This window comes from Paenibacillus sp. 19GGS1-52, assembly GCF_022369515.1.
Classification (GTDB): Bacteria; Bacillota; Bacilli; order Paenibacillales; family Paenibacillaceae; genus Paenibacillus_AQ.
The window spans coordinates 1,845,491-2,076,176 of record NZ_CP059724.1; the positions used below are offsets into that span (position 1 = coordinate 1,845,491).

Here is a 230,686-nt window from a genome sequence, read left to right on the forward strand (position 1 = left end):
GGCAATACCATTTGGCTCGAAGCTACTTATATGCCTGTGTTCGACGAGCAGAATGAAAAAGTGCTCAGTATATCCAAGGTAGCAACGGATATTACTGAAAGACAAAATAACATTAGCATTGTTGTCGCCCGTATGCAGGAAATGGCAGACAGTCTGAATCAACGCGCCGAGACAGGAATTGCACGAAGTCAGGAATTATTGGTGAGCATCAACAAGATTGCGGAAGTATCTCTGGACAATACCATGATCCTGACCGAACTGCAGAAGGAAGCGGTAACGATCCATGGAATGGTGCAAACTATTCGTAATATCGCTTCACAGACCCACCTATTAGCCCTTAATGCGGCGATTGAGGCCGCTCATGCTGGAGAGTTTGGTCGAGGGTTTGATGTAGTAGCCAAAGAAGTAAGGAAATTGTCGTCAATGGTCGAGAATACGATCATTGAGGTCCGGGATAGTGTGGAAGCCATAACCATAGAAGTTGCAAAAATCTCCAGTGGCACCAACCGTGTACAAGAAAATGTAGAGAATAGTCAGCAGCAAATTGAAGTGGCGTTGAATGATTTCACAACAATTGCTACTTCTGCTCAGGATCTCGATAATCAAGCACGCGAAGTGTTAAATTCTATCTAGATCATGGCGAGAGTGCAAAAGAAGCGCGTACCTTTCGGGGGATGTGCTTCTTTTTTGGTCTTGTGTTCCCCCCTTTTGTTGATATACAGTTAGTAGATGCACCCTGCGGGGTTCCAGAAATCATGTGTACTGTTAAAGGAGAGAAGAGCCTTGGAAGTAACTCGTTGTGGCTGGGTCAATGAAGATCCTCTATATATAGCATATCATGATGAGGAGTGGGGCAAGCCTCTTTATGAGGACAGAAAGCTGTTTGAATTGCTGATGCTGGAGGGCATGCAGGCCGGACTGAGCTGGTATACCATACTGAAGAAACGAGATCGCTTTAGAATAGCATTCGACGGGTTTGATCCGGAAATTATTGTGCATTATGATGATGAGAAAATGGAAGAGCTCATGAATGACAGCGGCATCATCAGAAACCGCTTAAAGATAGACTCTATTGTCCGGAATGCAGGTGTGTATTTGCAGATTTGCCGCGAAGAGAGCAGTTTTGCAGATTATCTCTGGAGTTTTGCAGGTGGAGCACCGCTAATTAACCATTGGGAGCACAGAGCTGAAGTACCAGCTACAACTCCACAGTCCGATGCGATGAGCAAGGCCTTGAAGAAGAAAGGCATGAAATTTGTGGGCTCGACCATCTGTTATGCCTTCATGCAATCATCCGGCATGGTGAATGACCATACCTTGAACTGTTTTTGCCGCAATAGCGATCTCGACCTGCTGCGCTGATCCACAGTTTGGCGCTAGACCAGCAAGAAATGTTATACTGTCCAGAGCAGCAGATGCTCCACAAAACTAAGCGAATGCTTACGAAGCCAGTTTTGAACGAAGCTGATCCAAGAAGCAGATGCTCCACAAAACTTTCAGGAGGATTCAAAACAATGTTATGGCATGAACTGACGATACATACAACAGAAGAAGCACAGGAAATGATCTCCAATCTGCTGTACGAAGCAGGCGCGGGCGGTGTTTCTATTGAGGAATCCGGTACGCTGAATAAAGTACGTGATACACGTTACGGTGAATTATACGATCAGCCGCTGAATGACATTCCCGAAGGGGAAGCGGTCATTAAAGGCTATTATTCCGATACCGTCTCCATGGAAGCCATTATAGAAGAGCTGACCCCAAGAGTGGAGGAACTGCGCGAATTCGGTATAGATCCTGGCAAAGCGCTGATCTCCTGGACAACCGTCGACGAAGATGAATGGGCCCATGCCTGGAAGCAATATTTTAAGCCACTACGTGTTTCCGAGCGCCTTACGATCAAACCGACTTGGGAGGAATATACGCCTGAAAGTCCGGAGGAGAAGATTATAGAGCTGGACCCAGGTATGGCATTCGGCACCGGTACCCATCCTACTACGGCGCTGTGCTTGCGTGCCCTGGAGAAGAATATTAGCGGCGGTGAGGAAGTGATCGACGTGGGTACAGGTTCAGGTATTCTGGCGGTAGGCGCAATGCTGCTGGGTGCGAAGTCCGTGCTGGCACTCGATCTGGACCCGGTGGCAGTAGCTAGTGCTCAGGAGAATGTAGCGTTGAATAAACTCCAGCAGGCCATTACGGTAAAAGAAAGCGACCTTCTGACGCTGCTCGGCGGCGCTGGTGTAGCAGATACGGTGGCAGGGGATATGTGGCCATCTGCCAGACCTGGCCATACCTTGGGTGAGAATGTCTTGCCTGCTGATGCTGAACAAGAAGCTGAAGGCAGCCTCGGAGTTACGCTCCCAGTACAAATAGTAGTGGCGAATATTTTGGCGGAAATCATTGTGCTGTTTACAGAGGATGTCTACCGTGCGCTTAAACCGGGTGGCATTTATATTACTTCCGGTATTTATAAGGATAAAGAAGGGCTTGTGGCACAGGCGCTGACAGCCTCCGGTTTTGACATTATTGAAGTATCCCATGAAGAAGATTGGGTGGCATTTACAGCCGGAAAGAGGTAAAAATGGATTTATTACAGAGCTTTATACGTATACCGCTGGAACAGCTTCCATTCTTTCTGATTACTCTGCTTATCGCCTTTACGGTGCATGAGTTCAGCCATGCTTATTTTGCAAATAAGTTTGGTGATCCGACAGCCCGGTTGCTGGGACGCATGACACTTAATCCAGCCGTTCATTTTGATTTCTTTGGGATCATCCTAATGCTCATCGCGGGCTTCGGCTGGGCGCGTCCGGTTCCGGTAAACCGCGAGAACTTTAGTCGTCCCCGTCTTATGGGCGTCGTTGTATCCATTGTTGGACCCATAAGCAATTTACTACTTGGGATTCTGGGTGCGTTAATTTATGCAGCACTTGAGGCAAGTGGAGCTTTAAATGCGATCTCCAATGACCGTTTACTTCAGGCTATTTACATGTTTTTTGGTATTTTCATTCAACTCAATTTCTTTCTGTTCCTGTTCAATCTCATTCCGCTGCCGCCGCTGGATGGTTACCGGATTGTAGAAGATATCGCTCCACGCCCCATTCGCGGGAAATTACAGCAATACGAGCAGTGGGCTTCGTTTCTTTTTCTGCTGATCGTCTTTCTCCCTGGTTTGCGGGCTTACACCATTACACCCCTTAATAATTGGTCCACTCAACTGGCAGGAGAATTTGTGAACCTTTTCTATAAGTTATCCCTTAAGATATTTGGCAGCTAAAGAAGTAAATCAAGGAACAGGATGATGATGACATGCAACGATATTTCGTTACACCAGAGCAGTTCAACGATAGCACAGTGAGAATCGACGGTGAGGATGCCCGTCATATCGCCAAGGTAATGCGCGGCAAAGCAGGGGACAAGCTGATCGTCAGCGATGGTATTTCTCGCGAAGCATTAGTGGAAATTGCTATTATCGAAATTGGTGAAGTAACAGTGAATATTTTGGAAGCACTGGAGATGACCCATGAGCCACGGGTCAAGATTACGGTAGCCCAAAGCTTGCCCAAGGCGGACAAGATGGAGACGGTTATTCAGAAATGCACGGAGATTGGCGCCGTGTCCTTTATTCCATTTCTGTCAGAGCGCACAATCGTGCAATACGACGAGCGCAAGGAGAGCAAACGGCTGGAACGCTGGCGCAAAATTTGCAAGGAAGCAGCGGAGCAAGCTCACCGGAACATCGTGCCAGAGGTAAGCGCACCCTTGACATGGAAGAAACTATTACAGTCCTTCGGGGAATTTGACGCTGTTTATTTTTGCTATGAGAAGGAAGAGGGCATGCAACTGCGCAGTGCAGCAGCACCATGGGTATCTGCACTATCTCCAAAGTCCTCAGGCAAGGTGATGATTGTAGTGGGTCCTGAAGGTGGCTTCAGCCCAGAGGAATGTCTCGGAGCCGAGGAGGCAGGGGCGCTTTCCGTAGGTCTGGGACGGCGTATTCTGCGCTGCGAGACGGCGGGAATGGTTGCTGCTGCCTGCATTCTGTATGAATCGGGAGAAATGGGGGGAGCTTGAGTTATGTCATCCGTAGCATTTTATACATTAGGTTGTAAAGTTAATTTCTATGATACTGAAGCCATTTGGCAGCTGTTCAAAAATGAAGGCTACGAACAGGTCGATTTTGAAGGGCCAGCCGATGTCTATCTGATTAATACTTGTACCGTAACCAATACCGGAGATAAGAAAAGTCGCCAAATGATTCGGCGGGCCGTTCGCCGTAATCCAGAAGCCATCGTGGCTGTTACGGGCTGCTATGCGCAGACCTCTCCCGGCGAGATTCTGGACATTCCCGGTGTTGATCTCGTCATTGGCAACCAGGACCGCGACCAGATTATGACCCATGTGAAGAATATTCAGGCCACACGCCAGCCGGTCAACGCTGTCCGCAACATTATGAAGACGCGTGAATTTGAGGAAATGGATGTACCTGGCTTTGCTGACCGGACACGGGCTTTCATGAAGATCCAGGATGGCTGCAACAACTTCTGTACGTTCTGCATCATTCCGTGGTCGCGTGGTCTGTCCCGCAGCCGTGATCCCAAGAGCATTATCACTCAGGCTAAGCAGTTGGTGGCAGCTGGTTATAAAGAATTCGTCCTGACAGGTATTCACACCGGAGGTTACGGTGATGATCTTGAGAATTACCGGCTGTCCGATCTGCTGTGGGAGCTGGATCAAGTGGAGGGGCTGGAACGGGTGCGTATCAGCTCGATTGAGGCCAGTCAGATTGATGAGAAGCTGCTTGAGGTGCTGAATCGTTCCACCAAAATGTGCCGCCATCTACACATACCACTACAGGCTGGACATAACGAGGTGCTGAAAGCGATGCACCGTAAATATACGACCGAAGAGTATTATGCCAAAATCGGGCTGATCCGTCAGGCCATGCCGGATGTCGGCATTACAACAGACGTGATTGTTGGTTTTCCGGGTGAAACCGATGAGATGTTCCGTGCCGGATATGATTTCATGAAGGCGGTGGGCTTCTCGGAAATGCATGTATTCCCGTATTCCAAGCGGACGGGTACACCAGCGGCACGAATGGATCACCAAATTGATGAGGAGATCAAGAATGACCGCGTCCAGCAGCTGATTGATCTCTCTGAGGAAATGCAGCTGACCTATGCACGTACATTTGTCGGTCAGACAGTGAGCGTCATTGCGGAAAGATCGGCGAAAGGCGCACCTGGCCGGGCTGTACAGCATGGCTTTAGTGACAATTACCTGCAGATTCTTTTTAACGGTGATGATTCACTGCAGGGAGAGCTTTGCCAGATTAAAATAACTGAAGCCGGTGTTAACGAATGCCGGGGCGAGCTGGTTGGCATAAGTCATGACAGTCTGCAGACATCTGCTGGTTAAGGGATGTAGCTTAAACATTGCACCAAGGATTTCATTTCATTTTTGGAGATGGAATCCTTATTGAAAGATAAGAATTTATATGTCTTACACGATAACTTATGCTTATATTTCTCGAAGAAACGGATACCGTCCACAAAAGGATGGCAAAGCCGTTTCTTCTTGTTATCTATGAAGTTTAATTTTAAGAAAAGGAGGAACTTGTATGGTGTACAAGGAAATTTCGGCTGGTGGTGTTGTATATCGCAAGGGTAACTCAGGCTTGGAAATCCAGCTGATTGTGGACCGTTACGGCAAAGTAGCACTTCCTAAAGGGAAGATGGAAGTCGGAGAAACGGTTGAGGAGACGGCCCTGCGTGAGATTCTCGAAGAGACAGGTACCATTGGGGTAGTTATAGCACCCGTGGATATCATTAAATATACGTACCATCATCCGGTGCACGGTAAGGTGGATAAAGAGGTTCATTATTTTTTGGTGGAAGCTACGGGCGGCGTAACTGAGGCGCAACTTGCGGAGATCAGCGCTGTGGAATGGCATGAGCCGCTTAACGCCTGGGCGAGAGGAACTAGTAATTCTTACTCCAATAATATCCATATTTTGCGCAAGGCACTCACTCTACTGGGTATTAAGGTGCTCTAGTTACAAAGTCCTGAATTCAGTCTAAACCTGAAGGAATATGAGAATAAGGTAAACACTTGAGGGCTAGATGTCGATATAAGTGGAAGAGTGTGGAAAATAACATTATAGCCTAAGGAGAGAACTGATGACTGTGTACAGGAAAATGACGAAATTGCTCCTCATTATGATACTACTTGCTACTGCTGTTTTTCCGGTAAGCGTCTTGGCAGCTACGGGCGACGTCAACTCGATTGAATTTGATAGTTCGGCGAAAGTGGAGCTTATTGTGGGCCAAACGCCGAAGCAACTGAAGGTATATGCCAGTGTCGAAGGGTCTTCCTCCAAAAAGGATGTGACTGCCTCGACAGTATGGAGTTCCTCAAAAAGCAACGTTGTGCAGGTGGTCAATGGTCAGCTAACTCCACTGGTTAGTGGTACTGCTATCATTACAGCTACGTATAAAGATGCCCTCACCTCTGTTGAGGTATCTGTTACCTATCCCTATAAGGAATTGAAACTGGTGCCTAGCTCCACCGGCAACTATAAATTGGGTGACGATGAAGATCAATTGCTCGTTAAAGCCAGTGCTCTTGGTGGTAAGTCGGAGACTACCGACAATGATGTAACCGCTGATGCTGACTGGAGCAGTTCAAATACCAACGTATTGAGCATAACAGCAGGCAAGATTACGCTTGCGGGCGAAGGTACGGCAACGATCACTGCCAAATACAGGGGCTTGACAGCTACCTACAAAGCTACGGTGCAATTGCCTTACTCTGCGATTGAGCTTAAGGAGATAGTGAAAGGTACAATTGTTAAAGAGCTCGAAATGCTGAATGGAGACAACCCGTTGCAGCTGAGTGCTGTAACCCAAATCTCAGCAGTAAACGCAGTAAGCGAGGATATTACAAAGAAGGCTGAATGGAACTCCTCTAACGTGGCTGTGGCTACTGTAAAAGAAGGGTTAATTAAAGTGCTGTCCTCTGGTAAGACTGTCATCTCAGTTAATTACCTAGGCATTTCAGCTTCGGTTGATGTATATGTTCGTGCGCCTTTCGAAGCAATGCTGTTAACTCCCTCTGGAGATCATTCCTTGTTCATGGGTGAGAGCTTAGAGGTTGAGGCAGATGTGAGAGATGCAGCGAATTCAACAAAGCCTGTATCCAAAGAAGCGGTGTGGAGTTCTGATAATCAACTGGCGGCAACTGCAACAGTGGCGGCTGACGGGTTGTCTGCCGTCATTGCAGCTAAGGCAGTCGGAACCACGACGATTAAAGCGGAATACAAAGGAGTTAACAAAACCTTCAAGCTGACTGTATATCCAACGATTACAGCTCTGGAAGCGGAGAAGAATGAGAAGACGGATAAAACCGATCAGGAATTATATAAGGCAGACTCCGTAAGCTTGCCGAAGGTTAACGGAACGAAGCTGGATGAAACGAAGCTGGATCTCAGTCAGGAGATTACGTGGACATCTAGCAATGTAGACGTTGCTTTGGTTAAGGACGGCAAATTGGTCGCAGTATCAGCAGGAACGGCTAGCATTACTGGCAGGCTGAAGGGCGGGGATGTCTCTGCACCCTTAGCGGCTATCCGTTCTCAAAGCGTTGAAATAAAAGTAACGGTAAAGGATAAGGTGCTTATCCTGATTGGGCCTGAGGATAACTTGGGTCTTGTCACTGGTGAAGAAGAGGCGCTTCCCACGATTCAGGCGATTATGGAAAATGGTGAGGAACGAGATGTAACAGGAACGATCGAATGGACACTTACCGGTACAACTGCCGTTATCAAACAGACTACTACTGGTAAAGTCATTAAAGGTCTAGTGAAAGGTTCAGCGAGTTTAAAAGGTACCTATGCGAATATGACCATCAGCATTCCGGTTACGATTGAGCAAAAGGTCGTCAAGCTTGTAGTTGAACCAGCGACCTTGGAAATGAATATCAAAGGCTCCAAGTCGATCAAGGTGACTGGAACTTATTCCACAGGCAAAACGGCGAATTTCTCAGGCGGAATGAACTGGAACTCTTCAAATCCTGAGGTGGCTACCGTGACAGGTACCTCCGTTAAGGCTGTAGCCGAAGGAACGACTACATTAACAGGATCGTATCAAGGCATAGCTGCAACGGTCAAAATCACAGTTGTTCCCAAGCTGACTAAGGTGACAGTCAGTGAAACCAGACTGAAGCTGGCTTCAGGTTATACCAAAACCGTAGTTGTGACAGCACTTTACGACACCGGCAAAGAGGTAATTGTTACAGATAACGTTATCTGGACAAGCTCTAAGCCTTCTGTAGCGAAAGTGAACGCCTCTGGCAGTATTACAGCTGTGAGCAAAGGTACGGCATCAATTAAAGGTAAATTCGATAGCAAAACTGTGACTGTTTCGGTAACTGTGAATTAAATTATTGTATGGAGGTGCCGTCCATAAAGGGCGGCACCTCTTTTTTTTCTGGGAAAATCTCTATTTTAATAAATATATTTGTTGCCCTCTAGTAATTCCAACTAATCCGATGTATAATTCCAAAAACTACATGCACAGTAGCATGTGAATACGGTAGGAAGCTATACATTCATGGATCAAGGGAGATGGGATCGTTGGGGAAACATAAAGCGTTATCAATCAAGACGATTGTAGCTATTGGTATCGGTTCTGCGTTATTCGTTATTCTGGGAAGATTTGGCTCCATTCCGTCCGGTGTTCCCAATACTAACATTGAGACGACATACGCTTTGCTTGCATTGTTTGCGTTATTATATGGTCCGGTTGCGGGGGTGCTGATTGGTCTGATCGGTCACACACTAAAGGATGCTATTTTTTACGGTTCGCCTTGGTTCAGTTGGGTTATTGCTTCAGGGTTGGTCGGGTTGATTATTGGCCTGCTAACCTCCAGAATAGCCATCCATGATGGAGAATTTGGCAAGAGGGAACTCATCCGCTTTAACCTAGCTCAAATTGCGGCGAATGCAGTGGCCTGGTTCATCGTAGCGCCGGTACTGGATATTCTCATTTATGCGGAACCTGCTAATAAAGTGTTTACGCAAGGGTTAATTGCTGGAGCAGCGAATATAGTGACGGTAGCGATAATTGGCTCCTTGCTGGCGGTCGCTTATGCCAAAACAAGAACGAAACAAGGAAGCTTGAGTAAGGAAGCTTGAGTAAGGAAGCTTAATTTAGTCCACTCTAGATCCTCTACAAATCAAATCACTAGAAAAGTCGGTAGATACTACCGGCTTTTCTCTTTTGCACATATGGCATAGATCATCAGGGGAGGAAGGTTAAATATGAAAAAAGCGGTCATTGAATTCGTGGATTTCAGTTTTCAATACCGGGCTCAGAAGGAGCCTACTCTCCACGGTATTACTCTAACGATAACAGAAGGAGAGAAAGTGCTTATTGTCGGGCCGTCCGGTTCAGGCAAAAGTACGCTGGCCCACTGCATCAACGGCTTAATTCCCTTTGCCTATGCAGGAGAAATGACGGGCTTGCTGCGGATTATGGGGCAGGAGCAGAAGGAGATGAGCATCGCCGAGCTGTCTGACCGGGTTGGAACTGTACTGCAAGACCCGGATGGGCAGTTTGTCGGCTTAACCGTCGGCGAGGATATTGCATTCAGGCTGGAGAATGATGCAATCCCACAGGCAGAGATGCTGGAGAAGGTATCTGCTGCGGCAATAGCTGTCGATATTTCTGAATTTCTGTCATCTTCCCCGCAGGAATTGTCAGGCGGACAAAAGCAAAAAACGACATTAGGCGGAGTGCTTGTGGGGGAGGTTGATATCCTGCTGTTCGATGAGCCGCTAGCAAGTCTAGATCCGTATACTGGGAAAAAGGCGATTGAACTCATTGACCGAGTGCACAGGGAAAGCGGTACAACAGTCATTATTATCGAGCACCGGCTTGAAGAGGTTCTCCATCGGTCGGTCGACCGCATTATTGTAATAGATGAAGGACGTATTGTCGCCGATCTGCCGGCTGCCGAGCTGTTGAGCGCCGATCTGCTTAGTACAGCAGGTATCCGGGAGCCACTGTATCTAACGGCGCTGAAATATGCGGGCTGCATCATTACTCCGGACATAAATCCGCAGCATATCGATGATATCCGGCTCGATGACTATACTGGCAAGCTCAAGCAATGGTATGAGGACAACAATGTCCAGCCGAAAATCACTGAATACCCAGCTCTGCTTGAATTGCGGAACGTCTCGTTCGGTTATGAGAAGAATCGGCCAGTGCTTCAGGAGCTCTCGCTGCGCATCGGCAAAGGAGAGATGCTGAGCATCGCTGGGCGGAATGGAGCTGGGAAATCTACCTTATCCAAGCTCATTTGTGGATTCTATCGGCCTACATCGGGAACGATCTGGATGAACGGACGGGATATTGGCCCGGATTCGATTAAGGAGCGCGCGGATCGGATTGGTTTTGTGATGCAGAATCCGAACCATATGATCTCTAAGACGCTCCTGTATGATGAGGTTGCGCTAGGGCTTGTACTGCGGGGGGCTTCGGCGGAACATATCCGTGACAGGGTGCATGCTATTCTGAAGGTGTGCGGGCTATATGCTTTTCGCAGCTGGCCGATTTCGGCGCTAAGTTATGGTCAGAAGAAACGTGTCACGATTGCCTCAATTTTGGTGCTGGAGCCGGAAATAATTATTTTGGACGAACCAACTGCTGCTCAGGATTATCGGCATTATAATGAAATGATGGAGTTCCTGCTCACACTGGTCAGCCAAGGCATGACGGTGATGATGATCACCCATGATATGCACCTAATGCTGGAATATGCTGAACGGACCATTGTACTCGCAGACGGTGTGAAGCTTGCGGATGATAGTCCGGAGCGGGTGCTTGGCGACACGGAAGTCGTGCGAAGTGCCCATTTGAAAGAAACCTCGCTATTTACATTAGCTTTGAGAGCCGGAGTGGAACAGCCAAGCGAGTTCGTTAGGCGCTTTATTGCGTATGACAGGAGGGTCCGGGGCAGATGAAAGCCAATATGCTAACATTCACGAAGCAGGATTCACCGATTCATCGCCTCACAGGTGCTACCAAGCTGATTATTTTTGTAGTCTGGTCTGTGGCCGCGATGATTACATACGATACCAGGTGTTTGGCAGTGATGCTGGTATTTAGTCTATTTCCATTTATACTCTCCAAGGTTAAATTTCGGGACTATGCGTTTGTATTATCTTTGATTTTGCTCTTTTTTCTGTTAAATCAACTGGCCATCTTTATCTTTTCACCTTTGGAGGGAGTGCGTATTTATGGTTCGCGCCATGATATCGTTCATCTTGCAGGCAGGTACACCTTGACGTGGGAGCAACTGTTCTATCAATTCAATATTGCGCTAAAATATGCTGTAGTCCTTCCAATGGCGCTGCTTTTTCTGCTGACCACGGACCCCAGTGAATTTGCCGCCTCGTTAAACCGGCTGGGAGTAAACTATAAGATTGCTTATTCTGTGTCGCTTGCCCTGCGATATATTCCAGATGTTCAACGCGATTATGAGAACATATCGTTCTCTGCCCAGGCGCGCGGGATTGATATTTCCCGTAAAGAAAAGCTGTCCAGACGGGTGAAGAACATCATCTCGATTCTTATGCCCTTAATTCTAACCAGTATCGAGCGGATAGATAAGATTAGCACGGCCATGGAGCTGCGCGGCTTCGGACGCAAAACAAAACGAACCTGGTATAAGACCCGTCCATTCTCAAGTCAGGATTATATCGCTTTGGGACTAATCGCCTTGATTGCTATCGCCTCGACTGTGATTACATTTCACGATGGATCGCGGTTTTATAACATCTTTGAACCCAATTGAAGTATAATAGTACAGCGATAGCGTGAACATAAGGGTTAAGTCTGAAGACGTTTTTCCAGCCTAGACCATATAGGCAGATAGCATAAAGGCAGTGCTATAACTGAGCAGGCTACATTAAAAATAGTCTGGGAGTGGGCAATCTGCGAGGCTGGGCCGCCGCCGAGCCATGATGATATGTTGTGCAGCTGCGCGGTAAAGGGCAAGAAGAGCAGCGCGCCGCCAACGTTCAGCGCTACATGCGACCAGGCGACGAAGACGCCGGAAGGTGAGCCGCCGATCGAGGCGAGGACAGCTGTGACGCAGGTGCCAATATTGGCACCAAGTACGATGGCGATGCCGAGCTCTGGCGGCATCGCCCCGGAAGCGGCTACGCCCATGGCCATGGCGATGACCGCAGCGCTGCTATGCAGCAGGGCGGTTAGGCAGGCACCGGCGGCGAGTCCCCACAGCACGCTGGTAGCGGCGTGGTTCAAGAACCATTCGAATAGGCCGCTGCTCTGCAAGGCGGGGCCGATCGATTGCATTACAGCGATGCCCCATAGGACAAGCGCGAACCCGGCAACAGCCAGGCAGATGAACTGGAGGGGTTCGGCGATTCGCCGGCAGGCGGTTGACCGTGAGGCATTCAGCGGCAGCTCGCCAGCGATGACCGCCGCCGCCCACAGACTGAGTGAGGCGGCCAGCAGTGGAGAAGCTGCGGAGCTGATCTGCAGGCCGATTAGCTCCGTGGTCAGGCAGGTCCCGATATTGCTGCCCAGAATGATGCCAAGCGTACGGGCATAGGTAAGCAGCCCGGCATTAACCATGCCGATCGTCAACACGGTTACGGCTGTACTGCTCTGCAGCAGGGCTGACATCAGGCTGCTGGCGATCAAACCTTTTAACGGCGTGGCGGTTGCCAGGTTAAGACTTTTTCTCAGCAGCGGACCTGCCACTCTGGCCATTGCGGCTTCCAGCAGCTTCATACCAGCCAGAAAAATGATAAGACCATATAAGACAGGGAACAGCAGATCACGGATCATAGGGACAGACTCCTTTATGAACGAGGGTTGTACACCAATATATGATTGTAGTACAAGGGACATGTATAAACCATTTTTATAAGAATAGGGAGTTGAAGTTATTGGCATCAGTTACTTTAGAACGCAATCGCAAGAAGAGACTGGAGCAGGCCCATCCTTGGGTCTTTGCAGGTGAAATAGCATCGGTAGATGGAAGTCCGGAGGATGGCGGACTGGTGGATGTGCTTAATCATCAGGGGCGTTTTCTCGCTGTGGGATATTACAATACTTCTTCGCAGATCCGGGTGAGAATTGTCTCCCAAGCGCCGCTGGCGGCAATGGATACAGCCTTTTTCGCGGAACGGTTTACAAATTGTCACCAGCACCGAAATCGTTTTTTGCCAGGTGCAGATGCGTACCGTTTGGTCTATGGGGAAGCGGATTTTCTGCCGGGACTGATAGTTGATCGTTTTGGCGACATTCTTGTTGTGCAGCTGCTGACGCTCGGGATGGACAAGCACCGCGCCGAGATTGTGGAGGCGTTGGTTCAAGTCATGGCTCCACGCGGCATTTATGAGCGCAGTGATGTGAGCGTGCGTGAGCTGGAGGGTCTGGAGCAGACGACCGGCGTGCTGTACGGGGAGTGTCCCCGCCACGTTACGATAAGCGAAAATGGCTTGAAGCTGATCGTTGATATCGAAGAGGGACAAAAGACGGGTTACTTTTTTGACCAGCGCGAGAATAGAGCCTCTATCGCTCCACTTATGCAAGGCTGGGGTGGGCGCAGCGGGATTACCCTGCAGAAAATTGCTACAGAGGACGGCTCGTTGCAGATTCTGCCGGTTAACAAGAGTGGCAAACATGTCACTTTCCCTTATTGGGATGGGGCGACGGTGCTGGAATGCTTCTCGCACACCGGCAGCTTCACGCTGCACGCCTGCAAGTATGGTGCCAAGAAGGTAACCTGCCTAGATGTTTCGGCGCATGCCATCGAGAGCGCCAAGGTCAATGTGGAGTTGAATGGATACAGCGATCGTGTGGAGTTTGTGGTAGATGATGCTTTTGCTTACCTGCGCAACCACGTGAAGGGGATTGAGGAGCGTTCGGAGCGGGCAACGGCCACCACAGTTGCGAATGAATCTGACTCTGCAACAGGAGCAGTGAACACTCCTTCCAAATTCAAAGGGCCAGCAAAAGCGGATACCTCCAAGCCGATGACGGCTGGCGGCGGACGGACCTGGGATGTAGTTATCTTGGACCCTCCTGCTTTTGCCAAGGCCAAAGGTGCGGTGGCAGGGGCTGTGCGCGGCTACAAGGACATTAATCTGCATGGCATGAAGCTGGTGAATGAGGGTGGTTATCTTGTCACTGCAAGCTGCTCGTACCATATGCAGCCAGAGCTGTTTCTGGAGACCATCGCGGACGCAGCGAAGGATGCTGGCAAGATATTGCGATTGATCGAATGGCGGGCCGCTGGCAAGGACCATCCGCAGATTCTCGGCGTCGAAGAGGGGCATTATTTGAAGTTTGCTATATTTGAAGTGCGGAGTAAAAATAAATAAAGCTGAAACACGATTGAAGAGTCTCTGTGTTGAGACTCTTCTTTTTTTTGGGGATATTAGCAGGCGTAGTAAGCTTCTTGTCGTACATAATATGACTCCCATGCTACTTTATCAGCGGTCAGAAGAACCCTCTGAACCTTAGCGTCATGATTCGCGATGGATCAAGTGCTGATTTTGGTTTTGAAGCAAATATAGGTCAGGATTATATGTTTCACACAATAACTTATCCTTCTATTTCTCTGAGATAGACGGGTAGCGTTCATAAAGGGTGGCAAAGCTGTTTCTTTATATTTAACGACAATTCATGCCGTTAAATCGTCCGATTCATGCTTAATTCGATAATTAACTGCCATTTATGCTGTTAATTTCCTCTAACAAGAAAATTTTAGTAACGAATTGCTGAATTAGAGGCAGAAATTGCTGTTAATGAGTCTCCAAGAGCTGGATGACATCAATTAGCAGCAGAAAATGATGTTAATTTATTCCTCACAGACTATAGTCTATCTAACAGTGATCTAACTTTTACCTCCTTCCATTCATTTGAAAATAATCCCAAACGTATGTTCTCTCAAATGAGGTTATGGTATAATTATAGGATGAGCAAGGTGCAGGAATTATTATAATTCTACAGGTGGATTCCACCTGTAGTCTCTTTAAATCTCTTCGCCACGGAAGGAGTCTTGCGTTATGCCGGTAAACTTTTTAATAGGCCGCTCGGGCAGCGGTAAGACAACAAAGATATGGGAGTCGGTATCGGCCTCTTTAGAGGAGGAGCCGCTAGGGATGCCGATTATTGTGCTCGTTCCGGAGCAGGGCTCTTTTGGTGCGGAGCGGGGACTCTTGAGCGCTGGGAATGCCAAGGGAAGCATCCGAGCCCAGACGCTTAGCTTTTCGCGTCTCGCTTATCGGGTGAAGCAGGAAACTGGCGGCAGCGCAAGCCTGCCTATCAGTGAAGAAGGCAAGAAGATGCTGATCTATAGAATCATCAACCGCCGCAAAGAGGAGCTGAAGTTATTTGGAGCCTCTGCGGACAGACCAGGTTTTGTAGAGCGGCTTAGCCAATTGCATACGGAAATGAAACGCTGCTGTCTGGGTGCAGCCGACTTGGACGAGCAATTGTCCAGAATGCGCAACTCGATTGGAAGCAGTCCTATTCTCACAGGCAAGCTAGATGATTTACAACTTGTATTTAGCGACTTGGAGCAGGAAATGTCACGGCTGTATATTGACGAAGAAGACCGTTTGGCTGAACTGGCAGAGCATATCCCGGAGTCCGCCTATATTCGTGGAGCCGAGATTTGGGTAGATGGCTTTCATGGTTTTACTCCACAGGAATTTGTTGTGCTGCGCGAATTAATGCTGTGTGCGGCCAAACTGACTGTGTCGCTTACGCTTGACCGGACTTACCCTCCGGGAGAACAGCCGCATGAGCTGGAGCTCTTTCATCCTGCGGCGGTCACTTATATCAAGCTGCGTGGAATAGCGGAGGAACTGGGTGTGGAAATATGGGACGAGTTACTAAGCCCGCCTGTTCTTCCACGATTTGCAGCGTCTCCCGTGCTTGCACATTTGGAGCAGGGTTATGACCGCCGGACCCGCTGGCACGGAGATGATGCACAAATAACTGAAGCCATCTCCATCGGTGCTGCTGCCTCCCGTAGAGCGGAGGTTGAAGGAGCGTTGCGTGAAATGATCAGATTGGCGCGGGACGAAGGGGCAAAATACAGTGAAATGGCTGTGTTCATGCGTAATATTGGCGATTATGAGCAGCTGGTGACACCACTTTTTCAGGATTATGGAATCCCGTTTTTTCTGGATCAAAAAGTAAATGAGCTGCATCATCCGCTCATCGAATTTATTCGCTCTGCGCTGGATGTGGTGCGTCGCCGCTGGCGTTATGAGGATGTGTTTCGCTGCGTAAAGACCGATCTGCTGCTTCCGCTGGACCATAGTTTGACGCGCGAGGATATGGATGTTCTGGAGAACTATGTGCTGGCCTGTGGGATACAGGGATACCGCTGGACCGATGAACGGTCCTGGAGAGGTATACCGAGCCTATCGATGGAGGGTGGCCGAGGGGTGGATGAACATCTGCTGCTGACCATGGAACGTTGTCGGGCAGCGATAACGGGTCCGTTGTTCGCTTTTGAGAAACGTGTTAAGAAGAGCCGCAGCGGTCTTGAGCTGTGTACAGCGGTCTATAGTTTGCTCCAAGAGACAGATGCAGCACACAAGCTGGAAGCTATGAGCGCAAATTCTTTGGAGAAGGGGCAGCCGGAGGCTGCACGTGAACATAGTCAGCTATGGAGTGCGGTATTAGATCTGCTGGATCAAATTGTCGAAATGATGGGCAATGAGCGGTTGGAGTTTGACGTGTTCGCTGGTGTACTTGAGACTGGACTTGCCGAGCTGAAGATGGGGCTAGTTCCACCTGCGCTCGATCAGGTACTCATTGGGAATATGGACCGGACACGCACATCCGGTGTAAAATATGCTTTTTTGCTGGGATTTAATGAAGGTGTCGTTCCTGCACAGTTTAAGGAGGATGGCATTCTCTCGGAGGGAGAACGTTCTGTGCTGGAGAACGCCGGCATGGAACTGGCTCCGGGTTCTTCCCGTAAGCTGCTGGACGAGCGCTTTCTGATTTACAACGCGCTGACAACGGCGAGCAGAAGATTATGGGTCAGCTATGCGTCAGCTGATGAGGAAGGGAAACCTTTACTGCCTTCCGAGGTTATTCGCCATTTGCATAAAATGTTCCCCTCGGCACAGGAGCACTCACTTGTTGGCTTCCCACCAGTTGGCCTGAATGCAGAAGCTGGGGATTCCATGCATATGGGTTTTGTGGCTCAGCCGGAGCAGACTTTGCGCATGCTCATTATGCAACTGCGGCAGTGGCGTCAAGGAGTAGAAATTCCAGAGCTATGGTGGGATGTGTACAATTGGTTCACAGCGAATGAAGAACGGAAGCCGCAGTTGGAGCGTTTGCTAGGCTCTTTGTTCTACCGCAACGATGGGATAAAGCTAAAGCGTGGAACCAGTCTCAGGTTATATGGAGGTACAACGCTGCGCGGAAGCGTATCGCGTATGGAGAAGTTTGTAGGCTGTGCGTTCTCCCATTTTGCTTCATATGGCCTTAGATTAAGGGAGCGGCAGCTGTACAAGCTGCAAGCGCCCGATATTGGGCAGCTGTTCCATGCTGCGTTAAGCGATATGGCGAAACGCTTGCAGAATGAAGGCCGCGGCTGGGGAAGTATGACACCGGAGGAATGCCGACGCGAGGCCGGAGAGACAGTGGACCGCCTGTCGCCGATGCTGCAGGGCGAGATTCTAATGAGCTCCAAGCGTTATGGATACATCTCCCGCAAGCTGAAGAATATCGTTGGGAGAGCTACGGTTATTCTGGGAGAGCATGCGCGGCGGGGCAGCTTTGAGCCGGTTGGGCTCGAGCTTGATTTTGGACCGGGCAAGGATTTGCCTCCTTTAAGAATAACTTTGCCCAATGGTTGTGTAATGGAGGTAGTGGGACGGATTGACCGAGTGGACATGGCCGAAGGGGCGAATGGTATCCTGCTGCGGGTAATTGATTATAAATCGAGCCAAAAGGATCTTAAGCTGCATGAAGTGTACTATGGTTTATCGCTGCAAATGCTGACTTATCTCGATGTATTGCTAACCTATTCCGAACAATGGCTGGGCCGTCCTGCACTTCCAGCGGGCACGCTTTATTTCCATGTGCATGACCCACTGCTAACGTCACCCAATGGATTGAACCGGGAGCAGGCAGAGCAGGAATTGCTGAAACGCTTCAAGATGAAAGGGCTGCTGACAGCAGACCGCGAGATTGTCTCGCTGATGGATACCAGTCTGGACAAAGGGTATTCCTCAATCGTACCGGTCGCGGTGAAGAGCGATGGCAGTTTTTATAGCAGTGCCTCAGTGGCCACTCCGGAGCAGTGGGGACATTTGCTGTCCTCTGTGCGAAGCACGATTTCAGACATTGGAACCCGTATTACAGAGGGAGATGTAGAGATTCAGCCCTACCGTATTCAACAGGAGACGGCTTGTACCTTTTGCTCTTACCGGCCGGTATGCCAGTTCGATGAAGCGGTGGAAGGCAATGATTATAACAACCTTGGCAAGCCGGGCAAGGATATCATTTGGGACCTGCTGTCCCGCAAAGGAGGAGCTACGCTGTGAGCATGAAGGCTGAAATAGAAGTGAAACCGGAAGGCAGCATCTGGAGTGATGACCAATGGCGCGCCATCGCCGAGAGCGGCGATGATATCTTAGTAGCGGCGGCAGCAGGCTCCGGCAAGACAGCGGTGCTGGTGGAGCGGATTATCCGCAAAATCAGCAAGGAAGAGAATGGATTTAGTGTGGATAGGCTGCTCGTTGCCACCTTTACCAAAGCTGCCGCAGCCGAAATGCGCCAGCGGATTCGAGAAGCGCTGGACCGCGCACTGGAAGACAATGGTGAGAATGACCATTTGCGCCGTCAGCTTGCCCTGCTGGGCAAGGCATCTATTACGACACTGCATTCCTTCTGTATGGAAGTGATTCGTCGGTATTATCAACTTATCCCGATTGACCCCGGTTTTCGTATCTTAAATGAGCATGAGGCCGAAATGATGCGGCAGGAGCTGCTGGAGGAACTGCTGGAAGAGAAGTATGGTGCAGTGAGTGAGGATGGTGAAGATACCGTCTTTGTTAGGCTAGCCGATTGGTTCAGCGGAGAGCGCAGCGATGATGCGGTGCATGCGCTGATACAGCGGCTGCATGATTTCGCTCGCAGCCACCCCTGGCCAGCGCAGTGGTTGCGCGATACTGCCGCTGATTTCTCGCTGCCGGATACGGACAGTCTAAGCCAGACACCATGGGTGCAGAGTATTCTGGAGGAAGCGAAGCTAACACTGGCGGGTGCAATAAGTCAGCTAACGCAGGGTCAGGCAATTGCCTTGCAGCCGGGAGGACCAGCCCCTTATGCCGACAATTTGGCTGCTGATTTGGTGATGGTTAGTGAGCTAATAGATGCTGTAAATCAGCGGCCTTGGGCAGAGCTGTATGATATTTTTATGGAGGTATCTTTCGGGAAGCTCAAAGCCTGTAAGAAAGACTCCACCGATCCCGGACTTCAGGAAGCCGTTAAAGAGCTGCGTGACAGTGTCAAGAAGAGTATATTGGAGCTTCAGAAGGCGTTATTTGGCCGTCCTGCAGCTGTGTTTCTGGCTGAATTGCACGAAGCAGCTCCGCTAATGGATGAGCTGGCTGAGACGGTAATCGAATTTGGCGAACGTTATCGAATAGAGAAATCCGGCCGTGGATTGGTCGATTTCAGCGATCTGGAGCACTATTGCCTGCAAATTTTACGGCATCCAGATTCTTTACCAGGGTGCTCGTTACCTTCCGATGCAGCCATGGAGTACCGTGCCCAGTTCGACGAGGTGCTGCTGGATGAATATCAGGATACGAACAGTGTGCAGGAGGAAATCGTGCGGCTGATTTCCCGGGAAGCACCTGGCAACCGCTTTATGGTTGGAGATATGAAACAGAGTATTTACCGTTTTCGATTGGCGGAGCCGGGACTATTTCTGGATAAATACCGTAGCTTCAGCACCAAGGGTGCCAATGTTAGCGGCTCTGATAGTGAGTCTTCAACAGGATCGGTAATTGATCTGGCCCGTAATTTCCGCAGCCGTCGTGAAGTCGTTAATGCCGTGAATATGATTTTCCGGCAGATTATGAACGAGACAGTGGCTGAAATAAGTTATGACGAGCGCGCAGAGCTGGTGTATGGAGCTAATTTCCCAGGGACTGAAGAGCAGAGCCCAGATACTTATTTTGCGCCGGAGCTGTTGTTGATTGATCGTGGCAAGAACGCAACGGGTAAGGCTGAAGAAGCCTCGGAGGATAGCGAGGATGCACCGCAAGAGAGCGAAGTCATCGAAAGTGAGACGGCTCAGCTTGAAGCGCGGGCGATCGCTCGGCGTATTTCACAGATGACCGGTATGACCGGCGGTTCACCGCTGCTCATTTATGATAAAGGCCTCAAGATCATGCGTCCCGTCATTTATGGTGACATCGTGATTTTGCTCCGTTCGGCCAGAATATGGACGCCTCTGATGATCGAGGAGCTACGGCTGGAAGGTATACCTGCCTATGGTGACCAGAACAAAGGATATTTTCAGGCTACAGAAGTAGAAATCGCCCTCTCCCTGCTAAAAGTAGTAGATAATCCCCAGCAGGATATCCCGCTGGCAGGAGTGCTGCGCTCGCCTGTTGTTGGTCTAAGCGAAGAGGAATTGGCTACGGTGCGGTTATGCAGCCAAGGCTCTTTCTATGAAGCTTTGCAAGCAGCAGTACGAGAGCAGAAGCTGGCTGCCAGGGCTGAAGACAGCGAGGTTGCGGCTACGGCCGAAAGCGTGTTTGAGGCAGCAGTCACTATAGAAGAGGATAGTACTCCTAACTTAAGTGAAATCACCGCAGCTTATGAAGAGGAGAAGGCGAGCGGAGCTCTACCGACTATCGCTCCTAAGCTGCGCCGGAAGCTTCAATACTTTCTGGACCAACTGGAAAGCTGGAGAAATGCGGCTCGGCAGGGCAGCCTGAGTGGCCTGATCTGGCGTATTTACGGAGAGAGTGGCTATCTGGAGTGGGTCGGAGGTCTGCCTGGAGGTTTTCAGCGCCAGAATAACCTCAAAGCCTTGTATGATCGGGCTGTACAATATGAGAATGATACCTCGGCCCGCGGCTTATTCCGCTTTCTGGTGTTTATTAGCCGACTTCGCGAGAATGGCGGCGACCTTGGGGTTGCTAGCGGGAGTGATGAAGAAGGCAACGGCGTTAGAATTATGACCATTCATAAATCCAAAGGTCTGGAGTTTCCGGTTGTTTTTCTGGCCGGCATGTCCAAGCCCTTTAACCGGCAGGATCTGTATTCGCCGTTTCTGATGCATAAGGAGCTGGGTTTCGGCCCCCGTTTTGTGGAACGGGATACAAGAGTGAGCTATCCGACTCTGCCCTTTCTCGCTATTAACCGCCGCTCGAAACTTGAATTGCTGGCAGAGGAAATGCGTGTGCTGTATGTAGGGCTGACCCGTCCTAGAGACAAAATGATTCTGGTGGGAACAGTTCGTGATTTACCTCGCAAAATCGCTGGCTGGAGTGCGGTTCAGAGTCGGGAAGAACTGCTGCTGCCTGACCATTTACTGGCTCGTGGGCGTTGTTATCTAGACTGGGTTGGACCCGCACTGATCCGTCATCCCGGAGCAACCATCCTGCGCAAGCTGGCTGGTTCAGAAGGAGCAGTCTCTACGGTGCTGCATACTGATATTTCCAATTGGAGCATCAGTGTGCTGGACGCTGCCGAGCTTAGCACCGGTGCTTTCCTTGCCAAGGAGGGCAGCGGAAAGGATGAAGAGCGCCAGCTAGTGCTTCATGCCTTGCAAAGAGGGAACGCAGTGCCCTCTGGAGGAACCGAAACAAGCCGCGAAGTGACCCGAAAGCTGAATTGGCGCTATCCTTACGCAGCCGCCGCGGGTATTCCGGCCAAGACCTCAGTAACGGAGCTGAAGGCCTTGTTATCTATGCAAGAGCAACCTTCCTATGATCTCTTGGAGGAAGGGGAGTTTGCTGCTCAGAGAATCGGAGGGCGTAGCGTTACCAATGCCGATAGTCTTCATCTGCGACGCCCTAAATTTATGGAGAAGCGCAATTTAACCTCTGCGGAGCGTGGAACTGCGTACCATACCGTTATGCAGCATATTCCGCTCGAAGGATCGGTTGATCACGCTGTTGTCGAGGAAACACTGGCACGTCTTGAGCGGGTAGCGATTGTGACCGCTGAGCAGGCCGAGGCAGTGGTTCTAGAGCAAGTCGAGAGTTTTTATAATAGTGAGCTTGGACAAAGATTGCTGACTTCTACCTGGAAGAGAAGAGAGCTCCCATTCAGTTATATGGTTCCAGCTAGTGAAGCCTACCAAGGCTTAAGCTTTCTGGATGAAGCCGTCTCCAGAATCTCTCCGGCACCAGAAAATGATGCCGAAGTTGAAGCTGTATTGATCCAAGGGGTTATTGATTGTCTATTCCGTGAGGGAGATCGGCTAATCTTGCTAGACTATAAGACTGATAGTGTGCTGGAGCATCCGGGCGCGTTAGAGGATCTCAAGGATAAATACCGTTTTCAGCTGGAGCTGTACGGCAAGGCGTTAAATGATATTCTGGGAGAACCGGTCAGCGAGCTGTGGCTGTACTTTTTTGACGGTGGACATGCTGTAAGCTTATAAATATTATTCATTGCCGCATAAAGTGCGGAGAAAGAGGCGGAAGATGCGGATATTGCATACGGGAGACTGGCACCTCGGCCGGACGCTGGAGGGAAGAAGCCGGCAGAAGGAACAGGAGCAGTTCATCGATGAACTGGTGGAGATTGCCGATGCCCATAAGGTGGATCTCATTTTAATGGCGGGAGACGTCTATGATTCGGTGAATCCTCCGGCGGCAGCGGAGCAATTATTCTACGATGCCGCTGCGCGATTGACAGCAAACGGTCGGCCACTCGTTGTGATATCGGGAAACCATGACCAGCCCGAGCGCGTAGCCTCCGTATCTCCACTTGTTCTGCGGCAAGGGATTACATTGGTGGGTCTGCCTACCTCGGAACCCGTGACCATTCAGGTTGTGCGCACAGGTGAAATCGCCAAAATTGCTGCCCTTCCTTATCCTTCTGAGGCTCGGCTCGGGGAATTGCTGGCTGGTGATAGTGGTGAGGATGAGCTGCGTCTCGCATACAGCGCACGTGTAGGCAAGCTTATGAAGCTGTTGGGAAGGGAATTTACTCCACAGACTGTGAATCTAGCCATGAGTCACATTTATGTGCTTGGCGGTGTAGAAAGTGATTCAGAGCGACCGATTCAGGTAGGCGGGGCCTACACAGTAGATCCTTCCGCCCTGTCTTGTGGGGCGCAGTACACTGCGCTTGGGCATTTGCATCGCGCCCAACGCGTGAAGGGTGAGGGAATGATTCGCTATAGTGGTTCACCGCTGGCCTATAGCTTCTCGGAAGCGGGGCAAGCCAAGTCGGTCACGCTTATTGATGCTGTTCCGGGCGCAGAGCCCACCTTTGAAGAAATCTATCTTCGCTGCGGCCGTCCGCTGGTCAGATGGAATTCCACTGGCGGAATAGATGAGGTTTACCGCTGGCTGGATGAAGGAAGAGATGCTTCCGCTTTTATTGATTTGGAAATCCGCCTCAGTGAAGCGCTGTCGATGAGTGATATTCAGCGGCTGCGCAAATCACGGGAAGGCATTATACATATTCGACCGATTTATCCGCAGATGGAACAAGAGCTGGAGCAAATCTCCCGCTCGCGCATGCCCGTACAGGAATTGTTCCGTAAATTCTATCAGCGCCAGACGGGTGGGGCAGAGCCAGAGGATAGCTTGATTGAGCTGTTTCTGGAGCTGACACAGGAAGAACGGCATCAGCCGGAGGAAGGGGAGGAGAACTAAGGTGAAGCCGATTCTATTAAAAGTAGCTGGATTACAGAGCTATAGAGAGATGCAGGAAATTGACTTTGAAAGTCTGACAGAGACGGGTCTGTTCGGTATATTTGGACCAACAGGCAGCGGGAAGTCCACTTTGCTGGATGCTATTACGCTGGCGATGTATGGCAAAGTGGAGCGGGCGGTGAATGGAACGCAGGGAATTATGAACCATTCCGAGGATTCTTTGAGTGTGGCTTTTACCTTTGAACTCACCTCCTCCGCAGGGACCCGCCGCTACCGTGTTGAACGGAAGTTTAAGCGCACAGGTGAACAATCGGTCAGTAATACGATCAGTCGGTTCATCGAAGTTACCGCTGATGGGGACAATGTCATGGCTGATAAGCTGGCCGATGTCACACGTTGTGTGGAGGAGCATATCGGGCTGAAAATGGATGATTTCACACGAGCAGTTGTGCTGCCGCAAGGGAAGTTTGCTGAATTTCTGTCACTGCGCGGCGTGGATCGCCGACAGATGCTGCAGCGCCTGTTTCATCTGGAGCAATACGGAGATCAGCTGGCGATTAAGCTCAGCCGCCGGGTTAAGGACAACGAAGCAGCGCTGCGCGCGCTGGAAGCAGAGCAGCAGGGACTTGGCAGCGCAGGCAAAGAGGATGTGCAGGCCGCGGCTGAGCGGCTGCAGGAGGCTATTGCCTATGCCGTGGAGTGCCGCCGGAAATTGGAGGCGGCTGTGCAGGTGGCGGAGCGTTTCACAAGAATTCGCGACCTGCAGGAGGAGCGTTCCCGCCGCGAGCTGCAGCGGCAAGGTCTAGTAGCCCGTCAGGAGGAGATCCTCCTTCTGGAGGGTAAGCTTGGCAAGGCTGACGAAGCTGAGAAAAGGCTGCCGGCGCTGAAGGCCTGGCGCAGCGCCGAAGAAGCTTGGCAGAGCCGATTGGCCCGTGCGGAGGGCCAAGAGGTCTTGGCGGCCGCCGCGGAAGCGGAGGCAGCGGCGGCCACAGCGGCCGAGGCTGCTGCGCAGGCCGCGCTTGCCCTGGAAGAGCCGGCCCTCCGGCAGGGGGCCGACACCTTCCGCCGTGCGCTCGAGCTGGAAGCCGAGCTCGGCGGGCTGCGCCGTGAGCTCGCGGCGCTGCGCGAGCGCCGCGAGGAAGCCTCCCGCAAGCTTGGCGCGCTGCGGGAGAGCATGGCCCGGGAGCGGGAGCTTTTGGCCAAGGGCCAAAAGCGTCAGCACGAGCTGCAGCAGAGCCTGCAGCCGCTCTCGGTCCGCTCCCAAGAGCGGCAGTCTCTGCAGGAAGCCATGCAGAGACTGCAAGGGCTGCACTCCGCCGAATCCCAGTGGAATTCGGCGGATACGGAACGCCGTGAGCGCGCAGCAGCGCTCACGGCGTCGCAAGCCCGCCTCGCCGAGACCGAACTCCGGCGAGATGGGCTCACAGCAGCGCGCGCGGAGCAGATCCGCGAAGCTGCGCTGCATCTTGAGAAATTGCTGGCGGCAGAAGCAACCGCCGTCGCCACAGCCGAGAGCCTTGAGCTCCATAGCAGCACGCTGGAGGCGACTCTGAAAGGCCAGGAGATTCATAGGCTGTCACTTGCCTTAGCTAGTGAGCTGGAAGAAGGACAGCCATGTCCTGTATGCGGCAGTGAGCATCATCCTGCACCTGTTCTAATGCAGGGCAACGAAGAGCATGCAGAGCTGGAAAGTCAGCTCCAGCAGGTCAGAAGTAAGTCCAGACGAGCACTGGAAGCACGTCATTTATTCCATAGTCTGTGGGAGCAGGACTCGGCATGGCTGGAGCAAGTATACGGCGACGGGGCCGCAGACTTACTGAAGCTTCCAGCGGCTGCGGGGCTGGAACAAGAACAGAATAGAAGTAACAGTACACACACTGTAGCAGCTGTTTCTACAGTCCGGGCATTGAAGCTCCTGACTGAGAATAATCTGTCCGAACTGGAACAGGCTCTATCCGAACTGAAGGAGCTCTCTGGAGAACTGCGGCGCGGCGCGTCCGAGTGGCAGCGTTCCATGCAGCATAGCCAGCAGCAATGTCACCAAGAAGCTGCGAGTGTGACAGCCGAGCGGAGCTGGGTAGACGGGATTACAGTTAAGGCTGAGGAACTGAGCGTCCAACTGTCTGCATTACAACAAAGTTGGACACAGCAGTTCCCTGAGCTGGTACCGGGTGAAGCAGAGAGTGCCTACCGTAAGCTGCTGAAGAAGGACGAGCAGGCGGAGGAGATTAGAGGACGTCTGGAGATCAGCGTCAAGTTCCTTGACGACAAGAGCATTGCCGTGCAGAATCTGCAAGAGGGAATTGCTGAACTGGATAAAGAGCTGACCCAGTGGAATGCCCAACTGGAAGGTAAGGAAGAACTGCAGCGCGAGAAGGAACAACGATTATTAGAATGGACAGAAGGTCAGCCAGCCGGCCCTCTGCTGGCTGAATGCGAACGGCGGCTGCAGGAACTATTGTCTGCCCTAGAAGGCTGCCGAAAGACTTTGCGGACTGCCGCAGACAAGGCTCAGCATGAAGTCAAAGCTGCAGCTATTGCCCTGCAGGCTGCAGACTCAGCGCGTGAGCATTTCTTAATAGCAGCTAGCGAGTGGGAGCAAAGTCTGAATTCTTCTCCGTTTGCCACAGCGATTGAAGTAGAAGGAGCAGCACTTACACCAGAAGAACGGGACAATGCAGCTTCCCGCGTACACACCCATCGTACGGATGAAGCAGAAGTCGCTTTGCAACTGCGCCATATTGAAGAGAAGTTGGATGGAGCTGTAATGAGTCCGGAAGAATGGCTGGAGAGTCAGAATAGGCTTCGCCAATGCCGGGAATATGACGAAAGCTCTCTCCAGAATCGGGCGCGCGGCGAACGCGATCTCGAAGATTTGCGTCATCGGCATATTCGCTGGATGGAGCTCGAAGCCCAGCGGACCCGGCATGCAGCGCTTCAGGATCAGCTATCCAAGCTGCAGTCCGTCCTGCGTGGAAATGCTTTTGTGGAATACATTGCAGAGGAGCAGTTGATGCAGGTATGCCAGGCTGCATCCCAGCGTCTTCGTTTCTTAAGCAAGCAGCGTTATGCACTTGAGGTCGATTCTGGTGGTGGCTTCGTTATTCGTGATGATGGAAATGGTGGTGTGAGACGGCCTGTCTCAACATTATCCGGTGGAGAGACCTTTTTAACCTCTCTTTCGCTTGCACTTGCTTTATCAGCCCAAATCCAGCTGCGGGGACAGTATCCGTTGCAATTTTTCTTCCTGGATGAAGGTTTTGGCACCCTAGACCCGGATTTGCTCGATACTGTAATTACATCACTCGAAAAGTTACACAACGACCAGTTGTCCGTAGGCATAATTAGCCATGTCCCAGAGCTTCGGGCACGTCTGCCGCGCAAGCTTGTTATTGTGCCTGCTGAACAGGGCGGTGGGGGTTCGCGTATTGTTTTGGAAAAAATGTGATCCACAGCGAAGTTTGTGATATCTGTCACAGATACAGTACTACCCCCTTGTTATAATACAGCTAAGCCGACATCATTTTAGAAACACCTCGGCGGACGTATGACCGGGAACAATCTCCTTTTCATACGTCCGCCGCCGAATCAGCTTTATGAGCTGTGAAGGGTGTTTCTTTTTTTTTGCTTTTTTAGAAATAAAAGTACTGATAATCTAAAGAATTCCCCCGGTTACCAGCTCCAAAAGCCGCTTCTTCATCTTCTTCTTCGGAATTCCGAAATACTTAGTCCCAACTACTCTCACATTTCTCCTCTTTCATTCCTGTTTACTAAGCAAGTAATTGGTTGCTATCCACTCAAATCTAGCTTATCCCTAGAATGCTTTTTATTAGGACATCCACTGTATTGCAGCAGTAATTCTGCTATATTCATCTGTTACTGATACAGTAAAGTTTTTGCTAAGCATATTATTTTCCGTACAAAATTGTTGCTTGAGCATTGGTGGTAAGTTCATGGCTTCTTAGCTTCATGTCTGTGCCATCCTTGCGACCTGCTTACGATTACAAACTCAAGTTGCTGTTGTTGCATGTAGGGATATCATCAAGAAATTTGTGCAAGAGATTTGATGATCTCTGAAGTAGACCGATTGGAGCTATTATTTGCTTTGGAATTAGTCTTGAGAGGATTCCTGTATTTTTTACAACATTTTATCCTGAGATAGCCTGTTAAAGTTACATTGTTGTATTAAATCCATGACTTCAAGCAAATATGGACTTCAAAGTGAGCATAAGCTGTATTTCGTACAACAATTCTCTGTTGCAGAGTAAATAGGACATGAAATCCTGTATTTACTACATTATTTTGCTGCTGTCGAGGCTGAGTTAGTCTGGAGCAGTAGGTGATATCCCTATCTACCCAAAAAGACAAAACCCTCTTTTCCCAGCACCTAGTCCTTACTTTCGCAATCGATCAATATCCTGTATGATTGTTTGCAATGAGTATCAAGAAGTCTATGCTAACAAAACTGAGCGTTTGCTTTCGAAGTAGTTTTGCGAAGAATATCAAGAAGTCTATGCTAACAAAACTTTTAGGAGGACATAATATGGAAACCGTATTTAGCAAAATTATCGAGGGGACTATTCCTGCGCATAAAGTATTTGAGAATGAACGGATTCTCGCGTTCTATGATATTGAGCCTGCTGCACCCGTGCATGTGTTGATTATCCCGAAGAAGTTCATTGCATCTATGAATGAGGTCACCCCTGAGGATCTGCCGTTGATCGCTGAAATACATAGCGTAGCGCAGCAGATTGCCAGAGAGCTTGGTGTAGCAGAATCCGGTTACCGTCTGATTAACAACTGCGGACCTGATAGTGGACAAGCGGTTCCTCATCTTCATTATCACTTGCTTGGAGGAACCAAACTTGGTGCCCTGGTTGGGAATTCAGCTTCTCACGCCTAATAGAAAGCTTAGGATTTAAGGCTTGTCCGAAAAAATAATGACGCGAAGGTTGACACCTTATTTCCGTTTGACCTATAATGGAATTTGATAAACCGTGTTATGCTCTTTTGACGGTATGGTCGGAGGGAGGGGAAACTGTGTCTGAAACGAAAGTTCGCAAAAACGAGACAATTGATGCTGCACTTCGTCGCTTTAAACGTTCCATCGCAAAAGATGGTGTCTTGGCTGAGGTGAAGAAACGCAAGCATTACGAAAAGCCAAGCGTTAAGAAAAAGCTGAAGTCCGAGGCTGCTCGTAAGAGAAAGTTTTAGGAGGATTACCCACGCATGAATCTTAGCGAACGATTGAACGAAGATATGAAGCAAGCGATGAAGAGTAGGGACAAGTTCACACTCTCCACGATTCGAATGGTTCGATCTACAATAAAGTATCTTGAAATAGATTTGAAGAGAACATTAGACGACAACGAAGTGCTTGATATCCTAAGTCGTGAAATCAAACAGCGCAAAGATGCCCTCCAAGAATTTGAATCAGCGGGTCGCGATGAGCTTGTTGCGAGTACCAAGGCAGAAATCGAGATTATTATGAAATATCTTCCTGAACAACTTTCTGAAGAAGAGATTAACCTCATTGTACAGCAAACTATCCAGGAAACTGGTGCTTCTTCGAAGAGCGAGATGGGTAAGGTCATGAGCGCACTGATGCCTAAGGTTAAAGGGCGCGCTGATGGTAAACTCGTGAACCAAGCGGTTCAACAATTTCTGCAATAATAAAACGCTAGCACCCCTTTTTATAAGGGGTGTTTTTCTTTGTTTTGAAACGTATTGCCGTCCTTAGGCGTACTAAAGATAAAGTTATGGGTCATGTTGAAGAAGGGAGGGAATAGTTTGAAACGATTTCGCAAAATAGCCTTGGCCAGCTTTGCAGCTATCCTGTTATTACTGCTTATGATTCCCCTAACAGCAGATGTGAACGCTGACATCGCTCCACCCAATTCGACTGCTGTCTCGGCTGGGGAGCTGAAGAAAGGCCCGGTGTTTATTATTCCGGTCGATCAGGAAATCGAAAGAGGACTGCAGAAGTTCTTGGAACGGGGCTTTCAGGAGGCAACCAATTATGGAGCAGTTCTGATTGTACTGGAAATTGATACACCGGGCGGACTTGTAGATTCAGCAGAGCAGATTGGTACGATGGTAAGAGATAGCGGAATTCCAACAGCTGCCTATATTAAGGGCGACGCCGCTTCGGCAGGTAGTTACATAGCCTTGAATGCAGGCAAGATTATCATGAAGCCCGGCAGTATGATCGGTTCCGCTTCACTGGTGGACATGAACGGTCAAAGTGTAGATGATGCCAAGATGATTTCCTACTGGAAAGCAAAGATGGTTGGCGCTGCTGCGCTGAACGGACGCGACCCGGATATCGCCGCAGGGATGATGGATATTAATGCTATTGTTGATAAGCCTGAACTTGGCATAAGTAAGACTAAGGGTGAGATTATCGCCCTGACCAGCGATGAAGCGCTAAAAGCTGGTTATGCTGACCAAATTACAGAAACACCGGAAGCGGCCATCACTTGGCTGGGCTATTCTACAGATGACATTTTTCGTGTGGAGCATACCGGTGCCGAGAAAATGTCGCAATTTCTGACCAATCCGATTATTATGACGATTTTGCTGTTCATCGGCATAGCCGGAGTTGTGATTGAAATGCTTGTGCCGGGTTTTGGCGCACCTGGAATTATTGGGACACTGGCTTTTGCCCTATACTTCTTTGGGAATTATGTGGCTGGCTTTGCTGGTGCAGAAACATTGCTGCTCTTCATTGTGGGTCTCGTCATGCTTGTGTTGGAGTTGTTCGTACCTAGCTTTGGTATCCTGGGACTGCTAGGCTCAGTCTGTCTTGTTGCAGGTGTAGTGCGAGCCGCCTTCAGCTATACACATGCCTTGTTCAGTCTGGGAATTGCCTTCGCGGCTGCAGCTGTGGTGATCATTATTGTTGCAGTAGTGTTCAAAGAACGCGGGATCTGGAACCGATTTATTTTGAAAGACAGTCTTACCAAGGAACAGGGTTTTGTACCCGTAGAAGAGAAGCGGAACCTGATCGGTGGTACGGGGATCAGCATCACCCCGCTTCGTCCCTCCGGAACGGCTATAGTGGGCGGAGAGCGAATAGATGTAGTTACAGAGGGTGGCTTCATTGACATTAATTCTGCAATCTCAGTGATAAAGGTTGAGGGCGGACGGATTGTGGTGAAGGAAATTAAAGCCTAAGGTAACTAAAAATGAGTATTATAAATTTATGGAATATTATAATGGAGGTTGAGTTAGAGTATGGGTGAAGCATCTTTAATAACATTTTTGTTGATCGCGGTTGCCGTGATCATAGTACTTAGCGTCTTTTTCAGCTTTTTTCCAGTCATGCTATGGGTGTCTGCGTGGGCGTCTGGCGTAAGAATTAGTATTATTACTTTGGTAGCGATGAGATTACGGCGGGTGACGCCAAGCCGGATCGTTAATCCGCTGATTAAAGCTACAAAAGCAGGGCTTGGGATTAACATCAATGAGCTGGAGAGCCATTATCTGGCCGGGGGTAACGTGGACCGGGTCGTCAATGCGCTGATTGCTGCTCAACGGGCGGATATTCCCCTTGAATTCACGCGTGCAGCGGCTATCGACCTTGCAGGTCGCGATGTGCTGCTGGCTGTGCAGATGAGCGTTAATCCACGGGTTATCGAGACACCAATAGTTGCAGCTGTCGCTAAAAACGGGATTGAGGTTAAAGTTAAAGCACGGGTTACTGTCCGGGCAAATATTGATCGTCTCGTTGGTGGTGCGGGTGAAGAAACGATCATCGCGCGTGTTGGTGAGGGGATTGTAACTACGGTTGGTTCGAGTAATTCGCACAAGGACGTTCTGGAGAATCCGGATTCGATCTCGCGGACTGTGCTCTCCAAAGGACTGGATTCAGGTACAGCCTTTGAGATTCTGTCGATTGATATTGCAGACATCGATGTAGGCAAGAATATCGGAGCGTATCTGCAAACAGAACAGGCTGAGGCCGACAAACGCATCGCACAGGCGAAGGCGGAGGAACGCAGAGCTATGGCTGTAGCCCATGAGCAGGAGATGAAGGCTCGTGTCGTTGAGATGAAGGCGCTTGTCGTAGAAGCTGAGTCACAGGTGCCGCTGGCAATGGCTGAAGCATTGCGAGCAGGCAAGCTTGGTGTGATGGATTATATGAATCTCAAAAACATTGAGGCTGACACGCAAATGCGAGGCTCCCTCAGCAAGATGAATGACCAGGATGACAGCAGCCATCCAAATAATAATAAATAAGGGGATGTGAGTTCCCATGGGCAGTTGGATCTATATCATTGTGGTAGTTGTATTCGCAGTTATATCCAGACTGAATAAAGCAGGGAAAAGCAAATCTAAGGGACCCTCTGGAGGCGGCATGCCGACCTTTGGCGGGGGGAATGACAATCCGCTCCGCGGGGCTAAGCGTCCTGGCGATACTCTGGACAGAGAGCGGCAAGCGCAGAAAGGAAGCGGCTTTCCTGTTCCTGGCAATGATTTGCCGCAGCGGAACTGGCAGACCATGCCAAGTGAGGAACGTCAGTATGACGCTTCCCCAGCCTTTCCGGAATCCGCGCAAATACCCACTCCAGATTATTCGACAGGGGAAGGTATGTCTTTGGAGCAGCCAGAGGTTAGGGATGGAGTGAAGGAGCGTACGGAAAGAATGCAGCGTGAGCTGGAGCGTATTCAAGCCTCTTTTGACGGAATGGCAGGTGCAGGTTCGGGTTCGGAAAATGATGCTTATGAACCGCAGGGTTACCATGCCGGATCGACCGATCAACCTTATTTTAAAGGCAATCGTGAAGAGCTGCGTCGCGGTCTGATCTGGGCTGAGGTTCTGGGTGCTCCACGTTCCAAGCAGCCTCACTCCGTCCGCAGATAAATAGAAACTTATAGAATTCTTTTGCGATTCATTATTAACCTAAAGCCTTCGTATTCCTTAAGGGGAATAGAGGGCTTTTTTGCTTTTGCTTCCATGACTTCAACTCATAAAAAAAAGTGTTGCCGCATAAGGTGTACAGAAGGCAGGAAGGGGGAGCGTCTACTTATGACCCGTATCGGCCGCAGGCTGCGGGGATGGACAAACGGGGTAATGGATCTTCCGCAGGATTTACTGCAGAATATGCCCCGAATCACCCTGATCGGCAATAAGGAGTTATACATTGAGAACCATCGTGGCGTGCTGCATTTTTCCTCCGAGCAGTTGACGCTTGCGTTAGTCAAAGGCTCGCTTGTTATAACAGGCAAAGAGCTTGTAATCCGCAATATTTTAGGCCAGGAACTGGCTGTAGAGGGCATTATCGAGGAAATCAGGTATATAGAAAGCGAGGAGAAATCATGAAGGAACCGCCTATGTCATCACTGCGGGGGTTCGTTACACTGCATGTGACGGGACCGCAGGTGGAAAAATTCATAAACGCTGTAACCGGAGCCGGCATTGTTATTTGGGATGTAAGGACTGCTGGGAGCGGCGTTTCTCTGAAGCTTCTGCTGGATGATTTCTATACTCTCCGGCCGCTTTTAAAAAAGACAGGCTGCCGCATGCATGTCTCTGGTCGGCATGGCGTCCCTTTTATGGCAGCTAGAATGTGGAAGCGTAAATTTTTTACCATCGGGTTATTTCTGTTTGGTGTTTCTCTCCTGCTCCTGTCATCTATGATATGGAGTATTAAGATCGAAGGGAACGAACATATTGCTTCAGAGGATATATTAGCGGCAGCCCACCAAGAGGGCATATACCCTTATCAGTGGATTTGGCGTCTGGACGAACCGGACAAGCTTGCAAGGGAGCTGACAGCCCGTCTGCCGGGCATTACATGGATAGGTCTAGAACGTACGGGGACGAGCATTACCATTCAGGTAGTGGAGGCTGAACAGCCTGAGACCAAGCCTCTGCTCAGTAAGCGTCATCTGATTAGCAGAACTGATGCGGTGGTCACCGAAATATATGCTGAGCAGGGCAGGCCGGTTGTAGCACGCAACTCACGGGTCAAGAAAGGTGATATTCTAATTTCGGGAATTCTGGGTGATGAAGAGAATGCGCAATATGTAGTTGCCAAAGGGGACGTCAAAGGTCTAGTGTGGCATGAATACAATATAGCCGTACCACTGAAGACAACGGGCAGCTCCTATACGGGAGAACGTAAAGATCGAACTTACCTGGTGCTTGGCAAATGGGCCATTCAGCTGTGGGGTTATGGAAAATCGACGTTCGAGAAGTCGCGGACACTTACAGAACATGATCCACTTGTCTGGCGCTCACTGGAACTGCCGCTGGGCTGGATGACTGAGAAGGAGCTGGAAGTCAAGGAAACCGCGGATACTCGTACTCCAGAGGCAGCGCAGCAGGCAGGTATGGAGCAGGCGAAAAAAGATATTTTGGCGCGTTATGGTATGGATAGCGTAATCAAAAGTCAAAAAATTTTGCATGAGAAGAAAGAGAATGGTAAAGTTTATATGAAAGTACTTTTTGAAGTGGAAGAGAGAATCGCAGTAGAACTTCCAATAGTAAACAACCGAGGAGAATGAGGCTACTTGTCAGAACAGACTGCAAGCATTCGTATATCTTTGCAAAATGCGGGAGAAGCGCAATCCCTGTTCGGCCCGCAGGATGTATTCTTACAAATCATCGAGAGTGAAATTCCCGCCATTATTGATTCGCGCGAAGCGGAGATCACAGTTCGCGGAGCCGAACAAGCAGTGGACATGCTGGCAGAATTATTCAATGTGTTGCTGTCCTTGATTCGCAGTGGTTATATATTAAGTGAGCGGGATGTACAGTATGCTGTGGAGCTGGCGAAGGATTTTCGTGCCGACCAGTTGCTCGATTTGTTCAAAGGGGAAATTACGACAACTTTTCGCGGTAAGCCTATCCGCGTCAAAACCATTGGCCAGAAGCATTATGTGACAATGATTAACAAGCGTGATATTGTATTCGGAATTGGTCCTGCGGGAACCGGTAAAACCTACCTCGCGGTTGTGCTCGCGGTTAAGGCGCTGAAGGAAGGTTCCGTCAAGCGTATCTTGCTTACACGTCCGGCAGTAGAAGCAGGTGAAAGCCTAGGCTTTCTTCCGGGAGATTTGCAGGAAAAGGTAGATCCGTATCTCCGTCCGCTGTATGATGCCTTATATGACGTTATGGGTCCAGATCAGGTCGCGAAGGCGCTTGAACGAGGACTTATTGAAATTGCACCACTCGCTTATATGCGGGGGCGCACACTGGATGATTCTTTTATTATCCTGGATGAAGCCCAGAATACGACACCTGCACAAATGAAAATGTTTCTAACTCGGCTCGGTTTTGGCTCTAAGATGGTCATTACGGGGGATGTTACCCAGATCGATCTGCCCCGCGGCAAGAAATCCGGTCTGATTGAAGCCCAAGTGATTTTATCCGGCATAGAAGAGCTTGGCTTTGTCTATTTTACCGAACAGGATGTAGTAAGGCATTCCCTGGTGCAGAAAATAATCGTTGCCTATGACCGCTCTGCCGAAAACCTCGAATAAAGGGGATTGTCTTCATGGCTTCAAAGCAACCATTCAAATTAAGAGGATTAGTATATAGTACCAACGGCTGGAAGTATAGCGCGTTAACGCGCTATGCTCTTTTCCTGTTATTAGGGCTTGTCTTCTACTTCAGTCTGGCGCCTGATCTGCTGCCTAAGCGATATGATATTAAAGAGGATACCCACAGTGCCAAGGAAATTACAGCGCCTAAGCAGATCCTCGACAGCAAGGCTAAGCTGAAAGCCCAGGAAAAAGCGGCTGAGAATGTAAAAGAACGGTATGCGATTATCCCAATGAGGTCTGATAACCTGGTAACCTCTCTATTGGATCGTATTGACCGTCTAAATCAGGATGATCTGATTTCAGAGACCGACAAGACGGCCATTTACCGTGAGGAAATTCCGCAGCGGGCCAACGATTTTATCCTTAATTTTGTAACATCGAACCGTAACAATGGCACTTATTCCGATACGCTTCTGGATGAAATGCAGTCCATCATTAAGGAGCAGGCTTATGTGATTCCCGAGGAGACGTTTATCAAAATACCGCGTCTGACCTCCCAGGATATTATCGAAATGAAGCCGGTTGCCCGTGATATTGTCACCAAGCTGATGAACGATCAGATACAAGATGCCCAGACCGCACGGGCCAAGGTGGCTGAGCAGGTCAGTATTAGCTCTCTGACCCAGCGCACGGCTCGTGAGGTTGTGCAGGAACTGGTGCGGCTAGTTCTGACAAGCAATAAGTTCTACGATGAGGAAACTACGAAGGAAGCGAAGGTTCAGGCCCGTGAGGACACACCAGATGTGTTCATAGAGCAAGGGGATGTGCTTGTTGCCAAAGGGCAATTGATTACTCCCGAGCTGTATTCTCTGCTGGATGAGAACGGCCTGCTGAGTAATGAGGTCAATTATTGGCCGCAACTTGGACTGCTGATGCTGGCAGCTTTGCTCTCCGCAGGACTACTGATGTTTATCCGCTATTCCGGAGGCACCTCTACTTTCAAGTATAATAATTCCCAGTTATTGATGCTGGTGCTGGTATTCGGTATAACCATTATCTCCATGCGTCTAGCTGCTTTTTTGCAGACAGATGTCCGGTCTTATATAGGGTTTCTAGCTCCGGTAGCCATTGGCGCTATGCTGATCGCCATGCTGCTGGATATGACACTGGCTTATTTTTGTTCCATATTATTCAGTATTCTTGCCAGTATTATTCTGAATGTGCAGCAGGATACAGTATTTGATTTTAACTTTGGGTTCTTTGTGCTTATCGTGTCCTATGTGGCTATATTTGCCACGCATCGGGCCGGTCAGCGTTCAACACTGCTTAAAGGCGGAATCATGGTCTCTCTATTCGGCTGCGTAACTGTTTTTATGCTGACGATACTGGGTGGAGGAGTATGGAATGAGTTAGATACCTTATATGCTATCTGCTTTGCCTTCGCCAGCGGTCTCTTGACCGCAGTGCTGGTCATAGGACTGATGCCATTCTTCGAAGCTACCTTTGGTATTCTATCAGCGCTGAAGCTGGTAGAGTTATCGAACCCGAACCATCCTCTGCTGCGCAAGTTGCTTATGGAAACACCAGGAACCTACCATCACAGCGTAATGGTTGGCAATTTGTCAGAAGCGGCGGCGGAAGCGATTGGTGCGGATGGACTGCTCTGCCGTGTGGGTTCGTATTATCATGATATCGGCAAAACGAAGCGACCTTTTTATTTTATTGAGAATCAGAATAATATGGAGAATCCGCATGACTTGATTGAACCGATGCTCAGCAAATCCATCATTGTGTCCCATGCCCGCGACGGGGTGGAAATGCTGAGGGAATATAAGCTGCCCAAGCCTATCCGCGACATTGCGGAGCAGCATCATGGGACTACATTCCTGCATTATTTTTATCATAAAGCACTGAAATTAGCCGAAGAAAAAGGGAATGAGCCTGATTTTACCGAAGATGATTTCCGTTATCCTGGACCCAAGGCACAATCGAAGGAGTCAGCGGTGGTTGGTATTGCTGACAGTGTAGAAGCGGCCGTACGCTCCTTGCGCAAACCGACGGTCGTACAGGTGGAGACGATGATTGAGAAAATTATCAAGAGCCGGCTGGATGATCATCAATTCGACGAATGCGATCTAACGATAAAGGAACTGGATATCATTGCGCGAACGCTGAAAGAGACGGTTATGGGCATTTTCCATTCCCGGATTGAATATCCAGAGGATATACGCAAGCCGAAAAAAGAAGAAGGGGCTGTTAATACATGAGCCTAGGAATTATATGGAATAATGAACAAGCTGAATACGAGATTAAAGACAGTCTTATAACGCTGCTGGAGAGCATTCTACAAAAGGCGGCAGAAGCGGAAGGGATTATCAAAGGTGAGGTTGACCTTACTTTTGTCGATAATGAACGTATCCACGAATTGAACCGAGAATATCGGGGGATTGACCGTCCCACGGATGTACTTTCTTTTGCCATGAATGAATCCAGTGAAGATGAGCCGGAAATTATATATGAAGTGGAAGAGGGCGAAGAGCTGGAGGAATTTCCGGACATGCTTGGAGATATTATTATCTCAGTAACCCGCGCACAAGAGCAGGCTTTGGAGTACGGGCATTCTCTGGAACGGGAGCTTGGTTTCCTGTTCGTGCACGGATTTCTGCATTTGCTTGGCTACGATCATCAGGATGACGCATCTGAGGCTGAGATGATGTCCAAACAGGAACAAGTACTGATCCAGGTTGGGTTGACCCGCTAATGGTCAAGAACACGGCGGTAGGCCACAAAAAGTTCTGGCACTCTTTTCGTTTTGCGGCACACGGCATTGCCGGAGCCTTTCAATCCGAGCTTAACATGAAAGTGCACAGCTACCTGGCTGTAGTTGTTCTTATTGCTGCCGCCGTATTCAGACTTCCAGCAGCCAGTTGGATGCTGTTGCTGCTCGCGATCACACTTGTGCTGACCGCCGAACTGCTCAATACGGCCATTGAAGCGACGATTGACCTAGTATCGCCTGAGGTTCATCCCTTGGCAAAGAAAGCCAAAGATACCGCCGCCGGAGCCGTGCTTCTATCGGCGGTGTTTGCTCTTATAACTGGGCTGTATGTTTTTTACGGTCCCGTGATAGACTGGATTACTGGACTTATGTCATAATCAATATACAACTTAAGCTTAGAGGAGAGGCGGACGAGCGTTTTGCGACTCCGCCATCTTTTAATTGAGAAGGTTTGTAGCATATGCTCACAAAACTAAACCGTATGCTTCCGAAGCCAGTTTTGTGCGAAGCTGTTCAGGGAAGTTATGCTTACAAAACTTAAGCATATGCTTCCGAAGCGAGTTTTGTACGAATCTATTCAGAGAAGTTATGCTCACAAAACTTAAGCATATGCTTCCGAAGCGAGTTTTGTTGCGTAGAGAATTCAAGTAGCTAAGCTTCACAAAACTTTTAGGAGGACAGGAAACTATGGATTCTGCTCTACTTCTTCAAGAAGCGATTAAAGCACGTGCCAATGCATATATTCCCTATTCTCGTTTCGGAGTCGGCGCTGCGCTGCTTGATCAGGATGGTCATGTTCATCACGGCTGCAATGTGGAGAACGCAGCTTATGGTCCTACCAATTGCGCAGAACGTACCGCGTTGTTCCGTGCAATTGCGGATGGTCATAAAGCTGGTTCCTTTAAGGCTATCGCTGTTATTGCTGACACTGACGGACCCGTATCGCCCTGTGGAGTCTGCCGCCAAGTAATGATTGAACTGTGTCCACCAGATATGTTGGTCATTCTCGGAAACATGAAGGGTGATATCGTTGAGACTACAGTGCGCGACCTGCTGCCCGGCGCCTTCGGCCCGGCGGATCTGGAGCAAGGACAAGCTCCCGAGTAAGTGAGGACATGTATTTGGTTAAGCATTTAGCATCTGGACGATTCTATTGCACTCTGTGCAGTAGAATCGCCTCGATATAGCTTCAATTGCTATTCTACTGTACTTAGTACAGTAGAATTACTTAAATAACCAGTATATGGCCCTAACCTGTTAATTCTACTGTATAGAGTGCAGTTGAATTAACAATCAGCCCGCTTTCCGTCCAATCTACTGCACAAAGTGCAATAGATTGGACGGAAAGCGGATCTAAGCCAGCGGCGATACTCGCATTGGAACACAATACCGCTGCCGCTACTCACTCTGTTGTTCTCACTCTGTCGTTGAGTAACTTTCACCTGTAAGCGCTGCGGCAAAGCCGCCAGCGACTCCACGTTCAACTAGTGTTGTATAATCATCATAAAGTCAATCAACGCTGCAAGTTCTTCTCACGGAGAGCGGAATGCGAGCCGTGTAACCTAGTCTGCACTAGTAGTCCGCGCCGCAGTCAAGCGTGTTCCCGCAGGGAACGTAAGCGCTCCAGCCCAACTGTCACTTTATTCCCCTAAAAGTAAGCAGTCACGCCATTTCCGGGTGTCCAGAGGGCCGGGGCCTTGGGGTCCCCCTTGGCTAAGGGGGATTTAGGGGGATCGAAACGCTATAGGGGGATTGAAACGCTTTAAAGAGATCAAAAAAGGGTATCATAAGGTTACAAGAAATTGAAAAAGGCAAGCAGTCGAAAGGAAGATTATATGAAATTCAAATCAGGGTTTGTCGCCATTATTGGCAGACCAAACGTAGGTAAATCGACATTGATGAATCAGGTTATCGGTCAGAAAATTGCCATCATGTCAGATAAACCGCAGACGACCAGAAATAAAATCCACGGTGTCTACACGACCAATGATTCGCAAATTGTGTTCCTGGACACACCGGGTATCCATAAAAGACAGTCCAAGCTGGGTGATTACATGAACCAGACGGCCATGAGCACATTGGGTGAAGTTGAAGCAGTGCTGTTTCTTGTAGATGCATCCGAGGGAATGGGCGGAGGCGACCGTTATATTGCAGAACATTTGAACGGACTGAAGACGCCAGTTATTCTCGTACTCAACAAAATCGATAAGATTGAGCCGGAAGCATTGCTTCCATTGATGGCGGAATACCAAAAGCTGCATGATTTTGCCCAAATCGTACCGACCTCTGCCAAGTTTGGCAACAATGTTAACACGCTACTGGAGCAAATCGCCAAATATTTGCCGGAAGGACCTCAGTATTACCCGTCGGATCAAATTACTGACCATCCGGAGCAATTTGTGTGCGCGGAATTGATCCGTGAGAAAATATTGCAGCTAACCCGCGAAGAAGTGCCGCATTCTATTGCGGTAGCTATCGAAGATATGAGCGTAGAGCCTAATGGCGTTGTGCATATCTCTGCGGTTATTTTTGTAGAGCGTGATTCCCAAAAAGGGATCATTATCGGTAAGCAGGGAGCTCTGCTGAAAGAAGTGGGCAGACGGGCCCGTACGGATATTGAGAACCTGCTGGGTTCGAAGATTTTTCTGGAATTATGGGTAAAGGTGAAAAAAGATTGGCGCAATCAGGATCGCGTTCTGCGTGATTTGGGCTTTCATAAAGACCTTTAAATTCTTCTCCCTGCTCCCTTGGCAGGAATTGCAAGGATAGAACCTGTCCTAACGCACATCCTAACTTCGAAGAAACATCGTGTTTTCAGAAGAAAGGATGAATACGAATGCGAGACTTTTCGTGGAAGTATTTTGCAATGACTGGAGATGTCGATGCTTATCTGTTGTACAAGGAAGCACATATTCCACAGGGCGAGGGTGGAACGCTGCTGGTGGAGGAAGAGAAGGTCTGTGATGAAGAAGCACAATAAGGACTGGTTGCTTGCCGAATGGTTGGGGGACGAGGCATGCTACACAGGGTGGAAGGGATCGTCATCCGCAGCATGGACTATGGTGAGGGGAACGTCATCATTACGCTTTGCACCGAGAACGCCGGCAAAGTAGGTGTTCTGGTACGCGGTGCCAAGAAAGTCAAGAGCCGTCATGCTGCGCTGATCCAGCTGTTCACCGTCGGACAATTTGTTTTTTTTAGAACTAATGGTGGGCTGGGAACGTTAAATTCCGGTGAGATTATTCACTCCCACCACCCACTTCGCGAGGATTTGATCAAAGCCGCATATGCCTCTTATGCTTGTGAGCTGCTTGATCGTGTGCTGCATGATGATGAAACCGGAAGCTTCTGGTTTCGCCAGCTCTCAGCCTGCCTCAATGCACTTCAGGACAACAAGGAACCAAGTGTGATTATAAATGTGTATGAGATGAAAATCCTGCAGACTGCGGGTTATGGCCCACAACTGGATGGATGTGTGATATGCGGAATGGAAAAGCCCGATGAACAGTTGCTGATAAGTCCGCGTCTGGGTGGGGTGTTGTGTCGCAGCTGTAAGCATAATGATCCTCCGGCGATGGAGGTTTCACCACGTGCTCTGAAGCTGCTGAGACTATTCGCTAGACTTGATCTGAACCGACTGGGCAATGTGGATGTCAAAGAAAGTACGCGTGATGAGCTTAAGTTAATTATGCGGGCTTTCATGGACATGCAGTTGGGCCTAAAGCTGAAATCACAAAATTTTCTGGATCAGCTCGACAAATACAATATTTGACGAAATCCAAAAATTCCGTTACTATAGACAAAGTTTCTATTTGTAGAAATGACTCAGTCGTTATTGCTCTAGTTATGAAAGAGACGTGCATGGATCGGGAAAGTAATGAGCTTTATTGTCACAAAAGCGAGTCGGGGAAAGTGAGAGCCTGGCGGGACAACGTTCATGAACATGGCACCCGGGAGTACGGAAGCGGCATTTAGGAAAAGTGGATTTCGTACCTTGAGTCCTGCAGTAAGAGATGCTGGAGTCACAAGTGCGAGGTCAAGTAGGGTGGAACCGCGGGAGTATATAAGCTCTCGTCCCTATGTCTGATTATCAGGCATGGGGGCGGGAGTTTTTTTGTCATATTAGAATGCCGCCTCCATCGCGAAGTTGCAAGGGAGCACAACACAAGGCAAGACCGTTTCGTAAAAAACTTGTTAGCGAAGGAGTCGGTATCATGAACTTTCAGCAGATGATTTTGACACTGCAGCAGTTCTGGGCAGCAGAGAACTGCATTCTCGTCCAGCCGTATGACACGGAAAAAGGGGCCGGCACGATGAACCCCATGACTTTTTTACGTTCACTTGGTCCTGAGCCATGGAAGGTAGCTTATGTTGAACCTTCCCGCCGTCCTTCAGACGGACGTTATGGGGAAAACCCGAACCGCTTGTACCAGCATCATCAATTCCAGGTGATTATCAAGCCGTCACCCGATAACATCCAAGAGCTTTATTTGGACAGTCTGAAAGCGCTGGGTGTTGATCCATTGCTGCATGATATCCGCTTTGTCGAAGACAACTGGGAGAATCCATCACTTGGCTGTGCAGGTCTAGGTTGGGAAGTGTGGCTGGACGGGATGGAAATTACACAGTTTACTTACTTCCAACAAGTAGGCGGTATTGAGACTAATCCGGTCGCTGTAGAAATTACTTACGGTATGGAACGGTTGGCCTCTTATATTCAGGATAAAGAAAATGTATTCGATCTGGAATGGGTTGATGGAATTAGCTATGGGGACGTTTTTCATCAGCCAGAGGTAGAGCATTCTACGTATACGTTTGAAGTGTCGGATGTCAAAATGTTGTTCACGCTATTCAACACGTATGAAGAAGAAGCGCGCAGAGCCATGGAGCATCATCTCGTATTCCCTGCTTATGATTATGTGCTGAAATGCTCGCATACCTTTAATCTTTTGGACGCACGTGGTGCAATTAGCGTAACCGAACGTACAGGATTTATTACTAGAGTTCGTAATCTTGCCCGCACGGTAGCTGCGACATATCTGGAGGAACGCGAGAAGCTGGGCTTCCCGCTGCTGAAGAAAGAAGGTGCTGACCGTGTCTAAAGATTTATTGTTTGAGATCGGACTGGAAGAAATTCCTGCGCGGTTTATCCGGGCGGCCATGGAGCAGCTTCAGGACAGAACGTCCAAATGGCTGGAATCCTCCCGTATCACGCACAGCGGAGTCACCGCATACGCCACACCACGCCGTCTTGCGGTACTGGTAAGAGACGTTGCTGAGAAGCAAGTAGATATCAGTGAAGAGGTCAAAGGTCCATCGCGCAAAATTGCTAAGGATGCAAGTGGAGAGTGGAGCAAGGCGGCACTCGGATTTGCCCGTAGCCAAGGTGTGTCCCCTGATGATTTTACGTTTAAAGAACTGGCTGGCGTGGAATATATATATGCCACTAGAAGCAGTGCCGGTGTAGAAACCTCGTCTTTGCTCTCAGAAGGACTTGCAGGAATCGTAAGTGCGATGACTTTTCCGAAAAATATGCGCTGGGGAGCTTACGATTTCAAATTCGTACGTCCGATTCGCTGGTTAGTTGCCCTGTTTGGCAAGGAAATCATTGATTTGGAAATCACAGGTGTAACAGCGGGCAATGTGAGCCGTGGTCACCGTTTCCTCGGTGCAGAAGCTGAAATTACTGAGCCTGCTCTTTATGTGGAAGCTATGCGTACACAGCATGTGCTTGTAGATGTGCAGGAACGCCAAGCGCTTATACTGAGCGGAATTAACAAGCTTGCTGACGAGAAGAGCTGGACGATTGCCATCAAAGAAGATCTGCTGGAAGAAGTGCTATTTCTGGTGGAGACACCTACGGTATTGTTTGGTACCTTTGATCCAGCCTTTCTGAATATACCTCAGGATGTGCTAATTACCTCAATGCGTGAGCATCAGCGTTACTTCCCGGTGTTTGACGCTGCTGGCAAGCTTTTGCCATTCTTTGTAACTGTGCGCAACGGAAATGCGCAATCCCTTGATGTAATAGCCAGAGGGAATGAGAAAGTGCTCCGGGCTCGACTGTCGGATGCCAAATTCTTCTATGAAGAAGATCAGAAGCTGCAAATCAAGGATGCACTCGCCAAACTGGAGAATATCGTCTATCATGAAGAGCTAGGCAGCATCGGAGACAAAGTTCGGCGCATTCGCAAGATTGCCGATCGTTTGGCTGAGAAGTTGAGCTTGTCCACAGCTGTGGCTTCTGAGGTTAGCCGTACTGCAGATATCTGTAAGTTCGATCTGGTCACACAAATGGTTTATGAATTCCCTGAGCTTCAAGGTACCATGGGTGAGGATTATGCCCGTAAAGCTGGGGAGCCGGAAAATGTGGCTAAAGCAATCTTTGAACATTATCAGCCGCGATTTGCCGGTGAAGCTGTTCCAACGACAGAAGCGGGTTATATTGTCAGTCTAGCTGACAAAATTGATAGCATTGTTGGTTGTTTCTCCATTGGCATTATCCCGACAGGCTCTCAGGACCCCTATGCGCTAAGACGTCAAGCGGCAGGAATCGTGCAAATTGTGCTGGAGCATAAATTGCCGATCAATTTGCAGGAAATTTTTGCAGCAGCCATTGAAGTACATGAAAATTCCAAAAATCCGAAACATTTTAGTGATGAACTGCGTATAAGCCTTTACGAGTTCTTTGGTCTGCGCGTCAAACGCCTATTATCCGACAATGTCCGCTATGATGTTGTGGATGCGGTTATTGCCGCTGGTTATGATAATGTGGTTGATGTTGTAGCCAGAAGCCGTGCGCTTATGGATGCTGTTTCTAACCAAGAAGACTTCAAAATTACGGTCGATTCCTTTAACCGGGTCAGTAACCTGGCCGCCAAAGCAACTGTAGGAATCATAGAGCCAGAGCTCTTTACCGAAGAAGCTGAAGTAAAGCTATATGAGAAATGGCAGACACTGCATGCCCCATACACACAAGCACTTACAGCAAGAAATGCAGAAGAAGCGCTCCACATCCTTTCCGGATTGAAAGAAACGGTTACCGGATTTTTTGATTCAGTGATGGTCATGGCTGAGGACGAGCAGATACGCGCGAACCGTCTGGCTTTGCTGGCAGGTATTGATGCGGATTGTAAGGCCTTTGCAGATTTCGGCAAGCTGGTCTGGTAAATAACCTTTAAGAAAAGTGTACGACTTATGGTATAGATTGATGGTTTGGGGTATAAATATACGGAACGGTGCCAATGTGTCAGTTGTCATTCGTTCCGTATTTTATGCTTTTCAAAGAAGGATTTCCTATTAAGTAAAGCGTATATTATATTACACGGAAAACTGGTGAGGGTCATGAAGAGTTCCCAGGGAAGAACTATAGTGGTGGATGGAGACGCATGTCCGGTCAAGAAGGAGATCGCTGCAGTTGCTCGTACCTTTAGCATTCCGGTAGTGATGGTGTCTTCCTATAACCATGTGCTCAAAGGTGAAGAAGGTGTAACAGTTGTGCAGGTCGACAGCGGAGATCAGAGTGCAGATCTATATATTGCCAATCACATTTCGGCAGGGGATATTGTGCTGACTCAGGATTATGGACTTGCTGCGCTGGCGCTGGGTAAACGTTGTTCTGCGCTCTCTTTTCGGGGCAAGGTCTATGAAGATTCCGAAATGGATTTTATACTGGAGGGCAGGCATGCCAAAGCCGTAGAACGAAGAAGAGGACATTATTCCAAGGGTCCAAAACCGATTACTGCAGAGGAGAAAATTTTTTTTCAACATAAACTGACAAAACTTTTAACACTTTTGCAGGAGAATGTGCAGCTATAGCGAATTATATTTATTTGTTAAGAGATGAAGGTGGTCGAAGTGGCTAACGGACAGGGTAATATTCCGGAAGAGGTTATCGAAAGCGTGCTGGCGCGGCATGATATTGTCGATACAGTCGGTAAAGTTGTCCATTTGTCCAAGCAGGGGAAATATTTATGGGGCCTCTGCCCGTTTCATTCGGAGAAGACTCCTTCTTTTACTGTGACTCCGGATCGGGGTGTATTTCATTGCTTTGGCTGCGGTATGGGTGGAAATGCCATCAAATTCAGGATGGAAATCGAAGGGTTATCCTTCCCCGAAGCTGTCCGCATAATGGCTGAAGAAAGTGATATACCCATTCCAGAAGGAAAGGGAGGTATGCTGTCTGCTCCGGACCCGGAACGTGATCGGTTGATTCAAGCGTATGAATGGTCTGCGAAGTTCTATCATTACCTGTTGAAGAATACGGAACACGGCACAGCCGCAATGGATTATTTAAGGTCCCGTAATTTCAGCGACAAGATGATAGACCAATTCCAGATCGGATATGCCCCCGATCGCTGGGACACACTGCTTCAGTTTTTGGAGAAGCGGAACTTTGATCTCGCCGAGATGGAGAAAGGTGGACTATTGTCCGCCAGAGGTGAGGGCAAAGGTTATGTCGACCGTTTCCGCGGGCGCATCATTTTTCCAATTGCAAATCGTACAGGTAAGGTAATCGCCTTTGCCGGAAGAATACTGGGAGAGGGTCAACCCAAGTATTTAAATTCTCCGGAGAGCAGATTGTTTAACAAAAGCCGGATTCTTTACAATTTGCACCAATCCAAAGCATCCATCCGCAAAACGCGGCAAATCGTTCTTTTTGAAGGATATGGGGATGTCATATCGGCTTGGGAAGCAGGTGTGCATAACGGTGTGGCGACCATGGGTACCTCGCTGACGGATAGTCATGTGGTATTAATGAAGAGTCTGGCTGACGAGATTATCCTTTCCTATGATGGTGACCGGGCAGGACAAGCTGCAGCCATAAAGGCAGTACCCATGCTTGAAGGGAGTGGCCTGCGTGTGAAGATCGCTTTACTGCCAAGCGGACTAGACCCGGATGATTTTATTTCCAAGCACGGTGGGGACAGATTCAGAGAACAAGTTATTGAATCTGCGGTTTCATCCATAAAATTTAAGCTTATATATCTGAAAAAAACCCATATACTCCTAGAGGAAGATGGCAAAATCGCCTACGTCAAAGAGGCATTGGAAGTCATTGCCTCGCTGCATTCTTCAACGGAGCGAGAGGTATACCTGAGAGAAATCGCCTCCGAGCTGGAACTGTCATATGATAGTTTGAAGCAGGACTGCAATCTTCTGAGGGCATCGCTGCAAAAAAACATTCCCGAAGGGGATAATAACGATAAAAGGTGGAATAATGGTAGGCATAAAAAAGGGCAAGTGCAGACACCAACTTTGCTGCCCGCTTATCATGTCGCGGAACGGCGCCTGCTGTCCTTGATGATTCAGGACCCGGAAGCCGCCACGTACGTGGGTGAACGCCTCGGAGAAGAGTTCAATATCGATGATCATGCGGCAATTGCCGCTTATCTATACGCCTATTACGCGCAAGGCAAACCACCAGGCATCAGTCGGTTTCTCTCATCGCTTCAGGATGACCGCCTGGAGAAGGCCGCCACCTCCATTTCCATGATGGATACACCTCCAGGCTGGAATGAACAGGTACTGGATGATTGCATTCGCGAAGTAAGGAAATACCCCATGCAACGCAAGATAGAACCGAAACGTGAAGAGATGATTCAAGCGGAAAAATCCGGTGACTTTTTACGAGCAGCACAAATAGCAAGTGAAATTTTAGCCCTAGAGAGACAATGAAGAATTGACAGGATGTACCTAGGGAGGAGGGAGTCGAATTATGGCGAACGATCAGCATACTGAACTGGAAGCAGAATTTACTTTGGATGAGGTTAAGGATCAGCTAATTGAGAATGGCAAAAAAAGATCATCATTGAATTACAAAGATATCATGGAGAAATTGTCGCCGTTTGATCAAGACCCTGAGCAGATGGAAGAGTTCTATGAGCAGCTCAGTGATTTGGGGATTGAAGTTGTAAACGAGAATGATGAGGAGGTAACGACTCTTCGGCCGAGTGAGGACAACGAGAATAACGAAAGTGAAGAAAGCTTTGACGATGATTTGTCACTGCCACCGGGAATTAAGATTAACGATCCTGTTCGTATGTATCTGAAAGAAATTGGTCGTGTTCCCTTGTTGTCGGCAGACGATGAAGTTGAGCTTGCGATGAGAATTAAGAATGGTGACGAAGAAGCAAAGCGGCGGCTTGCAGAAGCGAATCTACGGCTCGTGGTAAGTATCGCTAAACGTTATGTTGGACGCGGTATGTTGTTCTTGGATCTAATTCAAGAAGGTAATATGGGTCTGATCAAAGCGGTAGAGAAATTTGACCATAACAAGGGCTTCAAATTCAGTACCTATGCCACTTGGTGGATCCGTCAGGCCATTACCCGGGCGATTGCAGACCAAGCGCGTACTATTCGTATACCGGTGCATATGGTAGAAACCATTAATAAGCTAATTCGTGTCTCCCGTCAATTACTGCAAGAGTTGGGACGAGAGCCTTCACCTGAAGAAATCGCAGCTGAGATGGAGCTGACGGTGGAGAAGGTCAGAGAAATCATGAAGATTGCTCAGGAGCCGGTATCACTCGAAACACCAATTGGTGAGGAAGATGATTCTCATCTGGGTGACTTTATTGAGGATCAGGAAGCCTTGGCTCCGGCTGATGCGGCCGCTTATGAATTGCTGAAGGAACAGCTGGAGGATGTACTGGACACGCTCACAGAGCGCGAAGAGAATGTACTCCGTTTACGCTTCGGCTTGGATGACGGACGGACGAGAACGCTTGAGGAAGTGGGCAAAGTGTTCGGTGTAACTCGGGAACGAATTCGCCAGATCGAAGCCAAGGCGCTGCGTAAGCTGCGCCACCCTAGCCGAAGCAAACGGCTTAAGGATTTCCTCGAATAGGATTTAAGAACTGGACCTTCTGCTGCACAGTGGCAGGAGGTTCTTTTTAATATAACGGATGGAAAATATTGCAATGACTCAAAACTGACCTTTTATGCCTGGAAAGAGGGATGAACTGTTGAATTTGGAGAAACGTGACATCATATTAAAAGAAATTCAGTATTGGAGAAAGAGCCGGCTGTTGCCTGAGCAGTATTGCGATTTTTTGACCAATATTTATGACGATGAGGCAACAGTTAAGGATAATAATCCGATTTCGTTACATAATTTACAGCAAGGAAGCATCAAAATTTGGCTGTTTGGTTTTGGAATAATTTCCTTGATTTTCTTGATTAGTCTTTATTTTAGCGTTTTTCCCTGGCCTTTGCAACTCGCAACAGCCCTCTCTGTCTTAATCGTTTGTTATGGATATTCAGCAGTTTTGAGGGATCGGCAAAAGGTCTTCAGCCTTATGCTAGCAGGGATTGCCAGCATATTAACCCTTGGATTTGGGTTATGGATAATTGAGCTGCATCATCTTGATCCGTTGTTCTGGAGACCTATACTAATCGGATTCTGTGGGCTGCTATGGTGCGTTCTCGGCTTTATTCTCCGCATCGGACTTCTTAATTACTGCGGCTTTGCCTTCTGGGGTTTATTGTATGGAGGATTCTTCATCAAGATTCGTCCAGACGCTTCTATGCTTGAGCTGGAGCTGCTCTGGCTGCCACTGTGTGTGCTTATGGTATGGCTGAGCTGGCTTTTGTATCACCGGGTCAGTGGGGTTGCAGGGGTCTATTTTGGAGTTGGAGCAACGCTGTGGATCATGCCGGAGATAGACGCTCTTCTGCTCAGACAGGGTTATCCGCAGTGGGTATCATTTTTGTTATTATCTAAAATTGCGGTAGGCTTGGCTCTGCTGTTCCTGTTTCGGAAAAAATGGATAACGTGGGTGACATCATGAATAACGTGAAATTATCAGATCGGCTTCAGTGTGTACTGGAGCAAATTCCACAGGGAAGCAGACTGGCTGACATCGGCTCAGATCATGCTCTGCTGCCTGTGGCTGCTGTCGAAAGCGGTAAGGCTGTATTCGCTATTGCTGGTGAAGTAAACCAGGGTCCCTATGAAGCGGCCTGTAAAGGGGTTGCAGAAGCCGGGAAGGGTGCTGTGATCTCCGTGCGGCGCGGGGATGGACTTGAGGTGCTGAAGCCCGGTGAGGTGGACTGTATCTCCATTGCCGGAATGGGCGGGGCATTGATATCCGCTATTTTGGATCGTGGTCAGAGCCAAGGTAAGCTACAAGGGGTCAAGATTCTGGCACTCCAGCCGAATGTTGCTGAGGATATTTTACGCCGTTGGCTGTTGAATAATGGTTGGATTCTTGTTGCCGAGAACATCCTTAAGGAAGATGGCAAGCTTTATGAAATCCTGACAGCTATGCCCGAGGATGCTGCACCCGGGATGACAAATGACCATCTATACAGTGACTTGGCGCTGGATGGAGGGACTGTAATCTGCAACCGGGAACTGCTGATCGAGATGGGACCTTGGCTGTTGCGGGCACCTAATGCTGCTTTTTTTGCCAAGTGGCAGGGGGAGCTTAGTAAGCTTGCAGGCATACTGGCTTCACTATCCCGCTCAGAGCTCGAAACAGCGGAAGAGAAACGAAATGTAGTCATGGCGCGGATCAAGCAAATTACGGAGGTGCTGCAATGCTTGCCAAAGGACAAACTGTAATTCAATATATGGAACAGCTGGCTCCGAAGCATGTAGCGGAGGAATGGGATAAGATAGGCCTGCAGCTTGGCAGTCTGCAAAAGGAAATCACCGGCTTACTGGTGGCACTTGATGTGAACGATGAGGTCGTAGAAGAAGCGATCAGTCTTGGCTGCAATCTAATTATTGCCCATCATGCGATTATTTTTCGGCCGCTACAGGGAATTCAGACGGATACTCCGGCAGGCAAGCTATATGAGAAGCTGATTAAGAATGACATAGCGGTTTATATTAGCCATACCAATCTGGATGTGACTGAGGGCGGAATGAATGACTGGATGGCGGAGGCTATTGGGATTGAGAACGGGGAACCCATCAAGGATATTCATACAGAACAGCTGTCTAAGTTGGTCGTGTTCGTCCCGAAGGAGCAGCACCAAAAGGTCCTTGATGCTATTCTGAGCGCCGGAGCAGGCTCGATCGGTAATTACAGTCATTGCAGTTTCAATATCGAGGGATATGGTACATTTATACCGCGCGAGGGCGCAGAGCCCTTTATCGGGGAGCAGGGTAAAATGACAAGAGTCGAGGAAATTCGCATCGAGACCATTGTTCCGCTTGCCATCCGCAATAAAGTGGTACAGGCGATGCTCAAGGCGCATCCTTACGAAGAAGTGGCTTATGATCTATACTCTATGGATTTAAAAGGCCGCAGTCTGGGACTTGGCAGGGTAGGAAAGCTGAAAGAGCCTACTACGTTGGGACAATTTGTTGAAACAGTTAAAAGCGGACTGAAAGTGGATAAGGTACGTGTGGTCGGGGATTTGGAACGTCCTATTCGTAAAGCCGCAGTGCTCGGCGGTTCAGGTGGGAAATTCTATAGCAACGCCATTTTCCGTGGTGCAGATGTGCTGGTTACCGGCGATATTGATTACCACACGGCCCAAGATGCCTTGCTGGCGGGAATCGCTCTGATTGATCCAGGGCACAATGCGGAGAAGATTATGAAGGTGAAGGTCGCCGAATGGATGACCGAAAAGCTGGTTGAACATAAGTATGATACAGGTGTGTATGCTTCCAAGGTGAATACAGAGCCCTTCAATTTCCTATAACTCCATCTATTTGCACTTGTGTGGAGTTGCAGATGTCTGTATAATATGTAATGTTGTTCGGAAAGTTTGACAGACAATCGCCGGTGATTCGTCACGGGAGGAAAGTCCGGGCTCCTTAAGGCAGGATGCTGGATAACGTCCAGTCGGCGCGAGCTGAAGGATAGTGCCACAGAAATGGACCGCCGATGGCCACCTTAGGGTGGCACAGGCAAGGATGGAACCGAGGTGTAAGAGACCCCGAGGAACGCTGGTGACTTCGTTCCTGGTAAACCCCATCTGGAGCAAGACCTAATGAGACGCCGCTGATCCTTAATTGGAGGAAGCAGCCTTCGCCTGAGGCGCGTCTAGGTTGGTCGCTGGAGCTGTGCAGTAATGTATGGCCTAGATAGATGATTGTCGCTTATGGTGGGAGGGTAGTTCCCGTTTGAACCACGACGAGCACAGAACCCGGCTTACGGCAAACTTTCCTAACTGCAACTTTTTACCTTTTTATTAAACAGAACAACAAATCCTTACAGTGAATACTAAATGGCGACTCTTCCTTGGAAGGTCGCCTTTTTTCTGTTCTTTTTTTTGACTAATGTGATAGGTGTAAGCTTTCTTTATACATCAATAACGCTTGCTCCAATCGCTGTACAGCTATGGGAATCAGTTGAGGCGGAGTATGGGTGAAATTGAGGCGCATCGTGTTCTTCAGTGGCTGCGCCGAATAGAACACTTCTCCTGGAACAAAGGCAACCCCCTGATCTACAGCGAGGGGCAATAGATCAGCAGCATTAATATCTGCGGAAAGTGTCAGCCACAAGAACATGCCGCCCCGCGGCTCGAGGAAATGAGCACCCTCCCAAGCGCGTGAGGTGAGCTCACCAGAGAGCAGTTTCATCCGAGAATGATATTCCCGGGAGATCACACGGATATGCTTCTCTATGTCGAATTGCTGCAGCAACTCATCCAAGGCGCGCTGATCAATAGTGCTGGAATGCAGATCTGCGGCCTGTTTTGCCTTGGTAATGACCTTAATTAACTCAGAGGGGCCGACAATCCAGCCGGAGCGTAGCGCCGGGGCAACAATTTTGGAGAAGGTTCCCGTATAGACGACACAATAATCTCTGCCATAGCTTCTGTCGATCGCAGCTAGTGAAAGGGGATAAAGCTCCTTATCTTCATCAAACATAATTTCTCCATAGGGATTATCTTCCAGAATAAGAACGCCGTACCGACGACATAACGCCACTGTCTGCTCGCGCCGTTCCTTGCTCCAGGTTGCCCCTGACGGGTTGTTGAAGGTAGGAACAGCGTACAGTAGTTTCGGCCGGAGCCTGCGCAGCTTATCCTCCAAATCATCTGGCAGCATGCCTTGTTCATCATTATCTACAGTCTGAATATCGGCACGGTAGGAGCCAAGCACCTGCAGCGCTGCCAGATAAGTAGGAGCTTCTACTAGGACGGTGTCACCGGGATCGATCATTATTTTGCATAACAGATCTATCGCTTGCTGCGAACCTGTCGTCAGGATCATTTCTGCTGCTGTGACAGGGATTCCTTGTTTGGTAAGTCTTTCAGCAATTTTATCGCGCAGAGGAGTGAAGCCCTCGGTCAATCCGTATTGTAGCACTGAGGCATCGGCAGAGAGCACACGGCTGTAAGCGTTACGAACCGCCTCCAGAGGGAATAAATCTTCTCCAGGTAGTCCACCGGCCAGTGAAATAATATTCTTACCTTGAGTAACCTTGAGAATTTCGCGAACTGCTGAAGATCCGAGATGATTGGCTGTCGTTGAGTAATTGATTTCCATAAAAAATTGCTCCCCACCCTATCGATTTTGATGTATCATAACGGCATTGCAGCATAACAGTAAAGCGTTAAATATAACAGTGGGGGAGAAGGCAGATGCACATCGATTTAAACCGCAGTAGCAGTAAATCCTTGCCGCAGCAAATTTGCGAAACACTATCACAGCGGATTTCATCGGGATTGCTACATCAAGGCGCTCAGTTGCCTTCAGTTCGAAGTCTGGCTAAGTCTCTTAAGGTAAGTCAGGTTACAGTGAGCAAGGCCTATGCTGAGCTTGCAAGGCGCGGAGTTATTAACTGTAGTCAGGGAAGAGGCTGCTTTGTTGCCGAAACCGAAGATAAACAGAGTCCAGAAGGTGCGGGCTGGCAAAATAAATACGATGACTATTTACCGAGAGCACAGCTGTGGCGGAACTTTGATTATTCAGAAGTGAAATATCCATTTCATCTGGCGGCGATTCATAGCGAATTACTGCCTTTGGATTATATTGGAGCCACTATGGCCTCGTTAGTGACGAAACAGCCAGAGTTGATGGCGACCTATGGTAATTTTCAGGGAGATCTTGAGCTGCGAGAAATGATGAGCGGACACTTGCAGTCGCGAGGAATTGCACTGACCTCAGCTGACCTGATGATTACGAGCGGAACCCAGCAGGGGATAGATCTGGTAGCACGCACCTTTGTTGGCCCTGGGGATACCGTCTATCTAGAGGCCCCAAGTTACACAGGAGCGATTGATGTTTTTGCTGGGCGAGGTGCGGAAATGATCTTTGTGCCTATGGATAGTGAGGGGATGAGAGTGGATCTTCTTACCAAAATGTGTGACCAAAGACCGCCCAAGCTGATTTATACATGCCCAACCTATCAGAATCCAAGTGGAGTCACAATGAGCATGACAAGAAGACAGCGTCTGCTGGAGTTAGCCCGCAGCTATAGCTGTCTTCTTGTAGAGGACGATCCGTTCAGTGACTTGTATTTCCACACCCCCCCACCTCCTTCCATTAAATCCATGGATTTGGATGGACATGTAGTCTATATGAAAAGCTTCAGCAAGGTGCTCGCTCCGGGCTGTCGAATTGCCTGCGTAGCGGCTGAGGGGAACATTTTATCCCGTCTAATCGCCGCTAAATCCGCAAGCGATTTGGGCAGTCCATTGCTTACGCAGCGGGCCGTGCTTCCGTTTATTTCTAAGAAATATGACGCGTATGTCGGACAACTACGCAACGCCCTGCGCGGACGTATGGAGAAGGCTGCCAAACTGCTGAAGGAATATGCTCCGCCAGGTGTAAACTGGGTCCTGCCAGAAGGAGGGCTTAGTCTCTGGCTGGAGCTTCCCTCTGCTCTAGGAGTGGCAAGACTGCATGAGCTGGCTGAACGTGAGAGCATTTCCTTTCTACCCGGCGATGTCTGCTACGCTGGCAATACTCCTTCCCGTCACATCCGCCTCTGTTATTCACAGATGAATGAAGCGGATATGGAACATGGGTTGAGATTATTTCTAAGGCTGTTAAGCAGATTTCTGACCTAAAGCTTTCAAAAATTCTTTTCTAATCTCTGCTTCAATTGATTCAATTGCAGGCGAACATGCTGTGGCCATAGCTGGAGCGGAACGGGGCTGCCGCTCGCGGCTTGAAGTGTTTTTAAGACATCTATCTGGCCCCAGCCGTAATATTTATCATGACCGGGATCCCCGAGATCGATGGCATTTTTCGTCATAAGCGCCATGACTTCTTTATTGGTCAAATCTGGGTTTAGCGAACGAACCAACCCAGCCAGTGCCGCCACATGCGGGCTCGACATGGATGTGCCAGACAAAGCCGCATACTGGCTTTCCGGATACGTACTGGCTATGCTATCTCCAGGGGCTGCGACATCAATATAATCGCCATAGTTGGAGAAAGAGGCTTTTTCCAAAGAAGCATTAGTTGCGGCAACCGCCAGAACCTCTGGATAGGCAGCCGGATAACCGGGGCGCTCCGTGTTATCATTACCGGCAGCAGAGACGATGACAACATCGCGGTCGTAGGCATATTTTATCGCGTCATGTAGAAACTGTGAATCAGCATAATTGCCCAGACTGAGGTTTATCACCTTCGCATTGTTGTCTGCTGCCCATATGATTCCTTCCGCCACGGAGTATGTGGTGCCAGCTCCCGAGTTATCAAGGGCTTTAACCGGTAGTATTTTGTTGTACCAGCTAATTCCTGCTACGCCTTCGTTGTTGTTGACCAAAGCTCCGATGATGCCTGACACATGAGTACCGTGCCCGACATCGTCATCTGGCGTTGATCCTTTAGTGATGGCGTTATAGCCAGCAAGAAGCTTTCCCTTCAAATCCGGATGACTGGCCTGCACCCCTGTATCCACAACTGCCACAATTACCTCTTTACTTCCTTTGGATAAATTCCAACCCAGCTCTGTCTCAATTGCCGGTAAGTTCCATTGATAGGTGGAGAATAATAGGTCATTGGGGGTGACAGTCCCTACTGGTTTTTTGTTCACTGTATCATTGGTTAAATACATATAGTGAGGTTCGGTATAGGCTGGATGCCACTTATTAACGAAATAAGTCTTAAGCTGGCTATAATTCATCTGGTCCGCACGGAAAATATAAGCATAGCCTAGCTTGCGCGGCTGCTTGCAGTGAATATCTGCGACTATCGTCTGCAGCTGCCCTCTCGTTGGATGACCATTTTGGAAACGGACGACGATTTCATTCTCATAAAAATGACTGGCATTCTCATTATCATGACCTGTCTTGACAGTGATATCGCTAAGGGTATCGGTATGAACGGATTCCACGCGGTACTTACCTTCTTTGGGATATGGGATCAGTCGCAGATTCTTGAGTTGGTGCTCGGCAACACGATCCAGGATCTTTTGGTTAATAAGGGCAATGACACCAATATTTCCTGTTTTGTCGCGTTGTGCCATAAAGTAATACTTGTTCTTACCGATAATAAATGATGGGGATTCATACGATTGATGCCCCTTTAGAGCAGCTTTTGCTGTTTTTAGATACTTTAGCAGCTGCTTATTCTCCTGATCGGTTCCTTCTGGAAGAGAAGATTGAAAGGTTTTAGTGGTATGAGCGTGAAAATCGATCCACATCAGCATGGTGATATGCCCGTGCCCCTGCTGCAGGCGTTTTGCATACACTGCAATATCCTGAGGTGAGGCTCCATGGGTTTCGGCGAGCATAGTGCTTAAATGTTTGCTGACATCCACTCTATTCAGATGGTCGGTAGCGCTGACATCCTGAACCAGCGCAGTTTTCTTTAATGTTTTTTCCTGGGGGGGATTAGGCACGGCAACAGCTTCTCTCTGCGTGACATTTTCGGCAGGCCGAAGTGCGAAGGTTAGCAGAACTACCGTGAATGCTGCGGTAACCAGACCGGCGACAGTTAAATTTTTACGTGACATATTTTCCGCTCCTCCATGGCATTTTAATATCAGTAGGTTGAGAAGAGGGAGCCTATTTTATGCATTACAGAAAAGGATACCGTCGTCCAGTGTTTTATGATAATATCAGATTAGTATATCTTTCCTGAATTCGCTTTCTATATTGCAAGAAAGCGGTCGGCGAGGAATGATTCACATCCATCGTTAATTGACTACAAGAGCAGGGAATAATAAGGGGGAGCAATCGCCATGTCAGCAACTAATGTGCAGAAATTGTGCGAAACTACAAGAGAAAAGCTTAAATTTGCAATTGAGAAAATGGAACTTTTTCTGAATCAGCATGCGCTGCCGCAGCTTGTAACGGAGCCAAATGAAGAGGAACTGCAGTTTTATCAGGGTTACCTGTCCGATCTTCGCCATTTGCTGGTTTTCTCGGAGATGTCTTACGAGAAGCTCGGCGTAGCGTTGCGTCGTGCTACATTCGATGAATCCTTTGCGCAGAGAGCGCTTTATAATGTATATCATTATGGTGTTAATAATTTCTTTTATCCAAAGAATGAAAGCTATTCCGAAGATGGACGTTATGCCTATACAGGACAGGATGCGATTCGTTTCCGCAAGAAGCCAGTGCGTCCAGCGCGCGATATTATTCTTGAAATCACCAAATCGTATGAAGAGCTGCGTGACGACCTCAATTATTATGAAAATGATTATTTAACTGAGAAGCGTATGCAAAATCAGGTGTAAAATTTAATTCGTTAGAGAAATGAAGAGTGAAGGATTAGAACTTGTCATTTAAAGATGACGGGGACTGATCCTTTTTTTTGTTCACTAACATCAACTGGAAAAGCTTCCGTGGCATAGAGAAGAAATCGGTCGGACATAATGAAGCCGAGGTGATAATGATGACTCCAAAAACATTAGTGAAATGCAGCGTAAGCAACTGCAATTATTGGGGAGAACAGAATTTATGCAAAGCAGATGAGATTATTATTGAGATCGATAAGCATGCAGGCAGCGGCTTTAAAGAAGAATTTGCCGAAGAAATGACTGGCCGTAACCATCACGATCATGCGGTGACCTCATCTGCAACCTGTTGTTTGACGTTCAAGCCGAACTCTTAGGAGGCCGCCCATGGACTCACGAAAAGGAAGACCCAAGAGAATACAGAGCTCCTCTGATCCGAAAAAAATTATTCTCCGCCCCCGGAGAGTAGACTATCCCCGCCAGGACAGAGAGCACAGTGAAGAATATGCAGCAGAAGTAAGCCCACTTCCAATGCATGTTCGCAATCCGGCAGCCAGTGAAGCAACAGAAGTTAGCGAACCTAAAGAGGTGGGTACTGAACACCGGATGATGGGTTATGTCGGTCTTGCCTTTGGGATTGTGTCGTTGTTTATCTGGTCTATAGTTATAGGCCCGATAGCTGCTGTGGTCGGTTATTACGCATATGCAAAAGGACAAAAAACCGCTGGCGCATGGGCAATGGGTCTGGGAATAGTAGCTACACTCAGCTATTTCGTTATGATACCTTTCGCTCGTTAGACAAATAGCCGATGGTTGGACAAATAAAAAACAGGCTTTAAGACCTGAATATACGGGTCTGAAGTCTGTTTTTTAATTCAATGATCTAGCAAAACTCTTGAATAAATTGTAATATTAAGGAGTGATTTAAATTTAAATGGAGTTATCCAGTGATATAGATTCAACAGGAAGAAGGGATTTGCCAGCATGGAGATCAATCCGGCTTTGGCTAATGGGTTAGGTGAGCTGAAATGGGTGAATTTGAAGACTGCATCTCTGAAGAACGGCTCGGATAAGGATGCTCAAATATCGGGATCTTCGTCGTCCCAATTTGCAACACTACTGAAGGATATGTCTTCGCAATCAGTCAGCAGTGATAGTGCAAACTCATTAACCTCTCTCGCAGATGCATCCTCAGCCAGCAACCTATTGTGGCAGCAGCTCAGTGGAACGGGCGAGAGCTCATTTGATAACATTTCCGGGGAAATACAGGATACGAAACCAAGTGATTATGAAGAACTAATTCAGACAGCAAGCGCCAAATATGGGGTGCCGGTTGATCTCATCAAGGCGGTAATAGATACGGAATCCTCCTTTAATCCGAATGTTGTCTCATCGGCGGGAGCTAAAGGATTAATGCAACTGATGGATGGAACTGCGAATGGACTAGGCGTTTCTGATCCGTTTGATCCTGCTCAAAGCATAGATGGCGGTGTTCGTTATTTATCCTATCAGCTGAAGCGATTTGACGGTCAGGAGAAGATGGCGCTGGCAGCCTATAATGCTGGTCCAGGTCGTGTATTGAAATTGGGAGTGAGTAATGATCAGGAACTGATGGCGAATTTATCACAGCTTCCTAAAGAAACACAAGCCTATATTTCCAAAATTGAACGCGCCCGCGCCGAATACGCGGTATAATACAAAGGATCAAACGGGAACAATCCATGGCCGCGTTGGTGGCGGCCGGAGCCTGTTTGGTCCTTTTTCAAAAGATAAGTGTATATATGTTTCACACGATATATTATGCTTATATTTCTCGAAGAAACGGATACCGTCCCTAAAAGGACGGCGAAGCCGTTTCTTCTTGCCGTAATTAAGCACAAGACAAAGGAGATTGTCTATATATGCTTTACTGGGATTATGCTGCAGCTACGCCGCCTTATGAAGAGGTGGTGCAGACGATGGAGCAAATAATGAAATTACATTATGCAAACCCTTCTTCACTACATCGTGCAGGAGCAGAGGCGGGTAAATTGATCAGACGTTCACGTGAAGTTTGCGCTGCTGCATTAGCCGTGAAGCCCGAAGAGCTTCTGTTTACCTCTGGAGCTACGGAGAGCAACAACCTTGCTGTAAAAGGTGCTGCGCTGCAGTACGAAGGAAGAGGGCGGCACATTGTCACTACAGAAATAGAGCATCCTTCTGTGTATGAGAGCTGTGTACAGCTGCAAAAAAGAGGCTGGGAAATTACATTTATCAAACCGGAACAGACTGGGATTGTTGATCCTGCCCGTGTGGCGCAAGCAGTCCGCCGTGATACTGTGCTTGTCAGCGTCATGCATGTTAATAATGAGATTGGGGCTGTACAGCCGCTGCGAGAGATCGGCAATCTAATTAAGTCCTTGAATTCACGCGTTTTGTTTCATGTAGATGGGGTTCAAGGATATGGCAAACTGCCAGTTTCACTAAAGGAATGGAAGGCTGATCTCTACAGCTTGTCCCCCCACAAAATTCGTGGTCCTCGCGGTGTCGGCCTTCTTTATGTAAGAGAAGGTGTCATGTTATTCCCCTTGTTGACGGGAGGCTCACATGAGGATGGACTGCGTGCCGGTACGGAGAATGTGCCAGCGATCGTTGCTGCTGCCAAAGCCGTGCGAATGAGTGGTGAGCAGCGAGAAGCCTTTGTCGCTAAGCTTACCCCTTTAAGGGATCGTTTGCTGCATTTTTTACGCGGTATCCCTGAATTTCTGGTGAACAGCAATGAGAATGGCGCCCCCCATATCGTACATTTCTCCTATCCGGGGATGAAGGGCGAGGTAATGGCTCGTAAGCTGGAGGAACTGGGAATGGCGGTATCTACCCGGTCGGCCTGTTCCTCACGGCTGGCGGAGCCGAGTCGGGTCTTATTATCCATGGGTAGGGATGGCTCTGCCGCATCTGGAGGAATACGAATTAGCTTAGGAGATAGTCATACAGCGGCTGATGTCACGGCATTGGAGCAGGCAATAATGACTGCTGTGCAGGCTTTAAAGATTGTAGAAGGAGGCATGAAGTAACTTATGAGAGATATAGAGTCTGAAGGCGTTACTGATGAAGGCAAGAGTATTAATTATGCCGATATGCTGTTATTGCGTTTCGGGGAGTTTATGTTGAAAGGTAAAAACCGCTCCCGTTTCGAGAAAACGGTGCTGCGTCATGTTAAAGAGATAGTTAAACCGTACCCAAATGTTGTACTAACCAAAGAATTCGGCAGAATTTATGTCGAGTTGAACGGTGAGCCGGCAGTTGAAATGGTTGAGGCACTGAAGAATGTATTTGGCATCGCCTCCATTAGCCCAGTTAAGGTATCCCCATCTGAGCTTGCGGAAATTTTGTCTGTTAGCCGCGACTTTTTGACTATTCTAGCTCCTGCTCCTGGAACTACATTCAAGGTTAAAGCCCGCCGGGTATGGAAGGGCTTCCCACATGGATCTCTTGAAATGAACAATCTGGTAGCCACTCCGCTGTTGCAGGGCTACCCTGGACTTATCGTTGATGTGAAATCCCCTCAGTTGGAGATGAAAGTCGAAATCCGTCAGGGGAATACGTATATTTTCTGCGAAAATATTGCTGGCATCGGCGGATTCCCTCTTGGAACCAATGGCAAGGCGATGCTCCTGCTTTCCGGTGGCATTGACAGTCCGGTAGCCGGTTGGTCTTCGATGCGCCGGGGTCTGGAGGTGGAATGCGTGCATTTTTACAGCTATCCATATACGAGTGAGCTTGCTCGGCAGAAGGTCGTTGATCTTACACGGGTGTTGTCTCGTTATGCAGGGGGAATCAAGCTGCATTTGGTTCCGTTTACAGAGGTGCAGACTGCTTTTACCGGTATCGGACAGGATAACCTCATCATTACGCTGATGCGGCGGGCTATGCTGAGGATTGCCACGCAGCTTGCCGAACGTGAAGGTGCACTTGCAATCGTAACAGGTGAAAGCTTGGGACAAGTGGCTAGCCAGACACTTCCTAGCCTGAATGTGATTGGTCGTGCTACGCCGCTACCTTTGCTGCGTCCACTGGTTATGATGGACAAGAACGATATCGTCGAGCTTTCCAAAAATATTGGCACCTACGACTTGTCCATTCTTCCCTACGAGGATTGCTGCACCTTATTCGTGCCCAAATCGCCAACAACGAATCCAAACCTGCGAATTGTAGACAAGATCGAAGCTACATTGCCGGGTTACTCCGAATTGCTCGCTGCGGCAGTTGAGGCTACCGAGACCCTGCGGATTACTCCATACGGAAATGAGTTGCCTAAGGATGTAGTCAGTGTCCAAGCGGGATTACAGGAAGAATGGTTCTAAGCTACATCAGCTTGCGATTCCGCCAGTTGGGGTCTCTTTATGTTCCGAATGGCGTTTGTGAAGTCCCGCAGCCAAGATCCCGGCTATTACCATTGCTATGAACAAATAACGCAGAATGGGATATTGCTCAAAAAAAGGCTCTATCCGCTCCTCCTCCGTAATCATGCTGGAGGCGGTAAAACCTAGCACGGCAGAACCAATATAAATAATCCATGGGAATTTATTGATCAGCTTAATAAAAAGTGTGCTGCCCCAGACCACAATCGGAACGCTGATCAACAACCCCAGCACGACTAGAGTGATATTATGTTTGGCAGCCCCGGCAACCGCAATTACATTGTCAAGACCCATTGCTGCATCCGCAATTATTATCGTTCGAACGGCAGACCATAGGTTTCCTTCTGCCTTGATATCAGCTTCATTATTTTCGTCTGTCAACAGCTTGTAAGCTATGAAAATGAGCAAAAGTCCACCTGCAAGTAGGAGCCAAGGCACCTTGAGCAGCCATACAACGAGAATAGTCGCGATGATCCGTAGAGTGACAGCTCCGGCAGTACCTAACAGGACAGCTTTTTTCTGAGTATCAGCCGCTAGATTCCGCGCGGCAAGACCGATGACGATCGCATTGTCACCTGCCAGAATGAGATCCAGAAAGACAATATTCAGCAGTGATAATATAAACTCCCATACGGATGTGCTCAAGCTTAGTCACTCCTATTGTTTTGGTAGCAATGCTCTAAGATCTGCTTAGTTTGATATACGCGATAATTGAGCCTGACATTCATCTATAACTAAAAAAAGTTGGACAGGAAGCATAGCTTGTCACCTTCGAACATACATGTAATACATGTAGTTCGGGGAGGTAAGAGACATGGATTCAATATTGCTGCTTGGTGAAATATTGATGATTAATCTTGTGCTGAGCGGAGATAACGCTATGGTAATTGCTCTGGCCAGCAAGGACCTTCCGGAGAAGTACCGGAAGAGAGCGGTGTGGTGGGGAGCTGCAGGAGCTGTTGTTTTACGCTGTCTGCTTACTTTTGCTGCGGTATTGCTGCTCAAAATTCCTTACATAGAGGCTGGTGGTGGGCTGCTGCTGCTGTGGATTTCGTTTAGGCTGCTGCTGGAAGAGGAAGAAGAGCTTAGGGTTGAAGAGGGTTCTACACTTTGGAAATCGATCCGTACGATTCTTGTGGCCGATTTTATTATGAGTCTGGACAATGTGCTGGCTATTGCAGGATTAGCTAAAGGGGATCTGGCCTTGATTGTGGTCGGGATCGCGCTTAGCATACCTATAGTGGTATGGGGAAGCGGCATCATTGTGGGTTGGCTGCATCGTTTTCCGCTTCTAATCTATATCGGAGCCTATATTCTGGCTTACACAGCAGGCGATATGCTGCTTCAGGATGGCAAATTTGGGGCCATGCTGTCCGTTCTATTTCCTTCGTCCCATTCCATGCTGCCTGTTGCATTAGGAGTAATTGTAGTTATAACGGGCGCGACGAAACGCTTCGGTAGAACTGTGGGTTAGCGATACGGAATAAATAAACGGACACTCCTCAGGGCGTGTCCGTTTATTTATATGTGCTGGAGGATGTCTTTCTGGAACTGATTCTGCGGAGAATGATGGTGTTTTCTTTACTTTTCATATAAAATATAAACTGAATCCTGTTAAAAAGACATGAATCTTGAAGGGATGGGTGAGAGATGTCTTCCAAGAATGACATTAAACTGGGTGTGTTTATTGCCGCCGCCGGCATCGTGATTTTATTTGGAAAGCTTGGAGTGTTCGGATTCTTAGGGCGTGCTCTCTGGCCACTCGTGATTCTAATCCCAGGTTTGCTCCTGCATGTGTTATTCTTTAGTCGCCGTTCCTCGGCTACAGTGCTGATTCCGGCTGGGATTTTAACCGTTTATGGCATCTTGTTCGGTCTTTGTAATACATGGGGCTGGGGATTAATGAAACATTTGTGGCCATTGCTGTTGTTAGGCATAGCTGTTGGCTTGTATGAATATTCACTTTACGCTTCAAGACGGATCGGCGGTTTATCTGCCACTGCTTTTATAATGGGCTTGTTAAGTTTGGTGTTGTTTATATTCAGTCTGCTGGGTACCGGAGCGTTATATGTGTTAGGTGCCGTTTTGATTGCTGCGGGCATTTGGCTGATTACCGGACGGGGGAAATCACGGGACAGGAACAAGTGGAACAAAGGTTGGTAAAATTAATCGGAGTTGGAAAGTGTTTTTTTCATAAAAAGACTTGCTTTTCATAGTGCTTTCACTATAATATTAAGGATATGTTGAAGCGTCGGCTTTCTGCCTGGCGCTTCTTTTGTGAGACTGCCGAGACATGCTATAAATTTAAACATTTTTAATTTGATAAATGAGAGGATTTGGATACAAATCATGCATTCAAGAAAAGATATTCGCAACATTGCGATCATTGCCCACGTTGACCACGGCAAAACGACACTAGTCGATCAGCTTCTGCAGCAGTCGGGAATTTTTAGTGCGCACGAGCACTTGCAGGAACGCGCCATGGATTCTAACGATCTGGAGCGGGAACGCGGAATTACCATCCTAGCTAAAAATACAGCCATTACCTATAAAGAGTATCTAATTAACATTGTGGATACCCCAGGCCATGCCGATTTTGGTGGCGAAGTTGAACGGATTATGAAGATGGTTGACGGCGTGTTGTTGGTCGTTGATGCTTATGAAGGTTGCATGCCGCAAACGAAGTTCGTTCTGCGCAAAGCACTGGAACAAAATCTTACACCAATCGTTGTCGTGAACAAGATTGACCGTGATGCTGCCCGTCCGAAGGAAGTCATCGATGAGGTTCTGGATCTGTTCATCGAACTGGAAGCGAGTGACGACCAGTTAGAATTCCCGATTGTATATGCATCTGCAATCAATGGCACATCAAGCCTGGATCCTGAGAAACAGGATGAAACGATGCTTGCGCTTTATGAAACGATTGTTGAGCATATTCCAGCTCCAACCGAAAGTGTAGAAGACCCACTTCAGTTCCTTGTAACGTTAATGGATTACAACGATTACTTGGGTCGTATTGCGATAGGACGTGTTAACCGCGGTATTATCAAACAAGGCCAATCCGTAACCGTAATTATGCGTGATGGTACGAGCAAGACCGCACGTATTGAGAAATTGTTCGGATTCCAAGGTTTGAAACGTATAGAAACAGAACAAGCTGGCGCAGGCGATATCGTTGCTATCGCAGGTATCAAGGACATCAACATTGGTGAGACCATTGCTGACCCTGGGCATCCTGAAGCACTTCCTGTTCTGAAGATTGACGAGCCAACGATGCAAATGACGTTCCTCGTGAATAACAGTCCTTTCGCAGGTAAAGAAGGCAAGTGGGTTACTTCACGCAAATTGCGTGAGCGTCTCTTTAAAGAACTTGAGACGGATGTGAGTTTGCGTGTGGACGAAACTGATAGTCCTGATTCATTTATCGTTTCTGGACGCGGTGAGCTTCACCTTGGTATTCTGATCGAGAATATGCGTCGTGAAGGTTATGAAATGCAAGTTTCTAAACCACAAGTAATCATTAAAAATATCGACGGCGTCAAAATGGAGCCGCTTGAGCGTCTAATGATTGATATTCCAGAAGAAAGCATGGGCGCTGTTATGGAAAGTCTGGGTAGCCGTAAAGCCGATATGGTCAACATGATTAACAACGGTACGGGTCAAGCACGTCTGGAGTTCCTGATTCCTGCACGTGGTTTGATTGGTTACAACACTTACTTCTTGACTTTGACACGCGGTTACGGTGTTATGAACCATGCTTTTGACAGCTACGCTCCAATGGTTGCTGGTCAAATTGGCGGACGTCGTCAAGGTGTACTTGTAGCAAGTGAGACTGGATCAACAACTCAATATGGAATAGTGGGTGTTGAGGATCGTGGTATTCTCTTCATGGATGCAGGTGCAGAAATTTATGAAGGTATGATCGTAGGCGAGCATACCCGTGATAACGATATTATCGTTAACATCTGTAGAGAAAAACAACTTACCAACATGCGTACCTCAGGTAAGGATGATACTGTAAAAATGAAGACACCACGTACCTTCTCTTTGGAAGGTGCACTTGAATATTTGAATGATGATGAATATTGTGAAATCACACCTAAATCCATTCGTTTGCGCAAAAAGATTTTGAACAAGAGCGAACGCGAACGTGTACAGAAGCAGTCTAAAGGGGCGAAAGCCGGTTTGTAAGCTAAATTAGCTACTCTAAAGAGTCGCCGGATATTCTATCCGGTGGCTCTTTTATATTTTGAATTTTAACTTTTTTACGCTCGTTTTGCGGATTTAAGCTACAGCTGATGCTATAATGTAAGCGTATCTTAAACTTGGGAGGAGTGACTGAGCTATGCAGATTTGGTTCGCAGCGCATTCTGTTATCGCCTATATAGTTATTTTTATATTGCTTACTTATGTTTATAATCAGGTATTCCGTGTTAACCAAAAGCTGCCCATCGGCAAAGAAATTGTCCTCTATATTATGATGGCGCTGGGATCTGGCATGCTCCTCATTTTCCAGCACGACAAGCTGCCCATTATCCAGTGTTTGCTGGTTGCAGTTGGTTTAATGCTGCTTGTACGGGTGCGCTATTTCATGGAAGCCCGTCAGAGAAGAAAAGCTTCGGCAGCAGCAAAAAGGCCTTAAATCGCAACTTTTGTGCCCTTAAGCTCGTCTATTACTGATATAGATGATTTAGAATCTAATTCCAATTGAAATGAAAAGGACTTTATTCCATTATGAATACACGCAACAGCAGTTTACCACCAAGATCGAATGGACAACAAACAAACCCTAGAAAGCAGCCTGTTAATAGGGGAGGAAAGTCAAAGGCTAAGAGAAAGAAACGGGGATTCCTCGCCAGACTGGGAAGGACATTATTGTTGCTTGTAATTGTAGTGATCCTTGCAGCGCTCTGTTATGGAGGTTATGTCTATTGGAAGCTCAACCACGGGTTATTTGATACCGGCATCTCTAAACCGGTCGCAGCTGGACAGTCGGCCTCTGTGAAGCCATTGACGATACTGCTGCTCGGAACTGACAATCGGCCCAAGCATGCTTCCCAATTAACGGATGTTATTATGGTTGCGACGCTCAATCCAAAGACCAAATCAGCAACCATTGTATCACTCCCTCGAGACACCTATGTTGAGCTGAGTGGCTATAAGAAGACCAAGATCAACGAGTTCTATTCGCGCTTCAAGAGCAAGGAGAAGACCTCAGGTATTCTGGCTTTGGATGAAATGAAGACCATGATGGGTAAGTATTTGGACATCAAAGTTGATTATGTAACGATACTTGATTTTCAAGGTTTTCGCGATGTAGTCGATGAACTGGGCACTGTCAGTGTTAACATAAGTGAAGATATGTGTTATACGGATAGTGTAGACGGGACCAATATTAATCTTAAAGAGGGTCCTGCCAAGCTGGATGGCGATAATGCGCTTGATTACGTTCGCTACCGTAAATCCAATTGCAATCCCAAGACGAAGGCCTCCGATGATTTTGACCGTAATAAACGCCAGAATGAAGTACTGAACTCGTTAATCGACGGGATGCAGTCTGTTCGTGGTGTTATGAAAATTGGTGGCGTACTTGACGCGGTGGATGATAATATGAAGACGGATATTGAAAATGCACAGCTTAAAGATATGATCGCGACCTATTGGAAGATATCCAAGGACAATGTGGAGTTCAAACCGGTGACAGGAACATGGCGTAGTCCTTACGTATATATTAACGAGGAAGAGCTTGAAGCGGCGAAGAAAAGCCTTCAGGACAGAGCAGCAGGCGTATTTCTTCCTTCTGTGTCAGACTCTTCTGAGAGTCCCTGAAACAAAGAGCACGTGCCTTTAAAATTGAATGCAAGTTTCAACCTGTGCTATAATATAATAAATTGAATGCACTCATGCCGCATAGGGGGCCTGTACTTATGTCCGAAGCCGTTGCTCAGCTCAATGAAACCTTGCTATCGATGCTGCAGTCGGAAACTTTTGTTCTTTTAAACACCGTTGATGCGGAAACAGGCGGTCCTACGTCCACAGCAATTTCTTGGATTTATGCAGTGAGTCCTTCTATCGTGCGTCTGACGGTCGACCATCGTTCCCGACTTGTGAACAACATGAAGGTTAATCCTCAGGTTACCATCACTGTGTTTGGTGAGGGGACTGTCCATGCAATCAACGGACGTGCTGCCGTAAGACAGGATCCACTGTTAGATGTTCCCTTTAAAATGTGCTGTTTTGATATTGAAATTGAAGCGGTACGCAATGCGCTTTTTTACGGCGCGCAGTTGGAGTCCGCCCCACGATATGCGAAAGTGTATGACCAACGTGCAGCTGAGAAGCTGGACGGACAAGTGTTTGCTGCAATGAAAAAAGCCTAGTGAGGATATCACTGGGCTTTTTTTGAAATATAAGAATTTATATGTTTCACTCCATAATTTATCCTTATATTTCTCGAAGAAACGGGTGCCGTCCATATAAAGGACGGCGAAGCCGTTTCATCTTGACCTCTAGCTATTGTGCATTGCCTTGCGGTTTAGTATCCTCCGGCAGTTGAGGAATGATTCGGCCAATGATATCAGCCATTTCGGCGGCAAAGCCGGATACAGGCTGTCCTTTGGAAATATGGCGGCTCATCTCCGCTAGTCTGCTGGAGAGGTCCATATCGGCGGTTACGAACGCTCTCACACTTCTTGGGTCCTTGCGGATTGCCTCTGCCACTGAATATTTGATGCTTCCAACGCGTGACCGAGTAAGCGTACCATCTACATCAATGCCGACCACAGCAACTTTATTCATCACGACACAGTGTGCTCCGTTAACACCGGGGACTCTTTTAGCTAGCCGCTCCAAATGATCCTTAAGTGCAACTTCGCTTTTGTTCTTAACGTCTGAAGATTGTCCGGCAGTTGAGGTGGATTGCGGGACAATTGTACCGTCATTGGATAACTTTCGCACCTCGAGATTTCCCTTATTGCTTGCAGCTTTTGCAGATTGTTTATCCTGAGGAGAGGGTGATGTCTCTTTTTTAGCGATACCGCAGCTTGTTAGCAGCAGCAGTACCAGCAACAGACACATTGATTTTCTCATATGTGCGTACTCCTTTCTGCCAAAGATCAGTTCTGTAATATATCTTTACCCGTGGCGGATAGAGTTATGTATGATCAATCAAACCAGGCGCTGTGGAGGGGATAACATGACAAAGATATTTGTACTAGACACCAACGTGCTGTTGCACGATCCCAATTCGATTTTTTCCTTCAAGGAGCATGAAGTTGTCATTCCGGCCGTAGTGCTGGAAGAAATCGACTCCAAGAAACGCAATGCCGATGAAATTGGCCGCAACGCCCGCACTGTGTCCCGCTTGTTAGACGGACTCCGGGAGAAAGGCCACCTGCATAGCGGTGTGGAACTGGAGCACGGAGGCAAACTGAAGGTTGAGCTCAATCACCGCAGCTTCGTAAAAGTACAGGAGATGTTCGGTGAGGTGTCCAACGACAACCGGATTTTAGCCGTAGCGCTCAATTATTTGAATGAAGAGAATGAGAAGGCTGATCCGCGTCCAGTGGTACTGGTTAGCAAAGATGTGCTCGTCCGTGTTAAAGCAGATGTGCTGGGTATTACACCAGAGGACTATTTGTCCGATCGGACGGGTGATCTGAACGAGCTTTATAGCGGCTATCAGTCTCTGCTGGTTCACCCTTCGTTAATAGATGAATATTACAGTCACCGATCTTTATCCGTTAAGCAGTTGTCCTTGTCATATCCGCTGTATCCGCATGAGTTTGTCATACTCAAGGATGAGATCGGTACGGGCAAGTCGGCCTTGCTAAAAGTGAACAGTGAGGCATCCCGTCTGGAGCCGCTCTATTTCGGAAATGACGCAGTGTGGGGAATCAGTGCCCGCAATGCTCAGCAGCGTATGGCGTTGGAGCTGCTACTGAATGACGATATTCCATTAGTGACCATTACGGGTAAGGCAGGTACAGGGAAAACCTTGCTCGCACTTGCTGCAGGACTCTTAAAAGTTGAAGATGAACATAAATATAAAAAGCTCCTCATCGCCCGCCCAGTTGTGCCGATGGGCAAGGATATTGGTTATTTGCCTGGTGAGAAGGATGAGAAGCTCCGTCCATGGATGCAGCCCATCTATGACAATCTGGAGTTCCTGTTCGATACCAAGAAATCTGGGGATATCGATAAAATATTAATGGGTATGGGCAGTATTCAGGTAGAGGCGTTGACCTATATTCGTGGACGCTCGATACCGGCGCAGTTCATTATCATTGATGAGGCACAGAATCTCTCCCGTCATGAGGTGAAGACAATCGTCTCCAGAGCGGGGGAAGGAAGCAAGGTCATCCTCGTAGGTGATCCTGAGCAGATCGACCATCCTTATCTGGATGCCGCGAGCAACGGGCTTAGCTACATCGTGGAGAAGTTCAAACAGCAAGGAGTTAGCGGACATATTACTCTTGAAAAAGGCGAACGTTCCCATCTGGCCCAGCTGGCAGCAGATCTGTTATAAACATTCTAATTATTTAGCTAAGCAATTATTTGAATTATCCAGTAAAGCCGGGAGCTTCGCTCTCCCGGCTTTTGCTTGTGCCGCCCCAAGGAACGGCGTGGAATTAGGTAATTACAGGGGGAGAGCGTTTAGCGGAGTGGGCGGAATTATTCTGGAGAAGCGATAGCGTTCGCCGTTGTCCCCGGATTTATACCGTATAGGTATAAATCCGGGGACAACAGCGATCGGAAGGATAATCCGCGCGCGGAGCGGCCTAGCGCTTTATGATTTGCAATAAAGTTAAATCCTGCAACGTTCACGCTATATAATAGAAAGAGAACGTTTTCAAAGTTGCAGACAATGTGTATTAGGTCTGGTAAAATAGGATGAACGATCCTATGCGGGAGGAGAAAAAACGTGCTGAGACGCAAAAACTATTGGCTTCTGTTTGCCATTTTACTGCTGTCGCTGACAAGTCTGTCGCCCAGCATGGAACTGAATACCAATGACGGCCCGCATTTGGTAAGTAAGCCGCAAAGTCAGTCTACAAACCCCTCTGCCGGAGAAGAAGGGGTAGTAGACAGGTTGAGAATCACAGTATCCCTTAGTTCAGAAGAATTCCGCGAGCTGGAGTTGATTAGCAGTCGCTACACTTTATCCACTGGCGTAAAGGTAGAGCTAAGCAATGTGGATAGAGAGAGTGCAGACAAGACGCTCATGCAGGATTTGACGATCGGAGACAGTCCTGATGTTGTCATGACGGATGGACGGAATATTTTAGACTTGGCAACGCAAGGATATTTATTGCCGGTTGATGTATACCAGAGCGTTCCGGGAAGTGCACCATTAACTATGCTAATCCCGCAGATGCAATGGAATGGTTATAACTGGGGCGTTCCGCTTGATATCGATCCGTACGTTCTGGTATATTCACCGAAGCATCTTGGAGAACTGGGCCTATCCGCCTTGCCGAGAAGCTTGGATGAATGGAAAGTACTGCTTCAGAATCTGCTTAAGAGTTCTGGAAAACATCTATTGACTATGGATACCCGCAATGCATATGGTTTTTCTGCTGTGCTGGAAAGTATGGGCAGTAGTCTGTTATCAGGTGATCTGGAAACATTGGAATGGCTTCAACATGCACGTGGTTATTTTTACTTGACTAGTCGCTATAATCGAGATATCTGGGATATGCTCAAGGACGGGTCTACTGCGATTGCTGCCCTGCCGCTCTCGGAATGGAGGAAGTACGGCGATTCATCTCTAGTTGCCGAAGCACCTTTGCTGGCTAGCAAAGATACAGGGCTTGAGGCTTTATATAGCCGTTCCTTTGCACTTCCAGCCCAGTCACGAAATCCGGAAGAAGCTGTGAATTGGCTTGCTTTTGTAACTTCCAAATCTGCACAGCTGGAATGGTTGAAGAACACTGGTGGGCTGCCGGCTCTTGATGAGCTGTATCGTTCAGGGTTGCCTGTCGGCTATAAGCTTCCGTTTGCGACAGATATATTGCTGACAGACGAAACCGCCCCGCAGCAGGAGCCACAGGGCGGCTGGAGTAAGATTTCTGAGGCTGTATCGTTAGTGCTTACAGGAAAACTTGATGCTGCTGGTTATAAAGCGCTCCTGGAACAGAGCTCAAAATGAGATGGAGAGCTGCACATGAAGAATGCCGTCTTTAGTGTCTACCTCGTCAGCATGTAGAAACGATATAATCTTCTCTGGATAGAAACCTAGGTCTAAATCCTCCTCCAGTGATTCACGTGTGCTGTCAGGCAACTTAAGACCGTTAAATTCGATATTATCCACATTGAACATTAGTCCGTTGATAGGTTTTTTTTGAATTGTATAATGGCCAGTTAGTTTAAGGGATAATCCTCCGCTCTTACCAAAAGCCGTGACTACCCCCTCATTGAAATGAAATGCGAAATTAGTAAACAGTTTGTTCTGTGATTGAAGAAACTCATTTAAATCCTCGTCCTTCAGGTTCAGATTATAAGTCATACCCTTACGCGTAAGAATACCTTCACGGCTTTGGACGAATTGTGGCAGATGGTTCATAGCTGCAGAGAGTGCCTTGAAATAGGTATTCACTTCATGAATACCGACATTCTCCCAATATAATGTGAATTCTTGCAACAGCGCATTCATCTTTTCTGGATCGCTGCTGTCTCTAACCCCACTTTCTATTTTCTTGTTGAGCTCCGCTACACGTACCTTCTGTTCCTCCAGAGACCTTTTTAGCTCGGCTAATTCATTGGAGCTGCGCTGAGCAGCTGTGAGTGTTGTTTTGAGATCCTTATACTGAACTTCATATTCTTTGAGAATATCGCGTTCTCGTCCGATAATAGTCTCGTAATAATCGTACAGGACCAGCACTTTGCTGATACTTTTGGCGGAAAGGAAAGCGACCAATAAGCCGTCTCTATCCCCCATATAATAAGAACGTACGATAGCTCCAGCGCGCTCCTGTTTGTCCGCAATCGCAAGTTTCTTCTCCTCGGCTTGTTTACTCAATAGGGTTACCTTTGCACCTAGTGTTTCTTGCTCGGCCGTAATCCTAATGATTGCCTGTTCGATTTCGGCTGAGGATAAGCTTTGCTCCAGCAATGTACGAGTTTCTTCATTATCCGGTATAGAAGGAGGAGAGACCACAGCTCCGCTTGGATCGGCAGACAGAGTAGCTTTTGATGCGGTCGGCAGCATTGTACAACAGACTAAAATAAGTATGGCTGCAACCATACGACTTGAGAAACTACGGGAAAGCACCACACCACCACCTTTTTAAGAAAATATGTATATATTAACAATATGTTTAAACCTGCTAAAATAGCATACCCTGTTTCAAGGTAAAAGAACTACAAAAAAGCATACAAAAAAACGGAGACGCCCTTTACAAGAAAGGAACAACTCCGTTTTAAGAAATAACGGTCATTACAACGGTAGACCCATCTGAAAGATCGTCCAATAGCTGAAGCCAGTGAAAGTCAGAATCATGTAACCCCAAAAGAGTAGAATGTAGATTTTTTCTGTAAACTTAAGATATCCGAGAATAACAAAAAAAGCAGTCTGCAAAAAGAAGATCAGGGCCATTTCGGTTAGACCACCAGCAAAAGCCATTAAGCCGATAACCAGTGTGAAAAAACCTAAAACCCGAAACATGCGGTCCAAGAGTGATTCCCCCCTCCAGTATGTAACTGACACATAAGCCTTTAAATAATTATACCCGCTGCACAAATTGCTGTAAACGGATTCAATGAAAAAAAGTGCGAAATCCCAATGATTTGTGACTTATATAGTTGACAACGCTATTTATTTTGCTGAAAAGAGAATTTATAGCATCAGGAGTATGATGTGTACGTAAAATGGAAATACAATTTAGTATCAAATAGATTCTATGAACTCTATTAGAGGCATAGAAATGGAGTAAGCAGCTTTTATCCCTATTCACTACCCGGCGGAGCTGCCGGTTATGAAGATGGTTATTTCATGATGTTGTTAGGAGGTTTGGTTGGATGACAGCCGTTAGACAGGATGCTTGGAGTGCAGAAGATGATCTAATATTGGCAGAAGTGACTCTACGTCATATTCGGGAAGGCAGCACACAGCTTGCTGCTTTTGAAGAAGTGGGTGAAAAAATTGGCAGGACCTCAGCTGCCTGCGGATTCCGCTGGAACAGCTGTGTTCGAAAAAGCTATGATGATGCGATCGGATTAGCAAAAGGCCAACGCCAGAAAAGAAGTTATCTGAAAAAGCAGCCGACTGTAAGAGGAGCGCAGGTAGCTGGTTTAATTCTAGGGCACACCGATGAGGAATTCGGGAGAAGCGAAGGATTAAACGAAAATACATTATCCATTGATGCCGTGATTCGCTTCCTGAGACAATGGAAAGGAACCTTTCAAGAGTCAGGACGTCAATTGAAAATGCTGGAAAGAGATTTGCGTGAGAAGGAAGTTGAATTAATCGAGCTCAGGACAGAAAATGAACGTCTGTCCAAAGAAATTAATCTGGCTCAGACCGACTACCGTGTTGTCAATGATGATTACAAAGCTTTAATTCAGATTATGGACCGTGCTCGAAGGCTGGCTTTTCTTAATGAAGAAGAAGATGAAATGAAGACTCGCTTCAAAATGGATGCCAATGGAAATTTGGAACGAATAGAATGAGTTTTTTTCCTTTGAGCCCCGCATGCTGCACGCTATTAGTGCCGCATCAGCGGGGCTTTTTACTTTTGCTTTTGCCCATAATAAAAGGATATACTTAGAAAAAATTGTTAGCAGACAGCAGGAGGAAGGCATGAAAATCGATATAATTGGTGCCGGTTCACTGGGTCTACTTCTGGCAGGCAAGCTTATTCACACCGGTAATGAAGTAAGATTGTGGTGCCGGAGTGTAGAGCAGTGCCGGGAATTGTCCAATAGTGGATTAACTGTAAACTATGAAGAAGACCAGGCAGAAATAAAGATATCGGGGGACCAATTTATATCAGCACCGGTGCGTGATTTTCCAGCTACATATCTTAGAGAGCCTAGTGAATGGATCTTTATTACGTTAAAACAGAATATCCTACATCATATTTTGCCGGAATTACTGTTACCTCTTAGACAACGGCAAATCCATATCATTTGTTTTCAAAATGGGATAGGGCATATGGAAATGCTGCAGGAATTATTACCCCTTGCTGATTTGTATGCAGCCGTGACCACCGAGGCTGCCAAAAGGAAAACATTAACAACGGTTTTTCATGCTGGAAAAGGAGAAACGTGGTTAGGAAACTGGCCAGTAGGAAAGCATATGTTGGGAAAACATCCTAATGATCAAGATGAGGTAAAGGTAATAAGTTTACTCGAAGCACTTTTATTAGCAGGATTCACCGCCCTTTTGTCGAAAGAAGTGGATACCATGATTTACCGGAAGCTCTTAATCAATGCTGTTATTAATCCGCTTACCGCTATTTGGCGTATACCAAATGGTGGATTGCTTGTTTCCAAGCAACGTATGCAGTTAATGAGGGATCTGTATACTGAAGCTATTTCCGTCTATGAAGCCTGTGGCATAGCTCATGATGTAAATGCGTGGGACAACATTCTTGAGGTGTGCGAGAGTACTGCAGGCAATACTTCATCCATGCTTGCTGATGTGATTGCATCGAGGGCAACGGAAATCCGCTGGATTAATGGCAGTCTTGTAGATATGGCAGAACGATCCGGCATGGCAGTTCCATTACATCGCTGGATTTGCCGGCTTATTGAGGGCATGAGCGTGGAAGAGAGGTGAAGCTATTGGATTTTCTGCGGAATTCGTTCATTACCTTAAGCGTTATTCCGGTTGTTCCTTTTTTTATTGTCTATTATATTGGCCTTGGTTTAAAGAGAGAGAAGAAAAAGACCTTTTTATTAGCCATGGATGTGACTACTCTTTTTTTATTGTTGTCGGTATCGGCCTTATTTAATAATATATTTCAATCAGGTTTTGGGTTCTATCTTATAATTATTATTATATTAATATCCGCTGGACTCATTGGCGGAGCGCAGAACCGCTTGAAAGGAAAAGTGGACGGGAAGCGACTACTTCGGGCGGTTTGGAGACTTAGCTTCTTATTTATGTGCATTGGATATCTGTTATTTATGGTTCTAGGTCTTATCAAGTACATATCACATACGATGTAATGTTTCAATGCTTCGGTGAAGCGTCAATGTCACAGAATATTAAATTTTTTAAAAAAATGTGTTTTCAGAAAACATTACTCTAGATTTTTTTGACCACTGGTTGTATAATCAGAAACCATATACCACATTCTATTTAGGGGGAACTGCTAGATGAAGAAAAGTAAGAGTTTATTGCTCATGTTTGCACTGGTTCTCGTGATCAGCACTGCACTTGCAGGCTGTGGCGGAAACAATACAAACAATGGCAGCAATGCTAACACGGGCAACACAGCTAATACAGGAAACACTGCCGACACTGGTAACACAGCTACTGACGAAAAGCTGGCTGCTGACCAAACGCTTAGAATTAACCTGTCCTCAGAGCCTCCAACATTTGACCCGGCTCAAGCACAAGACAGCCAAGCTAACACTGTTTTGAAAACAATGTATGAAGGCTTGACAAAAATGAATGATGAAACTGGTCAAGCTGAACCAGGCGTTGCTGAGAAATGGGAAGTTTCCGCTGATGGTTTGGTATACACCTTCCATTTACGTGATTCCAAATGGAGCAATGGCGACCCAGTAACAGCAAATGACTTTGTATTTGCTTGGAATCGTGTACTTGATCCTAAAGCAGCACCAGCAGCACCATATGCTTATCAATTGTACTACTTGAAGAATGGTGAGAAATATAACAGTGGTAAAGATGCAACAGTTAAGGATTTCAGTCAAGTAGGCGCAAAAGCTATTGACGACAAAACACTTGAAGTTACTCTTGAGAATCCAACTCCTTACTTCCTTGGATTGCTTTCTTTCTACACTTACTACCCTGTACACAAATCGGTAGAGGGTAACGCTAAATGGGCAACAAGCAAAGATACTATGATTGTTAACGGACCATTTACACTTACAGATTGGATTACCGGTCAATCCCTTGAAGTAACTAAGAATGATAATTACTACGACAAAGATAATATCAAATTGAATAAAATTGAGTTCACACTGGTTAACAGTGGTGCAACCGAATTGCTGAGTTATAAGAGTGGAGAACTTGATCGTGCCGGTGGCCCTAACGGTGAAATTCCTACCGAACAATTGCCAGTTGTATCGAAAGAGCTTCCTAATGAGTTCCAAAGAAAAGGTATCTCCACAGTTTACTACTATGAATTTAATGTAACTGAGAAACCTTTTGACAATGCTAAGATTCGTAAAGCTTTGGCTATGACAATTGATCGCCAAGCCCTGATTGACAATGTTACTCTGGGTGGACAATTGCCTGCATTTGGTTTCGTACCTCCAGGTATTGCTGGCGCTGCAGACGAATATCGCAATGAAGTGAAAGACAGCGGCTACTTCACTGAAGATGTAGAACAAGCTAAAACATTGCTGGCAGAAGGTCTGAAAGAAGAAGGCCTAGATAAATTGCCACCAGTTACTTTGTCTTACAACACAAGTGAAGGTCACAAAAAGATTGCTTTGGCAATCGGTGACATGTGGAAAACAAAATTGGGTATTGATGTGAAACTTGAGAATCAAGAATGGGCTGTATTTATTGAAAATCGCCAGCACCTGAACTACCAAGTAGCACGTGCTGGTTGGTCTGCAGATTATAACGATCCAATGACTTTCCTTGATATGTGGGTAACAGGTGGTGGTAACAACACTACTGGTTACGCTAACCCTGCTTATGACAAACTGATCAGCGAAGCAAAAGCAAGCGGCGATAACAAAGTACGTAATGAGAAATTCGCTGCAGCAGAAAAAATATTGATTCAGGATGATATGGTTATCATTCCAATCTACTACTACACCAACAACTCTTTGGTTAAGGAATATCTTAAAGGTATCACCCTTGATTTCAGTGGTGCAGTTAACTTGACTAAAGCTTACTTGCTGGAACACTAAATTAAATTTTAGTGCTACAACTAAAAAGTTAATTATCTGGAGTTAGTCCTTACTTCGGGATATATATGTGGATTACCATATATATCCCTTTTTTTTGTATGTCCGGCAGTTTGTAAAACATTTGCCTAATTTACATAAATTAGTAAATGGACAAAAGGCTGCATTTCTCATAGAATCTAATTATGTGTTGAAATTTGTCAAAGGGGGTGCTGACGGGCATGGCACGTTATATTGGAAACAAGTTGTTTTATACTCTCGTATCGTTGTTTGTGTTGATTTCTGCTACATTTTTCCTTATGAAAGCTATTCCGGGTGATCCATTCACATCGGAGAAGAAAATACCTGATGAAATTCGTCAACGGCTTTATGAGCAGTATGGATTGGACAAGCCCGTTTCTGTTCAGTATGTAAAATATTTAGGTAACATCGCTAGAGGTGATTTTGGAGTGTCCATGAAACGTTTGAATCAGGACGTATCTCACATCATCGGGCAGACGTTCTCCGCTTCACTGAAGCTGGGTATCGTAGCCATCATTTTTTCGGTCATAGTTGGTGTTCTGCTGGGTATGCTGGCTGCACTCTATCATCGTAAATTTTTGGATACTGCTGCAATGGTCGTCGCGGTGTTAGGGATCGCGGTCCCGAGTTTTGTGGTTGCGTCAGTCTTACAATACTTTCTGTCTTATAAGTGGGGGCTTCTCCCCGTATCAGGCTTTAAAACACCGCTGCACTATGTGCTGCCGGTCTTTGCACTCTCAGCACAGCCTATAGCTTTTATTGCGCGTTTGACCCGCTCAAGTATGCTTGAGGTGCTGCATGCTGATTACATCAAGACTGCAAAGGCAAAAGGTTTAAGCTGGTTTGCTATTTTATCTAGACATGTACTGCGTAATGGGATTTTGCCTGTAGTAACTTATATGGGACCTATGACCGCTAACATTGTAACTGGTTCTGTAGTTATCGAGCAGATTTTTGGTATCGGTGGTATTGGTAAACAGTTCGTGGAAGCAATCGGTGTTCGTGATTATCCTATCATTATGGGGATCACTATCTTCTACGGTATTTTACTTATGCTGGCACGTCTCATAACAGATATCGCTTATGTCTTTATAGATCCACGCATTAAACTATCCAATGGAAAGGAGGGCTAACGAGTGGCATCTGAACAGAACATGGTTGACTTGAAACCAGAGGATTTTCAAAAAGTTGGCGTAGATGAGAAGCAGGCCGAAATTATCCAGCGTGAAAGCTTGTCCGCTTGGCAGGATTCTTGGCAACGGCTGCGACAGAACAAGATAGCTATGGTAGCAATGATAGTTATGATTCTAATTGTAGTAGCGGCTATTCTTGCTCCTTTTATAACCAAATATAATTATTATTCTAATGATTTGCTTAATTCTAATAAGCCTCCTTCTTCGGTGCATTGGTTCGGTACAGATGATCTGGGCCGTGACATTTTCGTTCGTACCTGGTATGGAGCACGCATCTCGCTCATCGTAGGTCTGGCGGCAGCGGCAATCGACTTGCTGATCGGTGTCATTTACGGTGGTATTATGGGATTCTTTGGCGGACGTGTAGACAGTATTATGAACAAATTCTCCGAAATTCTTTATTCTATTCCTTACTTGCTGGTAGTTATTCTGCTGCTCGTTGTAATGGAGCCAAGTTTATGGACAATTATATTGGCCTTAACCATAACGGGTTGGATAACGATGTCTTGGATTGTACGCGGTGAGATCATGTAGCTCAAAAACCGTGAGTTCGTTCTGGCTTCTCGCTCCATGGGTGCAGGTTCGGCACGGTTGTTGTTCCGTCACTTGCTACCAAATGCAGTAGGTCCAATTATCGTTACGATTACCCTATCGGTTCCAAACGCGATATTTGCCGAGGCTTTCTTGAGTTTCCTTGGTCTTGGAGTCCAGGCTCCAATTGCCTCACTGGGTTCGATGATTAATGATGCGTTGACAGGTTGGTTGCTATATCCATGGCGCTTCTTGTTCCCGGCTATATTGATAAGTTTAACTATGCTTTCCTTTAACATTTTCGGTGATGGTCTTCGTGACGCACTTGATCCTAAACTGAAGAAATAGGAGGTGAACATTGATGGAACCCATTTTACAAGTTAAGGATTTGCATGTTTCTTTTTTCGTAAAAGGTGGAGAGGTACAAGCTGTCCGCGGTATGAATTTTGAAATTGGCAAAGGCGAAACGGTTGCCATCGTCGGCGAGTCCGGCAGCGGCAAAAGTGTGACTGCACAATCGATAATGCGGCTGATCCCTTCACCTCCTTCTAAAGTGAAACAAGGAGAAATTTTTTTTCAAGGACAGAATCTGCTCGACATCAGTATGAAACAAATGGAATCTATTCGCGGCAAGGATATTGGCATGATCTTTCAAGACCCGATGACTTCTTTGAACCCAACCATCAGAGTGGGTAAACAGATAACCGAAGTTTTGATCAAACATCAGAAAATGTCAGCGGCCGAAGCGAAAAAGCAAGGTATCGAGATGCTGAATTTAGTTGGCATTAAAAATGCGGAGGCTCGCTTTAACCAATATCCTCACGAATTCTCCGGTGGTATGCGCCAGCGTGTAATGATTGCCATTGCACTTGCTTGCCGCCCGGCTCTACTCATTGCAGACGAGCCGACAACGGCGCTTGATGTAACAATTCAAGCGCAAATCATGGACGTGATGAAAGAGATGCAGCAAAGACTGGGTACCTCCATCATTTTAATTACACATGATCTTGGTGTCGTTGCTGGCATGTGTGACCGGGTTATCGTGATGTATGCAGGTGAAGTGGTCGAAACGGGTACAAGTTGGGAAATCTTCAAAGACCCACAACATCCCTACACCAAAGGCCTGCTGCGTTCGATGCCTCGTCTGGACCAAAAAAAGGGAGAGCCGCTCATTCCGATTATTGGCACTCCCCCGGATCTAATCAAGCCGCCGATCGGCTGTCCGTTCACCGCACGCTGCGGAGAAGCTATGCATGTCTGTGAACAAATTGATCCCGGCGCAACAGAGTTCAGCGATACGCATATGGCCCGCTGCTGGAATCTGCATTCGATGGCCAAGGAGGTGCAGTACTCTTGAGTAAAAACCTGATTGAGGTAGAAGGCTTGAAGAAGTATTTTAATGTAGGCAAAGGCAGAGTACTTAAGGCTGTTGATAATATTAGCTTCAGTATTCGTGAAGGTGAAACACTGGGTATGGTAGGCGAATCCGGTTGTGGTAAGACAACTGCAGGACGTACGGTTCTTCGCTTGTACGAACCCACTGCCGGAAGTGTGAAATATAATGGTGTCGACATATTCAAATTACCTACGGGTAAAATGAAGGCTATGCGTCGTGATATGCAAATGATTTTTCAGGATCCTTATGCTTCACTTAACCCGCGCTTTACAGTTCAAGATATCATCGGTGAAGCGCTAGACATTCACGGTATGGCGGGAAGCCGTGCGGAACGTAAGAAACGGATTGAGGAACTGCTTGATATGGTTGGACTTAACCATGATCATGCTACCCGCTATCCACATGAGTTCTCCGGTGGTCAACGCCAGCGTATCGGGATTGCCCGTTCGCTTGCAGTCAACCCTAAGTTCATCGTTTGTGATGAGCCGATTTCAGCGCTTGATGTATCCATTCAAGCACAGGTAGTTAACTTGCTGAAGGAATTGCAGGATCGTCTGGGGTTAACTTATCTGTTCATCGCACATGATTTGTCGATGGTTAAGCATATCAGTGATCGCGTAGCGGTTATGTATTTAGGTAAAATGGTTGAATTGGCTGAGAGTGAAGAGCTATATGCCAATCCTCTCCACCCTTACACCAAGTCGCTGCTATCTGCTATTCCGATTCCTGACCCGGAAGTGGAAGTTAACAAGAAGCGTATCCATTTGCATGATGAGCTTGGCAGTCCGATTTATGGACAGAATGAAGAGACGGATCAAGCAGAAACTCAACTGATCGAGGTTTCCAAAGGACACTTTGTAGCTAAGGCTTTTGCTTAATTCAAAGATAATGAATAACCGCCGGAGTTTCTCCGGCGGTTTTCGCTTTTTCTTGAAATATAAAAATTTATATGCTTCAAGCAATAATTTATCCTTATATTTCTCGAAGAAACGACTGCCGTCCATATAAAGAACGGCGAAGCTGTTTCATCTTGCATGGATAAGCTGTGGAGTTCTTATTCTTTGACGCCGCCCTCTACTTTGGATACAATCATAAAGAGTTTAAGAACAGGAGGCAAAGGCGATGAATGTTGTACCGGAACCGCTCCCGGGCGGATCTGCGCTCGCACGCGACTATATAAGCAATTACGAAAAGGTAGGACATTTGTACGGTGGTGACTTCCGTAATGTGGAGAGCAGAGTGAAACGGGCGGAGTGGCTTGATAAAAGTGAGGGCTTCCGCGCTGATCGAGCACAGGTTACCGATTACTTACGGACCTATAACCAACAACACAATTCCCATGACGCGGTCATGGCTTCGCTTAGACTGCTTGCGCAGCCAGGCACACTTGTGATTACCGGTGGCCAGCAAAGTGGCTTGTTCACAGGCCCGCTGCTGGTTGTATATAAGGCAATGACAACGATCCTGGCAGCAAAAGAAGCGGGAGAACGGCTTGGACGGCCGGTCGTGCCGCTCTTTTGGATCGCCGGAGAAGATCATGACTGGGATGAGGTTAATCATACGTATGTATTGAACCGTGCTCAGGAGATATCGAGAATTAAGATTGAGAAATCCGTGGAGGTTCGAGCTTCAGTTAGCGATCTTAAGATCGAGGCTGAAAGCTGGTTGCAGTCAGTGGAACAACTGGATGGCTTGCTGCAGGAGAGTGAGTTCAAACCGCAGATTATGGAGTTTGTGCGAGAATCTTCGCTTGATGCCAGCAATATGACGGACGCTTTTGCCAAGCTAATGGGTTCATTATTTGGTAAATTCGGTCTGATTTTGCTTGATTCTGCTGACCCTGCCCTTCGTAGACTGGAGCAGCCCATGTTCTCCTCGCTGATTACGCAGAATGATGAATTGGAGGCAGCCTACCTGAGTGCAGCATCTGATATCACTGCAAGTGGGTATGAGCTGCAGGCGGATGTGACCCCAGGCAACGCTAACCTCTTTTATATTCATGAGGGTGCTCGGCTTTTGCTCCATAAAAAAGATGGTCTCTTTACTGACCGTAAAGGTGTAGTTTCTTTTTCCCGTGAGGAATTACTGGATATCCTGAACGACCACCCGGAACGTTTCAGCAATAATGTGCTAACGCGCCCATTGATGCAGGATTATGTGCTGCCCGTTCTGGCAACCGTACTCGGTCAAGGTGAGTTGTCGTATTGGGCGATCCCCCGGCAAGCGTTTGAGACCATCGGTGGCCAGATGCCGCTTATTATACCTCGTATGTCTTTTACGCTGGTAGAGGGCACACTTCATAAACACATGGACAAGTACCAGCTAACCTTTGCAGATGTCCATCAGGGCTTGCATGATAAAAGACAGCAATGGCTTGCCACTCAGGACAAGCTAGAGTTGGGACGCCGGTTTGAGGAGACCAAAGCAACCTTCTTGGCCATGTATGAGCCACTGATTGAACAGCTTGGGTCCATTCAGTCCGGATTGCTTAAGCTGGGGAATAACAACAAAGATAAGATTATCGATCAGATCTCTTTTCTGGAAGGAAAAGCCCAAGATGCCATGGAGAAGCAGAATGAAGCTGCGCTTCGCCAATGGGAACGGATTGAGCAATCGCTAATGCCACTGGGTAAATTGCAGGAAAGAGTTTACAATATCATGTATTATATGAACCGCTACGGTCCGGATTGGCTGGACGAGCTTATGACAATTCCCGCAGATTACAGCGGAACACACCGCATGATCTATATGTAATATCTATCAAAATTTAGGAGGATTTAATATGAGTTCTTTATCCAAGCAAAACAGCATTGTGGCTGATATGTCACTCGCTTCTGAGGGACATTTAAAGATCGACTGGGTTCGCCAGCATATGCCAGTCCTGAACCGTATTCGGGAGCAGTTTGAAGTGGAACAGCCATTCAAAGGTCTCAAGGTATCGATTACACTTCATCTGGAAGCAAAAACAGCTTATTTGGCGAAGGTGGTCCAAGCTGGTGGTGCCGAAGTAACAATTACAGGCTCCAACCCGCTATCCACGCAAGATGATGTGTGTGCGGCGCTTGTAGAGGACGGGATTACGGTTTTTGCCAAATACAATCCTTCTCCTGAAGAGTTCAAAGCCCTAAACATCAGAGCGCTTGAATGCAAACCTGATCTGATTATTGATGATGGTGGAGATTTTGCAACTTTGCTGCATTCGGAGCGTCCTGATTTGATGGTGAATATTCGCGGTGGTGCAGAGGAAACGACAACAGGTATTATCCGGCTTAAAGCACTTCACAAGCAGGGGATGCTGAAGTTCCCGATGGTAGCTGTTAATGATGCATACTGCAAATATTTGTTCGATAACCGTTATGGTACAGGCCAATCCGCATGGGATGGAATCGTGCGTACAACGAATCTTATCGTAGCAGGCAAAACAGTAGTTGTTGTAGGATACGGCTGGTGCGGTAAAGGGGTAGCCATGCGGGCCAAGGGTCTTGGTGCAAAGGTTATTGTTACTGAAGTAGACGCAATTAAGGCTGTCGAAGCTCATATGGATGGCTTTCATGTGATGCCAATCCTAGAGGCGGCGAAGCTTGGTGACTTTTTCGTTACGGTAACAGGCAATCGTTATGTAATCCGCGGTGAGCATTATGATGTCATGAAGGACGGAGCGATCCTCTGTAACGCCGGACATTTTGATGTAGAGGTGAACAAGCCTGAGCTATCTGAAAGATCGGTATCTAAGCGTACGGTTCGTAAAAATATCGAGGAGTACCAGCTACGTGATGGACGCAAGATTTACCTCCTAGCCGAAGGTCGACTCGTGAATTTGGGTGCAGCCGATGGGCATCCTGCGGAAATTATGGACACCACCTTTGCCTTGCAGGCGTTGTCGCTTAAATATGTGAATGATAACTATAAGACTATTGGTGTCAAAGTTGAGAATGTGCCTTATGATCTGGATGAGCAGATAGCGCGCTACAAGCTGGAAAGTCTGGGCGTTGGTATCGACAGCCTGACGCCTGCACAGGTTGAATATCTGGACAGCTGGAATCTGAGCGACTGATTATATAGGATGTGACAAATGGGCCATGCAGCCGGACACAAGTCCGCTGACATGGCTTTTTATTGTGGACGAAAAGAAATCGTGTGGAGGGATTAGGGAACAATTACAAATCCTGTTTAGCATAAATTACCATGCCTTAGAAAAAAGGTTTTTGATTTTTAATGGCGAATCTATTATGCTTAAGTGGTGAAAAGTGGGGCAAAGTGGGTAATAGGGGATTGGGAGTGGGGAAAACATGTTCATGGGTGAGTACCAACATAGCATTGACGACAAAGGCCGAATCATTATTCCGGCTAAATTTCGTGAATTGCTCGGAACCTCCTTTGTAGCGACCCGCGGCCTGGACTCCTGCTTATTTGTTTATCCTATGGATGAATGGGAAATCATGGAGCAGAAGCTCAAGAAACTTTCGTTAATGAAATCGGATGCTAGGGCATTCAGCCGCTTTTTTTTCTCGGGAGCGACGGAATGTATGTGGGACAAGCAGGGAAGGGTAAATCTGCCGAGTAATTTACGGCAGTATGCTAAGCTGGATAAGGACTGTATTATTCTAGGCGTTTCGAACCGGGTGGAGATCTGGAACAAGGAGCTATGGGAACAGTACTTCGAACAGTCAGAGGAATCGTTCAACGAAATCGCCGAGAAATTGGTTGATTTTAATTTTGATTTATAACAAATACACATATCGAATTACTGCCCTGGAGGGATGAAGTTGTTTCACCACATCACGGTGCTTAAGGAAGAAGCGACAGAAGGGCTTAACATCAAGAAAGACGGTATTTATGTGGACTGCACGCTCGGAGGAGCGGGACACAGTTCGCTTATTGCTTCTAAGCTCAGCGGTGAAGGCCGACTGATCTGTCTGGATCAAGATGAATGGGCTTTGGATAATGCAAGAGTCAGGCTGGCTGAGTATGGCGACAAGGTGGTCTTGATTAAGACCAACTTCAGAGATCTTGAAAGTGTGCTTAAGGAGTTGCCTTTTGTTCCTCAAGTGGATGGCATTCCCCAAGTAGATGGAATACTCTATGATCTTGGCGTTTCGTCACCTCAGTTTGATGAAGGAGAAAGAGGCTTCAGCTACAATCATGATGCTCCGCTGGATATGCGGATGGATCAGTCGGCGTCATTAACTGCAGCGGATATCATTAATACCTGGTCCGAGAAGGAAATTGCCCGTGTGCTTTTCCAATATGGAGAAGAGAAGTTCTCACGGCGGATCGCCAAGAAAATTGTGGATCGAAGAGCCGAACAGCCTGTCAAGGGGACAGGGGAATTGGCTGAGCTTATCAAGGAGGGCATCCCGGCAGCCGCACGAAGAACGGGAGGGCATCCCGCCAAACGCAGCTTTCAGGCTTTGCGAATTGCTGTTAATGATGAGCTGGGAGCTTTTGAGGAAGGGTTGCATGAAGCTGTGCGCTGTCTGGCGCCCGGTGGAAGAGTATCAGTGATTACATTTCATTCGCTGGAAGATCGGATTTGCAAGCAGATTCTAAGCAGCTATTTAAGCCGCTGTACTTGTCCGACTGATTTTCCATTTTGCGTATGTGGTGCTGTAGGAACGCTTAAGTTGATTAACCGCAAACCGTTTATGCCTTCTGAGGAAGAGTTGGAACTTAACCCACGTGCCCGTTCAGCTAAGCTGCGCATTGCAGAGAAATTGTAAATGAGGATAAAGGAGAGTCAGAGATGGCCTATACCCGCGGAAATTTAGCAGTTCAACCCAAAAGAAAAGAAGAAGCAGATCGGCTTTACCGCCAGAAGACTAAAGTTGTTACCAGACGGATGGTTCTTCCGCTGCAGGAGAAGCTGTTATACATGCTTACATTGGGGGTATGCGTCCTGGTAGCTGCCGCTCTAATTTGGCGTTACGTCCACATTTATGATTTGAACAAGCAGGCTCAGGAGCTGGATCAGCATATTTCGACAGCCAAGAAGCAGATCGCTAATTATCAGATGGAGAAGCAGAATCTGGAGCAGACCGTCGCTCAGAGAGCAAAGGCCCAAGGTTTTGTATCACCGGATGAGAATAATACGATTTATGTCGCTGAGAAGAATAATAACTAGCTGGAACATAATTGAACGACTGCCAAGATAAATAATAATTGAGTATGTGAGGTTCCCTATGGTAAAAAGAATAAAACTTCGCACGCTGTTTATAGGAGGGTGTATCACCCTCTTTTTTCTTGTTTTGATCGGTCGGGTATTCTGGATTCAGGTGCTGAATGGTGAAGAGTGGCAGAAAAAGGCATCTGCGCAATGGGCGCATACTGCTGATATCAAGGCACAGCGCGGTGTTATTACTGACCGCAATGGGAATATTCTAGCCAGTGATGTTCCTGCTTTTACTGTCGTTGTAGATCCAGAAGTTATTCATGAACAAGGGATCGGCGAAGAGGTCATCAAGGGCTTGCATGATCTGCTGAATAAGCCGGAAGATGAACTGCGCACACTGATTGAGGCCAAAGATGATAAGGGCAAGTACCTTAAGAATCGCGAAATTCGCAATGAAGGTTGGAAGATTGATCAGGATCTCGCGGATAAGGTAACTGCATTTAACAAAGCTTTGGGTAAAGAACATGATATTCAGGAAACCGGGGTTGGGCTCGTCAGAGAACAGAAACGGTATTATCCGAAGAATACTTTGGCTGCGCAAATCCTTGGTTACACAGACAGGGATGGCAAAGCTATCATGGGGCTCGAGAAATATTTTGATACCCAGCTTAGAGGGGCTGACGGCAAACTTTTCTATCAAAGCGATGGGCAAGGGATAAAGCTGCCTGATTCGCAAGACTCTTATCAGCCGGTAGTCAATGGTAACAATTTCAAGCTGACGATAGACAGTACTATTCAGTATTATATCGAAGAGGCTATGAAAAAAGCCTATGATCAATATCAACCGACGAGTATCAGTGTTATTGCTGCTGATCCCAACACGATGGAAATTTTGGGAATGGCGAATATGCCTACCTTTAATCCCAATGAATATAATACAGCGGATCAGGCGGGGTTCTATAATCATGCCATCAAATCTACCTACGAGCCGGGCTCTACCTTCAAAATTGTCACGCTTGCCGCAACCGTACAGGAGAAGCTCTTTAATCCGGATGCAACTTTTCTCTCGGGGCAGATCAAGATTAAGGGCTACAAGACGCCACTTCATGATATTAAACGTGCAGGTTGGGGGACTATCTCTTTCCTTGAGGGTGTGAAGCGTTCCAGCAACGTTGCTTTTGTTAAGCTGGGTTATGAAATGCTAGGCCAGGATAAACTTTTAAAGTATATTAACGATTTTGGATTTAACGAGAAGACGGGTATTGATCTTCCTGGGGAAACGAGCGGAATAGTTAATCCTGACCCGAATCGCCCCATTGAAAATGCAACCCTGGCTTATGGTCACGGCAAGGTGCTGGTCACTCCGATTCAGCAGTTGGTTGCCGTATCTGCTATTGCGAACGGTGGCAAGCTGATGACGCCCCATGTCGTCAAAGAGATTACAGACCCCAATACCGGAAAAACAACGGTTACCAAGCCTGTAGTAGTACGCCAAGTCATATCTGAGGCAAGTGCCAAGGAAACGGGCGGCTACTTAGAACAGGTTGTAGCTGACCAAGTTATCGGGACAGGACGCCATGCTTACATTGAGGGATATCGTGTAGCAGGTAAGACAGGGACTGCGGTTAAAGTAGAAGGTAAGAATTATGTGAATTCCAAAGTGTTGATCTCCTTTATTGGCTACGCTCCGGTAAATGATCCGAAGATCGCAGTTATCGTCATCATTGATGAACCGAATGAGGAGGTTGGCGGGGGGACAGCAGCTGCTCCAGTATTCAAAGAGATCGTATCCCAGTCGCTTCAGTATATGGGAGTTCCAAAGCTGGCTACGGAGGCAAGTGGTAAAGATGCGCCTAAGACAGCATCTGCACTTCGCACCACTCCTGATCTAACTGGAAAAACAATGAAACAAGCCAAGGATTTGCTTCTGGCTGGAGGTTTTGACTTCGAAAGTGTGGGTGAAGGGACTACGGTTATTAGTCAGTATCCTGCAGCCAAGTCAACGCTTGCCTCAGGCCAGCGTATCTATTTATTAAGCCAGCAGGGAAATAAGCCCACCATTCCGAATTTAAGCGGACAATCGCTGCGTGATGCTTTAGAGATATTAAGCCTACTGAAAGTTGGCATCACGGTAGAGGGTGAAGGTTATGTGACTGAACAGGCTGTGGGTACGAAGGACGGCAAGACGCTTGTTACTCTGAAGCTGAAGCCTTTGAATGAATACGGCGAGGATATTCCTGTATCCCCATCCCCACCTGCTGATGCTACTGCGCCGTGAGTTAGCAATCTATAGCTTGTTCTAAGCCCTGTTTGTCCCGAATAGTCATGAGGTAAGAGATCATGTCTATGACAGGCGAAAGCGGGGGAGAACAGAATGAAGGTTTCGAAGGTTGTAACACGGCGGAGAATGCTGTGGACACTGCTGGGACTAGCAGTGTTGTTCGGATCGCTGGTCGTGCGCCTTGCTTATGTTCAGTTATCGCAAGGGCAGGAATTAAGCGCTAAGGCAGAGGAGTTGTGGCGGCGGAATATTCCCTTTACCGCCAAGCGCGGTGAAATATTGGATCGGACAGGAATTGCACTGGCCTACAATGTCAGCTCACCAACGATTTATGCAGTTCCCGTGCAGGTGAAGGATAAGCAAAAAACAGCACAGTTATTGGCTCCGCTGCTCGGTATGACTGAGGAGAAGCTGATAACACTGCTGTCCAAAAGGGAGTCATCGGTTAAGCTACAGCCCGGCGGCCGCAAAATTACGATGGAGCTTGCTGCGAGCGTCCGTGATTTGCAGCTGCCGGGCATCGTTGTGGCTGAGGATAACAAACGGTATTATCCTTTCGGAGATCTTGCCGCACATATCTTAGGCTTTACAGGTATCGATAATCAAGGGATTACGGGTGTCGAGAATATCTATGACAAGCTGCTGCAAGGGATAGGCGGGAATATTTCCTACTTATCTGATGCGGGCGGCAGAATTATGCCTGGGTCCGCTGAGAAATATTCTGCACCACAGGATGGTTTGAGTCTGGAATTGACGATTGATAAGCAGATTCAATCGATTATGGAACGTGAGCTGGATCAGGCTATGGTAAAATATCAAGCTCAAGGCAGCTGGGCAATAGCCATGAATCCAAAAAATGGCGAGATCCTGGCCATGGCCAGCCGACCAGGGTATGAACCAGGTCAATATAAGGAATATGATGCTACTACGTATAACCGCAATTTGCCGATCTGGATGACTTATGAACCAGGTTCTACCTTCAAAATCATCACCCTGGCTGCTGCGCTGCAGGAGGGCAAAGTGGATTTACAGAACGATCATTTTTTTGATCCTGGTTATATAGAGGTTGGTGGGGCGAAGCTGCGTTGCTGGAAAAGTGGCGGCCATGGCAGCCAAACCTTTCTACAGGTGGTTGAGAATTCCTGCAACCCCGGTTTTGTAGCTTTAGGCCAGCGTTTAGGTAAAGATTCACTGTTCAAATATATTCGTAATTTCGGCTTCGGGACCAAGACTGGCATTGATCTGAACGGTGAATCGAACGGTATTCTGTTTAAACCAGCCCAAGTGGGTCCAGTCGAATTGGCGACCACAGCATTTGGCCAAGGCGTCTCGGTTACGCCGATTCAGCAGATTGCAGCGGTGTCTGCTGCTATAAATGGCGGCAAGCTTTACAAGCCTCATGTAGCGAAGGCATGGATTAATCCCGAGACTGGTGAGACGGTATCGGAGGTGCAGCCCGAGCTTGTCCGTGAGGTGATTTCGGAGGAAACTTCCAAGAAGGTGCGTGCAGCACTTGAGAGCGTAGTTGCCAAAGGCACAGGCCGGCCAGCTTTTATCGATGGCTATCGTGTGGGTGGCAAGACAGGTACTGCACAGAAAGTAATTAATGGTCGGTATTCTCCAACGGAGCATATTGTTTCCTTTGTAGGCTTCGCACCTGCAGATGATCCACAGATTATTGTGTATACGGCAGTAGATAACCCGAAAGGCATTCAGTTTGGGGGTGTAGTAGCTGCTCCAATCGTGCAGAACATTCTGGAGGACTCCTTGCATGTCTTGAAGGTGCCTGAGCGCAGCGATCAACTCCCCAAAACGTACAAGTACGGCGAAACTCCAATTGTCACTGTTCCGGATCTTACCGGAGCTACAGTACAGGATATTTATGAGGATATGAACATGAATTTTAACCTCGCCCGCTCAGGCTCGGGGACAACTGTCATCAATCAGGCACCAAAAGCAGGGGCTAGAGTGGAACAAGGTTCAACAATCAGGATTTATATGGGAGCAACGAGCGAATAATAGCAGAGTGAGGGATTACTATGAAAGTTAACGAATTGTCTGCTTGTCTTGCAGCTACGCAGCTGTACGGAGATGGAGATGTAGAGATTACTGATCTTCAGGCGGATTCCCGCCGAGTAAAACCGGGCGATCTATTTATCTGTTTGCCAGGCCACACCGTAGACGGACACCAGTATGTAACACAGGCTGCCGCTAGCGGAGCTGTAGCAATTGTATGTGAGCGTAAGCTCGAGACCGCTTTGCCGCAGATAGTGGTGGATGACAGCCGGTTTGCCATGTCCGTCATGTCAAATGCCTTTTTTGGATCACCAAGCAGCAAGATGAGAATGATCGGGGTTACGGGTACGAACGGGAAAACAACAACAACTTATTTGATAGAACAGATTATGCAGGACCAGAAGGTAAAGACAGGGTTGATCGGCACCATTGAGATGCGCTATGACGGGCAGAACTATCCTACATCCGGTACAACACCGGAATCACTAGAGCTGCAGCGCTCACTCCATGATATGGCTACGAAAGGTGTACAGTGCTGTGTGATGGAGGTTTCCTCGCACGCCATTCAACAAGGACGGGTGAAAGGCACAGATTTCCGCACGGCAATATTTACGAATCTATCCCAGGATCATTTGGATTATCATCATACAATGGAGGAGTATCGTGCCGTTAAAGGGCTGTTCTTCTCTCAGCTGGGCAATGTGATCTCTCCTTGGAAAGAAGAACGCAAGTATGCAGTACTTAATGCGGATGATGAGGCCAGTGCCTATTATGCGACCCAGACGGCGGCTGAAGTCATTACATACGGTATTGATAGTGATGCAAATGTACGGGCTTCGCAAATATCGATTACGGCAAAAGGAACATTCTTCCATGTTCATACGTTTAAAGGAGAAGCGGACATTTCATTGCGTATGGTTGGGAAGTTCAACGTTTATAACGCGCTGGCTGCAATCACCGCTGCTTTATTGGAGGATGTGCCGCTCACCGATATCAAGACCAGTCTGGAGTCTGTTGCCGGTGTATCTGGACGGGTAGAGTCAGTGGATGCCGGTCAGGAATTTGCAGTCATTGTAGACTACGCCCATACGCCGGACGGATTGGAGAACGTGCTGAGAACGGTTTGCGAGTTTGCAGTCGGCAGAGTGCTTACCGTATTTGGCTGCGGTGGAGACCGTGACCGTACAAAACGGCCATTGATGGGTAAAATTGCCGCAAAGTACAGTAGTTTGATATTTGTAACCTCCGACAATCCCCGCACTGAAGATCCGCTGCTCATTTTGCGGGATATCGAAGCGGGACTAGAAGAAGATGGCGTATCCCACGATCAGTATGAGTTGATTGCTGACCGGCGGGAAGCGATCAGGAAAGCTATTGAAATGGCAAGCCCCGGCGATGTAGTATTGATTGCGGGGAAGGGTCATGAGACCTATCAACTGATTGGCGGAGTGGTTCATGATTTCGATGACCGCGTCGTCGCTAAAGAAGTTATAAGGGGCCGAAGCTATTGATTACAAGAACACTGGGAAATATCGCTGCCATGTGCGGAGGCGAACTTTTTGCTTCCGAAGCCGGAGCTGTAGATACAAAAATTGTGGGAGTCGTAACCGACTCTCGTAAAATTACGCCTGCCTGTTTGTTTGTTCCGCTAGCCGGGGACAATTTTGACGGCCATCATTACAGTGCTGCAGCTCTAGCTGCAGGAGCTGCTAGTACATTGTGGCAGCGGAATAAGGGCCCCGCACCAGAGGGCAGTGTCATTGTAGTGGAAGATACGCTGATAGCTCTTCAGAAGCTGTCCGCTGCTTATTTGAATGAAATCGCTCCACATGTTGTCGCAATTACTGGTAGTAACGGCAAAACGACAACAAAGGATATCGTTACGGCTCTACTTCAAGGGCAGTATAAGGTGCACAAAACACAGGGGAATTTCAATAATCATATTGGTCTGCCGCTTACGATACTAGCAATGGCTGAGGATACGGAAATTGTCGTACTGGAAATGGGCATGAGCTCGCGGGGGGAAATTGCTCTCTTGGCTTCTTTGGCTGCGCCTGATGTTGCTGTAATTACCAATGTTGGCGAGTCCCATCTATTGCAGCTTGGGTCCCGCGAGGAAATTGCCCGCGCCAAGCTGGAAATCGCCGAAGGCCTGAAGCCGGGAGGGCTGCTGATCTACAATGGCGATGAACCACTGCTGGCGGAGATCATGCTGGAGCCTTCCTTCCATGCTCCTGCGGGAATACAGACCTTTCGCTTTGGACTAAATGCGGATAATGACGATTATCCAACAGGGATGATGTCTCATAGCGGAGGAATGACCTTTACATCGCATCTGCATGAGGAGCATGCTTTTACATTGCCGTTGCCAGGCCGACATAACGTAATTAATGGCTTGGCTGCTCTGGCTGTTGCCCGTCAATTCGGAGTTGCGGAGGAGAGCATTGAAGTGGGTTTAAGTACACTCAAGCTGACCGGAATGCGGATTGAGGTTATGCAGACTGCTTCCGGGCTAACGCTTCTGAATGATGCTTATAATGCCAGCCCCACCTCGATGAAAGCTGCAATTGATGTATTGCAGTCCATGAAATGTAGCGGCAGCAAAATTGCTGTACTGGGGGACATGCTGGAACTCGGGCCGGAGGAAGTTCAGTTTCATCAAGGAATCGGTCACTATCTCGATCCATCGGAGATTGATCTTGTTTTTACTTACGGGGCACTGGCCAGTAATATTGCCGCAAGCGCAGAGCAACGATTCGGCAAAGAGCGAGTGTTTGCTTTTACCGACAAAGCTGCCCTGACTACTCTCTTGCTGAACAAATGCAAATCTAAGGATATCGTCCTGTTCAAAGCATCCAGAGGGATGAAACTGGAGGAAGTCCTGAACAATCTCAATAATCATTACCATCATCAGACTTGAAAATAATGGAGGGGGTGAACCCATGGATTATCAACTACTTCTACTGACTATTGCTGTATCCTTTATCCTTGCGGTCATTGCCGCTCCGCTCTTCATTCCGCTTCTGCGCAGGATGAAATTCGGACAGCAGGTCCGTGAAGACGGACCTCAAACCCATTTGAAGAAGGCGGGAACGCCAACAATGGGCGGGATCGTGATCATTGTGGCTTTCACATTGTCTTATCTGAAATTTTCTGTTGTGAATACCGATTTTTATGTCCTTTTAGTTGCTACACTGGGCTATGGGTTGATCGGGTTTCTAGATGATTACATCAAAATCGTGTTCAAACGTTCCTTGGGGCTTACGGCGCGGCAGAAGCTGTTTGGACAATTGCTGGTTGGAGCCGTAATGTGCGGCCTTCTGATCTCTGCCGGACATAGTACAAATATTAGTATTCCGGGCACAGCAATGAGCTTTGACTGGGGCGGTTGGTTTTATTATCCATTTATTATCGTGATGATGATGGCTATTACAAATGCTGTTAATTTTACCGATGGAGTAGATGGATTGTTGTCCGGTACAAGTGCGATTGCCTTAGCCGCTTATGCGGTGGTGGCGATGCAGGCAACCTCTATTGCTGCTGGCGTATGCGCTGCGGCAATGATCGGGGCTGTGCTTGGATTCTTGGTATTCAATGCCTATCCAGCCAAGGTATTTATGGGGGACACGGGTTCATTCGGTATTGGCGGTGCAATCGGAGCCATAGCTATTGTGACTAAGAGTGAACTGCTTTTTGTAATCATCGGAGGCGTGTTTGTGATTGAGATGCTGTCTGTCGTGTTGCAGGTAGCCTCCTTTAAGACTCGCGGCAAGCGTATATTTAGAATGAGCCCGATTCACCACCATTTTGAACTTGGCGGTTGGTCGGAGTGGCGGGTTGTCGTGTCATTCTGGGCAGTTAGCCTGGTGCTGGCGGCCGTTGGACTTTATATCAGCAAGGGGTTGTAGAGAATGAAACATCCAGATATGTACCGTGGTGAAGAGGTTGTTGTTCTGGGACTTGCCAAGAGTGGAGTCCAGGTCGCTAAGGTGCTGCATGAACGCGGCGCTATAGTTACGGTTAACGATAAAAAGGAAAGAGAACAATGTCCCGAAGCTTCCGAACTGGAATCTTTGGGAATTTCTGTTATATGCGGTGGGCATCCCGCTGGTTTAATCCATGAAGGTGTAACACTTGTGGTTAAGAATCCGGGTATTCCTTATTCCGTACCTCCTGTACAAGATGCTCTTAACCTTGGGATTGAGGTTGTAACAGAGGTTGAGGTGGCTTACCGTCTTTGTGTTGCGCCAATGATCGGTATTACCGGCTCTAATGGGAAAACGACTACAACGACCTGGGTAGGTCGTATGCTGGACGCTGTGGGTATGAAGCCAATAGTAGCCGGGAACATCGGTACGCCGCTCTGTCAGGCCGCACAGGAGGCCTCGGAGGATAATTGGATGGTTGTTGAGCTTAGCAGCTTCCAACTCAAAGGGACGGAGACGTTCCGTCCAAAAGTAGCTTGTCTGCTAAATGTCGCTGAGACGCATCTTGATTATCATGGAGATATGCAGGATTATGTTGCTTCCAAAGCAAAGCTGTTCGCTAATCAGACAGCGGCTGATACAGCTGTGTTGAACTGGGATGATCCCTTTTGCCGAGAGCTTGTACCTTATGTAAAAGCAAACATTTTGCCCTTCTCGATGACTGAGGAGCTGGTTCAGGGGGTATTTGTCCGGCCTTCCTTTGTACCTGATACAGATGACGACCTGAAACGTGAGATTATCTACCGTGATTACGCGGAAGGGGAAACCGTAATTGCAGCTGTAGATTCCATTGGCCTTCCCGGCCGCTTTAATATTGAGAATGCACTGGCGGCCTGTGGAGTTGCTATTGCGGCCGGAGCAGATCCGGCACTATTGGCAGAGTCACTTTCCTCCTTCCGCGGTGTGGAGCATCGTCTGGAATATGTTGCCGATAAAGGTGGAGCTGCTTATTTCAACAATTCCAAAGCCACCAACTCCAAAGCCACTACAATGGCGCTGACTTCATTTCGTCAGCCGGTTGTGCTGATTGCCGGCGGACTGGACCGTGGCTCCGATTATATGGAACTGCTGCCTGTCCTGAGAGGACACGTCAAAGCCCTGGTGGCGATGGGGCAGACAAAGGACAAGCTTATCAAGGTAGCAACGCTTGCAGGATTAAAGCATATTATCTCCGTCGATACTGGGGAAAGCGCCGCCGCCGTGCTGCAGCAGGCTGTGCAGGAGGCATCCGCTCTCGCGGAAGCGGGAGACATTGTTCTCCTGTCTCCTGCCTGTGCCAGTTGGGATATGTTTACATCCTATGAGGAGCGCGGGCGTATTTTTAAAGAGGCGGTGCATAACCTTTAAGTAGGGGGGTGGATAAGCCCCTACTACGGATGCAAGAGGTGTGCTCCTGATGAACAAATCTCGTCATGCGCCCGATATTTGGCTGCTGATTCCTATTCTATCTTTGCTGACTATTGGCATGGTGATGGTATACAGCGCCGGGTCCGTTCTGGGCTTCCGCAATTATGGAGATTCGTTTTATTTTGTGAAAAGACAGCTTTTATTTGCTGGTCTGGGATTGATCGCGATGTTCATCACCGCGAACACCGAATACCGGCGCCTGAAGGTTCTGGCAAAGCCAGCGCTGATTATCTGCTTCATTCTGCTTGTAATGGTGCTCATTCCGGGCATTGGGGTCGTGCGCGGAGGTGCGCGCAGCTGGCTTGGGATCAGCTCCTTCGGGATTCAGCCTTCCGAGTTCATGAAGATGGGGATGATCCTCTTCCTGGCCAATTGGCTGGGGCGTGAGGATTATGACATATCCTCCTTCACTCGCGGGCTGCTTCCGCCTCTGGCCTTAATAGGTTCAGCCTTTGCGCTGATCATGCTCCAGCCGGATCTAGGCACGGGCACCGTCATGTTTGGCGCTGCATTGATGATGATCTTTACAGCAGGGGCAAGCATGAAGCATCTGCTCTCGCTTGCCGTAGCAGGGATCGCTGGCTTTGCTGCGCTGATTGCCGCAGCACCTTATCGTTTGCAGCGGATTACAGCCTTTCTAGATCCCTGGTCCGACCCACTTGGTGCAGGGTATCAGATTATTCAATCCTTATATGCCATTGGCCCAGGTGGTCTCGGTGGCCTGGGACTGGGTATGAGCCGGCAAAAGTACAGTTATGTACCTGAGCCGCAGACTGATTTTATTTTTTCCATATTGGCCGAGGAGTTGGGGTTTATCGGTGGATTGGCAGTGCTGATCCTATTTCTGATCCTGATCTGGCGTGGGATGAAGGTGGCGATGAGCCTGCCTGACCGGTTTGGAAGCTACCTGGCTGTAGGCATCGTCTGTATGGTGGCTGTTCAAGTCATCATTAACATTGGTGTTGTTATCGGCCTGATGCCGGTTACCGGCATTACGCTTCCTCTGATCAGTTACGGGGGCTCATCACTGACCTTGATGCTCACAGCGCTCGGCATTCTATTGAACTTATCCCGTTATGCGAGGTGAAAGAGATGCGTATAGTATTAAGCGGCGGAGGCACGGGTGGACATATTTATCCTGCGGTAGCCGTGGCTAGACAGTTGGAAGCCGAAGAGAGTGACTCAGCCTTTCTGTACATTGGAGGATCACGAGGCCTAGAGAGCAAGCTGGTTCCACAGGAGAAACTCCCGTTCAAGTCTATTGACATCACCGGCTTTCGGCGGAAGCTGTCCATAGATAATGTGAAGACAGTGATGCGTTTCCTAAAGGGAGTTAAGGCTTCAAAAATAATGTTAAAAGAGTTTAAGCCCGATGTTGTGATCGGTACAGGTGGATATGTATGCGGTCCAGTCGTCTATGCAGCTTCACGTCTAGGAATTCCAACCTTGATCCATGAGCAGAATGCCGTTCCTGGCTTGACGAATCGCTTTCTCAGTCGGTATGCAGATACAGTGGCTGTTAGTTTTGAAGGGATGGAGTCAGCTTTTCCGGCTTGTAAACACGTTATTTATACGGGTAACCCACGTGCTACAACCGTAGCTACAGCAAGTCCACAAAAGGGATTTGCTTCCTTGGGGATACCAGAAGGCAGCACTATTGTACTGATCGTTGGCGGCAGCGGTGGAGCGAAGGCTATCAATAACGCAATGATTGAGATGATTCCCTTTTTGGGTAAGGGTAAAGGAGTTCATTATGTCTATGTAACTGGTGAAGCTTATTTCGAAGCCACTCGCAAGGAAGTAAGTTTGAAGCTGGGGGGACTCCCGAACTGGATTCATGTTCTTCCCTATATTCATAATATGCCGGAGGTCTTAGCCTGCACTTCTCTGATCGTGAATCGGGCGGGCGCTTCATTTCTCGCTGAGATTACAGCCTTAGGTATCCCCTCCGTGCTCATCCCTTCTCCTAATGTGACGAACAATCACCAGGAAGTGAACGCAAGGCAACTGGAAGGCAGTGGTGCTGCTGTAGTGCTGCTGGAGAAAGATTTGTCTGGGCAAGCGATGTTCGAAGCTATTCAACAGATTATTGGAGTAGAAGCAGTGCATCGTAAAATGTCAGTGGCTTCTCTAGGTCTTGGCAAAAGGGATTCCGCTGCAGTAGTTGTAAATGAGCTGCGGAGGCTTGCGGGGAAGAAGAAAAAGAATTCATAAGCTATCAGAAATCAGCAGTGCAGTCACACACCCGAGGGAACGAACATAGGATAATTCTATAATCGTGACAATCACCCAGATCGTACCAAGAAGTGTTCGTGGTGGGTGAGCGGTAATCTCGGAGGTGATACATTGGACAAATTGGTGATTGAGGGTGGAAGTCCCCTGTCAGGCACCATACGTATCCATGGAGCAAAAAATGCGGCGCTGCCAATTCTTGCGGCAAGCCTGCTGGCCGAAGGAGTTCACTCACTGCACAATGTGCCGAAGCTGCTGGACATCGAGACCATGCTGGATATTTTGGGTCGTTTGGGTTGTACAAGCGCGCATGAAGAGGAGACGGTGACGATAGATACGTCATCTGTTGGTACCTCCCATGTTCCTGAGGATCTGATGCGACAGATGAGATCCTCTATTTTTCTGATGGGACCGTTGTTATCCAGATTTGGCGAGGTAACGATTTATCAGCCAGGAGGCTGCGCAATCGGTGAACGCAAAATTGATCTTCATTTGCAGGGCCTGCAGGCGCTCGGAGCAGAGATCCAGGAGAATAACGGCCGGATTTCCTGTCGCGCTGCTAAACTGATGGGTTGTGATATCCATTTAGACTACCCAAGTGTAGGCGCGACCGAAAATATCATGATGGCTGCGGCCATGGCTGAAGGCAGTACAACGATATCGGGTGCGGCCAGAGAACCGGAGATTCAGGATTTGCAGCATTTTTTGAATAAAATGGGTGCTCAGATTATTGGGGCAGGTACCGATACGATTACGATTCAAGGTGTGAAGAAACTTTATCCTTGCACATATGAGGTGATACCTGACCGGATTGTGGCCGGAACAGTGATGATCGCTGCAGCTGCAACAAGAGGTAATGTGACTTTGACACACACCAATGCCGGACATTTGACTTCCCTCATTCATGTGCTGAGGCGCGCTGGTGTTCAAATTACAGTATGCAATGATATAATTAATATCAGCTGTATGGGACGTCCTCGTGCAGTCGAGAGAATTGTGACCTCTCCGTACCCCTCGTTTCCCACAGATTTGCAATCTCAGGTTATGGTATTGCTGTCGCTGGCCGATGGATTTAGCGTAATCAAAGAGACGGTATTCGAGGGACGCTTCAAGCATGTGGAGGAGATGGCCCGGATGGGTGCGGATATCTCCATTGACATGAACCGTGCGTTCATACGCGGCGTACAAAGACTTTATGGTGCTACGGTGGAAGCTACTGATTTACGGGCCGGAGCGGCGTTAGTGATTGCTGGACTCGCTGCCCAAGGAACGACGATCGTTGAGCAGGCGCATCATATAGATCGTGGATATGAAGGTATCGAGAAGCTATTTCAGAAGCTCGGCGCACACATCAGTCGCAAGGTACCCGTAACGGGTCCGTTAGATTTGGCCAATTAAAGCTCCCTGTCTCCTTTTAGTTCAATAGCAGAAGGAGACAGGGTCTTACTACGGAGATAAGAGAATGCCTACAACCCGTTTACCTCTTCTTAAAGAGGACAAGCCTAAGAAAAAAATGAGCCGTAAAATCACGGCAATCCTGCTGCTGCTGTTCACTGCGCTTCTTGCTGTGATTTTTTTCAGATCGTCAGTAAGCCGGATTACGGAAATTAATTTTCAGGGAAGCCAGTATTCCTCACGTGAGGAATTATTGTCCCAAAGCAAGCTGCAGATTGGTGGACAGTTCTTTGCCGTCTCCACGAATTCAGTGGAGGATTCCTTGAAAGAGCTTAAGACCATTCAAAAGGCAACGGTAGAGAAGAATTTCCCCGGTGTGATATCGGTTCGTATTGAGGAATATCCTGCGGTTGCCTATGAATTGGATCAGGCAGGCAGCCTGAAAGCGATTTTGTCCAGTGGAGCAGCGGTTTCGATTAACGAGACGGGTATAGCAGTAGAGAAGCCTATACTTACGAACTGGGATGCCTCAGACCCGTATAAGGCGAAACTGTGTCAGGCGCTGGGCAGTATTCCTAACCAACTGACAAGTGATATATCCGAAATAGTTCCATCACCTACGCTGTCTTTTCCAGACCGGATCAAACTGTATACAAGATCTCGGTTTGAGGTTATTACCGCAATTTCACTGCTCAAGGCTAAGGTCGAATATTTGAATCAGGTGACAGAGACGGAGCAGCCTGGATTGATCAAGATGCTCGAAGCTGATTCCTACGTACCTTTTCAGCCGATAATTGAGGATAAAGAGGACATACAAGAGTAAATAGTCCCTACTAATACTACAGAAAAAATGCTACAATCTGGTTTATGGGCAATAAGCTGCATCCCTCTTTTTTCTCCGGATTTTTTGAAATTCGAGCCTAATTATGGATGGAATTCCTCTATTTTGCTTATATTTTTGCAGTGAATGGTTTTCTTTCAGAAATTGAACAGAATCCATTTACATTTGGAGTGTTGTTATATTATTCCATTCAAAAAATTTGTAGAAAAAAGAGGGAAAGGATTAGGTATGTTGAATATGTACAGAGATATGTTTTCCTGGACTGGGAAAATGGCTTTACAAATTAGTATGAATAATAACAGGAGGTGCCATAGGACTTGAGCAACAATGACATCATTGTTAGTTTAGACATCGGTACATCCAAAGTTCGGGCAATTATTGGGGAAGTTACCAATGGAACCTTTAATATTATTGGTGTTGGATCTGCTGATTCGGAAGGAATACGCAAAGGTGCGATTGTAGATATCGATCAGACTGTGCAATCGATTAGGAGCGCTGTAGAACATGCAGAGCAAATGGTCGGTATTCAAATATCCGAGGTCTATGTGGGCATATCCGGCAATCATATTGGCCTGCAATCCAGCCACGGTGTAGTGGCCGTTCAGAATGAGGATCGTGAAATCGGCGAGGATGATATCGAACGCGTAATGAAAGCTGCGGAAGTGATTGCGTTGCCTCCAGAGCGTGAAGTGATCGATGTTGTTGCTAAACAATATATCGTCGATGGCCTTGAAGGTATCCAGGACCCGCGCGGGATGATCGGCGTTCGTCTGGAAGTCGAAGCGACAATTATTACCGGAGCCAAGACACCAATACATAATTTGCTGCGTTGTGTAGAGAAATCAGGACTGAAAGTTAAGGATCTTGTGCTGATGTCTCTCGGAGCGGGTGGATTAGCGCTTTCCAAAGACGAGAAGTCAATGGGCGCTGTACTGGTAGATATCGGTGCTGGTTTAACGACAATAGCTGTATACTCAGAGGGTTCCCTTTGTGCAACCTCTACGATTCCGATCGGCGGAGAATTTGTAACTAATGATATTGCCTATGGGCTTAGAACACTTACCGACCAGGCTGAGAAGGTAAAGCTGAAATATGGGTGTGCCTGGATTGACGATGCAGCCGCAGATGTGGTGTTCAAAGTGCTACGTATCGGTAGCAATGTGGAAAAAGAATTTAATCAAGAGGATCTTGCGGCCATTATTGAGCCCAGAGTTCAGGAAATATTCCATCTGATTCGTCAGGAAGTGAAGCGTCTTGGTTATAGTGAGCTTCCTGGAGGTTATATATTAACGGGTGGTACTGTATCCATGCCTGGCGTATTAAAAGCTGCCCAGACAGAGCTATCTGCATCTGTGCGTATTGCTGTACCTGATTATATCGGTGTACGAGACCCCGGCTTTACTGGTGGTGTAGGTATCCTGCATAATGTTGTCCGCAGATTACGTGGTCGAAGCAATGGCGGAAACAGTACTAAGAAGACGGTTAATAGGAGTAAACAGAACGCCGCACCCAAACAGGATACTGTTCGTAAATCCGGTTTGGTAGAACGTCTAAAGAATATGTTCAGCGAGTTCATATAATTGTAAGTCCAGAATACTTGGACCGGGCATCCAAGCACACAGGGGGAGAGGGATCATATGTTAGAATTTGATTTTGAAATGGAGAGCTTGGCGCAAATTAAAGTCATCGGTGTGGGCGGCGGCGGCAGCAATGCAGTCAACCGGATGATTGAAAATGGCGTTCAAGGTGTAGAATTTATCACAGTTAATACAGATGCCCAAGCGCTGCATATGGCCAGATCGGAGCATAAGCTACAAATCGGGGACAAGTTGACCCGAGGATTGGGTGCAGGTGCTAATCCTGAAGTCGGAAAGAAAGCGGCTGAGGAATCACGTGACTTAATTTCGAATACCCTTAAAGGCGCTGATATGGTTTTTGTTACCGCAGGAATGGGCGGGGGTACGGGTACAGGTGCTGCACCTGTCATTGCTGAAATAGCAAGAGAATGTGGAGCCTTGACTGTGGGCGTTGTAACTCGTCCTTTTACCTTCGAAGGTAGAAAACGTTCCAATCAAGCAGAGATTGGAATCGAGGCTTTGAAGGAAAAGGTAGATACTTTAATCGTTATTCCGAACGATCGTTTGCTTGAAATCGTCGACAAGAAAACACCGATGCTCGAAGCATTCCGTGAAGCGGATAACGTGCTTCGTCAGGCGGTACAAGGGATATCAGATCTGATCGCTGTACCGGGATTGATCAACCTTGACTTTGCAGATGTGAAGACGATTATGACCGAGCGCGGATCGGCGCTGATGGGTATCGGTGTTGCTGCTGGGGAGAACCGTGCTTCGGAAGCAGCGCGTAAAGCCATTATGAGTCCCCTTCTGGAAACGTCTATTGAGGGTGCTCGCGGCGTGATCATGAATATTACGGGGGGTTCGAATCTCTCGTTGTATGAGGTTAATGAAGCTGCTGAGATCGTTACCTCTGCTTCTGATCCTGATGTAAATATGATTTTCGGTGCCATCATTGATGATAGCATGAAGGATGAAATTAAAGTCACGGTTATAGCGACCGGCTTTGAACATAAACCTTCTCCAATATCCCCACCTCGTCGCCCGGCTGCTAATACAAATGAACCAGCTGCGGATAAGAATGCTAACTTGCGCCCATTCGGCAATCAGACAACCTCTGATCAGTTGGACATACCGACGTTCCTACGTAACCGTACACGCGGCAATAATGATTAATAACACCTAGACTCTTATTTAACGGAAGGGTATCCCAGCAGCCATTTAGATGGCTGCTGGGATACCCTTTTTTTGCGAGCTAAGAATTTATATATTTCACATAATAAATTAGGATCAATATAAAAATCAGAAGCTGACTAAACGTGCAAACGTAAGCGAAGGGTCGGAGGGATTCTGGAGATAAGGAAATCGGGCTTTAACAGCGATCGTAAGAACCCTCCGAACCGTAGCGGCTCCACGCACAAGTGGTCAACCGCTGATTTTGGTTTTGAGCCATAACTTAGCCTTATATTTATATTAAACTCTCCCCCGCTATAACTCGACAAAAAAAACGCAGGAATGCCTCCCAAGTTTAGACAGACTTTGAATGTGAGACTTTCTATACTAATCTTATCGTCCAAAAAAGAGAGCCTGATCCGTTCTTGACTTCGGGATAGATTTCACGGTAATAGGCAGGTGAATGTCCTGGTTGTTTATATTGACTTGATTTTTGCCGCCAATTTGCTGATCGATGGAATCCTTTTATGGCTGACAGGCTGGCTGGTCAAGCTCAAAATGTCCTGGTGGCGACTGGTACTCTCGGCTCTAGTCGGTGCTCTCTACGTAGTAATGATGTTCGTACCGGAGCTGTCCTTCCTCTACACCTTCCTCATCAAGTTCGGTTTGTCGCTCTTTATGCTGTGGATTGCCTTTGGTTTTAGAAGTCTACAAAGCTACCTTCGCTCGCTTGGAGCTTTCTATATTATCAATTTTGCGGCGGCAGGCGGTATATTGGGCATTCACTATTTGCTGCAGAGCTCGGGGGATATTTGGAACGGCATAATGTTCACAGCTTCCGGGGGGCATGCCTACCGATTGCAAATCGGCTTTGGGTTTGTCCTGGTAATTATTCCCCTTGTGTTGGTCTGCTTCAGAGCAGTGCATTCCTCACGGATCAGAAGGGAACAGCTTGAATCCTACATCGGTGAGGTGATCGTAGAAATCGACGGGGTGACCGTTTCCTGTCCGGGACTGCTGGACACAGGCAACCGACTTTGTGATCCTTTGACCCGAATTCCGGTAATGGTCATGGAGGCATCTATCTGGGAGGGATATCTTCCGGCTTCCTGGAAAGGGAGGCTGACTCAGGATGGAGCGGACAGACTTTTGCTGGAAACGGACGGGCAGTCTTTTGCTTGGCAGGACAGGATTCGGCTTGTGCCCTATAGAGGGATTAACCGTGGAGCATCCTTTATGCTCGCGCTGAAGCCTGACCTTGTGGTAATAAAGCTTGGTGAAGATACCTTTTATAATAAAAGGGTGCTTATCGGGCTGGATGGCGGGACACTGTCGGGAGACGGTGCGTACCGGGCGGTCATACATCCTGATCTGGCCCAAAAGAACAGCGTCGAAGCGGTGCCTTCCTAACAGGGCCTGTCGCTGAATGCGGGAATGGAAACTTCACACACGATGAACCGTGCACACTTCTGGAGGAGGAACAATAATGGTCAAATGGAAAATAGCGCTGCAGCTGCAATATTACCGTATGCTATTTTTGCTGGGTCTGAAGAGCCAGGAAATCTACTATATTGGCGGGAGCGAGGCTCTGCCACCTCCGTTGACGCGGGAAGAAGAGGAATACCTGCTCCAACGGTTGTCTAGCGGTGACGCGGCCGTCCGGGCCATGCTGATCGAACGTAACCTGCGGCTGGTAGTATACATTGCCCGTAAATTTGAGAATACCGGCATCAACATTGAAGATCTTGTCTCCATTGGGGCAATTGGCTTGATAAAGGCAGTCAATACGTTTGATCCTGAGAAAAAAATCAAGCTGGCCACTTATGCTTCACGCTGCATCGAGAATGAAATCCTGATGTATCTGCGGCGCAATAGCAAGACGCGGAGCGAGGTTTCTTTTGATGAACCGCTTAATATCGATTGGGATGGCAATGAATTATTGCTCTCAGATGTTCTGGGAACAGAGAATGACACGATTTATCGCAACATTGAGGAGCAGGTGGATCGCAAGCTGCTGCAGAAAGCGCTAGAGAAGCTGAGTGAACGGGAAAGACTCATTATGGAGCTGCGTTTCGGGCTGCGCGGAGGCGAGGAAAAGACACAAAAGGATGTTGCGGATCTGCTCGGTATATCCCAATCCTATATTTCCCGTCTGGAGAAAAGAATTATCAAGCGGCTGCGCAAGGAGTTCAACAAGATGGTGTAAGTCGAAATGTTCAAGGAATAAAATGGCCACCCGGGGAGATAATGTACAGTAATGTTTCTCCTTGGGAGGTAAATCATCATGACCCGAAATAAAGTCGAGATTTGCGGTGTGGACACCGCTAAGTTGCCCGTTCTGACGAATGTGGAAATGAGGGCATTGTTCACTTCGCTGCAGCAGCAGGGCGAGCGATCCGCCAGAGAGAAATTGGTAAACGGTAACTTGAGACTTGTTCTGAGCGTTATCCAGAGATTCAATAATCGGGGAGAGTTCGTTGACGATTTGTTTCAGGTAGGCTGTATTGGGCTGATGAAAGCCATCGATAATTTTGACTTATCGCAAAATGTTAAATTCTCTACCTATGCTGTGCCGATGATTATCGGTGAGATCCGCCGTTATCTACGTGACAACAACCCGATACGTGTATCGCGTTCACTGCGGGATATTGCCTACAAAGCACTGCAGGTACGCGACAGTCTAACTAATCAGAATTCACGAGAGCCCACAATATTTGAAATATCAGAAGCGCTCGGCGTGCCAAAAGAAGATGTCGTATTTGCTCTTGATGCCATTCAGGACCCGGTCTCTTTATTCGAACCGATATACCATGATGGTGGAGATCCAATCTATGTAATGGATCAGATTAGTGATGACAGGAATAAAGATGTTTCTTGGATCGAAGAAATTGCGTTGCGTGAAGCGATGCGCAAGCTGGGTCAACGTGAGAAACGGATTCTGTCCATGCGCTTTTTTGAAGGGAAAACCCAGATGGAGGTAGCGGATGAGATAGGCATTTCACAGGCCCAGGTCTCACGTCTTGAGAAATCGGCTATCCAGCAAATGCAGAAATATGTGAAGTCCTAACCTGAACAAATTAAGAGGATACCTTGGGAGCCTACATAGTGGGGTTTCAGGGTATCCTTTTTTAGGGAAGGGGATTTCAAAAATATAAATATTGTTCTGGTCTGTTGCCAAGCTCATCCCACATATATTGGACTATAGGTCTGATTGTACAGGGGTGGTAAGGTGAACGAGGATTCCTTAGGGGCAGCCAAAAAAATGAAAATTTCTGATTTTCAGACTAAGGATGTTATCAATATTGTGGATGGCAAGCGGCTAGGTCAGATTAGTGATCTGGAGCTTGATCTGCGGCGCGGTGTCATTGATGCGATCGTCATTCCCGGCTATACCCGCTTTATGGGGTTGTTCGGAGGAGGTACGGATCTGATCATCCCATGGCGGAATATTGTCAAGATCGGTTCTGATGTAGTGCTGGTAAAGATTGAAGAGTCCAGAATGCCTCAGGCAGAAGGAGAACGGGAAACGATGTATCTGGAACGGGGAGACCGCAATGAACGGCGCACTTATTAATTAGGTGCGTCTTTCTTTTGTTTATTCTTAAAATATAAGAAGTTATAGATTTCACTCGATAACTTATGCGTATATTTCTCGAAGAGACGGATACCCTCCATAAATGGACGGTGAAGCCGTTTCATCTTGTTTTGTTCTTATGGTACACTTAAGCGGAGGTGAGGATATGGAACCGTTTGTACAGAGTGACGGGATGCCTCTGCTGCTTCGGCTGGAGCCGTGGTGTGCAGAGCACAATGGAATTACTGCGGGTTTGACTAGCAGACAGGGTGGGGCCGGCAAGGCACCGTATGACAGCCTGAATTGTGCATTTCATGTTGGGGATGCACCCGAAGATGTTCTGAGCAACCGGAGAACACTCGCTGAAAGCCTTGGGTTCACTCTCGACGCTTGGACATGCGGGGAACAAACTCATGGAACAGAGATAGCGATAGTAAGGGAAGCGGACCGTGGACGCGGAAGCAAGGACCGAGCCTCAGCTTTTCAGGCAACGGATGGCTTGCTTACTAATGTTCCAGGTGTGCTGCTTACTTCCTTTTATGCGGATTGTGTGCCGCTTTATTTTTATGATCCGCTCCACGGTGTCGTGGGTCTGGCACATGCAGGTTGGAAAGGTACGGTGGCTGAGATCGCTGCTGCTATGGTTAAGGCAATGGAGATAAACTTTGGTAGTCATCCAACTAATATCCTAGCTGCCATTGGACCATCTATTGGCGAATGCTGCTATGAAGTTGATGATTATGTGATGAAGCACGTTCACCGCCTGGAGGACGATTTGGCTAAGCATATAGAAATAGGGAATAGCACGGACTTATACGAAAAATCAGACGCAGATGAAAGTAAAACCATGCTGAACTTGAAAGAAATGAATCAACGCATTATGATAAAAGCAGGAATATTGCCGACTCATATCGAATGTACAACATGGTGTACAAGCTGTAATCCTAATTTGTTTTTTTCCTATCGCAAAGAAAATGGAATTACAGGCAGAATGACAAGCTGGATCGGAATAAAGGAGAGTTGAAAGTTGGCTTTAACACTGCAGGAAAGAATGCTTGAGGTAGAGGAACGTGTAGCACGAGCTTGTGCGGCAAGCGGCCGGAATCGAAGTGACGTTCATGTAATTGCAGTGACGAAATATGTTTCTCTGGAAACAGTATCCGCTGTGCTGGAAGCAGGCCTTATGCAGATTGCCGAAAGTCGCTGGCAGGATGCAGAACGTAAATGGAAAGCCTTGGGAGACAAGGGAACCTGGCATTTTATCGGGCATTTGCAGACGAATAAGGTAAAGGACGTTATCGGCAAATTTCAATATATACATTCTTTGGACCGCTTGTCTCTGGCGCAGGAGCTTCATAAGAAGGCGGAGGCCATCGAGCAAGATGTTCATGTGTTTCTTCAGGTGAATATATCAGGAGAAGATAGTAAATTTGGTTTGTCGCCTGAAGCCGTTCCGGGTTTCCTTCATGATATCGCCAGTCTGAACCGCGTGAAAGTAATCGGACTGATGACAATGGCGCCTTTTGAAGGTGATCCGGAGCTTACCCGTCCGGTATTTCGTGGACTCCGTGCACTGCGGGATGAGCTCAATCATCTTGCGCTGACCCCTGAGCCAATTACAGAGCTGTCGATGGGCATGTCGAATGATTTTGAAGTGGCGATACAGGAAGGGGCCACCTGGGTACGCTTGGGAACGGTGTTAGTAGGCCACGAGGAGGGATAGTGATGGGCGTGATGAACCGATTTATGAGTTTTTTGGGCTTGCAGGAGGAAGAGGAAATTATTGAGCGGGAGCAAATTTCCCGTGATGAGGATGAATACGAGCCGGCCTCTGTAGAAACGCGCAAGAATCAAAGGGCTAACGTCGTCAGCATCCATTCGCAAAAAAATGTGAAGGTTGTTCTTTACGAGCCCCGTTCCTACGATGAGGCTCAAGAAATAGCTGATCATCTCCGCTCACACCGGACAGTAGTCATAAATCTGCAGCGCGTGCGCAATGATCAAGCTATGAGAATTATTGATTTTCTCAGTGGAACGGTTTATGCCCTTGGTGGAGGAATCTCCAAAATTGGGGGCAATATATTTATGTGCACGCCGGATACGGTTGAAATCCAAGGCTCTATTACCGAGATCCTGGGTGACGACCCAGACTATAACAGAATGAGGTGAACGGGTTTTGGACCAAATTAATTCAATTATCACGATACTATTCAACATTTACTTTTACATGATCATCTTCTACGTACTTATGTCCTGGTTGCCCAATGTTCGTGATAACTTTATTGGAGAACTGCTCAGTAAGCTGGTAGAACCTTACTTGACTCCATTTCGGAAGATCATTCCCCCGCTTTTTGGGACACTCGACATCTCTCCGATCGTTGCACTGATCGTATTGGAATTCGCAGCCAATGGACTTAAATCTATATTGACCTATATTTTTTAGGCTGACAGAATGAAGAATGAAATTTACGGGCACTTTCATCCCGATGAACGGCAATTTGTGGACAAGGCTTGGGAATGGGTTACTCATGCAGGAGAGTATCACGAGACCAAGCTGACCGAATTTCTCGACCCCCGTCAAGGTTATATTTTGCAGAGCCTGGTGAACCGACATCCAGATGTTACGGTTAGATGGGAAGGCGGATCTGAGGGAGCCGAGCGTAAACGTGCGCTGGTAGCTCCGGATTACCGTGAGCTGGACAATGAGGATATGGAGCTGCGGGTGTTAGCGATAACCTCAGGTGAACAGAAATTTCTTGCACTTGAGCATAGCGATTATATGGGTTCCATTCTCGGACTAGGAATAAAAAGAGGTAAAATCGGTGATATCCACGTTTTGGAAGACGGTTGCCATGTTGTTGTGGCCGCGGATATTGCTGATTATTTGGCTATGAATTTGACAGGTGTACACCGCATACAGGTTAGTACGGAGATATTGCCTCTTTCCTCCCTGCGCAGCAGCGAGGTGAAGCTGGAAACCATGGAATTGACTGCCGCTTCTTTGCGTTTGGATGGAATAGCCTCAGATGTTACACGGTTAAGCCGAAGTAAAATTCTGGTTCCGATTAAAGCGGGGCGTGTCCGGGTGAACTGGAAGGTGGAGGAAGATCCATCCTTCGGACTTAAAGAAGGCGATATGGTCTCCATACAAGGGTTTGGCCGTTTCAAAGTGCTGGAGATCGGCAGTTTGACGAAAAAGGGCCGCTATCGGCTTATGGTTGGCAAATTTGTCTGAGTTCTTTGCAGGAATCAGGCTTAACTTGTCGAATTTGATTATCTCTGGGGAAGCAAACAATTGTGGAGCCGGACGCCGATACTTGTAGAAGAGGCCAACCATGTACAGCAGCAGCAGCAAAGTATATCGGCTTCAGGGACTTAAAGAGGTCCGAAATTTCTAGGAGGTGCACAGCATGCCATTAACACCGCTCGATATACATAACAAGGAGTTCTCCCGGAGACTTCGTGGTTATGATGAGGACGAAGTCAACGAATTTCTGGACCAAGTGATCAAGGATTATGAAATCGTCATCCGTGAGAACAAGGAAATGCACAATCAGCTTTTGACCATTCAAGAGCGACTCGATCATTTTGTGAATATTGAAGAGAGCTTATCGAAGACTATCATTGTTGCTCAGGAAGCGGCAGATGATGTGAAGAGCAACTCCAAGAAGGAATCACAGCTGATCATTAAAGAAGCAGAGAAGAACGCTGACCGGATTATTAACGAAGCGTTATCCAAATCCCGCAGGGTTGCTATAGAGACTGAAGAATTACGCAAACAAGCTTCCATCTACCGCACTCGCTTCCGTACTTTACTGGAAGCACAATTAGAGCTTTTGTCACAGGATGACTGGAATGCTCTGGAGAGTCGTGAGGTATCGGAGAACTCCCTCTAGATACTATTACGGTACCCAAGTAAGCCAGAGGGGAAACCAGACTGTTCCTATGCCTGAACAACTGCTTGAGCAAGGGTGTTTTTGCTAAGACTCGGCAAGCTTGTCTAATTTAACAGCAATACATGCTGCTAAATCATTGATATCATGCCTGATTCTCTATTTAACAGCATTTCATGCCTTTATTTTCATCTAGATTTAGGAAATGGGCTTCAAAGAGCCAAGTTAGAGGCAGAAATTCATGTTAATGAGTCTCTAAGTGATGTTTCCCTCTTAATTAACAGCATAATTTCATGTTATTTTATGTATTGAGACAACTTTTTCTGATATGAAACTGTAGTCTTATGTTCATCTTGAACAATGGCTTCGAGAGTTGACATTTAAGCCTAAAGAGTCTATAAATAGAACATATCTATACCATATTCATATGTATTCGATGACGGGACAAGTACGACAAGGTAACGTTCTCCAGAGAGTCGGCGATTGCTGAGAGCCGATTGTTCGCACCTACCGGAAGATCTTCCCCTAGAAGCTTAAGCTGAAGCGTTAACACGTGCGTAAGTTTAAGCCGTCCGCCGGACGTTACACCGGACCCGTGCAGATCTTTTGTGCGGAACTGAGATCGTGCTGAATACAATCCCCTTAAGGATGTGCTCATGCACAGAATTAGGGTGGTATCGCGAGCGTCGTCTCGCCCCTTTAGGGGCGGGGGGACGCTCGTTTTGGTTCGTAGGGACATCCCCCTAAATCCCCCTTACAAGGGGGACCCCAAGGGCAGCTGCCCTCTGGACACCCGCAAACTTGGTGGAATGAAGGACTGTGGCGGAAGGGAACTGATACGTGTGGCGGGGGAGCGGCCCTTCTTAGGCTCCCCTGGCGGGTTCGCCTGCGGGGCCTTCACTGTGAAGGGCAGGCGGGCGCTGCGCCAGCCCGCCCCCTGGCCCCCCGAGCTAGCGCTGCCCTGCGGGTTCGCGAGCTCGGGTGCCTGTAGTTCAAGGGCAGGCGGGCGCTGCGCCAGCCCACCCTCTGGCCCCCGAGCCAGCGCTGCCCTGCGGGTTCGCGAGCTCGGGTGCCTGTAGTTCAAGGGCCAGGCGGGCGCTGCGCCAGCCCGCCCCTGGCCCCCCGAGCCAGCGCTGCCCTAACGGGTTCGCGAGCTCGGGTGCCCTGTAGTTCAAGGGCCAGGCGGGCGCTGCGCAAGCCCGCCCTCTGGCCCCCGAGCCAGCGCTGCCCTAACGGGTTCGCGGCTCGGGTGCCTTAAGTAGAGCTTGCCGCTTGCGGCAGGGCGGGCATTACACCAAAAACAACATTAACCCGTCTCTCCCGAGTCCATCGACAACTTTCCGGGTGTCCAGAGGGCGGAGCCCTTGGGGCCCTCCCTTGGCTAAGGGAGGGTTTGGGAGGGATCGAAAAAGGTTTAAAGAGACTAAACCACGAAAGGATTTGAATCAATGCATAAAGTAGATATCAAAGAAAAAGCACGGACTAGAGATGTCCGGATCTTAAAGAAATGGAACGACGAGAATACATTCAAGAGATCCATGGAGAACCGTGAGGGCAAGAAGAACTATGTGTTCTATGAAGGTCCGCCGACCGCTAACGGTGCGCCGCATATCGGGCACGTGCTGGGACGGGTAATCAAGGATTTCATCGGCCGTTATCAGACGATGAAAGGCTACCGCGTGGTACGCAAAGCGGGCTGGGATACACATGGTCTGCCTGTTGAGCTTGGTGTGGAGAAGAAGCTGGGCATTTCTGGCAAGCAGGAGATTGAAGCCTACGGCGTAGAGAAATTCGTGGAACAGTGTAAAGCCAGCGTCTTTGGCTACGAGAAACAGTGGCGTGAATTTACGGAAGCCATTGGCTATTGGACGGATCTTGATAATCCATATGTCACCCTCAATAACACCTATATTGAGAGTGTGTGGAACATTCTGGCAACCGTTCATGAGAAGGGGTTATTGCAACGCGGACACCGTGTCAGCCCGTACTGTCCGAGCTGCCAGACTACGTTAAGCTCGCATGAAGTGGCACAGGGCTACAAGACCGTTAAGGACCTCAGTGCGACTGCGAAGTTCAAGCTGGATGACAGCGGCGATTATGTGCTGGCCTGGACGACAACGCCTTGGACCTTGCCAGCGCATATGGCTTTGGCCATGAATCCGGACATGGATTATGTACGCGCGCAGCAAGAGGACGGCGTGTATGTGCTGGCCAAGAATTTGGTGGATGAGGTGCTGAAGGGTGAGCACACGATCCTTTCGACACATAAAGGCTCCGAATATATCGGCAAAACCTATGCGCCGCCATTTGGATATATTCAGGCAGAGAAAAGTAATGTCATCGTCGGCGCTTCCTTTGTTACGGACTCCAGTGGTACAGGGATTGTGCATATGGCTCCTGCGCATGGTGAAGATGACTATAAGACCTGCCGCGAACACGGCATCAGCTTCGTCAATGTGGTTGATTTATCGGGTAAATATACAGCTGTAGTGACTGATTTTGCCGGACGTTTTGTGAAAGACTGTGATCTGGACATTGTTAAAGCATTGTCTGAAAAGGGCTTGCTTTACAGCAAAGAAAAATACGAGCACAGCTACCCGTTCTGCTGGCGCTGCGATACGCCGCTGTTGTATTACGCAACAGACAGCTGGTTTATCAACACGACGGCCATTAAGGATCAGCTGATCGCTAATAATAACACGGTGAACTGGTACCCTGAGCATGTGCGCGAAGGTCGGTTTGGCAAATTCCTGGATGAGCTTGTGGACTGGAACATCAGCCGTAACCGCTACTGGGGCACACCGCTGAACGTGTGGGTATGTCAGGATACCGGCAAAGAATTTGCTCCACACAGCATCGCTGAGATGAGATCGATGGCGATTGGTGAAGTAGCTGAGGATATCGAGCTGCATAAGCCTTATGTAGATAACATCAAGCTGCGCAGTCCGTTTAGCGAAGGTGGAGTGATGGTGCGGACTTCAGAGGTGATCGACGTCTGGTTCGACAGCGGTTCGATGCCTTTTGCCCAGAGCCACTATCCATTTGAGGATGCGGATAAGCTGAACGATCAATATCCAGCGGATATGATCTGTGAAGGGATTGACCAGACACGCGGCTGGTTCTACAGCTTGCTGGCAGTTTCCACTTTGTTCAAGGGCGTTGCTCCATACAAGGCGGTTATTGCTACCGGCCACATCCTTGATGAGAATGGTCAAAAAATGTCCAAATCCAAGGGCAATGTCATTGATCCGTGGGAAATCATCAATGAGTATGGTACCGATGCTTTCCGCTGGGCGATTCTGTCTGACAGTGCGCCATGGAATAACAAACGTTTCTCCCGCGGACTGGTAGGTGAGACCAAATCCAAGATTGTCGATACGTTGGTAAATACGCATGCGTTCCTGACGTTATATGCAGGCATTGATGGCTACGACCCGGCCGACCATCCGTTTAAATTGTCGGAGAATAAGCTGGATCGCTGGATTCTATCCCGCCTGAACAGCCTGATCCTCGTAGTGGAGAAAGGCTTGGCCATTAACGACTTCGTCAATTCGTCCAAAGCGATTGAGAACTTTATAGATGAGCTAAGCAACTGGTACATCCGTCGTTCCCGCGACCGTTTCTGGGGCAGCGGCTTGGGTGAAGAGAAGCTGGATGCTTACCGTACGCTGACCCATGTGCTACTGACTACGGCAACGCTGATGGCTCCATTTACACCTATGTTGTCTGAGGATATCTTTACGAACCTGGGCGGTGGTGAAAGTGTCCATTTGGTGGATTATCCGGTAGCTGACGAAAGTCTGATCGACAAAGACCTGGAGCAGAATATGGAGACTGCCAGACAAATCGTTGAGCTGGCGCGTAATGTGCGTAACGAGACAGGCATCAAGACGCGCCAACCGCTGTCTGAGCTGATCGTATCGCTGGATCATACGTTCGATGTGGCTGACTATGAAGAGATTGTTAAAGATGAGATTAATATCAAAACAATCGTGCTTGAGACTAGCGACAGCGGATTTGTTGATTTCACGCTGAAGCTGAATCTTAAGGTTGCGGGTAAAAAATACGGCAAAAGCGTTGGCTTCCTGCAAGGCTTCCTAAAAGCACTGGACAGCGAATCCACTCGCAAAACAGTACAGGATGGCCTTATTGCCATCGTCTCTCCAGAGGGCGAAGAGCTGCAGATCACTGCAGAAGAGCTGCTCGTAGAGAAACAAGCGAAACCGGGTTTTGCTTCGGCATCTGGCTACGGTATTACCGTTGCGTTGAATACCGAGATCACACCTGAGCTGGAGCAGGAGGGCTGGGTGCGCGAGATTGTGCGTGCGGTGCAGGATTACCGCAAGCGCCTGGATCTGGCGATTGAGAAACGGATCGCCCTGACCTTACATGTGGACGCTGAGCTTAAAGCAGCGGTTACTGCTTTTGAACATGTATTGCGCGAAAATGTACTCGTGACGACTATTGATTTCGATGGCGAGCATACTTTTGAAACGGTAGATGTCGGCGGTAAATCGATTGGCATATATATTGGCGCTTAAAGCTCCTGCATTACCTGTCCCTAAACAGCATATACTAGCTCCACAAGAAGAAATGGCCTTGTCGTTAGCTTAAGGGCGACACCTGTTTCTCGGAGAAATATAAGTACGTATTGCGTGGGATACACATCTGCTTATATTTCGGCGCAAAAAGACGAGCCCCGTGCGTAAAGAGATAATCTCTTTGGCCGGGCTCGTTTAGTTTGTGGTGGATAAGGGAACAGGAAAGGAGCCAAATCCGTGGAAGGTCGGAAGGCAAGAGAAGGGGAGTTAGTATCGAAAGGGCGAATCACCGTCAAGACCTCGGGAGGAAGCAGCAGCCCAAGTAGCGAATCCGTTCGTAAATCTGTCCATCCAGAGTCCTCTGCCACCATTCAACGTGAAGTGGAGGATATGTCTCCAGAGGAGAAGCTGAACACCATGTACCGAATGACTAACGGACTGGCTCAGCAGATGGAAAAAGCGCGGATTTCTGAATATACGGAGCTTCTGCTGTCCCCTTGGCGTCTGATTGGCTTAAATCTACTGTCAGGAACCGTACGTGGGCTGGGGATTGCGCTGGGTTTTACTTTTTTTGCGGCAACAATTGTGTATGTGCTTCAAGTGCTTGGTGCGCTTAATCTGCCGATTATCGGAGATTATATTGCTGACATCGTGCGCATCGTTCAGCATCAGCTGGAACTGAAGACGTTCTAATAGAGGAGTATATGAATGAGAATCAATACTCAGGAATTCTATATAAATGGTATAAGCTATACCATTAGGTCTGCACTTGCCAAAGATGCCCAAGTATTATCGGAAATTAGGTTGTTGATGGATGGGGAGACTGAGAATTTAGACAGAGAAAAAGGAGAAGGTTACATAGATATATCTGGTTTCGAACAGCTTATTAAAGCAGATACAGAAAATAACAGAAACCTATTTTTAGTGGCGGAACTAAATGATGAAATCGTCGGATTTTCAAGATGTGCCGGAAATTTGTTGAAGCGATCCTCTCATAAAGTAGAATTTGGAGTCTGCGTATTAAAAGAGTATTGGGGAAACGGTATCGGCAAAAATCTGTTGAAAGAATCAATCGCCTGGGCTGACGGTAGTGGAGTCACAAAAATAACTTTAAACGTGCTGGAAACAAATGATAAAGCCATCGAGCTTTATAAGAAGTCGGGCTTTGAAATCGAAGGCGTACTTCGGAAAGATAAACTACTTGCAGACGGCAAATACTACAACACTATTATTATGGGAAGATTTAAGGAATGAAGACTAAATAAAGGGCTCAAAACCAAAAATAGCGGTTGACGAATTTGTGTGAACGAATTAGGAGTCAAACCTACAAAGCCAGAATAGTTGAAGTTCAACCTTGGTGGACTGCAGTGCCGCTATTTCACTTTTGAAGGGGATTTGGGAACAAGAAGCGGACTCAGTGACCTTCTGTCAATAGAGTGGACACGGTAAAAGGGTCAGTTGGCAAACTTTAGGTTCTTGTAATACAGCGATTCAAAACGATCCGGTGAGAGGTAGTCCAATTTACTGTGTATTCTTTTCCGGTTGTAGAAAAACTCGATATACCTAAACAAGTGATTCTTTGCTTCTTCTTTCGTTAAGAACCTTCTGCGGTAAACGAGTTCTCGTTTGAGGATGCTGTGGAACGATTCGATGCAGGCATTGTCATAGCAATTCCCTCGGCGACTCATGCTTCGGATCATATGGTATTCTTTTAGTTTTTTTCGGTAATCTGTGGAGGCATATTGACTGCCTCGGTCCGAATGGTGAATGAGCCCTTTTTCGGGTTGCTGCGACTTGTAGGCCTTTTCCAGAGCTGCTGAAACGAGGTCTACCTTCATACGGTTTCCAAGCTCCCAACCGACAATCTTACGTGTGTACAAATCCAAAACGCTCGCTAAATACAACACACCTTGGCGTGTGTGAATGTAGGTAATGTCCGTTACCCATACTTGATTCGGCATCGTACACACGTCGAAATGCTGGTTTAGCCAGTTGGGGGCAATAGGAAAGTCGTGGTTAGAATCGGTCGTCTGGACTTTGAATTTGCCGGTTGCTTGGGAGCGAAGCTTGTTCTCACGCATGATTCGGCCTACCGTTTTCTCACCGACGACGAATCCTTCTTCCTGCAATTTCTTTGTGATTTTGGGGCTGCCGTAAATTTCATCATTGTCGTAAAAGTGATATTCAATGCGCTTTAAGAGCCGTTCACGATGCATTTTTCGGTCACTGGGAGGGGAGAGTCGCCACTTGTAATAGCCACTTCTAGATACTTCTAATAGGCTGCACATCTTCTCAATCCGGAATTCGGAGCGATGCTCCTCAATAAATCGGAACTTTAACTCCGGTCTTTGCTGAAGATGTGCATCGCTTTTTTTAAAATAGCGACCTCCTCTTCCAGATCCTTATTCTTTTGTTCCAAATCGTGGATCTGCTGTTCCTGGATACGTAGCTTTCCACTGCCTACAAACGGTTCGTTGGGGAACTGCCGGTACTTCACCATCCAATTTTTCAAAGTTCCTTTAGGAATGTTCAATTCTTCCGCAATGTCGGTAATGGACTTCTGCTGTTCTTGGACATATTTTACTGTTTGTTCTATAAATTCTTTGTTATAACGTTGACGTTCGGTCACGGCAATCACCTCTTCTGGAGTATTATTCTATTATCCATGGGTTCTACTTTCCGTGTCCACTTCTTAGTCTAGGTCATGGTGTCCGCTAAATTTCCCAATCTCCTGATTTCGAACAAATAAGGGCCTCTCAGTCCGATTCACCAGGTCAACCCCTGATTTTGTGATAGAGCAAAAGAAAAGAGCAGCCTGTGGCTACTCCCGGTCTTTTTTGCCAAGCGGATCGAGCAGATAGTCTCCTTCGCCGCTCTCCATATAATGTCGGTAGCTACGGCCCTTCACTACGGTCACATGGTTTCCTTCAATATCGGTAGCGATAAAGTTCTCCCACGGCTCAACGAAACCTTCGGTTTCATCTGCTTCAATTTCCATATCGTTATAAGAATCAATATTGCTGCCCTCGGCCATGGCCGGGGAGTCTGAATTGCCCCAGCTTTCAACAATCTGCCAGGCGTCTTCGCCGTCAAAGCCATTCTGGCCATCGCGCTCGTCGAGACTGGTCCGACCAAAGGGAGGAGATAGAAATTCCTCTTCCACAGGCCGTGTGAACGGTGCATTTTGACCGGGGTTGTGCTCTCTGCAGTAGCGGGTAGAGGGAATGGCGGATAAGCGTTCAATTGGGATCGGGTTGCCGCACGTAAGGCATAGACCGTAGGTGCCTTCATCCATGGCGCTCAGGGCAGCGTCGATATTATCCAGCTCATGCTCATCCCGTTCCAGCAGGGAGATATCCATGGAGCGGTTATAAAGCTCAGTGGCAGCATCGGCGGGATGGTTATCGATTTCAGACAGCTCACCAGTACTATCGCGCATGGATTCCTGCAAACCATAATGCTCATTATTCTTAAGCCTATGCTGAATATCTGCCTGCTGCTGGGTAAGAAGAGTACGCAACTGTGAGAGCTGTTGTACGGTTAGGTGCGTCATTATATTTGCTCCTTTCTAATTGCCGGAAGGTTCTTTGTTAGGTTGACCGGACAGAGCGTTTTTTAGCGCTGGAAAATAGTACCCTCTAATTGCCCGTTATAGAAGCGTCCCCAATAGACGGGTTCTTGAGGCCTGTGCTACAATATACAAGTCTTTATTGAGTATTCGTACCGCCAAGGCGGGAAAAATAAGAACGGAGTGACAACTTCTGTGGTGTACTATCTGATTGCTCTTATTGTATTTTTGCTGGACCAGGGAACGAAATATTTAATTGCTACTCGCCTGGAACTGGCTGAACAGATCCCTGTGATCGGGAACTTCTTCCTGATTACCTCCCACCGCAACAGCGGAGCGGCATTTGGCATTCTTGAAGGTCAGCAATGGTTCTTTTTTCTGGTTACGATTGCAGTCGTTGCGGGTATTGTCTGGTACTTGAATAAGGCTAGAGCTACACGGAAACTACTGCCTTTGGCGCTTGGACTTGTGCTTGGCGGAGCTGTAGGCAACTTTTTGGACCGGATGCTAAATGGCGAGGTCGTTGATTTCCTGATGTTTAATTTCGGCAGCTACACCTTCCCGATTTTTAATGTGGCGGATTCCTGTATCGTGATCGGGGTAGCGCTTATCATTCTGGATTCGCTGCGTGATCTTAAGGGCGGAGACGAAATAACTGAAGTAAAGGAAGTAAAAGAAGGGAATGAATGAATTGAATAAAGACGTCAATCAGCAGATCGAATCTGCATTCGAAGAAGAGAGGGACGTCACCGAGTGGACCGTTACCGGAACGAACGACCGGGAGCGAATTGATAAATATATTACGGAGTCCTGGGAAGAGGATATTTCACGCTCCCAAGTGCAGCTATGGATCAGTGCTGGATACGTTACAGTCAACGGAGCAACAGTGAAAGCCAACTATAAGCTGTTTGAGGGTGATCTAGTAGCGATTATGGTTCCTGAGGCGGAAGTAACGGATCTGATACCGGAAAATATTCCGCTGGACGTTGTATATGAAGATAGCGATGTCATTGTTGTGAATAAGCCGCGCGGCATGGTTGTGCATCCGGCAGTAGGCCATCCGTCCGGCACCTTGGTGAATGCACTGATGTATCATTGCAAGGATCTGTCCGGCATCAACGGCGAGATTCGCCCGGGAATTGTGCACCGCATTGACAAGGATACGTCTGGACTCATCATGGCAGCTAAGAATGATGCCAGTCACGTATCACTGTCTGGGCAACTTAAGGAGCATACCGTAACGCGGCGTTATATAGCAGTGGTTCAGGGCAATCTGTCCCACGATCAAGGCACGGTGGATGCTCCAATCGGCAGAGATGCTCATGACCGCAAGCTGTACACTGTAACGCAAAAGAACAGCAAGAAGTCCGTAACGCACTTTACAGTGTTGGAGCGTTTCGGCGATTGTACGCTTGTGGAGCTGCAATTGGAGACTGGACGAACGCATCAGATTCGTGTTCATATGAAATTTATTGGACATCCGCTGCTGGGTGATCCTATATATGGACGCAGCAAAAATTCCTCAATAGTGGGACAGGCTCTGCACGCGGCAGTGCTTGGTTTTGTACATCCTGCTACCGGTGAATATTTGGAATTTAGTGCGCCTATTCCAGCTGATATGGAAGAAGTATTATTCAATCTACGCAGCAGATAAGTACAAATGAATAGATGATAAATCCATGGTTTTGAAGACAGGTTTACGTCATATTTAGAACTATAGATAGAATTAATTTTACGAAAACAAGCCAGGAGATGAGACGAACTTTATGAGTATTGAACAATATCAGGAGAGCTATATTCAGACCAATTTTGCGGAGCGCATCGGCGGATCTAATTACGGCAAGGACACGGCGATTTATAAATTCGAGAAAATCAAACGCGCTAAAGCATCCGCTAAAAAGGATTTTCCCGATATCGAGCTGATCGACATGGGCGTAGGTGAGCCTGATGAGATGGCTGACGCAGGCATCGTTGCTAAGCTTGCCGAAGAAGCAGCCAAAGAAGAGAATCGTGGTTATTCCGATAATGGTATTCCTGAATTCAAGACAGCAGCGGCTGAATATCTGCGCGAAGTATTCCTAGTTGAAGGTATAGACCCTGTCACTGAAATTGTACACTCCATCGGCTCGAAGCCGGCACTGGCGATGTTGCCTTCCTGCTTTATTAACCCAGGAGATATCACTATCATGACTGTTCCGGGTTATCCTGTGCTGGGTACACACACCAAGTATCTGGGTGGACAAGTATTTACGGTAGAGCTGAAGAAAGAGAATAATTTCCTGCCTGACCTGAACTCTATTCCCGCAGATATTGCCGGCAAAGCAAAGTTGCTGTATCTGAACTATCCGAACAACCCAACGGGCGCAAGTGCGACTCCTGAATTTTTCACTGAGGTTGTTGCTTGGGCCAAAAAATATGATGTTGTTGTTGTCCACGATGCTCCATATGCGGCCCTGACGTATGATGGCAAGAAGCCACTTAGCTTTCTGTCCGTTCCCGGTGCCAAGGATGTTGGCGTAGAGCTGCATTCCCTCTCTAAATCCTACAATATGACAGGCTGGAGAATCGGTTTCGTGGCTGGTAATCCGCTCGTTGTTAAAGCATTCAGCGATGTGAAGGATAATAACGATTCCGGTCAGTTTATCGCTATACAGAAAGCAGCGGCCTACGGCCTCGCTCATCCTGAAATTACGGAAGCGATTGCCACTAAGTATTCCCGTCGCCACAATCTGCTGGTCGATGCGCTGAATAGCCTGGGCTTCAAAGCTGAGAAACCAAAGGGCTCCTTCTTCCTATATGTAGCTGCACCTAAAGGGATCAAGGGCGGACGCCGCTTTGAATCCGGTGAGGATTTCTCACAGTTCCTGATCCGTGAGAAGCTGATTTCTACTGTGCCTTGGGATGATGCCGGAGCATTCGTGCGCTTCTCCGTTACCTTCATCGCAAAAGGTGAAGAAGAAGAGAAACGTGTGATTTCGGAGATTCAGAGACGGCTTAGTGATGTTGAATTTGAATTTTAAGCTTATATTTTGCTAAAAGCCTACCGTTGCCGGTAGGCTTTTTTGTGGAATGAATTAATGTAGCGAAACAGGGATTGACCGTTATCTTGGACACTAATATTTTGATCCAGCGGCAGCAGCATTGCCTGATATGGTTCGGGGACCCAAATATACTGATGGACATAAGCGGTCAGGATAAATCCGCAGCGCTCCCAGAAATGAATGCGTTCAACATGTGCCTCTGTTTCCCCTGCTTCCACCTCAATGATGATCCCGCGAACATGGTGTTCTTTCTGTGCCCAATCGCAGACCATACCGAGGAATTGTGTCCCGTAGCCTTGTCCCCGCGTTTCCTTGCGCACTGCCAAATAGTCAATAATAAGCCGCTTATCGGCAGCAGCCCCTTCGATTCCACTAACTGCCATGGCGACGACCTCGTTATCGTACAATCCGGCATGAATACAAGCAATCCCTCTTTCCAACATGCCGCGCAGAATGCCTTTAGGTTTGGCACCGCTAGGGAAAGCTTCCCGATATACCGGCTCAATTCTGTTCCACAGTGATTCGTCCCAATGGGCTATAGTCATGAATTCCAGCTCCATCTTAATTCACCTCCAGCTTTATAATAACAGAATGGGGCAATGCAAGTTGACACGAGCTATTCCTTCTGTCATAATTTATTCAAATGAATATGCACCTTTAATTCAGTCCCGTGAGGCTGGCAAGGTAACGTGAATCGAGGTTCGCGCTTTATAGGAAGATATCCGTATGTATACGGATGCTCTTTTTATGCGCGCGGCCAATCATCCTTCTTCATCTACGGATTTCACTCCTTGCCTACCTTGGGCAAGGAGTTTTTTGTTTCTAGGGAACTTGGAGGGGCGTACAAGCTGGAGGATGGCGGATTATGGTTACTGAGAAAAATGTCATTATGGATGAAACGGCGATTCGCCGGGCGCTGTCGCGCATTGCCCACGAGATTTTGGAGAAGAACAAGGGGATTGAGAACTGCCTGCTTATTGGTATTCGGACACGCGGGGTGTACCTGGCTCAGCGGATTGCCGAACGGATCAAGGAGATTGAAGGAATTGATATTCCTTATGGCGAGCTGGATATTACACATTATCGGGATGATCGTGAAGAAGATGGCATTAGTCGGGAAGCAAAGGATCAGGCTCTGAATAAGAGTACCTTGACCATTACCTCCGGCAGTATAGGCAGTACTAGCATCCACGACAAAAAAGTAATATTGTTCGACGATGTGCTGTACACCGGACGTACGATTCGCGCAGCCATGGATGCACTGATGGATTGCGGGCGTCCGCGGATGATTCAGCTGGCAGTGCTGGCGGATCGCGGACACCGGGAGCTGCCCATTCGTCCAGACTACATCGGCAAGAATGTACCTACCTCAAGACATGAGCAAATTGAAGTGGCGCTGACAGAATATGACGGCAAGGATGAAGTCTACATTATCTCAAACCGGGAGGAACGATAACAATGATGACAGCAACCAAGGTGAAGGAACGCAGTCTGTTGGGACTTAAGGAGCTGGACCACTCGGAAATCAGCCAACTGCTGAACAGAACCGCCTACTGGGACAATCAAAGTGAGAAGTTAACGCCTGTGCTGGGAGCACATTTCATCTCTAATATGTTCTTTGAGAACAGCACGCGGACCCGGTTTTCCTTCGAAATGGCGGAGAAACGTCTTGGTGCTCAAGTGCTGAATTTTACAGCAGCGGCTTCCAGTGTAGAAAAAGGCGAGTCGATCTACGACACAGTGCGCACGCTGGAGTCCATGGGGATCGATGCTGGAGTTGTGCGTTTGAAGCCTGCAGGAGTGCTGCAGCAGCTGGCTGAGAAAGTCTCTATACCGCTCATCAACGCAGGGGACGGCAATAATGAACATCCTACCCAGGCGCTGTTGGATCTCTATACAATGTCCAAAACCTTTGGAGAACTGAAAGGCTTGAAAGTCTCAATTATCGGAGATATTATGCATAGCCGTGTAGCGCGCTCCAACCTTTGGGGGCTGACGAAGATGGGGGCTGAGGTACAGTTCTGTGCACCAGAGAATATGAAAGCTCCTGAACTTATGGCTTACGCTCCATATGTATCTATGGAAGAAGCACTTAAGGCCGACGTGGTGATGATGCTGCGTGTGCAGCTTGAACGTCATGCTACTGGCATGCTGCAATCAGCAGAGGAATACCGAAGACAGTACGGGTTAACGGAAGAACGTGCAGCTACACTCGGTAAAAGTACAATCATTATGCATCCTGCTCCGGTGAACCGGAATGTTGAAATAGACGACGCAGTGGTTGAGAGCAGCCAATCCCGGATCTTTCCGCAGATGGCGAACGGAGTGCCTGTACGGATGGCTGTTCTCGAAAGAGCCTTATTATAAAATAGCTAACATAAACTTATTGATAATTATACACAAAGATGAATTTTTATTATATAATAAGGGAGAGTTATTGATTATGACAGTGATCATTAAGAATGCCAGCGTACTGAATAAGGAAGGCGTACTAGAGCGCAAACATATCGTACTTCAGGATGGGTTTATCTCTGCTGTAACTGATGAGTATGAAGCAGAGGGTGAAACTGCAGAAATCATAGATGCTGAAGGCAAGCTGCTGATTCCAGGATTAATTGATATGCATGTGCATCTGCGCGAGCCAGGCTTCGAGCATAAGGAAACCATAGAAACTGGTGGTCGCTCGGCAGCTAAAGGCGGATTCACAACCATCGCTTGCATGCCTAACACCCGCCCAGTGACCGACAGCCCGGAAGTCGTGTTATTGGTGAAAGAAAAGGCGCGTGAAGCAGGTCTAGTTAAAGTGTTGCCTTATGCAGCCATTACGAAGAATGAGCTGGGTCGAGAGTTGACTGATTTTGCCGCGTTGAAGGAAGCCGGAGCCATTGGCTTTACGGATGACGGCGTGGGCGTGCAGAACGCGCAGATGATGAAGGATGCCATGAAGATCGCAGCCTCGCTGGATATGCCGGTTATAGCTCACTGCGAGGACAATTCGCTGGTAGTTGGTGGCTGTGTAGCTGAGGGGACATTTGCTACTGCAAATGGGCTGATTGGAATTCCGAATGAGTCGGAAGCCATCCACGTGGGTCGGGATATTTTACTCGCTGAAGCAACTGGGGTTCACTACCATGTATGCCACGTCAGCACAGAGCAATCGGTACGGCTGATTCGCCAAGCTAAGGAAATCGGCATTAAAGTGACTGCTGAGGTATGTCCCCACCATCTGCTGCTGGCCGAAGAGGATATCCCCGGTATGGACGCCAATTGGAAAATGAACCCGCCGCTGCGTTCCCGCCGCGATGTAGAAGCTTGTATCGAAGGGCTGCTGGATGGCACACTTGATATTATTGTTACGGATCATGCACCGCATAGCGAAGAAGAGAAGGCCAAGGGGATGGAGCTTGCTCCTTTTGGAATCGTTGGCTTTGAGACAGCTTTCCCGCTGCTATACACAGCGTTCGTGGCTACTGGCAAATGGGACCTTTCCTTGCTGGTAAACCGAATGACTGCAGCTCCGGCTCGGGTATTCCGGCTGAATAGCGGGGTGCTGGACATTGGAGCTCCAGCAGATCTAACGCTGATTGATCTGGAGCAGGAACGGGAAGTAGACCCAAGTACATTTGCCAGCAAAGGACGCAATACTCCCTTTGCCGGATGGAAGCTTAAGGGCTGGCCTGTAATGACTTGGGTAGACGGCAAGGCCGTATGGACTGAGAGAATCTAATGAATTCCAGGTGGAACATCTTGGAAGCCATGTTAGGCATAAGCTTTAGACTACAGAAACAAGAAGGAGTGGAATAGAATGCAGGCGAGATTGCTGCTACAGGACGGTACGCTTTTTACAGGGACCGCATTTGGCGCTGAGGGTGAGAAGACGGGCGAGGTTGTATTTAATACAGGGATTACGGGATATCAGGAGGTGCTGTCGGACCCATCCTATTGCGGGCAAATCGTAACTATGACGTATCCGCTGATCGGGAATTACGGCATTACTCGGGACGATTTCGAGTCCGTACGCCCTTTCGTGCACGGCTTTGTCGTGCGCCGTCATGAGACGGTACCGAGTAATTGGCGTTCCGAATACAGCGTTGACGACCTGCTGAAGGAATATGATATTCCCGGAATCAGTGAGATTGATACGCGGATGCTGACCCGCATCATTCGTCATTACGGCACCATGAAGGCTATCCTTACAACTTCCAACAAACGTGTCGAGGAATTGATGGAAATGATGGGCGACACCACGATTGAGGAGTTGCGCAATCAGGTAGCCCGCACCTCTACCGCTACAAGCTACAGCAGTCCGGGGAGTAAAGAACGGATCGTGCTTATCGATTATGGTGCAAAGACCGGCATCCTGCGCGAGCTGAATAGCCGCGGCTGTGATGTTGTTGTTGTGCCGCATGACGTATCAGCGGATGAAGTCCGCCATTTGAACCCGGATGGGATTCTGCTGTCGAATGGTCCTGGGGACCCTAAAGATGTAACTTATGCGGTCAAGACTATTTCCGAGCTGCTCGGTGAGTACCCAATCTTCGGAATTTGTCTGGGTCATCAGCTGTTTGCCCTGGCTTGCGGCGCAGATACAGAGAAGCTTAAATTCGGACATCGCGGTGGAAACCATCCGGTTAAGGAATTGGCAAGTGGCCGCTGCTTCATCACCTCCCAGAACCATGGCTATACAGTGAATGAGGCATCTGTGGAAAGTACAGATCTGGAAATCACGCACATCAATAACAATGATAAGACTGTCGAAGGACTTAAACATACCCGCTACCCCGCATTTTCGGTGCAATATCATCCGGAAGCGGCACCGGGACCGCATGACAGCGGCTATCTGTTCGATCGCTTTCTGCAGATGATTGCCGACCATAAGGCCAATACACCTGTAATCTCGCGCCAGGCGCAGCTTGCAGCGAATGCCAGAATCACGGCCCCGAAACCTACTGCACAGCTTGAAGCCGTGAAAGGAGCTCTATAACATGCCAAAGAATAATAAGCTTAAGAAAATACTCGTCATCGGCTCCGGCCCGATTGTTATCGGCCAGGCCGCTGAGTTTGACTATGCAGGCACTCAGGCCTGCCAGGCTCTTAAAGAAGAAGGCGTGGAGGTTGTGCTGATTAACAGCAATCCTGCGACCATCATGACCGATACGAACATGGCTGATAAAGTCTACATCGAGCCGATCACACTTGAATTCGTAACCGCGATTATCCGCCAGGAGCGTCCGGATGGCTTGCTGCCTACTTTGGGTGGACAGACTGGCCTGAACATGGCCGTAGAACTGGCTCGTGCCGGAGTTCTGGAGCAGGAGAACGTGAAGCTGCTCGGCACACAGCTGGAATCGATTGAGAAGGCAGAGGATCGCGACTTGTTCCGTGATCTCATGCGCGAGCTGGATCAGCCTGTACCGGACAGCGTAATTATTACTGCACTGGATGAAGCTTTGGCCTTCGCTGAAGAAATTGGATACCCATTGATTGTCCGTCCTGCTTATACCCTTGGGGGTACGGGTGGCGGTATCTGTGACAATGAAGAAGAACTGCGTGAGACTGTCAAAGCGGGCATTCGTTACAGTCCGATTGGACAATGCTTGGTTGAGAAGAGTATTGCCGGCATGAAGGAAGTTGAATACGAGGTTATGCGGGACGCGAACGACAACTGTATCGTGGTCTGCAACATGGAGAACTTTGATCCTGTAGGCATACATACAGGTGACAGTATCGTTGTGGCTCCGAGCCAGACGCTGTCTGATCGTGAATATCAGATGCTGCGCAGTGCTTCCCTCAAAATTATCCGTGCGCTCAATATCGAAGGCGGCTGCAACGTGCAGTTCGCACTTGATCCACAAAGCTATCAATATTATGTCATTGAAGTTAATCCGCGTGTCAGCCGCTCCTCGGCTTTGGCTTCGAAGGCGACCGGTTACCCTATCGCTAAGATGGCAGCCAAAATCGCTCTCGGCTATACGCTTGATGAAATTATCAATCCAGTTACCGGACAGACTTATGCCTGCTTCGAACCTACACTGGACTATATCGTAAGTAAAATTCCGCGCTGGCCGTTCGACAAGTTCATCTATGCGAACCGTAAGCTTGGTACGCAGATGAAGGCCACTGGAGAAGTTATGGCCATCGGCCGTACTTTTGAAGAGTCTATTCATAAGGCAGTCCGTTCTCTGGAGATCGGAGTACATCGTATTAATCTGCCAGGTGCTGAATTGCTGGAAGAGAGTGTGCTCCGTAACCGCCTAGTTAAAGCCGATGATGAGCGCCTGTTCCTGATTGCGGAAGCTTTCCGTCGGGGGCTGGAATTGCAGGAAATTCAGGATCTCACTAACGTAGACTGGTGGTTCCTCTCCAAGATTGAAGCGATCGTGAACTTCGAAGATGTTATTCGCAAGGCACCAAGCTTAACCTCGGAAACTTTATATCAAGCCAAACGTATGGGCTTTACAGACCGCTCGATTGCTGAGATTCGCGGCGAAGGTCAACCCGGTGGTGAACATACCAAAGAAGCCGATGTTCGTGCACTGCGTCTTGCGCAAGGTCTGACACCTGTCTTCAAAATGGTTGATACCTGTGCGGCTGAGTTTGAAGCGACGACACCGTACTATTACTCGACTTACGAAACAGAGAATGAGGTTATTCATTCCGACAAGCAAAAGGTAATCGTGCTGGGCTCCGGTCCGATCCGGATCGGACAGGGGATTGAATTCGATTACTCTACGGTGCATGCAGTTTGGGCAATTCAGAAGGCCGGTTATGAAGCCGTAATTATCAACAACAATCCTGAGACGGTATCGACAGACTTTAACACCTCGGACCGCTTGTATTTTGAACCATTATTCTTTGAAGATGTAATGAACGTTATCGCCCAAGAGAATCCAATTGGAGTTATCGTCCAGTTTGGAGGTCAGACAGCGATTAACCTGGCAGCTCCGCTGAGTGCGGCCGGGGTCAAGATTCTGGGCACGAGCCTTGACAGTATCGATGAAGCCGAGAATCGCAAGAAATTCGAAGCTCTGCTGTCCCGCCTTAATATTGCTCAACCGAAAGGCAAGACGGTAGTAAATGTTAGTGAAGCTGTAGAGACTGCTCAATCGCTTGGATATCCGGTGCTTGTACGTCCTTCGTATGTTCTGGGTGGACGCGCGATGGAAATTGTCTATAATGATACGGAATTGCTCAGCTACATGGTAGAAGCCGTAAAGGTTAACCCGGAGCATCCGGTATTGATCGACCGTTATATGCTCGGTAAAGAGGTTGAGGTAGACGCGATTTGCGACGGAGATACTGTTGTGATTCCGGGGATCATGGAGCATGTGGAGCGCGCAGGTATTCACTCCGGTGACTCGATCGCTGTCTATCCGCCGCAATATCTGGACGATGGTCTGAAGCAGAAGATCGCGGAGATTACAATCAAGATCGCCAAAGAACTGAAGACGATCGGACTGGTCAACATCCAGTTTGTCATCTATCAGAATGAAGTGTACGTCATTGAAGTGAACCCGCGTTCCTCGCGTACGGTGCCCTTCCTGAGTAAGGTAACAGGCATTCCAATGGCTAATCTGGCTACCAAAATCATTCTGGGCGGCAAGCTGAAGGATGATGGATATACAGAAGGTCTATGGCCGGAAAGTGACTATGTATCTGTAAAAGTACCGGTATTCTCTTTTGCCAAACTGCGCAGAGTTGAGCCTACACTCGGACCGGAGATGAAATCTACGGGTGAAGTAATGGGCCGCGACAAGTTATTTGCCAAGGCGTTATACAAAGGTCTGATCGGAGCAGGAATGAAAATTCCGGCAACCGGATCTATCATCATCACGGTAGCGGACAAAGACAAGGCTGAAGCAGTAGAGCTTATGAAAGGCTTCCATGCCATGGGGTACAAAATCATTGCTACCGGCGGCACAGCTCAAGCGCTTGAAGAAGCGGGTCTCAATGTAATGAACGTTAACAAGTTGGATGAAGGGGAGCCGACCATTCTGGATCTGATCCGTGGAGGCCAAGCCAACTTCGTCTTTAATACACTGACCAAAGGCAAGACACCAGAGCGTGACGGATTCCGTATCCGCCGTGAAGCAGTCGAGAACGGTGTTGTCTGTATGACTTCGCTCGATACGGTGACGGCGCTGCTGATCATGCTGCAGACCATCAACTTCTCATCGCAGTCGATGCCTGCTTTTGTCGGACAATAATTTCATAACGCCATATTTAAACGGTGCTACAAAGGACGGTTTGCGGGATATTCGCAGACCGTCCCGCTATGCCCGGGGTGTAGAAAAAGTATAGTGCGGCATTCGTCACACTCTAAAAGGAGCGTTAATATGACAGATGGAACAGGACAGGTTGCCGAGGATAATATCGGTGATATCACCAAATGGGATGAAATGTCAAAGCGTCTAATGATCCCCCTTGATTACCCTGACGTTGCACAGGCACGGCTGCTGATGGAGAAGCTAGAGGGAATTCCTTGTTATATGAAGGTGGGCATGCAGCTGTTCTATGCGGCAGGTCCGGAATTCATCAAAGAACTGAAAGACCGTGGTTATTCCGTATTCGTAGATGTCAAAATGCATGATATTCCCAATACGGTAAAAGGCGGTGCCGAAAGTCTTACCCAGCTAGGCGTGGATATGTTCAACGTGCATGCAGCCGGTGGCACAGCGATGATGGCTGCTGCCCGGAACGGTGCTGCCGCTGCGGTTAGTGTGAATCCGTCACTGCAGATGCCCTTGATTATCGCAGTGACACAGCTGACCAGTACGAGCCAAGAGGTCATGAATGGCGAGATTGGGATTGCCGGAAACGTCGCAGATACTGTAGTGCGTTATGCCAAGCTGGCGGCGGAGGCAGGTCTGGACGGCGTTGTTGCTTCGCCGCAGGAGGCAGCTGTCATTGCAGACGCCTGTGGGTCAACATTTCGCACCGTTACACCCGGCATTCGGCCGGCAGGTGCTTCCTTGGATGACCAGTCACGGGTAATGACACCTGCACAAGCCATCCGGCAGGGCAGTCATTACCTTGTAGTGGGCCGACCCATTACAGCCGCTCCAGATCCGCGACAAGCCGCACTTACTATTATTGAGGAGATGATCCAAGCGTGAGTCCATTATTGAATAAAAGTGATCAAGTAGCTTCCTATCTGCTGGAGATTGGAGCGGTGGCGTTGCGTCCGCAGGAGCCTTTTACATGGACCTCCGGAATCAAGTCCCCAATCTATTGTGATAACAGGTTGACCATGGCTTACCCGGAAGTGCGCAGCTTTATAGCAGAGGCCTTCGTAGAGCTGATTAACAGCCAGTATCCGGACGCTCAGGTGATTGCGGGTACTGCAACTGCTGGTATTCCTCATGCAGCCTGGGTGGCTGATAAGCTGAACCTGCCGATGGCTTATATTCGCGACAAGGCCAAAGGACATGGCAAGCAGAACCAGATCGAAGGTCTTATCACCCCTGGTCAAAAAGTTGTTGTGATCGAGGATCTGATCTCTACCGGAGGCAGTTCGATCAAAGCGGCGCAGGCCGTGCAAGAAGCTGGCGGAGAGGTGCTGGCTGTACTGGCCATCTTCAGCTATGAGCTGGACCGTGCAACAGAAGCATTCGCCGCAGCAGAGGTTCCGCTGCAAAGCTTGTCTAACTACACTGTACTAATTGATGTAGCGCTGGCTAAGGGCAAAATAGCAGTTGCAGATGTAGAACTGTTGAAATCATGGAGGAATAATCCGGCAGCATTCGGCGTATAACCGAGCAGTATGCTTAAGAATACACATATAAGTAGCCTCTCACTTAACCGTGCAGGGGCTATTTGTATGTTCAACCCTTGGAAATTACGTGGCTGATTTTGTGGAAACTGGGCATGCTAAATTCGAGCAGGACCGGGTCAATTTGCGAAAAAAGGAGAAGAGAGCAACATGAATTGGATATACTTCGCGAAGCTGTTCAGGACAAGATTTCAAGCAGGCTGTCTGGCGAAAAGGCTGGAGCAAGACGGATGGATTTATGGCTATCATGACCCCCGCTTTGTGGAAATTTACCGTTCACGTAAAGGTAAATACGGGGTTCGTTTTCTGCCATAACTACAAATAAGAAATCCAGCTTGACTTAAACCCATGATCTAATGTATATTATTTATTGTCGCTGTTTGAATATGATTACTGACGCGGGGTGGAGCAGCCCGGTAGCTCGTCGGGCTCATAACCCGAAGGCCGCAGGTTCAAATCCTGCCCCCGCAATCCATTTATTTACAAGCAGCCATTGTATATTCGGATATTTTAGTCCGGGCCCTTAGCTCAGTTGGTTAGAGCGGTCGGCTCATAACCGATTGGTCGGGGGTTCGAGTCCCTCAGGGCCCACTTATAAGAAACCCTTGCCTAGCAAGGGTTTTTTGCTGTCTTGGGGGTCGGTGAAGGATGAGAATGAGGAGGGGAAAGGATCAGTCATTCGAACTTGCTAACGGATTTGCTAACGTGAATTATTTATCGACAAGTTCAAGCTGTTTCTGGGCGAATTTATTAAGTTCATTTTCAATACGATCTACGGCTTCTTCTTGCATGATCGGTAGCAAATGGGAATATCGCTCGTTAAACATTGCCGGAGTCATGCCCAGCCTTTCAGCAGCTACTTTTGGATTAATTCCAATCATCAGTAAAAATGAAGCATGAGTGTGCCTCTGATCGTGGAATCGGATTTTCTTAACGCCAGCCTTACGAACGAGAACATCCATACCTTCTGTAATTCGTTTTGGTTTTATATATCCTCCTCCTGGATAACAGCAGACCAAATCGTTATCTTCGTAAGCATCCCCGTATTCTTTTTTATACTCTTTAATCTGAATATAGCGCTCTTTCAGGTCATCAATAATATTTTGGAAAAGTTTCACCCTACGAATGGAGTCATTCGTTTTAGGACGTTGAATAACCAGGCCTTCTGTTGTCCAGTTAGCTGTCTGGATTACTTTTAATTCTTTATTGTCGAAATCAATATCCTTCCACCGAAGACCTAGAATCTCCCCGCGCCGCATGCCAGTATAAATCGCTAGTGAGAATGCAATATAATGTACATGATATTTTGAAGATTGCAGAAATTTGGTGAATTCCTCTATGCTCCAGAACTGCATTTCTTTTTGTTCAGTGGCATTTACTTTACTACGCATCGATATTTTGCTCATAATATCTTCGGGCAACAATCCGGATTCTGTATATGCCAAGCGGAGAGCGCGTTTTAGTACTCCATGAATATTCTTAACATATTCTTTAGAATAGCTCTTTCTGAGCTCCGCATAGAAGGCTTTGATGGCTCTAGGGGTAAGGTTCTGAAGTCGAATCTTACCAAGAACAGGAATAATTCTTGCGTTGATAATGATTTGTTCTGTGTCATAGGATGTTGGTTTAAAATTCGGTTTGGCATGGGTCTCTAAATATTCTTTTAGATATTCTGCAAGTGTTATTCTCGATGCTTCAACGTTCAATCCTTTTTCTGCATCGGTCATTGCTTTCCGGCAAGCACTCCAGGCTTCTTTTTCCGTTTTAAAACCACCTTTGGAACGCTGTTTACGTTCTCCAGTTAGTGGATCAGGATGATCAAAAACAAACGTATATGATTTTCCTCTGGCGTAGACGTGTCCTTTCATAATTACCTCCTTAATGATGTTTCACTTGGGTGAATCAATACAGCCTAAATACATCACTCCCCTCAAGGCTACTATAATTCAAAAATTTATAGCATCTTCAATAGCCTCCATAGGTAAATACAGACGACTGACCGCTGTACCATGCCGCCACGACACTCTGGACAGATTTATAGTGACATATCCTTTACGGTCCGAAGGGACGGAGAGATCGCCTGACAGGACAGTTGCGCTTTCCCTGGGCAAATAAGGGGGGAGGTCACAGCTTTCGTAATTCCCATCCACCTCAATATTTAAGGGACTATCCCAATCAAAGCCATTAGGTTGCTCGATGACAAGTGTATCAGGGCGGGAACAATCACCATCCCAATTGTAATAAGCTTTGATATGAACCTCAGCGCGATCACTACTGATTTGGGTAATATAATTTTCAGCGGATTCCAGAATAATCTCACGAGAGACAGCAACGAGGTCAAAGGCAGACAAAAATTCGCCTTGTCGTATTCGATCCTCAATTTGTTCAAACCTTTTCTTAGCAAAATTAAACGGCACTTTAAACTCACGAGCTATGTATCCAATTGCTTCGCCTTTATTTGAAGGAAGACTCACTTTTTTAATCATAAAGAAGGGAACTGCAGCGTAGAAAACAAAACGATCTGCTTCGGTCTCTTGCGCTTTTGTGAATTGTTCAGGCATCATTATTTGATTTCCAGCATGTCGGAGCATGTGACAGAGTTCATGAAGGAATTCAAGGCGTTGAGTATCTACAGGAAGGCGACTATCAAGGAATATGCTGTACACATCTCTAGAAACTTCAATTCCTTTGCTTCGCTTGTTATGATAGTGGACCCAAATATTGAATTTCTTTGCTAATAATTCGATAGATAAATGTGATGGTTCAGTGATGCCGTGACTTTGGTACAATTCATTAATCTTTTGTTCGAGTGGGGGAGTTTGATAGTTATTTAACATGTTGTTCACCTCAAAATAGGATCGTATGTTCTTATTTTAGTTAAAAAGAAAAGCCATTTCTGGCTATATTTATAATGTGATCAATTTTCTCCTTGAACATCTCCAGGCTTACGCCCTTTCTCTTTCTCCTGCAATATCTTGAATATTTCACGCATTTCCTCACGACGTTCTTCGGGTGCAGATAAGTAGTCTCTAAAGAAAATTCCGTGTTCGGGATTGTTAATGAATTCTTCATAGGTAAGAGATTTCTCTTCCGTATCATCGTTTGTAACTTCGCTCTCTGGTGCGAAACCAGCCAAGAGCAACAGTTCGTTAACATTAGCACCTTGTAGCGCGTTTGCTATGTCAATAATCTTTTCTCTTGAAGCTTGATATCTATTGTTTTCGATAGAACTGATGAATGAATAACTGACCTTTGATTTCTTTTCGAGATCTCGTAAGGACAAATCATTTTTTAAACGGAGTTCTTTGATTTTTTTTCCTAAAACAAGTGTATTTTTCATCTCCACATCACCCAATTTGATTTTAAACGTTTTGTAATACGAAACACAACAAAAACGAGAAACTTGTTCTTAATTTCAAAACATGTGTTGACAAGCAAAACAACAAGAGTTACTATGTGTTTAGAAATACAAAACAGTTGGTGAGGTGATACACATGAGTAAAGTATTAGGCAACAATATTGCTACAATTCGAAAGGAATTGAAGATAACCCAACAGGATTTGGCTGATTCCATTGGAATGGAGCGAACCTCTCTGTCACAGATTGAGACAGGGGCATATAACCCTAGTGCTGACACTATGAAGAAAATATCTGATGCGTTAATGCGTCCTTTAGGTGATATTTTTTTTAATCCTGATGTGTTGAAATTCGAAACAAAACTAATTCCTCTTAGAGTAAAACATTCCTTTGCTAATGAGGTGATCTAACCATGGCAAAGGCAATAAAGACACCGTCAACATTTGCAGAAGCTCTTCGTCTGGCAGCCGATCTAGCAGAGCAAAACGAAACTCTAGAACGTCAACTTGCCGAACTTCGCTTGAACGGTGAGTATCCTGAAGTTTTGAGACCTTCTCATATCATTAAATTATTAGGATTTAGCGCTCCAAAAGTGAACGAACTAACCAAGCATCCGACATTTCCACATTTAAATCGTAATCGTCGGAAGGGTGAGGCGGTAACAGTCCTTAAGTCAGATCTGTATCACTGGCTGAAAACTGAAAGGTACTAATGAGAAAACCCGCCGTGCTGTACCGGCTGCGGCGGGTGGGGAGTGGAACCGGCAAGGGGAATTGCTTAACAACATCATACATCATGCCTCTGTCCGATAGCATCCCGTTAATTTGGACAAATATGGGGGAATCGATATGGGAATTGGACAATTTTCAGAAGCGTTGCAGCAAGTGATGGTACGGCGAGGTGAAACGCTGGCAACGGCTGGACGAGCTGCCCACGTGGATGGATCACAGATCGGCAAGATTCTGAAAGGTACTCGCAAGGCATCCGAAACGGTCATGAAAGCCGCTGTTCGTCATTACGACGATATTCAGCTAATCATAGGTGCTGGTGAAGAGGTGATGGGCGGTGCGTGTGTGCCTTATCTCGACGGTGCTGACCTTCATCCAAGCTCGACCCACATCAAGACAATTGAAGAGGTTCAAGAAGCTTTGCAGGCGCTCCTGCAGTTGCCAATCACTAAGAGGCTGGATCAATTGGGACCTGGCGACTTAGAAAATATTAAAGATGGGATCATGGAACAACTTGAGGCTATCACAGCACTTACACATAACGCTGCCGTCCTCTGCCGCAAGTATGATCTGTCATACATATCTATGTGGAACGATCACCGAGCAGAGTTGAAGTTGAAAAAATATATGAAATGAGGGTTACCGCATGAGCGATTACAACCTAAGTGCTGCGCGGGATGAAGTTACAAAAACGGTTCGGATTTATCGGGCATTAAGAGCAAAAGGGATGTTGACTCCAGAAGTAGACGCTGCGCTTCGATTTCGAGAGTTTGAGCTAGAGCAGGAGATTGCGGAGGCAAAAATAAAAATGACCGCCGGGCATGGCAGTCACTTGATAAATCGCAAAACAAATTTTGTTACGGCAATTATACCGGAGTTATGTGGAGTATTCAACAAAATATTGAATTAGGCAGGGGCCTCGGCCTCTGCTCGCAGCATCGGTCCTTAGAATAACCTTCCTCCGGCCGGTACTGCGAGATGCGGCTGACGCATCACAATCCAATTAGAAAGGGGAAACGACCTTGATACCTGAAGAATTGTTGCAAGATCGTTATTGGTGCGGGCTACTTCACATTTTTATGAATCATAGCAAGCTCAAGCAATATTTGAAACCGGAATTCGTAGATTTAGAAGAGTGTACCGTTCATACGGACAAGCTAAAAAAGGCATCGGTTGGCTGGAGTCCTTCAGAAATATTTATGTTACACCTTGCTCTCCATCTATTTAATGGCCGGAACAAGGTTGATATGTATGGGGCAGACCGTCTGGACGGCAACAACACAGAAATTGCACTGAAGGCTCTCCGGTTACGGTATGGGGGTTGAGCGTTTTGTTCAACCAAAACCAGCCAGAAGTCATATTCAATGACGGTAGACCCTTAATGCAGAGTCTGATTGGCCCTCGAATTATGGATCTATTGGGTACTGATCTGGAAGCATTTGAACAGGAAGCAATAGATTACTTTGCTTTGGGGTACCCAGGGTTCAGAATTGTTCGATTCGATCATCCAGTATTTTACCTGAAGGACGAGAGGCCATTGAAACCATATTTTAAAGATAAGCAACGACAGCAGAGGTGAGATTATGCCCGGAGATAGCTTTCCCTTCACGATCTACTCGGGGTTATTGGAGCCGCAGCACTATCAACAAATCGGCTCTGCATTATGGCTGTTTGCCTGGTGTATTAGCTCCACTACCGCTGAAATCGAGGATGATGGAATCGTTTGGGGGGTTGTCCTTGGAGGCATGCCTATGAAACTATCCGTAATCGGTGAAAAGTTTGGGGTTAACGATAAAACAGTCAGCAGATGGATAAGCGATCTACAAGATCATGGATACATCCGCACCACCAGAGCGCCCCGAGGCTTGATTTTAAAGGTGAAGAATTCCAAAAAGAACCTGTTAAAGAGATCAGACAAAAATGTCTGTTCACCCCTGACTGATGATCAGACAAAAATGTCCGATCACAAGCAGAGTGAAACGACAAATATGTCTGATCATAACAACGGTGATAAGACATATTTGTCCGATCATGAACCGATTTCACCGAGTGATCAGACAAATATGTCCGATGCAAAAGATATTAAAGATCTTATTACTACTACTACTATTTTAGAAAATGAGTTTTCGGAAGAATTCACTCCAAATCCAGAAACGGACGGAATGATTGCCATTTTAAACGCTTATTGCAAACTTCACAGCAAGATCGATTTTAACGTAACTGCACTGGAACGCCAAGCCATGGGCAAGATGGTCGCCGAGGGGATGCCGGTACCCTTTACCATTCAAACTATGGCAAGCCTGTATCAGGCAAAGCAGACCCGTGAGAAAGAGGACTTTAAGCAGCCTAATGGTTTTGCTTACTACGTACCTGGAATCAAAGAAGCATGGAAAAACTCGCAGGTTATCAGCCAGAAGACGAGAGAAACCGTCCAGAGAGAGCCTGAACCGCCGAAGCGCATGACTAAGCGCCAGCAAGAGCTTGAAGATCTACGACGTCGAGCAAAGGAGGCAAAGCAACTTGAAGAGAGCTCAAGTCATTGACCTGTTGATAAAGATTGCTGAAGAGTATAACCAGGTTGATACCAGCGATCCTGAAGTAGACCGACTGTATGAAAACCTGAAGGATTTTCCTTTTGACGTTGCCTGCGAGAATGTCCGGCAACACATGCTGACTAATCCATGGCCGCCGAAGATTGCACAGATCAGGGGTGGGGCGGGAGATCAGCGGGATCAAGGCTGGCTTAAGAATCAGACAGAAGAATATTTTGCTGAAAGAGATAAGGCCCAAGCATCTGCAACTCCGATGCCTACGGGATGGAAGGAGGAACTGTATGCGCGACTTAAATCAGGAGCCACCGCACGACATTGAAGCAGAATGGTCCATTCTTGGAGCAATCATGATTGATACCACTGGTGATGCAATAGACAAGGCGATTTCCTTAGCGCCACAAGTGTTCTTTGATCCGATGAACCGGACGATCTTCTCAGCGATGGTTGAGCTTCACAACGCAGGTGAGCAAATTGATATCCGCTCTCTGACGGGGGCACTCCTTCAGTGGAAAAGCTTGGATAAGGTTGGCGGTGTTCATCACCTTTCCCAAATTGCCCGATCATCACCGACAACGGCGAACATCGAATATTTTATCGGCATAATAAACGACAAATTCACTTTGCGGCAAGCCTTGGATGATGCCTACGACCTAATTAATATGGTGCACGAAAGCGAGGATGCTAACGCCGTAGTATCTTATGCTCTTACCAAGTCAGCCGCGCTATCTGATCAATCCGCGCCCAAGCGCGATTTCAAGTCAACAAGAGAAATCGGAATCGCTTATATCGAAACGATTGATAAACGGGTTAGCAATCGACTGAATGGAACTATTAGCGGAAAAGAGACTGGATTCAAGGATTTGGACAAGCTTACGGGTGGGTTTCAAAAGCAGGATCTGATTATAGTCGCGGCTCGTCCATCTGTAGGTAAAACGGCCTTTGCCCTTAATATTGCTCAAAATGCTGCTAAATTAACGGATGAGTCAATAGCTGTGTTCAGCCTTGAAATGTCAGAACAGCAACTCATGCAGCGCATGGTGAGTGCCGAGGTCAACCTTGATGCCAATGATCTCAGGATGGGCGATATTACCAGTGATGATGATTGGAGTAAATTGACTGTTGGAATATCGGCTCTGGCAGAGAGAAATATTTTCATTGCGGATGATCCTATTGTGACTGTTCATGATATCCGGGCCAAATGCCGCCGCCTGAAGAAAGAGCAAGGTCTTGGGATGATCATCATTGATTACCTACAGCTCATTCAAGGCAGCAGCGGGAAACGCGGGGAGAATCGGCAGCAAGAGGTTTCCGAAATATCCCGTGTGCTGAAGCAGATAGCTCGTGAATTGGATGTGCCAGTGATTGCTCTGTCCCAGCTCAGCCGGAACGTGGAGCAGCGCCAGGACAAGCGTCCGATTATGAGTGATCTTCGGGAGTCTGGATCGATCGAGCAAGACGCCGATATCGTAGCCTTCCTGTACCGCGATGATTATTACAATGCGGAAACTGAGAAGAAAAATATTATCGAAATTATTCTAGCCAAACAGCGCAATGGCCCTGTTGGAACTGTTGAACTGGTGTTCATTAAGAATTTCAATAAATTTGTGAATTACGAACGGGCTCATGCCGAACCTGCATAACTGAAATATGAAAGGATTGATAACCATGGAACAAGCACTCGCAAAGTTAAAAACTGAAATGGATGCAGCTAAAAGCAACGCCTATGTGCAACTGATCGGTAAATTCTTGCAACAGCATCTGGAAGCTAATCCAGAAGCAGCTGTAAATATCATGACTGAAGGAAAGACAGTGGCGAAAAGCTTGGAGGCTATGCAAGCGGAGGCAAAGAAAAAGCAGTCCGGTGGTATGGCAATGCTGACCGATGCAGAAGGTTATGCCATTGTGTTGAAGTATTACGGTATCAAAGGGCAGCCTGTAGAGTTTGTCCCTGCAATAGAAACTCCTATTGCCACGCCTACGCCGCAGGGACGATTCGAAATATCGTTGGATGACTTACTGTGATGGGGGATCAAAATATGACAGATGACAGAGATCAGCGGTTTAGCGCATTTAAAGGACACTTTCCTTCAGATATTGGCCAGCACATACAAAATTACGTTACTGACACGCTACTTCTTCACAGTAGGTACATTTTCACTAAACGTAGTGTATCGGGAAGGTATGGGTGCTATTGCACACACTGCAAACAAAATTTTTATTCAGAAATGCTTAAGCATAATTCCATATCAAATTGTCCTAATTGTGGTTCGGAATGCACAGTCAAGGAAAGTGGTCGCGGCAGAAAGTATCTCAATGACAAAGCGTATTTTGTGTATTATGAAAAGTCCCAACTTGATCCTCAATCAATTATCGCAAGAGGTATATATGTAAACCGCAATTACTCTGGAGACTATCTTAAAGTAGAGACACGTTATGAAGAAGAGGCGTTATACCTGTTTCAGCAAGGAAAGAGCAGAATGTATGAAGCTCCTAGTTACTGGACAAGCGGTAAATGGTTCGAACGCTCTATCAAATCTCGATTTAGTGAATATTCCAGTTGGTCTCTAGCGGTATGTAATTATGAGAGTATTGCTGAGGCGGTTCAAGGTACTCCGTTTCAGTACAGCACATGGGAGTCATACCAAGATAGGGATATGGTTAAATTCTTCGATTTATTTAGCCGGTATCCTTGCATCGAGTATCTAACAAAGATGGGAATGCGCTATTTTGTAACAGCTAAAATATATGGTGCTCCTACTTATGGAGCAATTAATTGGAAAGGGACAAGGGCAGATCAAGTACTGAAATTAGATAAGCAGCAGCTCAGAGAAATCAGGGATTCAAAAGTTGAGTTACACCCGTGTACCTTACGTCTTCAACAAATCTCAAAAAAAGAGAGCTCAAATATACCATTGTTAGAACTACAAAATTTTGCGGTTAAATACGGACATTGTTTCGAAGATATAAAACAGATTCTTAAATATACAAATCTTCGGCGTATAATTGCGTACGCAAATAAGCAACTCCCAAAAATAAGAGAAGGTCTAACTACCAGAAGTTTTTCAGAAAGAGACCTATTCACGACATGGAGAGACTATATAGCTGATGGCTTAAAGTTAGAATTTGACCTTGCTCAAGAGGGTACTCTATTCCCTCCAAATCTTCACCAGGCGCATCTTAATACGATAGCCCAAGTGAAGTATAAAGAAAATGTAGCGCTAGATGAATCCATTGCTCATAGAGCAGATAAACTCAAACATTTAAATTTCGAGAGTAATGGTATTTTTATTCGTCCAGCAAGTTCGGCCAAGGAACTGATTAAAGAAGGAGAAATTTTAATCCACTGTGTTGGTGGATATGCGGTCAGATATGCGACTGGTTCAACCAATATCCTATTTATCCGAAATGTAGAAGAACCCAATAAGCCATTTTTCACAATGGAGATTAAAGGTGAACACATCATACAGGTTAGGGGTAAGAAAAATTGTGATCCTACTCCAGAAGTAGAACAATTCATTAATGCATTTAAAACTGAAAAGATGAATAAAAAGCCAAAAGTAATAAAATCCAAATCAAGTAAACCGCAGGGGGTAGCCGTATGAGCCAATTATCAATGCGTACTGCAGAAGTCATTGCCATCGAAATTAACAGTATAAAGGATCAAACCCGCAAGCTGATCCTTTCCGGCAGTATCGAGATCGGACGGAGACTAGCTGAGGCTAAAGCTATGCTCCAGCACGGTGAATGGGGAAACTGGCTTGCAGATTCGGTAGATTACTCGCAGTCAACCGCCACCAACCTTATGAAAATTTTTGAAAATTACGGTGCAGATCAGCTCACTCTCTTTGGTGACAATGCAAATTCCGAAGCGCTTGCGAATTTGAGCTATACCCAAGCAGTTGCCTTACTTGGTGTACCAACAGAGGAACGTGAACAATTCGTCGTAGAGACGGGTGCTGCGGAAATGTCTACTCGTGAACTGCAGGCAGCCGTTAAGGAACGAGCACAGGCGATCAAGGAAAAGGAAGTTGCTGAGAAGGCAGCTGAGAAGGAACGGAAGACCCGTGAAAAACTGGAGTTGCAGCAGAAAGACCATGAATCCATTGTCCAGCGTTTGAATGAGCAGATCAAGCAGGTACAGGACACTGCATATGCTGATTCCTCAGATGCTGACGACCAAACAGCCGCAGTGCTGCAGGCTGATCTTGATAAATCTAAAGCGGAACTAATGGAATCACAGGTGAAGATTAAACAGTTGGAGACAGAACTGAAAGCTAAGCCGATTGATATTCCTGCCATTGTTGAAAAAGTACCTGATGACATTTTGAAGGAGCTTAAGGATCTTCGTAAAAAGGTTGCTACAGGTACGGGTGAAGAGGCAGCCGTCTTCAAGGCAACTTTTAAGACATTGACGGACACGTTCAAACATCTTTTATCCGCGCTAGATGTTGTCAAGGGCGTTGATCCAGAACTGCATGAGAGATATAAAGGCGCTGTTTCTACAACATTAACCAAAATGCATGATGCTCTGTAGACAGGTATTGCGCAGCAAAAGGAGAGTCAGCAAATTTAGAAAAAGAGTGGGCAGGATGGAGACAGTAGCACTTTGCGAACGAAACCATATTCGCAAAAGTCCTAAAAAAAGCATCGGCCCCTAAAGTTTTAAACGACGGCAGCTCTGAACGAGAAAATAAAGTCATAGACTGCCGTTGTGTTGTTGAACTAACGTTTCCGTCAGCTTAATTAACGATTATAGAAAGGACATGTACACTCCTTTTCCTGGTATTTTGTTAAATCCAAGGTTCGTATATAAAGCACGAGCAGGAGTATTATCATCATCTGTTTCAAGCTGTAAGCGAGAGGCTTTTTTCTCATTTGCTAAATCAATCGCATATTGCATCAATCTCCTACCGATACCCTTATTCCTATACTCTGGCGATGAATATAATCCATCTATGTGTAAGACAGGATAACCTTTTGAGATTGAAAAACTCCAAGAAAGGACGATAAAGCCCACATAATCTTGATGGTACTTGGCTAAATAACAATGAGTTAAGTCATAGCTTAGAAATCGTTTTAGAATTTGCTCGCATTTTTCTAATTGCTCTATCGAAGAGAAAGATTCGTCTACTCCATTAGACGAAGAATTTAGATAGCCAGATATCAAGGCTCTTGTTCTGGGTACAAGGAGGTCATTTAATGGCACAACTTCAACATCCACCAACACTTCATCTCCCTTCATTCTTATATATATTCTTTATTTCAATGATATTCACCTCTTCAACTATCCTGCACGTTAGCATAATGAATCTTTTTCATCGAGAGTTATAGTGATTGTTGCGCAGTACGAAGAATCTGTGAAGGAGGGCAATCCCTCATGAGCACATTATCACCTATCCATCCAAAAGCAGTCAGCATTATAAATGATGCTATTAAACCACTTTTAATTAATGGATGCAAAATTGAATCCCTTCAATTATACGTTTGCTACCAGTCAGAAATCGCTCAGCATGAAACCATAGAAACAGAATATGGGGCACTGAGTATTCGGCCGAGCAACTACATTCCAAAGGGGTTTTCGTATGTTCGTGAAGATCCCGGTCAAGGGTTTTCGTGGGTCACAATTGTACAATCAAAGGAGAGAAAAGCAATATGAGCGATATGAGCTTGCCAGAAGGCCAAACATGCGGCGACTGCGTTCATTGGAGACGTTGTTCAAATCTAATTGATGATCTTATTGCCGTGGGGACTTCCTGTGATTTTGCACCTAGTAGATTCAGATTTAAGCCATTTGAGCTTCAGGGAGAGGAGGTGAAATCATGAAAGGATTGGTCATAAAGCAAAAGTGGGCTGACCAGATCCTGTCTGGAATCAAGCCTTGGGAGATTCGCAGTAGGATTACACACCAACGCGGTACACGAGGCATTATCAAAAGCGGTAGCGGACTCGTATATGGCACAGTCGATCTTACCGACTGTATTAAGCTCACTTTAAAGGATTTTGAGGACAATCGCGATAAGCATCGGATACCCGCCAGTGAATCGAGTATAGTGCATCATTATAAAGAACTGTTTGCTTGGGTGGTTGGGAACCCTCAAATATTCCCGAAGCCAATACCCTATAATCATCCACAGGGTGCTGTTATATGGGTCAATCTACCGGAAGATATTTTGGAAGGAGTGAATCTTTAAATGATAATTAAAACCATAAAAAATGTTGTTTCTCCATTTGGCACCATCGTATCGGGTGCGTCATTCCGGGCTCTGCGTGAAAAAAAGGGTTATCGTATAAACAGCGGGGAGTATAGTGGTACTCATGTTCAACAGTCGTCTGCCATCGTGCTCAGTGATGTGATTTTGAATGAGGATGGAAGTATGCCGCGAGGATCAAAGTACGCATGACAGCGCATGGCAAAGACCCCTATAACCTGGCCGGGCGCTGGGGTCAATGTACAATAAATACCTCAAACCCATTATAGCACAAAGGGGAATGAGGGGATGGCAATGGTTTGGGAACAAGGGGAATTGTTTCCGCGCGCAAATAAGGCGGATATTCAAACTACCAAAAAGCTGCTTCGCAAACATCCCGATATGAAGAAAATCGTCAAGGGACTTCAAGAGCGTGAACAGCTTACAACGGAAGAAGAAGCTATCATTAATAAGTGGGGTCCAACAGTTAAAAATGTTGAGCTTGCCATAGAATCAATTCCAGATTCAGAGATAAGGTTAATCATGCAGTACCGATTCATTAACTGTTACCCACGCAAGGCGGCAGTTACTAAGTGGAGTTCTTTCACTGATCGTTCACTAGATCGGAAGATCGAGGAGGGGACGGAAGCGGTAGCCGGTACGCTCAAGCTTCTCGGCATAATCTAAAACGTGTCTGTATTACGTCTGTTTCACGTCTGTTTCACGTCAACATTACGTCTGTATAATAGATTTAAAGTAGGGACATAGGGAAGAAGTCATTCCCGGGTGTCCCTGCTACCCCTTATCGCAGCAGGACTCGGCCATGCTGAATCAGTGATGAAGCCATTTGCGGTACAGAGCGCAAAGGTGGAGCTGTAGCACTAGTAGCAAGTAGGTGTTCGCGGCGGTATGGTGCGGGGAATGAGGGTTCATTATCACTCTCAAAGGCGCTCTACCCGGGCGCGATATGAGCATAAGGGATGTTTGTCGGGAATACCGTCCGTCACCGTGCAAATACGGGATTATGTAAAATGTGAACATTCAAAGTCGTCCTTTATAGGGCGGCTTTTTATATTGGGGGAAAAGCGATGAATAAGATAAGGAGGCTCAGGGAACCACCAGAACCGGAACAGCCGGTTAAATGCAAAGGCTGCATTTGGGGAAAGTGGGAAGCAGCAGCTCAGTTCTGCTCTAAGCCGGTCCATTGTGTGAAACTGGACGGCGGTGAAAGCAAATGAACTTTGTTCAGCCCATTCGCGATCAGGAGACTATTGACGAAATCAAAGATTACCTGAAGCAGCAAAGCGAACGTAATTACATGATGTTCGTCCTAGGCATTAACACCGGCCTTCGCATCCAAGATATTCTAAAGCTTCGTGTCCGGGATGTTATGGGTCCGCAAATCGTCATGCATGAGATGAAGACAGGGAAACGGAAATTCATTTCGATCACTTCAACATTGAGGACGGCTCTTAAGAAATACACCGCCAACATGAACAAGGATGATTACTTATTCCCTTCCAGACAAGGCGGGAAGAACAGGCCGATCAAGCGAGACATGGCCTATAAGATCATGAAAGAGGCTGCCAAGGAATTCGGTCTGGTGGATGTTGGTACACATACGATGCGGAAGACCTTCGGCTATCATATGTATCAAAAGACTAAGGATATAACCCTGGTGCAACACCTCTTGAACCATTCAGACAAGTCTATCACGATGAGGTACATCGGCATGGATCAGGACATGATGGACCGTGCTATGCACTACTTTGGCTTATAGGTTATTCACTATTAGCGAGTGTATAACTGGCTGTAGGCAAGGGTTGGAAATCCCTTATGTATCAAGGAAAAGCAGCAGCCCAGTGAGTTATGCTCTCTAATAAGATATGAGGAACTGCTATTCTATGCAAAGTATGCAGTTTACCCTATGTTATGTGGTAGTTATTGAATGAATAGCAGCAGAAAGAAGCCTTTATTTATAAGGGCTATTTTGCGTTGTTAAGCTGAAAATACTACTGAATATTTATACATTGGGTATTCAAGGAGGTTGGATAGGTGCCGTGGTGGGTTTATTGGTTGCTGTTCAACACTGCTATTGTGCTAATCAGATGGCCATTAAGTAAGAAAGGGTGAAGTATATGGACGTTGCTAGTTGGGATAGGATGATTCCGACGATTGAGGCGGCATTGGGCCATCAATTGTTTGAATGGCAAAAAGCCTACCTGAAAACGGGGGAACTCCCCTCACTTGCTAGAGCATCAGGCAGAACGACGGTTTATTGTGTGAGGATTATACTGACTTATCCGGTACCGATAAATCTTGCACAGGTCGAATCGTTGCGGGATGAGGACCACGGAGAATCTTACCGCAGATGGTTCAGAAGGTTTTTTATGGATACCTGGGAACGTCTAAAGGAAGCCGGGCTTCCTGTTGTGCAAATTGCTGATAAACAATCGACACACAAGGGGTTGTCGGTATCTGTCAACGTCATGAATCTCAATCCAGTCAAACGTGCTGTCCAGATCATGTGTGCTGTTTTTGAAGATGATCGCATTCCTTTGGAGATAAGAACTGAGTATCTAGATAAATACAATGGGATTGAGTGGGAAGCTGATGCCGAGCAGACCTAAGCGGCCCTGCGGTCACCCAGGTTGCCGTGAGCTAACAGACAAAGGATACTGCGACAAACACTCAAAGGAAAGGGACAGGCGGCGCGGTACATCAGCCAGTCGAGGCTATGGCCACAAGTGGAGAAAGGAACGACTGGAGTATCTTGAGCAGCATCCGTTGTGCATCATGTGTATGGCTGCTGGTAAGGTAGAGGCTGCAACTTTAGTCGATCATATCACGCCGCACAAGGGCGACGACAAGCTGTTCTGGCGACGGAGTAACTGGCAGCCACTCTGTGCTTCACACCATGGAGAGAAGACGGCAAGAGAGGACGGAGGGTTTGGTAATGAGTATAAACAAGGTGACAGTTAGTAATCCATCTGGCAAATGTAAACTGAAGAAGAAGCGTCTGCCGTGGTGGTATGGATTGATTGCATTGATTGGATTGATCTATTTTCTTTATTCGGTTGTCTGGATGATGTTTTTTCTTACCAACACACCTATGTGGTAGAGGGGGGGCGGTCAAAAAACATTTTAAACTCCCTCCTAATAGACCACATTGGACATTAGCGTAGATTTTTTTCGTTTTTTGAAATTTTTCAAGAATTGGAGGTGCCCTCATGGCAGGGAGAAACGCCAAGCCGGTTGCTCTGCATATTGCGGAGGGCAACCCAAATCGTTTGACCAAAGAAGAGATCAAGCAGCGAAAAGAATCTGAGATTAAGCTCGGAATCTCCGACCTCAAAAAACTAAAGAGACCTAAATTTGTTACGCAAGATAAGGCTGCAAGTAAGCTCTGGAATGAACTCATTAAAGAATATCAACAGTCAGCAGATAAAGGTGTTGAATTACTAACCAGTACAGATGTTGGAAACTTGGCACTCTACTGCAAGACGTACAGCGAATATGAGCGGCTTCTTGTCCAATACCAGAGGTTGGAAAACATCGTAATTGATGAACACATACTGGATGAGTACATCGAGACTGCCGAAGATGCGCAGGAGGTCAATTTAAAGGCGCTCCGATATTTATCACAATTAGCAAGTATGGAAGGGATCTTGAAAGTTGAGACGGCCATTAATAAAAAGATGGATATGTTACTGAAATTTCAAGACAGGCTATTCCTTAATCCACTTGCAAAAATTAGAAATGTGTCCATGCCGAAGAAGGAAGATAAAAAATCAGCAATGGCGCAATTCTTGAACCGTAGAGCTGACGGAAATGGCACATAATGAACAGCGTGCCCTCGAACCTATTGAATTTATCCAAATGCTTCATGCCGTTGATGATTTCTACGGTCAGCCGTTTATCTTGCTTGACTGGCAGTATGAGATTTTGTGGAACGTTTACGGCACGGTAACGGAGCGGGGCTATCGTCAATATCAATACGCCTATTTAGAGGTCCCAAAGAAGAACGGGAAGACGAGCCTGATTGCTGGCGTCGGATTGTATCACCTCGTTTGTGATCCACCAGGCGGACAGATCTATTGCTGTGCTGCAGATAAGGAACAAGCCAAGCTAGTTTATAAAGCGGCTGCAGCCATGATTGAACAGGAGCCGGAGTTTGAAGGAATCCTGAAGGTTTTGGACAGTTCGAAGGAAATCAAAAACCTGCTGACCGGTACCGTGATGAAAGTCCTGTCCGCTGAAGCTTACACCAAGCACGGGATTAACCCCACGGTGGTCATTTTTGATGAGCTGCACGCACAGCCTAACCGCGGTTTGTGGGACGTTATGACCTTCGGCGCGGGATCAGCGCGGAAAGAACCGCTTTGGTGGGTGATTACGACGGCTGGCGATGATCCAGACAGAGGCTCTATCGGCTGGGAGCAACACGAATATGCTAAACAAATTCGTGATGGCGAGAAGATTGACCCATCGTGGTACGTCAAAATATACGGCATACCTGAAGATGGGGAAGACGAGAACGGGGAACAAATAGATATTTACGATGAAAATCTATGGTATGAGGTCAATCCAAGCCTTGGACATACCATTGATATCGATGCTGTAAGGAAAGAGGCGCTAACCGCTCGGAATAAAGAGTCGGCGGAGCGCCTTTTTCGTTGGCTCCGACTTAATCAGTGGATATCACTGAAGCGTACCGGGTGGCAGCCACTGACATTGTGGGATAATTCAGCCGGGAATTGGGAGCTCACGGAACTTGTGGGCAAACGTTGTTATCCTGGTATCGACTTATCCAGCACAACAGACATTACGGCCGTCTGTTATTTGTTCCCACCACAGGAGGGCTTGTCTGACTGGCGGTTGATTTTCGATGCATGGATTCCGGAAGAGAACATGAAGGAGAGAGTCAGGAGAGATAAGGTTTCCTATGACAAGTGGGTGAATCAGAAACATCTGCATACCACGCCGGGGGATGTTGTGGATTATGAATTTGTTGAGGCGAGTTTATTGGCGGCTAATAAACAGTATGCTATCCACACGCTAGGTACGGACCCTTGGAACAGCAGAATGCTTGCTCAAAGGTTGATCCGTGGCGGTGTCGATGTAATCGAAATTCCTCAGGATATGAAACACATGAGTCCAGCCATGAAGATGATTGAACAGCTCATGAAACGTGGACTTATGAGCCATGAGGTTAACCCGGTTGCACGTTGGTGCTGGGGTAATATTGTCGTTGCTGTAGACGGTAATGAGAATATTAAGCCGATGAAAAATAAATCAAAAGAACGTATCGACTTGATAGTGGCCATGATCAATGCAATGGCAACCGCTATGCTATTCGAAGAGATTGATTTAGGTGTGGAAGAGTTTGCAGACGATGATTTCTTGAAGAAACTATGGGGCTGATGTTCCGAAGGGAGGGGGTATATGTGTGAAACCTAATATTTTAACCCGAATGCTTGGCATAGGAAGCGTGGAACGTCGCAGTCAGGAAATAGGATTGAATGACCGCCGCCTGCTTGAAATGTTGGGGTTGGATGTCGCACCTGGAGAAGTGAATATCAAAGGCTGGAATGCGCTGAAGGTAGACACCATATTTGCTTGTATCAAGGTGCTATCTGATGCCATATCCAAGTTGCCATTAAAAGTGTACCAGGAAGACGAATATGGGATCACGAAGTCGGCTAGTCATTACCTATATCGGCTACTGAAGCTGCGGCCTAACCCGTATATGTCCGCTGCCGACTTTTGGAAGGCTACTGAAGCGCATCGGGCAATGGGTAACGCCTATGCTTCCATAGAATTTGATAAGCGCACCGGCAAGGTCGTTGCTTTGTGGCCGATGGATTCTAGCAAAGTGAAGGTCATTATTGACGACGCCGGAATTTTACCGGACCCTACGCGCCGGATCGTGTCCAGTCAGACGAGGCTATGGTATGAAGTGGATGTGGGTAACGGTGAAAAGCGTAAGCTTCTACCGGATGAAGTGTTGCATTTCAAGGGCGCTATCACGCTGGATGGTCTTATCGGTGTCCGCACAATGGATTATTTGCAGACCACTGCCGAGAATGCGGCTTCCGCAGGTAAGTTCATCAATAATTTTTACAAGCAGGGGCTTCAGGTCAAGGGACTAGTACAATATACCGGCACTTTGGATGAAGGAGCCAAGAAAGTATTCAAAGATAACTTTGAGGGCATGACATCCGGTCTTAAAAACAGTCACCGGGTTGCCTTGATGCCATACGGTTATCAATTTACTCCGATTTCAATCAGTATGGCCGATGCGCAGTTCATGCAGAACACGGAGCTGACGTTCCGGCAGATTGCGAATGCCTTCGGCGTCAAGATGCACCAACTCAACGACTTGTCCAAAGCCACATACAGCAATGTGGAGCAGCAACAACTCGCGTTTATCAGCGATACGCATCAACCTATACTCACAACTTATGAGCAGGAACTTACTTATAAGCTATTTATTGATCAAGAGTTGGATGCTGGGTATTTTTGCAAGTTTAATGTTGATGCAACACTGCGATCTGATCTTAAAACCAGATACGAGGCTTACCGGACCGCCATTCAAGCAGGGTTTTTAAAGCCTAATGAAGCACGGGCGAAAGAGGACATGGAACCAGCGGCTGGCGGGGATCAACTACTATTTAATGGTAGTGTCATACCGTTGACAATGGCCGGACTTCAATATGTGAAAGGGGGTGAAGAAACTGAGCCAGAAGAAGACAAACCCGACTCCGACAAAGGAGAAGAGGGCAATTCCGGTGACGTTGGAGATCCGGGCGACGGAAGCGACGGAGGGGGAAGTAAGTAAAAGAACCATTACCGGAGCCATCAAATACGATACTGATAGCGAGGAAATGAGCGACTGGTACGGCGATGTCTTTATAGAGCAAATTGCTTCCGGCGCTTTTGATGAAAGCTTGGCTGCTCGGGATGTGGTTGGTCTATGGTCACATGATACCTCTCAGGTGCTTGGTAATACCAAAAGCGGAACGTTACGGCTGCTGAGCGGCAAGCAGGAGCTGCGCTTTGAACTTGATCTGCCAGACACTACGTCCGGTAATGATGCTTTTGCCATTATTCAGCGGGGCGATGTGGACGGCGTATCCTTCGGGATGCGGGTTACAAAGGAGAAATGGGCATCAGAAAACCGAGAAGGCGGCGGTAAGTTGTACAAGCGTTCCATTCTCAATGCAGAGCTGTACGAGATTTCCCCGGTTGCTTTCCCAGCCTATCCTGCGAATGAAGTTTCTGCGCGATCCTTGGAGGATTATAAGGCTGAGGAACAACGGGCTACCGACCAAATATTAAAACAGAAAATGTTGATTGAACTGGAGCTGATCTGATCGGCTCTTTTTGTTTGACCAAAAACCATTATACGGAGGTACACACATGAGTAAAGAATTGCGGGAACTGCTGGCGAAACTGGAGCAGCGTAAAACAGAAGTACGGTCTTTTCTGGCTCAGGACAAGACAAAGGAAGCTGAAGAAGCTATGGAAGAGGTCCGTTCCATGCAGGCTAAGGCAAAAATGTTGCAAGAAATGGAGAACGAAGAACGCAGCGACCTGGGTGGCGGCATTCCGTTGGGTGGTAATACAAACCTGCAAACCCGCGAGGACGTCGAACTGGAGTCGGAGTATAGAAGCATTTTCCTGCGCGGCCTGCGCCGTCAAGATGTAACTGCGGACATGCGTAGTGTAGTTAGAGAATACGAACGCCGCGCGGTGATGAATGAAGGCCAGACCAACCCGGCAATCCCTCAGGGGGATTCGTCCTTGCTGGTTCCTAAAGATATCCAGACGCAAATCAATACTATCGAACGGAGCTTGAACGACCTGTCGATGTACGTCAATATGCAGTACGTCAACACTCTTTCTGGTACGCGGGTGCTGGAAGAGGTTCAGAGCATTACACCATTTGCACCAATTGATGAATATGGCATTTTCCCGGAAATGGATAATCCCAAATTCCGCCCTGTTGATTATAAAGTTAAGAAATACGGTGGTATTCTTCCACTGACTAACGATTTGCTTGCAGACTCTGACCAGAATGTCATTAATTACGTTTCCGCCTGGATTGCGAACAAGGCTGTATTTACACGAAATAAACTGATTATCGACCTGTTAAACACGATGGATAAGCAGGCACTGGCCAATTTTGCAGCGGTTAAAAAGGTCATTAACGTGAATTTAGACCCTGCCATCAGCCTTAATGCCACAATTTTAACGAATCAGGACGGATACAACTGGCTTGATGAGCAAGTGGATGGATTTGGACGTCCATTGCTAACGGATGATATCACCCAAGCGGGTCGAAAACTGTTCAAAGGTCGCCCGATCGTCCCCGTTTCTAATCGCATATTGCCTAGTAACACTGTTTCAGGCCTGGCACCTATGATTATCGGAGATCTAAAACAGCAAGTTGTATGCTTCTGCAGGAAGTTATATGAATTGGCCAGCACCAAAGAGGGTGGCGATGCATTCCGTCGGGATACAACAGACCTACGGGCCATTACTAGATGTGATACAAAGATGTGGGATACAGGCGCGGCTATTTTCGGTCAATTGGATATTTCGGAAGAAGCATAGGGGCTTATCACCCCTTTTTTACTGAATAGCCGTTAATTCGGCAGAAGGAGGCAAAGTATGGCGAAACAGGTGGGGATTTATGAGGTCCTGAAGGTATTCCGGGACAAAGAGACGCGAAAACGTTACATTGTAGGCGCTTTTTACCCCGGAGAGGACCCGGAACGTATTGCAGAACTGCAAGAAGCAGGATATCTGGCTGTTGAATCCGAGGAACAGGAAGATCATGAAGCCCTGAAACATGTGGGCGATGGCACCAATGGTGAGAAAGTGAAGGGAAAGGAAGCGGTTCGGAAGGCGCTGGATGAGCCGCCAGCGGGCGAGGTGACACCGGATGCTAACGACACTGACAAAAGCTAGGCTGCTGGGCATTGATCCGACGGGTGAAATTCCCGATGAGGAGCTGACCGCGCTGCTTATAGTGGCTTCAACTGCAATTGAAGAGAAATGCCGCCGTAGATTCAAGCTTCAGGAGTACAACGGACAGGTGAACGGGATGCGTGGCCAATATCTGTATCTGCCGAATTATCCCGTACACTACCTATCCATCTATGAAAGGCCAGATCATCCGTTTATTGATGTTGAGACACTGGATAACGGTATTTTCTTCCGTCGCTGCGGCTGGCCAGGTGGGGAACGGGGGCTGTCGGTGACGTACACAGCCGGTTATGTCTTGCCTGAAGACGCTACAGAGGATACCCCGTCCACACTTCCAGAGACGCTGGAATATGCTTGTGTGTTGATGGTAAAACACTTGCAGCGTGAACCGGGAATCGCGTCGGAGCGGGTCGGTGATATATCGGTTGCTTATGCGGCAGCAGAAGCGGACATGCCAATGGCTGTTAAAGCTCTGATTGCTCCGCATATCCGACCAGAATTGTGAGGTGAGGACATGGCAAGTTCAAGAGCAAGAGCCCGCCGTGCTGGGGTTCAGGTGACAGGCGAAGATAACCTGCAACAGTTGGCCGCCCGGCTCCGTCCACTTACGGAAAAGAAAATCCGTATCGGGATGCAAGGAGACGCTGAACTGGCGATGATCGCAAGCGTTCATGAATATGGCAGTATGAAAATGAATATTCCGGCGCGGTCATTTATTGGAACTGGCAAGAAGAAAGGCCAGGCACCGATTGGGAAGCTGGTTCGTGTGGGAGTAACTGAAATTGCTCACGGCCGCAAGTCAATTGATGCACTATTTGCTGAGATTGGCGCGGTAGGGCTAGACCGGATGGTGAAGAACTTTAACCGGATCAAGCAACCGGCACTATCGGCGCGATATGCAGCACATAAGACCGGCCCCCGGAAGCTGCTGCAGCGCGATGAGGATCTGCGAGACTCGCTGACCTTTGACGTTGTGCCAAAGGGGGAGTAAGGATGCGGCAATTTAGGTTTGCAGCCGTGCTTCGGAAATATTCCGGGCCTTATTTTCTGGTTCGGGCGAAAGGCGGGCAACACGTTAAAGGAAAATGGGTATCAGCGGAGCCAGAGCGTGTGCAGTTAAGCGGGAGCATCCAGCCCGTCAGTACTCGTCTACGGGCAGCAGAAGGCGGCAATTACACCGAGACTGACCGTATGTTGTACACGACGGTCACGCATAGCACTAGTGAGTTGATCGAGTACAAGGGCTTGCAATATACGGTCAATGAGTCGCCGGATCGCGAGTATAGCGACGTTAATCAATACCTGCTGCGGAAGGTGGTCGCCAATGCTCCCGTTTGAGGATATACGAGTTGCAATCGTTGAAGGGCTGGAGGTTGCAAGTGGCGGGCTGGTAATCGAAATGAACGGCGGCGGGGATATCCCTTCCGGAGATTTCATGACGTATAGTTTCGTCGGAGGTTTTGAGTCCACTGGCGGTCAGCCAATCATTACACAGCAATCCGGGCAGCAGCATAGACGGGAGACGGTGACATTTACCGTCTCTTTTAATTGTTACGCGGATGATTCGGATGTGGCTATGGTTAATGCCATGCTTGCCCGTGATTGGTTTAAGGTGGCTGGCCGTGAGCTGCTGAAGGATACGCTGGAGGTGATTGTGATCGAGATTGGAGAGATCCAGAACCGAGATATCAATATTGGCGAAGAATGGGAGCGCCGGCAAGGTTTTGACGTGGAGTTTAGGGCAACAGATCTTGTGATTACGGACCTGTCCGGATGGATAGAGACAGCACCAATACAAAGGAGTGATTATTTTGAGCATTAGTGATGTTACGGTTACGATAGCCGTACTCAAACCGACGCCGATCCTTGGTGGATTCGGTAAGCCATTGATCTTAGGTTCAAGTGCTGCAGGTAAGGATTTTAAAAATTACTCGGATATTGCGGCGGTATTAGTAGATTATGCCACGACAACAGAGGAATATAAGGCAGCAGCTGCAACTTTCGCACAAAAGAATCCGCCGGCAGAAATTGCGATTGTTTCTAGAAGGACCGGAACAACTCCTGAGGCACTGGTAGATATCTTGCCAAAGCTGTTCCTAAAGGACTGGCATTTTCTCATTTCGACCAGCACACTTGTAACGGACATTACCACTATCGGTGATGCCATCGAAGCAGACAAGTCCCGGCAATATTTCTTCCGGACAAGCGTTCAGGCGGATCTTACCGCGATCTTAGTTAAGAAATACACACGGACGTATGGCTTTTACCATATCGCTGCAGAAGTGGCGAAGTATCCAGAGGCCGCATGGGTCGGTGCTGTTGGTAGCCTGCCCGTGGGGTCAGTGACGTGGAAGGGCTGGACGCTGGTCGGTATTGCTCCATTGGACATTACAGCCACAGAGCTCGCAGCTATTCATGCTCTTGGTGCCAATACTTACGTCACTAAGTCCGGAACCGATGTCACCAGTGATGGCAAAGCGGTGAGCGGTGATTTTATTGACCTTATCCATTCACAAGATTTCGTAGTTTTTAGCGTACAGTATGCCGTTCAAGATCTATTTAACCAGGCACAGGCAGCTTTATCTAAGATACCTTATGATAACCGCGGAATTGCTCAAATTGAGAGCGCGGTGAGGACGGTCTTACAGCGGGCTTATCTTCAAGGGATGATTGCTGTCGATGAAGATGGCGTGCCGTTGTTTAATACTACATTCCCACCGCGTAGCCAAATGGACGCTGCGCAGATTGCCGCCCGAAATTATCCGGATGGACAGTTTGATTTTGTCCCTGCTGGAGCAGTACACACCGCTGCCATTCGCGGCACGATTAAATTTGCATAACTAAGGAGGGGTTAGAGTGTCAGAAGCAAAAACATATGATGCCATGGACGTCGCCGTAATTGTAGGCGGCGTATTTTTAACGGGCTTTGGCGAGGATTTAGTGACTGTGGCCAAGGATGAAGAAAACTTTTCGACGAAAGTAGGCGCTCAAGGTGATGTTGTCCGGACAAAGGTAAACAATCCTCTTGGGACCATCACCATTACGCTGCAGAGTACCAGCCCGCAAGTTCCTTACCTGGATGGATTGGCTAACAGCAGCAAGATTGTTCCGGTATCTGTTGTATACTCCGGCACGCCAAAGGAAACCAACACCGCGACGCAGGCATACCTCAAAAAGCCGTCTGACCGGGAATATGGTGGCGAAGCAGGCGACCGGGAATATGAATTCCAATGTCTTGATTTAAGCATGAACTAGAAATCTAAAATTTGAGAGGGGTATACACCCATGAGTAATATTGAATTTAAACAGAAAAACATTACGACAAAATCAGGCGGAAAATTCTTGCTTCAACATCCTGGTGTGCGTAATGTAACCAAGATTAATGACCGTGTAAAGAATAAATTTGGAGTCAATTCCGAAGAAAAGATTTGTGATGAAATGTTCAAACACGTTGTTGTAGAACCTAAAATGACCATTGATGATTTTGAGAATTACAGTGAAATGGTAGAAGTGGCCAATAAAGCTTATTTCTTTGTAACGGGTACTCCTGATCCGGACGAATTGTCTAAGGAATCCGATAGTGACGATCAATAAGGAAGAGGCCAGACGGCGAGCGCGAGAAAATTGGCAGTTATGGCGGCTGCTGCTCTCTGACATGGGAATTACCTATAGCGACTTGGACAATATGGACCAAGATGACATTGCAGAGGCTAACGCTGCTTTAGATCTGCAAGAAGAGGCAACGAAAAAAGCGAATAAGAGCAAAAAATAGGAGGGTCCTTCGGGGTTCTCTTTTTTTTGTTGGAAAGGAGGGAGATCTATGGCAGGTGGAATTATTGGCTCCCTGATGTACGCTGTTGGGTTTAAATTTAACAGCGGCGGCATCGATGAGGCAGACAGTAAGGTAAAGGCTCTGACCAAAGGCGTGATAGGTATGGGAGCCTTAGCAGGATCGGCAATGATTGGTATCGGTACTGCTGCCCTGACTGCCGCCAGCAATTTTGAGAGTGCCATGTCGCATGTACAACTCACAACGGGACAGACAACTGCTCAAATGGAAGCCACCAAGGAAGTTGCCAAAAACCTATATAACCAAAACTTTGGTGAGGATTGGGCAGACTTAGGCGGTTCTATCTCTGCAGTAGCAAAAGCAACGGGGCTTACGGGTAGTGCTCTGGAGAGTGCATCACGGGAGGCGATGCTATACGCAAATGCCTTTGACGGTGACGTTACAGAGTCTATAGCCGGGGTATCTGTAGCCATGAACAACTTTGGTGTGACATCAACGGAAGCCTTTAATCTGCTAACCCAAGGACAAAACAGAGGCTTAGATACTCAAGGTGACATGCTGGATAGCGTGAATGAGTATTCGCAGGCATTTGCATCCGTAGGCTTTACCATGGAAGACACATTTGGCTATTTAGATAACGGGATGAAGGCTGGAGCCAGGAGCACTGACTTACTCGGTGATGCTATGAATGAATTTTCCATTCAATCTATCGAAGCGGGTGGGACGGCGGTTCAATCCTTTCAGGCGCTTGGTTTGAACTCGGATAAGATGATGGCTACTTTTTCGAAGGGCGGTCCAGAAGCGAAGAAGGCATTTAGAGATATCGTGTCTATGATCACGGACGTTCAGGACCCTGTGCAGCAAAATACTATTGGGGTTGGACTGTTTGGGACGCAATTTGAAGAGCTGGGCATAAAAGCCTTCAGTGCTTTGGATGATGTGAACACTGGCTTTGACCAAAGCAAGGATTCTGCAGCCAATCTATTTAACGGGTTTACTAGCATAGGCGATTCTATTCAGTATTTCAAACGCCATGTTGAGACGGGGATATTAATTCCCATTGGTCAAAAGCTGCTACCATATCTAAGTATGTTTGGTTCATGGATTTCGAGTCACCAGTCACAGATTGCCGCCTTGGGCGCGGTCATTGGTAACGGGTTGGGTGCGGCTATAGAAAAGGTGAGCGGGTGGGTACAGGCAGCAGTGCCGTATCTGCAGGCTTTTGGGGATCGAGCGGGGAAAGTTTTCGGTGACTTGGTGACCAAAGGTAAAGAGTTATGGATCAGTTTGGAGCCGGTGGTTGTTTTGATCGGGCAGACTTTACTATCCGCAGCAACAAGTTTATGGCCAGTATTGCAAAATATTAGTTCAGCGCTGTCTACAGGAGCCAGCGAGATTATTAAGTGGAGCGGGTTTGCACCGGTGCTTGCCGGAGCTGCTGCTGCTTTCGGTGCCTATAAGACTGTTGTGATGCTATCTACACTGAAGACTAAGGCATTTACATTAGCGACAAAGATTCAAGCGGCTTGGACAGCCCGGGCAACACTTGCTACCCGAGCTATGAGCTTTGCAATGGCGATGAATCCAATCGGGCTTGTGGTCGCTGCATTAGTAGGGCTGGGCGTGGCACTTTTCATTGCCTACAAAAAATCCGATAAGTTTCGGGCTTTTGTGGACGGGATGTGGGCAGGTATCAAAAAGGCTACAATGGCCGCGCTGAATTTCTTCAAAATTACTATTCCTAAATATTTCATGATGGCGTTTAATGCAGTAACGTCCTTTTTGAAAAAGTGGGGAGTGACCATTCTTGCGGTTATAGGTGGACCGATTACATTAATCGCACTCTTAATCTATAAAAATTGGGATAAGATACAAGCCGTTACGGTTTCTGTGTTTACGGCGATTTGGAACTGGATGAAATCAATCTGGAAAAGTATTGCGAGTACTGTTTCCGGGGCTGCTTTAGCGGTATGGGGAGCGGTTAGGGGAGCCTGGAATAAAGTATTCTCGACGACGAATTCCCTCATGACTAAAGTATGGAATAAGATTACTGGGATATGGGGGCAAATCGTAGGGGGCATTAAGACAGCGGGAGTAAATGTCTGGGCGGCTGTCTCTGAGATGTGGGGTAAGGTAACGGGGTTTTTCACTGACATTAATTTGTTTGATGTTGGCGAAAGAATCATGCAAAGTCTTATTGATGGAATCAGTTCCATGACTGATTCAATTACCAAAAAAGTTAAGGCTATCGGGGGAGGAATATCAGACGGCGTAAAGAGTGCCTTTGGAATCAAAGATAGTCCTAGTTTCAAAATTGAATCAGGAATGGGAACTGGTAGGAAAAGTATTCTGGACGGAAGTAACGCCAAAGGTTTAGCATATGTTCCCTTTGATGGTTACATCAGTGAGCTGCACAAAGGCGAGCGCGTTCTAACTGCCAAAGAAAATGAAGATTACTCCCGATATACCCCTGAAACGGCTCCCGCCCGAACAACCAACAATACCAGCAAAGCAGATTTCAATCCGGTATTTAATATCACTGTACAAGGCAGCGCAGATAAACAGACTCTGGCAAATCTGCGAGAAACGATTCGCCGGGAAATGCAAGATGTCTTTGAATCTTATACGCGCAGTGCTGGATTGGATGGTGCGTAATGGCCCTGATAGATGGTAAATACATTACAGTCGAAAATGAGTCTCCGGACTTTCCTATCACTGTTACGGAGCAGCCGGTCGAAAAGGGAATCAATCTGATTGACCATGTCCAAGTACAAGCTCGGGTCCTGCCACTCACCGGTGTTATTGTTGGACCCGATGCGGCAAAAACACGGGCCTATCTAAATGCTGCTAAAGATGCGGGACAAATTGTAAGCTATATCGGTCGTAATGCATTTAAGGGTCTGATCACCGCTTTCTCTACCGGACATGATTACACCATGGCGGACGGTTTCACATTTTCAATGGATATCCGCGAGATTCGCACGGCAACATCATCATATGTGGATACGTTACCTCCGCCAATTAAGGCGCAGGTTGCACCGATTGTTAATAGTGGCACTAAGCAGACCCAAGATAAAAATACCAGCGCCAACAAGAAAAAATCTACCAAAACTACAACCACAACTGCAAAAGGAAAGGACAAGGTTGAAAAGGTGAAATTCAAGTCCGGCAGCAAGTGGGAGGACTGATATGAAATTTATTGCGATTGAGAGGGAACTGATTCCTTACCGTTTTGACATTTCCATTGCCGACGAAATGTTTACCTTCGAGATTCATTACAATCCGGATTACGATTTTTTCACGGTGGACTTAGAACGTGATGGGGAAACCTTGGTGTATGGAGAAAAGCTAGTTTACGGGCAGACGCTCTTTTATGACATCCAGGATAACCGGTACCCGAAACTGCCTATCGTCCCGTATGACCAGTCTGAAAAAAGCATAGAGGTAACCTGGGAGGCGCTCGGAGTGAGCGTCTTTCTTTATGTGTGGGAGGATGAAAACGATGGCTAAGGCAAACTTTGGCCGTGTCGCGGAGATCATGACTGGTAATATGTCGTTTGCTCTGGAGAAATACACGATGGAAGGCAGCGTACCCTTTGATAACGACGCGCTACCGAATGAGTCGGAGCTGCGAATATGGAATCTTGCACAGACCACAATCAATGATATTAAACGTAATGGGGTACTTATGGTTAATGCAGGCTATACCGGAGATGTGGGATTAATCCTTCATGGTCGCATTTCAGCTGTCCGCACAAAGTGGGAGGGCGTGGACAAGGTCACCACGATCAACGTTCTGGACAGCGAGGACTTGAACAAACGCGAGGTCACAGAGATTGCTTTTGCCAAAGGCACGCTTGCCAGTGCGATCATTAAACAGATGGCTGGATACATTGGCCTGCCAATAGCACAGATGACACTTAACCATGATTACCGATATCAAGACGGTTACACAGCAAAAGGTAAGGTTACAGATGTCATTACGGAGGTCTGCAAGGACTGCGGTACATCCGTATATATCAATCAAAGCAAATTATATGTTCGCAATCTCCGTAGCGGTGCTGACGGGGTATTTGATCTATCACCGGATACTGGATTGATTGGCAGTCCGGAATATTTTGAGGATAACGGCATTCAGGGTTATAAAATACAGGCGCAGTTGCAACGGCGAATTACCACTGCGGCGGTTATTAATCTGACATGCCGGGAGTTTAGCGGCAAGCTGCATGTGCGCGGAGGCAGTCATAAATTTTCAAACACCGGTGATTTTGTAACCGAAGTGGAGGCGATCATGTGACCAAAACAAACCCAGCCGGAGCACTGGCCCAGATATTGGGCGGACACGGAGCACGGCAAGCAGATAATACCAGCGTGGCCTTGCCGTGCAAAGTGATTACCTTTGACCCAGCGTCCCTGATGGCCGATGTGCAGCCACTCCTTAAGCTGTCCAGCGGGCAGCCTGCACAAATCATGTCCGTGCCGGTCACCGGACAAAAATTTAAATTTAAATTGGATATCGGTAACGGCCTGCAGGAGTTCGAAACGATCATGCGCCCAGCACTGGAGCGCGGTGACACCGTATATGTAGTCTGTGCGGATGCCGAGATTAAAAATACATTGGCCGGTCAAGTGTCTGCGCCGGATACCAGCAGGAGACACAGCCGGAATGACGCTGTAATTGTGGGGGTGATGCCATGCAGTCTTTGAAGCTGGACGCATCTGGCGATCTGATATTTTTGAGCGGTGAGTTGCAGCTTGTCAGCGGACCGGAAGAGATTGCCCAATGTTGTGCACTGGCCGTCGGTACCAATAAGGGCGAATGGATACTTGACCCGGACATGGGCATTGATTTTTCCCGGATCACCGGCAAGGGAGTGACCGAAGAAGAGATCCGCGATGAGCTGACAGGTGGCGTGCTGCAGGAACCGCGCATTCAGACCGTGGACACTGTGACCGTAACTTTTGACCGGGTAAAGCGGACAGCAACCGCCAATTTTACGGCCACGGCTGTTAACGGTGACATAATCACAATTGAGGGGGTGGAAACCGTTGTTGGATAGCACAGGGTTTAAGCGGCTACGCTTTGATGATTTATTTGCTCAAATGGAGGACAAAGCCAAAGAGACATTTGGAGATACCATAAACACTTCCATCCGGTCGCCCATGGGCATTATCCTACGTATCTTTGCCTGGTTCTTGGCAATTATCTGGAGTACTGCCGAGGACGTATACAATAGCGGTTATATCCCGACAGCCACGGGTAACAATCTGGACAGGTTGGGGCCGCAGGTAGGCATTACCCGCACGCTGGCACAGTGGGCATCCGGACAGATTACCATTACAGGGATACCTGGCTATGTCGTTCCTGCCGGATTTCGGGCTTCCACAGCTTCCGGTGTTGTCTTTGAGACACTAGAGGCTGTAACTCTCACGGCTGGAACTGGTACGGTAGCTATTGAGGCGTTAGAGGCTGGAGCGGGCGGGAATTGGGGTACTGGCATGATCACAGTAGTTGTTAATCCCGTGCCGGATATTATCAATGTGATCAATGCAGCGCCGATTACCGGAGGCCGCGAGAAAGAGACAGATGCTGAGTTTCGCAACCGCTTTGACCAATCGGTTGCCGGTGGTGGAGCAGCATCGGTTGATGCTTTGCGCGGCGGTCTACTGCGACTGCCAACGGTGCGGGCGGCTGCGGTGATTGAGAATACAACCATGACGACGGACAGTGTTGGACGGCCAGCCAAGTCATTTCAGTCTTATGTGCTTGGGGGAGACGAGCAGGAGATTGCGGATACGATCTTTGCAACAAAGAGCGGAGGTATTGAGTCATACGGAGCGATCAGTGTCCAGGTGGAGGACTTGGGCGGTCAGCCTCATACAGTCAAGTTTTCCCGAGCTGCTGAGGTTGCTATAAAAGTATCCGTCACGGTCACCAAAAATGATCAGTATCCGGCGGATGGAGACGAGCAAGTGCGCAGTGCTATTATCCGGTATATTGGCGGCACCGACGCGGTAGGATCTTATTACAACGGATTGAGCATGGGCGGGTCTGTCGTGTATACACGCCTAATTAGTGCCGTTTACAGCGTAGAGGGCGTAGAGGATGTAGCTTTGACGGTAGGTAAGGTAACCGGCAGCTTAGGCAGCAGCAATGTTGTTACTCAAGCATACGAAGTGGCGCAGACCACGGCGGCGCAGACCACGGTGAGCAGTCATGTTTAGTGTGAAGGATATGCTCAAGCGCTTTGCCGACATCTACAACAAGTCACCGGACAGCAACATCGGCAAGCTTATCGGTATCTTACACGGGGAGCTGGCGACGTTGGATGATACCTTCACCCGAATCCGCGAGTGGCGCAGTATTGACGGTGCACAGGGTACAACACTGGACAGGATTGGCACTAATGTAGTCCAGTCGCGCGGAGCATCCACGGATGAGGTGTACCGCGTGTTACTCAAAAGTAAAATAGCTCGGAACTTATCCAAAACGGATATCAATACGATAATCCGTGTTTTGGCGATTGCTTTGGACTGTGATTACTCGGATATCCGTATTCAAGAGAAATTTAATGATCCGCTGGAGCCGGAGCCTGCAGCGATCAATCTAATTCGCGTACCGACAAGGCGGCTGAATGAAGTCGGTATGTCGCCATTGCAATTTGCTCGTATTATTCAAAAAACCGTTGCTGCTGGTGTTAGGGTAGCGCAGATCGAGCTGTCCGGGACGTTTGCATTGTCCTCTCAATACGATGTACTAGAGACAAGCTCCCTCGGACTGGCAGACCCGGATATGACAACCGGCGGTGAGCTGGGAGAGGTTTATGTACCTGGCGACGATTATCCATTACCCATTTAGGAGGGAATTAGATTGGCAGATTTTAATGAAAAATTACCCGAATGGCAGGAACCAGGTATCGAGCCTCCTACATCAAGGAAAACAATGGGCTGGCAAGTTAATGATAAGCCACCTGCAGGTTGGCTCAATTGGTTGTTTAACCGGATTTATGTGGTGCTTGTTGAAATTCGAAGCGTTGTATCAACCCATAAAGCAGTAAGCACCATAGGTGTACATGGATCAGCTTCAGCCGCCACACCTAATACATTGATTCATAGAGACGCAGCGGGCCGTGCTCAAGTTGTAGCGCCGTCAGCGGCTGGGGATATTGCAATAAAATCAACAGTAGACAACGCCATTACGGCACTGTCAAATGCAACGTTAATACCTGCGGCCACCAATTTAGACACCATGTTAACCGAGGGTAATTTCTATATGATAGGTACGACAGGCGTTATTACAGCCATAACAAACAGGCCCGCAGTTTCTCCCATACCCTTTGGGCTACAAGTTGTGAATACAGGAGGAACCACGAAAAGACAGATATACCGACCCAGTACCACAGCGTTAACTAAAACGTATCTTCGAAATTATGCGGGGTCCTGGGGATCGTGGTATGAGGACGAAAACACCAGCGCTAAGAATGTGGCTAGTGGGTACGCGGGATTAGATGCCACATCAAAAGTACCGAGAGTGAATACCTATAGTGATCTAGGGGGTGCTTCTGTAGCAACGGATCTAAACGCGATACTTGATGCGGGTACCTGTTCCACAGGACCGAGTACCCTTAATCAACCAGGCGTCGAGACATATGGAACAGTGGTTTCCCATGTTAGCGTAGGCGATACACATAACAACTCCAGCAACTGGATTTGGCAAATGTTTTATGGCGCGGGGGGTAACACCTACGTAAGGCGTAAAGTGAATAGCGGAGCTTGGACGGACTGGGTTTTTGCCTGGACGGGTTATAATGATACGATTCTATTCAAAATAAAGCAGAAAATAGTAGATGGCACCGACTACAATAATTTGGTAGCGCCCGGAAGCTACGAAATATTTAACCTTTCAGGCACGAACATGTCACCCGTTACCTATGGCGTTCTTAATGTGACCGTTACTGTAGATAACTACATTTTGCAGGAGGCAACTTCTATTAACGCCCCCCAGCAAAAATACTACAGAGCGCGTAATGAAACCTTATGGGGACCATGGCAGCGAGTATTGTCTACCGAATACATGGGAGCGGGTAGCGGAATAATTGCAGACACAATTCGAGGTTATATGCTTGACCAAAATTTGCGTACAACTGATACACCTACATTTAATGGCGTAAACTTCCTACGTGCAAACAATTACAAATTAGGTACAGACCTGCCTTCCACCTATCAACTGGGTGAGTCTATATTCTTTTGCAACAATGTAGCAGGGTTTCCTGCCATGTATGGAACAGTTGTGACCACTAGGAGTTATTCTGCTATGGCTACTGTTCAATATTTTTACCCTTATAACACCGACGCACCTATTAAGTATCGATATTCCCTATACCCAACTGACGCATGGCTTGCGTGGCGAGATGTTATTGATTCATCAACGTATACGGCAGCCGATGTACTAGCAAAATTAAAAACAGTAGATGGTGCAGGCAGCGGAACGGACTCCGATATGCTTGACGGGTGGCATGCCTCTCAATCTGCTGTGGCAAGTAACGTAGCAGTTCGTGACACAAATAAAAAAATAGCGGAAGTATCGGCAACAAGAGTCAGAGTCACCGAAGTAGTCATGGCGGCAACGACACAAACGTTAGCAACGTATACGCCAACTGTACAAGGCAACTACACCATATCTGTATGCTTGGCCGTGACGACTGCTACTACGGTAGTCGTTAATCTTACGTATACGGACCGCTCTGGAGCCACGACCGTAGTCATAATACCATCGACTCTGCTGCCTGTTGGAAGCTGGAGCGGTATCCCTGTATTTATTGCACCCATGATCAACACTGCTATTGCTGTAACGGTTACCAGTAGCGCAGCGGGTACGGTTTATGCATCGGCTACGATAAAGGAGGATTAATCATGGCAATATTTTTCCCTGGTGATGCCACAACAGCCGACGTTGTTTCACCCAAAAAATTCAGCTCTGGCATCTTAACAAATACCTCCGGCACGGCGGTAAATAGGGGCGCGGTCACCTTAACCCCCAGTCAATCCGCACAAACGATTGCCGCAGGGTTCCATAATGGGTCCGGTACAGTTCCCGCGGTGGTTTTTGATGCTACCAAAGTATTAAACGATACTACGATAGCGGGGAAAACAGGCACTATGCCCAATATCACCGCAGGGGCTGACCCTGCAATCGGGATAGGACAGTGGGGGGACGGAGGTCTAGCCGTATACCCGTCTGAAGGATACCGAAAAGGAGGGGCGGGCGCGGGAGAGATTAAAGTATCAATAGGGCAACTACAATCTACAGTAGCAGGGCTAACAGCATCTAATGTCAGAAGAGGAACCGTTTTGATGGGCCTAACAGGTACTCTAGCGCCCACGACAAGAGAGCTAGTTAATACATCGGGAACAGCGGTGGCTTTTGGTAATGGTACTACCGCCTTCACTATTGGACCCTGCCCTACAGGCTACAGCTTTACTGGCTTTTCAAACGGTTTAAAGGCTATTGGCGGCGGTCAGATATCCTTGAGGGACACCGCAGGTCATTTTATAAGTATGCTAAATAAACCGGGACAAGGTACTACCGATACTATTACGTCGTTTATTATAGACCCAGCAGGAAATCAATTGATTGTATGTTTGAATGGGGTAATGACGACATACTCACTTTCTAGCAATAATATTGACGTTACCTTGAGTTTATACATTCTTGTAAATCAGGGCGGTAACGATGTTACCTTTTACGCACAAGGTATTGCAATGAGATAAGCCCGAATTAACATACGACTGTAGCCAGCCCCGAACCTATCGGGGCTATTTTTATGCTAATTAGGGGTAGAGGGGGAGTTAAGGAATGCTCAATCATATCAAAAATATTTTTATAACGATTTACACGGCAGCCATAGGATCGGGATTTCGAGAGATTGCAACAGGCTTATCGTCGGCTTTGATTGGCCTGTTTGCCATGGCTGCAGGCTGGCTGGGCGGGTACGATAAACCATTGCAATTTCTTATCGTGCTTATGCTGGCCGATTACATCAGCGGGGTAGCTGGAGCGTTTAAGACCAAGACAGTCAGCAGCGACATAATGTTCTGGGGCGGTATACGCAAGATTACGGTCCTTTTTGTCGTGGGCCTGGCCGCACTGGTGGACGATTGGGTGCAGCCTGGAGCACCAGTTTTTCGAATGGCCGCAATACTGTTTTATGCCGGCCGCGAGGGTTTAAGTGTAGTTGAGAATTTTGGGGTTATTGGTGTGCCGTGGCCACAGGCTATGAAGGACTTTTTAATGCAGCTTAGCGAGGACAAGACCAAAAACAACCCAGCTAAGCCGGAACATCCAGACAATGACCAGTCAGCATAAGAAGGGTAACTTTGTGATACTTCATCGGATGGATTGGGATGGAAAAGGAACAGTAGCTTGGAGGTTCTTTTGTCCCGGGTGCAAACAGTTTCATCCTATCATTGAGGGGCGCTGGCAGTTTAACGGCGACATGGAGCGCCCGACATTCTCTCCATCATTGATAGTCGGAGCTGGAACAGAAGAGGTCTGCCACAGCTTTATTGTAGACGGAAAAATTCAATTCCTGTCGGATTGCTACCATGATTTGGCCGGAATGACCGTCGATATACCATACTCGAAATGAAAGGATTGATTTCTATGGCTTTAACGTTAGAACAAGTAAAAGCTAAGTCCGCGTCTAAACTGAGCGGGCTTCTTTCGGCTGACCGCGCCGCAGCTGAAGCTCTCATAGAGTTTGCATATGCCCATGGTGTACTGATTGTTATTACTCAGGGGTTGCGTACCATCCCCGAACAAGATGGTCTATACGCCCAAGGACGCACCACAACAGGCAAGATCGTCACCAATGCAAAGGGCGGGTACTCCTATCATAACTTTGGAGTGGCGATTGATTTCGCGCTGTTACTGCCTGACGGCGGGGTGAGCTGGGATACCAAACGTGACGGAGACTGTGACGGTATCTCTGATTGGGATGAGGTTGTAGCTGCTGCCAAGCAGATCGGCTGGGAGTGGGGCGGCGACTGGACCAGTTTTAGGGACTTGCCCCATCTTCAGATAACCTATGGGTTAAGCACGGCTGATTATCGCGCAGGCAAGCGGCCAACACAGGCGCAGTTGGACACAGTGATTACTAATATTAAAAAGATCGAGGAGGGCGATGAAATGACAGAAGCAGAGAAAAAAGAATTTGAAACTATGAAGGTACTCATTAAAGCACAGGCAGAGGTAACGCTTGGACTGACTATCCGGATCACGGAGCTGGAGGATAATGCTAAGCTGTCGGAGATCCCCGCATGGGCTCTTAAGTCCTGCGAAGCAGCTAAAGCATCAGGCATTTTGAACACCACAGCGAATGGTAGTTATGACTTTTATCGGATGGTAACGATCCTTGATCGTGTGGGAATTTTCGCGAAAGGGGTTAAATAATATGAACAAGGTAAACTGGAAAGCAAAGCTCTCATCCCGTAAGTTTTGGGCACTTATAGCTGCTGTAGCAACATCCGTACTTGGTGCTGCTGGAGCGTCCAATAATACAGCCGTGCAAGTCACCGGTATTATTACAGCTGTTGGAGCGTGTGCCGTGTACATCTTGGCAGAGGCTTATGTGGATGGATCAGGTTCAGATAAATAAGAAATGTAAATTCGTAAGCGCTTGGGAATATGAAAAAGCCCTGCTGACCAATTAAGGTTGCAGGGCTTTTTGTTATTTAAGAGGAATTTTAACTGCATATTCTTTTCTTGCAGCGTCCATTTCCATTCCATCACCCTCCACTGTGCTCCACTTCAATTTAATCCAAGTTATATCTTCAGCATGACCGCGCTTTAAGTACCAAATAATATTGCCTTCCTTGATAACTCCTTCATCAATCTCTCCTCCCAAGTCATCGGACAAGAATGTTTCAGGCATTTCAATTTGTTCTCCTGTAGAAGTTACAAGTACGGCTTGATCAGGATAAGCGGTGAATAGCTTTTTGGTTGTATTTTCAACCTTCATTTTGATGCCTACAGCAGAAGCAGTAAGGTCATTTTCATCATCTTTTTGGGGTGCGCGATCGGAAACGACAACCTTTTCTACCGTAGATACTAATCCATTAAAATTGTCTGTCCACGTTGCATTGTCATAATATGTCCAAATATCTTCTTTAGGCGCTTCTGTTGGAACTGCTGTTGGAGCTGCAGTTTCTGTGGCTGCATTTACCGAATTTTCAACCTTCGCTTGTGCTGGATCACTATCTTTAATTGCAGTTTTGTTATCAGAGCATGCAGATAATACAATAAAACAAAAAAGTGAAAATGCTAATATGGTGATTCTTTTCATACAAATTTCCCCCTAAATCTGATAATTATTTCTGATTCATTCTACCAGATTAGGAATATGCTTACTATGTATTTTACAAAGAATATTATATGTTAGGGCTAGCTTCGAGCGGGTTCACACGACAATATTGCTCGGTTCAGCAACATGGATTCGACCGCGCCCAGTTGGTCATCACCAGGCGAAAGAGGATAATGATTGACATCTAACTTGCGTATCCTAATTTGTTGGGGATAGGAGAAATTCAGGACGATACTGTGCAGAAATATGTTTAGTTAGAGTAGTCTGTGACTTACAACTTCTTACAAATAGATTATAATTAGTTTGGAGTCTATTATGTTAAGAATGGGGCAGATAGAGCATGCAAATTCCTAAAATTTTCATTAGCCACATTAGTGAAGAAAAAGCTCTTGCTGAGATCTTGAAGGAAGAAATTGGGAAGGCTTTTCTTGGTTTGCCAGAGATTTTTGTGTCTTCTGATGGAGAAAGTATTTCGATCGGGTCAAAGTGGCTTGATGAGATAGATCAGGCTTTAAAGGATTCACAAATTATTCTGTTGTTATGTAGCGAGAGTTCGGTAACGCGACCTTGGATAAATTTCGAAGCGGGAGCTGGATGGGTAAAGGGGATACCGATTATACCAATTTGTCATACAAACCTCAGACCAGTTGAATTGCCAATCCCGTTGAATATGCTTCAAGGAATCCAGGTTACTAATAAAGCAGGACTGACCAAAGTCTTTGAAATGGTTGGGAAATATTTAGGAGTTAAAGATACGCCTGAAATTCAGTTTGATCGAATAATTGAAAAAGTAAGAGTGTTTGAAAAAGAATATGGTTTCATTGAGGTTGTGAGACGAGAAGTGAAGGGAATTATAAAACTAGAAGAGGAACTAGAACAAGTTTTCGTACCTATCCCTTCATCACGTAGGATTTCGGGATTCTTAGGGGATATAGTTGTCGACAAGTTAACACCTCATTTAGATGTTCTTAAAAAAATAGGCGTGCTGGATTATAGTATAGGTAACAATAAATTAACTATGGGAGTTGCAGGTGGCAATGAGCTTGAGATTAAAATTGAAGTCTTCCAACCATATTATGATATAGCAAACAGAATATTAGGTTAGACTTTGAATGCTGACTGAACTTCTAGAGGTGTTTTATTTATATCATCGATAGTAGGACGGTACTGTTCACTACAAAGTAACTGAAAATAGCCATAAAAAGAGCAGTCATTTAGTATAAATTATAAAAACCAATCTTACAAAATAATACAACAACGTTACGCTGATCCATTATGGTCGAAGCTATTTATCGTCGTCTTTTTCCTAGACGTATTATCAATTATGATAAAATTGATAAGGTAAAGCATATAAATATAAAGGTTGTGATTTCACATGGATATGCCCCTTTCTCAAAAGAATTGCTTTTTGTGCGGTGTAGAACTGAAGAAACACACAGATGAACACATTTTTCCAAAATGGCTGCAGAACAAATTTAATCTTTGGGATCAAACTATCACATTATTAAATGGGACGGAAATTCCTTATCGAATGCTAAAAATCCCCTGCTGTAATACGTGCAACAATGAATATCTGTCTCAACTGGAAATCGATATATCGAAAGCCGTAGATGGCGGTTATGATTCATTTGTTCAGTTGGATGAAAACAAAATATTTTACTGGGCTTCTAAAATCCTATATGGCCTGTTCTTGAAGGAGTTGTCCCTCAATATCGATCGAAAGGATCCGGTAGCTGGTACGATTATGAGTCTTGAAGCGATGGGGAAATTCAATACATTGCATATGTTATTACAGGGTATCAGGTTCCCAACTCAATACGTCCCAGTAAAACCTTATTCAATTTTTATCTTTAAAATGTATGAATATGAGGATAGTGATTGGGATGAATTAAATTTCAATTACTTTGACAGCTATATTCAAACCGTTTATGGCATGAAAATGAACGATATTGGATTTATTCTATGTATTGAGGACTCAGGCGTTCAAGCAGAATTTGGGGAAAAATATTTTGAGAAGTATAAAGATAAAATAATTCATCCCATCCAGTTAAAGGAGATATTTGCCAAAATCAGTTACAAGCAATATTTAGCCAATTACCCTCCTCGGTATATAACAATTGAAACGGATAATGAACGAGTTGTCCAGGTAATCCAACCTTCTGGAGATGTATATAAAGAATGGTCTCAGGAATTATATGCAAGTTGTTTAGCACATACCTGGAGAACGTATCCCAATCTTCGGTTCGAGGATATTTATTTCCCACCTGATCGGGTCATGAGTTACTTAAATAATGAAAATGGCTCCTTTAAGCAACTTCAGAAGCACATCCTCAGAAAAATTAAATGAAATTTGTGTAATTAATCTTTTTTATTTAGTGTTGTTTTACAATTTAAGGAATGTTCGTTTTATATAAACCAACTAAGAAATTCCGTAAAAAAAGCTAGTATGGGTTTTGGCTTTCTTTACGGAAAATTTGCCTTCTAATTCTATTCTAATAAGATTATCTACATAGTTTTTCTTATTCTGCTGAAGTGACTTTTTGATTGTTGGCTTTTTTCTAATATAGGTTGATATTACATCTGTACCATTTTGTACTATAGGGGAGTCTATTTAGCACAAAGTGATAAAGATAGATGGTGAAAAATGTGTACCATTTTAAACTACGAAACGTTCATATAGTATAGAATTGGATACTAATAGAAGTCTCAATTAATGATTAGGAAGTAAATGGTCTTAGGCTAACGAAATGTATTTACGCTAACGGGCAGTATATGACGAAACGAGCATCCTTATTATGGTATTATATGTCTAGCAATAATAATAAAAAGGATGTGCAGAGAATGACGATACCTGTTGATGTTCAAGCAATAGAAGCTATTGGAAGTATTATTCCGCAGTTAAATGAATATATAAACAATCCATCCGAACAGTTACCTCCTGATCTTTACTCAAAATTAATACAATTAGAATCACTTCTAATGCAGCCGGAAATTAATAATTTCTTCATGTTTGAAAAGACTTTCCATGAAGTATTAATGCTAAAAGGCCAATTGAGTAGTGATAAGAAACCTAATTTGAGGGAGATTAAAAGTTCCTTAGAATGTATTCGATATGATCTATTAGGAGACGATGTATTCGTAAAAGTAAATCTCTCTACTAAGAAAAAATACCCCAGTATATACCCAAATCGGATTCAAACAGAGACATATTATTTGCATCAACAACCTCTCGTTATAAACCGTTTAATTAACAAACACCAAAACTTAAAAACCACACACTATAATGTCGAGAGAGTGGTCATTAGCGTTGGGTATACTAAAAACGCTCCAATAACCGTTGAGATTTATGGAGATACAGATCGGTTGATTGCTACTCTTGAAGAATATATAAAGACTACGAGAGTGGGAATATCACGTAAAGACGATGCTTTCTATTACGAGTGGTTAGGCAACAAGGACAAATAGAATTAAATGAAAAATGAGCCTGTAGTAAAAAAGATCGAGGATAATTGGAAAGTTAATTCATGATGCTGTTGACATCCTATTATAATGAATAACTCGTAATAAATCATTAAGTTAAGGGGACACTATAGATCAATAAAGTAGAGGTAACCTAGGACATTATTTTCTTGTCCATGACTGCTTCTTGTGTAGTTACTTTGCTAACGTATTTGTAAACGAACTGAACGAAACGGATATAAATACATATCTTGAAAACACAGTGTTAATCATTGTTTAGGAACTTAATTTAATAAAGTTTAACCTTTCCCCAAGCTCAGTTGGTTAGAGCGGTCGGCTCATAACCGATTGGTCGGGGGTTCGAGTCCCTCAGGGCCCACTTATAAGAAACCCTTGCCTAGCAAGGGTTTTTTGCTGTCTTGGGGGTCGGTGCGAAAGAAGCCCAAATTAAAGAAGAGGTAGAATACCAAAAATAATGAAGAAAGAGCCTATTGATATGGCAAGAGTTCCAGAAAATTTAATGGATTCTATATAGGCATTGCTTGGCTCCGCATCACCTCCGCCTTTTATTTTCCAAGCTTCGTTCATACGCCATCCGAAGGTTGGATTTTTACGAGCAAAAATGCCAATTGCAATTATGGATAGCCCTATAATGATCAATAAAATCCCTGTAAACATTAGATCATCCCCTTTATAAATAAATATGAATGATAGCTGTTCCTATTCTAACTCCCTAAATCCGATTTTCTTATACAGATTAATGGCTCCTATATTTCTAGGATGAACGTATAACACTAAGTTCTCGTATCCCAATTCCCATAACACATTTATGCTTTTGTTCAAAAGACTACTGGCCATACCTAAACCCATATATTTTTTGGTGGTAAATAGTTCCGATACGAAAGGACTCCCTTTGTACATACTAATAAGTATGACAGAGGCAATATCGGAGTTCTGCTTGATTTGAAATGAAGCCTCAGGGATAAATACGCCAAAACCATCTATCACAACACTACGAATTTCTTCATGTAAATCCTCTAATGTTTCACCCTCAAAGTCCTCAGTATCTGTAAATGCATCCAACATAGAAACGGCTATGGCGTTGAGATCATCGGTATTAATTGTATCAAAAATATAAGTCTCTGCTATTTCTTTGGGCATGAGCCTGATACTCATTCCAGTTTTATTACTCATCGTTGTTAATCTCCTAAGTCTATATTTATCTTTCTGCAACTAGTTTATCAGAAAAAGCTGGAATTCACTATGAAATGCTATAATACAAGAATAGAAGCTAAAGGAGGGATAGTATGCCGATAACGGAAGGAACCAAAGAGTATCCTTGGAAATTAACAACCCCTCCTCAAACATCAGATTATCAAATGTATAAGGAAGAAAAAGATGGAATAGCAATTTTGGTATGCACCGTAGGCAAAACTGTTCTGCATTATGATTATCGTTGTGTGGATGACTTAGCTGCTATGCTCAAAAAGCATGATGACTGGATAGAACTTGGAAGTGCGGATGAGCAGAAACCTGTAAAAGAAGGAACGATTGAAGCTTGGGGGCGTTCACCTGAAAATCCAATCGGTGGTTGGTACGGTTTGAAAAAAGGTTTGCGTGGCAGATTTGGCATGTATGTACCTCCTTTGTTGGAGATCTTAGGGCTTGCAGAAGTTGAACATAACCCAAGGAATAATCGGATGAGAGCAAAATAACAGCACTACAAATAGAGGGGGAAGGTGGCTTCTCCCCCATAAATAAAGTCTATATCAACGATCTGGTGTCACAGCGAATAAGGTTAGTAAGCCACCGACTAAACCAACAGCAGCCATAGTGCCGAATAATACCCAATGTCCTCTAACCATTAGTAGCGAGACTACTGGAGGGCCCAAGGCTACCCCGATAAACCTCATACTGCTGTATAAGGAAGTAATTGTGCCGCGGTTCTCTTTTTCAATTCCCTCAGTAATCAGTGCGTCCATGCAAGGCAATGCAGCCCCAATTCCAATCCCACTTAAACATAAGAATCCTATCATGGAATAAATTCCTTTATTAAAGCCGGTAATTATCATCGCACCAGTTAGCAAGACCATCCCACCAAAGCCTAGCCACTTCATGAGTGTTTTGTTTTCTCCTATAATCTTACCTCCTCCATATGAGGCTAGGCAGAGCAGGGCCAGCGGAATGGCCAGGACAAAGCCCTTTGAAGCACCATGGAGGTTGTATTGGGATTCAAGTGTCTCTGATAAGTAGAATAATACTCCAAAGGTAACAAACATACAGATGCCGCCGATTGCGAAAATAGCATACAGCCAGCGTCCTTTTTCGTGCAAAATATTTTTTATATCTGATAAGAACTCACGCAGGTTTTTAGGTTGGGCCTGTTCATCTTTTTTAGGCTTTTTCACCAAAAAAAGAACCAATAGGAATGAAATCAGACAAAGAATGGGAATAGCTATAAAAGGAGCATACCATAGCAAAGTGCCGAGATAAGCGCCTAAAATCGGACTTAACACTTTACCAAAGGTATTGGAGGTCTCAATAATACCCAAGCCTTTACTAACCTCTTCTTCCTCTTTAAACAAGTCGCCTACAAAGGGCAAAACGATTGGGAATGCGCCAGCTGCTCCGATCCCCTGTAAGAAGCGTCCGGCCAAGATAACCCAATAAGCGCTTTCTCCAACCATAAACCAGGCAGCAGCAATGCAGACTGACCCACCGGCAGCAGCAAGGATAAGGCTGGGTAAGATGACTATCTTTCGACCGAAACGATCAGATAAGTAGCCCGCGATTGGAATCATTAGAATGGCTATGAGGCCGTAAACTGTAATGATCATACTGACTTGAAAAGCAGTAATGCCGAGCGCTCGTGAGATTTGCGGCAGAATCGGCAGCAGCATTGAATTCCCTAACGTCATGATTAACGGAATGGAAGCAAGTGCAATCAGAGCTCCTTTGTTATTCTTCATGGACGACCACCTTTATTCACAATACTTTTAGTGTGGTTTGTTCCTTATTATTTATTCAATTTGAAGCTACGCAGAGATCTTGAGACTCAATGGGTTTGTCTGGCCTATGTATAAGCATTTTCTATTACTCGCATTACAAGGTATAATATAAGCTTAACGCGTAATTTTATGGGTTGCAGGCGTGTGCCGGCTTATGCTGGCTCTGTGTATAAATAATGAGTTTGATTCTGCGAGTTGCTGAAATGAAGTCAAAGGAAGGAGGTGCTATTTTGACAGATTGGAAAAAGGATATTTCAAGCGTATTTATTAACAATGAAGCAAGAAGAGTGGAGATCAATAATCCTCTAAACGATCTATTAAATGAGTTGAAGAGTGAAGAGGGGATCCACAAGGCTTCGTTTGAGCTTGTTAATGAGTTCCCGTTAATTTGGAATGTTCAGATTAATGGAAAAGAAGCTCAGATTGTTGAAGCTGATGTTGCTCTTGCTCAACGCCTCTATGATGAACCTTATGATAAGACATTCTCAGATCCGAAAAGAGATGTTACAGAAGTGTTGAAAGAGATTTTAGTCTTGAAATTTAAATAACAATAAGACAAGACGAGCACCTTTTAAGGTGCTTTTTTTGTATAAATATAAGAAATATATGTATTTCAGGAAGCGGATTACAGCTCCAACTCATCGTCCTTGGGTTCTTGCAGCAGAATAGAGAAGGTTTGGGTCTCGTGATCTACTTCAATCGCTTCAATGCCAACAAAATCCGGTATTTCGGGGTGCACTGCATCTACATTGTAATCTGGATGGGTCAACAATAACTGAATGACTTTAATGGCTTCCATGTCGCTCCCCCTCACGAGTAAATTCCATCAATAGTATCATCCCCGCATTTCATAACGAATATGTTGTGAATTAATTTCTTCATTGGTTGAATGCTCCTCGTTCCTTCCCATGACGGCCAGAAGCTGTCCCTGAAACACTCGTCTTTGAATTTGATCAATGCGCTGGATAGCCAGCTCTGTGGGAACCTGAAACTCCGCTGCAAGGAAGCTAACCGCTTCTTCACGGAGCTCAGGCAATGCCATGCGGGAGATCATGGAGTATGGCATTGCCGCATAGAGAATAAAGCGTTCAGACTCATCTTGCTGCGACTGTGTAAAGTGCTCTGTCATTAACGTATGGCTGCCGGCATGGCGTAGCAGGTGGCACAGCTCATGGAGAAATTCCAGTCGCTGCAGACTGGCAGGGAGGCGATTATCGATAAACATACTGTACATTCCGGCAGAAGCTTCGATCCCCTTACTTCGCACATCCAAGAAATGGACCCAAACATTCAGCCGTTCTGAAATATACTCAATCGATATTTGTGAAGGTTTATGAATGCTTAACCGCTTATACAAATCCTCCGTCCAGTTCTCCAGTACAGTCATTTGATAGTATGATTTCATGCTATTCACCTCGTAATAAGATCATATGTTCGGTATTATGGCCAAAAGAAAAGCCCAAAGGGCTGTATGAATATTCTAGAAGACGGAGGAGCAGCCTCTTCAGCTGCATCTCTCCAATCTACTTGCTGTGACACGGGTGGGAACTAGTGTTCTTGTATTACAAGCATAAAGGATTTAAACACTAATATCAAGCACTTTTCCCAGACTAGGGTCAATACTTTTTCCAATCAATTTGACCATGTCTTGACCTTGTGTTTCAGCTTGACCCTTGGCTAGATCGAATACCCGTACACTGACCGATTGAGCCAAGGATGCTTGGCTCATGGCAATAGATAGTGCAGCAATGTCCATCTCAACACCTCCCTTGATCTATATCGACATTGAGCGGGTATTTCTTTGCCAATTTGCCCAAACGGTATATCCGCCTTTGACATATTCTGTGCTGTATTCAATATTAAAGAGGAGGAATTAATCATGGGTGTAGAATATGGTTGCGGTTGTGGAAATAACGTTGGTGGAGTTGGTGTAGGTCCAGCTCCATGTCCAGTAGTAAGCCCTTGGACCTCCACGGGAGCTATTCTGGTCCTGTTCATCTTGCTAGTTATTATCACAAAAGCCTGTTTATTCTAAACAAGCCGCATCACATTGTCAGCCTCGTCCGGGCGTTATACCGGATGGGGCTATTTCTTTTTTTTCGATAGGTAGGTCCAATCTGACATTTGATTTTGCCTGTCGTTTCATCTGTTTCAATGAGGTACAATTCCTTTACCGTTCCTAACAATTCGAACCATTCTTTTAAAGCTTCAGCTTCAGACATGGGTCCATAGAGTCTTTTTCCCCGATAACAGATGTACGGAATAAATGTTCGCGTATGATGGTAGCAAATATTCTAATTTCAAGTCGTAAGAAAATCTATCTCAGAATATAGAAGTAATCATTCCTGTGGAACGGTCGATTTCAAGCCAGTCAGTAGTCGCAGTATGTTCATCTTCCTCATCGTTACGGACATTCTCATAGCTATGGATGGTGACCTTCTTGTCATCCCAGTGATCCACTTCAGTAATAAAGACGGAGCCAATGTTATTCTCATCCCGTTTGTTGTTGCTGACAGAGGTGGCATTCTTAATCCCTGTAACGACGTAAAAGGCTTCAGCCTTGGTAAGGTTGATTTGATCAGGATCAAAGCCTACTAGGCTATCGAATTTCTCCATTTTAAGCTCGGTGAAGCGGTCGGCCTGCTGTTTGTGCAGCAACTCATTAATAAGCTCGGGGCTAGCTTGTAGTGTCACTAATTTTTCACTTAATTCATTGGAGTTCCATCCAGCAAATTTACCTAGCAGTTCAAATCTTTGATCTACTGTATTGAAGAGAACAAGATTCTCTAAGAATAGATCGTCAGCTGCAAAACTGCTTCTGGTTTGAACGAGCAGTATCTGCTCAGTGTCACTCAAAATGTAGGTTAATACATCTGTGAAATAGCCTCTATAATCCTCTTGGAGCTGTAACATATCATATAATCGCTTTAAAAATGGCACATTAGTGGGACCTGAATTTTTTAAATAAAAGGTTCCTTTAGGCTCAGCGTTATATCCCCCAAAGACATCCTCCGGGTAATCAATGTTGAGCGAACGCTCGTCGAAGGTTAGGCGGACTGCCTGATATTCCGGATTAGTGAAAACATACTTAGTTCCATTAAAGCTGAAATCTGAATCAATTCCGCCTGTATTATGTCCGAAGCCATGTACAACAGATACTTCTAGATGATAGAGGCCGCTACTTATCTGCGTTACCGTTGCAGTGCCGTTGTTCATGGGATTAGACCAAGGGGTAATAAACTCACCTGTGACGACTGAAATTACCTCCGATTCTTTGGATGCGGTGATTACCCCGGCAGAGGCAGTTATTAATGGGTTATTTGTTACCGTTGCGGTTTCCGTTGGACTAACTGGGAAACCCGGAGTTAGCTGCGGCGAAGCTAGATGGCTGGAACAGCCAGCTAACAGCATAAGTATTACGGAGAATAGAATTACTTTTCTCATAAAACCTTCCTCCTTGTGCTTCATTTGATGAGCTTATCTGAACATCAATTCAACACGGGTGCCATCAGCAAAATTCTCTAACTGATTGCCTACCCAACTGCCTGCCCCGCGGTTATCGCTTGGCTTTATGTATGCAATGTCGGCGCCTTCGCCGCCTTCTTGACACATGGCCATCGGCCATTCGTCGCGATCATAGCCTTTTTTGGTGGGCACATTCTTCAAGGATTGGCTCCGGTTCTCTTCAGCCTGCTCGCGGTCTATGGTACATATGGCAGATTCCCCACTGGAAATAGCATCTTGTATATGCTTCGCTGTCTCCGGATACCGCTCCGATGGAAAGACCAACTGGATGATGTCCTTATCGGATGAGGTTGCAGGTGAAGTAGATTGTCCGTCCTCCCCAAACCAGTAAGTACCCAAGGCGAGTAGTGCGACGATGATAAGACTCATGATGAATTTCCGTGCTTTTCTTTTCTGTGCTTTCACTCTCTGCTCCTCCTTTTTTTTTGCTTAAATTAGTATAGCGTATATCTAAATTCTGTGCGATTTAATATACTTTTTTAGAGAATGAAGGAGGATGAAATTTGATATGCATACTTTAATTACCATTGAGGATCAGACGCTTATTGCATCTGCGCAAGAGATTATTACCAAACGTTACGAATGGGAAAGACACCACGTAGGCGCGGCGCTTCGCACGAAGACGGGGGAGATATTTACGGCGGTTCATGTGGAGGCCAGTTTAGGGCGGGTAACCATCTGTGCAGAAGCCATGGTGATTGGCAAAGCTATATCCGAAGGCTATAAGGAGTTCGATACTATTGTTGCAGTGAGACACCCGGACCCGGATAGCATTGAAAGGGAAATTAAGGTCGTTTCTCCTTGCGGCATGTGCAGAGAGTTGATTGTTGATTATGGTCAGGACTGTAAGGTTATTGTATCCGAGGCTGGTGATTTGCTAAAAGTTGAAATCGCTGAATTGCTGCCCTTGCGATATACAAGGTAAATAGTTGGCTACCGCCTATGTATTTACTATACATAAGGAATTATGCGCTCATTAGATTTCTTGTCCTTTCGCTGCGTCCAGCCACTAAGCATGACTCCGGCTAATCCGGAATTGGTCGTTCCGGCTGTACTTATGTGGGAAAGCTCCAGTCAAGCCAAGGGAGTTATTCCAGCCGGGGCGTTCTACCTTCCTTGAAGGGTTTTGAGGGTTATGGGGAAAATCAAACAAACAGCAAGTCTCCGGATGATGGGAAGCTTGCTGTTTGTTATTTGTTGATTGCTATGTGTGGTTAAATCTGTTCACGGTAGCTGATGTTATTGGCGATCTTCTCGTCGCGAACCGCTTTGCGCAGAACGTCCTTAACCGTCTGGGCATCACGAATTTTTCTGAAAAGAAGCTGAGGCGATGAGGTATCGTCAGAGAATACCGTCAAGGTTCCGATGCCGAGCATGCGCTGCATAATAGATTGAGCAACGGATAAATCGCGTACCCGCAGCAGTTCAATTTCTTCGACATTTTTGCCGATAAGTCCGGTCTTTACCATGATTCTCTGGCTGGTTATCTTGTAGCTAGTTGTATTCAGACCTATGATTCCTTTAAGTCGGTCGGAGATGCCGGCCGGTTTACCCTCCCAGAGTACAATTTCATGACTGGACCCTTCTGTAGCTCTTGAGCGGGGGGCTGCTGCTGGAGCATTCTCTACGGTGCTTGCTCCGCATTCTCCACAAAATTTAACGCCCTGCTTGAATTCTGCTCCACAGGCTGTGCAATAAGGCATGGGGTATCTTCCTCTCCTGATTACATATGAGATTATTATAATATAACGGGGATTTGCAGTCACCAATGAATACGCTATTAAATCTTATGATTCACTAAAAACATCAGTGTCTGTAAATGAATACGCTTTATGTCGAAAATCTGTTTCAGAGCTCCTCATTTTACATAAATTTCATTTGCACTTTACAAAAAGCCACATTATCCTATTAAGTGGGGGGATAGAAGATGAAAAGAGCCTTTTTGATAGGATTGATAATAGTGTTTGCTGTGCTTAGCGCCTGCAGCAGTAATGAACCAGCTACAACGGCGCCTGCTTCAGAGGCAGAAGTGCAGGAATCCGTACTGAATTACTACAATGAAATGTCTAAGATCGAACAACTAGGAAAGTCTTCCTTAGAGGAGTTCAATACGGCGCTCACTTCTTATTCGACTGGGGATGTGACGGACAAGCAGTTGGAGAAGGCGATCGACGAATTCCAGAGTACCTCAGCTGATATCTCAGATCAGGCGGAGGAAGTAAAGATTCCAACCAGCTTGCCTGTGAAGATCCGGGATTTGCTTCAGGAGTCCCTAATCGCTTTTAATAGTGCGTATTCTCTAAAAAAAGAAGCTTCCGAGGGTGCTGATTCCGACAACGTATCTGCTGAGGAATTCAACGACTTAAATCAGAAAGCTGATTTAGCGATGCTTTATGGAATATCGAAGCTTAACGAAGCGCGGGAAGCTGCAGGACTCATGAAGTCTGAGGACGAAACAAAGAAGGTTCAGAAATAGAAGATTAGCTATTTGGAATCTCAAGTAGATAAAAAGAAGGCGCTGCACAGTGAATCTGCCAGCGCTTTTTTGTGTTGTCATTTGGTATGTAGCAGACGGTTCTTCAATCTTCCTAACCGGGTCTGTTTCATGTCTTTTCCCTTGTTCTGCAACAGATAGACTAGTAGAGATATAATAATCAGACCAATAAATAGCCCAGCTGTGGCCCCTTTAGTAAAGTTTGAAAGTGTGCTGCTGCGCAGGACGCTCGGGAATACAGTAAGGAATAATACCGGAATGATGAAGAGTAACGCAAGCTTTTTTTGCAAGGGAAAGCTCCTCTCGAATCTAGATATATATTATTATACATCTTTTTATAAACGAAGAAATATGTGGTTTGTCATTTTTTCACTGTTGATTAATTCGTGCTATAGTGGATATAATACAAACATACGTTCGCATACTATAGACTGGAAGTAATATTAATGGAAAGAAGGAACGAGCATGGGCAAGAAGCTGGAGGGAAATGGACTGTGGGAGGGCAGCCGAATGATGCTGCCGGAGCACAAAATCCGGATTATAAGTGATGAACGGGAAACGCTGCGCCGTGTCCAACCGATTCTGGATGAGCAGAAGCAGGAAGAAATTGAGTGTACGCTCGCCTTATCACTGCGTAGTCATGTTCGGGTGACGGTGGTTCTGTTCGATCCTTTTGAGAATAAGCTGATGAGCGGGTTTGTAACTTCCATCCACACCCACTCGCGCGAGTTTAAGCTGCAGTGGGCGGAGGAATGGAAGTGGATTGAAGTAGATAATGTTGTTGAGGCTTACATCGTCTAGTGAAGATGGAAAGGTACTGAAATGAGATTTTTAGCGGAGGACTGCTCTATTCCTTAGAGTGGGTGGCTCCGCTTTTTTCATAAGCAATTAGCGTTACAGTAGGGTTGCCTGTCAGCTGTGCCAGAGCAACCTCGGCATTTCGAATGACTTCAACCGCAGCCTCTTGTTCGCCAAGGGCAGCGAATTTGTAATCATTATTGAGAGTTTCCATCGTCTTTGTCCCACCTTTCAGGGTCATTGTGCCCTTGTATGTGGAATTCATTCAGGCGTTCTGAGCAAGCTCCTTGCGCACGATAGGAGCGACCTTGGTGCCGAGTAGTTCAATGGCACGCAGGACTTCACGGTGCGGCATCGTGCCGACATTTACATGCAGGAAGAAGCGGGTAACCCCTAGATTTTTACGCAATAAAATAATCTTCTCCGCGACATATTCGGCATCGCCGACGTAAAGGGCTCCCCGCAGGCTGCGTGCGGCATCATATGCTGCGCGGTCGTAACGTTGCCCCCAACCCCGCTCGCGTCCGATGACGTTCATTTGAGCCGCTGTTGAAGGGTAGAATAGGCCGGCAGCCTGCTCGGTTGTTTCTCCGACAAAACCGTGCGAATGCGTAGCAATCTGCAGCTTGGCCGGATCATGACCAGCCCGCACAGCGGCTTCTTTATAAAGGGCGACTAAAGGTGCAAAATTCTCAGGCATTCCGCCAATGATGGCAAAAGCGATCGGAAGGCCCAGCGTTCCAGCCCGCACCGCCGACTCTGGATTTCCACCGCTTGCAATCCACACCGGTAATGGACTCTGAACAGAGCGCGGATAGACACCCAGGTTATGGATTGCTGGACGATGACCGCCGCGCCAAGTCACCTTTTCTGAGGCTCTAATGGCCAGTAGCAGTTCTAGATTCTCTTCGAACAATTCGTCATAATCATCCAGACTGTATCCAAACAGCGGGAAGGATTCTGTGAACGAACCGCGGCCCGCCATAATTTCGGCCCGGCCGTTCGAAATGCCGTCAATGGTGGAGAACTGTTGATACACACGAACCGGATCGTCTGAAGACAGCACGGTAACAGCACTAGTGAGTCTTATATGTGTGGTCATGGCAGCGGCTGCTGCTAATACTATAGCGGGTGCGCTTCCAGCGTAATCAGCCCGATGGTGCTCCCCAATGCCGTAGACATCCAGGCCCACTTGGTCGGCCAATACAATCTCCTCAACGGCCTCACGCAAGCGCTCGGCATGGCTCATGACCACTCCTGTAACCGGGTCCGGTGTAGCTTCCAAAAAAGTACTGATTCCTATTTCCATATTGTTTGTCAAATCGGTCATTGTATTTCCCTCCATTTATGTTACTATATAAAATATAGTATATATTAATAATATAGTTATAGTATAAGCGGTGAAATCCAATTTTGTCAAAGGAGAATCTACATGGGCCATTTAAAGACAGCGACTAAACGTAGTATTAGCGAAGTAAGAGATATCACTCTGAAAAGAATGAGTCCGATCCATGCAGCGGGTCCAGTCATTGAACCTGGGAATTGGGCGAAGAACGATCCTTTCCTACTGATGATGGAGGATGAATTCCAAAAGGGTTCCTTTGACATCCATCCCCACCGGGGAATGGAGACCGTTACGTATGTGATCGCAGGGCAGATTGAACATTATGATACGCATAGCGGTGAAGGTGGAGTGCTCGGACCCGGGGATGTGCAATGGATGACGGCAGGAAGCGGGGTTGAGCATAATGAAGTGCCTTCAGAGGGAATTACCGCACGATCCCTTCAATTATGGGTGAACCTGCCTAGAGAGCACAAAATGACCCAGCCGCGCTATCAAAATCTAAAAAGTGAAGCTATGCCCATTCGGCAAGAAAAGGGAGCGACGATTAAGGTTTTTTCCGGCTCGTCCAAGGATACCGTCTCCTCCACCCTAAATTATGTGCCCGTAACGATGGTTGAAATGCTTATAGAACCAGGCTTTACGGTCACGCAGGATTTGCCTGGCAGCTACAATGGTTTCATCTATGTGCTCGAAGGCAGTGGGACATTTGGGCACAATAACATGACAGCTTCGCAAAGCCAAGTCTTGTGGTTAGGAGAAGGCGGTAGTGGAACAGGCGAGATTGACATTACTGCTATCAACCCGCTGCGGCTATTGCTGTATGCTGGTGAACCTATTAAAGAACCGGTAGTCGCCAGAGGCCCGTTCGTGATGAATACGGAAAGAGAGATTACGGAGGCTTTTAGCGAATATCGCCAGGGAACCTTTTTGAAATAAATATAGATGAATTAAGGAGCTGTGTTCTTAAAAAAGAGCATGGCTCTTTAATGTGTGAAATAGCTGAAAATATGGGGTTATGCGTACAAGCAGAGCGAAATTACGGAGCATCTACTGTACCAAGGGGTGATAATATGCTGACATTGGAGCAGGTCTGGGGCAAATCGACGGCGAATCTTCGTTCAATCCATCCGGTCTTGCTGGCCGGGACGAATGTTTTGATAGAGCGGTGCTATGCCAAGGGTATACCCATTGTCATTACCCAAGGGATGCGGACGTTTGCCGAACAAAATGTGTTGTACGCACAAGGAAGAAGTAAACCGGGAAACATCATCACCAATGCACGGGGAGGCAGCAGCTATCATAATTACGGTCTTGCGGTCGATTTCGCGCTGCTGCTGCCGGACGGAAATGCGGTCTCCTGGGACATGAAACGGGATGGAGACCAAGATAAGATGGCGGACTGGCAGGAAGTTGTGGCCGAGGCCAAACTGCTGGGGTTTGAATGGGGCGGTGACTGGACCTCTTTTCAAGACTATTCTCATCTGCAGATGACCTTTGGACTTACGACCGACCAGCTCCGGGCAGGCAAACAACCTACAGCACAGCAGGTGAAAGAGGCCTTAAGCCGGATTAATGGAGGTGACGACGAGGTGGATAAAGACATTAAAATAACCATAGCTCTCAATGGCCTCAAGCTTACGGAAGGTGTTCTCGATAACGACACTACCTATGCCCCGTTGCGTGTTCTGGCGGAAGCGCTTGGCGCCAAGGTTACTTATGATGCGGGAAGTAAGACCGTGAATATTGCGACGAAATAGGGTGTATAGATACTGTTACATTTGGGGAAATTATCAGCGATTAACAACAAAGGGGGGCATTACATCTTGAAGAAGCTGATAACAAGCCTTGTCTGTTGCACAGTATTATCGATGAGCCTGATGGGAGCCGGTTACGCATCCAATGCATCCGGGACGGCAGGTATGGGCGATGGTAGAATGAACAATATGGGGAACGATACCCGTATGATGAATCAAGAAGGCAATATAATGAATGGTACGACAGGCACGAACAGAAATGACACCATCATGAACGACAAGGTGCGTACTGGCAATAATAATAGCACAGTGTCACCGCTGTCCAACGATAGGACAACTGGCAGATATCGTGCCACAAGCACAACTACAACGGGTACCACTACCAACCGCAGCTCTAACTGGGGCTGGCTTGGATTGGTTGGGTTGCTAGGTCTAGCTGGAATGAGAAGCAGAACTAGAGAAGACAATAAATAATTCAGCTCTGCAAAGATCCGTATCGGCCCTGGCTGGAACGGGTCTTTCTGTGTTTATTTCAGCGTCATGCCAGTTTTATTTCGGGAAAAAATAAACTTTTGGATAAAAGAGGATTGCACCTTTTCGAGATACGTGATATTATATTTCTTGTCGCGTTAACAACGCGTCATCGCCTTCATTATTTGCCGGGGTGGCGGAACAGGCAGACGCACAGGACTTAAAATCCTGCGGTACGTGAGTACCGTACGGGTTCGACCCCCGTCCTCGGCACTACAAGAATAAGGGTTTCAGCTCATTTGAGCTGGAACCCTTGTTTGTTTTTAAGCGGGTTTGCTAACATTTTGCTAACGCCGCTTCTTTTTCGTGTAGATTCGAGGTTTCCGATACGCTCAGAGTTGTGATTGTAATGACTTCACGTTGAGCATTTCTTATTCAGGTTCTATGATCGAGAATTCTGTCACGTTCCATTCTCAGTCGCAGGATTTCTGCTTTAATGACTTCTTTGCGGCAAAATAAAGTATTCTTGTTGCTTTACTCCAAGCAAGCTTTACGTGGAGAATACAATTTCCAACAGTGTGAAATTGGCTCCTCCATAATCCAAAACTCGCCAAACGGTGTACTTCATTGAGCGGCTTCCTTTGCTTTTTTGGAAAATAGATCATTAATCTTTTGTGCCGTATCTTTTTTAGTCTGCATGTCGATGTGCGTATAGGTGTTCGCTGTAATGCTTAGTGATGAGTGCCCCAGCCATACCTGAATTTCTTTTAGACTTACGCCATGTTTAATCAAATAGCTGGCTGTCGAGTGCCTAAGATCATGGAATCTGATATGCGGCAATTCGTTCTTTGCGAGTATGTCTTTGAATTTATGATTCAAGTATTCTGTCTTTATGGGACTGCCATCAGGCAAGCAGCATACAAGACCGCTATCGACGTAATCTTTGCCATACAGTAGCTTGTTTTTCTTTCGTTGTTTCTTTAGTTGCAATAAGTAATCCGCGATATCATCCATCAAAGGCAGAATGCGCTGACTGCTTTCACTTTTAGGTTTTTTTACGACGACCTCTTTGCCGTACTTCACGCGAACCTCTTTAATTGAGATTGTCTTTTCTTCGAAATTGATGCAATCCCACTTCAATCCAAGCACTTCAGAACGTCGAAGTCCATAATGAGCTGCGAGATATACTGCCGATTCAATCAGTGTACCCAAACATACTTCAAATAACTTTTCGAGCTGTTCGACAGTGTAGTAACTGGCATTGAACTTCTCCTGCTTTGGAAGTACGATTCGATCTGCGGGATTAAACGGAATCAAGTTCATTCGCACGGCAAAATTTAATGCGCTCCTGATATTGGCGTGGTGTCTTCGTAATGTTTTAGCAGACAAGCCTTTTTTACCTGTCGTTTGATCGTCTTGATACTTTGTCTCGTAGTATTTTTGCAGATGTATAGGTTGTAACTCTTGTAGCAATATATCGTTTTTACTCTTGAAGTAGGGGATGATATGCTTCGTTACAATCATTTCATAACCTTCCCAAGTAGTTTCCTCGACCTCACTTTTAATAACGTTATTAAGCCAATCCAGTATAAAGTCAGTAAATTTGAGTTTTCGCTGTGGCTGAACGAAGCTGTTGTTATCCATCTTCGTAAGAGTTTCTCGCAGGAATTTCTCTGCATCTGATTTCTTATCGCATTTGGTATTAATCCACTTTTGCTTCCGGTTCCCGGACTCGTCTTTTGTTTCAACAATGATGTACCAGTATTGATTGCGTTTACGTAAGCTGCCTTTCATGTGCTTCGACCTCCCAATGGTTTTTTGGAAAATAAAAAAGACAGGAGCGTAATTGCCCCTGTCTGCGAAACTGCTATTTGATTACATGTATTTAGATAGGTCCATTCTTGCATTGCTTAAAATATATTCTTTTACACTTAGTATGGGAATTCTGTACGTATGTCCAATTTTTATAGACTTGATCTCGCCAGATTTCAGTAGCCTATAGGCAGAGTTTCTACCAATTAATAATATATCTAAAAGCTCATCAACTGTAATAACTTCTGGATAATCTTGCAGCATCAATGCTAATCACCTCCTGTTCGTTAATAATATATATTTGTCAGTATCGACAGTACGGTTTTGAAATCGTTATTCCGTACCTTATATTATCTGTTCATGCCTTTCGTTGTTGTTCTTCACCTTTCTCGGTTATTTTTTGTATGTCGTGGACTTCAAAAACATATCAAGTTATAGTGAAAATGCGGATTCCCAAAAATCCCAAGTGTCCCGGAATTCCCAAAAAGATTTGTGCATCTGCTATTGCTGTAAAATGTATACGATAATATGCTTACAGACGTAAATCTGATTCTATTATCTTAATGTAAGAGGATATATTCTTTTTTACTAACGACGACAAAAGGGTGACATTATGGTTAATGACGTAGGTATTCATTGCTCTGAAAAGTACGTGCATTATATAAATCGAAAAAGGAATCCCAGAGAATTTGAATGGATAGGAGATACTATAGCTGAGATGAATGCTATCTTCTCCGAAATGTGCGAGGATTTTCTTGTGAAAGACGACAAGATGATGAAAGTGGCGCGAAAAAGAATTAATCAAGCAAAGGGCGAAACAGAGAATACCGAGGAAACAAATTCGGATGAAAAGAGAGAAGGAAAGCAAACAGAACAAGGTGCATTCATTTGCAATTTCCTTGTTATCCCGACAAACCGACTTCGTGTATATGATTTGCAGAAGAAAAAGATCACGGAGGTAGGGCTTAATATTAAGGTGTACACTCGAATCAGCAAAAGGACATACAAATGTGTCGAGCTTGACTTGCTTAATGAAACGATGGCAAATTCAAAGTGGATTGATCCCAATTACCTTGATTATGATTTCTATCTTTATAAAGAGAACCTTTATCCTTATTTATTACGGTCTATTAGACTTGCTACCCGATTGCTGGAAGACGATGATGCAAAAGTCATATTCAATGATGAGATTGGATGGGTAGATGGTTTTTGGCGAGGAGACGTATCTGGCAACTTACGCTATTTGAAAAATGATTTAATACATATATTGAAAGAATCAGAAGAAAAGAAAATAGAGATTGATCCCATAAAATTTAATGCAATTGTCTTTTTAAAGGCCGTTCAAGGAGTTATTGATAAATCTAAATTTCTGGAAATGGGTAGCAACTTGAAGCTTCAAGAAGATTTTATCGGATGGGAAAATGAAACCATATGGGCAATAAAATACAGTTTGATTAAGTCTCAGGCAGAAATTGAATTGAAGAGAACGGGAAGGAATTTCAAGATAGACCCCAAGTTATACGCTTTCTTGTTCAGACAAGGAATACTGTCAATTGAGGGGGATGTTGAAGAAGTATTTCGACCTGATATTAAATTCGGAAATGGAAATAAAAGAGCTTTCGTTCTTGATAAGGCACGGGTTCATGAGTTTTTAGTTGAGAACCAAGATATTTTAAAATGAAAATAAAGTACATGAGCGCATTGTCTGCTCATGTACTTTTTTATTGAAATGCAAACTTCACTTTGACACTCGCATCAGTGACTCTGGAGAAGTTGGAACGAAGTTCGATTACATTAAGAAAAATACTTCAACGCGGAGACGAACTTGTAACTCGAATTCTACTAGAGTAACGGTGCAATGGATCGATATATTTAAAACACTAGAAGACAAAGAGAGGAAGTCGAAGAAGCCATATAAGGATTACAGTGTAACGAAGGAGATTATGAGGTTTGAAGTTCAGTGAAAGGACGGTAATGAGGGCCAAGATATGTTGTCCGTAGATCGCTGTCAACAGCGGCTATTACTGCTAAACGATAAAATGAAGACAGCTATAGCATATACGTATATATTATCTTTTCTTTTATGACTATTATTATTCATGCTTACGTTAACGAATTTAGACTACTTAGAGTGTTGAGTAAAAAATGAAAATGCGCATAACAAAGTTCTAATCGAAATAATTGGAGGCTTTGTTATGTATCATACAGTTCATATGTTTTATAAATTCGACTTTCACTATTATTCAGCAATGTATGAAGTGTTAAGTGAACTTTCTAAAACGAAAAAGTGCAGATATTTTGAGGAACCGAAGGGCAGTCACCAATTTCACCTCCTTGGGGATCAAGGAATAAAAATAATCCTTAAACGCTCAACAGTTGTTGATGAAATCACCTACAGTGCAATTGAGATCATTATGAACCCTATGCGGTTATTAGATGGAAATGACTATCTACAATTAGCTGATTCAGCACATTTTGATCAAATCCGAACTTCGTTTAAAAGGGCACTCAATGATATTAGAAAGAAATTTCGGAGTAAGAAACGTAACAAAAACTTGATTTTTAGATTTGATCTGTTAGATATCTATAGTTTTAAAAGAGTAGATTTTGCAATAAATATAAGCACCGAGCATGTAGCCTTATATATGAAACTTATCAAAAGAGCCAATATTCCCGATGGTTTCCAACTCTACACAATATACAATAGTATTAGCAAACGTTCAGAACCACCTAGGGATAGTTTTTATATATTTAGAAAACGATTTACGAAAGGCAAAGGTGCGTCTTTGGAGTTAACCGTTAATTGCTATAATAAAGGAATTCAGATGCTGGAGAATGGGCTTCCTTACCATGAACGAGCAATGACTACAATAAGATTTGAAATTCAGTGCGGATATAATAAGATCTACCGCATCATCAGAAGTAAAAACCTCAATAAGCAAGGATATTCACAATTTCTGCGTGAAGATATATCTGCCGAAGTACTGCACACTTACTTTAAAAAAACTGTTGGTTATGGTGATTACTATACAATTTCGAAAGCAAAAGAACTTATTATGAATACAAGATTGAAACTCGAAACCAGGAATAATCTGATTGAAACTATAGAACTTGTAAATGACAAGAGAGGAATTTGGAAAGCAAGAGAAACTGTAGATGATAAGAAAAGATTTGATGAACATATCAAAAGGCTTCACGATATAGGGATCAATCCAGTAACAATTCCTATAGCAGAAAGAATAGATTATTTGCCTTGTCTCTTTGACATTACCAATCAAATTTGAAGGGAAGACTCTAATTGAGTCTTCCCTATTTTCTATTCTTCTTTATACTTGTAGTACAAATCCTGTGTAGTTTCGACTACATCAAATTTGTTTTCAATTGTTTGGCTTACTGCATCTACAGCAGACTCTACTACACGTCCCCAAAAATTACTCATCGTATTATTCCTCCAAAAATTGGTTTTGATTAATGTTTCCAAGCTTTAAGGCCACTGAGTGTTCCATATCCAACACCGAATAAATAACCAACGGCTGTTCCTGCGCCGGGGAATATTGCTGTGCCAAGTGCTGCTCCTACACCTCCTCCAAATAATGCACCCGCTGTGGTCAGCGCTGACTTCCCAGCAGTTTCAATTACTTTCTCCATGATTCTCACCTCCCCTCAAGATAGAAAAGAGAAGCGAATATTCGCTCCTCTTTTCTATACTTCATGTTAAGTTTTAGCTTCTAGACTTAAGATTCTACAGTCAATGTACTGGCATTTACCCAACTACTCGATAGATATTTGACTCCAGAGAGCATTGCCCAATAGTCAGTGTCTTCATCACTAATATAAAGATCGTTCTTGCTGTCCCAATAAACAAGAATTCTCCCTCCATCCACTTTCCGAACCTCACCGTAGAAGAAACCATTTGATATACGGTCACCTACGCTAATCTGGACTCCATTCTGATCAATTGGTTTACTGTTAGGAGTAGTGTCAGGCGTACTGTTGTTGTTGCTATTAGAATCAGACATAGAAATGAAATAATTACTGTAATCATTTGGGTAAGCGTCAAATTCGCCACGATATAAAGCAATGATCTGGTTCTTGCTGTCCCAAATAAGTGTGATTCCGAGGTTGTCACTTACAAAACGCAAAGGAACAAGTGTGCGTCCCTCACTTGAAGTAATTGGAGTAGAGTCCAAGGTCTTCGAAACTCCGTTCACATAGGCATTGGTTTTATTTAAGTAAAGAACAACATTGTTATTACCTAATGTCAGCGAGACTTTTTTGTCTTTTGCCGACCAGCTTGACGATCCACCAAATTCTTTAATGACACTAGCGATAGGAATCATAACTCGGTTATTTCTGATTTCAGGAGTTGCGTACAATTGTGGATCAAGAAGTGTAGAGGTGGTGGCTTCATCTACAAACATTCCGGTGTTATTGACTTTTAAAATAACCTTCTTTGGAGTTATGACTGATTCTGCTGAAGCAGCGTTTCCATTAGCCATAATTATAGCAGCGGCGGTTATAGCAATGACCCATTTTCGCATTCATTTATCATCCTTTGTTCTGAAGTATATGAACTTTGATAAGCTATGTAGCTGCTGGGTATGCTTGAAATCATTCTTCGAAGTGTCGATATGACTTCAGAACGTTCATTGTCACCAAATCTGTGTGCTCAAGTAGAACTTCCAGCAGGCATTGCTTGATTCTGGCGGGGGTAAGAATTTGTATGGATTGGTTACTTACTCCTTTCCTCGGATTTGAGTATAAAAGTAAATCAAGTAAGGTTACTTCGAGAGCTACAGCTATTTTCTCCAAAGTTTTTATCGTTGGATTCTTCTCTCCACGTTCAATCTGGCCGATGTAAGAGGTATTTACTCCTGCATTCAGTGCCAGTTGTTCCTGGCTCTGTCCTTTACCAGTTCGCAGAATTCGGATGCTTTCTCCGATAAATTCAATGTTGTTCAATTCCCCTCACCCCTAACAAAACGATAGAATTTTTTGGAAGGTTGCTCAACAGGATATAGTGAGGATTTAAGTGGTTATAACCACGAATTAATACAGGGTGTGGTAATTCAGATGCCAGAGGGATTTATTGAGAGCTTTTTTAGGGGGAACACATAATATCGAGGTGAAAACAGGGTTACAACAGGCCATGCTCCTTCAAACTGTAGAAACGATTGCCACCAATAATTATATGATCAAGGACTTCTATTCCTATGATTTCTCCAGCGGCTATGAGTCGTTTTGTCAGATTCACGTCCTCAATTGACGGCTCCGGGTCACCGCTCGGGTGGTTGTGTGCGCAAATGAGAGAGGCGCTACAGCGTCTGATCGCTGCATGGAATACTTCCCTGGGATGGACGATAGCAGCGTTTAGAGAGCCAATAGAGATGACTTCCTTAAAGATTAAGCGGTTCTTAGTATTGAGGAAAAGACAGATAAAGTGTTCTTTCTGCTCGTAACGCAAGTCTGATTCGAGTAAGTTGAAAACGTCTTTGGGACTACGGATGACAGGTTCATCCTGAGCAGGTAAAGCCAACACCTTCGCAAGCTTTAACATAGCAGTAATTTGCCGGGCTTTTCCTTTGCCGATTCCCTTTATAGATACTAACTGTTGCTCTGAAACATCCATTAGTTCCGTAGCCGTAGGAAAGCGCTCGAAAAGCTCTTGAATTGTATAGCTATCATTGCTTTCTCTTAAAGATTCAGATACTAAATGTCTCAAATCATTCTCCTTAGTCTGTTGCATGATGTTTTCCTCCCTAGTAATTTCTGATTATCGTATATATAATATAGATTTCAAATTTTCAAATTTGCGATATATTTACATAAATCCCTTAAATAGAACGCGTGTTTGGAAGGAGATGGAAGATTATTGACGAATTATGTATTTTGACTTAGTTCTAAAGTCTATATCTGTTTCTTTGTGTGGTATAGAATTCTTTCTTCAATCTTTTGGCTTGGGTCTCGTACAAATTGCACAAATTGCACAAATTGTATTTATAAAACACGGTAATATGGGAAAATAACAGAAACGGGATTAGTGAAAGTAATATTTCCAATCCTACTTACATGGATTTGTTAAATATTTTGAGAATATACGCCTCCTGACAATATTTTAAGAAACAAAGAGCCGGGCACGATGGAAGGTGTCCGGCTCTTGCATTAAGTTTAGCCTCTCGTGAGAGCTACTTATCATTTAGAAATGAAAATGGGTTAGGTACAATGCTAATATCAAATGTATGAAGCACCATCAACAAAAGGAAAATGAAGGTAGTTCCGAATAAGTGTTTTATGGTTCATAGTACCCATTTATTAATAATAATATTTATAAAGAGGATCGGGGTAGAAGTCAGAATGATTGTTTCCACATTTAAATTAGCTCAATTAGATGAGGTTGAGCCTCTAAATGATCCAAGCGTATTTGATTTCCCTATTCCGCCATTACAACGAGTGAAAAGCTTTTCCCCTGAAGAATTTGAAGCCTTTATTGGTGAGTGGGCTATCTCTTGTGCTAAGCAACTATATAAAGACGTTTATAGAATCGGAAGTGCAGGAGATATGGGTCGTGATGTAATTGGAGAGTATGATGATGGATTGTGTGATTATTATCAGTGTAAGAGATATGAAGGCAAATTAACCCCAAGCGAGTATTGGCTGGAGTTCGGTAAGTTATGTTACTACACTTTTAATAAGGATATACCGATTCCTAAGAAATATTATATTATTGCATCACAAGGAATTGGTTCTAAATTTTTGAAGATTATCAAAAGCCCTGAAGCAATAAGAAAAGGTCTTATTGAGCAATGGGATGCAAAATGTAGCAAAGGAATAACAAGCGGGCACAAAATAGAATTAAAAGATTCTTTTCTTGATTATGTGAAACTCTTTGATTTTTCCATTGTAGATACTTTTTCAATGGAACGAATTATAGAAGAACACAGGAAAACTAACTATTTTTATTTTAGGTTTGGGGGATCAATTAAACCTCGAAGAGGAAGTGGAATACTGCCACCAACTACACCTGAGCAAAGCGAATTAAAGTATGTAAATAAAATACTAGCAGCGTATTCTCAGTATAAGAAAGTAACCATTGATTTAGATCTGCTTCAAACTATACCTGATTTACTGGTTGATTTTAAAGATAATCGAATTAATTATTATAGTGCCGAATCTTTAAAACGTTCTATAAGGGATATATTTTCTAGTGAAGATCATTTTGGAATATTAAAAAATGAGATGAATAGTGGTATTAAAGATTTTATGAAGGGTGAGTTTTATGATGGATATAAAAAACTTACTAAAACAATGCATGAGTCAACCAAAGTAAACTTATCAGTGAGTATTGTAGATCGGGATTTGCATTTCGTAACAAACGAAGATAAAAAGGGTATTTGTCACCATCTAGCAAATGAAGATGAAATTGACTGGGTGATATAATGAGTAATTTACTATTATTTAACACGCCATTGGAATTAGGTTTAAGAGGTTTATATTTACTGCAGGTCTCATTTCCACTGAAATGTAGTTTGGACAGATTAATTTTTCTTGATTATTTAACTATCTACACAAAGGATTCAGATGCTTCTTTTGATAGTTTACATCCAGAATATCCTTTAAGGACAATAGAATTATTTAGTCGAAGGGAAGCCATAAAAAAAGGAATGTTATTAATGGCCTCAAAGGGATTAGTAAACATTGACATTGAAGAAGAGGGCTTTTTATACTCAGCAAACATTAATACTAATTGGTTTATAGAAGCTTTATCAGAAGAATACTCGAAGAAATTAATGAATAACGCTTCTTTAGTTGAAAAGAGATTTAGGAATTTAACAGATTCTGAGCTTGAAAAGTTTGTAAATACAAATATTAAGTCTTGGGGGAAAGAATATTTGAATTTTTTCCCTTATAAAAATGAGGTGTTCTAAATGTATGGATTTTATATAAAGGAGCTTAGGATAACTGGACCGGGAAAGGAAGATGCAGTTCTCATCTTAGAAAAGGGGTTTAATGTAATTAATGGTCCTTCAAACACAGGGAAGTCTTACATCTTTAAATGTATTGACTACATGTTTGGAGCTGACATGTTAAGAGAAATTAAAGAAAGCAAAGGGTATGAAAATATTTTTTTAGAAATAAGAGATTTTAAAGATGATACTCCCATTACGATACTTAGATACATGAACAAGAAGTCTATATTGTATACTTTCTCTGATATTGGTAATTTTTATAATACAAAGCAACACAAATTAAAAGAAGATCATGATCCTAATGGTGACGATAATATTTCTAAGTTCCTTTTGAAGCTTATAGGGATAACAGAGAACAAATATATGCTAAGTAACAAGAGTGGGAAAAAGAAGACTTTAGGTTTTCGCTCAATAGTCAATCTATCGATGATTAGTGAGACTAAAATAATCTCTGATACAGAATCCCCTGTTTTTAACAAAATAAAAACAGATGAGACGTACTGCAAATCAGTATTTAAATTTTTATTGACTACTTTCGATGATATAAACTGCGAGGAAATTGAAAAAGCAGAGATTAGAAAGGCTAAAATCGATTCGAAAATTGAATATATCAATAATGAAATAAAAAAACTAACTGAAGAGAAATTCGCATTACAAAAACAATTAGAAGTAGCCTCCTTTGAAAAGATAGTAGATATTAACGAGTACTCCGAAGAAATTGAAAAAATTGAAAAATTAATTGTTGAAAAACGAAATGATATCATTGATAAACAAAACATACAGAATAAACTAAATTTGCAGCGAAACCAACTATCATTATTATTAGATAAATTTAAAATATTAAACGATCAGTATAAAAGCGATCTGGAAAGATTATCATTTCTGCAAACTGGTGATGATTGTCTAAATCAAATCCACATTAATTCTTGTCCTATTTGTAATAGTAAAATCGACGATAATGTGTTTAACGAAGAATTCTCCTTAGAAATTTTAGATGCCTCTCAGCAGGAGAAAGCTAAAATAAACTTGCATATTTTAGAACTTAACAAAACGATTGAGTCTACTATTTTAGAAATAGATGAACTCGAATCAACAAATAAAACATATGAGCAAGAAATAAATAAGTGCAAACAAGATGTTGAAGCGTTCATAGTAAGAGAACTGACTCCTTTAAGAAGCGTATTAAAAGCATACTTAGAGGTAGTAAATTTAGAAAACAAAGTGAAAAGTATTGAAGAGAGATTTGTGTCAAAGAACGAAGAGCTAATAAATTTATCCAAAGCGAAAAAACAAAAGCAACTTAAAATCGATTACAAGAGCACTATACCTTCAGCAATTCTAAATGACTTTTCTGGCGAGATATTTAATACGTTGACTGAATGGGGGTATGAAGATTTAGAGAATGTCACTTTTGATGAAATGGAACAGGATATTGTAATCAACAATCAAGCAAGAAAAAATAATGGTAAAGGTTTTAGGGCTTTCTTTTACGCCGCCTTCTCTGTATCATTGATAAATTATTTAATAGATCGAAAACTTCCGTTTTCTCGAGTGTTACTATTAGATTCTCCAGTTACAACACTAAAAGAAAATGATTCTAAAGATGCAACTAACAAAGACGATGAGATGATTGATGTATCCATGCAAGACTCATTGTTTATAGCGCTTTCTAAAAAAAGTAGCGATAGACAGGTAATTATTTTTGAAAATAAGGAGTTGCCTCAGCAAGTTGAGAAATGTAATCATATTGAATTTACAAAAGGTAAAAGTGTAGGGAGATATGGTTTCTTTCCGAAGAACAATAGTAATGTAACTATATCTTCGAATAATCTATAATCATTTAAATTTTTTATGAGAAGTTAGAAGAAAAGTTGAAAATGTAATTAAAGGAAATTCATTGAAATTATACTATTTTAACTTGATTTTTAAAAGGTTTCATTGTGCATGAGGAGGAGATTATGAGTAGCATTAATGATGTATATGACTTTATATTAAAGGATTTTCAAAAAACACTTTTTCCACTTCGTTCTGTTCTATTTATCGCAAAATATCAAGCTGACTCGATTTTAGAGTACATTAACAATGAAATATTCTCTCAAACCTGGCTGCAAACTTTTTTAAATGAAGATGATTACAAAAAAGTAACGCAGATTATGAATAAAGCTCAATTAAAAAGAATTAATGAAAATGCACAATCTTATTTTTTGATTCAACCTTGGGTTTACGCTCTAAAGGATAAAAAACATTATAGACAAACTTTTCAGTTAGATCCTATTTCTTTGATTTTTACATACGATTTCGTATATAGAAACAGAACTTACTTTCAAAAACAAGTCTACTCAAACCGTGAATGTTTTGGATATACTTTCAGTGGAGACAGTTATAGTTCACAAACTGAAGAATACAGGCTATTTATTAATAAGTTACAATCATTAAAGAATGATTATGGATTTATGGGGAAAATAGATATATCTAATTTTTTTAATAATATCTATCACCATGATATTGTTAGTTACATAGCAAGAACTATTAATCAGCAAGAAGCTGAAAAAATAGGGAAATTTCTAAGAGAAATTAATGAAGGGCGAAGTACTAGTTGTATGCCACAAGGATTATTTCCGATGAAGGTTATAGGTAGTAATTTCTTGAGTTTTATAGAGGCTTCTAGAGAACTTAAAAGTGAATTTATTATACGATTTATGGATGATATTTATTTTTTTTCTGATAATGAGGAAACCATTACAAATGATATATTCACTGTTCAAAAATTACTAGGTGAAAAAGGCTTGTGTTTAAATGAAGAGAAAACTCTAATTACAACAACAGAAAATGAAGAGGAAAACGATATTGAAACAGTTAAGATTTCATTGTTAAAAAAGAGAAGACTTATTATTAATTCCTACACCGATGAATTGGATGATTACGATTATGAAATTGAAGATTTAACAGATGAAGAAATTGGATTTTTAAAGGATATGTTACATAATAGGAAAAATATTGAGGATGAAGACATAGAGCTTATACTCTCTTTATTGATGACTTCTGAATCAGAAACAATTGAACTGACAAGATTAGTTTTAAATAATTCTCCACAATTAACAAAAAACTTATATTACAACATTAAAAGAAATTATATGATGATTTCGGATACTATTATAAGTGAAATTGAAGTTTATCTTAAAAAATCGTTCATCCCAGAATACCAATTGTTTTGGATAACCAAAACAATAATAGATTTCACTAAACTTAATGAGTCAATAGCTGATTTATTAGTTTCAATTTACAGGCATCCATCTGTCACTAATGTTGTGAAGTGTTTAATTTTGGAGATACCAGAAAATAATTATGGGTTCCTGGAATTGAAAAAAAATATTGCCCGGGGACATGCACCCGAACTAATAATTAGTGCTATGGTAGGTTTAGTGAGTCATGAAAAATCAAATAGAAATCAGATATATAAATACGTAGGTAAGACAAATTCAATGCTTCGAACAGTTACTGTTGCATTGTCTTCATTGGAGGTTAATGCACATCAGAAACTGTTAGAGGATTTGGATGAAGTAAATATTAATAAACATAATTATGTGAGAAACAACTTACTCAAAGCTGAACTAAATAACGATCAAATCTTTAAAACAAGTGAAGCTTCGAATAGTCCAACAATAGAAGGAATTAATCTAGATGATTTAATGGCTGAATTGGATTCAAACACAACAACAGTTATGGAGGTAACCTCCCCGGCCACGGAAGTTAACAACCCAATTGTTTTTAGTATCGATGATGATGATTTGCCATTCTGATTTATTGAAAGCGATGTTTAAATTAGTAGTTTAGGCGTTGGACTCCTAGGGTTTGTTGGGTTGGGGCTGTAGGGGCTATAAGTGTTACAAAATTTCCTGTATTCTGAAGAAATTGGATTAGTTAAAGAGCAAATAATCCAGAATGGAATGAATGATATTGTGCTTCCAGTTACCCCAAGTAATAATATGGATAAGAATAGCTATTAGCCTACTCTGATTAATTCAATTATATAGATAACTACTAATAAGCAGGAAGATGAGAGGGGATTATTACATGGGTAGTGATAATATGGATAGAAAAGACCTTATTGATATTTCTGCCAACAAAATAAACAAAGAGCTATATGATGTATTTAATGGCTCTGATGATAATACTGTTCGCAGATGGATTTGGGAGCTGATTCAAAATGCTTGTGACACTTCCAGCACTCCGGTTGATATCTATGTCCAACATGATATCGAAAAAAAGATGGTCTCATTTTCTCATACGGGTGATCCTTTTGATAATGAATCGCTTAGAGGCTTAATTCTACAAAAATCATCTAAAACCGAAGATATTGAAAAAGGTGGTCAGTTTGGTACGGGCTTTATTACCACGCATTTATTGTCAAAAAAAATTAATATTACAGGGACTTTCATTAATAAAAATAAAGAACGCATACCTTTGGATTTCAATTTAGATAGAAGTAATTGGGAAAATAGTCTTGTATATAAAGAAGCCATACCAATACTCAAAGCTCATATTTCTGAAGCACTAGAAGAGTTGGATAAGATAGATGAAACTCCGGCTTCGGACGGTAATCTTGCTAATATTACAACTTTCAGATATGCTTTGGAATCTTTAGCAGAACATCATGACGAAAATAAATCTCCTGTTGTACAAGGAATTATGGATTTAGAAAAAAATATCCCGCTATTATTATCTTTTAGCCGTAAAATAAAGTCTATTGAAATAAATGGCGTTAAATATATCCGTAATCGTGATGATGATTACTCTAAAAATGAATTTGTTAGCTTTAGTAAAGTTCGGATCAATGAGAATCCAGAAGAAATTCTTTTGATTAAGCATTTGAAAATGAATTTTGAGATAGCAGTTATTTATAAGAATAAAACAATAATGAGATATCCTGAAAATAGTTCGCGCATTTACTGCCGATACCCTTTGATAGGAAGTGAATACTTTGGGTTACCGTTTGTAATAAATGCTGAATCGTTTCAAGTCACAGATCACCGTGATTCTTTACAAATACATAATACAAACAACATTATTTTGGATGAAGCTATTCTTTTATACGGTCGAATTATCGATTTTTTGATTTCCGATTCTTTTAGGGATATACATAATCTCTGTTATATGGAAGAAAAAAATAACACAGATAAGCTTAGTCAAAAGTATTGTCTCGAATCGAAAAATATATATTGTAAGAAACCTATTATCGAAACTGCCAATGGCGGAATGAAATCGATGCAGGAAATTAAGTTTCCATTCATTTTTAACGTTAATTTCAATGATGAAATAAAACAAGAAATGGATACTGGCATTAGGAAAAATTTCATAAAAGACTGTCAGAAAGATTTCTATGATTTGATGATGTATTGCAGCAATATTGATTTACCAAAGTATGAACTCTGTGAATCACTTTATAAGATTTATAAGGAATCACATCTTTCTATACAAAAGGTCATAGAACTTATTTTGCCAATTAATAACGGACTACTCAATAATTTAAAAGTGAATGCCTTCGAATGGCTGAATCAATTTATTGATTTATTACAAAAGTTAGAAATTTCTATTTGGAAGGATGAAAAAATATTTGTTAATCAAAAAAATCTCCTTTGCACCCTAAGCAATCGTTTTATTGACGAAATTGATGTAACGCTAAGAGGTGTATATACGGGTTTATTAAATGAAACTGAAATTAAGGCTGGCGATTTGGAAAATAAATTAATTCATAAAAATTTAGATTTATCAAAATCTATTTTTAAAGATTTAATTGGTAAATTCGGTAATAAGGATATTGCAGTACAAATTACAGATATCATAACGAAAAAACTATCTGAGGAAAAATCAAGAGGCAGTCTTGAAAGAGAAAAAACACTTCAAGATACATATGACAAATTATTTTTTTGGATGTTAGAACATGAAGAAGATTCTAAAAATATATTCCCTGTACTATTTGGAATGAGAATGGACCTGTGTTCAAATAGCGAGCATATAGATAACTACTTTGCAAGACTTGAAAAAGATAAGTTCTTAGAGGAAACGAACAGTGATTCATTAGACGCTGCAAAGTCCAAAATTATAGATTTGAAAAAAGAATTAAATGAAATGCAAGAAAAAATAAATGGATTGGAAAAGACAGTAGAAATTGAAAAAAATATTGATTTAAAATTAATAAATGAATTTGAAGGTATGGATGTTACCGAAATACTTGAAAATCTGGCTAAGCTGTCAATTTATAATGAAACCGATATGCAACGATATCTAGATTATACAAAACAAACCCCTGAAAGAAAAAGGGCATTTCTAAAATATATTAGTACTGGGCTCTCCGAGTATTATCAAAAAATTCAAGAGATGTTGAGCATATCCGAACAAAGAGTTTCGAGTTATTTAATATCAAACGGATATAAATTAGAGAGTAAGAGGAAAATTGCACCAACTGCCTACGACACCATTAAAAATAAAGATGGCGATAATATTATCTTGATTATCCGCCCAAGCAATAAGAAAAAAGTGATTTTTTATTATGACAGCGAACCTAATTTTTTAAGAACTAATAGTGAATTATGGGTTGTTGACACTGATAATCCGACGGATATTCCGAGACAATTAACTTTAGGAGATATATTGTTAGTTACACAAATAAAAGTTATACCCTTGAAAAATTTATTTGTATAAAGGAGAATCGATATGTTTTACATGGATGATATTTTTAAAGAGAAAATCCAGAAAAAGGAAACTAAAAATGTTAAATACTATTTTACAGTGCAACCCGCTGATAAAATGGCAGAAGAGATGGTCGCATTTGCTAATACGGATGGTGGTTACATATTTTGGGGGATAAACTTTAAGACCGAATTTGAATTAGTCGGAATTACAGGGGTATGGCTTGAAGAAAGATTGCAAGAAATTATTAATCGAATCCCTAAAGAATTAAATTATTGCATGAGCGAGTTTAATGTGGAAGGAAAAGTGATATTTGGAATTAGAATTTTTAAATCAAAGGATTGCTTGAAGTTTAACGGGAAAAAATATATTATGAATAGTAATATTAGCGAGCAAGTTAACTCTAAAATATTTATCAGCCATTCATCTAAAGATGAGAAGTATGGTGCTGCTCTTGTGGGCCTTCTCGAGGACATAGGCGTTAAAAGTAAAGATATTATTTTTACAAGTGATGATGAACATGGTGTTCCTTTGGCAGCAAATATTCCTGACTATTTAAAAAATCAACTTGATAATAACTGTTTTATGATTTATTTATTATCTGACAATTATTTTGATAGCCCAGCTTGTTTAAATGAAATGGGCGCAGCTTGGGTAAAAACAAATGACTACATAAGTATTGGTGTTCCGAGTTTCTCTTTTGGAAATGATAAATTTAATGGCGCTTTTATCGATACAAGAAAATTGGGTTTAAACATGGACAATAGAACTAAACTAGTGAGTTTTAGAAATTTAATTCAAAATAAATTTAGTATCGAAAAGATGGATGATGAAAGATGGAGTAGAAAACTAGAAGAGTATCTTAAAAAAATTGAGGATTAACTTAACTTTGTTGGTAACAACTGAAAATAAAAGGCAAGCTATAACGAAGTTTTTAACCTCTTGCCACACGAGGCTTCACGTCTTAAACCTAATAAATTCATAGAATCTCGGAACCTATGCCCGTTGGCTGGGTTCTTATTCCATTCTTGAAAGTGAGGCATTTTGTCACATGTATTGAGGTAGTCGGCTGTAGAAACATAAATTTTGTGATTCCTTGTTCTTAAATTCCTACTTTTGTATTTTTGTAAGCGTACAAACCATTTTTGTCACACTATCAGGAATGAAGAGCAATATTATACCAAGGGGAGTAGAAGTACATTGCTTTTGCTTGGAAAATTGCTAACATTTTTGCTAACATGGCTGCATATCCGATTCTCTGAACGCAGAGAGTATGGAACACAAAAAAGCACTCTAACCCGCATGGTTAAAGGCTGTATGCCCGATCTTCCTGTAGCGTAGAAAAGGTACTAAGAAGACCGTTTCAGGACTTAAAATCCTGCGGTACGTGAGTACCGTACGGGTTCGACCCCCGTCCTCGGCATCCTTGATTTATAAGGGTTTTACGACTGTAGCCCTTAAATAAAGCTTCCGTCAAAAGCTAAAGGTCCTGCGTGTCTAGGAATCACATTCCAACACACAGGACTCTGACGATAATACTCCTTTTCAGTGCTTGTCTAACCACAAGTTCTGGAGAGGAGTTTTTGTTGTTGGCTAGAGTTACACAAATTAAGAACAATAAGGCAGTGGTTTGGGCAGAGGCATTGACGCAGTTTCTATTTTGGAAGAAGGCACAGGGAATCAGTGAACAAACACGGAAAGACTACGATCAGCATGTGCGGCTCTTATTTAAAAGGTACAGTGATTCGTTTGAGACAATGGATAATCTCAAAAATAATCTGTTTGAATACCTAGGACAAGATAATATCAAGCCATGTACCTACAATAATCGTTTGGTATATTTACGGACGTTCCTTAATTGGTGCGTGGAGCAAGAGATGATTGATTCTAACCCAATTAAATCAATGAAAAAGCGTAAAGATGAGGGACGAGTTGTAAATATAGAACAAGATGTATTAATTAAATTATTGGCAGTCGAGTCTGTAAAATATATTGTGTAAACTCTCAAACCCATTAAAATGGAAGTAAGAGAAAGGTTGGGGAGAACACATGGGACTTTGGACAAAACAGCAGCTGCGGGAGTTTATTAAGGAAAACAACTTGGTCAGCGCAAAGGATGCACAGAATGCCTTAAAGGATTTATTTGCCGAGACGATTCAGGAGATGCTGGAAGCCGAAATGGATACGCATTTGGGTTATGGAAAGCATGAAGTGAAGGCGAAACTCACTCCAAACAGTCGTAATGGAAAAAGCCGCAAAACGGTAGTTAGCGAGTACGGCGAACAGGAAATCATTATCCCTCGAGACCGTTTAGGCGAATTTGAGCCTTTGGTGGTCAAGAAGCATCAATCGAATGTAACGGGCATCGAGGAGCAGATTGTGGCGCTGTACGCCAAAGGCGTCAGCACGAGAGATATCCAAGATCATTTACAGAATATGTACGGGATTGAGGTCTCGCCCACACTCATTTCCAATGTGACCAACAAGATTGTTCCCCTCATTAAAGAGTGGCAGAATCGCCCCTTACAAGGTGTTTACGCGGTAGTCTATCTGGATGCCATCCACTTCAAAGTCAAGCAGGACGGGGCTATTATCAACAAAGCAGCCTACATGGTCATTGGCATCGATCTGGATGGAAACAAGGATGTACTGGGTATGTGGATTGGCGAGAACGAGTCCTCTAAGTTCTGGCTTAGCGTACTGAATGAACTGAAGAACCGCGGGGTTCAAGACATCCTCATCATCTGTGTGGACAACCTGTCTGGGTTCTCTCAAGCGATTGCGGCCTGCTACCCTCAAACGGAAATCCAAAAGTGTATTATTCACCAAATCCGCAGTTCCACACGGTACGTTTCGTACAAGGATCTGAAGAAGGTTACTGCCGATTTAAAGCCCATTTACAAGGCAGCTACCGAAGAAGGAGCCTTGCTTGAACTCGACCATTTTGAAGAGGTGTGGGGAACCAAATATCCGCTCATCCTACGTTCCTGGCGGAATAATTGGGAGGAATTAGCTACCTTCTTCAAGTACCCTCCTGAGATCCGCAAGCTTATCTACACGACAAACATGATTGAGAGTTACCACCGCCAGCTACGTAAAGTGACGAAAGGAAAAAGCATCTTCCCCACGGATGAGGCGCTGCTAAAAATGCTCTATCTCGCCACCGTCGACGTGACTCGAAAATGGACGGGGCGCGTTCAAAATTGGGGACAAATGCTCCTTCAGCTTTCGGTATTTTTCCCAGATCGGGTCGGTCAACACTTGCGATGAATCGCCACTCCCCCTCGGGGGAATCTGTGCTTAAAAGAGTTTACACAAAATTATTGACAGACCCTGGCAGTCCCTAATAAACAAACCTTTGTAGGGTTGCGAGATTTTGCTTTAATACTTCTCACCTTGGATACAGGCATCAGACCCAAAGAAGCTTTATCACTCAGGATTCCTGATTTTAACGCTAACTCACAAGAGATCTATATTACTTCTGAGAAGGCTAAAACAAGAGTCTCCAGAACACTACCCATTTCCATACCGACAATTAAAGCCATCCAACAACTGATAAATGTTAGACCTGATATTTGGAGCAGTAGCGCTCCAATATTCTGTACACTTGAAGGCAAAGCGTTGAATCGTCACACATGGGGAGATAGGTTGGAAAGGTATAGCAAAGAGTTGGGAGTGCATATACGCCCATATGATCTCCGACACACATTTGCTCTGGAGTATATCCGTAATGGTGCTAACGCTCTGATCTTACAGAAGACATTAGATCATAGTGATCTGACCATGACTAAACGATATGTAGCATTGACGTTAAATGACCTAAAGGATGAACACATCAAGGCTTCCCCTATCAGCAAACTTCTCCCTGAAACAAAACGTTTAGGGAATTTGAAAACGTGAATAGTTTTATGAGTTATTTCTTAGCTGCATGACTTTTGTTAATATCTCTTTTTGTTCATTGATTTTTGCGTGATTTTCATGCATGAATGGAAGAAATTCCTCTTCTTTGAGAGTGAAACAAGGATATTTCAAATTCAGCATTGAAGACATATCTAAAAATCCAAAACAAATATCACTTATCCACCAAAGTCTCTGTTTTGTTATATCTGGCTGTTCAATATCGAAGAAATGAAAAGTGAATATACCATTGTCCAATGTTGAATTGAAGCTTGTCGGCAAGATATTTCCATGAGTGGCAAACGCATTAATAGAGTTTTTCATAATGTGAATACTTTTGGCGAATTGTTCTGATTCTTTTTCTAACCAAGTGCCAACCGTTTTAGTGATTTTATAGGAATGTACGGTTCCATCATCTAAAAATTCCCTAAATACGTCTTCGTTTCGTTCATACATGCTGTACAAACAAAGCGATATTGATTCAAGAGAGTATCTCAACATCATATTAGTTTGTATATCATGTTTTCGAAGAGTCGAGAGCAGAGATAAATAAAGACTTTTTTGGACTTGAGATAGGAAGCGAAAGTACAAATTTGCCTCTAATTGAGGGTGTGAACAGAAATCTAATAAATAACCTACCATTTTCTGTGCTAATAGGATTGAGCATATAATCACCTCATTTTCAAATTATTAAAAGTACAGATAGATTATACTAATTTAGTATATTTGCACAAGTTTCTTCCATTCATTTAATGACGGGATGAGGTATGCTTGATAACGGATTTGAGCAATGTCAGTTCTATTTCATAACAAGGAGGCTATTAATTTGATTCAACAAATTATTGATGCACTAGCTGAATTAACAGAAGGTGAGGGGTATTTCTCTATTGATCAAGCCGTACGGGTAGACAACGACTTGCACCTCACCCTAACCATGTACAAGGAGGTTTACGGAAGAACTGTAGGAAAGCATGCCTCCTGGAGCATTATTTGCGAGGATGTACGTGAAAACAACCTTGGAATCAGCAGCTCATTTCTTTATTTGCGTATTTTGAGAGATCATCCGGTTTTATTTAAATACAACAAACCCTACTTTCGGATTTTAGGTCCAAAAAAGATGGCGGAAAACGAAAAAATTTATGGTCAGCTTTTTAAAGAACTTTCTAATTTTCTAAATAAATATGATGCTGTTAATAGAATTCATGATTTTCTGTCTGTTCAGCAAGGTTTCACTCAAGGCCTTATTTCACTTACCGCTGGGCCTCAGGAAATTGCAGATATTTACCGCAAGGTGCTGGAAAAGGAGTCCATGCAGGTTACGCTCCAGTCCTATCCGCTTATCCACTCCGATACAGGAACGGAACAAATCCTGCTGTTCGTTAATGCAGAACATTCCCTTTATGTTGTCGCTGAACATTTTCATATTACAAGAATGGATTAGCCTGCCTTTGATTTCAATTATATGAATAGGAGAACATTATGATTAAGAAAAAGAGGGGCGCTCTTCTATTAAAGGCATATATAAGATTATTCATGACTCCTACGAATTACTTGCTGATTCAAAATTAAGTTATACAACTATGCGTGTTAGAATTGTTAAAAACACTCGCCTCACAGTGTGTCCTTACTGCAACAGAGACTACATTAACTGTAGAGCACCGCATGTTTCAGGTGCCCAATTAGATCATTTTTTCATCAGATCAAAATCCCCCTTGTTTGCAGTCTGTCTGTATAATCTCATTCCTGTCTGTGGTAATTGTAACAGGGTTAAAAGTTCATCTACATCAGCATTTGCTTCACCTTTTGATAACAGTATCGATTGGGGAAAGGACTTAACTTTTTCATATACCGGGACAAATTCAGATCATATAAAAATCACTTTAGACCCTAAAGGTAATCTGAAGACCAATATTGATACAATGAGAATTGAAGAAGCTTATCAAATACATAGCTCAGAGGTACTGGATTTAATAGAGAGGGAACAGATGTATAACAGCTCGCAAAAGAAAGAGTTGATAGATGTATTAGGTCCGGAAAATTTGACTGATGAGGATATTAAAAAAATTATTTTCGGTCCTGAGATTACGAAAGAGGGCATGCGAACTAAACCACTTGGAAAAATGATGTATGATTTGCACAAGGAATTAAAGATATATAATCGCGAAGAGTAATGAGCTTGAGGAAAAATCAAAGCATTCCCTGTCAAGAACAAGCACTGCCGGCTTCTCTACAATGAACAATGAAAGGAGAGGTGTGAATTTGGAAACGATCCTGCTGCTTCACCAGGTGATTGAATATGTGGAGCAGAGAACTTGAGCTCCGCAATAGGAGTCGAGGATATCCCCGGAGTAGCGATGATTCGAAATACCATTTTCAGCGTATGTTCCATACCCTGACGTGCTTCACCGTTACTGAATATGTATCAAAAGGCGGCTTACGCTTGCGGTGGAAGAGCTGGCCGGGACGGACAGCAAGGTGATCGATATCACGCTTAAGTATGGTTACGAGACACCGGATTTTTTCGCCAAAGTGTTCCAGAGGATGTATGGGGTAACCCCGCATATGGCGAAGAAAAAGAACGTGAAATCATTTCTCCGAATCTCCTTTCAAATTCAGATCAAAGGAAAACTGAAATGAATTATCGGGTGGTTGAAGAGAAGGGTTGCCTCGTCATTGGAAAAGAGGTTATCGTTATACTAATTTTTACCCAAGTGGTCACATTTTTTCATATCTATGTATCACGGTGCATTCGAACGTAGATATGTAAGGATTTAAATGACTTGTCCCCAGACTTTACTTCGGTTTCTCTCTAACTTACATACCCCTTTCTCTCCACTGGCAGCGAAGGGCCCACTTTCATACAAAAAGGGCAGTCACGCAAAGCTTCTGCCCTTCATTCTGCTAACATTTTTGCTAACATGGCCGCATATCCAAATCTCTGAACGCAGAGAGTATGGAACTCAAAAAATTACCCGTAATCCGATGGTTAAAGGATTTATGCTCGAGCTTTCCGTGGCGCAGAAAAGGGGATATAGGAACTACTTCAAGACTTAAAATTCTGCGGTATGTTAGTACCGTACGGGTTCGATCCCCGTTCTCAGCACTACAAGGTTTTCAGGGGGTTGCTCCTGAAGCTGACTTCCGCAAAACCGCTTTAAATCTCGTTGTCCTGTGTACCTTAAAGGTCGTTTCAACAACATAGGATACAAACATGAATCCTCCTTTGCAGCGCTTGAGGCTAAATCTCAGGTGAAGACGAAGGAGGTTTTTGTTATGGAGCAATGGATGGGAGTACATATGAAGTATTGATGGATTTTTTGGTTTAGTGTAAATCAATTATCCTTAAATTCAGCGCTGCTTAATTCTAGTGCAGATTGATAATCTTTTGCGGGAGCAACGATTTGCTGATCTTTTATAATACCCCCGTCTTTCTCAGGTCCCACCGGCTCATTCAGAAGAATCTTAACGTTGTCGAACGAACCATTCTTCCAAACAAAACCGAAAGTAAAACCACTCGGCTTATTGTCAAAATAGACAATATTGCCCCAACCGTTCCTAACGTCTCGATGAAATAGTATATCCTCCATTTGATACTTGCTGTAATCGTATCTGTCTACTGCAATACGACCACTAAAATATTGATTGCGAAATAACGGGCGATGAAGTTTCCCCTTAATGCTAAGTGAAACCGAAGTGGCTGAATTAGCATCGCCTGGTCTAAATTGAACTGCCGGATAGGTTACATCAATAGCTTTGGGGAAGCTATATTCTATGCAAAAAAGAACTCCAACGATTGAAACAATCAAAATAAATATAAGTAATTTTTTCTTCAATAATATCTCCCCCATTCTGGTGTCGAGTAGATAAATTTACTGATACTCTGAATAAGCGATGTTTTTAAAAATAATAAAGACAAAATAATGTTTTTGTTACATTTAATATAAAATAAATGGTAATTTAAAGAAAATCTTCCCCGTATGAAGTTTATTATATTTTTTCTGGCATCTAAAAGATATAACAGCTCATTAAACGAGTGGAAAGGTTCTATAGGATTAGGATAAACGATAGAATTTTTTGGTAGGAGACTCAACAGGATATAGTGTGGATTTCAATGCCTATAATAGAGAATTCAACTGGTTATTTTACAGGCTTTAGTTTCTCATAAAAAAGTTTGTGAGGTTGAATGTAGAGACTAAATGACCAAAAATTTCTACCTATTCTAAAAAAATACAGTAAAGAAAGAACCATTTATTTTATATATTAATTCTGATAATGTACAAATATGGATATTAATAGTATTAATATTCCATAAAAAGAAAAGGGGTAATTTTTTGAACTATTATTTGCAGGAAGAACTGTAGAGGCGGAAAGTTCTGTTACTACAACAGAGAGCATCGTTGCAAACTTATTAAACTCTCGTGAAAACAAAATGGAAAATTTCAGAGATTTAAGCACGAAGGCAACTTTCTCCTCTGAAAGAGAGGCTACGTCCCCTGAATTGGATTACCTTTATGATGAAGCGTTAAACATCATTAGAGTAATGGAGGAAACAACAGGACGAGTGTTAAAAGACTTTATAATGGATTTTAAACAGACATCCAGCGAGAACTTAGGGAATAACACTATTATTACAGGTGAACTGACACAGACTATTATTTGGGAAGGTTCCGATGAAGATACTGCTTTGAAGGATATGGTTACATTCACCGTTTCTAGCGATACCCAAGCAGTTACTAAATCAACATTTCCAAAAAGCGCGATAACTGGCGATGAGCTGGTAAAAAAAGCAATTAACAACCTTGAAAAGTATTCAACTAAAAAAAATTAATTTGCACAGAATGCACAGGAGCAATCATATATGTAACATGGGATTTCTATATCATTAACACACCGGATAGTGTTATTCCATACTTCACACATATTTTGTAGGAAAATGACGTTGACAATGGTACAATCTAGAGATTTTACCATTGTTTTATAATTTCTGTTTGATTGAGGGAGAAATTACTAATGAGAAATAAAAGAAAGTTAGTCCTTTCATTTGTTCTTTTATTTGTTATTGCATATATCTCATTTGGTGCATGGATTGTACATGATACTAAAATTATTCTTGAAGAAGCCATGAAGCGAAACGCCGATATGAGGTACATGAATAATTCAGCATTTGAAAGTATTAATCCAGTCGAACGCGGAATGACAGCGGAAAGCTTTAAATATAGTAAAGGCTACCATCATATCGGTTTTGTATTTCCGCTGCACTTCTTCGTAGTATCAAAAGTATTTGTAACTCAAGAATATAAAAATGATGATTTTGCATTTAGAGAACCTGTCGATTTAACACTAATATTAAAATCTGGAAAGTGGTATGCAACAAAAGTAAGCATTAAACCGTAGTTGGGATAACCTATCGAAAATTACCGATGAGCAGATTACGCTTGATTCGGTCAATGTTGTAGTGAACTCCTGTACAAGCTGTACGGTGGAAATAATCTGTTTTGCTCTGGATGCACCAATGCCCTCGACGCGCATTAGCTCCTGCTCAGTTACATCGACCAATGAGGCCTCATTGGGAAAGCATTGATACAGTTCGTTTATAACATAACTGTTGGGCTTTTCTCTGAGGATAGAAGCCAGCAAATGCCTGTAGGATTGCGTTTAATCGTATTCAAATGGATCGACCTCTAAGTAAGAATTAGTGGACGTAAAAAAGAGCAGAAGTGCAAGGTTCCTGCTCCAATCTATTTGCTAACATGGCTACATATCCAAATCTCTGAACGCAGAGAGTGTGGAGCATGAAAAAGTGTCTTTAACCCGCATGGTTAAAGGCATTATGCTCGATCTCTCCGTAGTGTAGAAAATGGACTAAGGGGACTGTTTCAAGACTTGAAATTCTGCGGTACGTGAGTACCGTAGGGTTCGACCCCCGTCCTCGGCACTAGTAAATAAGGGTTTCAGCTCATTAGAGCTGGAACCCTTGTTTGTTTTTAAGCAGGTTTGCTAGTATTGGCTGTAATGCTGATAGTTGAATGACCCAGCCATACCTGAATTTCTTTCAGGCTTATTAACCTATAGCAAGAGCCTTGAATTCATGAGCTCTGGTTCCGTCCCCATGATGAGCCTCTGAATTGAAAAAAAAGCACGTTTTTTTTGAAGTATTACGTATGCAGAAGAAATAGAATGGTAGATGACGAAAGGATATTGGAGTTTTAGGGGGAAATCGGGTGTTTAATTTCGGTGAGGCAATATCATTTGAAGATAAAGCGAACGATGTGTTAACGGTTGGTGAACTGCTCGTTGACATGATTTCCAACGATTACGGCGATGCTTCTGAGTGCAGCGGATATACCAGATATTTTGGCGGGTCGCCTTCGAATATTGCCATTAATGTCAATAAGCTTGGTATCCGGTCTCATGTTGCTTCGGCAGTTGGAAGAGATGGTCTCGGAACGTTTCTGGTAAACGAATTACAAAGTGCTGGAATGGATACAAGCGGAATCCAGCGGGTGGACGAGTCTACCAGTATGGTAGTCATCACGAAGAGCCAGGAAACGCCAATTCCCATCTTCTACCGCGGCGCGGACAGTGAGCTTGCGTACAATGATTCTTTGGAGCAAGCTTTGATCCAGTCCAAAATTGTCCATTTCTCTTGCTGGCCGATCTCGAGAGTCCCCTCACGTTATGCGGTGGAACGGGTGATCGAAATGGCAAGAGAGCATAAGCTGCTGATCGGCTTTGATCCTAACTATCATCCTCTGATTTGGCAGAAGGGTGAGGATGGTGTATCCTATGTCAAATCTATCATACCAAAGGTTGATATTATCAAACCTTCGGAGGATGATGCAGAGCGTCTATTTGGGCTAGGTACACCGGCTGAGCAAGTCGGGAGGTTCCTGGAACTTGGAGCCAAGCTGGTGGTGATGACCTTGGGCAAAGAAGGGGCGATGGTCTCAAACGGTATGGAAACGTTGACATTTGAGACAAAAGCTACGAGGATCGAGGATACAACCGGAGCAGGAGATGCCTTTTGGTCTGGATTTTATGCGGCTGTCGTCAAGGGGTATACTCTCAAAGAGGCGCTGGAACTTGGCTTCGCCGTCAGCGCGTACAAATTGAAATTTACAGGTGCGGTAGTGAATCTGCCAATTCTGGAAGTATTGAAACAACAATTTGGCCTGTAGGAGGTTTCGAATGACACTGAAGAATCAAGTACAGCTGATCACGTATCCAGATTCATTGGGCGGAGACCTGAAAAAACTGCATCAAGTTCTCCGTAAGCACTTCGTTGATATATTTGAAGGCGGGATTCACATTCTCCCGCCCTTCCCTTCCTCCGGGGACCGGGGCTTTGCTCCACTCACCTACCTTGAAATTGAGCCGGAGTTCGGCACATGGGAGGATATCCGGAATATCGGAGAGCAGTTTGATGTCCTAGTTGATCTTATGGTCAATCACATCTCTAGGCAATCGCCTTATTTTCAGGACTTCCTGGAGCAAGGCCGCGCTTCGGAATATGCCGATTTATTTATAACACTGGACAAAATCTGGGAGAACGGAGAGCCAGTGCAGGCGGATATAGACAGAATGTTCCTCCGCAGACCTTTGCCTTATTCCAGCTTTCCCGTCGAGAGCGGCGGAGTAGAGAAGGTCTGGACGACCTTTGGCAAAACGGACCCTTCGGAGCAAATTGATCTGGATATCCATTCCTCGTTGACCCGTGAACTGCTGCGGTTGTTTTTTGATAATTTCAAGAAGCATAACGTCAAAATTGTAAGACTCGATGCTGTGGGATATATCATCAAGAAGCTGGGAACCAGTTGTTTCTTTGTCGAGCCGAACATCTATGAATTCCTTGACTGGATCAAAGAATTGGCGGATTCGCTGGACATAGAGCTGCTGCCGGAGGTGCATGCGCATTATAGCACCCAATACAAGCTATCGGAGTATGGTTGCTGGATATACGACTTCATCCTGCCCTACCGGGTGCTTGAGGCACTTACGGGCAGGTCAAATACAGAGCTCAATTCCTATCTGAAGACCCGTCCGCATAAGCAGTTCACCATGCTCGATTGTCACGACGGTATTCCTGTCAAGCCGGATCTTGATGATCTGATCGATACGAAGGAAGCCCGGGAGCTGGTTGATCTCTGCGTGGACAGAGGGGCTAATCTGAGCCTGATTCTGTCGGAGGAGCATAAGGCGCAAGACGGATTCGATGTCCATCAGATTCGCTGCACGTATTATAGCGTCCTGAATGAAGACGATGATGCTTATCTTGCTGCGCGAGCGATTCAATTCTTCGCCCCTGGGATTCCGCAGGTCTATTATGTGGGCCTGCTGGCCGGCAGCAATGATCTGGAGCAGGTGGCCCTGACGGGTGAAGGACGCGATATCAACCGCCATAATTACACCTTGGAGGAAATTGAGGAAGGGCTTGAACGGGATGTTGTGAAGCGGCTCATCAAGCTGATTCGCTTCCGCAATACTTACAGTGCCTTCGGAGGTACCTTCCAGGTGCTTGAGGCGGCAACAGATGAGATCCGCTTAATGTGGGAGCATGGCGGGAAATATTGTCGGCTGTTCATCCATCTGCAGGATTATCAGACGGTCATTGAATATGTGGATGATGAAGGCAAAGATGCGGTTTATCAGGTATAATCCTAATGCTGTTAAGGAGTGATTATTTTGGCTACATTGCAAATAAGCTTTTATTCGAAAAGTCTGAAAAGAGAAGTAACGTTTAATGCGTTAATGCCGGTTGATCAGCCTGAAGGAGTGGGACTTCCCGTATGGTCAGGACAACCTTTGAGGGCGCTCTATCTGCTGCACGGCTTCTCCGGGAGTCATAACGACTGGATGAACTTCTCACGGATCAGAGAGCTGGCGGACAGATATCAGGTTGCAGTCTTTATGCCTGCAGGCGAGAATCACTTCTATCTGGATGATGAGAACAGGGAAGTATACTTCGGTGAATATATCGGCAAAGAGCTGGTGGACTTCACGCGCAAGCTGTTCCCGTTGTCTGAGGCGCGCGGGGATACTTGGATTGGTGGTTTATCCATGGGAGGCTATGGAGCGATCCGCAACGGTCTGAAATATGCAGAACAATTCGGCCGCATTATAGCCTTGTCATCGGCACTTATTCCATATAGTATTGCGAACATAGCCCCTGATCACAATGACGGGATCGGCAGCTATAAATACTACACTAGCGTATTTGGCGATCTGAGCCGGCTGCTTGGCAGTGATAAAGACCCGGAGAAGCTTGTGCTTGATGTGAAGGCGAAGGGGCTAGTGCTGCCGAAGCTGTATATGGCTTGCGGGACAGAGGATTTCCTGCTGGACGTGAACCGGCGCTTTCATGGATTCCTTGAAGGGGAAAAGGCCGGACACCGGTATGAAGAAGGCCCGGGAGAACACACCTGGCAATTCTGGGATGAGCATATTGAAGCTGCGTTGAAATGGGCAGTGGCGGATAGTAACTAACTGAGAGTCAAATACAAGTACGCCCCTGGGCCTCTGATCCAAAATGGATCAGCTCAGGGGTTTGCTGGATTCAGGGAAGGAAGATGTGGCAGCATGATTCGGACAAACAGTATCGTGTTCAAGTTTTCGGTGCAGATGACAGTTATTCTTGCAATACTGCTGTCCATTCTTGTTCTGAGTAATATTTACTCTCTGGAGGTTGTACGGAGCAATGCACTAACAAGCTCGCATAATACGCTTGCCATCTATCAGGCGAATATTCATAATAACTTCAATAATTTCTCCAAAGATTTAATCGAGGTGTTCGATAATAACATTGACATCGCAGTGAATGAAGCCAACATGGATGAGAGCAACCGGTATTTCAAAGTACAGGAGCTCAAAAATAATCTGATGGCCAAAATGACAAATGATTATTCCAGCGATGGCATGTTTATCAGACTTTCCGGTGAGCTCGTATTGGAACAATTTAGCAGCCGGATTCCATCCGGGGACAAGCTCGCTCTGATCGATTTCCTCAATACGCACAAGTTCAGCCCTGATCCGGCAAGTGAAAGTGATGAATGGAAGGTGTTCCAGATCGAGGGCGAATATTATTTGTTCAAGTATATTACCTATTCACAAGTCAGCTTTGGAACGCTGGTCAAAGCTGATGCCTTGTTATCGATGGTAAACAGGGGCAGTAGCGATCAGAACCGGTATGTACTCAGCAATACCGAAGGGATGATTCTATCTGCCAGTAATATGGTCCTTAAAGAGACGGACACCACATTGGACAGCATAACCAAAGAGTATCAGCGGAACTTTCTGATCATTTCCGAACCGATAGGAGAGTTTGGCCAGATCACCAATATGGTTGCCAAGGGCGGCCTGTTCTCGGGATTGAAGCTTATTCAGTGGGGCATTGCCTTATTAGCGGTTCTTTCGGCCATCGTTGTCCCGCTCGTGCTGAGGTTCTTAACAAGGGATGTGCTGAAGCCGATCCTTGAGCTGGTGAAGGCGGCCAAAGTGGTTGAGAAGGGCCAGCTGGAGTATCAGGTTCCTCAGGGTGCACCGTACTCCCTGGAGTTTATGAAGCTGTTCCATGCGCTTGAATCCATGGTTAGTGAAATCAAGGATTTGAAGATTCAATCCTATGAAGAACAGATCGAAATAAACCGCGCAGAAATCAAATATCTGCAGATGCAAATTAGACCCCATTTTTTTCTGAATGCGATCTCGACGATCACCAGCTTGTCCTATCAGAATAAGAACGATGAAATCCGGCAACTGATTCAATGTCTGTCCGAACACCTGCGCTACATGTTTAAGGGAGGGCTGGCCTCGGTTACCATGGAGGAGGAGATCAGGCATACCGAAAACTATATCCGGATGCAAGAAATCCGCTATCCCGACCAGGTCTTCTTCATGACAGAGATCAAGGATGAAGCCCGGCAGGTGCCCATTCCGCAATTCATGATCCAGACCTTCGTTGAGAATACGTTCAAGCACGCGATGTTCGCCAAAGAGATGATGTCCATCTTCATCCGTGTCCGGACAGAGACAAGGGAAGGAATCCTTTACGTCAAGATTGTCATTGAGGACAATGGAGGAGGCTTCTCTCCGGAATGGCTAAGCCAAGCAGAGGACGAAGAGGTATCGGAGGATGGGAGCAAGGTCGGCATTGCCAATATTCGCAAAACCCTCCAGCTGCTCTACAAACGTGATGATCTGCTTAAGCTGTCCAATGCAGAGAATTCTGGTGCAAGGGTGGAGATGTGGATACCCGTGAAAGAATCCGGACAGCCAATATTGTAGGAGGGATAATATGCGTTGTATGTTGATTGATGATGATATACCTACGGTTGAAGCCCTGCGCGGTATTGTAAACTGGGATGAATTTGGAATTACCGAAGTGCAGACCGCTCATAATATACAGGATGCAAAACAACTATTCGATAGCGGCGAGCCCGATTTGATCATATGTGATATTGAAATGCCCAGAGGCTCCGGGATCGATATGATTCAGTGGACGAGAGAGCGGCAGTACGAAGGGGGCTTTATTTTTTTGACCTGTCATGAGAGCTTCAGCTTCGCTTCCAAGGCGATCTCATACAATGCGGATTCTTATCTGGTCAAGCCCCTGGACAAGCAGGAGCTGGAAGCGGCACTGCGGAAGTCCATTGAGCTGCTTAAGAAGAAAATAATGATGGGTGAATACAGCAAGCTGGGGCTGGCATGGCTGAAGAACAAAGATCTGGTGGAAAGAGGATTCTGGAGTGATGTGCTGACAGCTGCAATCTCCCCCCGAATGCAGCTTATTCAAAGTGAAATGCAGAAACGGGAGTTAGCCTTGTCTGTCCATACGGACTATCAGCTTCTTCTCGTAAGTGTTCCGCGTTCCCAGATTGAGAGAGTGTGGGATGAGAGCATCTTTCATTACGCGCTCTCTAACCTGATTTCTGAAATTCTCATCAGCCGGGTGAGTTTAGGCCGGATTATTGCTTATCAGGCTGATAATGTGTTCTATAATGCGATCCTTATCGAGAGTGGAGCCGATATGAAATGGCTGCAGGATAGCGCAGAGCATATTATTCAGATGTGCAGGCAATATTTGAAGTGCACGGCTACCTGCTATTTCAGTGAGAAAGCTGCGGTCTCAGGACTCTCGCAGATCAAAGCAGAGCTGGAGCAGTTGGATGAGTCCAACATCATCTTCAGAGGCAAAGTGCATGATCAGAACGAGCCCTTCCATTATGATACTTCGGAACGCTTTACCCTTGATATTGAGCTGTTCACCCTGTTATTCGTCCAGAAGGAGAAGGCCCAGATTGTGAATCGGCTGAAGAAAGAGCTGGAATTGCTGACAAGCTTGAATAAGCTGGATTCAACGACCCTTCATTCGATCCGGGAGGACTTCCTTCAGGTGGTCTATTCCCTGCTCTCGCGGCAGCATATCCAGGCGCACCGGCTCTTTGCCGATGAGGTCAGCCAGCAATTGGCCCAGAATGCCGAGAGCAGTGTGTTCGACTTCATGAAATGGGCTCAGGCGCTTACGGACAAAACGGTGGATTCGATCAAGCAAGTGCTGCAGTCCGAGGGGGTAGTCGAGCGGGCGAAGCGGTATATCCATGACAATTACGCGCAAGACCTCAGTCGTGAGGATGTTGCTGCAAGTGTATATCTGACAGCGGATTATCTGGCCAAGATCTTCAAGAATGAGACGGGTCAGACGGTCAAGGAGTATCTGAACGAGTGCCGGATCCGAGCGGCGAAGCAAATGCTTATTGAGAGTACGACCAGCATAGGGGATATTGCCATGGACACTGGTTTTGATACGATTTCTTATTTCTCCACCGTATTCAAGAAGCTGACAGGAGAGACACCGATAGCCTATCGTTCCAAGCACAGAACCGTCAGATAGCACAAAGCTCCGCTTGTCCCGCCGGGAAGCGGAGCTTCTTGCTGCAGTACGGTTTTTCATAAAAATAGCCCGTCTTTTTGAAAGCCCGCACTCCTCCAAAGAAGTACAATGAAAGCGAAAACAACGAACAGGAGGCATTATTATGACAAGTAAAAAGGGGTTAGGTACACTGCTGTTGTCTACGGTATTATGCGGTTCACTGCTCTCGGCCTGCGGCAGCAATTCGAATACATCTAGTTCAGATTCCGGGAATACGGCCGCCGATGCCAAAGTTGCTGAAATTGTCTTCGCCCTCCCGTCTTTCAACCGGATTCCGGATGATCTGAGCAAGGTGACGAACGCGATCAATGCAATTACAACCAAGAAGATCGGGGTGAAGGTGGACTTCCGCCTGTATGGTCCGGCTGATTATGCCCAGAAGGTTAATCTGGCGCTCCAGAGCGGTGAGAAAATGGATATCTTCACCACTCTGGGGCAATTCTCCAACTATGTGTCCAAAAGTCAGATCGCTCCGCTCGAAGACATTCTTCCTGAATATGGTAAAGAGATGACGGCAATTCTGGATAAGGATTTTGGAGCGAATATCCTCAAAACCACAACGATGGATGGACATATCTATGGTATTCCGGTGAATAAAGGGATGGCTCTACCTACAAATATTATCTACAATGCGGATATGCTGGCAGAGGCCGGTATTTCGGCAGAGCAAATTCAATCGGTGGAGGATCTGCCAGCTGTCTTCGCGGCCGTTAAGCAAAAGTCACCCGATGTGATTCCGTTTGGCCCGATTAATGTGAATCCAACGGATACGGGGCTCGTGAATCTGATGAAAGGTGCGAGCAAGGTAGATTACCTGACCGATACAACCGGAGTCGGTGTCGTAATCGACGGCAGCGGCAAGGTCGTTAATTTCTATGAATCCGATGTGTTCAAGAAGGGGATTCAGATGATGAGAGAATGGTTCAATGCGGGGTATTTGCAGAAGGATACCGCAACAACGACGGTCAACGCAATGGAGATGGTATCTTCCGGACGCGGCTTCTCCTTCCTTGGAGGCTACAGCGGTATGGAGGTAGGTAAAACCCTGAGTGCGCAAGCCGGGAAAAATATTGAAACCAAACGAATTGCCCCGTTCTATTTCGATACAAGTGCCGTCAATGCCGTAACCTGGATGGTATCCAGTACCTCCAAAGAAACAGAAGCCTCTGTCAAGTTCCTGAACCTGCTCTATACGGATACGGATCTGATCAATACCATCCTCTTTGGGATTGAAGGTGAGGATTACCTGAAGGTGGATGAGCATCACGTGAAATTCCCGGAAGGCATGGACGCCAATACCGTACCTTACACAGCCATGCTAAGTTCCGGAATCGTAGGCTCCGAGTCCCTGCAGTACCAGTTAGAGGGGACCAACTGGTCGGATGTTGAACTGAAGCTGAAGGAAAACAAGGATACGGAAAGATCACCCTATTTCGGATTTATCTTTGATCAAAACCAGGTGAAGACGCAGATGAGTGCGGTGAATAACGTCGTCAATCAATATTTGCCTGCACTTGTTAGTGGATCGGTAGACCCGGAGACGATTATTCCTAAATTCATTAATGCGCTGAAAGATGCAGGCGCTCAGGCGATCATAGACAGCAAGCAAGAACAATTGGATCAATGGCTTGCTGCACAACAATAATCATTTAAATGAACTTGCTGAAGGTAGAGCACATACAGAGGCCTATCTTCAGCAATGGAGGTGAATCCGGCATGACAGCCAAACCTAAATCCAAGCCTCTCAAAAAAACACTCCCGTTATTGATTTTAGCTGCTCCGGGCTTACTGTATTTTATCATTAACAGCTACTTCCCAATGTTCGGAGTGTTCATCGCTTTCAAGGATGTCAATTACGCGAAGGGCATCTTCGGCAGCGACTGGATTGGCCTGAAGAACTTTACCTTTCTGTTCCAGACCAGCGATGCCTGGATTATGACCAGAAATACACTACTCTACAACCTGGTCTTTATCGCGCTCGGGACGATTGTTTCGATCATCATTGCCATCCTGATGTCGGAGCTGCTGAGTAGAATGTACTCGAAGCTGTTCATGACGGGCCTGATTCTACCGAATCTGATCTCGATGGTTGTCCTTTCATTGCTTGTCTTCGCATTTCTGAATGCAGACAGCGGTTTTGTCAATCATTCGATTTTGCGGCCGCTCGGTATACCGGAGATCAACTGGTATTCGGAGCCGAAGTATTGGCCCTATCTGCTGGTTCTGATCCAAATCTGGAAGACGGCAGGCTACGGCTCCATTATCTATTTCGCTTCTATTGCGGGGATCGACAAGAGCATCTATGAGTCCGCTAAAATTGATGGCGCCGGGAAGCTGAAGCAGATCCGTTTGATTACCTTGCCGCTGCTGAAGCCGACAATCATTGTACTAGTGCTGATGTCCATGGGACGGATTTTCAATTCTGACTTCGGACTCTTCTATCAGGTTCCTATGAACTCTGGTGCGCTGTATAGCACGACACAAACGATTGATACGTATGTCTACCGCGCCTTGATGCAGTTGAATGATATTGGAATGTCGGCAGCAGCCGGCTTGTATCAATCACTGGTCGGCTTTGCTCTTGTGGTCACGGTCAATGCTATCGTCAAGAAAGTTAATCCAGAAAACGCATTGTTCTAGGAGGAAATGCTTATGATACAAACAAGAGGAGAACGAACGTTTACTGTGTTTTCTGCGGTCGTGATGATCCTGCTGACGATTTTTGCCTTTTTACCTTTCCTTCTGATTGTGATTGCATCGTTCACGGATGAAACGACTTTGATCCGAAACGGATACAGCTTTTTCCCGGAGCATACCAGTCTTGAAGCCTACCTGTATATCAAATCCGCAGCATACACTTTCGTCAGAGCTTATGGGGTCTCATTTGCCGTTACCATACTGGGAACCGGATTTGGGCTGCTGATAACAAGCATGCTTGCTTATCCCATGTCCCGAAGAGATTTCAAATACCATAATGTGCTGGCGTTTATCGTTTTTTTCACCATGCTGTTCAGCGGGGGTATCGTGCCTTCGTATATTATGTGGACGCAATATTTCCATATTAAGAATACCCTGCTTGCGCTGATTCTTCCGAACCTGCTGTCCAATGGCTTCAATGTGCTGCTGGTACGGAATTACTTTAAAAATAATGTCCCGCTGGAAATTATCGAAGCTGCCCAGATCGACGGCGCGTCAGAGCTGCGGACCTTCTTCCGGATTATGCTTCCCTTGTCCATGCCGGTGATGGCAACCGTGGGTATGTTTATGGGACTCGCTTACTGGAACGACTGGATCAATGCGCTGTATTTCGTGTCGAAGCCGCAATTATACGGGATTCAAAATCTGCTGATGCAGCTGATGAGCAACATTCAATTCCTGAATTCAGGTCAGGCCAGCAGTGTGCTCGGGGCAGAGGCCGTACAGCTGCCAAGCACAGCCGTACGGATGGCTATGGCGGTTCTGGGTATTGTGCCTGTACTGTTGGTATTGCCCTTTATGCAGAAATATTTGACCCGCGGCGTTGTGATTGGTGCAGTTAAAGGCTGAGGACAGAGATGAAAAGGAGAACGAGCTTATGAAGGTACAGGAGGTTATTGACAGGATTCTGCTTGATTGCTGCGGCGGCCGCAAGCTGGAGCAGACCTGTGATGTGTTTGCGAGCGGCGATGAGGACGTGGAAGTAACAGGAATCGTAACTACGTTTATGGCGACTGTTGATGTTATTCAGGAAGCGATCTCTCTCAACGCAAACCTGATTATTACTCATGAGCCCACTTATTATACCGGAATGGACACGCTGGACTGGCTTCAGGAGGACCCCGTGTATCTGGCCAAACGTCAATTGATTGAGGCGCACGGGATTGCGATTTGGAGATTCCATGATCATATGCATCTGGCGGACACGGACAAAATCTATGACGGTCTGCTCAAGGAGCTGGAATGGGAGGACAAGAAACTCGAAGGGGAAGATTCCTGGGGGTATCAGATCGAAGAGACAACTGTCGGAGCACTGGCAGGCTTCCTGAAGCAGAGACTTGGCATGGAGGTCATTCAGATCGTGGGCAAACCGGAGGCCTCTTGCTCCCGCATAGGGATATTGGTCGGAGGCGGAAGCCTTGGGCTGGGCAGGGAACAAATGCCCATGGAGCTTATGCAGGAAAAGACTCTGGACGTGATGATTTGCGGTGATATTACGGAGTGGACGTTATGCGCTTACGTGAATGATGCCTCCATGCTCGGTTTGAACAAGGCGATGATTGTGATTGGCCATGAACGGTCCGAGGAATGGGGCATGAAGTATATGGCCGAATGGTTAGCGCCGATTGTGGACGGGCTCCCGGTTACGTTTGTCGATGCGAAGGAGCCATTTGTATATCTGTAAGTTATTCGTAAGTCTTAGGGTAGAAGTAGAGAATGATGAGATAAAAGGGAAACAATATGCGGCAGTCTAGGGATATTTTCAGTCCCGGGCTGCCGCTTTTTCCTATTGAAGAACGTAATTTTCTTGTAAGTGCTCCATAGTCGAGACGATAGACGAAAACTTGAATATTCGATAGTAAGTAATCAACGGTAATTTCTAATTTTTTTTCTTTTGAGTTCAAAAATAATGTCCTTCTTCGAGATCGGCGATCAGTCCGGGCTGCACTGGTTTCCAGCTCAGAAGCTCCCGTGTTGCCAGACTCGCCTGCGCAGTGTTGTACATGCTTGTGATATCTAATGCAGCAATGGGGCCAAGAAAGCCGAAATGGGTGGCAGCTTCCTCAGGTGTTATGCTGACCGCCGGCACGTTCAGATGACGCCCGATGACTTCGGCGATCTCGCGGAGCGGAATGCCCTCATCGCCGGCGCCAAGCAACCGTGAACCCGCCGGGGCGGATTCCAGCGCCAGACGGTACAGAACAGCCGCATCCAGGCGGTGAACCGCAGGCCAACGGTTCGTGCCATCGCCAATATAAGCGGCGAAGCCCTTCGCCCGGGCGATGTTGATCATCATCGGCACAAAGCCCTTATCGGTTTCGCCGTGCACGGACGGTGCAAGCGAGACGATGGATGACCGAATACCTCGCTCTGCCATTGCGAGCACTGCCTGATCCACGGTATGTCCGTTTGCGTGAGCCGTGGTAATGAACGGCTTCCCGGAGCCTTCGAGCGCCGCTCCTATGGCTTCAACGGCCCCCAAATCCAAGGCCAGCGCACCTTCAAAGTTGGAAAAATCGTTGGTGAACGCCAGATGAATCACGCCGTCAGCAGCAGCAGCACCTCTCTGCAGAGTATCTAGATCGTCCAGCGTGCCGTACAGCGCTTCGGCTCCAGCCGCCGTTAATCCTGTGGCTTTATCTTCAGAACGACAAAGTCCCGTCACTGTGTGCCCCGCACCGATCAGTTCCCGGACGACCGCGGAACCGATATACCCTGTTGCTCCTGTAACAAAAACATGCATAATGATATCCTCCTCCATAAGTTGACTGCTTGAACATATTAAGCATAAACTATAGAGTGGACTCTAGGGCAAGCGATCTAAAGGAGAAATGATTATGAAAATTCAGGAACTGGCGGACAAGTTGGGATTATCGATCCATACGATCCGCTTTTATGAAAAGGAAGGCTTGCTGGATAACCGGCATGTCCGCCGAGAAAGCAACAATTACCGCAACTATTCGGAAGAGGCTGTCGGGCGGTTGAAGCTTATCAAGAAGTTCCAGTCCATCGGCTGTTCGCTGGCTGAATTGAAGGAAGCTCTGCAGGACCACGACACTAATGGGCGCACCAACCTGCAGATTATAGATTGGATTATCGGCAAGAAAAAGGAGATCGAACTCAAGAAGCAAGAATACGACCGAATGCTGGACACACTTAACTGGATGCAGGAGTATCGGACTCTGCTCATCAACGATCCGCAAAAAGCTCAAGAGATGCTACAGACTTGGCATGCCAGCTCATCCGATTGAGCTGCTTTGAAGTTTCCCCATCCATCCCTTGAGAACCCGTAGAATCAAAAAAGGTGAAGCAGGCCATAATGGCACTGCCTCACCTTTCTTGATTCCATGAGTTATTCTATTTACCCCTTGACGGCACCCGCGGTAAGTCCGCTCACAATGTACTTTTGGCAGAACAAGTACAGGATGAGCACGGGCAGCGAGGTCAGCACCAGATCGGCGAAGATCAGGTTCCAGTCCCGGCTGTATTTGCCGTAGAAATTGTACACCGAGAGAGGCATCGTCCATTTCGAACTGTCGGTCAGGAAATAGAGCGGAATGGTAATATCGTTCCAGACGGACATGAAGACCATAATCGCCACGGTTGCGTTGACCGGAACGATCAGCGGTGTCACGATTTTGAAAAAAACATCAAACGTATTTGCCCCCTCCAGGAATGCAACCTCATCCAGCGCTTTGGGGATGGAACGGATGAATCCGCTGTAAAGAAACACGCTGAACGCGGTGTTGAGAGAGGCATAGATCAGGATTACACTGGTGATGCTGCCGTAGAAGTCCATCCACTGCACGACACGGATTGTAGTGATGGTGGACATCGGAGCAATCAGTCCCATAAAGAAGAACATGTACATAAAATTAGATAATTTGGTATCTCTACGGACTAGAATGAAGGAGGCCGCTGAAGAGGTGAAGATATTCAAAATGGAAGATACGCCGGTAATCAGCATTCCATTCAGAAACGCACGCCCCAGACCGCCTTCACTGAAGACCTTTGAATAGTTGGAGAATATCCATTTGTCCGGGAGCCGCAGCGAGAACTTCAGCACCTCCGTACTGGTCATAAAGCTTCCAAAAATCATAATTAACAGCGGCAGGATAATCAGCAGTGAGGCCAGGATCAGAAACCCTTCGACCAGATAGTTGCGCCAAGCCATTTTACGTGAAAAGTTCATTATTCCGATACCTCCTTACGCCGCATGAAGATCAGCAGTGGAATGGCAATGATGGTTACTGCAGCGAATAGCAATGTGTTGACTGCTGTACCCAGGCCCCAACTGCCTTCCCCGAACGAGCGGAGGATGATGGTGCCTACAACCTGTGAAGCATTGCCCGGTCCCCCGCCGGTGAGCACGAATACCTCGGAAAATACCTTGAGGCCGCCGATTAAGGTGAGCATTAGATTGATGTTGATCGCAGGCAGCAAGAGCGGAATGGTGATGCTGCGGAAGCTCCGCCATGACCCGGCACCATCGATAGTGGCAGCTTCATAGTATTCTTTGGAAATGGACTGTAATCCGGCCAAGTAGATAGCCATTTGGAATCCGGTATGCTGCCAGATGGAGACTGCGGCAACGGTCAAGATGACGATCGACGGATTGGTCAGCCAGGCCTGGTTCAACGAATGCAGGCCCACGGCATCGAATATGCGGTTAATCGTACCATCGGAGCGCAGCATGGGAGTAAACACAATGCTAATAACCAAAACGCTTAAGATCGAGGGAGAGTAAAAAATAGCCCGCAGAATATTTTTGGATTTTAGCTTCATGTTTAAGCCGACAGCAAGCGCGATCCCGAGCAGGTTTTTGCCTAATACGGTGACTACGGCAAAGATCGCTGTATTCTTGATAGCAAGCAGCAGGGTTCTGTCGGTGAAAATACGTTCAAAGTTGTCAAAGCCGATAAATTTGATGGCTTCCCGGTCCAGCCGCCAATCGGTGAAGGAATAGAAGAGCCCAGTGAGTGCAGGAAGCACGAAAAAAATGGAATAGATCAATAGTGCAGGCCAGATGAGGTAATACGAGTATAGTTTCTTTGATATTTTCATCTCTTCACACTCCTATATAGCTAGGACAGAATAAAGCCCTGACCGGACTTTATTCTGCCTGTTGTATGGTTAATTAGAATGAATTAGAATCCCTCTACTCCTTTGTCTTTCATCAACTGGCTGAATTTCTCATCCCAGGCTTTGAGAACGCCCTCAGGGTCCAAGCCACCGGCGAACTCATCCTGCAGTAGACGGTACAGCTCGCTGCGGTCTACGATCATGTAAGCATCGGTAGTCAGCACCGTCTTCTTAGGTGTGATATATTGATCGACAATCTCCTGCTTGTATTCCGGAAGCTTTGGCGTAGTGACATCGCTGAAGTTGGATACATAACCCTGAGCGTCGACAATTTTCTGTGCTACTTCTTTGCTGGCGATGAACTCGAGGAATTTCTTGGCTTCATCCATATGTTTGGCTTTTTTCGGAATGAATAATTGGCCGCCCAGCGGGCTCGCGCCTAGACTTGCGCCTTCGGAAGAAGGAATGGCGAATAGGCCCAGATGCATACTCGGATCTTTTTCGGCCACGTTCACAATCAGCCAGTCTCCCATGAACATCATCGCGGTTTCCTTATTCAGGAATTTGCCAACCGCCATATCGTAGCTATCGCTGAGAATGTCGGTGTTGGTGTAGCCTTTCTTGTAGACGTCATATTGTTGCTGAAGGAAAGTAGCGAACTCCGGAACATCGGCCCATTTTTTGCGGCCGGCATTGATGTCGTCGAAAAGGGACGGTTCGTTCTTTGCGGCCCAGTCCGCAAAAGCGGCGGCTGGCCAGATATTCGCGGCCCAGTTATCCTTGAACGGCATGAAGACTGGTGTAACGCCGCTGGCCTTGATCTTCTCGCATACGGCGAGGAATTCCTCGTAATTGTTCGGAATGGCAAGGCCCAGTTCTTTGAAGATATCCTTGTTATACACAACTCCCTGCATTCCTGTATCTTGGCTGACATGGAAGCTATAGACATGATCGTTAGCGGAGAGGACATCCTTGTTCAGCAATCTTCCCACCCAAGGCTCATTGTCGAGAATTTCGAAGTTGCGCTCCAGGTTAAGATCCGTTATGGCACTGGCCAGGTTGTATTGAATAAGGTCAGGGACCTCGTCAACGGCCAGTTTGGTCTGCAGGACGGTGGCTGTCTGTTCAGCCGGAAGCAGCTGAAGATTTACTTTAATATTGGTTTTCTGTTCGAACTCATCAAGCAGATCCTGAGCGACAAATGCCGAATCTTGCGAGCTTTTGGAGATGGCAAGCTCAATGGTTACCTTTTCCCCGCTGCCGCTGCTGTTTCCATTTCCATTGTTGGTTGCTGAAGCATTGCCAGCGCCTGAATTGTTAGAGCCGCATGCAGCCAGTGACAATGTCATTACACCAGCCAACAGACCTGTTGCTATTTTTTTCATTTTGTCATTCATGTGGATCGCCCCCGTAATGAAATTTTCTATCGTTGTGAATCCGTTTACATTTTGATTATAGAATGATGTCAATGTAAGGTACATGTTTGTACTTGACTCTTTCTGTGTAATATCCTGAACTGCAAAGCAGCTTGTTCATTTATCGGTTTGGTTGTAAAGTAGGAGCATCAAAAGGTTCAGGGAGGATTCAACTTGGCTACCATTAACAGAAAATTTGGCAGGGGCAGGTATCAGGCCACTCTGCAAACGAAGTTTTTTCTGACTTTCATGCTTTTGCTGCTGATTGTGCTAAGCTGTTTCCTGGTCTATGTTAACATTATGGTCATTCATCCGCTGAAGGACAAAACGGAGAATGAAATGAAGATGGCAGCCGCCAAAGTCAGTGATCAGCTTAATCTCTATATTAATAATCAGAATCAGCTGTCCCAGCGGATTCTGTCGAATAAAGACGTGTTCACTCTGCTGTCCGCTAGTGATTACTCGCAGCTTACCCTTGAAGGTCTGACGCGGAGCCGCAGGCTCAAGGATATCATGTTCCAGGCGCTTGGCCCGAGTCGGAATATTGAAGATATGATTATTTATAACCTGA

At 45.9% G+C, this 230,686-nt stretch carries 229 protein-coding genes, 4 tRNA genes, 1 other RNA gene and 2 pseudogenes (2 of these 236 cut by a window edge); 196 read left to right on the top strand and 40 right to left on the bottom strand.

Annotated features, from left to right (window positions below; all coding sequences use genetic code 11):
• The 11 genes from H1230_RS08575 to H1230_RS08625 all read left to right on the top strand — a co-directional run.
• Window positions 1–633, top strand: partial view of a methyl-accepting chemotaxis protein gene (locus tag H1230_RS08575; protein ID WP_239715080.1) — the 3' portion only. The gene continues 279 nt to the left of window position 1, outside the view; only the last 633 of its 912 coding nucleotides appear in the window; the start codon falls outside the window, past its left edge; the stop codon is at window positions 631–633.
• Between the two features lie 150 nt (window positions 634–783).
• Window positions 784–1,362 (top strand): DNA-3-methyladenine glycosylase I, encoded by a 579-nt coding sequence (locus H1230_RS08580; RefSeq protein WP_239715081.1) that lies wholly within the window; start codon window positions 784–786, stop codon window positions 1,360–1,362.
• 152 nt (window positions 1,363–1,514) lie between these two features.
• Window positions 1,515–2,579, top strand: coding sequence for a 50S ribosomal protein L11 methyltransferase (gene prmA, locus H1230_RS08585; RefSeq protein WP_239715082.1), 1,065 nt, complete (start codon window positions 1,515–1,517; stop codon window positions 2,577–2,579).
• A gap of 2 nt (window positions 2,580–2,581) precedes the next feature.
• Window positions 2,582–3,277 carry a site-2 protease family protein gene (locus tag H1230_RS08590; protein WP_239715083.1) on the top strand — a complete coding sequence of 232 codons (696 nt, stop codon included), beginning with the start codon at window positions 2,582–2,584 and terminating at the stop codon, window positions 3,275–3,277.
• Window positions 3,278–3,309: 32 nt separating this feature from the next.
• Window positions 3,310–4,074 (top strand): RsmE family RNA methyltransferase, encoded by a 765-nt coding sequence (locus tag H1230_RS08595; RefSeq protein WP_239715084.1) that lies wholly within the window; start codon window positions 3,310–3,312, stop codon window positions 4,072–4,074.
• 3 nt (window positions 4,075–4,077) lie between these two features.
• A complete protein-coding gene (mtaB, locus tag H1230_RS08600; protein WP_239715085.1) occupies window positions 4,078–5,421 on the top strand; it encodes a tRNA (N(6)-L-threonylcarbamoyladenosine(37)-C(2))-methylthiotransferase MtaB in 1,344 nt (447 codons plus the stop codon).
• A 202-nt stretch (window positions 5,422–5,623) separates the two neighbouring features.
• On the top strand, window positions 5,624–6,058 hold the full coding sequence (locus H1230_RS08605) for an NUDIX hydrolase (protein ID WP_239715086.1): 435 nt from the start codon (window positions 5,624–5,626) through the stop codon (window positions 6,056–6,058).
• A gap of 124 nt (window positions 6,059–6,182) precedes the next feature.
• Window positions 6,183–8,441 (top strand): Ig-like domain-containing protein, encoded by a 2,259-nt coding sequence (locus H1230_RS08610; protein WP_239715087.1) that lies wholly within the window; start codon window positions 6,183–6,185, stop codon window positions 8,439–8,441.
• Between the two features lie 194 nt (window positions 8,442–8,635).
• Entirely contained in the window at window positions 8,636–9,196 is a 561-nt protein-coding gene (locus H1230_RS08615; RefSeq protein ID WP_239715088.1) for an ECF-type riboflavin transporter substrate-binding protein, read from the top strand.
• 126 nt (window positions 9,197–9,322) lie between these two features.
• Entirely contained in the window at window positions 9,323–11,029 is a 1,707-nt protein-coding gene (locus H1230_RS08620) for an ABC transporter ATP-binding protein (RefSeq protein WP_239715089.1), read from the top strand.
• Window positions 11,026–11,862: an energy-coupling factor transporter transmembrane component T family protein gene (locus H1230_RS08625; protein WP_239715090.1), complete on the top strand. Its 837-nt coding sequence runs from the start codon at window positions 11,026–11,028 to the stop codon at window positions 11,860–11,862. The genes H1230_RS08620 and H1230_RS08625 overlap by 4 nt, the downstream gene beginning before the upstream one ends.
• Window positions 11,863–11,897: 35 nt before the next feature.
• On the opposite strand, the gene H1230_RS08630 is transcribed toward H1230_RS08625, so the two are convergent.
• The gene (locus H1230_RS08630; protein ID WP_239717204.1) at window positions 11,898–12,884 is read right to left on the bottom strand and encodes a Na/Pi cotransporter family protein; all 987 of its coding nucleotides are present in this window, start codon (window positions 12,882–12,884) and stop codon (window positions 11,898–11,900) included.
• 101 nt (window positions 12,885–12,985) lie between these two features.
• Between H1230_RS08630 and H1230_RS08635 the strand changes: the two genes are divergently transcribed.
• From H1230_RS08635 to rnpB, 30 genes are all read left to right on the top strand, one after another.
• A complete protein-coding gene (locus H1230_RS08635; protein WP_239715091.1) occupies window positions 12,986–14,425 on the top strand; it encodes a class I SAM-dependent rRNA methyltransferase in 1,440 nt (479 codons plus the stop codon).
• 687 nt (window positions 14,426–15,112) lie between these two features.
• Window positions 15,113–18,625 (top strand): helicase-exonuclease AddAB subunit AddB, encoded by a 3,513-nt coding sequence (gene addB, locus H1230_RS08640; protein ID WP_239715092.1) that lies wholly within the window; start codon window positions 15,113–15,115, stop codon window positions 18,623–18,625.
• Between the two features lie 2 nt (window positions 18,626–18,627).
• Window positions 18,628–22,710 (top strand): helicase-exonuclease AddAB subunit AddA, encoded by a 4,083-nt coding sequence (gene addA / locus H1230_RS08645; RefSeq protein WP_239717206.1) that lies wholly within the window; start codon window positions 18,628–18,630, stop codon window positions 22,708–22,710.
• A gap of 43 nt (window positions 22,711–22,753) precedes the next feature.
• The gene (locus tag H1230_RS08650) at window positions 22,754–23,935 is read left to right on the top strand and encodes an exonuclease SbcCD subunit D (RefSeq protein WP_239715093.1); all 1,182 of its coding nucleotides are present in this window, start codon (window positions 22,754–22,756) and stop codon (window positions 23,933–23,935) included.
• A 1-nt stretch (window position 23,936) separates the two neighbouring features.
• Window positions 23,937–27,383 (top strand): AAA family ATPase, encoded by a 3,447-nt coding sequence (locus tag H1230_RS08655; protein WP_239715094.1) that lies wholly within the window; start codon window positions 23,937–23,939, stop codon window positions 27,381–27,383.
• Between the two features lie 1,095 nt (window positions 27,384–28,478).
• On the top strand, window positions 28,479–28,838 hold the full coding sequence (locus H1230_RS08660) for a histidine triad nucleotide-binding protein (RefSeq protein WP_239715095.1): 360 nt from the start codon (window positions 28,479–28,481) through the stop codon (window positions 28,836–28,838).
• A 137-nt stretch (window positions 28,839–28,975) separates the two neighbouring features.
• Window positions 28,976–29,149, top strand: coding sequence for a 30S ribosomal protein S21 (gene rpsU, locus H1230_RS08665; protein WP_036657994.1), 174 nt, complete (start codon window positions 28,976–28,978; stop codon window positions 29,147–29,149).
• Between the two features lie 15 nt (window positions 29,150–29,164).
• Window positions 29,165–29,608 (top strand): GatB/YqeY domain-containing protein, encoded by a 444-nt coding sequence (locus H1230_RS08670; RefSeq protein WP_154121227.1) that lies wholly within the window; start codon window positions 29,165–29,167, stop codon window positions 29,606–29,608.
• Window positions 29,609–29,725: 117 nt separating this feature from the next.
• Window positions 29,726–31,111 carry an NfeD family protein gene (locus H1230_RS08675; protein WP_239715096.1) on the top strand — a complete coding sequence of 462 codons (1,386 nt, stop codon included), beginning with the start codon at window positions 29,726–29,728 and terminating at the stop codon, window positions 31,109–31,111.
• A 60-nt stretch (window positions 31,112–31,171) separates the two neighbouring features.
• On the top strand, window positions 31,172–32,176 hold the full coding sequence (gene floA / locus H1230_RS08680; protein ID WP_239715097.1) for a flotillin-like protein FloA: 1,005 nt from the start codon (window positions 31,172–31,174) through the stop codon (window positions 32,174–32,176).
• Between the two features lie 16 nt (window positions 32,177–32,192).
• Window positions 32,193–32,801, top strand: coding sequence for a hypothetical protein (locus tag H1230_RS08685; protein WP_239715098.1), 609 nt, complete (start codon window positions 32,193–32,195; stop codon window positions 32,799–32,801).
• A gap of 165 nt (window positions 32,802–32,966) precedes the next feature.
• Entirely contained in the window at window positions 32,967–33,260 is a 294-nt protein-coding gene (yqfC, locus tag H1230_RS08690; protein ID WP_239715099.1) for a sporulation protein YqfC, read from the top strand.
• Window positions 33,257–34,447, top strand: coding sequence for a sporulation protein YqfD (gene yqfD, locus H1230_RS08695; RefSeq protein WP_239715100.1), 1,191 nt, complete (start codon window positions 33,257–33,259; stop codon window positions 34,445–34,447). The genes yqfC and yqfD overlap by 4 nt, the downstream gene beginning before the upstream one ends.
• A gap of 6 nt (window positions 34,448–34,453) precedes the next feature.
• Window positions 34,454–35,425, top strand: coding sequence for a PhoH family protein (locus H1230_RS08700; RefSeq protein ID WP_239715101.1), 972 nt, complete (start codon window positions 34,454–34,456; stop codon window positions 35,423–35,425).
• A 14-nt stretch (window positions 35,426–35,439) separates the two neighbouring features.
• Window positions 35,440–37,695 carry an HD family phosphohydrolase gene (locus tag H1230_RS08705; protein WP_239715102.1) on the top strand — a complete coding sequence of 752 codons (2,256 nt, stop codon included), beginning with the start codon at window positions 35,440–35,442 and terminating at the stop codon, window positions 37,693–37,695.
• Entirely contained in the window at window positions 37,692–38,189 is a 498-nt protein-coding gene (ybeY, locus tag H1230_RS08710; RefSeq protein WP_239715103.1) for an rRNA maturation RNase YbeY, read from the top strand. Before H1230_RS08705 ends, ybeY begins: the two co-directional genes overlap by 4 nt.
• Entirely contained in the window at window positions 38,189–38,584 is a 396-nt protein-coding gene (locus tag H1230_RS08715) for a diacylglycerol kinase family protein (protein ID WP_239715104.1), read from the top strand. Before ybeY ends, H1230_RS08715 begins: the two co-directional genes overlap by 1 nt.
• A gap of 310 nt (window positions 38,585–38,894) precedes the next feature.
• The gene (locus H1230_RS08720; RefSeq protein ID WP_154121218.1) at window positions 38,895–39,314 is read left to right on the top strand and encodes a cytidine deaminase; all 420 of its coding nucleotides are present in this window, start codon (window positions 38,895–38,897) and stop codon (window positions 39,312–39,314) included.
• 728 nt (window positions 39,315–40,042) lie between these two features.
• Complete coding sequence (era, locus tag H1230_RS08725) at window positions 40,043–40,936, top strand: GTPase Era (RefSeq protein ID WP_239715105.1); 894 nt, start codon at window positions 40,043–40,045, stop codon at window positions 40,934–40,936.
• A gap of 107 nt (window positions 40,937–41,043) precedes the next feature.
• The gene (locus H1230_RS08730) at window positions 41,044–41,187 is read left to right on the top strand and encodes a YqzL family protein (RefSeq protein WP_239715106.1); all 144 of its coding nucleotides are present in this window, start codon (window positions 41,044–41,046) and stop codon (window positions 41,185–41,187) included.
• A 36-nt stretch (window positions 41,188–41,223) separates the two neighbouring features.
• Window positions 41,224–41,979: a DNA repair protein RecO gene (gene recO, locus H1230_RS08735; RefSeq protein ID WP_239715107.1), complete on the top strand. Its 756-nt coding sequence runs from the start codon at window positions 41,224–41,226 to the stop codon at window positions 41,977–41,979.
• A 442-nt stretch (window positions 41,980–42,421) separates the two neighbouring features.
• Entirely contained in the window at window positions 42,422–43,309 is an 888-nt protein-coding gene (gene glyQ, locus H1230_RS08740; protein ID WP_239715108.1) for a glycine--tRNA ligase subunit alpha, read from the top strand.
• Complete coding sequence (gene glyS / locus H1230_RS08745) at window positions 43,302–45,377, top strand: glycine--tRNA ligase subunit beta (RefSeq protein ID WP_239715109.1); 2,076 nt, start codon at window positions 43,302–43,304, stop codon at window positions 45,375–45,377. The genes glyQ and glyS overlap by 8 nt, the downstream gene beginning before the upstream one ends.
• Window positions 45,378–45,551: 174 nt before the next feature.
• Window positions 45,552–46,025 carry a YaiI/YqxD family protein gene (locus H1230_RS08750; RefSeq protein ID WP_239715110.1) on the top strand — a complete coding sequence of 158 codons (474 nt, stop codon included), beginning with the start codon at window positions 45,552–45,554 and terminating at the stop codon, window positions 46,023–46,025.
• A 39-nt stretch (window positions 46,026–46,064) separates the two neighbouring features.
• On the top strand, window positions 46,065–47,885 hold the full coding sequence (gene dnaG, locus H1230_RS08755) for a DNA primase (RefSeq protein ID WP_239715111.1): 1,821 nt from the start codon (window positions 46,065–46,067) through the stop codon (window positions 47,883–47,885).
• Between the two features lie 40 nt (window positions 47,886–47,925).
• Window positions 47,926–49,056, top strand: a complete 1,131-nt coding sequence (rpoD, locus tag H1230_RS08760) for an RNA polymerase sigma factor RpoD (protein WP_154121211.1) — start codon at window positions 47,926–47,928, stop codon at window positions 49,054–49,056.
• A 118-nt stretch (window positions 49,057–49,174) separates the two neighbouring features.
• Window positions 49,175–49,999, top strand: coding sequence for a hypothetical protein (locus tag H1230_RS08765; RefSeq protein WP_239715112.1), 825 nt, complete (start codon window positions 49,175–49,177; stop codon window positions 49,997–49,999).
• Window positions 49,996–50,775 (top strand): tRNA (adenine(22)-N(1))-methyltransferase, encoded by a 780-nt coding sequence (locus tag H1230_RS08770; RefSeq protein ID WP_239715113.1) that lies wholly within the window; start codon window positions 49,996–49,998, stop codon window positions 50,773–50,775. Before H1230_RS08765 ends, H1230_RS08770 begins: the two co-directional genes overlap by 4 nt.
• Window positions 50,751–51,866: a Nif3-like dinuclear metal center hexameric protein gene (locus tag H1230_RS08775; RefSeq protein ID WP_239715114.1), complete on the top strand. Its 1,116-nt coding sequence runs from the start codon at window positions 50,751–50,753 to the stop codon at window positions 51,864–51,866. Before H1230_RS08770 ends, H1230_RS08775 begins: the two co-directional genes overlap by 25 nt.
• A 61-nt stretch (window positions 51,867–51,927) precedes the next feature.
• Window positions 51,928–52,336: RNase P RNA component class A (rnpB, locus tag H1230_RS08780), an RNA gene on the top strand.
• A gap of 107 nt (window positions 52,337–52,443) precedes the next feature.
• Here the strand turns inward: rnpB and H1230_RS08785 are convergent.
• Window positions 52,444–53,661, bottom strand: coding sequence for an aminotransferase-like domain-containing protein (locus H1230_RS08785; RefSeq protein ID WP_239715115.1), 1,218 nt, complete (start codon window positions 53,659–53,661; stop codon window positions 52,444–52,446).
• 95 nt (window positions 53,662–53,756) lie between these two features.
• Here H1230_RS08785 and pdxR point away from each other — a divergent pair, with 95 nt between their 5' ends.
• Window positions 53,757–55,187: a MocR-like pyridoxine biosynthesis transcription factor PdxR gene (gene pdxR / locus H1230_RS08790; RefSeq protein WP_239715116.1), complete on the top strand. Its 1,431-nt coding sequence runs from the start codon at window positions 53,757–53,759 to the stop codon at window positions 55,185–55,187.
• A 5-nt stretch (window positions 55,188–55,192) separates the two neighbouring features.
• Here pdxR and H1230_RS08795 read toward each other — a convergent pair whose 3' ends face one another.
• Window positions 55,193–57,082, bottom strand: coding sequence for a S8 family peptidase (locus tag H1230_RS08795; RefSeq protein ID WP_239715117.1), 1,890 nt, complete (start codon window positions 57,080–57,082; stop codon window positions 55,193–55,195).
• Window positions 57,083–57,310: 228 nt separating this feature from the next.
• Between H1230_RS08795 and H1230_RS08800 the strand changes: the two genes are divergently transcribed.
• The 6 genes from H1230_RS08800 (at window position 57,311) to thiI (ending at window position 62,151) form a co-directional block, all read left to right on the top strand.
• Window positions 57,311–57,808 carry a YpuI family protein gene (locus H1230_RS08800; protein ID WP_239715118.1) on the top strand — a complete coding sequence of 166 codons (498 nt, stop codon included), beginning with the start codon at window positions 57,311–57,313 and terminating at the stop codon, window positions 57,806–57,808.
• 77 nt (window positions 57,809–57,885) lie between these two features.
• On the top strand, window positions 57,886–58,185 hold the full coding sequence (locus H1230_RS08805) for a DUF1540 domain-containing protein (RefSeq protein WP_481857125.1): 300 nt from the start codon (window positions 57,886–57,888) through the stop codon (window positions 58,183–58,185).
• A 10-nt stretch (window positions 58,186–58,195) separates the two neighbouring features.
• Window positions 58,196–58,606 (top strand): DUF5353 domain-containing protein, encoded by a 411-nt coding sequence (locus tag H1230_RS08810; protein ID WP_239715119.1) that lies wholly within the window; start codon window positions 58,196–58,198, stop codon window positions 58,604–58,606.
• 186 nt (window positions 58,607–58,792) lie between these two features.
• Window positions 58,793–59,503, top strand: a complete 711-nt coding sequence (locus H1230_RS08815; protein ID WP_275591172.1) for a lytic transglycosylase domain-containing protein — start codon at window positions 58,793–58,795, stop codon at window positions 59,501–59,503.
• Between the two features lie 206 nt (window positions 59,504–59,709).
• Window positions 59,710–60,861, top strand: a complete 1,152-nt coding sequence (locus tag H1230_RS08820; RefSeq protein ID WP_239715120.1) for a cysteine desulfurase family protein — start codon at window positions 59,710–59,712, stop codon at window positions 60,859–60,861.
• Window positions 60,862–60,864: 3 nt separating this feature from the next.
• Window positions 60,865–62,151, top strand: a complete 1,287-nt coding sequence (thiI, locus tag H1230_RS08825; protein WP_239715121.1) for a tRNA uracil 4-sulfurtransferase ThiI — start codon at window positions 60,865–60,867, stop codon at window positions 62,149–62,151.
• A gap of 6 nt (window positions 62,152–62,157) precedes the next feature.
• On the opposite strand, the gene H1230_RS08830 is transcribed toward thiI, so the two are convergent.
• On the bottom strand, window positions 62,158–62,853 hold the full coding sequence (locus tag H1230_RS08830; RefSeq protein ID WP_239715122.1) for a TerC family protein: 696 nt from the start codon (window positions 62,851–62,853) through the stop codon (window positions 62,158–62,160).
• 169 nt (window positions 62,854–63,022) lie between these two features.
• Between H1230_RS08830 and H1230_RS08835 the strand changes: the two genes are divergently transcribed.
• The 6 genes from H1230_RS08835 to H1230_RS08860 all read left to right on the top strand — a co-directional run bounded on the left by H1230_RS08835 (window position 63,023) and on the right by H1230_RS08860 (window position 68,588).
• A complete protein-coding gene (locus H1230_RS08835; protein ID WP_239715123.1) occupies window positions 63,023–63,682 on the top strand; it encodes a TerC family protein in 660 nt (219 codons plus the stop codon).
• Between the two features lie 176 nt (window positions 63,683–63,858).
• The gene (locus tag H1230_RS08840; RefSeq protein ID WP_239715124.1) at window positions 63,859–64,371 is read left to right on the top strand and encodes a hypothetical protein; all 513 of its coding nucleotides are present in this window, start codon (window positions 63,859–63,861) and stop codon (window positions 64,369–64,371) included.
• A 186-nt stretch (window positions 64,372–64,557) separates the two neighbouring features.
• On the top strand, window positions 64,558–66,399 hold the full coding sequence (typA, locus tag H1230_RS08845) for a translational GTPase TypA (protein ID WP_239715125.1): 1,842 nt from the start codon (window positions 64,558–64,560) through the stop codon (window positions 66,397–66,399).
• A gap of 154 nt (window positions 66,400–66,553) precedes the next feature.
• Window positions 66,554–66,850 carry a YlaH-like family protein gene (locus H1230_RS08850; protein ID WP_239715126.1) on the top strand — a complete coding sequence of 99 codons (297 nt, stop codon included), beginning with the start codon at window positions 66,554–66,556 and terminating at the stop codon, window positions 66,848–66,850.
• A gap of 92 nt (window positions 66,851–66,942) precedes the next feature.
• Window positions 66,943–68,037 carry an LCP family protein gene (locus H1230_RS08855; RefSeq protein ID WP_239715127.1) on the top strand — a complete coding sequence of 365 codons (1,095 nt, stop codon included), beginning with the start codon at window positions 66,943–66,945 and terminating at the stop codon, window positions 68,035–68,037.
• Window positions 68,038–68,135: 98 nt separating this feature from the next.
• Window positions 68,136–68,588, top strand: coding sequence for a pyridoxamine 5'-phosphate oxidase family protein (locus tag H1230_RS08860; RefSeq protein WP_154121192.1), 453 nt, complete (start codon window positions 68,136–68,138; stop codon window positions 68,586–68,588).
• Between the two features lie 133 nt (window positions 68,589–68,721).
• On the opposite strand, the gene H1230_RS08865 is transcribed toward H1230_RS08860, so the two are convergent.
• Complete coding sequence (locus tag H1230_RS08865) at window positions 68,722–69,297, bottom strand: YhcN/YlaJ family sporulation lipoprotein (protein WP_239715128.1); 576 nt, start codon at window positions 69,295–69,297, stop codon at window positions 68,722–68,724.
• A 106-nt stretch (window positions 69,298–69,403) separates the two neighbouring features.
• On the opposite strand from H1230_RS08865, the gene H1230_RS08870 reads away from it, so the two are divergent.
• Together H1230_RS08870 and H1230_RS08875 are read left to right on the top strand one after the other, a co-directional pair.
• A complete protein-coding gene (locus tag H1230_RS08870) occupies window positions 69,404–70,735 on the top strand; it encodes a PhoH family protein (RefSeq protein ID WP_239715129.1) in 1,332 nt (443 codons plus the stop codon).
• Between the two features lie 396 nt (window positions 70,736–71,131).
• A complete protein-coding gene (locus H1230_RS08875; RefSeq protein ID WP_239715130.1) occupies window positions 71,132–72,358 on the top strand; it encodes an extracellular solute-binding protein in 1,227 nt (408 codons plus the stop codon).
• Here the strand turns inward: H1230_RS08875 and H1230_RS08880 are convergent.
• Window positions 72,350–73,480: a coiled-coil domain-containing protein gene (locus H1230_RS08880; protein WP_239715131.1), complete on the bottom strand. Its 1,131-nt coding sequence runs from the start codon at window positions 73,478–73,480 to the stop codon at window positions 72,350–72,352. The two genes, H1230_RS08875 and H1230_RS08880, sit on opposite strands and share 9 nt — an antisense overlap.
• A gap of 165 nt (window positions 73,481–73,645) precedes the next feature.
• The gene (locus H1230_RS08885) at window positions 73,646–73,882 is read right to left on the bottom strand and encodes a DUF2626 family protein (protein WP_239715132.1); all 237 of its coding nucleotides are present in this window, start codon (window positions 73,880–73,882) and stop codon (window positions 73,646–73,648) included.
• A 344-nt stretch (window positions 73,883–74,226) separates the two neighbouring features.
• On the opposite strand from H1230_RS08885, the gene H1230_RS08890 reads away from it, so the two are divergent.
• The 38 genes and pseudogenes from H1230_RS08890 to H1230_RS09075 all read left to right on the top strand — a co-directional run bounded on the left by H1230_RS08890 (window position 74,227) and on the right by H1230_RS09075 (window position 117,678).
• Window positions 74,227–74,877 carry an RsfA family transcriptional regulator gene (locus H1230_RS08890; protein ID WP_239715133.1) on the top strand — a complete coding sequence of 217 codons (651 nt, stop codon included), beginning with the start codon at window positions 74,227–74,229 and terminating at the stop codon, window positions 74,875–74,877.
• A gap of 130 nt (window positions 74,878–75,007) precedes the next feature.
• Complete coding sequence (locus H1230_RS08895) at window positions 75,008–75,988, top strand: ketopantoate reductase family protein (protein ID WP_239715134.1); 981 nt, start codon at window positions 75,008–75,010, stop codon at window positions 75,986–75,988.
• A gap of 5 nt (window positions 75,989–75,993) precedes the next feature.
• On the top strand, window positions 75,994–76,380 hold the full coding sequence (locus H1230_RS08900) for a DUF3397 domain-containing protein (RefSeq protein WP_239715135.1): 387 nt from the start codon (window positions 75,994–75,996) through the stop codon (window positions 76,378–76,380).
• A 150-nt stretch (window positions 76,381–76,530) separates the two neighbouring features.
• A complete protein-coding gene (locus H1230_RS08905) occupies window positions 76,531–78,264 on the top strand; it encodes a peptide ABC transporter substrate-binding protein (protein WP_239715136.1) in 1,734 nt (577 codons plus the stop codon).
• 218 nt (window positions 78,265–78,482) lie between these two features.
• A complete protein-coding gene (locus H1230_RS08910) occupies window positions 78,483–79,415 on the top strand; it encodes an ABC transporter permease (protein WP_239715137.1) in 933 nt (310 codons plus the stop codon).
• A gap of 21 nt (window positions 79,416–79,436) precedes the next feature.
• A pseudogene (locus H1230_RS08915) lies at window positions 79,437–80,354 on the top strand (ABC transporter permease).
• 13 nt (window positions 80,355–80,367) lie between these two features.
• Window positions 80,368–81,363, top strand: coding sequence for an ABC transporter ATP-binding protein (locus tag H1230_RS08920; RefSeq protein ID WP_239715138.1), 996 nt, complete (start codon window positions 80,368–80,370; stop codon window positions 81,361–81,363).
• Window positions 81,360–82,280: an ABC transporter ATP-binding protein gene (locus H1230_RS08925; RefSeq protein WP_239715139.1), complete on the top strand. Its 921-nt coding sequence runs from the start codon at window positions 81,360–81,362 to the stop codon at window positions 82,278–82,280. Before H1230_RS08920 ends, H1230_RS08925 begins: the two co-directional genes overlap by 4 nt.
• A gap of 244 nt (window positions 82,281–82,524) precedes the next feature.
• Window positions 82,525–84,156 (top strand): bacillithiol biosynthesis cysteine-adding enzyme BshC, encoded by a 1,632-nt coding sequence (gene bshC, locus H1230_RS08930; protein ID WP_239715140.1) that lies wholly within the window; start codon window positions 82,525–82,527, stop codon window positions 84,154–84,156.
• A 28-nt stretch (window positions 84,157–84,184) separates the two neighbouring features.
• Complete coding sequence (locus tag H1230_RS08935) at window positions 84,185–85,456, top strand: adenosylhomocysteinase (RefSeq protein ID WP_239715141.1); 1,272 nt, start codon at window positions 84,185–84,187, stop codon at window positions 85,454–85,456.
• 235 nt (window positions 85,457–85,691) lie between these two features.
• Window positions 85,692–86,129: a division/cell wall cluster transcriptional repressor MraZ gene (gene mraZ / locus H1230_RS08940; protein ID WP_239715142.1), complete on the top strand. Its 438-nt coding sequence runs from the start codon at window positions 85,692–85,694 to the stop codon at window positions 86,127–86,129.
• 39 nt (window positions 86,130–86,168) lie between these two features.
• Window positions 86,169–87,122, top strand: a complete 954-nt coding sequence (rsmH, locus tag H1230_RS08945; RefSeq protein ID WP_239715143.1) for a 16S rRNA (cytosine(1402)-N(4))-methyltransferase RsmH — start codon at window positions 86,169–86,171, stop codon at window positions 87,120–87,122.
• A gap of 23 nt (window positions 87,123–87,145) precedes the next feature.
• On the top strand, window positions 87,146–87,523 hold the full coding sequence (locus H1230_RS08950; protein WP_239715144.1) for a hypothetical protein: 378 nt from the start codon (window positions 87,146–87,148) through the stop codon (window positions 87,521–87,523).
• 58 nt (window positions 87,524–87,581) lie between these two features.
• Entirely contained in the window at window positions 87,582–89,789 is a 2,208-nt protein-coding gene (locus H1230_RS08955) for a penicillin-binding transpeptidase domain-containing protein (RefSeq protein WP_239715145.1), read from the top strand.
• A gap of 96 nt (window positions 89,790–89,885) precedes the next feature.
• Window positions 89,886–91,811, top strand: coding sequence for a stage V sporulation protein D (locus H1230_RS08960; protein WP_239715146.1), 1,926 nt, complete (start codon window positions 89,886–89,888; stop codon window positions 91,809–91,811).
• A gap of 20 nt (window positions 91,812–91,831) precedes the next feature.
• Entirely contained in the window at window positions 91,832–93,319 is a 1,488-nt protein-coding gene (locus tag H1230_RS08965) for a UDP-N-acetylmuramoyl-L-alanyl-D-glutamate--2,6-diaminopimelate ligase (protein ID WP_239715147.1), read from the top strand.
• Entirely contained in the window at window positions 93,319–94,728 is a 1,410-nt protein-coding gene (locus H1230_RS08970) for a UDP-N-acetylmuramoyl-tripeptide--D-alanyl-D-alanine ligase (RefSeq protein ID WP_239717213.1), read from the top strand. The genes H1230_RS08965 and H1230_RS08970 overlap by 1 nt, the downstream gene beginning before the upstream one ends.
• A 22-nt stretch (window positions 94,729–94,750) precedes the next feature.
• Window positions 94,751–95,716 (top strand): phospho-N-acetylmuramoyl-pentapeptide-transferase, encoded by a 966-nt coding sequence (mraY, locus tag H1230_RS08975; protein WP_154121173.1) that lies wholly within the window; start codon window positions 94,751–94,753, stop codon window positions 95,714–95,716.
• Window positions 95,717–95,719: 3 nt separating this feature from the next.
• Window positions 95,720–97,141: a UDP-N-acetylmuramoyl-L-alanine--D-glutamate ligase gene (gene murD / locus H1230_RS08980; RefSeq protein WP_239715148.1), complete on the top strand. Its 1,422-nt coding sequence runs from the start codon at window positions 95,720–95,722 to the stop codon at window positions 97,139–97,141.
• A 49-nt stretch (window positions 97,142–97,190) separates the two neighbouring features.
• Window positions 97,191–98,288: a stage V sporulation protein E gene (gene spoVE / locus H1230_RS08985; protein ID WP_239715149.1), complete on the top strand. Its 1,098-nt coding sequence runs from the start codon at window positions 97,191–97,193 to the stop codon at window positions 98,286–98,288.
• A 5-nt stretch (window positions 98,289–98,293) separates the two neighbouring features.
• Window positions 98,294–99,415, top strand: coding sequence for an undecaprenyldiphospho-muramoylpentapeptide beta-N-acetylglucosaminyltransferase (gene murG, locus H1230_RS08990; protein WP_239715150.1), 1,122 nt, complete (start codon window positions 98,294–98,296; stop codon window positions 99,413–99,415).
• Between the two features lie 132 nt (window positions 99,416–99,547).
• The gene (gene murA / locus H1230_RS08995; protein WP_239715151.1) at window positions 99,548–100,831 is read left to right on the top strand and encodes a UDP-N-acetylglucosamine 1-carboxyvinyltransferase; all 1,284 of its coding nucleotides are present in this window, start codon (window positions 99,548–99,550) and stop codon (window positions 100,829–100,831) included.
• Window positions 100,832–100,895: 64 nt separating this feature from the next.
• The gene (locus tag H1230_RS09000) at window positions 100,896–101,651 is read left to right on the top strand and encodes a cell division protein FtsQ/DivIB (RefSeq protein ID WP_239715152.1); all 756 of its coding nucleotides are present in this window, start codon (window positions 100,896–100,898) and stop codon (window positions 101,649–101,651) included.
• Between the two features lie 335 nt (window positions 101,652–101,986).
• A complete protein-coding gene (gene ftsA, locus H1230_RS09005) occupies window positions 101,987–103,249 on the top strand; it encodes a cell division protein FtsA (RefSeq protein ID WP_239715153.1) in 1,263 nt (420 codons plus the stop codon).
• Window positions 103,250–103,306: 57 nt separating this feature from the next.
• Entirely contained in the window at window positions 103,307–104,419 is a 1,113-nt protein-coding gene (gene ftsZ, locus H1230_RS09010; protein WP_239715154.1) for a cell division protein FtsZ, read from the top strand.
• Window positions 104,420–104,875: 456 nt separating this feature from the next.
• Window positions 104,876–105,826, top strand: a complete 951-nt coding sequence (gene spoIIGA, locus H1230_RS09015; protein WP_239715155.1) for a sigma-E processing peptidase SpoIIGA — start codon at window positions 104,876–104,878, stop codon at window positions 105,824–105,826.
• Window positions 105,827–105,899: 73 nt separating this feature from the next.
• Window positions 105,900–106,622, top strand: a complete 723-nt coding sequence (gene sigE, locus H1230_RS09020) for an RNA polymerase sporulation sigma factor SigE (protein WP_028530613.1) — start codon at window positions 105,900–105,902, stop codon at window positions 106,620–106,622.
• A 78-nt stretch (window positions 106,623–106,700) separates the two neighbouring features.
• Complete coding sequence (sigG, locus tag H1230_RS09025) at window positions 106,701–107,483, top strand: RNA polymerase sporulation sigma factor SigG (RefSeq protein WP_154121164.1); 783 nt, start codon at window positions 106,701–106,703, stop codon at window positions 107,481–107,483.
• Between the two features lie 195 nt (window positions 107,484–107,678).
• Window positions 107,679–107,990, top strand: a complete 312-nt coding sequence (locus tag H1230_RS09030; protein ID WP_154121341.1) for a YlmC/YmxH family sporulation protein — start codon at window positions 107,679–107,681, stop codon at window positions 107,988–107,990.
• Window positions 107,991–108,156: 166 nt separating this feature from the next.
• Entirely contained in the window at window positions 108,157–109,014 is an 858-nt protein-coding gene (pgeF, locus tag H1230_RS09035) for a peptidoglycan editing factor PgeF (protein ID WP_239715156.1), read from the top strand.
• A 27-nt stretch (window positions 109,015–109,041) separates the two neighbouring features.
• The gene (locus tag H1230_RS09040) at window positions 109,042–109,713 is read left to right on the top strand and encodes a YggS family pyridoxal phosphate-dependent enzyme (RefSeq protein ID WP_239717215.1); all 672 of its coding nucleotides are present in this window, start codon (window positions 109,042–109,044) and stop codon (window positions 109,711–109,713) included.
• A 2-nt stretch (window positions 109,714–109,715) separates the two neighbouring features.
• Window positions 109,716–110,159 carry a cell division protein SepF gene (locus H1230_RS09045; protein ID WP_239715157.1) on the top strand — a complete coding sequence of 148 codons (444 nt, stop codon included), beginning with the start codon at window positions 109,716–109,718 and terminating at the stop codon, window positions 110,157–110,159.
• Window positions 110,160–110,166: 7 nt separating this feature from the next.
• Window positions 110,167–110,433 (top strand): YggT family protein, encoded by a 267-nt coding sequence (locus tag H1230_RS09050; RefSeq protein WP_239715158.1) that lies wholly within the window; start codon window positions 110,167–110,169, stop codon window positions 110,431–110,433.
• 9 nt (window positions 110,434–110,442) lie between these two features.
• Window positions 110,443–111,225 carry a YlmH family RNA-binding protein gene (locus H1230_RS09055; protein WP_239715159.1) on the top strand — a complete coding sequence of 261 codons (783 nt, stop codon included), beginning with the start codon at window positions 110,443–110,445 and terminating at the stop codon, window positions 111,223–111,225.
• A gap of 175 nt (window positions 111,226–111,400) precedes the next feature.
• Complete coding sequence (locus tag H1230_RS09060; RefSeq protein ID WP_239715160.1) at window positions 111,401–111,886, top strand: DivIVA domain-containing protein; 486 nt, start codon at window positions 111,401–111,403, stop codon at window positions 111,884–111,886.
• Window positions 111,887–113,331: 1,445 nt separating this feature from the next.
• Window positions 113,332–116,424, top strand: coding sequence for an isoleucine--tRNA ligase (gene ileS / locus H1230_RS09065; RefSeq protein WP_239715161.1), 3,093 nt, complete (start codon window positions 113,332–113,334; stop codon window positions 116,422–116,424).
• A 390-nt stretch (window positions 116,425–116,814) separates the two neighbouring features.
• A complete protein-coding gene (locus tag H1230_RS09070) occupies window positions 116,815–117,117 on the top strand; it encodes a DUF5665 domain-containing protein (protein ID WP_239717217.1) in 303 nt (100 codons plus the stop codon).
• Between the two features lie 15 nt (window positions 117,118–117,132).
• Window positions 117,133–117,678, top strand: a complete 546-nt coding sequence (locus H1230_RS09075; RefSeq protein WP_239715162.1) for a GNAT family N-acetyltransferase — start codon at window positions 117,133–117,135, stop codon at window positions 117,676–117,678.
• Window positions 117,679–117,878: 200 nt separating this feature from the next.
• Here H1230_RS09075 and H1230_RS09080 read toward each other — a convergent pair.
• Window positions 117,879–119,053 (bottom strand): annotated as a pseudogene (locus tag H1230_RS09080) (IS3 family transposase).
• 192 nt (window positions 119,054–119,245) lie between these two features.
• Complete coding sequence (locus tag H1230_RS09090) at window positions 119,246–119,977, bottom strand: TraR/DksA C4-type zinc finger protein (RefSeq protein ID WP_239715163.1); 732 nt, start codon at window positions 119,975–119,977, stop codon at window positions 119,246–119,248.
• Window positions 119,978–120,187: 210 nt separating this feature from the next.
• On the opposite strand from H1230_RS09090, the gene lspA reads away from it, so the two are divergent.
• The 3 genes from lspA (at window position 120,188) to H1230_RS09105 (ending at window position 123,012) form a co-directional block, all read left to right on the top strand.
• Window positions 120,188–120,682: a signal peptidase II gene (gene lspA, locus H1230_RS09095; protein ID WP_239717220.1), complete on the top strand. Its 495-nt coding sequence runs from the start codon at window positions 120,188–120,190 to the stop codon at window positions 120,680–120,682.
• Window positions 120,675–121,646, top strand: a complete 972-nt coding sequence (locus H1230_RS09100; RefSeq protein WP_239715164.1) for an RluA family pseudouridine synthase — start codon at window positions 120,675–120,677, stop codon at window positions 121,644–121,646. Before lspA ends, H1230_RS09100 begins: the two co-directional genes overlap by 8 nt.
• Window positions 121,647–121,758: 112 nt before the next feature.
• Window positions 121,759–123,012 carry an LL-diaminopimelate aminotransferase gene (locus H1230_RS09105; protein WP_239715165.1) on the top strand — a complete coding sequence of 418 codons (1,254 nt, stop codon included), beginning with the start codon at window positions 121,759–121,761 and terminating at the stop codon, window positions 123,010–123,012.
• A 20-nt stretch (window positions 123,013–123,032) separates the two neighbouring features.
• On the opposite strand, the gene H1230_RS09110 is transcribed toward H1230_RS09105, so the two are convergent.
• Window positions 123,033–123,593: a GNAT family N-acetyltransferase gene (locus H1230_RS09110; RefSeq protein ID WP_239715166.1), complete on the bottom strand. Its 561-nt coding sequence runs from the start codon at window positions 123,591–123,593 to the stop codon at window positions 123,033–123,035.
• 305 nt (window positions 123,594–123,898) lie between these two features.
• Between H1230_RS09110 and pyrR the strand changes: the two genes are divergently transcribed.
• From pyrR to H1230_RS09160, 10 genes are all read left to right on the top strand, one after another.
• Window positions 123,899–124,489, top strand: coding sequence for a bifunctional pyr operon transcriptional regulator/uracil phosphoribosyltransferase PyrR (gene pyrR, locus H1230_RS09115; protein ID WP_239715167.1), 591 nt, complete (start codon window positions 123,899–123,901; stop codon window positions 124,487–124,489).
• A 2-nt stretch (window positions 124,490–124,491) separates the two neighbouring features.
• Window positions 124,492–125,400, top strand: coding sequence for an aspartate carbamoyltransferase catalytic subunit (locus H1230_RS09120; RefSeq protein WP_239715168.1), 909 nt, complete (start codon window positions 124,492–124,494; stop codon window positions 125,398–125,400).
• A gap of 76 nt (window positions 125,401–125,476) precedes the next feature.
• Entirely contained in the window at window positions 125,477–126,760 is a 1,284-nt protein-coding gene (locus H1230_RS09125) for a dihydroorotase (RefSeq protein WP_239715169.1), read from the top strand.
• A 78-nt stretch (window positions 126,761–126,838) separates the two neighbouring features.
• Window positions 126,839–128,017: a glutamine-hydrolyzing carbamoyl-phosphate synthase small subunit gene (gene carA / locus H1230_RS09130; RefSeq protein WP_239715170.1), complete on the top strand. Its 1,179-nt coding sequence runs from the start codon at window positions 126,839–126,841 to the stop codon at window positions 128,015–128,017.
• A gap of 1 nt (window position 128,018) precedes the next feature.
• Window positions 128,019–131,240, top strand: coding sequence for a carbamoyl-phosphate synthase large subunit (carB, locus tag H1230_RS09135; RefSeq protein WP_239715171.1), 3,222 nt, complete (start codon window positions 128,019–128,021; stop codon window positions 131,238–131,240).
• A gap of 192 nt (window positions 131,241–131,432) precedes the next feature.
• Complete coding sequence (pyrF, locus tag H1230_RS09140; RefSeq protein WP_481857166.1) at window positions 131,433–132,149, top strand: orotidine-5'-phosphate decarboxylase; 717 nt, start codon at window positions 131,433–131,435, stop codon at window positions 132,147–132,149.
• Window positions 132,146–132,787 (top strand): orotate phosphoribosyltransferase, encoded by a 642-nt coding sequence (gene pyrE / locus H1230_RS09145; RefSeq protein ID WP_239715173.1) that lies wholly within the window; start codon window positions 132,146–132,148, stop codon window positions 132,785–132,787. The genes pyrF and pyrE overlap by 4 nt, the downstream gene beginning before the upstream one ends.
• A 168-nt stretch (window positions 132,788–132,955) precedes the next feature.
• Window positions 132,956–133,120 carry a hypothetical protein gene (locus H1230_RS09150; RefSeq protein WP_167348449.1) on the top strand — a complete coding sequence of 55 codons (165 nt, stop codon included), beginning with the start codon at window positions 132,956–132,958 and terminating at the stop codon, window positions 133,118–133,120.
• Between the two features lie 82 nt (window positions 133,121–133,202).
• Window positions 133,203–133,276: transfer RNA gene (locus tag H1230_RS09155), tRNA-Met, on the top strand.
• A 46-nt stretch (window positions 133,277–133,322) separates the two neighbouring features.
• Window positions 133,323–133,396, top strand: a tRNA-Ile gene (locus tag H1230_RS09160).
• A 119-nt stretch (window positions 133,397–133,515) separates the two neighbouring features.
• Here the strand turns inward: H1230_RS09160 and H1230_RS09165 are convergent.
• The 3 genes from H1230_RS09165 to H1230_RS09175 form a co-directional block, all read right to left on the bottom strand.
• Entirely contained in the window at window positions 133,516–134,673 is a 1,158-nt protein-coding gene (locus H1230_RS09165; RefSeq protein ID WP_239715174.1) for a site-specific integrase, read from the bottom strand.
• Between the two features lie 78 nt (window positions 134,674–134,751).
• On the bottom strand, window positions 134,752–135,642 hold the full coding sequence (locus tag H1230_RS09170; protein WP_239715175.1) for an ImmA/IrrE family metallo-endopeptidase: 891 nt from the start codon (window positions 135,640–135,642) through the stop codon (window positions 134,752–134,754).
• An 80-nt stretch (window positions 135,643–135,722) separates the two neighbouring features.
• Window positions 135,723–136,145, bottom strand: coding sequence for a helix-turn-helix domain-containing protein (locus H1230_RS09175; protein WP_239715176.1), 423 nt, complete (start codon window positions 136,143–136,145; stop codon window positions 135,723–135,725).
• 154 nt (window positions 136,146–136,299) lie between these two features.
• Here H1230_RS09175 and H1230_RS09180 point away from each other — a divergent pair, with 154 nt between their 5' ends.
• The 12 genes from H1230_RS09180 to H1230_RS09235 all read left to right on the top strand — a co-directional run bounded on the left by H1230_RS09180 (window position 136,300) and on the right by H1230_RS09235 (window position 143,976).
• Entirely contained in the window at window positions 136,300–136,572 is a 273-nt protein-coding gene (locus H1230_RS09180; protein ID WP_239715177.1) for a helix-turn-helix transcriptional regulator, read from the top strand.
• Between the two features lie 2 nt (window positions 136,573–136,574).
• The gene (locus H1230_RS09185) at window positions 136,575–136,874 is read left to right on the top strand and encodes a hypothetical protein (RefSeq protein ID WP_239715178.1); all 300 of its coding nucleotides are present in this window, start codon (window positions 136,575–136,577) and stop codon (window positions 136,872–136,874) included.
• A gap of 112 nt (window positions 136,875–136,986) precedes the next feature.
• Window positions 136,987–137,526: an XRE family transcriptional regulator gene (locus tag H1230_RS09190; protein WP_239715179.1), complete on the top strand. Its 540-nt coding sequence runs from the start codon at window positions 136,987–136,989 to the stop codon at window positions 137,524–137,526.
• Window positions 137,527–137,536: 10 nt separating this feature from the next.
• Window positions 137,537–137,800 (top strand): hypothetical protein, encoded by a 264-nt coding sequence (locus H1230_RS09195; RefSeq protein WP_239715180.1) that lies wholly within the window; start codon window positions 137,537–137,539, stop codon window positions 137,798–137,800.
• Window positions 137,801–137,912: 112 nt separating this feature from the next.
• Window positions 137,913–138,215: a hypothetical protein gene (locus H1230_RS09200; RefSeq protein ID WP_239715181.1), complete on the top strand. Its 303-nt coding sequence runs from the start codon at window positions 137,913–137,915 to the stop codon at window positions 138,213–138,215.
• 5 nt (window positions 138,216–138,220) lie between these two features.
• The gene (locus tag H1230_RS09205) at window positions 138,221–138,469 is read left to right on the top strand and encodes a hypothetical protein (protein ID WP_239715182.1); all 249 of its coding nucleotides are present in this window, start codon (window positions 138,221–138,223) and stop codon (window positions 138,467–138,469) included.
• A gap of 4 nt (window positions 138,470–138,473) precedes the next feature.
• On the top strand, window positions 138,474–139,433 hold the full coding sequence (locus H1230_RS09210) for a hypothetical protein (RefSeq protein ID WP_239715183.1): 960 nt from the start codon (window positions 138,474–138,476) through the stop codon (window positions 139,431–139,433).
• The gene (locus H1230_RS09215) at window positions 139,411–139,761 is read left to right on the top strand and encodes a hypothetical protein (RefSeq protein ID WP_239715184.1); all 351 of its coding nucleotides are present in this window, start codon (window positions 139,411–139,413) and stop codon (window positions 139,759–139,761) included. The genes H1230_RS09210 and H1230_RS09215 overlap by 23 nt, the downstream gene beginning before the upstream one ends.
• Entirely contained in the window at window positions 139,724–141,082 is a 1,359-nt protein-coding gene (gene dnaB / locus H1230_RS09220) for a replicative DNA helicase (RefSeq protein ID WP_239715185.1), read from the top strand. The genes H1230_RS09215 and dnaB overlap by 38 nt, the downstream gene beginning before the upstream one ends.
• A 25-nt stretch (window positions 141,083–141,107) precedes the next feature.
• Window positions 141,108–141,464, top strand: coding sequence for a Cas9 inhibitor AcrIIA9 family protein (locus H1230_RS09225; protein WP_239715186.1), 357 nt, complete (start codon window positions 141,108–141,110; stop codon window positions 141,462–141,464).
• A gap of 14 nt (window positions 141,465–141,478) precedes the next feature.
• Window positions 141,479–143,044: a PcfJ domain-containing protein gene (locus tag H1230_RS09230; RefSeq protein WP_239715187.1), complete on the top strand. Its 1,566-nt coding sequence runs from the start codon at window positions 141,479–141,481 to the stop codon at window positions 143,042–143,044.
• Window positions 143,041–143,976 (top strand): DUF3102 domain-containing protein, encoded by a 936-nt coding sequence (locus H1230_RS09235; RefSeq protein ID WP_239715188.1) that lies wholly within the window; start codon window positions 143,041–143,043, stop codon window positions 143,974–143,976. The genes H1230_RS09230 and H1230_RS09235 overlap by 4 nt, the downstream gene beginning before the upstream one ends.
• A 216-nt stretch (window positions 143,977–144,192) precedes the next feature.
• Here H1230_RS09235 and H1230_RS09240 read toward each other — a convergent pair whose 3' ends face one another.
• On the bottom strand, window positions 144,193–144,684 hold the full coding sequence (locus H1230_RS09240; RefSeq protein ID WP_239715189.1) for a GNAT family N-acetyltransferase: 492 nt from the start codon (window positions 144,682–144,684) through the stop codon (window positions 144,193–144,195).
• Between the two features lie 135 nt (window positions 144,685–144,819).
• On the opposite strand from H1230_RS09240, the gene H1230_RS09245 reads away from it, so the two are divergent.
• From H1230_RS09245 to H1230_RS09420, 36 genes are all read left to right on the top strand, one after another.
• A complete protein-coding gene (locus tag H1230_RS09245) occupies window positions 144,820–145,098 on the top strand; it encodes a hypothetical protein (protein ID WP_239715190.1) in 279 nt (92 codons plus the stop codon).
• A gap of 163 nt (window positions 145,099–145,261) precedes the next feature.
• Complete coding sequence (locus H1230_RS09250; protein ID WP_239715191.1) at window positions 145,262–145,633, top strand: ASCH domain-containing protein; 372 nt, start codon at window positions 145,262–145,264, stop codon at window positions 145,631–145,633.
• A complete protein-coding gene (locus H1230_RS09255) occupies window positions 145,634–145,843 on the top strand; it encodes a hypothetical protein (RefSeq protein ID WP_239715192.1) in 210 nt (69 codons plus the stop codon).
• 96 nt (window positions 145,844–145,939) lie between these two features.
• Window positions 145,940–146,317 carry a hypothetical protein gene (locus H1230_RS09260; protein ID WP_239715193.1) on the top strand — a complete coding sequence of 126 codons (378 nt, stop codon included), beginning with the start codon at window positions 145,940–145,942 and terminating at the stop codon, window positions 146,315–146,317.
• A 547-nt stretch (window positions 146,318–146,864) separates the two neighbouring features.
• Window positions 146,865–147,410, top strand: a complete 546-nt coding sequence (locus H1230_RS09265) for a site-specific integrase (protein WP_239715194.1) — start codon at window positions 146,865–146,867, stop codon at window positions 147,408–147,410.
• Window positions 147,411–147,768: 358 nt separating this feature from the next.
• A complete protein-coding gene (locus H1230_RS09270) occupies window positions 147,769–148,260 on the top strand; it encodes a hypothetical protein (protein ID WP_239715195.1) in 492 nt (163 codons plus the stop codon).
• On the top strand, window positions 148,244–148,612 hold the full coding sequence (locus H1230_RS09275) for an HNH endonuclease signature motif containing protein (protein ID WP_239715196.1): 369 nt from the start codon (window positions 148,244–148,246) through the stop codon (window positions 148,610–148,612). The genes H1230_RS09270 and H1230_RS09275 overlap by 17 nt, the downstream gene beginning before the upstream one ends.
• Window positions 148,587–148,751 (top strand): hypothetical protein, encoded by a 165-nt coding sequence (locus tag H1230_RS09280; protein WP_239715197.1) that lies wholly within the window; start codon window positions 148,587–148,589, stop codon window positions 148,749–148,751. Before H1230_RS09275 ends, H1230_RS09280 begins: the two co-directional genes overlap by 26 nt.
• Window positions 148,752–148,860: 109 nt before the next feature.
• Window positions 148,861–149,472 carry a terminase gene (locus H1230_RS09285; RefSeq protein WP_239715198.1) on the top strand — a complete coding sequence of 204 codons (612 nt, stop codon included), beginning with the start codon at window positions 148,861–148,863 and terminating at the stop codon, window positions 149,470–149,472.
• Entirely contained in the window at window positions 149,462–151,054 is a 1,593-nt protein-coding gene (locus tag H1230_RS09290) for a terminase large subunit (protein WP_239715199.1), read from the top strand. The genes H1230_RS09285 and H1230_RS09290 overlap by 11 nt, the downstream gene beginning before the upstream one ends.
• A 49-nt stretch (window positions 151,055–151,103) precedes the next feature.
• Window positions 151,104–152,471: a phage portal protein gene (locus tag H1230_RS09295; RefSeq protein ID WP_239717222.1), complete on the top strand. Its 1,368-nt coding sequence runs from the start codon at window positions 151,104–151,106 to the stop codon at window positions 152,469–152,471.
• Window positions 152,422–153,006 carry an HK97 family phage prohead protease gene (locus H1230_RS09300; protein ID WP_481857126.1) on the top strand — a complete coding sequence of 195 codons (585 nt, stop codon included), beginning with the start codon at window positions 152,422–152,424 and terminating at the stop codon, window positions 153,004–153,006. The genes H1230_RS09295 and H1230_RS09300 overlap by 50 nt, the downstream gene beginning before the upstream one ends.
• A 46-nt stretch (window positions 153,007–153,052) precedes the next feature.
• Window positions 153,053–154,249, top strand: coding sequence for a phage major capsid protein (locus tag H1230_RS09305; protein WP_239715200.1), 1,197 nt, complete (start codon window positions 153,053–153,055; stop codon window positions 154,247–154,249).
• 57 nt (window positions 154,250–154,306) lie between these two features.
• The gene (locus H1230_RS09310; RefSeq protein ID WP_239715201.1) at window positions 154,307–154,606 is read left to right on the top strand and encodes a hypothetical protein; all 300 of its coding nucleotides are present in this window, start codon (window positions 154,307–154,309) and stop codon (window positions 154,604–154,606) included.
• The gene (locus H1230_RS09315) at window positions 154,581–155,129 is read left to right on the top strand and encodes a phage gp6-like head-tail connector protein (protein ID WP_239715202.1); all 549 of its coding nucleotides are present in this window, start codon (window positions 154,581–154,583) and stop codon (window positions 155,127–155,129) included. Before H1230_RS09310 ends, H1230_RS09315 begins: the two co-directional genes overlap by 26 nt.
• A gap of 9 nt (window positions 155,130–155,138) precedes the next feature.
• Window positions 155,139–155,615, top strand: coding sequence for a hypothetical protein (locus H1230_RS09320; protein ID WP_239715203.1), 477 nt, complete (start codon window positions 155,139–155,141; stop codon window positions 155,613–155,615).
• Between the two features lie 2 nt (window positions 155,616–155,617).
• Window positions 155,618–155,962, top strand: a complete 345-nt coding sequence (locus H1230_RS09325) for a hypothetical protein (protein WP_239715204.1) — start codon at window positions 155,618–155,620, stop codon at window positions 155,960–155,962.
• Window positions 155,949–156,446: a phage neck terminator protein gene (locus H1230_RS09330; RefSeq protein WP_239715205.1), complete on the top strand. Its 498-nt coding sequence runs from the start codon at window positions 155,949–155,951 to the stop codon at window positions 156,444–156,446. The genes H1230_RS09325 and H1230_RS09330 overlap by 14 nt, the downstream gene beginning before the upstream one ends.
• On the top strand, window positions 156,436–157,464 hold the full coding sequence (locus H1230_RS09335) for a DUF3383 family protein (protein WP_481857127.1): 1,029 nt from the start codon (window positions 156,436–156,438) through the stop codon (window positions 157,462–157,464). The genes H1230_RS09330 and H1230_RS09335 overlap by 11 nt, the downstream gene beginning before the upstream one ends.
• Before the next feature lie 16 nt (window positions 157,465–157,480).
• A complete protein-coding gene (locus H1230_RS09340) occupies window positions 157,481–157,879 on the top strand; it encodes a phage structural protein (protein ID WP_239715207.1) in 399 nt (132 codons plus the stop codon).
• 30 nt (window positions 157,880–157,909) lie between these two features.
• Window positions 157,910–158,218 carry a hypothetical protein gene (locus tag H1230_RS09345; RefSeq protein WP_239715208.1) on the top strand — a complete coding sequence of 103 codons (309 nt, stop codon included), beginning with the start codon at window positions 157,910–157,912 and terminating at the stop codon, window positions 158,216–158,218.
• Window positions 158,205–158,396, top strand: coding sequence for a hypothetical protein (locus H1230_RS09350; protein WP_239715209.1), 192 nt, complete (start codon window positions 158,205–158,207; stop codon window positions 158,394–158,396). The genes H1230_RS09345 and H1230_RS09350 overlap by 14 nt, the downstream gene beginning before the upstream one ends.
• 48 nt (window positions 158,397–158,444) lie before the next feature.
• A complete protein-coding gene (locus tag H1230_RS09355; protein WP_239715210.1) occupies window positions 158,445–161,069 on the top strand; it encodes a phage tail tape measure protein in 2,625 nt (874 codons plus the stop codon).
• Window positions 161,069–161,602, top strand: coding sequence for a phage baseplate protein (locus H1230_RS09360; protein WP_239715211.1), 534 nt, complete (start codon window positions 161,069–161,071; stop codon window positions 161,600–161,602). The genes H1230_RS09355 and H1230_RS09360 overlap by 1 nt, the downstream gene beginning before the upstream one ends.
• Window position 161,603: 1 nt before the next feature.
• Complete coding sequence (locus H1230_RS09365; RefSeq protein WP_239715212.1) at window positions 161,604–161,924, top strand: phage baseplate plug family protein; 321 nt, start codon at window positions 161,604–161,606, stop codon at window positions 161,922–161,924.
• Window positions 161,917–162,711: a phage protein gene (locus H1230_RS09370; protein ID WP_239715213.1), complete on the top strand. Its 795-nt coding sequence runs from the start codon at window positions 161,917–161,919 to the stop codon at window positions 162,709–162,711. The genes H1230_RS09365 and H1230_RS09370 overlap by 8 nt, the downstream gene beginning before the upstream one ends.
• On the top strand, window positions 162,708–163,121 hold the full coding sequence (locus H1230_RS09375; protein WP_239715214.1) for a Gp138 family membrane-puncturing spike protein: 414 nt from the start codon (window positions 162,708–162,710) through the stop codon (window positions 163,119–163,121). Before H1230_RS09370 ends, H1230_RS09375 begins: the two co-directional genes overlap by 4 nt.
• A 29-nt stretch (window positions 163,122–163,150) precedes the next feature.
• On the top strand, window positions 163,151–163,474 hold the full coding sequence (locus tag H1230_RS09380; protein WP_239715215.1) for a contractile injection system sheath initiator: 324 nt from the start codon (window positions 163,151–163,153) through the stop codon (window positions 163,472–163,474).
• The gene (locus H1230_RS09385) at window positions 163,464–164,639 is read left to right on the top strand and encodes a baseplate J/gp47 family protein (RefSeq protein WP_239715216.1); all 1,176 of its coding nucleotides are present in this window, start codon (window positions 163,464–163,466) and stop codon (window positions 164,637–164,639) included. The genes H1230_RS09380 and H1230_RS09385 overlap by 11 nt, the downstream gene beginning before the upstream one ends.
• On the top strand, window positions 164,632–165,273 hold the full coding sequence (locus H1230_RS09390) for a hypothetical protein (RefSeq protein WP_239715217.1): 642 nt from the start codon (window positions 164,632–164,634) through the stop codon (window positions 165,271–165,273). The genes H1230_RS09385 and H1230_RS09390 overlap by 8 nt, the downstream gene beginning before the upstream one ends.
• 12 nt (window positions 165,274–165,285) lie before the next feature.
• Window positions 165,286–167,325, top strand: a complete 2,040-nt coding sequence (locus H1230_RS09395; protein ID WP_239715218.1) for a pyocin knob domain-containing protein — start codon at window positions 165,286–165,288, stop codon at window positions 167,323–167,325.
• A gap of 2 nt (window positions 167,326–167,327) precedes the next feature.
• Complete coding sequence (locus H1230_RS09400) at window positions 167,328–168,185, top strand: hypothetical protein (RefSeq protein ID WP_239715219.1); 858 nt, start codon at window positions 167,328–167,330, stop codon at window positions 168,183–168,185.
• Between the two features lie 85 nt (window positions 168,186–168,270).
• The gene (locus tag H1230_RS09405; protein WP_239715220.1) at window positions 168,271–168,780 is read left to right on the top strand and encodes a phage holin family protein; all 510 of its coding nucleotides are present in this window, start codon (window positions 168,271–168,273) and stop codon (window positions 168,778–168,780) included.
• Window positions 168,781–168,793: 13 nt separating this feature from the next.
• Window positions 168,794–169,063: a ubiquitination-like system serine protease family protein gene (locus H1230_RS09410; RefSeq protein ID WP_239715221.1), complete on the top strand. Its 270-nt coding sequence runs from the start codon at window positions 168,794–168,796 to the stop codon at window positions 169,061–169,063.
• A 14-nt stretch (window positions 169,064–169,077) separates the two neighbouring features.
• Complete coding sequence (locus H1230_RS09415) at window positions 169,078–169,866, top strand: M15 family metallopeptidase (protein WP_239715222.1); 789 nt, start codon at window positions 169,078–169,080, stop codon at window positions 169,864–169,866.
• 1 nt (window position 169,867) lies between these two features.
• Window positions 169,868–170,071, top strand: a complete 204-nt coding sequence (locus tag H1230_RS09420) for a phage holin family protein (protein WP_239715223.1) — start codon at window positions 169,868–169,870, stop codon at window positions 170,069–170,071.
• Window positions 170,072–170,143: 72 nt separating this feature from the next.
• Here H1230_RS09420 and H1230_RS09425 read toward each other — a convergent pair whose 3' ends face one another.
• Window positions 170,144–170,758 (bottom strand): hypothetical protein, encoded by a 615-nt coding sequence (locus H1230_RS09425; RefSeq protein ID WP_239715224.1) that lies wholly within the window; start codon window positions 170,756–170,758, stop codon window positions 170,144–170,146.
• A gap of 358 nt (window positions 170,759–171,116) precedes the next feature.
• On the opposite strand from H1230_RS09425, the gene H1230_RS09430 reads away from it, so the two are divergent.
• From H1230_RS09430 to H1230_RS09445, 4 genes are all read left to right on the top strand, one after another.
• A complete protein-coding gene (locus H1230_RS09430; protein WP_239715225.1) occupies window positions 171,117–171,881 on the top strand; it encodes a toll/interleukin-1 receptor domain-containing protein in 765 nt (254 codons plus the stop codon).
• 270 nt (window positions 171,882–172,151) lie between these two features.
• Window positions 172,152–173,123 (top strand): hypothetical protein, encoded by a 972-nt coding sequence (locus tag H1230_RS09435; RefSeq protein WP_239715226.1) that lies wholly within the window; start codon window positions 172,152–172,154, stop codon window positions 173,121–173,123.
• A 494-nt stretch (window positions 173,124–173,617) separates the two neighbouring features.
• Entirely contained in the window at window positions 173,618–174,241 is a 624-nt protein-coding gene (locus H1230_RS09440) for a hypothetical protein (protein ID WP_239715227.1), read from the top strand.
• 307 nt (window positions 174,242–174,548) lie between these two features.
• Window positions 174,549–174,614: transfer RNA gene (locus tag H1230_RS09445), tRNA-Met, on the top strand.
• Between the two features lie 68 nt (window positions 174,615–174,682).
• On the opposite strand, the gene H1230_RS09450 is transcribed toward H1230_RS09445, so the two are convergent.
• Both H1230_RS09450 and H1230_RS09455 read right to left on the bottom strand, forming a co-directional pair.
• A complete protein-coding gene (locus tag H1230_RS09450; RefSeq protein WP_239715228.1) occupies window positions 174,683–174,913 on the bottom strand; it encodes a DUF6199 family natural product biosynthesis protein in 231 nt (76 codons plus the stop codon).
• A gap of 42 nt (window positions 174,914–174,955) precedes the next feature.
• Complete coding sequence (locus H1230_RS09455) at window positions 174,956–175,429, bottom strand: GNAT family N-acetyltransferase (protein ID WP_239715229.1); 474 nt, start codon at window positions 175,427–175,429, stop codon at window positions 174,956–174,958.
• Window positions 175,430–175,542: 113 nt separating this feature from the next.
• On the opposite strand from H1230_RS09455, the gene H1230_RS09460 reads away from it, so the two are divergent.
• Window positions 175,543–175,950, top strand: coding sequence for a DUF6855 family protein (locus tag H1230_RS09460; RefSeq protein WP_239715230.1), 408 nt, complete (start codon window positions 175,543–175,545; stop codon window positions 175,948–175,950).
• A gap of 54 nt (window positions 175,951–176,004) precedes the next feature.
• Here the strand turns inward: H1230_RS09460 and bcbE are convergent, their stop codons facing one another.
• Entirely contained in the window at window positions 176,005–177,204 is a 1,200-nt protein-coding gene (gene bcbE / locus H1230_RS09465) for a bacillibactin exporter BcbE (RefSeq protein ID WP_239715231.1), read from the bottom strand.
• 269 nt (window positions 177,205–177,473) lie between these two features.
• On the opposite strand from bcbE, the gene H1230_RS09470 reads away from it, so the two are divergent.
• Entirely contained in the window at window positions 177,474–177,791 is a 318-nt protein-coding gene (locus H1230_RS09470; RefSeq protein WP_239715232.1) for a hypothetical protein, read from the top strand.
• A gap of 77 nt (window positions 177,792–177,868) precedes the next feature.
• On the opposite strand, the gene H1230_RS09475 is transcribed toward H1230_RS09470, so the two are convergent.
• The 3 genes from H1230_RS09475 to H1230_RS09485 form a co-directional block, all read right to left on the bottom strand.
• Entirely contained in the window at window positions 177,869–178,042 is a 174-nt protein-coding gene (locus tag H1230_RS09475) for a hypothetical protein (protein WP_239715233.1), read from the bottom strand.
• A 36-nt stretch (window positions 178,043–178,078) separates the two neighbouring features.
• A complete protein-coding gene (locus tag H1230_RS09480) occupies window positions 178,079–178,648 on the bottom strand; it encodes an ImmA/IrrE family metallo-endopeptidase (RefSeq protein ID WP_239715234.1) in 570 nt (189 codons plus the stop codon).
• Window positions 178,649–178,822: 174 nt separating this feature from the next.
• On the bottom strand, window positions 178,823–178,999 hold the full coding sequence (locus H1230_RS09485) for a YjfB family protein (RefSeq protein WP_239715235.1): 177 nt from the start codon (window positions 178,997–178,999) through the stop codon (window positions 178,823–178,825).
• A gap of 123 nt (window positions 179,000–179,122) precedes the next feature.
• Here H1230_RS09485 and H1230_RS09490 point away from each other — a divergent pair, with 123 nt between their 5' ends.
• Entirely contained in the window at window positions 179,123–179,278 is a 156-nt protein-coding gene (locus tag H1230_RS09490) for a hypothetical protein (protein ID WP_239715236.1), read from the top strand.
• A 287-nt stretch (window positions 179,279–179,565) separates the two neighbouring features.
• On the opposite strand, the gene H1230_RS09495 is transcribed toward H1230_RS09490, so the two are convergent.
• Window positions 179,566–180,687 carry a putative periplasmic lipoprotein gene (locus H1230_RS09495; protein ID WP_239715237.1) on the bottom strand — a complete coding sequence of 374 codons (1,122 nt, stop codon included), beginning with the start codon at window positions 180,685–180,687 and terminating at the stop codon, window positions 179,566–179,568.
• Window positions 180,688–180,720: 33 nt separating this feature from the next.
• A complete protein-coding gene (locus H1230_RS09500) occupies window positions 180,721–181,137 on the bottom strand; it encodes a NucA/NucB deoxyribonuclease domain-containing protein (protein ID WP_239717226.1) in 417 nt (138 codons plus the stop codon).
• 139 nt (window positions 181,138–181,276) lie between these two features.
• Between H1230_RS09500 and H1230_RS09505 the strand changes: the two genes are divergently transcribed.
• On the top strand, window positions 181,277–181,693 hold the full coding sequence (locus H1230_RS09505) for a cytidine deaminase (RefSeq protein WP_239715238.1): 417 nt from the start codon (window positions 181,277–181,279) through the stop codon (window positions 181,691–181,693).
• 289 nt (window positions 181,694–181,982) lie between these two features.
• Here the strand turns inward: H1230_RS09505 and H1230_RS09510 are convergent, their stop codons facing one another.
• Window positions 181,983–182,471, bottom strand: a complete 489-nt coding sequence (locus H1230_RS09510) for a PH domain-containing protein (RefSeq protein WP_239715239.1) — start codon at window positions 182,469–182,471, stop codon at window positions 181,983–181,985.
• 224 nt (window positions 182,472–182,695) lie between these two features.
• Here H1230_RS09510 and H1230_RS09515 point away from each other — a divergent pair, with 224 nt between their 5' ends.
• The gene (locus tag H1230_RS09515) at window positions 182,696–183,244 is read left to right on the top strand and encodes a hypothetical protein (RefSeq protein WP_239715240.1); all 549 of its coding nucleotides are present in this window, start codon (window positions 182,696–182,698) and stop codon (window positions 183,242–183,244) included.
• 77 nt (window positions 183,245–183,321) lie between these two features.
• On the opposite strand, the gene H1230_RS09520 is transcribed toward H1230_RS09515, so the two are convergent.
• Window positions 183,322–183,552 (bottom strand): hypothetical protein, encoded by a 231-nt coding sequence (locus H1230_RS09520; RefSeq protein ID WP_239715241.1) that lies wholly within the window; start codon window positions 183,550–183,552, stop codon window positions 183,322–183,324.
• A 175-nt stretch (window positions 183,553–183,727) separates the two neighbouring features.
• Between H1230_RS09520 and H1230_RS09525 the strand changes: the two genes are divergently transcribed.
• A complete protein-coding gene (locus H1230_RS09525; protein ID WP_239715242.1) occupies window positions 183,728–184,063 on the top strand; it encodes a YolD-like family protein in 336 nt (111 codons plus the stop codon).
• Window positions 184,064–184,109: 46 nt separating this feature from the next.
• Here H1230_RS09525 and H1230_RS09530 read toward each other — a convergent pair whose 3' ends face one another.
• On the bottom strand, window positions 184,110–184,274 hold the full coding sequence (locus H1230_RS09530) for a hypothetical protein (RefSeq protein ID WP_239715243.1): 165 nt from the start codon (window positions 184,272–184,274) through the stop codon (window positions 184,110–184,112).
• Between the two features lie 51 nt (window positions 184,275–184,325).
• Window positions 184,326–185,390 carry an LLM class flavin-dependent oxidoreductase gene (locus H1230_RS09535; RefSeq protein WP_239715244.1) on the bottom strand — a complete coding sequence of 355 codons (1,065 nt, stop codon included), beginning with the start codon at window positions 185,388–185,390 and terminating at the stop codon, window positions 184,326–184,328.
• A 102-nt stretch (window positions 185,391–185,492) separates the two neighbouring features.
• Here H1230_RS09535 and H1230_RS09540 point away from each other — a divergent pair, with 102 nt between their 5' ends.
• The 4 genes from H1230_RS09540 to H1230_RS09555 all read left to right on the top strand — a co-directional run bounded on the left by H1230_RS09540 (window position 185,493) and on the right by H1230_RS09555 (window position 187,903).
• Window positions 185,493–186,341, top strand: coding sequence for a pirin family protein (locus H1230_RS09540; RefSeq protein ID WP_481857128.1), 849 nt, complete (start codon window positions 185,493–185,495; stop codon window positions 186,339–186,341).
• A gap of 134 nt (window positions 186,342–186,475) precedes the next feature.
• On the top strand, window positions 186,476–187,162 hold the full coding sequence (locus H1230_RS09545) for a M15 family metallopeptidase (protein WP_239715245.1): 687 nt from the start codon (window positions 186,476–186,478) through the stop codon (window positions 187,160–187,162).
• Window positions 187,163–187,228: 66 nt separating this feature from the next.
• Window positions 187,229–187,633 carry a WGxxGxxG family protein gene (locus H1230_RS09550; RefSeq protein ID WP_239715246.1) on the top strand — a complete coding sequence of 135 codons (405 nt, stop codon included), beginning with the start codon at window positions 187,229–187,231 and terminating at the stop codon, window positions 187,631–187,633.
• 184 nt (window positions 187,634–187,817) lie between these two features.
• Window positions 187,818–187,903, top strand: a tRNA-Leu gene (locus H1230_RS09555).
• A 351-nt stretch (window positions 187,904–188,254) separates the two neighbouring features.
• On the opposite strand, the gene H1230_RS09560 is transcribed toward H1230_RS09555, so the two are convergent.
• Window positions 188,255–189,424, bottom strand: coding sequence for a tyrosine-type recombinase/integrase (locus tag H1230_RS09560; RefSeq protein WP_239715247.1), 1,170 nt, complete (start codon window positions 189,422–189,424; stop codon window positions 188,255–188,257).
• Window positions 189,425–189,505: 81 nt separating this feature from the next.
• Window positions 189,506–189,706 carry a helix-turn-helix domain-containing protein gene (locus H1230_RS09565; protein WP_239717230.1) on the bottom strand — a complete coding sequence of 67 codons (201 nt, stop codon included), beginning with the start codon at window positions 189,704–189,706 and terminating at the stop codon, window positions 189,506–189,508.
• 349 nt (window positions 189,707–190,055) lie between these two features.
• Here H1230_RS09565 and H1230_RS09570 point away from each other — a divergent pair, with 349 nt between their 5' ends.
• Both H1230_RS09570 and H1230_RS09575 read left to right on the top strand, forming a co-directional pair.
• On the top strand, window positions 190,056–191,123 hold the full coding sequence (locus tag H1230_RS09570) for a hypothetical protein (protein ID WP_239715248.1): 1,068 nt from the start codon (window positions 190,056–190,058) through the stop codon (window positions 191,121–191,123).
• Between the two features lie 514 nt (window positions 191,124–191,637).
• Entirely contained in the window at window positions 191,638–192,726 is a 1,089-nt protein-coding gene (locus H1230_RS09575) for a hypothetical protein (RefSeq protein WP_239715249.1), read from the top strand.
• 32 nt (window positions 192,727–192,758) lie between these two features.
• On the opposite strand, the gene H1230_RS31385 is transcribed toward H1230_RS09575, so the two are convergent.
• From H1230_RS31385 to radC, 5 genes are all read right to left on the bottom strand, one after another.
• Window positions 192,759–192,881 (bottom strand): hypothetical protein, encoded by a 123-nt coding sequence (locus tag H1230_RS31385; protein WP_275591179.1) that lies wholly within the window; start codon window positions 192,879–192,881, stop codon window positions 192,759–192,761.
• Window positions 192,882–192,910: 29 nt separating this feature from the next.
• Window positions 192,911–193,090 carry a hypothetical protein gene (locus H1230_RS09580; protein ID WP_239715250.1) on the bottom strand — a complete coding sequence of 60 codons (180 nt, stop codon included), beginning with the start codon at window positions 193,088–193,090 and terminating at the stop codon, window positions 192,911–192,913.
• 86 nt (window positions 193,091–193,176) lie between these two features.
• A complete protein-coding gene (locus H1230_RS09585) occupies window positions 193,177–193,983 on the bottom strand; it encodes a stalk domain-containing protein (protein WP_239715251.1) in 807 nt (268 codons plus the stop codon).
• A gap of 70 nt (window positions 193,984–194,053) precedes the next feature.
• Window positions 194,054–194,404, bottom strand: a complete 351-nt coding sequence (locus H1230_RS09590) for a helix-turn-helix domain-containing protein (RefSeq protein ID WP_239715252.1) — start codon at window positions 194,402–194,404, stop codon at window positions 194,054–194,056.
• A gap of 175 nt (window positions 194,405–194,579) precedes the next feature.
• Window positions 194,580–195,188, bottom strand: a complete 609-nt coding sequence (gene radC, locus H1230_RS09595; protein ID WP_239715253.1) for a RadC family protein — start codon at window positions 195,186–195,188, stop codon at window positions 194,580–194,582.
• Window positions 195,189–195,796: 608 nt separating this feature from the next.
• On the opposite strand from radC, the gene H1230_RS09600 reads away from it, so the two are divergent.
• From H1230_RS09600 to H1230_RS09640, 9 genes are all read left to right on the top strand, one after another.
• Window positions 195,797–196,879 (top strand): ABC-three component system protein, encoded by a 1,083-nt coding sequence (locus H1230_RS09600; protein WP_239715254.1) that lies wholly within the window; start codon window positions 195,797–195,799, stop codon window positions 196,877–196,879.
• Window positions 196,879–197,367, top strand: a complete 489-nt coding sequence (locus H1230_RS09605; protein ID WP_239715255.1) for an ABC-three component system middle component 2 — start codon at window positions 196,879–196,881, stop codon at window positions 197,365–197,367. The genes H1230_RS09600 and H1230_RS09605 overlap by 1 nt, the downstream gene beginning before the upstream one ends.
• Window positions 197,368–199,245: an SMC family protein gene (locus tag H1230_RS09610; protein ID WP_239715256.1), complete on the top strand. Its 1,878-nt coding sequence runs from the start codon at window positions 197,368–197,370 to the stop codon at window positions 199,243–199,245. It abuts the gene before it with no gap.
• Between the two features lie 122 nt (window positions 199,246–199,367).
• Window positions 199,368–201,209, top strand: coding sequence for an RNA-directed DNA polymerase (locus tag H1230_RS09615; RefSeq protein ID WP_239715257.1), 1,842 nt, complete (start codon window positions 199,368–199,370; stop codon window positions 201,207–201,209).
• A 274-nt stretch (window positions 201,210–201,483) separates the two neighbouring features.
• The gene (locus tag H1230_RS09620) at window positions 201,484–204,111 is read left to right on the top strand and encodes a sacsin N-terminal ATP-binding-like domain-containing protein (RefSeq protein WP_239715258.1); all 2,628 of its coding nucleotides are present in this window, start codon (window positions 201,484–201,486) and stop codon (window positions 204,109–204,111) included.
• Between the two features lie 12 nt (window positions 204,112–204,123).
• Window positions 204,124–204,981, top strand: a complete 858-nt coding sequence (locus H1230_RS09625) for an RNA-binding domain-containing protein (RefSeq protein WP_239715259.1) — start codon at window positions 204,124–204,126, stop codon at window positions 204,979–204,981.
• Window positions 204,982–205,688: 707 nt separating this feature from the next.
• Window positions 205,689–206,099, top strand: coding sequence for a hypothetical protein (locus tag H1230_RS09630; RefSeq protein ID WP_239715260.1), 411 nt, complete (start codon window positions 205,689–205,691; stop codon window positions 206,097–206,099).
• 49 nt (window positions 206,100–206,148) lie between these two features.
• On the top strand, window positions 206,149–207,369 hold the full coding sequence (locus H1230_RS09635) for an IS256 family transposase (RefSeq protein ID WP_239713906.1): 1,221 nt from the start codon (window positions 206,149–206,151) through the stop codon (window positions 207,367–207,369).
• A gap of 96 nt (window positions 207,370–207,465) precedes the next feature.
• Window positions 207,466–207,999: a tyrosine-type recombinase/integrase gene (locus H1230_RS09640; protein ID WP_275591180.1), complete on the top strand. Its 534-nt coding sequence runs from the start codon at window positions 207,466–207,468 to the stop codon at window positions 207,997–207,999.
• A 6-nt stretch (window positions 208,000–208,005) separates the two neighbouring features.
• Here the strand turns inward: H1230_RS09640 and H1230_RS09645 are convergent, their stop codons facing one another.
• A complete protein-coding gene (locus tag H1230_RS09645) occupies window positions 208,006–208,452 on the bottom strand; it encodes a hypothetical protein (protein ID WP_239715262.1) in 447 nt (148 codons plus the stop codon).
• Window positions 208,453–208,822: 370 nt separating this feature from the next.
• Between H1230_RS09645 and H1230_RS09650 the strand changes: the two genes are divergently transcribed.
• The 3 genes from H1230_RS09650 to H1230_RS09660 all read left to right on the top strand — a co-directional run bounded on the left by H1230_RS09650 (window position 208,823) and on the right by H1230_RS09660 (window position 210,633).
• Window positions 208,823–209,437 carry a hypothetical protein gene (locus H1230_RS09650; protein ID WP_239715263.1) on the top strand — a complete coding sequence of 205 codons (615 nt, stop codon included), beginning with the start codon at window positions 208,823–208,825 and terminating at the stop codon, window positions 209,435–209,437.
• Window positions 209,438–209,576: 139 nt separating this feature from the next.
• Window positions 209,577–210,167: a hypothetical protein gene (locus tag H1230_RS09655; RefSeq protein WP_239715264.1), complete on the top strand. Its 591-nt coding sequence runs from the start codon at window positions 209,577–209,579 to the stop codon at window positions 210,165–210,167.
• Window positions 210,168–210,441: 274 nt separating this feature from the next.
• Entirely contained in the window at window positions 210,442–210,633 is a 192-nt protein-coding gene (locus H1230_RS09660) for a helix-turn-helix transcriptional regulator (RefSeq protein ID WP_239715265.1), read from the top strand.
• A gap of 695 nt (window positions 210,634–211,328) precedes the next feature.
• Here the strand turns inward: H1230_RS09660 and H1230_RS09665 are convergent.
• Entirely contained in the window at window positions 211,329–211,829 is a 501-nt protein-coding gene (locus tag H1230_RS09665; RefSeq protein ID WP_239715266.1) for a hypothetical protein, read from the bottom strand.
• Between the two features lie 596 nt (window positions 211,830–212,425).
• On the opposite strand from H1230_RS09665, the gene H1230_RS09670 reads away from it, so the two are divergent.
• From H1230_RS09670 to H1230_RS09720, 11 genes are all read left to right on the top strand, one after another.
• A complete protein-coding gene (locus H1230_RS09670) occupies window positions 212,426–212,824 on the top strand; it encodes a hypothetical protein (protein WP_239715267.1) in 399 nt (132 codons plus the stop codon).
• A 182-nt stretch (window positions 212,825–213,006) separates the two neighbouring features.
• Window positions 213,007–213,390: a hypothetical protein gene (locus tag H1230_RS09675; protein WP_239715268.1), complete on the top strand. Its 384-nt coding sequence runs from the start codon at window positions 213,007–213,009 to the stop codon at window positions 213,388–213,390.
• An 827-nt stretch (window positions 213,391–214,217) separates the two neighbouring features.
• The gene (locus tag H1230_RS09680; protein ID WP_239715269.1) at window positions 214,218–215,174 is read left to right on the top strand and encodes a carbohydrate kinase family protein; all 957 of its coding nucleotides are present in this window, start codon (window positions 214,218–214,220) and stop codon (window positions 215,172–215,174) included.
• A gap of 10 nt (window positions 215,175–215,184) precedes the next feature.
• Entirely contained in the window at window positions 215,185–216,651 is a 1,467-nt protein-coding gene (gtfA, locus tag H1230_RS09685; protein WP_239715270.1) for a sucrose phosphorylase, read from the top strand.
• A gap of 27 nt (window positions 216,652–216,678) precedes the next feature.
• Entirely contained in the window at window positions 216,679–217,479 is an 801-nt protein-coding gene (locus H1230_RS09690; RefSeq protein ID WP_239715271.1) for an alpha/beta hydrolase, read from the top strand.
• A gap of 93 nt (window positions 217,480–217,572) precedes the next feature.
• Window positions 217,573–219,276 carry a sensor histidine kinase gene (locus tag H1230_RS09695; RefSeq protein ID WP_239715272.1) on the top strand — a complete coding sequence of 568 codons (1,704 nt, stop codon included), beginning with the start codon at window positions 217,573–217,575 and terminating at the stop codon, window positions 219,274–219,276.
• Window positions 219,277–219,286: 10 nt separating this feature from the next.
• Window positions 219,287–220,882, top strand: coding sequence for a response regulator transcription factor (locus tag H1230_RS09700; protein WP_239715273.1), 1,596 nt, complete (start codon window positions 219,287–219,289; stop codon window positions 220,880–220,882).
• A 142-nt stretch (window positions 220,883–221,024) separates the two neighbouring features.
• Window positions 221,025–222,566, top strand: coding sequence for an ABC transporter substrate-binding protein (locus H1230_RS09705; protein WP_239715274.1), 1,542 nt, complete (start codon window positions 221,025–221,027; stop codon window positions 222,564–222,566).
• A 71-nt stretch (window positions 222,567–222,637) separates the two neighbouring features.
• The gene (locus H1230_RS09710) at window positions 222,638–223,561 is read left to right on the top strand and encodes an ABC transporter permease (RefSeq protein WP_239715275.1); all 924 of its coding nucleotides are present in this window, start codon (window positions 222,638–222,640) and stop codon (window positions 223,559–223,561) included.
• Between the two features lie 12 nt (window positions 223,562–223,573).
• On the top strand, window positions 223,574–224,467 hold the full coding sequence (locus H1230_RS09715) for a carbohydrate ABC transporter permease (RefSeq protein WP_239715276.1): 894 nt from the start codon (window positions 223,574–223,576) through the stop codon (window positions 224,465–224,467).
• A 28-nt stretch (window positions 224,468–224,495) separates the two neighbouring features.
• A complete protein-coding gene (locus H1230_RS09720) occupies window positions 224,496–225,302 on the top strand; it encodes a Nif3-like dinuclear metal center hexameric protein (protein ID WP_239715277.1) in 807 nt (268 codons plus the stop codon).
• A 216-nt stretch (window positions 225,303–225,518) separates the two neighbouring features.
• On the opposite strand, the gene H1230_RS09725 is transcribed toward H1230_RS09720, so the two are convergent.
• Entirely contained in the window at window positions 225,519–226,361 is an 843-nt protein-coding gene (locus tag H1230_RS09725) for an SDR family oxidoreductase (RefSeq protein ID WP_239715278.1), read from the bottom strand.
• A 94-nt stretch (window positions 226,362–226,455) separates the two neighbouring features.
• Here H1230_RS09725 and H1230_RS09730 point away from each other — a divergent pair, with 94 nt between their 5' ends.
• Complete coding sequence (locus tag H1230_RS09730; protein ID WP_239715279.1) at window positions 226,456–226,869, top strand: MerR family transcriptional regulator; 414 nt, start codon at window positions 226,456–226,458, stop codon at window positions 226,867–226,869.
• A 110-nt stretch (window positions 226,870–226,979) separates the two neighbouring features.
• On the opposite strand, the gene H1230_RS09735 is transcribed toward H1230_RS09730, so the two are convergent.
• The 3 genes from H1230_RS09735 to H1230_RS09745 form a co-directional block, all read right to left on the bottom strand.
• On the bottom strand, window positions 226,980–227,810 hold the full coding sequence (locus H1230_RS09735; protein ID WP_239715280.1) for a carbohydrate ABC transporter permease: 831 nt from the start codon (window positions 227,808–227,810) through the stop codon (window positions 226,980–226,982).
• A complete protein-coding gene (locus H1230_RS09740) occupies window positions 227,810–228,682 on the bottom strand; it encodes a carbohydrate ABC transporter permease (protein WP_239715281.1) in 873 nt (290 codons plus the stop codon). Before H1230_RS09740 ends, H1230_RS09735 begins: the two co-directional genes overlap by 1 nt.
• 83 nt (window positions 228,683–228,765) lie before the next feature.
• Entirely contained in the window at window positions 228,766–230,097 is a 1,332-nt protein-coding gene (locus tag H1230_RS09745; RefSeq protein WP_239715282.1) for an ABC transporter substrate-binding protein, read from the bottom strand.
• 192 nt (window positions 230,098–230,289) lie between these two features.
• On the opposite strand from H1230_RS09745, the gene H1230_RS09750 reads away from it, so the two are divergent.
• Window positions 230,290–230,686, top strand: partial view of a cache domain-containing sensor histidine kinase gene (locus H1230_RS09750; protein ID WP_345773413.1) — the 5' portion only. 1,388 nt of this gene lie beyond the right edge of the window; only the first 397 of its 1,785 coding nucleotides appear in the window; it begins with the start codon at window positions 230,290–230,292; its stop codon lies beyond the right edge, outside the window.

Coding starts and splice junctions, on each gene's coding strand:
- H1230_RS09625 (WP_239715259.1), top strand. CDS start 204,124: ATGTTTTACATGGATGATATTTTTAAAGAGAAAATCCAGAAAAAGGAA.
- H1230_RS09740 (WP_239715281.1), bottom strand. CDS start 228,682: ATGAAAATATCAAAGAAACTATACTCGTATTACCTCATCTGGCCTGCA.
- H1230_RS31385 (WP_275591179.1), bottom strand. CDS start 192,881: ATGAGTAATTTTTGGGGACGTGTAGTAGAGTCTGCTGTAGATGCAGTA.
- H1230_RS08610 (WP_239715087.1), top strand. CDS start 6,183: ATGACTGTGTACAGGAAAATGACGAAATTGCTCCTCATTATGATACTA.
- H1230_RS09560 (WP_239715247.1), bottom strand. CDS start 189,424: ATGAAAGGCAGCTTACGTAAACGCAATCAATACTGGTACATCATTGTT.
- H1230_RS08935 (WP_239715141.1), top strand. CDS start 84,185: ATGAGTTCTTTATCCAAGCAAAACAGCATTGTGGCTGATATGTCACTC.
- mraY (WP_154121173.1), top strand. CDS start 94,751: ATGGATTATCAACTACTTCTACTGACTATTGCTGTATCCTTTATCCTT.
- H1230_RS09695 (WP_239715272.1), top strand. CDS start 217,573: ATGATTCGGACAAACAGTATCGTGTTCAAGTTTTCGGTGCAGATGACA.
- carA (WP_239715170.1), top strand. CDS start 126,839: ATGCAGGCGAGATTGCTGCTACAGGACGGTACGCTTTTTACAGGGACC.
- H1230_RS09670 (WP_239715267.1), top strand. CDS start 212,426: ATGGAAAATTTCAGAGATTTAAGCACGAAGGCAACTTTCTCCTCTGAA.
- H1230_RS09270 (WP_239715195.1), top strand. CDS start 147,769: ATGGACGTTGCTAGTTGGGATAGGATGATTCCGACGATTGAGGCGGCA.
- H1230_RS09150 (WP_167348449.1), top strand. CDS start 132,956: ATGAATTGGATATACTTCGCGAAGCTGTTCAGGACAAGATTTCAAGCA.
- H1230_RS08810 (WP_239715119.1), top strand. CDS start 58,196: ATGGACTCACGAAAAGGAAGACCCAAGAGAATACAGAGCTCCTCTGAT.
- H1230_RS09475 (WP_239715233.1), bottom strand. CDS start 178,042: ATGGAAGCCATTAAAGTCATTCAGTTATTGTTGACCCATCCAGATTAC.
- H1230_RS09365 (WP_239715212.1), top strand. CDS start 161,604: ATGAAATTTATTGCGATTGAGAGGGAACTGATTCCTTACCGTTTTGAC.
- gtfA (WP_239715270.1), top strand. CDS start 215,185: ATGACACTGAAGAATCAAGTACAGCTGATCACGTATCCAGATTCATTG.
- H1230_RS08660 (WP_239715095.1), top strand. CDS start 28,479: ATGGAAACCGTATTTAGCAAAATTATCGAGGGGACTATTCCTGCGCAT.
- H1230_RS09495 (WP_239715237.1), bottom strand. CDS start 180,687: ATGAGAAAAGTAATTCTATTCTCCGTAATACTTATGCTGTTAGCTGGC.
- addA (WP_239717206.1), top strand. CDS start 18,628: ATGAAGGCTGAAATAGAAGTGAAACCGGAAGGCAGCATCTGGAGTGAT.
- H1230_RS09730 (WP_239715279.1), top strand. CDS start 226,456: ATGAAAATTCAGGAACTGGCGGACAAGTTGGGATTATCGATCCATACG.
- H1230_RS08770 (WP_239715113.1), top strand. CDS start 49,996: ATGAATAACGTGAAATTATCAGATCGGCTTCAGTGTGTACTGGAGCAA.
- H1230_RS08650 (WP_239715093.1), top strand. CDS start 22,754: ATGCGGATATTGCATACGGGAGACTGGCACCTCGGCCGGACGCTGGAG.
- H1230_RS09710 (WP_239715275.1), top strand. CDS start 222,638: ATGACAGCCAAACCTAAATCCAAGCCTCTCAAAAAAACACTCCCGTTA.
- H1230_RS09570 (WP_239715248.1), top strand. CDS start 190,056: ATGGTTAATGACGTAGGTATTCATTGCTCTGAAAAGTACGTGCATTAT.
- H1230_RS09510 (WP_239715239.1), bottom strand. CDS start 182,471: ATGCCTTATTGCACAGCCTGTGGAGCAGAATTCAAGCAGGGCGTTAAA.
- mraZ (WP_239715142.1), top strand. CDS start 85,692: ATGTTCATGGGTGAGTACCAACATAGCATTGACGACAAAGGCCGAATC.
- H1230_RS09330 (WP_239715205.1), top strand. CDS start 155,949: ATGCTCCCGTTTGAGGATATACGAGTTGCAATCGTTGAAGGGCTGGAG.
- H1230_RS08965 (WP_239715147.1), top strand. CDS start 91,832: ATGAAAGTTAACGAATTGTCTGCTTGTCTTGCAGCTACGCAGCTGTAC.
- H1230_RS08715 (WP_239715104.1), top strand. CDS start 38,189: ATGGTCAAGAACACGGCGGTAGGCCACAAAAAGTTCTGGCACTCTTTT.
- H1230_RS09090 (WP_239715163.1), bottom strand. CDS start 119,977: ATGACGCACCTAACCGTACAACAGCTCTCACAGTTGCGTACTCTTCTT.
- H1230_RS08625 (WP_239715090.1), top strand. CDS start 11,026: ATGAAAGCCAATATGCTAACATTCACGAAGCAGGATTCACCGATTCAT.
- yqfC (WP_239715099.1), top strand. CDS start 32,967: ATGACCCGTATCGGCCGCAGGCTGCGGGGATGGACAAACGGGGTAATG.
- H1230_RS09490 (WP_239715236.1), top strand. CDS start 179,123: ATGGGTGTAGAATATGGTTGCGGTTGTGGAAATAACGTTGGTGGAGTT.
- H1230_RS09735 (WP_239715280.1), bottom strand. CDS start 227,810: ATGAACTTTTCACGTAAAATGGCTTGGCGCAACTATCTGGTCGAAGGG.
- murG (WP_239715150.1), top strand. CDS start 98,294: ATGCGTATAGTATTAAGCGGCGGAGGCACGGGTGGACATATTTATCCT.
- H1230_RS08920 (WP_239715138.1), top strand. CDS start 80,368: ATGGAACCCATTTTACAAGTTAAGGATTTGCATGTTTCTTTTTTCGTA.
- H1230_RS08605 (WP_239715086.1), top strand. CDS start 5,624: ATGGTGTACAAGGAAATTTCGGCTGGTGGTGTTGTATATCGCAAGGGT.
- H1230_RS09250 (WP_239715191.1), top strand. CDS start 145,262: ATGAAAGGATTGGTCATAAAGCAAAAGTGGGCTGACCAGATCCTGTCT.
- H1230_RS09320 (WP_239715203.1), top strand. CDS start 155,139: ATGGCAAGTTCAAGAGCAAGAGCCCGCCGTGCTGGGGTTCAGGTGACA.
- H1230_RS09210 (WP_239715183.1), top strand. CDS start 138,474: ATGCCCGGAGATAGCTTTCCCTTCACGATCTACTCGGGGTTATTGGAG.
- pyrR (WP_239715167.1), top strand. CDS start 123,899: ATGGTTACTGAGAAAAATGTCATTATGGATGAAACGGCGATTCGCCGG.
- H1230_RS09120 (WP_239715168.1), top strand. CDS start 124,492: ATGATGACAGCAACCAAGGTGAAGGAACGCAGTCTGTTGGGACTTAAG.
- H1230_RS09275 (WP_239715196.1), top strand. CDS start 148,244: ATGCCGAGCAGACCTAAGCGGCCCTGCGGTCACCCAGGTTGCCGTGAG.
- addB (WP_239715092.1), top strand. CDS start 15,113: ATGCCGGTAAACTTTTTAATAGGCCGCTCGGGCAGCGGTAAGACAACA.
- H1230_RS08815 (WP_275591172.1), top strand. CDS start 58,793: ATGGAGATCAATCCGGCTTTGGCTAATGGGTTAGGTGAGCTGAAATGG.
- H1230_RS09245 (WP_239715190.1), top strand. CDS start 144,820: ATGAGCACATTATCACCTATCCATCCAAAAGCAGTCAGCATTATAAAT.
- H1230_RS09415 (WP_239715222.1), top strand. CDS start 169,078: ATGGCTTTAACGTTAGAACAAGTAAAAGCTAAGTCCGCGTCTAAACTG.
- H1230_RS09105 (WP_239715165.1), top strand. CDS start 121,759: ATGAGTATTGAACAATATCAGGAGAGCTATATTCAGACCAATTTTGCG.
- H1230_RS09460 (WP_239715230.1), top strand. CDS start 175,543: ATGCCGATAACGGAAGGAACCAAAGAGTATCCTTGGAAATTAACAACC.
- H1230_RS09600 (WP_239715254.1), top strand. CDS start 195,797: ATGATTGTTTCCACATTTAAATTAGCTCAATTAGATGAGGTTGAGCCT.
- H1230_RS09240 (WP_239715189.1), bottom strand. CDS start 144,684: ATGAAGGGAGATGAAGTGTTGGTGGATGTTGAAGTTGTGCCATTAAAT.
- H1230_RS08670 (WP_154121227.1), top strand. CDS start 29,165: ATGAATCTTAGCGAACGATTGAACGAAGATATGAAGCAAGCGATGAAG.
- ftsZ (WP_239715154.1), top strand. CDS start 103,307: ATGTTAGAATTTGATTTTGAAATGGAGAGCTTGGCGCAAATTAAAGTC.
- H1230_RS09235 (WP_239715188.1), top strand. CDS start 143,041: ATGAGCCAATTATCAATGCGTACTGCAGAAGTCATTGCCATCGAAATT.
- H1230_RS08620 (WP_239715089.1), top strand. CDS start 9,323: ATGAAAAAAGCGGTCATTGAATTCGTGGATTTCAGTTTTCAATACCGG.
- H1230_RS09435 (WP_239715226.1), top strand. CDS start 172,152: ATGGATATGCCCCTTTCTCAAAAGAATTGCTTTTTGTGCGGTGTAGAA.
- H1230_RS09645 (WP_239715262.1), bottom strand. CDS start 208,452: ATGTATGAACGAAACGAAGACGTATTTAGGGAATTTTTAGATGATGGA.
- H1230_RS09255 (WP_239715192.1), top strand. CDS start 145,634: ATGATAATTAAAACCATAAAAAATGTTGTTTCTCCATTTGGCACCATC.
- H1230_RS09575 (WP_239715249.1), top strand. CDS start 191,638: ATGTATCATACAGTTCATATGTTTTATAAATTCGACTTTCACTATTAT.
- H1230_RS09110 (WP_239715166.1), bottom strand. CDS start 123,593: ATGGAGCTGGAATTCATGACTATAGCCCATTGGGACGAATCACTGTGG.
- H1230_RS09355 (WP_239715210.1), top strand. CDS start 158,445: ATGGCAGGTGGAATTATTGGCTCCCTGATGTACGCTGTTGGGTTTAAA.
- dnaB (WP_239715185.1), top strand. CDS start 139,724: ATGCGCGACTTAAATCAGGAGCCACCGCACGACATTGAAGCAGAATGG.
- H1230_RS09230 (WP_239715187.1), top strand. CDS start 141,479: ATGACAGATGACAGAGATCAGCGGTTTAGCGCATTTAAAGGACACTTT.
- H1230_RS08950 (WP_239715144.1), top strand. CDS start 87,146: ATGGCCTATACCCGCGGAAATTTAGCAGTTCAACCCAAAAGAAAAGAA.
- prmA (WP_239715082.1), top strand. CDS start 1,515: ATGTTATGGCATGAACTGACGATACATACAACAGAAGAAGCACAGGAA.
- H1230_RS09535 (WP_239715244.1), bottom strand. CDS start 185,390: ATGACCGATTTGACAAACAATATGGAAATAGGAATCAGTACTTTTTTG.
- H1230_RS09185 (WP_239715178.1), top strand. CDS start 136,575: ATGGCAAAGGCAATAAAGACACCGTCAACATTTGCAGAAGCTCTTCGT.
- H1230_RS09725 (WP_239715278.1), bottom strand. CDS start 226,361: ATGCATGTTTTTGTTACAGGAGCAACAGGGTATATCGGTTCCGCGGTC.
- H1230_RS09420 (WP_239715223.1), top strand. CDS start 169,868: ATGAACAAGGTAAACTGGAAAGCAAAGCTCTCATCCCGTAAGTTTTGG.
- H1230_RS09400 (WP_239715219.1), top strand. CDS start 167,328: ATGGCAATATTTTTCCCTGGTGATGCCACAACAGCCGACGTTGTTTCA.
- H1230_RS08910 (WP_239715137.1), top strand. CDS start 78,483: ATGGCACGTTATATTGGAAACAAGTTGTTTTATACTCTCGTATCGTTG.
- pyrF (WP_481857166.1), top strand. CDS start 131,433: ATGTCAAAGCGTCTAATGATCCCCCTTGATTACCCTGACGTTGCACAG.
- thiI (WP_239715121.1), top strand. CDS start 60,865: ATGAGAGATATAGAGTCTGAAGGCGTTACTGATGAAGGCAAGAGTATT.
- H1230_RS08890 (WP_239715133.1), top strand. CDS start 74,227: ATGACAGCCGTTAGACAGGATGCTTGGAGTGCAGAAGATGATCTAATA.
- H1230_RS09425 (WP_239715224.1), bottom strand. CDS start 170,758: ATGAAAAGAATCACCATATTAGCATTTTCACTTTTTTGTTTTATTGTA.
- H1230_RS09655 (WP_239715264.1), top strand. CDS start 209,577: ATGCGTGTTAGAATTGTTAAAAACACTCGCCTCACAGTGTGTCCTTAC.
- H1230_RS09045 (WP_239715157.1), top strand. CDS start 109,716: ATGGGCGTGATGAACCGATTTATGAGTTTTTTGGGCTTGCAGGAGGAA.
- H1230_RS09370 (WP_239715213.1), top strand. CDS start 161,917: ATGGCTAAGGCAAACTTTGGCCGTGTCGCGGAGATCATGACTGGTAAT.
- H1230_RS09040 (WP_239717215.1), top strand. CDS start 109,042: ATGCTTGAGGTAGAGGAACGTGTAGCACGAGCTTGTGCGGCAAGCGGC.
- rpoD (WP_154121211.1), top strand. CDS start 47,926: ATGGCGAACGATCAGCATACTGAACTGGAAGCAGAATTTACTTTGGAT.
- H1230_RS09605 (WP_239715255.1), top strand. CDS start 196,879: ATGAGTAATTTACTATTATTTAACACGCCATTGGAATTAGGTTTAAGA.
- H1230_RS09485 (WP_239715235.1), bottom strand. CDS start 178,999: ATGGACATTGCTGCACTATCTATTGCCATGAGCCAAGCATCCTTGGCT.
- H1230_RS09125 (WP_239715169.1), top strand. CDS start 125,477: ATGACAGTGATCATTAAGAATGCCAGCGTACTGAATAAGGAAGGCGTA.
- H1230_RS09075 (WP_239715162.1), top strand. CDS start 117,133: ATGAGAATCAATACTCAGGAATTCTATATAAATGGTATAAGCTATACC.
- H1230_RS09060 (WP_239715160.1), top strand. CDS start 111,401: ATGCCATTAACACCGCTCGATATACATAACAAGGAGTTCTCCCGGAGA.
- H1230_RS09315 (WP_239715202.1), top strand. CDS start 154,581: ATGCTAACGACACTGACAAAAGCTAGGCTGCTGGGCATTGATCCGACG.
- H1230_RS09430 (WP_239715225.1), top strand. CDS start 171,117: ATGCAAATTCCTAAAATTTTCATTAGCCACATTAGTGAAGAAAAAGCT.
- radC (WP_239715253.1), bottom strand. CDS start 195,188: ATGCAACAGACTAAGGAGAATGATTTGAGACATTTAGTATCTGAATCT.
- H1230_RS09295 (WP_239717222.1), top strand. CDS start 151,104: ATGCTTGGCATAGGAAGCGTGGAACGTCGCAGTCAGGAAATAGGATTG.
- H1230_RS09405 (WP_239715220.1), top strand. CDS start 168,271: ATGCTCAATCATATCAAAAATATTTTTATAACGATTTACACGGCAGCC.
- recO (WP_239715107.1), top strand. CDS start 41,224: ATGCTACACAGGGTGGAAGGGATCGTCATCCGCAGCATGGACTATGGT.
- sigG (WP_154121164.1), top strand. CDS start 106,701: ATGACCCGAAATAAAGTCGAGATTTGCGGTGTGGACACCGCTAAGTTG.
- H1230_RS09070 (WP_239717217.1), top strand. CDS start 116,815: ATGTCTCCAGAGGAGAAGCTGAACACCATGTACCGAATGACTAACGGA.
- H1230_RS09455 (WP_239715229.1), bottom strand. CDS start 175,429: ATGAGTAATAAAACTGGAATGAGTATCAGGCTCATGCCCAAAGAAATA.
- H1230_RS09565 (WP_239717230.1), bottom strand. CDS start 189,706: ATGCTGCAAGATTATCCAGAAGTTATTACAGTTGATGAGCTTTTAGAT.
- bshC (WP_239715140.1), top strand. CDS start 82,525: ATGAATGTTGTACCGGAACCGCTCCCGGGCGGATCTGCGCTCGCACGC.
- H1230_RS08860 (WP_154121192.1), top strand. CDS start 68,136: ATGTCCGAAGCCGTTGCTCAGCTCAATGAAACCTTGCTATCGATGCTG.
- H1230_RS09700 (WP_239715273.1), top strand. CDS start 219,287: ATGCGTTGTATGTTGATTGATGATGATATACCTACGGTTGAAGCCCTG.
- H1230_RS08850 (WP_239715126.1), top strand. CDS start 66,554: ATGCAGATTTGGTTCGCAGCGCATTCTGTTATCGCCTATATAGTTATT.
- H1230_RS08905 (WP_239715136.1), top strand. CDS start 76,531: ATGAAGAAAAGTAAGAGTTTATTGCTCATGTTTGCACTGGTTCTCGTG.
- H1230_RS09360 (WP_239715211.1), top strand. CDS start 161,069: ATGGCCCTGATAGATGGTAAATACATTACAGTCGAAAATGAGTCTCCG.
- H1230_RS09285 (WP_239715198.1), top strand. CDS start 148,861: ATGGCAGGGAGAAACGCCAAGCCGGTTGCTCTGCATATTGCGGAGGGC.
- H1230_RS08840 (WP_239715124.1), top strand. CDS start 63,859: ATGTCTTCCAAGAATGACATTAAACTGGGTGTGTTTATTGCCGCCGCC.
- H1230_RS09585 (WP_239715251.1), bottom strand. CDS start 193,983: ATGCGAAAATGGGTCATTGCTATAACCGCCGCTGCTATAATTATGGCT.
- carB (WP_239715171.1), top strand. CDS start 128,019: ATGCCAAAGAATAATAAGCTTAAGAAAATACTCGTCATCGGCTCCGGC.
- H1230_RS09180 (WP_239715177.1), top strand. CDS start 136,300: ATGAGTAAAGTATTAGGCAACAATATTGCTACAATTCGAAAGGAATTG.
- H1230_RS08855 (WP_239715127.1), top strand. CDS start 66,943: ATGAATACACGCAACAGCAGTTTACCACCAAGATCGAATGGACAACAA.
- H1230_RS09055 (WP_239715159.1), top strand. CDS start 110,443: ATGAAGAATGAAATTTACGGGCACTTTCATCCCGATGAACGGCAATTT.
- H1230_RS08960 (WP_239715146.1), top strand. CDS start 89,886: ATGAAGGTTTCGAAGGTTGTAACACGGCGGAGAATGCTGTGGACACTG.
- yqfD (WP_239715100.1), top strand. CDS start 33,257: ATGAAGGAACCGCCTATGTCATCACTGCGGGGGTTCGTTACACTGCAT.
- H1230_RS08730 (WP_239715106.1), top strand. CDS start 41,044: ATGCGAGACTTTTCGTGGAAGTATTTTGCAATGACTGGAGATGTCGAT.
- ileS (WP_239715161.1), top strand. CDS start 113,332: ATGCATAAAGTAGATATCAAAGAAAAAGCACGGACTAGAGATGTCCGG.
- era (WP_239715105.1), top strand. CDS start 40,043: ATGAAATTCAAATCAGGGTTTGTCGCCATTATTGGCAGACCAAACGTA.
- H1230_RS09545 (WP_239715245.1), top strand. CDS start 186,476: ATGCTGACATTGGAGCAGGTCTGGGGCAAATCGACGGCGAATCTTCGT.
- H1230_RS09675 (WP_239715268.1), top strand. CDS start 213,007: ATGAGAAATAAAAGAAAGTTAGTCCTTTCATTTGTTCTTTTATTTGTT.
- H1230_RS09515 (WP_239715240.1), top strand. CDS start 182,696: ATGAAAAGAGCCTTTTTGATAGGATTGATAATAGTGTTTGCTGTGCTT.
- pgeF (WP_239715156.1), top strand. CDS start 108,157: ATGGAACCGTTTGTACAGAGTGACGGGATGCCTCTGCTGCTTCGGCTG.
- ybeY (WP_239715103.1), top strand. CDS start 37,692: ATGAGCCTAGGAATTATATGGAATAATGAACAAGCTGAATACGAGATT.
- H1230_RS09705 (WP_239715274.1), top strand. CDS start 221,025: ATGACAAGTAAAAAGGGGTTAGGTACACTGCTGTTGTCTACGGTATTA.
- spoVE (WP_239715149.1), top strand. CDS start 97,191: ATGAACAAATCTCGTCATGCGCCCGATATTTGGCTGCTGATTCCTATT.
- H1230_RS09720 (WP_239715277.1), top strand. CDS start 224,496: ATGAAGGTACAGGAGGTTATTGACAGGATTCTGCTTGATTGCTGCGGC.
- H1230_RS09530 (WP_239715243.1), bottom strand. CDS start 184,274: ATGGAAACTCTCAATAATGATTACAAATTCGCTGCCCTTGGCGAACAA.
- H1230_RS09165 (WP_239715174.1), bottom strand. CDS start 134,673: ATGAAAGGACACGTCTACGCCAGAGGAAAATCATATACGTTTGTTTTT.
- H1230_RS08595 (WP_239715084.1), top strand. CDS start 3,310: ATGCAACGATATTTCGTTACACCAGAGCAGTTCAACGATAGCACAGTG.
- H1230_RS09450 (WP_239715228.1), bottom strand. CDS start 174,913: ATGTTTACAGGGATTTTATTGATCATTATAGGGCTATCCATAATTGCA.
- H1230_RS08870 (WP_239715129.1), top strand. CDS start 69,404: ATGACAAAGATATTTGTACTAGACACCAACGTGCTGTTGCACGATCCC.
- H1230_RS09345 (WP_239715208.1), top strand. CDS start 157,910: ATGAGTAATATTGAATTTAAACAGAAAAACATTACGACAAAATCAGGC.
- H1230_RS08750 (WP_239715110.1), top strand. CDS start 45,552: ATGAAGAGTTCCCAGGGAAGAACTATAGTGGTGGATGGAGACGCATGT.
- H1230_RS09715 (WP_239715276.1), top strand. CDS start 223,574: ATGATACAAACAAGAGGAGAACGAACGTTTACTGTGTTTTCTGCGGTC.
- H1230_RS09325 (WP_239715204.1), top strand. CDS start 155,618: ATGCGGCAATTTAGGTTTGCAGCCGTGCTTCGGAAATATTCCGGGCCT.
- H1230_RS09635 (WP_239713906.1), top strand. CDS start 206,149: ATGGGACTTTGGACAAAACAGCAGCTGCGGGAGTTTATTAAGGAAAAC.
- H1230_RS08820 (WP_239715120.1), top strand. CDS start 59,710: ATGCTTTACTGGGATTATGCTGCAGCTACGCCGCCTTATGAAGAGGTG.
- H1230_RS08835 (WP_239715123.1), top strand. CDS start 63,023: ATGGATTCAATATTGCTGCTTGGTGAAATATTGATGATTAATCTTGTG.
- H1230_RS09100 (WP_239715164.1), top strand. CDS start 120,675: ATGAATGAATTGAATAAAGACGTCAATCAGCAGATCGAATCTGCATTC.
- H1230_RS09390 (WP_239715217.1), top strand. CDS start 164,632: ATGTTTAGTGTGAAGGATATGCTCAAGCGCTTTGCCGACATCTACAAC.
- pdxR (WP_239715116.1), top strand. CDS start 53,757: ATGCACATCGATTTAAACCGCAGTAGCAGTAAATCCTTGCCGCAGCAA.
- H1230_RS09580 (WP_239715250.1), bottom strand. CDS start 193,090: ATGGAGAAAGTAATTGAAACTGCTGGGAAGTCAGCGCTGACCACAGCG.
- H1230_RS08865 (WP_239715128.1), bottom strand. CDS start 69,297: ATGAGAAAATCAATGTGTCTGTTGCTGGTACTGCTGCTGCTAACAAGC.
- H1230_RS08630 (WP_239717204.1), bottom strand. CDS start 12,884: ATGATCCGTGATCTGCTGTTCCCTGTCTTATATGGTCTTATCATTTTT.
- glyQ (WP_239715108.1), top strand. CDS start 42,422: ATGAACTTTCAGCAGATGATTTTGACACTGCAGCAGTTCTGGGCAGCA.
- H1230_RS09480 (WP_239715234.1), bottom strand. CDS start 178,648: ATGAAATCATACTATCAAATGACTGTACTGGAGAACTGGACGGAGGAT.
- H1230_RS09525 (WP_239715242.1), top strand. CDS start 183,728: ATGGGCAAGAAGCTGGAGGGAAATGGACTGTGGGAGGGCAGCCGAATG.
- H1230_RS09540 (WP_481857128.1), top strand. CDS start 185,493: ATGGGCCATTTAAAGACAGCGACTAAACGTAGTATTAGCGAAGTAAGA.
- H1230_RS09030 (WP_154121341.1), top strand. CDS start 107,679: ATGAAAATTTCTGATTTTCAGACTAAGGATGTTATCAATATTGTGGAT.
- H1230_RS09440 (WP_239715227.1), top strand. CDS start 173,618: ATGACGATACCTGTTGATGTTCAAGCAATAGAAGCTATTGGAAGTATT.
- H1230_RS09620 (WP_239715258.1), top strand. CDS start 201,484: ATGGGTAGTGATAATATGGATAGAAAAGACCTTATTGATATTTCTGCC.
- H1230_RS09745 (WP_239715282.1), bottom strand. CDS start 230,097: ATGAATGACAAAATGAAAAAAATAGCAACAGGTCTGTTGGCTGGTGTA.
- H1230_RS09290 (WP_239715199.1), top strand. CDS start 149,462: ATGGCACATAATGAACAGCGTGCCCTCGAACCTATTGAATTTATCCAA.
- H1230_RS08795 (WP_239715117.1), bottom strand. CDS start 57,082: ATGTCACGTAAAAATTTAACTGTCGCCGGTCTGGTTACCGCAGCATTC.
- H1230_RS09280 (WP_239715197.1), top strand. CDS start 148,587: ATGAGTATAAACAAGGTGACAGTTAGTAATCCATCTGGCAAATGTAAA.
- H1230_RS09310 (WP_239715201.1), top strand. CDS start 154,307: ATGGCGAAACAGGTGGGGATTTATGAGGTCCTGAAGGTATTCCGGGAC.
- H1230_RS08775 (WP_239715114.1), top strand. CDS start 50,751: ATGCTTGCCAAAGGACAAACTGTAATTCAATATATGGAACAGCTGGCT.
- typA (WP_239715125.1), top strand. CDS start 64,558: ATGCATTCAAGAAAAGATATTCGCAACATTGCGATCATTGCCCACGTT.
- H1230_RS08800 (WP_239715118.1), top strand. CDS start 57,311: ATGTCAGCAACTAATGTGCAGAAATTGTGCGAAACTACAAGAGAAAAG.
- H1230_RS09000 (WP_239715152.1), top strand. CDS start 100,896: ATGCCTACAACCCGTTTACCTCTTCTTAAAGAGGACAAGCCTAAGAAA.
- H1230_RS09305 (WP_239715200.1), top strand. CDS start 153,053: ATGAGTAAAGAATTGCGGGAACTGCTGGCGAAACTGGAGCAGCGTAAA.
- H1230_RS09500 (WP_239717226.1), bottom strand. CDS start 181,137: ATGAGTCTTATCATCGTCGCACTACTCGCCTTGGGTACTTACTGGTTT.
- H1230_RS08685 (WP_239715098.1), top strand. CDS start 32,193: ATGGGCAGTTGGATCTATATCATTGTGGTAGTTGTATTCGCAGTTATA.
- H1230_RS08895 (WP_239715134.1), top strand. CDS start 75,008: ATGAAAATCGATATAATTGGTGCCGGTTCACTGGGTCTACTTCTGGCA.
- H1230_RS09195 (WP_239715180.1), top strand. CDS start 137,537: ATGAGCGATTACAACCTAAGTGCTGCGCGGGATGAAGTTACAAAAACG.
- H1230_RS09615 (WP_239715257.1), top strand. CDS start 199,368: ATGAGTAGCATTAATGATGTATATGACTTTATATTAAAGGATTTTCAA.
- H1230_RS08590 (WP_239715083.1), top strand. CDS start 2,582: ATGGATTTATTACAGAGCTTTATACGTATACCGCTGGAACAGCTTCCA.
- H1230_RS09170 (WP_239715175.1), bottom strand. CDS start 135,642: ATGTTAAATAACTATCAAACTCCCCCACTCGAACAAAAGATTAATGAA.
- H1230_RS09505 (WP_239715238.1), top strand. CDS start 181,277: ATGCATACTTTAATTACCATTGAGGATCAGACGCTTATTGCATCTGCG.
- H1230_RS09260 (WP_239715193.1), top strand. CDS start 145,940: ATGGCAATGGTTTGGGAACAAGGGGAATTGTTTCCGCGCGCAAATAAG.
- H1230_RS08785 (WP_239715115.1), bottom strand. CDS start 53,661: ATGGAAATCAATTACTCAACGACAGCCAATCATCTCGGATCTTCAGCA.
- floA (WP_239715097.1), top strand. CDS start 31,172: ATGGGTGAAGCATCTTTAATAACATTTTTGTTGATCGCGGTTGCCGTG.
- H1230_RS09175 (WP_239715176.1), bottom strand. CDS start 136,145: ATGAAAAATACACTTGTTTTAGGAAAAAAAATCAAAGAACTCCGTTTA.
- bcbE (WP_239715231.1), bottom strand. CDS start 177,204: ATGAAGAATAACAAAGGAGCTCTGATTGCACTTGCTTCCATTCCGTTA.
- murD (WP_239715148.1), top strand. CDS start 95,720: ATGAAACATCCAGATATGTACCGTGGTGAAGAGGTTGTTGTTCTGGGA.
- H1230_RS08720 (WP_154121218.1), top strand. CDS start 38,895: ATGGATTCTGCTCTACTTCTTCAAGAAGCGATTAAAGCACGTGCCAAT.
- H1230_RS09265 (WP_239715194.1), top strand. CDS start 146,865: ATGAACTTTGTTCAGCCCATTCGCGATCAGGAGACTATTGACGAAATC.
- mtaB (WP_239715085.1), top strand. CDS start 4,078: ATGTCATCCGTAGCATTTTATACATTAGGTTGTAAAGTTAATTTCTAT.
- H1230_RS09225 (WP_239715186.1), top strand. CDS start 141,108: ATGGAACAAGCACTCGCAAAGTTAAAAACTGAAATGGATGCAGCTAAA.
- H1230_RS08955 (WP_239715145.1), top strand. CDS start 87,582: ATGGTAAAAAGAATAAAACTTCGCACGCTGTTTATAGGAGGGTGTATC.
- H1230_RS09610 (WP_239715256.1), top strand. CDS start 197,368: ATGTATGGATTTTATATAAAGGAGCTTAGGATAACTGGACCGGGAAAG.
- H1230_RS08705 (WP_239715102.1), top strand. CDS start 35,440: ATGGCTTCAAAGCAACCATTCAAATTAAGAGGATTAGTATATAGTACC.